We start from the raw sequence: 230,686 nt of genomic DNA on the forward strand, positions 1-230,686 counted from the left end.
ACGAGTCCGCGAGTGACCGCGAGAGTTGCAGCCCCACCATCGCCCCGCACAGGTGAGTGACCAGATAGCCGGTAGCTATGTGTTCCTCAGCAGATCGCGACCGATTACCGAACATTGAGATCCTCCTGGGTGACGCTCGACCGGTCTGTGCTGACACGGGTGGTGATTCGCCATCCGCCTACCCGCGACAGACCGGAAACAAACGACGGGCGACTCAGACCCGATCCGGCACCACGACGACGGGCTCGAGGATCTCGGCCCGCGACTCCGGCGCTGCGGCGCGCAATGCGTCCGCCGACTCGTCGTCCGGCTGGGTCTGAGACTCGATTTCCGCTTCGACACGCGCTCGGTACGTGTCGACTTCGCGTTCGACGGTGGCGGCATCCCAACCGAGAATCGGGGCAACCAATCCGGCGACCTGCTGTGCGCAGTTGACACCACGATGCGGATATTCGATTGCGATACGCGTACGGCGGGCGAGGATGTCGTCGAGGTGCAGTGCCCCCTCGGCCGAGGCGGCGTACACAGCTTCGACCTGAAGGTAATCGGGCGCGTCCGTGATGGGCTGCAACAACTCCGGTGTCTGCCGGCCGAGTTCGAGGACCTCGGTGATGAGCGAACCGTAGCGGTCGAGCAGGTGCTTGACGCGATACGGATGCAAGCCGTACTGCTCGCCCAGTTGCACGGTCTGGTTGATCAACGCGAAGTATCCGTCGGCGCCGACGAGCGGCACCTTCTCCGTGATCGACGACGCAACCCGCGCCGGAATGTCTTCTGCTGCGACGTCGACGGCGTCTTCCGCCATGACCCGGTACGTCGTGTACTTTCCGCCGGCGATGGCGACCAGACCTGGAGCCACACGGGCAACGGCGTGCTCGCGCGAGAGCTTCGACGTCTCGTCGCTTTCACCGGCAAGCAGCGGACGCAGACCGGCGTACACACCGTCGATGTCGGCGTGCGTCAGCGGCGTGACCAGGACGGAGTTCACGTGGCCGAGGATGTAGTCGATATCTGCTTTGGTTGCCGCCGGATGTGCGAGATCCAGGTTCCAGTCGGTATCAGTGGTGCCGATGATCCAGTGACTGCCCCACGGAATGACGAACAGCACCGACTTCTCGGTACGCAGGATGATGGCGGCTTCACTGACGATGCGATCGCGCGGGACGACGATGTGTACGCCCTTCGACGCTCGCACCCGGAACCGTCCGCGCTGACGTGAGAGCGCTTGGATCTCGTCCGTCCAGACACCGGTCGCATTGATGACGACGTGACCCTTGACCTCGGCGGTACGGCCGTCTTCGCAGTCCCGAACACGAACTCCCGAGACCCGATCCGCTTCCCGCAGAAAGCCGACGACCTGCGTCGACGTTCGGACGACCGCGCCGTAGTGTGCAGCGGTCCGTGCGACGGTCATGGTGTGCCGAGCGTCGTCGACGACGGTGTCGTAGTACTGGATGCCACCGGTCAGCGAACTGCGCTTGAGGCTCGGCGACATGCGTAGTGCGCCCGCCCGCGTCAAGTGCTTCTGGGAGGGGACCGACTTTGCGCCGCCCATTCGGTCGTAGAGGAAGATTCCCGCCGCCATGTACGGGCGCTCCCACACTCGGTGAGCCAGAGGGAACAGGAACTTCAGCGGCTTGACCAGGTGCGGAGCGAGCGTGGTCAGCGAGAGTTCGCGCTCACGCAATGCTTCACGAACGAGGCCGAATTCGAGTTGCTCTAGATAGCGGAGACCGCCGTGGAACATCTTCGACGAGCGACTGGACGTGCCGGATGCGTAGTCACGGGCCTCGACCAACGCAACCTTGAGTCCGCGGGTGGCCGCATCGAGCGCAGCTCCGACACCGACAACACCGCCGCCGACAACGACGACGTCGAATTGCTCGGTCTGAAGCTGTTCCCAAGCAGCTTCACGCTGCTGCGGGCCGAGAAACTGCGCACCTTGCTGCTTACTCAACCCGGTCTCCTGTAAGTCGACGACGAATCCGTTTACAGGCTAGTAGCTTGATCCACATACTGCGACAGCGCACGGATAACTGCGAACGCGCCCGAACATAGGAGCACAGTGAATCAATACATCGCCGCCATCGACCAAGGCACGACGTCGAGCCGCTGCATGATCTTCGATCACGACGGCGCCGTGGTGAGCGTTGCGCAGAAAGAACACGAGCAGATTTTCCCGCGTGCCGGTTGGGTCGAGCACGACCCGGTTGCGCTGTGGATCAACACCCGGGAGGTGGTGGCCGGCGCTCTCGCGAAGGTCGACCTCACGCGGGCCGACATCGCGGCCGTCGGAATCACGAATCAGCGTGAGACGACCGTCGTTTGGGAGCGTTCGACGGGCAAGCCGATCTACAACGCGATCGTGTGGCAGGACACGCGCACGGATCAACTGTGTGTCGAACTGGGCGGCGACGAGGGTCCGGACAAGTACCGAGACAAGACCGGGCTGCCGCTCTCGACCTACTTCGCCGGGCCGAAGATCCGGTGGATTCTCGACAACGTGGACGGCGCGAGAGCCAAAGCGGAGGCCGGAGAATTGTGCTTCGGCACCGTCGACACGTGGATCGTATGGAACCTGACCGACGGTGTTCACGTGACAGATGTCACCAATGCGTCACGCACGATGCTGATGGATCTCGAGACCCTTCAGTGGGACGAATCGATCTGCGCGGACTTCGGAATCCCGATGTCGATGCTCCCTGAAATCCGTAGTTCGTCCGAGGTCTACGGCACCGGCCGTCCTCGCGGCAATCTCGCCGGTGTGCCGGTCGCCGGAATCCTCGGTGACCAGCAGGCAGCCACATTCGGCCAGGCCTGCCTCTCCGAGGGTGAAGCCAAGAACACGTACGGCACCGGCAATTTCATGCTTCTCAATACGGGAACGAAGCCGGTGCACAGCAAGCACGGACTGCTGACAACCGTCTGCTACAAACTCGGCGAAGCCCCCGCCGTCTACGCACTCGAAGGTTCCGTCGCGGTGACCGGCTCCTTGGTCCAGTGGCTTCGGGACAATCTCGGAATCATTCAGAACGCCAAGGACATCGAGCCACTCGCCGCAAGTGTCGACGACAACGGCGGCGCCTACTTCGTACCCGCGTTCTCCGGACTGTTCGCACCCCGGTGGCGACCGGATGCACGGGGTGTCATCGTCGGCCTGACGCGGTTCGTCAACAAGGGACACCTGGCTCGCGCGGCGCTCGAGGCGACGGCATACCAAACCCGTGAGGTCATCGACGCCATGCGTGCGGATTCGGGAGTCGAACTGTCCGCGCTGAAGGTCGACGGCGGCATGGTGGTCAACGAAACCCTGATGCAGTTCCAGTCGGACATCCTCGGAGTTCCCGTCATCCGCCCGGTGGTCAACGAAACGACAGCACTCGGCGCTGCGTATGCAGCGGGCCTCGCCATCGGTTACTGGGCCGACACCGAAGACATCCGCAACAACTGGGCCGTCGGCCAAACCTGGGAACCGGCGATGGACGAGTCCGAAAGGTCACGGCTGTACGCGGAGTGGAACAAGGCCGTCGAGCGGACGTACAACTGGTCCGAGTAATCACCCCGATCCTTCCATACCGGAAGAGCTGATCATGGTCGCCTATTGATACTCCTGAGGTATCAATAGGCGACCAAGTTGGTATTGGACGTGACCTACACCACTCTGCGAATCTCATTCAGGCGCGCCACGTTTCGGCGCCGCGAATGTTGCAGAGAAAGGTCGCCACGCATGAGTTCACCCACTCGCAGTTCCGAGGAGATCAACGCCAAGGCACGAAGAGCCGGTATCGCTTCATTCATCGGAACCACCATCGAGTGGTACGACTTCTATATCTACGGCACCGCGGCTGCCCTGGTATTCGGCGAGATCTTCTTCTCCGACACACTGCCGAACGGAGTCGGCACGCTCCTCGCCTTCATCACCCTGTGGGCAGGCTTCCTCGCCAGGCCGATCGGCGGGATCATCTTCGGCCATCTCGGCGACCGGATCGGGCGCAAGAACACCCTGGTCATCACCTTGATGATGATGGGCGTCGCCACTGTCGGGATCGGACTCCTCCCCACCTACGCGCAGGTCGGCATGTGGGCCCCGATCGGTCTGGTCACCCTTCGCGTGATCCAAGGAATTGCGGTCGGTGGTGAGTGGGGTGGCGCGGTACTCATCGCCAGCGAGAACGCACCGAAGGGCAAGAGCATCCTCTACTCCGCGTTCGCTCAGCAGGGCTCGCCCGCGGGAAATCTGTTGGCTACCATCGCATTCTTCCTGCTGTCCTCGATGCCGACGCCGTCATTCCTTCTCTACGGCTGGCGAATCCCTTTTCTCGTTTCGGCAGGCCTGGTCATCCTCGGCATGATCATTCGCCTGAAACTCGAAGAGTCCGACGAGATGAAGGCCGTTCTCGCCCGCAAGAAGGTCGTCAAACTTCCGCTCGCCGAAGTATTGCGCAAGCACTGGGTGCTGGTTCTCCTCGGCGCCGGCGCACTCCCCCTCGCCCAGGTCACCTATTTCAAGAACACCTTCGCATTGTCCTGGGCTACAAAAGAACTCGGATACGACCGCGGCACATTCCTCGCCGCTATCGCGATCGCACTTGTCGTGCAGTTCATCGTCCAACCGTTCGGGGCCGTTCTGGTTTCCAAGATAGACATGCGGAAGGCCATGTGCCTGATGGTGATACCGGAGTTCGTTCTCATGCCCGCGATGTTCTTTGCCATCAGAACCGGGAACTTCACCATCGCAGTCGTTGCGATGTGTCTCGCCACGATCCCGCACTCGATGTTCTACGGCGCCATCGCCGGCGTTCTCGCTCGCGCCTTCCCTGCGAACATCCGTTACACGGGTCTGTCGACGGCGTATCAACTGTGTTCCCTTGTCGTCGGCGGCGGAACTCCGGTACTGGCGCAGTGGATGCTCAACACGTCAGGCAACATCGTCGGGGTCGCGATCGTGTCCGGACTGTACGCACTTGTCTCGCTGATCTGCACCCTTCTCCTGCTCCGACGTACCGGCTACAACGCAAGCGAACTCTCGACGGCCGAGCAAGCGGATTACGACGAGCTCGAACTCGAGAACGCTCTTGCCGATACTGCAAACTCGCCGAAGTCCGAAGCGGGTGAAATTCCTACCGGGAGGGCAACCGTCTAAGCCAGGGACGGCAGCGCCTGCTCGGACAATTTCAACACTTCGAGAAGAGCAGGTCTGTCGTCTCCATCTCGCCAGGCGATACGCAGTTGAAGGGGAGGAGGTGGATCCATGACGGGAACAAAGACAACATCAGGGTTCACGATGCTTTGGGCCACCGACGAAATAGTCAACGAGCATCCGATTTCCGCGGACACCAGCGCGATCAACGACATCGAATCCGGTGCCGTCTGCACGATTCGAGCCAGGAACCCTGAGTTCTTGGACGCAGTGAGCAGAGACTCCCGCAGAATCGAACCCGGCTCCGCCGGAAGCGTCACCCAATTCTCGGACTCCAATTCGATCAACCGAACCGATTCCCTCGACGCCAACGGGTGGTCTTTCGACATGGCAACCAGAAAGTTCTCCTCGGCGATCAATCTCGACGTGATCCCGAGCGGCGGGACGGTCCACCGGACCATCCCGATGTCGAGGCGTCGATCGAGCAACATCAACAACGCCTCGTTCGCGAAAGCGGAACTGTCGAGCACGAATTCGATACCGGGATTCGTCTTTCTCACCAATTTCGCCCACCGCCCGACGAGTAGGTGCGACGAGGTTCCCGCGAAGCCCAGGCGAACGCGACCTGTCGTTCCCTGGCCTGCCGCGGATACCGCGATCTCGGCCATCCGGCACGCGTCCAGAATCTCGCGCGCCGGAAGCAGCAGTGCTTCACCGGCAGCAGTCAACCGCACAGTTCGAGTACTTCGATCGAACAACGGCGAACCGAGCTGTTTCTCGAATTGCCTGATGGTTCGACTCAGCGGCGGTTGCGCAATCCGAAGCCGCTGAGCCGCACGGCCGAAATGTAGCTCCTCAGCCACCGCGAGAAATGCGTTGATCTGATGAATTTCCACCCGACATTGTTGCGCCACACCGGCCGACCATGTCAAGTTTCCGAAACCGACCAAGTGCGCGAGAACGTAAGAAGAGGTACACACGTGGACAAGACGCTCTCGATGAAAGAGGCCATCGGTCGATACGTCGGCGACGGAATGACTGTTGCGTTGGAGGGCTTTTCGCATCTCATTCCATTTGCCGCGGCACACGAGATCATCCGGCAGGGCAGGAAGGACCTCACGCTGTGCCGGATGACGCCGGACATCGTTTCCGATCAACTCGTCGCCGCCGGCTGCGTCCGAAAGCTGGTCGCCTCGTTCTTCGCCAGCGGCTCCGCAGGTTCTCTGTACGAGTTACGCAGACGCATCGAGAACCAGGACCCGCTCCCCCTCGAAGTCGAGGAATACAGCCATTACGGCATGGTGTGCCGGTATCAGGCGGGAGCCGCCAGGCTTCCCTTCTTCCCGCTACGGTCGTACGCCGGTAGTGATCTACCCGCACTCAACCCACAACTGAGACTCGTCGAGGACCCGTACGGCGGCGGGAGCGTCTACGTTGTGCCGCCATTGAATCCGGATGTCACGATCATCGGCGCACAGCGAGCGGACACGTCCGGGAACGCGCAGATCTGGGGCATCGCCGGGGTGCAGCAAGAGGCCGTGTACGCCGCGAAGAAGGCAATCGTCGTTGTCGAAGAACTGGTCGACGACGAGGTCATCAGATCAGACCCGAGCCGAACTCTGATTCCCTCACATGCAGTCGACGCGGTTGTCGTCTGCCCGCGCGGCGCACACCCGTCGTACGCGCAGGGATACTACGACCGCGATTGCGGCTTCTACCGACGCTGGACCGAAATCTCCAAAGACCCTTCACAGCTGAGAAATTGGCTCGACGAATGGGTGTACGCACTCGACAGTCACGGCGAGTATCTCGCCAAACTCGGAGCCGACTACTGGTCGGATCTCGAGGTCGGACCAAAACTCTCCACACCAGTCGACTACGGGAGCAGACTATGACCACCACGATCGACACCGGTAACACCACCTCCACCGAAACGATCGTCGCCGTCGCGGCACGCGAATTGGCGGGTAAGCGCCGGGTCTTCGCCGGAGTTGGGCTACCCACGCTCGCAGTCGATCTCGCGCGGCACACGTCGAATCCGGACGTCGAGCTGATCTACGAATCCGGAGTGTGCGGTGCACATCCGTCGGCAATGGCCGAGGGTATCGCGGACTCCGTGGTTGTCTCCGGTGCCGAATCCGTGCTCAGCATGGCCGCGCTCTTCGGTTACGTCCTGCAAGGTGGCAACGTCGACGTCGGATTTCTCGGGGCCGCTCAAATCGATCGAACGGGCAGTCTGAACACAAGTTTCATCGGTGACTGGAAGAACCCGACGGTCAGACTGCCCGGAGCAGGCGGGGCCGTCGAGATCATCGCGAACGCCGCAGAGATCTTCGTCGTGATGCGTCGCCACGACCTCAGTTCCTTTCCGGCCGAGCTCGACTTCTGCACCTCACCCAGCCCCGCCCGCGCCCACGCCAGCGGTAAGGGCGTCATGCCGGCAGGCGCAGGAGTGACCAAGGTATTCACCAACCTCGGCGTCCTGACACACCAGGGCCCCGGCGGCGAATTGGAGTTGACCAGCGTCCACGAGGGAATCTCGGTCGATCAGGTCAGGGAATCGACAGGATGGGACCTCGCCGTCGCCGATCACGTCACCGTCACCACCCCACCATCGAGCACGGAGATCGATCTGCTCCGCAACACTATCGACAAGGTCAGGCTGTACCTGCGGTAACACTCTTCCGGAGCCTGCCGACGGCATCGACCAGCACGGCTTCGGGATACGTCGCGAAACACAATCGAGCGCTTCGACCGAGGTCAGCTTCGACCGCGAAGGCCGAACCTGGGACAAATGCCACGCCATGCTCGAGCGCGGCACCCAGGAGTTCGGTGGTGTCGACGTCGTCGACGAAATCCATCCAACAGAACATCCCGCCACGGACCTCGGAAAAGCGTGCACGCCCACTCAATTCCGTCTCGGCGGCCGTGACCAGCGCCTTCGCTCTGGCGCCGTAGCCTTCCCGGAGCTTGTCGAGGTGCGTTTCGAACCATTCGACGTCGGAGAAGAGGTCTGCGGCGATCTGCTGGGTGAGCGAAGACCCGCACAGGTCAGCGCCTTGCTTGATCAGTTCGACCGCCTCGCAGACCTTTCGGTCGCCGTGCAGCCAGCCGACGCGCAGCGCCGGTGCCAACACTTTGGAAGCACTGGACAGCCGAATCACCCTGTCCGACAACGCCGCCAGCGGTGCGGGCGGTTTCTCGCCGAAGTACAGTTCGCCGTACGGGTCGTCCTCGAGAACCCAGAACCCGTATCGGTCCGCCAGTGCCGCCAAGTGCGCTCGCCGCTGCGCCGAAAGCACCGCGCCCCGCGGGTTGTGGAAATTGCTCACGGTGTGCACAACTTTGGGCCGAAGACCGGCGGCGAGTTTCGCCTCGAGCGCGTCGGTGTCCATTCCGTCCTCGTCCAACTGGACGGGAACGAGACGAGCCTGCGCCGTTCGAAAGACCTGCAGCGCACCGGTATATGCCGGTTCCTCCACGACCACAACGTCACCGGCGTCGAGGAGGACCTGCGCGAGCAGGCTCAAACCTTGCTGAGAACCGTGTGTGATCACAACTTCGGACACGTCGAGTGCCCGCCCGATCTTGGAGGATTCGCGCTCGGCGATCACCTCACGGAGGCGCCGCAGGCCTGACGTCTCGCCGTATTGAACGGACGAGGGGTCGCCGAGTGCGTCGTGGGCTGCCTTCGAGATTCGTTCCCGCGGAATGAAATCAGGATCGGGTAGTCCGCCGGCCAAACTGATGACGTCGGGTCGGGCAGTCAAGTTGAGCAGATCGCGAATTGCAGAACTACGGAGTCCGTCCATACGAGCGGACAGCGCGGCGTGTGTCATGTGAAGCTCCCAGGCACGCAGAATGAAGGTCAGAGGAAAACACCCTGAGCCGTCCTGGGTCAACGGGGCGGGAGAGCGCCGAGATACCGACCCTTGATTCGGTCGGTATCTCGACTATCGCACCAATACTTCAGTATGTGAAACAGACTTCTCACATTGTAAGAAGACTCTGGTCCGTTCTCAGTCCAGGTCGTCGTGACGCATGAGCTGACGAGCTGCCTCGGTGATCGATCCGGTCAGCGACGGGTACACCGAGAACGTCTGAGCCAGGTCGTTGACCGTCAGGTTGTTCTGCACGGCGATCGCGATCGGCAGGATGAGTTCCGAAGCGGTGGGCGCGACCACAACACCGCCGATGACCACGCCGGTAGCCGGGCGGCAGAAGATTTTCACGAAGCCGCGGCGCAAACCGGACATCTTGGCGCGCGGGTTGGTGTTGAGCGGCAACATGACGGTGCGAGCAGGCACCTCTCCGTTGTCGATCGCGGCCTGCGAAACACCCACCGTTGCAATTTCGGGGCGCGTGAAGACGGCCGATGCGACGGTCTTCAACTTGATCGGGCTGACGCCTTCACCGAGTGCGTGGTACATCGCGATACGTCCCTGCATCGCAGCCACCGACGCGAGCGGGAGCAGTCCGGTGCAGTCACCGGCGGCGTAGATACCGGAAACCGTGGTGCGCGAGACCCGGTCGACACGCAGGTATCCACCCTTGTCCAACTCGATGCCGACCCGCTCCAGGCCGAGACCGTTGGTGTTGGGGACGGAACCGACGGTCATCAGTGCGTGGCTTCCTTCGACCGTGCGGCCGTCGGAGAGCTTGACGATGATGCCCTTCTCGGTGCGCTCGACGGCGTCTGCGCGGGCGTGCTTGACGAGGGTGACACCGCGCTCGGCGAGGGCGTCCTCGAGCACGAGCGCCGCATCGGCATCCTCGCCGGGCAGAACACGGTCACGACTGGACACGAGTGTGACCTTGACGCCCATCTCGGTGTATGCGGAGACGAACTCGGCACCGGTGACACCGGAACCGACCACGACCAGGTGCTCGGGCAGCTCGTCCAAGTCGTAGAGCTGACGCCACGTCATGATTCGCTCACCGTCGGGCTCGGCTCCCGGGATGATGCGGGGGCTGGCGCCGGTGGCGATCAACACGACGTCTGCGTCGATGGTCTTCTGCTCGCCGCTTCCGAGCGTCGCGCGAACCTGGTGTGCTGCCATACCGAGGAGCGGATCGGTCAGTTCGGCGGTGCCGGAGAGAACCTCGACGCCGACCGTCTGCAACCGTGCGCGAATGTCCGAGGACTGGGACAACGCGAGACTCTTGACTCGGGAGTGGATCTTCGGCAGTGACACCGAAGCCTGCTCCGGATCCAGAGTGATGCCGAGGTCGGATGCACGACGCATGTCGGTGCGGATTCCGGTGGACGCGATGAACGTCTTCGACGGGACACAGTCGAACAGCACACACGCGCCGCCGACGCCGTCCGAATCGACCAGGGTGACCGTGGCCCCGTGCTGCGCGGCTACCAGTGCCGCCTCGTAGCCGGCGGGTCCGCCACCGATGATCACGATCCGGGTCATGTGTCCTCCAAGTCCTCGCGTGGCCGGCAGGGGTCTCCCGTCGACCAGTGTCACGCTATTCGAGCACCACGTGTCGCGCAGTGCTTGTACCAGATTACTTGCGTCCGGTGGTCCGCTTCGCCACACCCTCGGACCACGGTTTAGGCTTGCGCCCGTGTCGATTTATGCCGCCTACGGTTCCAACATGCATCCCGAGCAGATGTTGTTGCGCTGCCCACACTCGCCCATGTCCGGGACAGGGTGGCTGCGAGGCTGGCGCCTGACCTTCAGCGGCGAGGACCTCGGCTGGGAGGGGGCTCTTGCCACCGTGGTCGAAGACCCCGATTCCAGTGTTTTCGTGGTCCTCTACGACGTCCCGGAAGAGGACGAAGTGAGTCTGGACCGCTGGGAAGGTGCCGAACTCGGTCTGCACCGCAAGATCCGCGTGCGGGTCGACACCGCAGGCGATGCGGTGCTCGCTTGGCTCTACGTCATGGATGCGTACGAAGGCGGGCTGCCGTCGGCCCGCTACATCGGCGTGATGGCCGACGCCGCCGAGATTGCCGGAGCGCCGGCCGAGTACGTGCGAGAGTTGCGGACGAGAAACAGCCGCAACGTGGGTCCCGGTAACGGTGTTACCGATTAGATAGCTGTCCTGCTCAAAGCAGCAGGAAATACGCGAGCACTGCAAGTGCTGCGAGTACCACCACAATCGTCAGGCCGATGAGCACACGCTTGGAACCGCGTGACTCCGATTCGCCTGCGACAACTGCAGTTTCCGGCTCGACTGTTGCCACCCCGGTTGCAGTTTCAGCCGCCACCTTCTCACGTCCGAGAGTGTCGAACACCTCCGTCACGTCGTGTGAAGGCGGCAAACCGATCGGAACGATCGTGTGCGACGTCGAGGTGAAACCGGCAGCCAGAATTGCGGCTCCCAGCGCGGCCGACTGCTCCGGTCCGGGCCCGAGTTCACATCTGACACCGAGCTTTTCGGCGATTCCGGCCGCTATGGACATCATGGCTGCTTTGTCTGTCGCCGGTTCTCCGTCACCGGTGACGACTACGGCGTCCAGGTTCTCCGGCATCCAACCGAACGCACCCAGTGCCGTCGCGAGGCGTGAACTCGGTGAACTCCCGTCGCCGGCGAAGCCGAATGCGCGGCCGGCGGCGACGCCCGAACGCACCAGCGTGACCGCTGCCCCGGTGTCGTCGACGTGATAGATGCCGATGAGCGTGCCGGCGAGTGCCGCGATTTCCGACTCGAACCACGCCGAGACCGCCTCGGCGTCCGAGACGAGAGTGACCCGCTCGAGGCCTGCATAGACCAGTGAATCCTGCATGAGGGCCGCTGTGGACGAGTCCCAGCGCGACGGGTAGGTCGCGACGATGTCGGGCGCTCCCCCACTTCGACCACCACGATCGGGCAGCGGCTCGCATTCCTGCAATAGGCAGCGAATCGACGTCGCCACCAAATCCTCGGCGCGGTAACGGGTATCGGCCGTTCCGGAGACGCCACTCGGGTCCCCCACACGGCCGACAAAACCTGACCATGATTCCGAGAATTCACGGCCGGCACCCAATTGCTCGGTACCGCCGAGCACGGTCGTTCCGTCCTTGCGTTGATTGAGAATCGTGTCCCTGACCAACACCACCGGATCGGCCGAACCCGGATCGTTGGACGCAACTACAGCCGTCGACACCAATGTGCCGATTCGCACTCCCACACCTATGGACATGCCCGTACCTTCACTCGAACGACACGAAAAACGGTACCCCCGACGGGAACCGGAACTATCCCAGAACCAGGCTCGTCAGAACCTTCACACCGACGCCGAGTGCACGCTCGTCGAGATCGAAAGTGGGTTGGTGGATGTCGAGCTGATCGCCTTCACCCGACCACACGCCTAGCCGCGCCATGGCACCCGGCACGGTTTCGAGGTACCACGAAAAGTCTTCGCCACCACCGGATTGCGGGGTGTCCGCCAAAGCATCTTGTCCGACGGTCGCGATGGCGTCCTCGAACATCCGAGTGGACACCTCGTCGTTGACGACCGGTGGCACTCCGCGACGATAGTTGAGTTGGTAGCGAACTCCGGTGGGCGCGAGCAGTCCGTGGACGATTTCTTCCACGAGCGGTTCGAGCAACTCCCACGTGTCGTGATCGCCGGTACGTACCGTGCCCGTCATCATGCCGGTCTGCGGAATCGCGTTGGGCGCCTGACCTGCACTGACCGCACCCCACACCATCACGGTGCCGGTACGCGGATCGATACGACGGCTGAGCATTCCCGGCAGCCCGGTCACGACTGTGCCGAGTGCGTAGATGAGGTCCGTGGTCAGGTGCGGCCTCGACGTGTGCCCACCCGGAGAGTCGAGAACGACCTCGATCGTGTCTGCAGCAGAGGTGATCGCGCCAAGACGCATTCCGACCTGGCCCGCCTCGAGTCGCGGATCGCAGTGCAGAGCAAAGATTCTGGACACGCCGTCGAGCGCGCCGGCAGCGATGACGTCGAGTGCACCACCAGGCATGACTTCCTCGGCGGGCTGGAAGATCAGCCGAACCCCGACGGGAAGTTCGGGCAGCGTGGCCAGAGCCAATCCGGCGCCGAGCAGGATGGTGGTGTGGGCGTCGTGCCCGCATGCATGAGACACACCGGGGACCGTGGACGAGTACGTCGCCCCGGTCGCCTCCTGCATCGGCAAAGCGTCCATGTCGGCGCGAAGTGCGATTCGCGGCCCCTCAGGTCCGATGTCGCACGTGAGCCCGGTGCCACCGGGAAGGATCTTCGGTGACAGCCCAGCGGCGGTGAGGCGGGTCGCGACGAATTCGGTGGTCGCGTATTCGCGGCGAGCCAACTCCGGGTTGGCATGGATGTGTCGACGCCACGCGACGAGGTCGTCGGTGTGCGCGTGAATCCACGTGTCGATTGCCGCGTTCACCGGCGATCTACCCCTTCCAACAGACGGGTGCGTTGTTCTGGATCGGACGCTACCCGGAGAGCAGTGCGGGCCAACGCAATTGCACCGTCGACTACCGCTCGATCTGCGGAGGTGGTGATACACGCGGCCGCGAACTCCGGCTGATGTGTCACTGCCCCCGATGAATCCAAGCCTATGACCGGGTGAATTCCCGGAATCACATTGGTCACATTACCCATATCCGTACTACCCAGTGGACGGGAGCGCTCCCATTCCACTGCCAGTGGCACCCGCCCGAGGTCGACGATCTGTTCACGGTACGCCGCCGCCAGCCACGGATCGGGGGTCAACTCGGTGTAAGTGGGCGATACCGTGCGGATTTCGTGGGTGCATCCGGTGCCGAGTGCGCCCGAGGCGAAGCAGGCGTCGGCACGCTCGGACAGATTGGCCAACGACGCGGCCGTCTCGGCACGCAGGTAGTACAGCAGTTCGGACCGAGCCGGAACGATGTTGGGAGCAGTGCCGCCATCACTGACGATTCCGTGAATCTGTTGCCCTGGCTGGAGGTGCTGGCGCAACAGTCCGACCGCCACCTGCGCGAGCGTCGCGGCATCGGCGGCATTACGACCGAATTCCGGCGCAGCAGAGGCGTGCGCTTCGCGACCGTGATAGCTGACGGCGATGTCCGCCAGGGCCAGCGAGGTGGCACCGATGATGTCGATCGGTCCTGGATGAACCATCATGGCCGCGCCGACGCCGTCGAATGCACCACGCTCGAGCATCAGAACTTTGCCGCCACCGGTTTCCTCCGCGGGAGTACCGATCACTCGGACGGTGATCCCCAGTTCGTCGGCCACGGTAGCCAACGCGATGCCGGCCCCGACCGCGGCGGCGGCAATGATGTTGTGCCCACAGGCATGACCGATCTCGGGCAGCGCGTCGTACTCAGCGCAGATCGCGATGACCAACTCTCCACTGCCGTAGGTGGCATCGAAGGCCGTCGGCAGATCGACGATCCCGTGAGTGACCGCGAAACCGTGCTGCGCCAGCAGGTCCGACACTTTGGCAGCGCTGCGGAACTCCTCGAAGGCAAGTTCCGGATCGCTGTGAATCGAATGCGACAGCGCAATCAGATCGGCCTCTACGGACCTGACTGCGCTGTCGACATTCTGGTTCACGCGATCATTGTCTCACCCGAAGGAGAAGTTGCTCTTGTCAGTCACCTGAGCGAGGTCCGCAAGCGCATCGCGGTGGATGCCTGCCTTGATTCCCGCCAAGTTCTTGCCGTGAGTCGACGTCAGTGCCGATGCCTTGGCCACTGCTGCGGCGAGTACTCCGTCGCCGTCGACCGTTTCCTGCACGATGCCGGCAGCAAGCGCGTCGGCGCCGCCGAATCGACGCCCCGTCGTCATCGCGTCGACTGCCGTCTGCTTGGGCAGACGACTGTTCAACAGTGCTGACATGCCGACAGTGAACGGCATGTTCAGTCCGACCTCGGGGAGGCAGTAGAAGCCGCGGTCCGCGCGCATGATCTGGAAATCGTGTGAGGACGCGAGCATGGCGCCGGCGCCGAACGCGTGCCCCTGCACGGCCGCGACCGTGGCCATCGGGAAGGTCAACAAACGGCTGTAGATGGTGTGGACCTTGTCCAGGTAGCCGGGCAGACCGTCGAGATTGCCGAAGATCCACGTCGTGTCCAGGCCGTTCGTGTAGAACTTGCCCGTCGCGGTGGTCACCAGGGCTGCGGGCCCCTCGTGCGCTTCGACCTCGTCCAACTTGCTGTGAACAGCGTCGATCCACTCAGGGCCGAAGCGGTTCTCGTTGTCCGTTTCGCCCTCGTTGCCGAGGTACAGGATGAATACGTCGCCGTCGCGTTCGAGATAAGGCATGGATGGGAGAGTAACGCCCGCCAACTCACCCGGCGAACCGACCCGACTCCTCAGTAGGGTTGCTCACATGGGAACGATCGCCGAGGCCGCCGCCGCTGCTCTGTCCGCCATGACTGGCTCTTCGTCACCGTCAGTCGCCATCGTGCTCGGGTCGGGGTGGACCGATGCCGCAGACGTGTTCGGCGACGCCGGTGCGGACGTGACAGCCGAAGTCTCGATGGCGGATCTTCCTGGCTTCGCCCCACCGTCCGCTCTCGGCCATGCGGGCACCATTCGTTCGGTGCGCGTCGGAAACACCGAAGTACTGCTGCTGCTCGGGCGCGCGCACGCATACGAGGGCCACGATCTCGGTACCGTCGTCCACCCGGTCCGGACAGCCATTGCTGCCGGCGCCGACACGGTCATCCTCACCAATGCGGCCGGCGGAATCCGCGAGGACTACGCAGTGGGGCAACCGGTGCTGATCAGTGACCACCTGAACCTGACGGCCCGCTCTCCCCTCGTCGGCGCAGAGTTCGTCGACCTGGTCGACGCCTATTCGCCGGAACTGCGTGCGCTGGCTCGCTCGATCGACCCGGACCTTGCCGAGGGTGTTTACGCCGGGCTTCCCGGTCCTCACTATGAGACTCCGGCCGAGATTCGAATGCTTCGTACACTCGGCGCCGATCTGGTCGGCATGTCGACGGTTCACGAGACCATCGCGGCTCGCGCGCTCGGCGCCCGCGTTCTCGGCATCTCCATGGTCACCAATCTGGCCGCCGGAATCACGGGCGCCCCGCTCGACCATCAGGAAGTGCTGGCGGCAGGCAAAGCCTCGGCGGCCCGGATGGGAGTGCTGCTGCGTCAACTGGTCGAGCAGCTGTGACACCACTGAACGTCACCGAGTGGATCGACGCCGATCCGGACCCAGTTACCCGCGCAGAATTAGCAGCCCTTTCCGAACATGAACTGGCCGAACGCTTTTCCGCACCACTGACGTTCGGCACTGCTGGGCTTCGCGGGCCGGTGCGCGGCGGACCCAACGGCATGAACCTCGCGGTCGTCATCCGGACCACGGCCGGTCTGGCGGCCTGGCTGACAGCTCGCTGCCAGGGCGGGTCCCGCGTTGTGGTCGGCCGCGACGCCCGGCTCGGTTCAGAGGCATTTGCTCTCGCCGCCGCCGAGGTCATGGCAGCGGCCGGGTTCGAGGTGACCCTGCTCCCCCGCCCACTGCCGACACCGCTGGTGGCGTTCGCGGTGCGCAGGCTCGGGGCAGCGGCAGGTATCCAGATCACCGCCTCCCACAATCCTGCCGCCGACAACGGTTACAAGGTGTATCTCTCGGGCGGAGCGCAACTCGTCTCCCCCGCCGATCGTGAAATCGAGAGCGAGATCGCCCGCATCGGTGGTGCCGCCGACGTCGCCCGGGCATCGGTGATTCCGGCCGACGATTCTCTGGTCGAGGAGTACATCGCCCGCATCGCGACCCTCCCGCACGGCGACGCCCGCTCGATCCGGATTGCGCTCACGGCAATGCACGGCGTCGGCGGCGAGACTGCGACAGCGGCTCTGCGAGCAGCAGGGTTCGACGATCTGCACGTCGTGGCGGAGCAGTTCGATCCCGACCCCACGTTTCCGACCGTCGAGTTCCCCAATCCCGAAGAGCCTGGCGCCGCAGACCGCCTGCTCGCCCTTGCCCGAAGTGTCGACGCGGATCTGGCGATCGCACTCGACCCGGATGCCGACCGCTGCGCCGTCGGAGTTCGCGACGGTGATCAGTGGCGCATGTTGCGCGGCGACGAAACCGGGATGCTCCTGGCCGACCACGTACTGCACACGGCGCCCGGAGATTCGTTGGTGGCGACGACGATCGTCTCCTCGACTCTGCTCTCGAAGTTGGCGAAAGCTCGCGGAGCCAGGTTTGCGCAGACACTCACCGGATTCAAGTGGCTCACGCGCGCCGGCGACGGACTCGTCTACGCCTACGAGGAAGCGATCGGGCACTGCGTCGATCCGGATGTGGTGCGGGACAAGGACGGAATCTCAGCTGCCGTTCTGGTGGCCGACTTGGCTGCCACCCTCGCGGGCAGCAACAGAACCCTGTTGGACGTTCTAGGCGACTATGCCGTCGAATTCGGACTGCATCGCGGGGACCAAGTATCCCGCCGCGTCGAGGATTTGAGCGACATCGCCGAAATGATGAAACGACTACGCGCCGATCCTCCTGGCCAACTCGCGGGTGAGCCGGTCACGACCGAGGACTTGTCCCTGGTTCGCGGTGGTATGCGCACCGACGCAGTGATATTCGACGGGCCGTCGATCCGCGTGGTTGTTCGACCGTCCGGAACCGAGCCCAAGCTCAAGTGTTATCTCGAAGTTGTCGTCCCAGTGGCGAACCGCGACGACCTCGCGAACGCACTAGAGCAGGCGAAGGCCCGGCTGGCGGAACTCCGAACCTTCGCCCTTTCGCTCTAGCGGGGTCCGAACTGCCGATCGCCGGCGTCACCGAGACCGGGGACGATGAAAGCGTTCTCGTCGAGTCCGTCATCGATGCTCGCGATGACCAGACGAACCGGGTGGCCGGACGCTGCCAGCGCGTCGACGCCGGCCGGAGCGGCCACGACGCACACTGCCGTGACATCCGTCGCGCCACGCGCAACCAGCAAGTCGATGGTGTGCACCATCGAGCCACCGGTGGCGAGCATCGGATCGAGCACGAACACCGGGATACCGGACAGATCCGCAGGCAGGGATTCGAGGTACGGAACCGGCTGATGAGTCTCTTCGTCACGTGCCATTCCGACAAAGCCGACGCCGGCCGACGGAATCAGCGCACTCGCCTGTTCGACCATGCCCAGACCGGCCCGCAGCACTGGTACCAACAACGGCGGCTTCGCGAGCCGGATGCCCGTCGTCGCTGCTACCGGGGTGTCGACCGGAAACTCCTCGACCTCCGCGTCACGCATGGCCTCGTAGACCAGCATGTGCGTGAGCCTGCGAAGTGCGGAACGAAAAGTTGCGTTCTCACTGCGTGCATCACGCATTGTCGTCAAGAGGGCCGCCGCGAGCGGATGGTCGACTACGTGCGTTTGCATGACCATCAGAATAGTTCCTCGGGAACCGGAGCACCCCGCGCGGCGTCCAAGAAGGAGTAAGCGCAACGGGGGGAAGACAAGTTGACAAATCTGGATCTGGACACTGAAAGCATCGCGGAGTTCGCCACGCGGTTGGGCACTGTTGCCGACAACGTCGCGCAAGCTCGACAGGACGCGGCGGGTGGCGATCACTTGGCTCTGTCCGCTGTGCTGGGGCTGATCGGCGGCGACTTCGTCGATGTCGCGAGCCGAGCACAGCAAGCGCACATCGACGACATCGATCGACTGTCCGCTGTGATCTCCAGCGTCCAGTCAGCCACCCGCGACGCTCACGCCGTCTATCTCGACTCCGAGGAATCGGTACGAACGACTCTCGCTGAAGCCGCACGCTCATGATCGACGTCGACGCACTCGCACGACCGATCATCGATCTGGTCGACATTGTCGGGACTGGCGTCCCCAGCGCAAGTGGACCCGACGTCGGCATCCGAATCGCTACGGACGCCCTCGAGATCGCATACCAATTGGGAAGCGCTGCGCTGAGCGAATTGGCGTCCTCTCAGAGCTCGTCCACGGCACTCACCGCTGCGGTGACCAAAACCGAGCAGACGCAGACGTCGACGCGAAACCTCGCCGATCGTGGGACCGACATCGCCGACGTCGTGGACGAAGCAACAACGTCCGTGTACGCGGGAATGACCGAACTCGGTGAGATTCTCCAGTCGTTTCTGACACTCGCGATCAAGGCCGGGCCGACGCTCATGACACCGACGGGCCAATTGATGTTGTTGTCGGCCGCGTTGGAGCACCTCGGACGCGCGGTATCGGTTATCGAGCGGGTACGCGGTGAGCTGGCGGGGTCGACCGACAAGATGTCCGCACTCGTCCCGTCCGTCCCGATACCCGATCCCGCACCTGGAGTCTCCGGTTCGGTGGGTGGTTCCGGTTCCGTCGGTGGTTCCGGTTCCGTCGGTGGTTCTGGTTCCGTCGGTGGAGTAGAGGTCGAACTTCCCGACGGCTCGATTGCCACCGCACCGAACGCCGAGGCCGCTGCTGCCGTACGCAACGCGCTTACTCAACAGGGTGTCCCGTACGCCTGGGGAGGCACGACACCCGGAGTCGGTCTGGACTGCAGTGGTCTGACGCAATGGGCGTACGGCCAGGCCGGAGTCGATATTCCGAGGTTGGCTCAGGAACAGGGAATCGGGAACCAGGTCGATCAGAACAATCTGATGCCGGGCGACCTCGCGGTCTGGGACGGCCACGTCGCGATGGTGATCGGCGGCGGCCAGATGATCGAAGCCGGCGACCCAGTCGAAATCAGCGCCATCCGAACCACGAACAGCGGCATGGGCTTTCACGGTTTCTACCGTCCGACAGAATGACAGGAAACATGAACGAGAACATGCGGGAATCACCGCCGATCATCACAGCCGTCTCCGTCAACCGCGCTGGAACCATCGCGGTCCGCGCCACGGAGCACGCCGTGCCCGTGGACCTGCGGATCAGCCAGGAGGAACTGCGGTACGGCGGGGAACGGTTGGCGCAACAGATACTCACGCTGTGCTCGAAAGCAGCGATCGAGGCCGGCGCCCGCCATCGTGTGGAGCTCGAAGAGACCGGAGTCCCGGCAGCGATCCTCGATCGGCTCGGTCTCGCGACCCGAGACGAACTGGCCGATGTCGACGCCGCCGAGGGCCAGATCCTTCCGTCGAGCTGGATGCGTTCGATATGAGCGAGATTGATCGAATCATGGAGCTGGCGAAACACCGGACCGGACTCTTGCAGGACGCCGTCGACGGGGTCGGCGCTCTGCGGGCAGTCGTCTCGAGCGAGGGTGGGATAGTCACGGCGACTGTCGACGGGCTGGGCGCTCTGGTCGATCTACGGATTACCGACGCAATCACCGCGATGAATTCGCGCACAGTGGCCGCATTGACGGTCGCAACAATTCACCAGGCAGTTCGACAGTCCAACGACGAACGAGAGCGACTGGTCAGTGAGCTCCGAGTGGCACTGAAACAAACGTGACGAACCCCCGCTATGCCTTTCGCTCTGCGGTGGATAGGCTTCCGCCCATGGCTGGAGACATCGTCCCTATCGAAATCGGACTCACCGACGGAGACCTCGTCACTTTGTGGGCACCCCGCTGGCGCGAGGGCGACGACGAGTGGGAAGCGTTCCTCGGCCATGAGGAAGACCTGTACGGGTTCTCCTCCGTCGCAGAACTCGCGGCCTTCATCCGAACGGACTCCGACAACGACCTGGTCGAGCATCCGGCGTGGGCCGTCGTCTCCGGGCTGTCGGCAGCCGAGCTCGAACCGGAAGAGAACTTCACGTTCGACTTCGTCGGCGTGCCGGAACTGGCCGCAGGTGACCCTGAGGCACTGGCGGTCTCGGAACTCGAAGACACCTTGAACATGGCTCGCAACATCGGCGAGGTGTGCGAACTGGACGCGGTCATCCGCTTCTTCAGCGGCCATCCGGTTCTCGGCGCGCTTGCGACCGGCGCCGGCACCTTCGAAGGTCGCGAAGGCCTGGAGCTGTGGGACCAGGTCGGCGCTGCGATCGTCAAGGACTGGGACGCCGTTCTCGACGCCATCGACAAGGTGGTCACCTCCCCGAAGGTCGACGCAGCTGCCGTCGCGGTCGCCGAAGCTGAACTGCTCGCTGCCGCCGAGAACACCGTCGACGCCGACGATGTCGCCGAGGAGGGCGAGGACGAGGAATTCGACGAAGACGACCTCGACGAGGAGGAAGACGAAGTCGAGACCTTCTGGGGCGAGGTCGGTGTCGACCCGATCCGCATCATCACCTCAGCCGAGACGTTCTACACTCTGCGCTGCTACATGGGCGATCAGGCGATCTTCCTCGGCAAGGACGGACTGATCACCGTCTTCCGTAGCGAGCGCGCACTCGCTCGCTACCTCGCCGACAACCACGAACACGATCTCTCGCAGGTCAGCACGTACGGCGAAATTCAGAATGCTGCCGTCGACGGTTCACTCGAAATCGAGGTCACGGACGAGAACGTCTACGTTCTGCCCGGCATCGCCGACGACCTCGCCCAGGGCCCGGACGTCGTCGACGCCGAGCAACTGGAACTTGCCGTCGAATTGTTCACCGATGCAGCGGATTTCGCCGACGACGACTCCACCGAGGAGGCTCTGTCCGCGTCGAACGAGCTGGGTTGGTACGTCTCGTACCTCCTCAACCCCGATCCGTCGCGGATGGCTCCGAGTGCGCCGTTCACCAAGGAATCCGAGGCCTGGCGCGAACTCGAGCGTGAGTTCGAGGCCCGGCTGCGATCTGAGTAGTCGGGTGCACGTCAGCTAGCCGATGAGCACGGCGTAACCCGGCTTGATGACGTCGTCGATCAACGCGAGGCGCTCGTCGAACGGGATGAAGGCCGACTTCATCGCGTTGATGGTGAAGCGTTCCAGATCGGTCCAGCCGTAACCGAAGGTCTCGACCAACGCGGCCATTTCCCGGCTCATGCTGGTGTCGCTCATCAGCCGGTTGTCAGTGTTGACGGTCACGCGGAAGCGCAAGTCCGCCAACAGTCCGAACGGATGGTCCGCCAGGGCGGCTACCGCTCCGGTCTGCACGTTCGAACTCGGGCACAGTTCCAGGGGAATGCGCATGTCACGGACGTAGTTCGCGAGTCGACCCAGCTCTGCCCCACCTTGGCCGGCTACGTCGATGTCGTCCACGATCCGCACGCCGTGACCCAACCGATCCGCTCCGCAGAAGGCGATGGCTTCGTGGATCGACGGCAACCCGAACGCCTCACCCGCGTGAATCGTGAAGTGGGCGTTCGCATCACGCATGTATTCGAAGGCGTCGAGGTGCCGGCTCGGCGGGTTACCGGCCTCGGCACCGGCGATGTCGAAACCGACGACGCCGCGGTCCCGGAATCGCACAGCGAGTTCGGCGATCTCCCGTGACCGGGCGGCATGCCTCATCGCCGTGAGAAGACACCCAATTCGGATCTTCCGTCCCGCGACCCTGGCAGCGGATTCGCCGGCCCGGAAACCTTCGAGAACGTGCTCGACGACCTCGTCCAAAGTCAGGCCTTGTTCCAGGTGCTGCTCGGGCGCAAAACGGATTTCGGCGTATACGACGTTGTCGTCGGCCAGATCCTCGGCGCACTCGCGCGCGACCCGCGCGAGCCCTTCGGGAGTCTGCATCACGGCGACGGTGTGGGCGAAGGTCTCGAGATAGAGCTCGAGCGAACCACTGTCAGCGGCAGTTCGGAACCATTGCGCCAGTTCGGATGCCGTATTCGCCGGCAGCTCGTCGTAGCCACACTGCTCGGCCAGTTCGAGGACAGTCTCGGGTCGGAGTCCTCCGTCGAGATGATCGTGGAGAAGAACTTTGGGTGCGCTGCGGATCGTGGTCAACTCCGGTGCGTTCATTCGCCAACGCTAACGCGAATCACCCACAATTCGCTCGATGAGCAACGGTCGCGAAACGGTGTCGGAATCGGCCCCGATCGACCAGCCTCCGTCGAGGCTCCGCCGCGCAGCATCAAATCTCTCGGGAGTGTCGGTGTGCAGTGTCATCAGCTTCTGTCCGGCGCGGACCACGTCGCCGGGCTTCGCGTGCATCTCGATGCCGGCACCGGCCTGAACGGCTTCGCCCTGTCGTTCGCGTCCGGCTCCGAGCTTCCAGGCCGCGACGCCCACCGCCATGGCGTCGAGTCGGGTCAGTACGCCGTCTCGGTCCGCGGTGACGACGTCGCTGTGCCGGGCCACCGGCAGCGTCGCGTGTGGGTCCCCACCTTGTGCGGCGATCATCGCGCGCCACCGGTCCATGGCTGTGCCGTCGGCCAGTCTGTCTGCGGGGTCGATACCGTCGATCCCAGCCGCGGACAGCATCTCCCGAGCCAGGACCAGGGTCAGCTCGACGACGTCGGACGGCCCGCCGCCTGCCAGCACCTCGACGGATTCACGCACCTCGAGAGCGTTGCCAGCCGTCAATCCCAGCGGGGTGTCCATCCCGGTTATGAGAGCACTTGTACGCACGCCGGCGTCGTTGCCCAACTCGACCATCGTGCGTGCCAACTCTCGCGCGTCGCCGAGGTCCTTCATGAACGCTCCGGAACCGACTTTGACGTCGAGCACCAGGGCGCCGGTTCCCTCGGCAATCTTCTTGCTCATGATCGAACTTGCGATCAGCGGAATGGATTCCACCGTTCCGGTCACGTCGCGCAGCGCGTAGAGCTTCTTGTCGGCGGGGGCCAGGTTCGCTCCGGCAGCGCAGATCACCGCGCCGATTTTCGGGTCCGCGAGAATGTCGACCATCTCCGTCGCCGTGAGCTCGGCTCGCCAACCTGGAATGGCCTCGAGCTTGTCGAGAGTTCCGCCGGTGTGGCCGAGTCCGCGTCCCGACAACTGCGGGACTGCAAGACCACATGCCGCGACGAGGGGCGCGAGCGGAAGGGTGATCTTGTCCCCAACACCACCGGTCGAATGCTTGTCGACGGTGGGCAGCGGCAAGTCCGAAAAGTCCATCCTCCCGCCGGATTCGATCATTGCCTCGGTCCATCGGCCGGTCTCTGCTCGTGACATTCCTCGGAAATAGATCGCCATCGCGAGCGCCGACATCTGCTCGTCGCCGACGACCCCCTCAGTGAACGCCTGAACTATCCAGTCGATCTCGGTTCCCGACAACTCGCGGCCGTCACGCTTGGCGCCGATGATGGAAACTGCGTCAAACATGGCGGAGCCCCTCTGCTTGTTCCGGCCCGAAAGCATCAGGCAACAGCTCGCTCAGCGGCTTGAACCCACTGCTCGTGTCGACAAGCATCTCACCCCCGCCGTGCTCGAGAAGAAGCTGTCTGCACCTGCCGCATGGCATCAGAATCGAGCCCTTCCCGTCGCAGCACGTGAAGGCAACCAGCCGCCCGCCCCCGGTGGCGGCTAAGTTACCGACGAGTCCACATTCGGCACACAGGCTCAAACCGTATGAGACATTTTCCACATTGCATCCTGAGACGATCCGACCATCGTCTACCAGGGCAGCTGCACCCACTGCATAGCCCGAGTACGGTGCATAAGCCTGCCGCATGACCACTTGCGCGTTGTGCCGCAACAACTTCCAGTCGATGTCACCCATGGTTCGTTATCCAATCACGCCGACTGAATGGATGCAGAAACCACGCCGAAACCGGCTAGGTGAGATTGGAAAGGCAAACCTTACAAAGAGTTTGGTACGCGTACGAATCCCGCATCTGATTAGTTCCCGGTTTCACATAGGTTTAGAGTCTGAGTCAAGTCGGTTCAGGATCCCGTCGAGCCCGGGCTGAGGTACATCGAAGCTCTCTGCAGGCTCGACGCGTCCACCAATGACGTTGGAGGCACAGCACTCGATGAGTACTACGACTGAAGCCGCTCCTCAGAAGGAGCGCACGAGGTCGCTTTACCGGGGCGACCCCGGAATGTGGTCCTGGGTTCTACACCGGATCACAGGCGTCGCTACTTTCTTCTTCCTATTCGTACACGTTCTCGATACGGCACTCGTTCGGGTCAATCCCGATACGTACGACGCCGTAATCGACACGTACAAGAACCCCCTCGTCGGCCTCATGGAGATCGGCCTCGTCGGCGTAGTCCTCTACCACGCCCTCAACGGCGTGCGCGTGATGTTGGTGGACTTCTGGTCGAAGGGCCCGAAGTACCAGCGCGTCATGCTCTGGACCATTCTGACGATCTGGTTCCTGGTGATGATCCCAGGCGCCGGACGCATCCTCATCAACATGTTTGCGGAGCACTGACATGGCGACTACTCACGGACCCGAAGCCAAGAGCCTGGGCACCTCATACGACCGTCCCGCAAGCCTGGACAACCCGCGGTCCCCGCGCGCGAAGGCTCGGAACAACTTCGAGTTGTACGCATGGCTGTTCATGCGCTTCTCCGGCGTCGCCCTGATCGTTCTGGTCCTGGGCCACATGTTCATCATGCTGATGCTCGACGGTGGCGTTCACCGTCTGAACTTCGCATTCGTCGCAGGTCGCTGGTCCAGCCCGTTCTGGCAGTTCTGGGATCTGACGATGTTGTGGCTGGCACAGCTGCACGGCGGTAACGGCCTGCGCACGGTCATCGCGGACTACTCCCGCAAGGACTCCACGCGCTTCTGGCTGACCACGATCCTCGTTCTCTCGATGATCCTGATCATGGGCCTGGGCACGTACGTCATCTTCACCTTCGACCCCAATATCTCGGCGAGCTAGGGGAGCACAGACTTCATGCAGGAACATCGTTATGACGTGGTCATCGTCGGCGCCGGCGGCGCAGGCATGCGTGCGGCAATCGAAGCTGGCCCCCGTGCCCGCACGGCCGTACTGACCAAGCTCTACCCCACCCGCAGCCACACCGGCGCGGCCCAGGGCGGCATGTGTGCCGCACTGGCGAACGTGGAGGAAGACAACTGGGAGTGGCACACCTTCGACACCGTCAAGGGCGGCGACTACCTCGCCGACCAGGACGCCGTCGAGATCATGGCCAAAGAGGCCATCGACGCGGTGCTCGACCTCGAGAAGATGGGTCTGCCGTTCAACCGCACGCCCGAAGGCAAGATCGACCAGCGTCGATTCGGTGGCCACACACGTGACCACGGCAAGGCACCCGTCCGCCGTGCGTGTTACGCAGCCGACCGCACCGGTCACATGATCCTGCAGACGCTGTACCAGAACTGCGTCAAGCACGACGTCGAGTTCTTCAACGAGTTCTACGCGCTCGACATCGCCATCACCGAGACCGAGGACGGCCCGGTTGCCACCGGTGTCATCTGCTACGAGCTCTCGACCGGCGAGCTGCACATCTTCCACGCCAAGTCGATCATCTTCGCGACCGGCGGCTCGGGACGTATGTACAAGACGACGTCCAACGCGCACACCCTCACCGGTGACGGCATGGGCATCATCTTCCGCAAGGGCCTGCCCCTCGAGGACATGGAGTTCCACCAGTTCCACCCGACAGGACTCGCCGGTCTCGGCATCCTGATCTCGGAAGCCGTCCGTGGTGAAGGTGGCATTCTCCGTAATGCCGACGGCGAGCGCTTCATGGAGCGCTACGCCCCCACCATCAAGGACCTCGCTCCGCGTGACATCGTGGCCCGTTCGATGGTCCTCGAGGTTCTGGAAGGCCGCGGCGCCGGCCCGAACAAGGACTACGTCTACATCGACGTGACGCACATCCCCGAGGAAGTTCTCGACGAGAAGCTCCCCGACATCATGGAGTTCTCGCGCACCTACCTCGGCGTGGACCCCGTCAAGGAGCCCGTGCCCGTCTACCCGACGTGCCACTACGTCATGGGCGGTATCCCCACCAAGATCAACGGTGAGGTTCTGCGCAACAACGACGAGGTCGTCAAGGGCCTGTACGCCGCCGGCGAATGTGCCTGCGTTTCCGTGCACGGCGCAAACCGCCTCGGCACCAACTCGCTCCTCGACATCAACGTGTTCGGCCGCCGCGCCGGCATCGCTGCCGCCGAGTACGCGAACTCCACCGAGTTCGTCGACCTGCCGGAAACCCCGGCTGCGATGGTCGAAGACTGGGTCGGCGTCATCCTGTCCGATCACGGCCACGAGCGCGTTGCGGACATCCGCACCGAGCTGCAGCAGTCGATGGACAACAACGCCTCCGTCTTCCGCACCGAAGAGCGCCTCACCCAGGCACTCAAGGATGTGCGTGCTCTCAAGGAGCGCTACAACCACATCACGGTCCAGGACAAGGGCAAGCGCTACAACAGCGACCTGCTCGAGGCCATCGAGCTGGGCTTCCTCCTCGAAATGGCAGAGGTCACCGTCGTCGGCGCCCTCAACCGCAAGGAATCGCGCGGCGGCCACGCTCGTGAGGACTTCCCGGATCGCAACGACGCCGAGTACATGAAGCACACGATGGCGTACAAGGAGGGTGACGGCCTGCTCTCCGACATCCGTCTGGACTACAAGCCGGTGATCCAGACCCGCTACGAGCCGATGGAGCGTAAGTACTGATGTCTGCGCCTGCTGTAGATGCACCCAAACTCCCCGCTGTTCCCGAGGGGGCCGTCATGGTCACTCTCAAGATCGCGCGGATGAACCCCGAATCGGGCGAAGGCCAGCACTGGGACAGTTTCCAGGTCCCGGCACTGCCCACCGACCGTCTGCTCAACCTGCTGCTGTACGTGAAGGGTTACCTCGACGGCACCCTCACGTTCCGTCGCAGCTGCGCACACGGTGTCTGTGGATCGGACGCCATGCGGATCAACGGTGTGAACCGTCTGGCCTGCAAGCTGCTGATGAAGGACATGCTGCCCAAGGACGGCAAGCCGGTCACCATCACGGTCGAGCCCATCAAGGGCCTGCCCGTCGAGAAGGACCTGGTTGTCGACATGGAACCCTTCTTCGACGCATTCCGCGCCGTGAAGCCGTTCCTCATCACCAGTGGCAACGAGCCCACGCGTGAGCGCATCCAGAGCCAGCACGACCGTGCTCGTTTCGACGACACCACCAAGTGCATTCTCTGCGCATGCTGCACCACGTCGTGCCCCGTGTACTGGAGCGACGGCAGCTACTTCGGTCCCGCTGCCATCGTCAACGCACACCGGTTCATCTTCGACAGCCGTGACGAGGCCGCTTCCGAGCGTCTCGACATCCTGAACGACAAGGACGGCGTGTGGCGTTGCCGCACCACGTTCAACTGCACCGACGCATGCCCCCGCGGCATCCAGGTGACAAAGGCTATTCAGGAAGTCAAGCGAGCGCTGCTCTTCGCTCGTTAGGCCTTCGGCCTGTGCGCGGTTAGGGAGTCTCCGGACTCCTTAACCGCGCACAGCTATGTCGGGGGCATGTTGAGCGGTGTCACGACTTGGACCGGTGACGTCGTGAAGCCGAAGTGAGCGCCCATGGCGCCGTGTTCCTTCATGACCACCTGACAGGCAGTGCGAACATCCGCACGCAGATCGTGGTGGAGCACCGCTGATATTCGCCTCTCCCCCAGCAACTTTCGATTGTCACCGTCGAGATCGTGGGCGATGAAGACATTGCACTCCCGGTTCAGTTCTTCGAACGCGTCGACCGTGGCCAGGTTGCCACCACCGATCGAGTACACGGCACGGATCTGCGGATCGGATTCGAGTGCCGCTCGCACCAGTTTCCTACTCGTCTGATCCAGACCGTCACTGTTCGGAATGTCGATCAACCGTCGATGCGGAGCCGAGACCCGCATGGCGGATCGAAATCCCATCTCCCGTTCTTCCTCCCCACGGAAGAAGCCGCTACTCATGCTGACCAGCACGTTGCCGTCCCGATTCCCCAGCCACTGATCTATCAAGTACGCGGCGGTGGCTCCGGCGGCTCGGTTGTCGATGCCGATGTAGGCGGCTCGCCTGCTACCGGGAACATCGGTCACCAACGTGACGACCGGAATCTTGGCCGCCACCAACCGGTCGATCGCCGCCACGACTTCCGGAGTGTCGGGAGCCTTGACGATGACTCCGTGGGATCCGCGTCGGCGAATCTTGTCGAGCGTCGACGTCATCGCTTCGACCGAACCGGTTTCACGAAAGTGGAACCGGGAACGAACGACAGCAGGCGCAAGGGTCGGCAGTTCAGCCTCGAGCGCGTCACGGACGGCGTCGGAAAACCTTGCGGGGGTTTGCAACACGACGTCGACGATGAACGTGCGACCGACCAGTTTCAGTTGCGAGCGTTGACGTTCCAGGTCCGTGATCGCTTGGCGAACCTCCGATCGTGTGCCCTCCCGAACTCCAGGACGGTCGTTGAGCACCCGGTCGACGGTGGCCTCACTCAGGCCCGACTGCTGAGCGATCTCCCGTACTTTGAATCGATGCGCCACAACTACCTCACGATGATGGATATTTGATGGTTTTTCGCTGTTGCTCGAGGTCTTCGTGACAGCCAGACTAAACCCATGACTTCTCCGCCGGGCGTAACCAGGCCCGCACTCCTCGCCGACACCGTCGTACTGGTCAGTGGCGGCTCGCAAGGCGTCGGCGCCGGCGTCGTTCGCGCCGCAGTCCGTGAGGGCGCTCAGGTGGCTTTCACTGGCCGGCGCCCGGACGTCGGAAAAGCTCTCGAGGCACAACTTTCGGGAACCCACTTCATCGAAGCCGATGTGGCGCAGACCGATTCCGCGCTCGCCAGCGTGGCCGAGACGATCTCACACTTCGGCCGCGTGGATGCCCTCGTCAATTCTGCCGGACTCACCTCGCGCGGCACGCTGCTCGACACCACCGAGGAACTCTTCGACCAGCACATCGCGGTGAACCTCCGCGGTCCGTTCTTCACGATGCAGGCAGCGGTCAAGGACATGCGCGAGCGTGCGGTCCCCGGGTCCATCGTCAACATCATCTCCACGTCCGAACTCGGCGGGCAACCGTATCTCGCGCCGTACGTGGCAGCGAAGGCCGGGCTGGCGGGGCTGACCCGCAACGCCGCCCATGCGCATCGCTGGGATCGTATCCGGATCAACGGTCTCGACATCGGGTGGACACAGACCGAGGGAGAAGACCTCACGCAGAGAGCTTTTCACGACGCTGGTGACGATTGGCAGGAACGTGCGGGCAGCACCCTCCCCATGGGCAAGCTCGGACAGGTCGACGAAATCGCCGACTTCGTCGTCTTCCTGCTCTCCGATCGCAGCGGAGTCGTGACAGGTTCGATCATCGACTGGGACCAGAACGTCTTCGGAGGGCTGGACTGATGGGCGCTCGTATCGGAGTCATCGGCCTCGGACGAATCGGCAGCCACCACGCCCGAAACCTGCTGACGACGGACGGCGTCGACGCACTGGTTGTCACCGACGTCGACGCACGTCGAACCTCGGACGTGGCAAGCGAACTCGACGTGGAGTCCGCTGCCGATCCCGACGCGCTTTTAGCGTCAGGCATCGACGGCGTTCTGATCGCCGCGTCGTCGAGTTCGCACGCCGACCTGATCGAAGCCGCTGTCCGCCGAGACATCCCGACGTTCTGCGAAAAGCCGGTAGCCGACTCGATCGAATCCTCGGTTCGTGTCCTCGCGACTGCCGAGCAGACGTCGGTACCAGTCCAGATCGGATTTCAGCGCCGATTCGACCCGTCATTTGTGGCGGCGTACGACGCAGTTCGATCCGGAGAACTCGGTTGGATCCACACTCTCCGATCGACCACCCTCGACCCCGCTCCCCCGCCGATCTCGTACATCGAACACTCCGGCGGCATCTTCCGCGACTGCTCGATCCACGATTTCGACATCGTCAGGTGGGTCAGCGGCCGCGAAGTCACCACGGTTTTTGCCACCGGCTCGAATCAGGGTGATCGCGGGATCGCCGATGCCGGTGACGTCGACACCGCCGCAACGGTTCTCACTTTCGAAGGCGGAACCATCGCGGTCGTGTCAAATACCCGCTACAACGGCCGCGGCTACGACTGCCGACTCGAGGTACTCGGCTCGGCGGACTCCGTCGTTGCCGGGCTGGACGACCGCTTGCCACTCCGCTCGCTCGACCCCGGAACATCGTTCCCCTCGCAGGAGCCGTACACGTTCTTCATGGACCGCTTCACGTCCGCCTACCGTGCGGAACTCGAAGCATTCCTCGGCGTTGTCGCCGGGCGTCGGGAATCACCGTGTACGCCCACAGATGCGGTCGAGTCGGCGTGGATCTCCGAAGCTGCAACGCACTCTCTGCGCGAGGGTCGGCCCGTCACGATCACCGAAGTCAAAGATCTGTTCCTTCACGACAAGAATGAGGCACACACATGAGCACTCCTCGCATCGCCGGCGCACCGATCTCCTGGGGCGTGTGCGAAGTCCCGGGCTGGGGCTACCAACTCGACCCTGCGCAAGTCCTCCGGGAAATGCGCGAAGTCGGTCTGGCGGCAACGGAAATCGGACCGGAGGGCTTTCTGCCGACAGCACCTGCCGAGATGGCCAAGGTGCTCGCGGATCACGACCTGAGCGCAGTCGGCGGGTTTGCACCAGTACTGCTGCACGATGACGATCATGATCCGGTGCCCGGCATCTCCCCCATCCTCGACGGTTTTGTCGCCTCAGGTGCCGAGGTTTTGGTTCTGGCCGCCGCGACGGGTTCCGACGGCTACGATTCACGCCCAGAACTGGACGAGCAGAGTTGGAAAACCCTGCTACACAATCTCGATCGCCTCACCGACGCCGCGGCCGAGCGTGGAATCAGGGCAGTTGTCCACCCTCACGTCGGAACGATGATCGAGCAGCGCGACGAGGTCCTGCGAGTGCTCGACGGCTCGGCCATCCCACTGTGCCTGGACACCGGCCACCTGTTGATCGGCGGCACCGATCCGGTCGACCTGGCGCGTCAAGCTCCCGAGCGCATCACCCACGTGCATCTCAAGGACGTCGACGATGCCCTCGCATCACGCGTTCGCAGTGGTGAGCTCACCTACACCGACGGCGTGAAGGCGGGAATGTACCGTCCGCTCGGTGGCGGCGACGTCGACATCGCCGGTGTCACAGCCATATTGCAGCGCCACGGTTTCGACGGATGGTACGTGCTCGAGCAGGACACCATTCTGACCGAGGCTCCGTCCGACGAGGGACCGGTGCGTGATGTGCGAGCGAGCGTCGAGTATCTGCGGTCGGTTCTGTGACACCTACCCCGCTGCGGATAGGCATTCTGGGAGCCTCACGCATCGCCGAGAACGCGATGATCAAACCTGCAACGGCCACCGGGCACCGCCTGGTGGCCGTTGCCGCACGCAGCCCCGAGCGGGCCAGAGCCTATGCGGCCCAGCATGGGATCGAACGGGTGGTCGGTTCGTACGCCGAGCTGATCTCGGATCCGGAGGTGGACGTCGTCTACAACGCGCTGCCCAACAGCCTGCACGGACCGTGGAATCTCGCCGCCGTTCAGGCCGGCAAGCACGTGCTGACGGAGAAACCGTTTTCGAGCAACGCTGTGGAAGCGCGTGCTGTAGCCGAGGCAGCGCGCGTGAGCGGAGTGACGCTGCTCGAGGGGTTCCACTACCTCTTTCATCCGGTGAACCGGCGCCTGCTGGATGTGGTTCGGAGCGGCACAGTCGGCGCGGTCACTCGGGTGGAAACCGTACTGCGGATGCCCAAACCATCCGAGAACGACCCGCGGTGGGAGCTCGCCTTGGCAGGCGGGTCACTGATGGACCTGGGCTGCTACGGGTTACATGCTTCCCGGATGCTGAGTGACGTCTGTGGTGGTGCGCCAGTGGTGACCGAGACCCGCCACGAGGAATACGCTCCGGGGGTCGATTCGTGGTTCGACATCGAACTCGAGTATCCCGGCGGAGCGCGGGCATCCGTTGTGACAACGATGTTGGACGAGCAGTACCACTTCACCTTCCGGGTCTTCGGAACCAACGGAGACGTCCTGGTGCACAACTTCCTCCAGCCGGACGTCGACGACCGTGTCTCCGTCACTGTCGATGGGCACACGAGTATCGAGCATCTGGGCACAAAGTCGTCGTACACCTGGCAACTCGAAGCGTTCGCCGATCATCTGTCCGGGGTCTCGGCGCTGCCGATCGGACCGGGCGACGCGGTAGCCAACATGACGATGATCGACGAGGCGTACATGCATTCCGGCCTCGGGGTTCGGCCGACGACCATCCTCTGACGAAACGACTACAGCCTCGGTTCGATTCGAACCGAGGCTGTAGTCGCGAGGTTTTGATCTAACGGCGAAGCTCGTGGGTCAGTGTCTCGAGCTCGTCACCGCCCGCCATCTCCTTGGTCAGTTCTTCGAGTGAGATGTCGTCGTACTTGGCGTCGAGCTTCTGCCTGCCTCGGTTGAGGAGCACGAAGTGATCGCCGACCATGTACGCGTGGTGCGGATTGTGCGTGATGAAGATGACGCCGAATCCCTGTTCCTTGGCAGCGGTGATGTAGCGCAACACCATTCCCGACTGCTTGACGCCGAGCGCTGCTGTCGGCTCGTCGAGAATCAGCACGCGGGCACCGAAGAAGATGGCGCGGGCGATGGCAACACACTGACGCTGACCGCCGGAGAGACTACCGATCGGTGCGTCGACGTCAGGCAGTTCGATGCCCATCTTCGACAGTTCCGAAAGCGTCGTCGCGCGCATGGCGTTGGCGTCGAGCGACTTGATCAGACCACCCTTGCGCAGTTCCTGCCCGAGGAAGAAGTTGCGCCACACCGGCATCAACGCAACAACGGCGAGGTCCTGATAGACCGTCGCGATGCCTTTGCCAAGCGCCTCTTTAGGCGAGTGGAACGTTGTCGGTTCGCCGTCGACGAGTAGTTCACCTTCGCTCTGCTGGTGCAGACCGGCGATGATCTTGATCAGCGTGGACTTGCCTGCGCCGTTGTCACCGAGCACACCGGTCACTTCACCCGCACCGACGCGCAGGTTGATTCCCTTGAGCGCGATGATGTTTCCGTATTGCTTACCGACGTCCTTGAGCTCGATCAGTGGCACGTTGCCGCCCGAGTTCGAGAGAGCCGGAACTTCAGCTGTGGTACTCATGTGTCACCTTTTCGCAGCGTAGTTGCGGAATGCGTTGTTGGCGATGACCGCGAACAGCAGCATGGCGCCGAGGAAGAACTTGAACCAGTCCGGGTTCCAGCCTGCGTAGACGATGCCCTGGTTGGTCATACCGAAGATGAATGCGCCGATCGCAGCGCCGATCGCGGTTCCGTAACCACCGGTGAGCAAACAACCGCCGATGACTGCGGCGATGATGTACAGGAACTCGTTACCGACACCCTGACCGGACTGAACGGTATTGAACGAGAACAGCAGATGCATGCCCACGAACCAGGCAGCAAAGCCGACGGTCATGAACAGGCCGATCTTGACTGCGGTCACCGGCACACCGATCGCGCGGGCGCTGTCCTGATTGCCGCCGACCGCGAAGATCCAGTTGCCGATCTTGGTCTTGAACAAAACAAATGTTGCAATCGCGGTGAACAGCAGCCACCACACGACCGTGATCTTGACGGACACCCCGAAGACCGAGAACGACGACGCGAATACCTTTTTCGCAGAATCGAATCCGGCCATGTCGGAGACGCTGGGTGTGGCAACCTGACCACTCACGAGCTTGGTGACGGCCAGGTTGATTCCGGTCAGCATCAGGAACGAGCTCAGGGTGATGAGGAAGCTGGGAATCTTCGTCTTCATGACGAGGTAGCCGTTGAAGAATCCGACTGCGAGCGAAACGACCAGCGCCAGAATCGCACCCACCCACAGATTGAGGTGCAGGTTGTAGGCGATCATCGACGCGGCGAGCGAGGACGTGGTGACTGCGACGCCGGCGGAGAGGTCGAACTCGCCGCCGATCATGAGCAGGGCGACCGCGCAAGCCATGATGCCGATCGTGGAGCTGGAGTAGAGCACTGTCGCAAGCGCTTCCGGCGTACGGAACGGTGCCGCGACGATACAGAAGAAGATGAAGATGGCGATGGCGCCGACAAGTGAACCCATCTCCGGGCGGAGCAGTAGGCGCTGAATGCGCTTTTGCTCCTTCACCCGTTCATCGGTCACGACTTTGTGGGCGGCAAGGTCGAGATCTGCCTGAGTGGACATGATTTCCCTTCCGTGCTGGACAGGCGCACGGAGGGCGGACTCTCAGCCCTCCGTGCGCCCGGATCAGCGAGTTCCGTTCTTGGCGTACTCGGCGACCGAGTCGATGTTGGTGTTGTCGATGAACGCGGGTCCGGTCAGGGTCGGCAAGCCGCCACCGATCACGTTGCCGTTGTTGAGGTAAAGCCACAGCGAATCGATGGCGAGGTAGCCCTGCAGGAAGGGTTGCTGGTCCACTGCCCACTGCACGTCACCGGATTTGATGGCGTCGACGAGCGCCGCGTTGGTGTCGAAGGTGACGACCTTCGCCTTGCTGCCCGCATTGCCGACCGACGTCACGGACGTCAAAGCAAATGGAGCACCGAGTGCGAGAACTCGATCGATTGCCGGGTCCTGTTGAAGTTTCGCGGTGATGGTCGATTCCACCGACGGCATGTCCTTGCCGTTGACGTTGAGAATCTCCGTCGTTCCCTTGAACGACTTCTTCACTCCGGCACAACGTGATTCGAGGCTCACGTTGCCCTGCTCCTGAATGACGCACAACACCTTGGTGGCACCTTCGGTGTTGAGTCGCTCGCCGGCAGCTTCACCGGCAATCGACTCGTCCTGACCGAAGTACTCCTTGACGCCCATGTCCTTCCAGGTCTCGAGGCCCGAGTTGAGGGCGACCACCGGAATGCCCGCGGCGGTGGCACTTTGGACCGCGGCAACCATGGCGTCGGGCTTCGCGAGGGTGACAGCAATCCCGTCGACCTTGCTGTCGATCGCACTCTGAACCAAGTTGGCCTGATTCGGCGCCTCGGGATCGGCGGAGTACCGAAGCTCGATGTTGTCCTTGGCCGCTGCGGTTTCGGCTCCCTTGCGCACCAGATCCCAGAACGTGTCACCGGGAACTTCGTGAGTGATCATCGCAATGGTGGCGCGGGGCGTGTCCGCCGTACCCGCGCCCATTCCGGATCCGGAAGAATCCGGCTTTCCGCCGGTGCTTGAACAGGCGGCCAGACCCAAGACCACGACTGAGGCTCCGGCCAGTACGGCAACGCTCTTGCGTCCCGTGAGAAACGACATGTGAACTCCCTCTCGACATCAACCAACGGCCCGCGAACGGATGGTGCTCGGTTGTATGTGAAAGATGTAATACCCGTCACAGTCGAATGTCAATAGTTTGTTCTGACATTAGGACTGCTTATCAAAGACCGAACAAACTGATTGAAGTCGAAACTGCAGGTCAATGCCCTGAGGGTCCAGTTGAACCTCGAACCACCAGTTGTGGCTGCGCGACAATGTCCTTGCCCAATGGCCCACTTCCGCCGTCGAGGCGTTCGGAGATCCGCTCCACCGCGGCGCCGCCCAGAAACGCCGTGTCCTGCCCGACACTGGTCAGATCGATGTGCGCCAAACCTGCCAATGCACTGTTGTCGAATCCGATCACGGAAACGTCGCCAGGCACCGAGATCCCGGCACGCAGGAAGACGTCGAGAACTCCGAGCGCGCAGCGATCGTTGAAAGCGAAGACCGCCCCGGGTAACCCACCCTCGACCATCGACCTGGCGGCAGCTGCGCCGAACTCCTCCGTGAGACCGCCGGGAAGAATTCTCGGCTCCAGACCTGCCGCTCGCATGGCCTTGCGGTAGCCCTGACGCCGTTCCTGGGCGCCCGGGCCTCGCCCGCCGTCGACGTGGGTGATCGAGCGGTGCCCGAGTTCGACAAGGTGATTCACGGCCATCACCGCGCCCGCCTCGTCATCTGTTCGGACAACATCCACGTGCACTGACGACATCTTCCGCGCGATTACGACAACGGGAACCTTGTCGGCCAGGTCGACGATCTCTGCCTCCGGCGCCTGTGAACCCAACAGCAAGATCGCCTCACACCGGTCGTCGAGCAGGGTCCGCGTTGCACGAGAATCCGGCCGTCGCTCCGAGACCGCACTGAGGACGACGTCGTAGCGCGACCGTTCGGCGGCCACATAGATTTCGTCGAGCAGCTCCGCGTGAAACGTTTGCGCCGCAACGTAACTGACACCGATCAGGCGGCTGCGATGTTGGCGCAGCAGTCGCGCCGCGTTGTCGGGTCGATAGCCGAGTTCGTCCGCGGCCGCCTTGACCCGTACCCGCGTCGCATCGCTGGCACCTGGGACATCACGAATGACGATGGACACCAAAGCGCGTGACACACCGGCCAGGTCTGCTACGTCTTGCAAGGTGGGGCGTCGACTGTTCACCTCCACAGACTAGATCGTTCCAGCGAATAAGCACCGAAGCATTGACGCGCGCCGCATCCGGCGCTTTACTGGCATGGACTAGAACGATCTAGTTCCTCATTCTCACTCCGAACGGAGTCCCCATGTCTGCCTCTGTTGCAGTCGGTCTCATCGGCGCCGGATGGATCGGCCGCTTCCACGGCGAGTCCGTCGCGCTGCGTATCTCCGGCACCCGTCTCGTCGCCGTCGCCGATCCTGCGCCCGGCGCTGCGGCGTCGTTGATCGAACGTGTCAGTCCCGACGCCCGCGCGTACACCGACGCCCTTGAGCTGATTGCCGATCCGACCGTCGAAGCGGTGCTCATCAGCACGCCCGCATCAACTCACACCGATCTCGTGGTGGCCGCCGCGGAGGCCGGCAAACATGTCTTCTGCGAAAAGCCGATGGCCTTGACACTCGAGGACGCCGATCGCGCGATCGGCGCATGTGCCGCGAACAACGTTGCGCTGCAAGTCGGTTTCAACCGGCGCTTCGCCGCCGACTTCACCGCGGCCCACGACGTGATCACCGCCGGCGGGATCGGAACCCCACAGCTACTTCGTTCTCTGACCCGCGACCCAGGAATCACCGCCGACGTCGCCTCCCGAGTCAAGCCGTGGACCATCTTCAACGAGACGCTGATTCACGACTTCGACGCTCTGCTCTGGCTCAACCCCGGGGTACGCGTCGTCGAGGTGTTCGCGCAGGCCGATGCTCTCATCCATCCGCAGTACAAGGAGCAGGGGTACCTCGACACGTCGATGGTTCAGTTGCGCTTCGACAACGGCGCCCTCGCGTCGGCCGAGGCCAACTTCCAAGCCACCTACGGTTACGACGTGCGCGGCGAAGTTTTCGGTTCCGGTGGAATGGTGAGTGCAGGCGAGGTCACGCGGACCGCGATGCGTCATTACAGCTCACCGGGCGTTCTGGCCGACACACCTCGGGTGAACATCGAACTGTTTCACGACGCCTATGTCGCCCAGTTGGCGCACTTCGCAGACTGCATCCGCTCCGGCCGCGCGCCGTCGGTCCACGGTCTCGATGCCCGCAATGCGCTGGAAATCGCATTGGCCGCAAAGGAATCCGTGGAAACCGGACTGCCCGTATCATTGTTGTCGGTGCCGCAGTGAGCCCCTTCGATTTGGCGGTCTCTGCCGAGATGACGTTCACCGAACTCCCTGTCGTCGAGCGTGTTCGGCGGATCTCGGAGGCGGGATTCGCAGCCGAGATCTGGAGTTGGCAAGACAAGGACCTCGATGCTCTGGTCGCCACCGGGGCTCGCTTCTCCTCGATGACCGGCTACCTCCACGGCGATTTGTTCGATGACGCCGGCAGCACCGAACTCGTACGTACAGCGGCGCTATGCCTCGCTCCGGCAGCGAAACTCGGCGTTCCCCGGCTGAACTTCCATACCGGCGAGCTGATCGACGGACAGGCTGCGCGCCCGCAGTATCGAACTACGGGAGCGATGTGGCTGACCGCCCAACGCGCTCTCGAGAAGATCGCGAGACTGGGCGAAGAAGCCGGAGTCGTCTTCTGCCTCGAGAATCTCAATACGATCGTCGATCACCCCGGCGTACCGATGGCCCGCGCCAAAGACACTCTGGCACTGGTGGAATCCGTCTCACACCCCAACTTCAAGATGATGCTCGACCTCTACCACGCACAGATCGGCGAAGGAAACCTCATCGAACTCGTGCGGCGTTGTGGTGACAACATCGGCGAGATTCAGGTGGCCGACGTACCCGGCCGATGCGAACCCGGAACCGGCGAGATCAACTACCCCGCCATCGCACGCGCGCTCGCCGACCAGGGTTACACCGGCACGATCGGTTTGGAGGGCTGGGCATCCGGAGACAGTGACACCGCACTCACTGCTTTCCGGAAGGCCTTTACGCTCTAGCCCTCACCCGGGAACGTGATCCCCACCTGACGGCGGATCTCGTCGAGGATGTCGAGCGTCGCAATGGCCGCGTCGAGCGGATGGACCGGCGACTCGATATCCCCGGCGGTGATCCGCCGCGCCGCCTCGGCCGCCTCGAACGCGAGACCTCCGACGTATCCGTCGACCGGATCGTCGTAGCGCGCAGATCTTCCGTCACCTAGCCGGACAGTGAAGGCCCCGGGCCGGTAGAACGTCGAGTCCAGAACGATCATCCCCTTGTCGCCGCAGATCGAGGCCGTGTTGGGCGTGTCAGCAAGGATCGTGGTGTTCAGACTGGCCTGAGCAATGCCTGCCCAGGACAGAACCGCTGAGATCTGGCCGTTCACCATGTCATTCGCCGGCTCGCCCAGGGCAGCAACCGCAGTAGGAACACCCAATACCCGATACGCGAGACTGACCGGATAGGTCCCGAGGTCGAGAAGTGGCCCACCCGCAAGCGCTGGATCGTAGATACGATGATCGGTCTCGAACCGTTCGCCGTGATCGGCCAGAACCGTACGTATGGTTCCCAGCAGCCCCGCATCGAGGATCTGGTCGATCACGTCGAACTTGGGCAGAAACGACGTCCACATCGCCTCCATGCAAAACAGTCCGAGCGCAGCCGCCCGCTCCTGAATCGCCCGTCCCTGCGCTGCGTTCAAAGCCAGCGGCTTTTCGACCACGACATGCTTGCCGTGATCCAATGCCGCTATCGCGCAATCGAAATGGGCAGTGTGCGGTGTTGCGACATAGACGACGTCCACATCCTCGGAGGCAAGCAAAGCGTCGTAGCTACCGTGAGCGCGTCGGATCCCCCAATTGTCCGCGAAGGCCTGAGCGCGGGTGAGTCCGCGCGAAGCGACGGCCGTGACTTCCTGCGCTGTGTTTCTCTGGAGTGACTCCACGAAGCGCTGTGCGATCCAGCCAGGCCCGAGGATCCCCCAGCGCAAAGTCGGAGCGTCGACCGGATCGGGGACCCTGGTGCGAGGGAGTTCCAGAACTGTAGAAGATGTCATGCCTCGAACTGTAGAGTCGAATCTCGAAATATGTAAGGACATTAGGTTGTCCGTTTCAATCCTCTGAAAGTAGGAACCTCATGTCGATTCGTGTCGGTGTGATCGGAACCGGCGTCATGGGCGCCGACCACGTCCGCAATCTCCACTCCACGGTCTCCGGGGCAACGGTCTCTGTGGTTGCAGACCTCGATCAAGAGCGAGCAAAGTCCGTAGCGTCCGCAGTCGGCGCACGGTGGGTGACCGATCCGTTGAAACTGATCAACGACGCCGGTGTGGACGCCGTAGTCATCGCTTCCCATGATTCAACGCATGCCGACCTCACGCTTGCTGCTGTCGAAGCCGGAAAACCGGTTCTGTGTGAAAAGCCCCTCGCAGTGACAGCAGAGGACTGCCGACTCGTCGCTGCGGCCGAGAACCCCGAAAGCCCCCTTGTGAGCGTCGGATTCATGCGCCGCTTCGATCCGGGATACGTGGCGCTGAAGGCCGAAACACATTCCGGTCGTATCGGTGACCCACTGATCGTGCACTGCTCGAGTCGCACTGTCAGCGCCTACCCGGGTGGCAGCTCGGAATCCACGGTGACCAACTCCGCGATTCACGAACTCGACATCGTGCCGTGGATCTTGAACTCTCCCGTCGTCGCAGCCAGCTGGCACTGCGGGCGCTCGAGTTCGCTGGTGAACGATCGCCAGGATCCGCAGATAATCATGCTGCGCACCGCCGACGGCGTTCTCACCACGGTCGAGGTCTTTCTCAACGCGCGGTACGGCTACGACACTCGGTGCGAGGTCGTGGGCGAAATCGGCGCCGCTCGTCTCGCCGAACCGGTGGTCATCCACACCGACGCGGATCGATCCCACTCGTACGGCTATGCGGCGGATTGGATTCCGCGTTTTGCCGAGTCGTATCGCCGCCAACTTCAAGAGTGGATCGACGCATTGAGCACCGGAAGACCGTCGACGTTGGCCACAGCCGCGGACGGCCTGCGGGCAAATCTCGTGGCAGCTGCCGTGATCAAGTCGATGCACTCCGCGGGGACAACTGTCTCGGTCGAGCCCGTGGGGGAAAGTTTCTGAGGTCTTTTTGATGGATTTCAGGGGTAGTTTCGATGGGTTCTCCTTGGCAGTCTTTGAGGTACAGCGCATCTTGAACACCGCAGGAAAGGCCCCGAATGACTCCATCACTGACCAACCACACCGTGCCGTCCGCAGGTAGGTTGCACCGAGAAGACTGCAACATCGACAACTTCGCCGCTTTGGTCGCGCACGACACCGCCCTTGCCGATTACCCGTACGCCCATTCAGTGGCCGACGGGGTACTTCTGTACCGCTCGGAAGCATTGGTAGAGCAATCGTCCAATCCTGAAACCCGGGCCGAGATCCAAGACGAGATCGCCCGGGCGTTACTCACCGGCCCCGGCATCACAGTCTTTCAAGGCGCGTTCGACGCGGAGATACTGGATCGCGCCAGCGCGGTCTTCCGTGAACTCATTGCGCGCCAACACGAATCCGGTGCAGCGTCCGGAGATCACTTCGCCAAACCTGGTGCCAATGACCGAATCTGGGGCGCACAACTGAAGTTGGCGCTCGAAGATCCCAAGGCTTACGTCGACTACTACGCAAACAGCATTGTCGCGTTGGCTTCGGAAGCGTGGCTCGGCCCCATGTATCAGGTGACGTCGGACGTCAACGTCGTCAATCCCGGTGGCGCCGCACAGAATCCACATCGCGACTACCACCTCGGTTTCATGTCGAGCGACGTAGCCGCGAAGTTTCGGGCGCATGTTCACCGCTTGACCCCTGCCCTCACCTTGCAAGGTGCAGTCGCCCACGTGGATATGCCGGCCGAGACGGGCCCGACCAAGTATCTGCCGTACTCCCAGCAATTCGAAGCCGGATACCTCGCGTTCGAGCGTCCCGAGTTCAAGGAGTTCTTCGAAGCCAACTACGTCCAATTACCTTTGAAGAAGGGAGATGCCGTCTTCTTCAACCCAGCGCTGTTCCACGCGGCAGGCCACAACAAGTCCGCGGACGTCCTGCGTATGGCAAATCTTCTCCAGGTGTCGTCGGCCTTCGGTCGAGCCCTCGGAACCATCGACCGGGAGGCACTCGTCAACGCGATCTATCCGGCACTGCTCGCTCTCAGCGAGGCGGGGTCCGACGAGGCAGTTCGGTGCGCCGTCGCCGCCTCGGCCGAGGGCTACGCCTTCCCGACCAATCTGGACCGAGACCAACCGATCGACGGCCTCGCGCCTCAGACGCAGGCCGAACTCGTGACGGAAGCGGTTCGCGAGCGGATCTCACCTGATCGACTGGCCGATCTACTGAAGGCACAGTCAGCGAGACGAATGAGCTGAGGGACGGCAGCGCTGAAGAGACTTGGGCCGCTTAATGCCGATCGGTCGGTACGCTCGAAGCATGGGGTGGGACTTGTTAGTGCTGTTCGCCATGATCGGCCCGTTGGCGACGTTCGGGTGGGCGGCTGTTCGGGCGAAGCGCCGCGGACTCGGTGGCTCGTTCGTGGGGCCGTTTCAGGAAATGTTCGATCCTGGTGCGGCGCGAGCACAGACGGTCATCGAACAGATCGCGGAACTGCCGGATCCTGCGGACTCCGGCGACCCGGACAACGATGACGATGTGCCGTACACAGTCACCTATGAGGGTGTTCGGCTCCACATCAATCCCGGTAGGGCTCGGCAGCGGGGAGGCGAAGGGACCGCCAAGCACGCTGACTGAAAGTCGCGCCGGATACAACATGCTGTATGGGTTTTTTCGACGTGCAGTACAGGGATCGCTACTGTTCGAGAATTCGGGTGAGGGAGAACTGGTTCGGTCAGGGCCGGCGCAGTTGATAGGTGACACCGTTTTCCAACTCGTCCGAGCTGAACGACTTCGGGGAAAAGCGGCCCAAGCTCACCTCGTAGTTTTTCTGGTTTGCGGGGACGGCATCAAAATGTGCGGTGTAGGAGCACGTGCTCATTCCGTCAGGAAGTTGATCGATTGCCTCGACCTCGAGTGTCGACCTGACGGACGCAGCGCCACTGCCCCCGAAAATTTGAATCTGGTCGTTCGGAGCGACACGGATCGAGTCGATCACGCACTCTCCAGAGCCGGCCTCGACTTGCTCTGCCTGACCGGTCACCGTCAATGTGGCAGCAAATGTCTTCGGCACATCGACATTGGTCGTGCAGCCCGTGAGTATCAGCACTCCGACGGCGATCAAGGCCGCGGGCGCGATCTGCCCCAATCCTTGTCCCATAAACGGCAACGGTAGTGCACCCGAGGTGTCACGGTGCTCGGTTACCGAAATCGAAGCGTCACGCGCGGTCCCTCGCCGACCGGCCGAACCATGTGGACAGCTGAGTATCCAACTCCGCCTGTGTATCCCCGACCCATGCCACATGACCATCCGGCCGAAGCAGGACAGCCGGAGCTTCCAATTCAGTGCTTGTGTCAACGATATGGTCGGCGCGATCGCTCCAACCATCGACGGACAGTTGGCCACCCTGGTCGAGAAGAAGTCCGCGGCCGGATCGCATCAGGTCGTACAGGTTGCCGCGCGTCAACGCGATGTTCCGCAGCCTCCGACCGAGTAGGTCGTCGCCTTCGCCGAAGTCGTAGCGAATCGAGATCGCAGTGATCTTCTCGGTCAAATAGCGCTTGACGTCTTCGAATTCCATCAGCTCGGAGATCAAGCGCCGCACCGCTTGTGGTCCGGCAGCGGTGGAGATCAACTCGGCCTGGGCGCGCGTGTTGTCCAGCACGTCGGCAGCCACCGGACGCCGTTCCGATTCGTACGTGTCGAGCAGGCCCTCCGGTGCCCAGCCGTTGATCTCGGCGGCGAGCTTCCAGCCGAGGTTGAAGGCGTCCTGCACACCGAGATTGAGACCTTGACCGCCCATCGGTGGGTGGATGTGTGCGGCGTCGCCGGCGAGAAACACCCGGTCGCGCCGGTAGTGCTCCGCCAGACGGGTGGCGTCGCCGAAGCGCGAGAGCCACCGCGGCGAGTGCACACCGAAGTCGGTACCGGCAATGGCCAGTAGCTGTTGTTTGATGTCGTCGAGGGTGGTCGGTGTTGCGCGACCGTCGGCAACTTCGGCTGCAGGGACCACGACACGAAAAGCACCATTGCCGGCGGGACCGACTCCGAATCGTTTGTGCGTTTCCCGGATTTCGGCGACAACGGCGGCCAGTTCATCAGCCGGCATGGTCACGTCCATTTCGCCGATCAACGTGTCGGCACTCGACGGCTCGCCGGGAAACCCGACATCGATCAGCTTTCGCACAGTGCTGCGGCCGCCGTCGCAGCCCACGAGGTAACGCGCGTGAAGTGTTGTGCCGTCGGACAATTCCGCTGTGACCTTGTCGGCGTCTTGACGGATTGCGACGACACGCTTCCCTCGCTGAATTTCCGCGCCGACTTCGGTGGCATGTTCGGCAAGAATCCTGTCGATCTCGGGCTGAGGTATGCCCAGTACGTACCCGTGCGCAGTATCAAGGTGCGCGGGTGCCGGCTTGCTGATCCCCGCGAAGAATCCACCGAGCGGATACTTGCGGCCGTGCGCGAGGAACTTGTCCAGCAACCCGCGCTGCTCCATGATTTCGATGCTGCGCACATGGATGCCGAGGGCACGGACGAACTGAGTCGGCTCCTCGTCCTTGTCCACGACGACGACATCGACGCCCTGTAGCCGGAGCTCACCTGCCAGCATCAATCCAGTTGGTCCAGCACCGACAATGATGACGTCACTCATGCGATCCCCTCCTTCGGGCAAGGCTTTTGCTTGCTCGCAGCAGACGAGTGTGCACCATCACCGGGGCCTTGCCGCAAGCCCCGGGTCCCGCGTTATGATGAAGGTGGCGGAAGACGCTTCATCATCGGCGCACCACCACCACAGCACCTGTATCGCGTGGGAGCCGCCAACTCTCGATCACCGTCGGCACCAGCATGGCCCCGAGAACACCCAGCGTCAGAGAAAACGGCACTCCGCCGCTCAGATCCTCCGACTCCGCCAACGGTGTGCAGAGCGTGATCACCAACGCGGACAGTGCAATACCCAGACCGGATGCCAACTCTTGCAGCGTTGCATGCAGAGTATTTGCATCGGTCAGCTCACCCGAGTCGACGTCGGCGAACGCCAAGCTGTTGTACGCGGTGAACCCGATGGATCGCAACGCGCCACTGACAAACAGTGCGACAGCGATAACGACGTCCGGTGTCGTCGACGAGATCAGTACCAGCGCACCGAAGCACACCACGGACAGAACTCCGTTTCCCACCAGAACTCGTCTGATCCCGAATCTGCGCATGAGCGGAGTGGTGAGCGGTTTGATCGCGATATTCCCCGCGAACAGAGCCATCACCAGCAGACCGGCCTTGAACGCCGACATTCCGAATCCCACTTGGAACAACAACGGCAGCACAAACGGCACGCCCATGATCACGAGCCGGTACAGCGAGCCGCTCGACGCGACGAGCCGAAACGATCGAAGTCGGAGGACGCCGAGCGCGATGAGCGGATGATCCGACCGGACGAGGTGAATGACGGCCAAGCTCAACAAGATCAGAGCCGCAATGATCCCGAGGCCCACTCGTAGCCAGTCGGTTCCGGCACTGTGCACGCTGTCGAGCGCCACCACAAGCACTGCGACGCCTGCTCCGATCACCACCAATCCCAGCCAGTCAAGGCTCGGTTTCTGCGTTTGCCGAATGTCGGGCACCATGCGCAATGCCAGCAGAAACCCGACGATCCCGATCGGAACGTTGATCAGAAAGATCCAGCGCCACGAAGCGATCGACACGATGGCTCCACCCACAGCGGGCGCAAGAACCGGCGCTGTGAGCGCCGGCCACGTCAAGTAAGCGATAGCCCGTACGAGTTCCGCCTTCGACGTCACCCGCAATACTGCGAGCCGCCCTACCGGCACCATCATGGCGCCGCCTACCCCTTGTAGTGCGCGCATTCCCACCAGCATCGGGAGGGACGTGCTCAGTGCACATCCCACCGACGCCACCGTGAAAACGGCTATGGCAGAGATGAAGACACGTCGCGTTCCGAACCTGTCGGCCATCCATCCGCTCGCCGGGATCAGGACGGCCAACACCAGGAGATACGAAGAAACGGCGACATTGACGTCGACGGCGTCAACTCCGAAGGATTGGGCGATCGACGGCAGTGCGGTTGCGAGAATCGTCGCATCGAGCATCTCCATGAACAGTGCTGCTGCCACCAGCAACGCCAGTCCGCGGGGAAATGTCACTGCGCCAGAGCCTTTCGGAGCAATTCTCGATCAGCCGAGAGAAATCCAGCCACCGGAGGAGACCGAGGCAACCATCGCGTCCAGAGCCTGCGCCGACGCGACAGCATCAGCGATGGTCGCGCCCTGCGGCGCTCCGTCCACGATCGAGGAGACGAAATTGCGAGCCTCGATGACCTTCAGGTCGTCATAACCCATGGCGTTGGCCGCGCCGGGCTGGAAGCGGCCGAACTCTCCCGACTCGGGGCCGACCAAAACCGTCGTGACGGATTGGTCCTGATACTTCGAGCCGAGGCTGGTGCCCAGTTCACCCATCCGGCGGTAGTCCCAGAACACGGCACCCTTCGTACCGTGAATCTCGAATCCGTAGTTGTTCTGCTCTCCCACGGCGACGCGGCACGCTTCGAGGGTGCAGCGGCCGCCCGAGCCGAGCCGCAGCAGTGCGCTGACGAAGTCTTCGTTCTCGACAGCTCCCATCTCCCCGCCGCTGGCTCGGGCATGTCCACTGGTAGCGGCGGACGGACGCGCACGCTCCGGGATGAAGATCGCAGTATCAGCAACGAGAGCGTCGACGTCACCGAGAAGATGACGAATCAGATCGATGCCGTGCGAAGCCAAGTCGCCCAGGACGCCGGCGCCGCCGCGCTCACGCTCGTATCGCCAACTCAAAGCGCCTTCAGGGTGGGCCGCATAGTCGCTGAGGAAACGAAACCGCGAGTGCGTGATCGTGCCCAACTCCCCTGAGTCGATCAGGCTTTTTGCCAGGGCTACAGCCGGCGCGTTTCGGTAGTTGAAGCCGACGGTCGACTGCACACCGGCCTTCGAGACTGCTGCGGCAACAGCTTTGGCGTCTTCCGTGGACAAGCCGACGGGCTTCTCGATCCAGATGTGTTTGCCGGCTTCTGCCATTGCGACGCCGATTTCACGGTGCAAGAAGTTCGGGGCCGTGATGCTCACCGCGTCGATGGCCGGATCGGCTGCGATATCGCGCCAGTCCTGGGTGAAAGCTTCGAAACCGAATTGGTCCGCCGCTTCCTCCCCTCGGCCAGGCACCTCGTCGGCGACGACGGCCAGGCGGATCACGGGAAGCTGGGGATAGTGTTGCCGCAGACGCAGATACGCCTGCGTGTGGACGCGGCCCATCCATCCGAATCCGGCAACTGCTACTGAAATGCCTGTCATGAGGCTCCGTTCGGCTCAAATGATCGAAGGATCGCAGAAATGCTGGGATCACAAATCACCCCCACTGACTCGGTCAGGCGGGTACTCGTGTCACCGGGATCGAGATCTAGCGGTCGACCACGGTGGTGTCGAAGTAGTAACGCGACGCTCGGTAGCAGTGGCTGCCGTACTCGACGGCACTACCTGAATCGTCAAATGCAGTGCGGCTCATGGTCAAGAGGGCAGCACCCACTTTCTCGTCGAGCAATCCTGCTTCTTCGCGAGTCGCCGCCCGAGCGCCGATTCGCTGCCGCGCCACACGGATGTGAACGCCGCGAGTTCGCAAGGTTTGGTACAGCCCTTGCGTCTCCAACTCCTCGGGATCGGGGGCGATGTCCACCGGAATGTAGTTGGTCATCACTGCAAGCGGTTCGCCGTTGGTGCTTCGCAGACGCCTGATGGTGGCCACTTCGGCGTCAGGTTCGAGGTTGAGTTCCGCGGCAACGTCCTCGGCGGGAACTCCCACCGTGAACTCGAGCAGCTTGGTCGTCGGCGCTTGGCCTGCCCTCGCAAGGTCGTCGAACAGGCTGGTGAGCTCGACCGGGCGGTGCACCGGACTTTGCACCACCTGAGTTCCGACTCCCCGCTTACGAACAAGTAGGCCCTTGTCCACCAGTTCCTGGATCGCACGTCGAGTGGTCGGACGTGAGAGATTGAGCCGTTTGGCCAACGCCAGTTCGTTCTCGAAGCGATCACCTGGGGCAAGTTCGCCACCGAGAATAGCGCCCTCGATTGCCTGGGCCAGCTGAAAATACAGCGGCACCGGGCTCGAGCGGTCCAACTCGACGGCGAGTGCTGCGACCACGGTCAACTCCGATCTGTCTTGGGAAGGCGCCGTATCGACGCTACTTCTCTCGGCAGTGTATGCGAACACTAACATTCACTTGACCGCAAGTCATAATGTCCAGACAAACTATTGACAATCGCTGTGTCGCGGCGCACAGTTTCAGTCATACAACGGTGCCCTGCGCGGGCAGCCCACCACGAACTCTCGGGAGTCAGTCTTGACAAGCATCAACACTCACCAGAGCGGGTCACACATCCCTGACGCACCATTCGACGTGCTTGCCATCGGCCGATCGGGGGTGGACATCTACCCACTTCAAACCGGTGTCGGACTCGAAGACGTCGAGACCTTCGGCAAGTTTCTCGGCGGCAGCGCGGCAAACGTCTCGGTGGCTGCTGCACGCCTCGGCCGGCGAGCAGCACTGATCTCCGGCGTAGGCAGCGATCCCTTCGGAAAGTTCGTCACACGCGAGTTGGCACGTCTGGGCGTCGACAACAGGTTTGTCGTCACCAATTCCGAGTACCCGACACCGGTGACGTTCTGCGAGATCTTCCCCCCTGACGACTTCCCGCTGTACTTCTACCGCAAGCCGCATGCGCCCGATCTTCGGATCACCCCGGAAGATATCGACCTCGACGCCGTTCGAGGAGCGTCCCTCTACTGGTCGACTGTGACGGGGCTGTCCGAAGAACCGAGTCGCAGTGCACACTTCGCTGCCTGGGAAGCCCGCGAACGACGCCCGCTGACGGTCCTCGATCTGGACTACCGCCCGATGTTCTGGTCGACACCCCAAGAAGCGACCACTCAGGTGCAGCGCGCTCTCGCGCACGTGACGGTAGCCGTCGGAAACCGCGAAGAGTGCGAGATCGCGGTCGGTGAGACCAATCCGAACAAGGCCGCCGACGCGCTTCTCGACCTCGGAGTCGAACTGGCCATCGTGAAGCAGGGCCCGAAGGGTGTCCTCGGCAAAACACGAAAGCAATCGATCACCGTGCCGCCCAACGCCGTCGACGTGGTCAACGGGCTGGGTGCCGGCGACAGCTTCGGCGGGTCACTGTGCCACGGACTGTTGGCCGGGTGGCCACTGGAGAAGGTACTGCGCTATGCCAACGCGGCCGGTGCCATAGTCGCATCTCGGCTCGAATGCTCCACTGCGATGCCAACCGCTGAAGAAGTCCACGATCTCGCCGAAGCCACAGCCACGGAGGCAGTCAATGTCTGACAAGCTCGCCGCCCGCCCCCTCGCCACCACCTACGCCGACGTGACGGAACTGCGTGCGAGCGATCCGCAGATCATCGAAAAGGCCTGGGCAGCACGCACTCCTCGCGCCACCGTTCGAGGCAACGGACGACTGATGATCGTCGCTGCCGATCACCCAGCGCGTGGGGCATTGTCTGTCGGCGGCAAGCCGACAGCGATGAACAGTCGTACCGATCTGCTCGACAGATTACGCACGGCGCTCGACAATCCCGGAGTCGACGGCGTTCTCGGTACCGCGGACATTCTCGACGATCTGCTCCTCCTCGGGGCCCTCGAGGACAAGGTCGTCTTCTCGTCGATGAACCGCGGCGGCCTGGCGGGCGCGAGCTTCGAACTCGACGACCGCATGACCGGATATACCGCGGCGGGCACCGCGAAGTTCGGAATGAACGGCGGAAAGATGCTGCTGCGCATCGCCCTCGACGACGCGGGCACCCTGCCCACCATGACGGCATGTGCCGAGGCCGTTGACGAACTGGCCGCGGCCGGACTGATCGCGATGCTCGAGCCGTTCCTCTCCAGTCGCGTCAACGGCAAGGTGGTCAACGATCTCAGCCCCGACGCCGTCATCAAGTCCATCCACATCTCCCAAGGTCTCGGCTCCACCTCGGCGTATACGTGGATGAAACTGCCGGTCGTCGACGAGATGGAACGCGTCATGGATGCGACCACCCTCCCGACGCTCCTCCTGGGCGGCGATCCGCAGATCGCGCCGGAAGAAACGTACGCGAAGTGGGGCGCTGCCCTTCAGCTGCCGTCCGTGCGCGGACTGATCGTCGGGCGCGCGCTGCTCTACCCACCGGACGGCGACGTGACCGCGGCCGTCGACACCGCAGTCAAGCTCGTCCACTAGAACCGACCTGGCAGGAGCAAGATGTTCAGCAAGTACTACGTCCCCGCCGGATCGTCCGCCGACGGTGATTTCACGACAGTGGTCACGCCGGAGTCCGCCGGGTGGGCCGAATCCAGCTTGTGGACACTCGAACTCGCCCCCGGCGCGAGCGTCCACCTGCAGTCCGGCGAGAACGAGATAGTCGTCGTTCCACTGTCGGGTTCGGCCGTGATAGTTGCCGAGGGGACGGAGATCGCCCTGACCGGCCGCACGTCGGTCTTCGACGGACCGAGCGACTTCGCCTACATAGGACGCGATTCCGACTACACAGTGGCCAGCGCAGGTGGAGGCCGCTTCGCCCTGTGCGGAGCGCGCGCCGGAGCCAAGCTGCCCCATCGCTACGGCCCGGTGTCGGGAGTTGCCGTCGAACTCCGAGGTGCCGGTAATTGCAGCCGGCAGGTTCACAACTTCGCCACCGCAGACACTTTCGAGGCAGACTCCATCATCGCGTGTGAGGTCATCACCCCCGGCGGGAACTGGTCGTCGTATCCCAGCCACAAGCACGACGAGAACAGCGACGTCGAATCGGCTCTGGAAGAGATCTACTACTTCGAGATCGACCGAAGCCCCACCGGGACCGAAGGTTTCGGCTACCACCGCGTGTACGGAACCGCCGAGAGACCTATCGAGGTGCTCGAGGAAGTCCGCTCAGGCGACGTCGTCCTCGTGCCGCACGGCTATCACGGCCCGTCCATCGCAGCGCCGGGCCACCACATGTACTACCTCAATGTCATGGCAGGTTCGGGCGAGATCCGGGCGTGGAACATCTGTGACGATCCGCAACACACCTGGCTGCGTGGAAGCTGGGATCACCAGGACATCGACCCTCGACTGCCGTTGCAGTCCCACAACTGACGGAAGTGAAAGCTGTGGCACCCACCAACAACGCAACCGGCAATCGTCTACCTCGCGACGAGCCGACCGTACACCTCACCGTTTCTCAAGCTGTCGTCCGCTTCCTCGCCAACCAGTACACCGAACGCGATGGCCAGCGCACCAAGCTGTTCGCCGGCTGCTTCGGAATCTTCGGGCACGGCAACGTCGCCGGACTGGGGCAGGCACTCTTGCAGGCCGAGATCCAGGATCTCGACGCCGGCCGTGAGCCGACACTCCCCTACGTGCTCGGCCGCAATGAACAGGCGATGGTGCACTCGGCTGTCGCGCACGCCCGCATGAAGGACCGCCTGCAGACGTGGGCAGTCTCGTCCAGCGTCGGCCCCGGTGCCACCAATATGATCACCGGCGCGGCGCTGGCCACCATCAACCGTCTACCTGTATTACTCCTTCCCGCAGACACTTTCGCGACCCGCGCCAGTGCCCCCGTCTTGCAGGAACTCGAACTCCCGTCGAGCGGCGACGTCACAGTCAACGACGCTTTCAAGCCGGTCTCACGATACTTCGATCGGGTATGGCGCCCGGAGCAGTTGCCGAGCGCTCTGCTCGCCGGGATGCGCGTTCTCACTGATCCCGTCGAGACCGGCGCAGTCACCATCGCCATCCCGCAGGACGTGCAGGCCGAGGCATTCGACTGGCCCGAGTCTTTCTTCGCCGAACGGGTGTGGCACGTGGCCCGCCCGCTCCCCGAGCGATCGGTGATCGAACGCGCCGCCGCGATCATCCGCTCGGCTCGCAAGCCACTGATCGTCGCCGGCGGCGGCGTGATCTACAGCCAGGCCACCGACTCTCTGGCAGCGTTCTGCGCGCAGACCGGAATCCCCGTGGGGCAGAGCCAGGCCGGCAAGGGTTCATTGGTCTACGACCATCCACAATCCGTCGGGGCGGTGGGGTCCACCGGCACTACGGCTGCAAACGCACTGGCCACCGAGGCGGACGTCGTCATCGGAATCGGCACGCGGTACAGCGATTTCACGAGCGCGTCCCGCACCGCATTCACCAATCCCGACGTTCGCTTCGTCAACATCAACGTCGCTTCACTGGACTCCGTGAAGCAGGGCGGAGTCAGTGTTGTCGCCGACGCACGTGAGGCACTCGACGCGCTGGCACTTGCACTGAACGACTACCGGGTGGACGACGAATACGCGTCCAGGATCGGTGAACTCGCCCGCAATTGGGATGCGATCGTCGAATCCGTCTACAACCCAGCCGAACCCGCGGCTGACGGCTCACTGAATCAGAATCAGGTCATCGGCCTGGTCAACACGTTGTCCGATCCACGTGACGTCGTCGTGTGCGCTGCCGGGTCCATGCCAGGTGACCTCCACAAGCTGTGGCGAACCCGTGATCCCAAGGGGTATCACGTCGAATACGGGTACTCGTGCATGGGATACGAAGTTGCCGGCGGTCTAGGCGTCCGCATGGCGTGCCCCGATCGCGACGTGTTCGTGATGGTCGGCGACGGTTCCTATCTGATGATGGCCACCGAATTGGTCACCGCCGTACAGGAACGCCTCAAGGTCATCGTCGTCCTGGTGCAGAATCACGGATTTGCCTCCATCGGTTCGCTGTCCGAGTCGCTGGGTTCCCAGCGCTTCGGCACGCAGTACCGCTACCGCTCGAATGACGGACGTCTCGACGGAGGTGTTCTCCCGGTCGATCTGGCCGCGAACGCCGCCAGCCTCGGTGTCGACGTCATCCGCGCCAACACCGCCGCCGAGTTCGCCGACGCGATCAAAGTCGCCAAAGCAAGCGACACCAGCACGGTCATCCACGTCGAAACCGATCCGCTGATCGGCGCCCCGGACAGCGAATCATGGTGGGACGTACCGGTATCAGCTACTTCCGAACTGGAATCGACCAAGAACGCCCGGACAACCTACGAGTCCTGGAAGAAGATCCAGCGACCGTATCTACGTCCATCCGAATGAAAATTCCGCACAGCCACACCCCAAAAAGCCTGCCCGCGAAAGGAATCTAGACATGAGCGCGATTCGCGTCGGATCAGCCCCCGACTCCTGGGGTGTGTGGTTTCCGGACGACCCTCAGCAGACCCCGTACACGCGATTCCTCGACGAGGTGTCCGCGTCGGGATATGAATGGATCGAACTCGGTCCGTTCGGATACCTTCCGACCGATCCAGCCGAGCTGACTGACGAACTCGGAGCACGCGGCCTCAAGCTTTCGGCCGGTACCGTTTTCGAACACCTGCACCAGGACGATTCCTGGGATGCCGTCTGGAATCAGGTCAAGGACGTCGCCAAGTTGACCGCAGCCGTCGGCGGCAAGCACGTAGTGGTCATCCCCGAGATGTGGCGCGATCCTTCCACCGGAGTGGTACTCGAAGATCGAAATCTGACTCCCGAGCAGTGGCGCAAGAAAACCGACGGCATGAACGCTCTCGGCAAGGCGATGCTCGAGGAGTACGGCGTCATGGCGCAGTACCACCCTCATGCCGACAGCCATGTCGATATCGAGGACAACGTCTACAAGTTCCTCGAAGGTACAGACGAGCGTTTCGTGAACCTGTGCCTCGATACCGGCCACATCAGCTACTGCGGCGGCGACAACCTGGCCATCATCAACAAGCATCCGGAGCGCATCGGGTACCTGCACCTCAAGCAGGTGGATCCGGCGATCGTCGCCAAGGTGGAGGCGGAGGACCTGCCGTTCGGCGAAGCCGTCAAACTCGGCGCGATGATCGAACCACCGCGCGGAATACCGGACATGCCGCCGCTTCTGGAGGCCATCGAGAAGCTCGGCATCGACGTGTTCGCGATCGTCGAGCAGGACATGTATCCCTGCCATCCCGACACACCGCTGCCCATCGCACAGCGCACTCAGAAATACCTGTCCACCTGTGGCGTTCCCGCCGTCCGTTTCAGCTGAGCAACACAATCGAGGAGTACCACCGCATGTCTGACAACCAGGATCTCCGGATCGCAGTGCTCGGCGTCGGCATCATGGGGGCCGATCACGTCGACCGCATCACCAACAAAGTCGGCGGTGCCCGAGTCACTGTCGTCAACGACTACTCTCTTGCCCGCGCCGAGGAAATCTCAGCATTGACGCCGGGGTCACGCGTCGTCGTCGATCCGTTCGATGCCATCGCAGCCGAGGACGTCGACGCCGTTGTGCTCGCAACCCCGGGCCCGACCCATGAGAAGCAGGTACTTGCCTGCCTCGAAGCAGGCAAGCCGGTTCTCTGCGAGAAGCCGCTGACCACCGACGCGGACAGTTCGCTGGCGATCGTCAAAGCCGAAGCAGCGCTGGGAAAGAAACTGATCCAGGTCGGTTTCATGCGCCGGTTCGACCACGAATACACCCAGCTCAAGGATTTGATCGACAGCGGCGATCTCGGTCGCCCTCTCGTTGTGCACTGCGCGCACCGCAATCCTGCGGTCCCGAATGGCTTCGACAGCGCGATGATCGTCAAGGACTCACTCGTCCACGAGGTCGACGTGACGCGATTCCTGCTCGACGAAGAGATCACTTCGGTGCAGATAATTCGGCCGTCTGCGAATTCGCTTGCTCCCGAGGGCATTCAAGACCCACAGATCGCTATATTCGAGACCGAGTCCGGTAGACACGTCGACGCCGAGGTGTTTGTCACCACCGGAGTTGCCTACGAGGTGCGCACCGAAGTTGTCGGCGAACTCGGAAGCGCGATGATCGGACTCGACGTGGGACTGATCCGAAAGACCAAGCCCGGCAACTGGGGTGGGCAGATCACCCCAGGATTCCGCGAACGCTTCGGGCAGGCATACGACACCGAGTTCGCCCGGTGGATCAAGGCAGTGAAGACGGGCGCCGGCACCGGCAACTACATCGACGGACCAGGCGCCTGGGACGGGTACGCCGCGGCCGCTGTCTGCGCCGCTGGCGTGAAGTCTCTGGAGACGGGTCAGCGCGTCGTCGTGGACATGGTTGCGCGCGACTCTGTGGCCGGGGCGTAGCGATGAAGGTCGCACTCGATCCCACCCCGTTCCATCACGATTACTCGCTGCTGGAGCTTCCCCGAGTTGTTGCCGATCTCGGGTACGAGTACCTGCAGCTCACACCGCACGTCGACATGATCCCGTTCTTCAATCACCCGAAAGCCGACGACGCGCTCGTCACCGAGTTCCGGAAGGCCTGCGCGAGTGCGGGAGTCGGCATCGCGTCGCTGCTCCCGGTCCTTCGGTGGTCCGGCCCGGACGAGGACGCTCGCGAAGCAGCAGTGCGTTACTGGAAGCGGGCCATCCAGATCACGGTCGATCTCGGTGTCAACGTCATGAACACCGAATTCTCCGGCCGCCCTGAGAAGGCCGAAGAGTCCGAGCGTGCGTTCTATCGTTCGATGGAGGAACTGCTTCCGATCATCGAACGCGAGGGGATCGACGTCCTGATCGACCCGCACCCGGACGATTTTGTCGAAGACGGACTTGCCGCGATCCGCACGATCCGTGGCGTGAACTCCAAGAACCTCGGCATGGTGATCGTGGCGTGCCACCAATTCCACATGGGTGGGGACCTTCCCGCCATCATGGAGGCCGCCGGCGACATGGTCCGTCTCGTACATGTGGCAGACACCATGGATCATCACCGTTCCCACGGACTTCGCTACATCACCAATCCGCCAGGCAATGCCGTTCGAGTGCATCAACACCTCAAAATCGGGGACGGAGACGTCAACTGGGACGAATTCTTCGGCGGCCTCGGCAAACTCGGCTTCTACGATCGTGACAACACCGTGATGGTGTCGAGCGTCTTCGCCGAGAACGAAAACGCACACGAGGTTTCCCGGTACCAGCGCGAGACGATGAACGACTATGTCGCCAAGTACACCTCCCCGAACTCCTGAGCCACCAGACCACTAGGAAATACCATGACCAGCACTGATACTCGTGTCATCGCGCACTGGTTGGACGGCAAGTCGTTCGCCGGAACATCCGAGAACACCGCCCCCGTCACCAACCCCGCCACCGGACAGATCACCGGCCGACTCGCCCTGGCGAACCTCGAGGACGCTCGCACCGTCATCGACGCTGCTGCGGCGGCCTTCCCCACCTGGCGTGACACCTCCCTGGCCCGTCGCACACAGATACTGTTCAGCTTCCGCGAACTCCTCAACGCTCGCAAAGGTGAACTCGCCGAGATCATCACAGCCGAGCACGGCAAGGTTCTCTCCGACGCCCTCGGCGAAATCAGCCGCGGACAAGAAGTAGTCGAATTCGCCTGCGGAATACCGCATCTCCTCAAGGGCGGATACACCGAGAATGCATCGACCAAGGTCGACGTCTACTCCATCCGCCAACCCCTCGGCCCCGTAGGCATCATCTCCCCCTTCAACTTTCCCGCGATGGTCCCGATGTGGTTCTTCCCGGTTGCCATCGCCGCCGGGAACACCGTGATTCTCAAACCCTCGGAGAAGGACCCCACCGCGGCGATCTGGCTCGCCGAACTCTGGGCCGAAGCCGGTCTGCCCCCCGGCGTCTTCAACGTCCTCCAAGGTGACAAGCTCGCCGTCGACGAACTTCTGGAAAACAAAGCAGTCAAAGCGATTTCGTTTGTCGGATCCACCCCCATCGCCCAGTACGTCTATGCCACCGGCACCGCCAACGGCAAACGCGTGCAAGCACTCGGCGGCGCCAAGAACCACGCCATCGTTCTGCCGGACGCCGACCTCGACCTCGCCGCCGACGCAATGGTCAACGCGGGATTCGGCTCCGCGGGCGAACGATGCATGGCGATCTCCGCCCTGGTCGCAGTCGGCGACATCGCCGACGAACTGGTCGCCAAGATCGTCGAGCGCACCACTCCCCTCGTCACCGGTGACGGCACCAAGAACTCCGACATGGGTCCGCTCGTCACCAAGGCCCACCGCGACAAGGTCGCCTCATACGTCGATGCAGGCGAGAAGGACGGCGCCACCATCGTGGTCGACGGACGTACAGTCCAGGCCGATGGTGGACCGGACGGCTTCTGGCTTGGACCCACCCTCATCGACCACGTCACCACCGACATGTCGATCTACACCGACGAAATCTTCGGGCCAGTTCTCTCCGTCGTGCGCGTCGATACCTACGACCAAGCCCTCGAACTGATCAACAACAACCCGTACGGAAACGGCACCGCCATCTTCACCAACGACGGCGGCGCTGCCCGACGCTTCCAGAACGAGGTGGAGGTCGGCATGATCGGCATCAACGTCCCCATCCCGGTTCCCATGGCCTACTACAGCTTCGGCGGCTGGAAGAACAGCCTCTTCGGTGACACCCACGCTCACGGGACAGAAGGTGTTCATTTCTTCACGCGAGGTAAAGCCGTCACCAGTCGCTGGCTCGACCCCAGCCACGGCGGTATCAACCTCGGCTTCCCCGAGAACAGTTAGCCGGCAAGACATCTGTGGCCGAGACTCTCGAAGAGGCTCGGCCACAGATGTTTTCGAGAGGTCTACGCGACCGTGGGGTGGTACGTCAGCACCTGAACTCCGGATTCGTACCGACGATCGTCCTTCAACTCGAGGTCGATCTTGTCGGCCGATTCGGGGAACACTCTCCCGCCGGACCCGAGAATGACCGGGAAGACCATCAGACGAAGCTCATCGACCAGACCGGCCAGCAACAACGCGTGGACGAGCGTCCGACTTCCCGCGACCAGGATTTCGCCGTCGATCTGTTCCTTAAGCTTCGGAACGGATTCCTCGATGGGGTCGGTGAGCGCCGTCGAGTTGTTCCATTCGAGCGGCTCCGTCGAACTCGTGACGACGTACTTGGGCATCTCGTTCATCTTGTCCGCAAAGCCTTGGTCGTCTTCGCGCTCAGGCCAGGCACCGGCGAAGCTCTCGTAGGTCCGTCGACCGAGTAGAAGCACGTCCGCGGCGAGGGTTTCGTCGAGTTTGAACTTCATCTGATCGCCCTCCTGGTACGGAAAGACCCATCCAGTGTGCGCATAACCCGGTTCGCCACCGGGCGCTTCCATGACCATGTCCAAAGACACGAATTCTGTCACCACGATCTTGCCCATACCGATCCCCTGTCGTCAGTGCGTGTGCGCCATTCGAGTAGTCGACTACCCCACTGTTACAGACTCTGCGTGGTGGTGGAACTCATCAGCGGCGATCGTCCACTATGACCGATGTACAAACCGAATCGCCTGTTTTCGATCCCTCTGCTTGCGTGGCGATTCGGACGTTCCCTCACGTTCGCATACCCTCGTATATCGATGATGTGGCGTCGAAAGTGTGCAGTGGCAGTGGCCGGAACAGTGCTCTCAGGGAGCATTGCGTTTACCGGTGTCGTAGGGACCTCGGGAGTGGCCGGCGCCCAACCGGCCCCGCCGCCGCCCACCACCACCACCGAGGCACCGTTCACAACACCCAACACCGACAGCTGCCCGTTCACGAGTAGCCCGGCGCCGGCGATCGATCTCTCCGAAGCACCTGCGCCCGGATCCACGGCCCCGACTGCTGTCCCGATTCCGGAAAGCCCCGTCGGTGGAGACAAGCTCGGCGAGTGTGGCGTCGTACTTCCTGACGGCGCTCCCCCGCTCCCGGCCGACATCGCGGCATCCGGATGGGTACTCGCGGACGCCGAAACCGGTGAGGTCCTCGCCGCGAAAGATCCGCACGGTCGCTACCGACCGGCCAGCACCATCAAGATGCTGTTGGCTCTCGTCGCTCTCGACGAACTCGATCTCGACACCGAAATCACCGCAACTGCCGAAGATGCGGACGCTGAAGGTAGCGCTGTCGGCATCGGCAAGGGCGGCAAGTACACCAACCGGCAACTGATGCAGGGTCTGGTCATGGCGTCGGGAAACGATGCCGCGCACGCTCTTGCCCGCCAACTCGGCGGTGACGCTGCAGCCGTGTCGAAGATGAACGCGCTCGCGGCCGAACTCGGCGCCCTCGACACTCGCACGGCAACTCCATCCGGACTCGACGGCCCGGGGATGAGCAGCTCACCGTACGACCTGGCCGTAATCTTCCATACAGCCCTCCAGAATCCGACGTTTGCCGGACTGATCCATACCGAAACCGTCGAGTTTCCCGGCTTCCCGAAAGATCCGACGATTCCTGACGATCAGGACCGCCCCGGATTCACTCTCGCGAACGACAATCAGTTGCTCTACAACTACGACGGCGCATTGGGCGGCAAGACCGGCTTCACCGACGACGCCCGCCACACGTACGTCGGTGCTGCGGAGCGCAACGGCCGGAAACTACTGGTGACATTGATGGGCGGCGAAGCCAAGCCGATCCGTCCGTGGGAGCAGGCTGCCCGTCTACTCGACTACGGATATGCACTCCCCGCGAGCACAACCGTCGGCTCGTTGACGGACCGATCGACCGACGATGCCACGCCCGATGTCACTCGCACACCGTCTGCCGCTGCACCAGGCTCGATCTCGGCAGCACCCACTGCTACCGACACCGAGTCGGACACCACTGACCGCATCCTCATCGGTGCTGTCGGTGGAGTTGTGGTGATCGCGCTGGTGGCGGGAGCCGTTGCCCTGAACCGTCGAAGGCGCTAGCGCGGCCGACGGCGCATGAAGCCCGAAAGACCCAGGCCGGCAACCGCACCCGTGGCGATCAACGCAGCCACGCGAGACGGTGAAGCTCCGTCACTGACAACGATTCGCGGCGAGATCACGGCCGGATCCGGCGGCGGAACGAAGGCCAGAGCCATACTTTCCTTTGTCGTCGCCGCCCACGCCGTGCAGAACAGCAGCATCCTCGACGCAGTGAACACGAACACGAGCAAACCGATGATCGGGCCGAATGCCACGCCCGCCGGGCCACTGGTGACGGCCGCGAGGTAGATCGCACCGACCTGCTTGAAGATCTCGAATACGACCGCGGCGATAAGCGCTGCCTGCGCGGCGCTCCGCAGCGTGACAGGCTCGCGCGGTAGCCGGGCAATCACCCACAGGAACACCGCCCACGTCGCCAGGAGTGAGAGCAACAGTGAAACGACTCTGAGCCCCACACCGACACCGGTGATGTTCTCGAGGTTGAGCCATTTCACGATCTGAGTCGCAACCGGCCCGCTGCTCAGCGCCGACATTCCCAGTGAGACGACCATGGCGAGAGCCAGACCGATGAGGGCCCCTGCGTCACCGAGTTTGGTACGAACGAAACCCTTCGGCTCGCGCTTGCTCTCCCACATCGCCGTCAGCGCGTCGCGAACATTTGCCATCCAACCGAGACCCGCGTAGGCGGCACCCAGGAGACCGAAGATTCCGACGCTCGCGCGCGAGTCGATAGCCGAATCGATCAGCGTGTTGATGGTGTCACCCAAGCTGCCCGGAATGCTCTTGGTGATCTGCTCCTGAATCGACTCCAGGTACTCGGGATGCCCGGCCAATACGAAACCGGCCACTGCAAACGCGACCATCATGATCGGAATCAATGCGAGAACACTGAAGTACGTGATTCCCGCAGCGTAGTAATCGCCCTTTTGCTCTTGGAAACGTCCTGCGGCGCGAACCAGATGATCGAGCCAGGGTCGCGCTGCTCGTTGCTTCTCGAGAAAGCTCGGTGCGTCGTCGTCCGTGTCAGCCATTGCCGTCCCCCTCATGTTCGGTCAGGCGTCGTGAGTCCGAATTCGCGTAAGTCAGCCCTTCGGTGCCAGGAATCCGACCTTGTCATAGACAGCGGCGAGAGTGCGTGAAGACACCTCACGGGCGCGGTGCGCTCCAGCCGCGATGATGCGATCCAGCTCTGCCTCGTCGGCAAGGTAACCGTCGACCTTCGCCTTGAGTGGGGTGACGAACTCGGTCAACACATCAGCGGTATCGGTCTTGAGGTCGCCGTACCCCTTGCCCTCGTAACCGGCCACCAGAGTCTCGATCGGTACTCCCGAGAGAGCCGACTGAATGGTGAGCAGGTTGCTGACGCCCGGCTTGGCCTGCGGGTCGAAACGAATCTCGCGCTCGTTGTCGGTGACGGCCGACTTGATCTTCTTTGCCGACACCTTCGGATCGTCGAGCAGATTGATCAGTCCGGCCGCACTGGCGGCGGACTTGCTCATCTTGGCGGTTGGATCCTGCAGGTCGTAGATCTTTGCCGTGCCCTTGATGATCTGCGGCTCGGGAACAACGAACGCCTTGCCGTAGCGGGTGTTGAACCGGCCGGCCAGATCGCGTGCGAGTTCGAGGTGCTGACGCTGATCCTCACCCACCGGAACTCGCTGCGGGCGGTACAGAAGGATGTCCGCGGCCATCAGAACCGGATACGTGAACAAACCGACACTGGCGTTGTCGCTGCCTTGCTTGGCGGACTTGTCCTTGAACTGCGTCATACGGCTGGCTTCACCGAAACCGGTGATGCAGTTCAGGACCCACGCCAACTGTGCGTGCTCGGGAACCTGACTCTGTACGAACAGCGTCGCCCGATCCGGATCGATCCCCACCGCAAGAAGCTGAGCCACCGCAACCTTGGTGCGACGACGCAATTCCTTCGGGTCCTGCGTCACCGTGATGGCATGAAGATCCGGAATGAAGTAGAAAGCGTCGAAATCGTCCTGCAACGGAACCCACTGCTGCAGCGCACCCAGGTAGTTGCCGAGGTGGAAAGAATCCGACGTCGGCTGGATTCCGGAAAGCACGCGAGGCTTTGCGGTGGGCTTCTGTTCTGCAGGGGTCGACATGGTTCCGATCTTTTCACGAGTGGAAATCAGTGCAGTGGCGTGGTGCCCGGGTAGTCGAGTTCGACGAGGTCTTCACCGTGGGCGGTGAGGTCCTCCGCACCGAACTGGTAGACGGTCCGGAAAACGACGGGTTCCCATTCTTCGGTGTAGAAGTCCATCGTTTCGCGGAACCACTCCAACTGATCCTGTTGCTCGGACAGTAGAGAACCCGCACCTCGGATCACAACTACATATCCGGCGCCAAGTCCGAGTACGCCGTCGAGATCGCGCATGACATCGTCGAAAGCGTCTTTGTTGCGCCCGAAGTGGGACGGAAACTGGAAGGCTGCCGCGAACTCGTCGAAGACCTGCGCCGTTGTTCGCATGTTCTCGCCGCGAACCACCCGAACGACAAAATTCTCGCCACGGAGTTCACGTGCAAGATCATCTGCGACGGCCGGGTCGCTCCGCAGGGCCACTGAAGCCACATCCGAAGACGGATCCAGCCACTGCGCCACGCTGACCGTAGACGAGTCGGACATCAGCGAATCCTCACAAACGTGTCGTAGTGATCGAGGGTGTACCACGCCGAACCGTCGTTACCGGTGACGATTCGCTCGGCATCACGACCTTGGCCGTTTTTCTTCGCGTTGACGTCCCATTCCTGATAGACGACACGTCCGCCACCGGCACCGACAGCGGGCAGACGCCCTTCGCTGTTGCGGAAGGTGATGCCGCCCTTGGTGCCCGGCGCATTGGCGGAATCGGGCCACCGCCCGGCGTCGATCTCCACCAGCGTGGCGAGAACCCGCGCCGGCGCATCGCTGTTCGTCTGCTGCGTTGTCTTGACAGCGGAGCTCGAGGGCACGGAACTCGACGGCGCGGCCTTGGTGGTAGCACCCGGCTTGGCTTGAACAGTCGAGGACTGGGCACTCGAGGACTTCGCAACCGACGACGCCGAACTGTCGGAGTCACGTGAAGAAAGGGTTACCGCCAGTACGAGCGCCACCACCGCCACCACGACGGTGATGATGGCGTTGCGCGTCTTTGCGCTCGGCATTTTCAGACCTTCAGACATGCGCGTCCCTACCGGTACGAGACAGTGACAGGTGCGTGATCCGACCAACGGAGGTCGTAGGACTCAGCGCGTTCCACGAGCGCAACCTTGGCCCGCTCGGCGTATCCGCGGGTGGCAACCTGGTAGTCGATACGCCAACCCGAATCGTTGTCGAATGCCTTGCCGCGGTACGACCACCACGAGTACGGACCGTCGACACCCGGATGGAGGGTGCGGAAGACATCGACCCACGCGGAATCTTCGGCGAACAGCAGATCCATCCAGGCGCGCTCCTCGGGGAGGAATCCCGAAGACTTCTTGTTGGTCTTCCAGTTCTTGAGGTCGAGTTCGGTGTGCGCGATGTTCCAATCGCCGCTGACCACCACGTGACGATCGGCAGCCACGGCCGCCGCAGCGGTGGAGGCGAGGTGAACTGCGAAGGACGCCATGAACCGCTCCTTCTCCTCCTGCTTCGGCGTGAGCGCCTCACCGGAGGGCAGGTACAGGCTCGCGACGGTCAGATCCGCGAAGTCGGCTTCGATGTATCGACCGGCGTCGAGAAACTCGTCGTCGCCGTGACCGATCCGCACCGCGTCAGGTTCCGTGCGTGAAAGCACAGCGACTCCGTTGCGTCCCTTCGCGGACGGCTCGGCGGAGACGAGGAACCATCCGTTGCCGAGCGCTGGTTCGAGAGTCTCGCGAAGCTGATCGTCCGACGCACGCGTTTCCTGAAGGCAGATGAAATCCGCCGACGTCTTCTCCAGCCAATCGAGCATGCCCTTGCGGGCAGCTGCTCGAACGCCGTTGACGTTCACGGACGTGATGGTGTGGGGCGCAAGAATGTGGGAGTCAGCAGTTTGTGGCACGGCAAGCACCGTAGCCGATTCCACCGACGCGGATGGGCGCCCAGGTCAGCGCACGGCCCTACGCTGCAGAATCACCGCAGCCGCCAGCACGACGAGACCCGCGACGGCCAGCAACGACCCAACCGCTGCCGGTGCGGTATACCCGTAACCGGCAGCGATGACGACGCCGCCGATCCACGCTCCGAAGGCATTGGCGATGTTCAGCGCGGCGTGATTGAGAGACGCAGCCAAGGTCTGAGCGTCCTCGGCGACATCCATCAACCGTGTTTGAAGGCCAGGAACCATCGAGGACCCGGCAAGCCCGATGAGGAAGACGAAGACAAGCGCCGTGTACGGATTGCGCACGGCGATCACGAAGACCGCGAGGATCACCACGAGGGATCCCATCGACAGGAACAAACCCTTCATCAGCGCGCGATCCGCGAGGTATCCACCGACGAAGTTGCCGGCGACCATGCCCAGTCCGTACAGCATGAGCGCCAGAGGAACGAACGAAGCACCGAGACCGGACACGTCGGTGAGCGTCGTACTGACGTAGGTGTAGACGGCAAACATCCCGCCGAATCCGACCATTCCCACGATCAGGGTCATCCACACCTGAACGCGGCCCAGTGCCCCGAGTTCGGTGATCGGATTCGTCACCGGCATACCGTCCAACCGCGGAATCCAGACGAACAGCGAAGCAACCGTTGCCACCCCGATCACGGCCACCAAGGCGAAGGCGCTGCGCCAGCCGAGTGCCTGGCCGATCCAGGCCGCGACCGGCACCCCGATCACATTGGCCACGGACAGACCCATCATCACCATCGCCACGGCCTTCGCGCGTTTACCTGGTTCGGCCAAATGAGCGGCGACCAGTGCGGCGACTCCGAAGTACGCGCCGTGCGGCAATCCGGCGACGAATCGAGCCATCATCAGCGTCGTGTACGAGGGCGCAAAGACCGAAGCGGCATTGCCGACGGTGAATGCGACCATGAGTGCGATCAACAGGGTGCGGCGCGGTACCCGTGCGGTGAGAGCAGCGATCAGCGGAGCACCGACGACAACCCCGAGCGCGTACGCCGAGATCACGTGACCCGCGATGGGTTCCGAGACGCCGAGCCCGGATGCCATTTCCGGGAGCAATCCCATGGCGACGAACTCGGTTGTGCCGATACCGAAACCGCCGAGGGCAAGAGCGAGCATCGCTGGACCTCTGGCGGAACGAACCCCGGGTGTCGAGGTGTCAGAACGGGAGAGGGTAGACGAAGTCACTGATCAATTGTGGTCTCACACCTGGTTGAACTTCCAAGTGAGAGCGGGTGAGTTCACTCACGTGAGACCGCGAACACAAATGGGACGCCCGGTTTCCCGGACGTCCCATCAGAAGGTGAAACAGTGAATCTACTTCGCGGCCATGGCCTTCTGCAGGTTCACGTCGAGTGCACCGAGGAACTCCTCGGTGGTCAGGTAGCCCTGATCGCCGCCGACCAGCATCGAGAGGTCCTTGGTCATCTGGCCGCTTTCGACGGTCTTGATGACAACGTCTTCGAGCGCCTGCGCGAAGCCGATGACCTCAGGGGTGCTGTCGAGCTTGCCACGATGCTCGAGCCCGCGGGTCCACGCGAAGATGGACGCGATCGGGTTGGTCGAGGTGGGCTTGCCCTGCTGGTGCTGACGGTAGTGACGCGTCACGGTGCCGTGAGCAGCCTCTGCCTCACAGGTCCTTCCGTCCGGTGTCAGCAGAACCGACGTCATGAGGCCGAGCGAGCCGAAGCCCTGGGCCACGGTGTCGGACTGGACGTCGCCGTCGTAGTTCTTGCATGCCCAGACGTATCCACCCTCCCACTTGAGTGCGGAAGCGACCATGTCGTCGATGAGGCGGTGCTCGTAGGTCAGACCTGCGGCATCGAACTCAGCCTTGAACTCGGTCTCGTAGACGTGCTGGAAGATGTCCTTGAAGGCACCGTCGTACGCCTTGAGAATGGTGTTCTTGGTGGACAGGTACACCGGGTAGTTCTGCTGCAGTCCGTAGGTGAGCGACGCGCGAGCGAAGTCACGGATGGACGTGGTGAAGTTGTACTGCCCCTGGACGACGCCGCCCTCTTCGGGGAAGTTGACCAGTTCGTGCTCGATCGGTGCGCTGCCGTCCTCAGGCGTGTAGGTGATCATCACCTTGCCGGGGCCGGGGACCTTGAAGTCTGTGGCGCGGTACTGGTCGCCGAATGCGTGACGGCCGATGATGATCGGCTTGGTCCAGCCCGGAACGAGTCGCGGAACGTTGGAGATGATGATCGGTGCGCGGAAGATCGTGCCGCCGAGAATGTTGCGGATCGTTCCGTTCGGGGAACGCCACATCTTCTTGAGACCGAATTCCTCGACACGTGCCTCGTCCGGCGTGATCGTGGCGCATTTGACGCCGACGCCGTGCTTCTGGATCGCGTGCGCTGCGTCGATGGTGACCTGGTCGTCGGTCTCGTCGCGGTACTCGATACCGAGGTCGTAGTACTCGAGGTTCACATCGAGATACGGATGGATCAACTTGTCTTTGATGAACTGCCAGATAATGCGCGTCATCTCATCGCCGTCGAGTTCGACGACGGTGCCCTCAACCTTGATTTTGGACATGGGTGCTTCGCGTCCTCCTAGGAAGTTTCCCTGGTTACACGGTTGCGGTCACACTTTGTGAGTGGGTCCGCGAACGGTTCGATTATCAAACCTAGACGGTGTGGACTGATCTCGGGAGATGAGTCCCAAACAAGACAAGCGTACTGCTAACCCGTGAGGCCGCAACCGGCAGGTCCACCCATCGGTCTCTACTCGCGAGTAACTTTTTCCTGCTAGTGGGCTGCGTCGCTCTGTCTCGCGTGCGGTTGCGGCTCACAATTCGCCCCGCGTCAGGACTGCGCTCACTTCCCGGTAGAATCCGACTTGGTCATGAGTGTCAGCGTCAAGCCCCGGCTCGCTGGACGGCAACCCTCCAACCGCGGTGGGGTGCCCCGGGTGATGACCAGGTTTCCCGACGTGGATCTGCTCACGCAGTTCCACCGCAATTCGGGTGACAAGCGCGGGTCCGACAGGGACGGACCCCAGACCGGGCCGAGCCCCACGGAGGTAACTCAGTATGTGTCGCACTTGTAGATAGACCCCAGCACGGGGCGGCGATCCTTCGCCCCCGTCCGACATCTATCCGTCAGACCACTGGAGTGAACAAATCATGACCGACAACACAGCCGACGGCGCAGCAACTTCTGATCCGACCGCGAACTGGTCGTTCGAGACCAAGCAGGTGCACGCCGGGCAGACAGCGGACACCGCCACCAATGCGCGCGCTCTGCCGATCTACCAGACCACCAGCTACGTCTTCGACAGCACCGATCACGCTGCGGCACTGTTCGGCCTCGCCGAGCCTGGCAACATCTACACGCGGATCATGAATCCCACACAGGACGCCGTCGAGCAGCGCATCGCCGCCCTCGAAGGCGGAGTCGCCGCACTCCTCCTCTCCTCGGGTCAGGCTGCCGAAACCATCGCGATCCTCAACATCGCCGAAGCCGGCGACCACATCGTCTCGAGCCCGTACCTGTACGGCGGCACGTACAACCTCTTGCATTACACCCTTCGCAAGCTGGGCATCGAAGTCACCTTCGTCGAGGATCCCGACGATCTCGAGCAGTGGCGCGAAGCCATTCGCCCGAACACGAAGGCGTTCTACGGCGAGACGATCGCCAATCCCAAGAACCACATTCTCGACCTCCCCGGTATCTCGTCGTTGGCCCACGAGAACGGTCTTCCGTTGATCGTGGACAACACTGTCGCGACGCCGTACCTGCTCCGCCCACTCGAACACGGCGCCGACATCGTCGTTCACTCCGCCACCAAATACCTTGGCGGACACGGCACCGCGATCGCCGGCGTCATCGTCGACGGTGGCACCTTCGACTGGACGCAGGGTCGCCACTCGAACTTCACGACGCCTGACCCCAGCTATCACGGCGTCACCTTCGCAGACCTCGGCGCGCCGGCATTCGCACTCAAGGCGCGCGTCCAACTGCTGCGCGATCTCGGCTCCGCCGTGGCGCCGTTCAACGCGTTCCTCATCGCGCAGGGCATCGAAACCCTGAGCCTGCGCATCGAGCGCCACGTGTCCAATGCCCAGAAGGTCGCCGAATTCCTCGACGGCCACGGCGAGGTGGCCTCCGTTTCCTACGCGGGACTCCCCACCTCGCCATGGTTCGAACGCGGAAAGCAGCTGACGCCCAAGGGAACCGGCGCCATCGTCACCTTCGAGCTGCCCGGAGGTATCGATGCGGGCAAGACGTTCGTCAACGCCCTGACGCTGCACAGCCACGTCGCCAACATCGGTGACGTTCGCTCACTCGTCATCCACCCCGCCTCGACGACACACTCGCAGCTCACCCCCGAAGAGCAGCTCGCCTCCGGTGTCACGCCCGGACTCGTCCGCCTCGCGGTCGGTATCGAAGGAATCGACGACATCCTCGCCGATATCACCGTCGGCCTGGCTGCGGTGGCAAACTCGTGACCGTGAACGAATTGGAGCCCAGGATCGACCTCCTTCCCCCGCCCGACGGCCAGGTGGGGTTCGTCGACATCGGCGCCCTGGAACTCGAGAGCGGCGCGGTACTCCCCTCGGTTTCGCTCGCCGTTCAGCGGTGGGGTGAGCTGTCCCCGAACCGCGACAACGTCGTACTCGTCGAGCACGCACTGACCGGAGACTCACACGTCACCGGACCGATCTCCGCAAATCAGCCCTCCCCCGGCTGGTGGAACGGGATGGTTGGGCCGGGCGAACCGATCGACACCGGCGAATGGTGCGTCATCGCAACCAATGTCCTCGGTGGTTGTCGCGGCACGACCGGTCCTAGTTCGCTGGCCGACGACGGCAAGCCGTGGGGCAGCAGGTTCCCGGAGATCTCCATCCGGGATCAGATCGCGGCGGAGAAGAAGCTCGTCGATCTCCTCGGGATCGACCAGTTGGCCTCGGTAGTCGGCGGATCCATGGGCGGGATGCGCACCCTTGAATGGGCAGTTTCCTACCCGGACAGCATTCGCTCCGCGTTGGTTCTCGCAACCGGTTCACGGGCCACTGCAGATCAGATCGGCACCCAGACGACGCAGATCGCTGCCATCGTCTCCGATCCGGATTGGCAGGGCGGTGACTACCACGGAACGGGGCGGGCACCTCGCGCCGGACTCGGCATCGCCCGTCGCATCGCGCACCTGACGTACCGCACCGAGTCCGAACTGGATGCGCGCTTCGAGAACTCCGCTCAGAACGACGAAAATCCTTGGAACGGTGGACGATACGCCGTCCAGAGTTACCTGGAACATCAGGCAGACAAGCTGGTCGACCGCTTCGACCCGAGCACGTACGTCCTCCTGACCGAAGCCATGAACCGGCACGACATCGGTCGTGGACGCGGCGGCGTTGCAGCGGCGTTGGCATCGATCACGGCGCCGGTCGTCGTGGGCGGCGTGGACTCGGATCGGCTGTATCCCCTTCGTTTGCAAGAGGAGATCGCGGACGGCATTTCGACGTGCACGGGCCTCGAGATTCTCAAGTCCAGAGACGGCCATGACGGCTTCCTGACGGAGGCGGACGCTGTCGCCGGACTGCTTCGCCGAACGATGGAGTTCGCACGCACGGCCCGCTGATCCGGCACAGAGGCACAATTTCAGGATCCGTCAATGTCGGGAAAACCACAGCTGATCTGCAGGTTTTCCCGACATTTTCATTGGCGTACCTGAGCCGGCGCGGCTAGCATCGGCGAACGTGAATCAGCCGTGCTCGACGCGCCTGCAGGCTACGTACATTCCCGAGCACATGTCCTTCGCGTTCTGGGGTGACCCAGATCCGGCAGCGCGCCTGTCGGCGATGGGGATGCCGACCGGGTCGCCGGGCATCTGCCGGCTGGCGATCCCGGTCCACGAGTCGATCACAGCGACCGACGTCGAAGCGCAACTGCTCGACCTCGCCACCGCGATCGACGCCTTGCACACCCTCGATGCACGTCGCGACGACCTCGGACCGTCGTTGCTCGCATGGAAGCGCGTCATCGACACCGGCGCACATGACATTCCGACTGCAGCGCATGCCGCGATCGAGCGCGACGACACGAAAATCAGAAGCGCCCGGTCCACGGTGCGGTTGTTCACGGAAGCGCGCGCAGCCGTGGAGAGTCTTCGCCGAGCAAAGATTCAGGCGACATTGCGCCCGTATCAAGTGCACGGAGTTGCCTGGCTGACTGCACTGTCGGGTTCGGGCGGTGGAATCCTCGCCGACGAGATGGGTTTGGGCAAGACACTGCAAGCGATTTCGATGATCGCGATCCGCGCCGACGACGGTCCACACCTGGTTGTGTGTCCCACCTCGGTCATCGGAAACTGGCGCCGCGAGATCGAGCGATTCGCTCCGCATCTGCCACTGCACGTTCATCACGGGACCGCTCGCGCACTTCCCACTCGTGTTCCTGCCGGCGCCACGGTGCTGACCAGCTACAGCGTCTTGCGTTCCGACGCAGACCAATTGGCCCCGATCCATTGGAGTTCAGTGGTCTTCGACGAGGCACAGCAGATCAAGAACCCCTCTTCGCTGGCAGCCAAAGCAGCAATGCAGTTGTCGGCCGACGTCAAGGTAGCGATGACCGGCACGCCGGTGGAGAACCGTCTCGAAGAATTGTGGTCGCTCTTTCGCGTCGCCAATCCCGAAGTCCTCGGAACTCGCGCACGGTTTCGTCAACGCTTTGCCGTACCGATCGAATCCGGTCGATCGGCCACCGCGGCGACCAGGCTTGCCGCGGTCATCGATCCGTTCATTCTGCGCAGAACCAAAGACACAGTGGCCAAGGATCTTCCGCCCAAGCAATTTTCCACCGTCTCGTGCACTCTGACGTCGGAACAGGCGCGCATCTATCGGTCTGCAGTTGCAGATGCTTTCGACACCGGTTTGGGTACGGGAATTGCCCGGCGCGGCAATATCCTTGCACTGCTGACCACCCTCAAGCAGGTATGCAATCATCCGGCGCAGGTCACCGGCGATACGGATGACCTCTACGGAAGATCCGGAAAGCTCGACCGCGCAACGGAAATGATCGCCGAGATCGTCGACGACGGCGATCGCGCGCTGATATTCACGCAGTACCGGACGATGGGCGAGATGCTCTCGCGGCACCTGGGCTCCGAGTTGGGAATCGGCGCAATCCCGTTCCTTCACGGCGGCCTGAACACCGACAAGCGCGACGCGATGGTCGACGCATTCCAGAACGACACGGATTCACCACCGGTTCTGATTCTGAGCTTGCGCGCCGCCGGCTTCGGCCTCAACCTCACGCGCGCAAGTCACGTCGTGCACTACGACCGGTGGTGGAACCCAGCCGTCGAGGATCAAGCAACCGACCGGGCACACCGCATCGGCCAGAAGCGCACCGTCAACGTCCACACCTTGGTGACGGGCGGTACCGTCGAGGATCACATCGCAGCGATGCACGAGTCCAAACGAGCTGTGGCCGATGCTGTTTCCGGGAACGTCGAGGCCGCCCTGGCCGATCTCCCTGACACCGAACTGCGTGAACTCCTCGAACTCGACGGCGCGGTGATCATCTGATGGCCAACGAATTCGGTGTCACCGCTTGGGGTCGAGCATGGCTGCGCACGGTGGAGCGGACTGCGGCATCCGGTCCGAACCCGTCCCTGCCGACGGCTCGTACCCTCGCACGCAACGGTTCCGTGGAGTTCACCGTGGTCTCATCGGGGACCGTCGTCGCGGAGGTGAGCACCAAAGCAAAAACCTCGTCGGTGACAATTTCTGTCCCGCTCTGGACCAAATCCGAAATCGCCGCAGTGAAGAGCCTTCTCCGTTCGGCGGGAAAGGCCAACAGATCCGTCTCCACCGGCGAACTGCCGGACAGCATCGTCACCGAACTGCAGGCTCGAAATATCGCAGTAGCCGTTGATCTTTCGGAGTGCACTGCCAGCTGCGACTGCTCAGGTCGACGCTCGCCGTGCGTTCACCATCTCGCCGCGATCTACGCCCTGGCCGGGCGAATCGACGAGGAACCTGCACTTGCGGTGACGCTGCGAAGTGCACCGGTCAAGGCTGGAAAGAAGTCGACATCCACAGATTCACCGGAGTGGATCCCCTTGAGTGATATCGACATTCGCTCGTTCTACGGGGACTGATCTTCTCAGTCGGTGCCGAGCGGATCGATGGTCAGGGCGAGCGTCGCGATCAACACACCCATCACACCCATCGCCGCAGTGTCGAAGACCCTTCCGCGCACCGCGAGCAACCCCACACGATTCTCGGGAACGAACCACCGAGCGGCAGCTCCGATGATGACGGCAACACCGAAGACGAGGGCGCCGCGACGCCACCGGTCGGCCAGCACGAGAACCACGGCCGCCGCGATCACGGCGAGGACCGCGAGCATGGGCAGATTCTTCTTCGCGAGGCCGACCAGTGAGGACATCGGACTCAGACTCCGGCCAGAACCCGCTCGGCGCGCTCGACCACGTTGGTGATCAGGAACGCGCGGGTCAGCGGTCCGACACCACCGGGATTGGGTGAGACGAAGCCGGCGACCTCGTTCACGTCGGCTGCCACGTCGCCGCGCAGGCCGTCGTCGGTGCGACTGACGCCGACGTCGAGGACCGCTGCTCCGGGCTTGACCATGTCTGCGGTGATGAGGCCGGGAACGCCGGCGGCAGCGACGATGATGTCGGCGCGGCGAACCTCGGCCGCGAGATCGCGGGTACCGGTGTGGCAGAGCGTGACCGTCGCGTTCTCGCTACGACGCGTCAGCAGCAATCCGATCGGACGACCGACCGTGACGCCGCGTCCGACAACCACCACGTGTGCACCGGCAATCGGGACCTCGTAGCGACGCAGAAGGTGGAGGATTCCACGTGGGGTGCACGGCAGCGGGGCTTCCTTGCCCAACACCAGTCGACCGAGGTTGACCGGATGCAAGCCGTCGGCATCCTTGTCGGGGTCGATACGCTCGAGGGCCGCGTTCTCGTCGAGGTGCTTGGGGAGCGGCAACTGCACGATGTAGCCGGTGCACTCGGGATTGGCATTGAGCTCGTCGATCGTCGCGTTGAGCTGTTCCTGCGTGATGTCGGCAGGCAGGTCGCGTCGCAAAGAATTGATACCGACCTTGGCGCAGTCGTTGTGCTTGCCGCGCACGTAAGCCGCGGATCCCGGGTCGTCGCCCACCAGGATGGTGCCCAAGCCGGGTGTGATGCCCTCTGCCTTCAGAGCGCTCACCCGCACCTTCAGGTCTTCGAAGATTTCGTCGCGGGTAGCTTTGCCGTCGAGGATCGTTGCAGTCACGGCGACCATTGTTCCAGGTTAGGGTCGATGAGTGACAACGGCTCCGGAACTACGCGGCCCGAGGGTGCTCCTCTCCCCCGTCGCGCCCGATCATCACGCCCGTCTGCGGGCAATTCACCTGCACCCGGACGTCGTGCAGTGGTGGCAAAATCCCGACGACGACTGGCCTGCAGCGCCGGAGGCCGGCACCACGCGCTACAGCATCTTCTACGGCGACCACCTGATCGGCTTCATCCAGTGGTACGAGGCGGAGGACAATCCCGACTTCCGCCACGCCGGGCTCGACTTGTTCCTCGATCCCGACTTTCACAGCCAAGGGTTCGGTCGCGAATCGATTCGGGTGCTGTGTGCCCACCTGATCGACGACCTCGCATTCCACCGTCTGGTCATCGACCCGGAAATCGACAACTCCGTCGCCATCGCTTGCTACCGATCGGTGGGGTTCAAAGACGTCGGGGTGATGCGCGAGTACTCGCGAGATCGCCATGGTGTGTGGAAGGACGGACTGCTGATGGATCTGCTCGCACGGGAATTCATCCGCTGATCACAAGGTACGACCCGAAGGGACAGTCATCATGTTGCTGGACAAGGAATTCACGGCCACCTTGCAGAAGAGTGACGCCAAGGGTGGGTGGACCTACGTGATCTGGCCGGAGTCCGCCGAGTTCTTCGGCACCCGCGGCCTGGTCAAGGTACGCGGGACGATCGACGGACATCCGTTCCAGAGTTCGTTCATGGCGCTGGGAGACGGCAACCACAAGCTGCCGGTCAAAGCCGATCTTCGCAAAGCCATCGGCAAGGAGACCGGCGAGATGGTGACAGTGCGCCTCGAGGAGCGCGTGGAGAGCTAGGCGCCTCTACTTCATGTCTACGACAAGACCGTGCGCCGACGCATAAGCCACCGCCTGCATCAACTCGATCTGCGCGTTTCCGACGGATGCGGACGTCCACAGGCTCGGATCGATCCGCGCGCCGCGCAGATCTGCACCTTCGAGTTTGAGTCCACCCGTACGAGCACCGGACAGATCCGCCGACGCCAGCACCGCGCCCCGCATGTCGGCCCGAACCAGGTTCGCTTCACGGAATCGGCATGAGGTGAAGTCGATCTTCCTCAGGTCCGCCCCACCGAGTGAGGTCAACGAGAAGTCGACTTCGTCGAGCGTCAACGGCCGGATGCGGCAACCGTCGAACGTCGACCCGAGCAGACTGCAGTTTCGGAACGTGCTGTGCCACAGGCTGGTCCGAGCAAAATTGCAGGAGCGAAATGCAGTTCCCGTGTGCACGGACTCCCCCAGATCGGTGCCGGTGAAGTCACAATCCGTGAACACCACCGACTCCGTCGTGAGTCCGGTGAGGTCGGCATCTCGGAAATTGCAATTGGTGAAAGTGCGCTGACGCCACTTCTGCCCGGCCAGCCGCGCGTCTGAATAGTCTTCGCCGACGACGTCGTCGGATTCTTCGGGGAGCATGCCGTCCATACTGCCCCGCCGCACCGACACCGGTTCAGCGCCCCTGATGGCGGCGGACAATCAGCCGGCCGACACCCAGCGATCTCGTCCGTCGCTACCAATCCCACACACCATGGGAGTGCCCTTCTTTGTCACGCCTGTCGCTCCAGGTGACGAGCAGAATGATCCCGGATTCACCGTTCCTCCCGACGGTTTCGGGGGAACGTAGACGGGTTCCGTTGTCTTCGGCGGCGTGTACGCCGGGGCGGGCGGAACGTACGGCGTAGTCGTGGTTACCGGAACCTGCGGAACCAGCGGCACGATTGCCACGGTTGTCGTCGTTGGTGGCGGCACGATCGTTGTCGTCGTCGGCAAGAGGGACGACGTCGTGGTCTTCGTCGTCGACGGGACCGTGCTTTTGGTTGTCGCCGCCGCCGCTGTCGTGGAAGAGGTCACAGCAGGCGTCGTTGATTCTTCCGACTTGCCCGCGCCCGTCGCCGCGGCGATGGCAACCAGCCCCACGACTGCTGCGCCGGCGATCCACGGCCACTTACGCCGCGTCTTGCCTTCCTCGGCGTTTGCGTCCGGCACCGGCGATCCGGGAGCACCGAAGACCTGGGTGGGAGTGCCGAAGGCTTGAGTGGGTGCGTCGACGCCCTTGGGCCGTGTCTGTGCAGTCCACTGCTGACCGTCCCAGTAACGGTCGATCGTGGGGTCGAAGGGGTCGGGGTTCCAACCGGCGGGAGGGTTCATCAAAATGTCCGTTCTGCGAAGAGTGCCGGAAATAGATTCGCACGGACTGGCCGGTTTGTTACCAATTCGCCCACACTTCCCGACCGGTCTTCTCACGGACGCGGGCACCGATACGACGCCCGGTACAGTTCCTCGAGTGTTCCGAGTGATGTTCCACGAGCCCCGCATCCCACCCAACACCGGAAACGCGATCCGCATGGTCGCGGGCACCGGTTGCGAACTCCACCTGGTCGGGCCTCTCGGGTTCGACTTGTCGGAGCCGAAACTCAAGCGCGCAGGCTTGGATTACCACGATCTGGCGACTGTCACGGTCCACGAGAACCTTGCTGCGGCGTGGGAAGCCGTCACGCCCGCTCGCGTGTTCGCCTTCACCGCGCACGCGACCACGTCCTATGCCGATATCGCCTACCAACCCGGCGACGTCCTGCTGTTCGGGCCAGAGCCCACCGGACTGTCCGAAGAGGTATTGGCGGACGAACACATCACCGAGCGCCTGCGTATCCCGATGCTTCCCGGACGCCGGTCCCTCAACCTGTCCAACGCTGCCGCCCTCGTGACGTACGAGGCGTGGCGTCAGCACGGGTTCAAGGGCGCCGTCTGATCGACGTCAGTAGACGTCTCGGACGTACCGCTTCTCGGCCGAGAGAGCCTTCACGTACGCCTCCGCACTACGAGGTGCCAGTTTTCCGTGTTGAGCGACCACCCCGTTGAGGGCACTGTCGACGTCCTTGGCCATCCGGTTGGCATCGCCGCAGACGTAGAAGTGGGCGCCCTTCTGCAACCACTCCCACAGCAGCGCACCGCGCTCACGCATCCGGTCCTGCACGTAGACCTTGTCGGCTTGATCCCGGGAAAATGCGAGGTCAAGTTCGGTGAGGAATCCGTCTTTCCGCAATTCTTCGATTTCTTCGCGGTAGTAGAAGTCGGTCGCGGCGTGCTGTTCCCCGAAGAACAGCCAGTTCGGGCCCGTGTGCCCCAATGCCCGACGCTCATGCAGGAAAGCACGGAACGGCGCGATGCCGGTTCCCGGACCGACCATGATCATCGGGGTTTCGGGATCGGACGGTGGCCGGAAATGGGTCGACTTCTGCACGAAGATGCCGATGTCATCATCGTGGGCGTGGTCTGCGAGGTAGGTCGAGCACACCCCACGCCGTGGGACACCCGCGACGTTGTAGCGCACCGCGGACACCGTCAGCTGCACTTCGCGTGGGTTCTCCTTCGGACTGGAAGATATCGAATACAGCCGCGGCTGAAGCGGTTTGAGGAGGGAGAGCCATTCGTCCGTCGAGGCACGAACGGGTGACTGCGCAAGTACGTCGACGGACTGTCGTCCCCACGACCAGTCTTTGAGCGTGGAGATGTTCTCCGGCTTCATCAACTCGGCGAGGTCCGCGTCGCGAGTTCGTTGATGCACGAACCGAATCATCTCGCTCGAGATTCGAGTGATCTCCAGGCGTTCGGTGAGCGCGGCACGCAGGGTCATATCGCCGTACTGCCCCAGTTCGACGACCTCCTCACCGTCGAGGCCGGTGAGGGAAAGCCACTCGTCGACAAACGGAGAGCTGTTTCGGGGCCAGACTCCGAGAGCGTCGCCGGCTTCGTAACTGACCGTGTCGTCCGGAAGGTGAAAGCCCAACTGCCGCACGTCTTTGGAAGAGCCTGGCCGGTTGAGCACGACATTGCGCGTCAAGGCTGTGGTCAGCGGGGCCTTCTTGTTGTACTGCAGCGGCGCCGACATCGTCGGTGAAATCGGCGTGGCCGCAACGGTTGTCCCAAAATTCTTCTTTGCAACGACGACGTCGGCCGTCTCACCAGCCGCCGAGCGCTGAAGTTCAGCCGTGACAGAGTCCAGCCATCCAGCAGCGGTGTCCTCGAAATCGGGCTCACAGTCGGCGCGATCGACGATACGACTGGCCCCCAGTTCAGCAAGACGGGCGTCAAGCTTTCGTCCATGCCCACAGAAGTCGTCATAGTTCGAGTCACCGAAAGCAATTACTGCATACCGTGTCTCGGCCATGCGGGGCGCCGTGTCAGCAGCCAACGCATCCCAGAAACCGCTGCCGTTGTCCGGGGATTCGCCGTCACCGGAGGTACTGGTGATCAACAGGACCTCTCGGGTGGCCGCCAGGTCGGCGGCCGGGAACTCGTCCATTGCATGCATCACCACGGGCACGCCAACTTCCCCGAGACGAGCAGCGCAGGCGGCGGCAAATTCTTCCGCGTTTCCGGTCTGCGATGCCCAGAGCACCACGATCGGCGCGCGTTCTGTCGCAATGCCCGGAGCCGAGGACAACGCGGGCCCGTCGGTGTCAGGGAGCGAGGTTCGCGAGTACAGGCCGGCCAATACCCCGTCGACCCACATCCGCTTTTCGGCATCGAACGGCGCCGTCGACGGCAACGTCGGGACCCCGGCAGTGCGATCGGCGTCCGCACGCAACGCGGCGAGAAGACCGGCCAGGTAGCTCTGCTGGAGCGCATCGAATACCACTGCAGGTGTTCCTGTTTGACCGATGACCTCCGCGAGGACATCGGTTCGCGACGAAGCCCGATCAGCTGGCGCGGAAGCCACCAGCGGCGCCTCGGCGAGCACTGTTTCAGGTGTGTTCACGGCGACCTTCGTCATAGTGACAGCACAGGCTTTGAACTCCGGTTGCTGCGAGGCTGGATCGATGGCGTCGTTGGTGACAGCGTTGATGGACAGATATTCGCCGAAGGCGTCGTTCCAGTGAAATGGGGCAAAGCAGTTCCCCGGACGCACTCGGTCGGTGATGACGGCGGGAAGCACAGCGCGACCGCGGCGTGAGGCAACCTCGATCGCATCCTGGTCGACGACGCCGAGCCTGGCGGCGTCGTCGGGATGGATCTCGACGAAGGGACCTGGGTTGAGTTTGTTCAGCTTGGCGACCTTGCCCGTCTTGGTCATGGTGTGCCACTGGTGCGCGAGACGACCGGTGTTGAGCAGGAATGGATAGTCGTCGTCGGGCATTTCGGCGGGAAGCATGTGCGGCCGTGCGAAGAACATCGCACGGCCAGTGGCGGTGGGAAATGCGAGCCGCGGAGTGCTGCCGTCCTCGCGGATCAGGAGCCTTTGACTGACACCGTTATTGACGTATCGGATGGGATGACGGTCCTGATCACTGTCTGGCGGGCACGGCCACTGGATTGATGTCTTGCGGAGGCGCTCGTAGGTGACGCCGCGTAAGTCGTAGCCGGTCTTCGGATTCCAGAACTGCTTGATCTCTTCGAACACCTCTTCGGCACAGGTGTAGGTGAACGCCTCGACATACCCCATCTCGCAGGCGATCCGGGCGATGATCTGCCAATCAGGCAGCGCCTGCCCGACCGGATCCAGTGCCTGCTGAAAGAGCGTCAGGTTGCGTTCGGAATTGATCATCACTCCGTCGGACTCTGTCCACAGTGACGCGGGCAGCAGAACATCGGCGTATTCGTTGGTCTCGGTGCCCAGGAACGCATCCTGGGTGATGACGAGGTCAGCCTTCTCCAAGCCGTCGATGACGGTCTTGCGGTTGGCCACCGTTGCAACGGGATTGGTGCAGATGATCCAGCATGCCTTGATGTCACCCGCCGCCATGCGGGAGAACATGTCGATGGTGCCACCGCCGATGTCGGTGCGCAGCGAGCCCTGCGGGATCCCCCACCTCTCCTCGACGAATTCGCGATCGGCGTCGACCATCACGGCGCGCTGGCCGGGCAAACCTGGACCCATGTAGCCCATTTCACGCCCACCCATGGCGTTCGGCTGCCCGGTCAGCGAGAACGGACCGCTGCCGGGCTTGCAGATCGCACCGGTCGCAAGGTGAAGGTTGCAGATGGCGTTGGTGTTCCACGTGCCGTGGGTGCTCTGGTTCAAACCCATTGTCCAACAGCTCATCCAGTTTGCAGCCTCACCGATCCACTGCGCTGCAGTGCGGATGTCGGCTTCGGGGATACCGGTGATCTCACTGACCTTCTCCGGGGTGTACTCCGCGAGGAAACTGGGCATCACCTCCCAGCCTTCGGTGAAGTCGGCGATGAAGTCAGGGTCGGTGTGGCCGTTCACCACGAGCAGGTGGAGTAGTCCGTTGAGTAGCGCGAGATCGGTGCCGGGAGCGATCTGCAGGAACAAGTTCGCCTTGTCGGCGGTGGCACTGCGTCGAGGATCGACGACGATCAACTTCGCGCCTGCCTTGATCCGCTCCTGCATCCGCAGAAAGAGGATCGGATGGCAGTCCGCCATGTTCGCGCCGGTCACGAAGAACGCGTCGGCGTGTTCGAAGTCCTGATAGGAACCGGGCGGTCCGTCGGCCCCGAGAGACTGCTTGTACCCGGTGCCGGCACTCGCCATGCACAACCGGGAGTTCGATTCGATCTGATTGGTCCCGATGAATCCCTTGGCCAGCTTGTTCGACAAGTACTGGGCTTCGAGAGACATCTGCCCGGACACGTACAACGCAAATGCGTCGGGGCCGTGCTCGTCGATGATTGCCCGTAGACGCTGGGCGGTGTCCGTGATGACGGCGTCCATGTCCGCGGCTTCGATCGCATCCCCTCGGCGCGGACGGCGATATGCAGAGTCCATTCGCCCCGGACCTGCGAGCATGTCTGCGGTCGTGGTCCCTTTGGTGCACAGACGCCCGAAGTTGGTGGGATGTGTCTTCAGACCGGAAGACTTCGCAGCCTTCCGGCGTCCCGTCTCCGGATCGGTGATGATGTCGAGGACAAGACCACAGCCGACCCCGCAGTACGCGCAGAGTGTGTCGACACTGGTGGTGGTGAGTTGAGCGCCCATCGATTCATGCATCCCTTCGACCGAGGATCAAGGTCGACTTCTATCTTCGGATGCAGTTGTTTCGGGAGTTCATGCTCGATGTTGCGTATCAATCACTCTTTCCTCACCGCGCCCTTCGGACCGATGTGCGGTCCCGGAACCGGCGGTCGTCGACGGGCAGCGATACGCGAATGCCCAGTTCTACGCCCTGCCGCCGAATCGAGCAATGTAGTGCCAGACCTTTTTGACGTCCTGCGGATCGAAGGACGCGCTCCGTGCGAGCCCCAGTACGGCAGGCGTCAGTCGCCTGCCGCGGGCAATTTCTCGGGCAAGGTCGACGACGGTCGCTCCCCGGTATTCGGGATGTTCGGCTATCTCTTCGTCATCGACCGCGTAACCGTCGTGCCACAGCACCGGGCACGTGAGTGAGTGGGCGATCTCTTCGATCCGTGTGCCGCGGTAACTCGGGTCCAGGACGAGTGCCTCGACGTCCGTTCCGATGTCGACGACGCCGTGGACGTGCGCCTCGATGTAGTGGTCGAGCGGATCGTCGAACTCGGCGGCTCTGGCGGCGCCGACCAAGCTCATCGCTTCGGCCGTTCCGAAGAGATCAGGCTCGAAGACGCTGTCCGGAAAGCAGAAGGTGGTGCGGTCGAGTGTGTGCTCGGCAAGCCGGAAGTAGGACGAGCCGAACCGAGGGGATGCCCCGTACGGATCGGCGGAGAAGTTCAACGATCCGTACTTCGGCCGTTCCGACGGCTCTCGCTCGTCGTAAGCCCCGCCGAATATCCGACTCTCCCAACGCCAACGGTCGCCGCCGTGATGCGCTGTCAGTCCGCCGTTGCTGGTACGAGTCTCGAACTGGGTCACGTAGGTGCCTTGACGTGCGATCGAGGCCAGTGTCAGACCACGTTCAGACGGGAGGTCTGGATGAAAGTGCAACGTCACCCGGTGATTTCGATCCACCTGGTCACCCTTCGAGAGACCGCGCACGTGCGCAATCGCGGCAGATGAGGGAGTGGAATCAACAGGCATTCGTCCATTATCCGGATACGGAAGCAGCGCCGGTGAAGAAGTCGACCAGTGAATACGGTGCGCCTTCACCGAGGCAGAGATCAAGGATCACGTGCGAGTCAGCGGCCTCGGATGCACTGCGCACGAACATCGCTTCCTCGTAGCCGCTCAGTGCCGCTTCGATGTCGTCCGGGTGCGCGGCGATCGCCCTTCCCAGTTCGGCGCCGTCGAACATGGCCAAGTTCGCACCCTCACCGGACGGAGCCATCAGATGTGCCGCGTCACCGAGGAGCGTGACCCCAGGCACGCGATCCCATCGGTGCTCGTCGGGAAGTGCATGGATCGCGCGCGGAATCGGAGCGGTTTCGCCGTCTGTGATCAGCGCAGTGAGTTCCGTTGCCCAACCGTCGAACTCGGCCGCGACCCGCGCTGTCGCAGCAGCGGCGTCGGTGAAATCGATACCGGCAAACCACTCCGCCGTACGGTTCAACTGGACGTAGGTGTGCACGATATCTCCCGCCTCTCGATGCGCGGCGATCGCTTTTCCGGGTGCGGGCGCGTACATCGCCCCGTCACCGACTGCCTCGGCTGCAGCCGAATGCTTCTCGTCGACGTCGTACAGATACGTCTCGACGAACGTCGTGCCGACGTATTCGGGCTTCGCATCGGAGAGCAACGGGCGGATCTTCGACCAGGCACCGTCGGCGCCGACGAGGAGGTCGGTAGTCACCGTCGAACCGTCGGCAAAGGTCAGTTCGTGTCGGCCGTCAGCGCGCTCGTCGGCTGTGTTCCGTGAGCCGAGCGAGCGGACACTGTCGACCTTGCGTCCCCATTCGATCGTGCCGTCCGGAAGGGATTCGAGCAGGATCCGTCGGAGGTCTCCGCGCAGCACTTCAGGACGGACTCCCGTGCCGTCATCGGGTTCGTCGAGGAGTACAGCGGCGTGTTGATCGAGTACGCGCGACGCGGCACCGCCCTCGTGGATGACCGCGCGGAACTCGTCGATGAGGCCGGCAGCGTCGAGCGCCGCCTGACCGTTGTGTTCATGGATGTCGAGTTGGCCGCCCTGCGTGCGAGCTTCTGCCGACGGTTCCGCCTCGTAGATCTTCGACGGAATTCCGTGAACGTGGAGGACGCGCGCGAGGGTCAGACCGCCGAGGCCCGCCCCGATGATCGTTATCGAGTTGCTCATGTTTGTTTCCTTTCAGCCTTCTATTGGAACGTCGTTCCAGTGACCATCTTGGAACGGCGTTCCAGATATGTCAAGATGGTGCGCATGGCGACCAGGAATCAGCGGACCGAACGACGTACGGACGCGCTCTCGAAGGAGCGAATCGTCGAGGCTGCGATCGAGATCCTCGACGACGAGGGCGAAGCTGCGCTGACATTTCGCGCACTCTCCGCACGCCTGGCAACAGGTAGCGGGGCGATTTACTGGCACGTTGCCAACAAGAGCGAACTGCTCGCCGCGGCGACCGACGACGTCATCGCCCGCGTGACCACCGAAGGAACCGAAAGCGCAACCCCACGGGAGGCGATCCGGATCATCACTCTCGGTGTGTTCGACGCGATCGACGCGCACCCGTGGGTCGGCACCCAACTCTCTCGCGAGCCGTGGCAATCAGCGGTGATGCAGATCTTCGAGAGTCTGGGAGGGCAACTCCAAGCACTCGGCGTTCCCCAACCGGCACAGTTCGATTGCGCGTCCGCACTCCTGAACTACGTGCTCGGCCTCGCCGGACAGTATGCCGCGGGCGCCCGCCTCCTCCCCCGCGAGACAGATCGGTCCGCCTTCCTCGCCACCGTCGCGCAGCGGTGGGAAGAACTCGATTCCGCGAAGTACCCGTTCCTCAATCAGGTGACGGCGCAATTGCGCGACCACGACGACCGAGAACAGTTTCTGGCAGGCATCGATCTCATCCTCGCGGGGATCGACACCGTCCGATAGCAGCCGTTCCCGTCAGCCGCAGCCGTCAACGCGAGTGAACAGCGGTGTTGGAGCCGAGCGCTATGTCGAGGAAATCTCTTGCCGCACCGCGCAATCCGCGATCGGGATCCCAGACGGCTTGGAGTCGCCTCGGCATCCGCAAGCCGTCGACGTTGACCGCGACCAGTCGGCCGTCCGTCAGGTCGGCAGCAACGGCCAACGACGACAGAACGGCGGGCGCGTTGCCTGCCACCACCGCAGCCTTGACTGCGGTGCACGAGGTGAGCTCGAGCAAGGGCGGCACACAATCGGGAACAGCATTCTCGAGCGTCAGACGCGTCCCTGACCCTGACTCGCGCTGAATCAGCGGCGTGCGTGCGAGGTCCGCAACCGGAACAGGCACACCATTGGCCCAGTCGTGTCCCGGCGGCACAACCACGACGAGGTGATCACGCGCTACCTCGCACGACGCGAGCGCCGACGGCACATCCGGACCTTCGACGAATCCGATATCGGCCTGGCCTGCCTGCACTTGAGCAGAGACATCCGAGGAATTGTGCAAGCTCACCGACGCCACGACGTTGGGGAACTTGTGCCGCATCGCGACCGTCCATCCGGGAACCAGATACTCGGCGATGGTCATGCTGGCGGCAACTGTGACGGCAGCGTCGCGTTCACCGCGAAGTGCGGCAACTCCCGATGCCATTTCCTCGGCACTGACGAGGATGTGACTTGCCCACTCGAGAATCAGACCGCCCTCGGCGGTGGGACGAACACCGGTCGCCGCTCGATCGAAAACCTTGATTCCGAGCTGCCGTTCGACCGAACGCACCCGGGCGCTGACCGCTTGCTGACTGAGTCCGTGCTCCCGGCCGGCAGCGCCCATGCTGCCTAGACGCCCTACGGAAAGCAGGACGTCGAGGGCACTGAGTTCCGGCACCCGAGGAGACAACGACATAGACCAAGATTAGACCCACAAGGCGAGATTGTGGGCATTCAAGGACAACCGGCCTACCGGTACGAACCGGATGAGACGACAGTGAAATACATGACCACCACAACGAGTCCCACCTTCGCCCACATCACCCCGAACTGGTTCGCGGCAGCGATGGGAACGGGAATCGTCTCGGTGGCCGCAGCTTCGCTCGAACCGGAGATCGAAGGCTTGAAGCTGGTCTCGGAAATCTTCTGGGTTCTGGCGGTTCTCGTACTGTGCGCCTTGATCGGCGCATTTGCCACCCATTGGTCACAACATCGATGTCAGGCCCTCGCCTACCTGCACAGTCCCGCGATGTTCCCGTTCTACGGAGCCGTCGCCATGGCCCTACTGACCGTGGGATCGGCAACCGGCATCACCGGGCCGGACTTCCTCGGCCACGACGTGGCGATCACCGTCTCGCTGACTCTGTGGATACTCGGCACGGCACTCGGCCTGGTCACCTACGTCGTGATGATGATTCGTCTCGTTCGAGATGCTGGGATGGCGACGGCAATGCCGTTCTGGCTGATGCCCGTCGTACCACCGATGGTCTCGGCCACCACCGGCGCAGCGGTCAGCACCCACATGCCCGAAGGCGCGCCGCGCATCGCGGTACTGATCTTCTGCTACATCCTGTTCGCTCTGGCACTGACCGCCGCTATCGGCATTCTGATAGCCGTCGCGAGGCAGTTCGCACGCAACCGCTCGGCCGGCGTCGACGTGATCCCGTTCAATGCCATTCCCTCGCTGTGGATTCCGTTGGGCGTGATCGGACAGTCGATCGCAGCATCCAACCTGTTGGCCGCCGCCTCACGGCATGCACTCAGTACCGAGCACGCCGACACCCTGCACGAATTCGGAATCGCATACGGAACCGTCGTCGGAATCATCGGCGTCATGGCATTTGTCACCGTCACCACCGTGACCATCCACGCACTGCGCCGCGGCTTGGACTTCTCGCTCGGTTGGTGGAGCTTCACCTTCCCCATCGGAGCATGTGCAGTCGGAGCGAATGCCTTCGGAGTCGCCACCGGTTCGACACTGATTCTGGGAATCGCACTTGCCCTGCTGACCGTGCTGATCCCCATCTGGGCAACCGTCGCGGTGCGGACCGTCCGATCGATCCGCAGTGGAGCTCTCCCCGCGGCTGCATGAATTGGCACCGATGAGTTTTGCCTCGCCGTACGGTCTGTACTCACGTAGACCATTGTCGAGAGCGGGAGTACATGGTGAGTCAGTTATTACGAGTACAGAATTTCAGCGTTTCCAGTGACGGAATAGCCTGCGGTCCGGACCAAAGCTTCGAGAGCCCGTTCGGCCTGGACCACGGTGAAATGTTTGCGTGGGCGGGAGCTACAGCGAGCTGGCCCAATCGCACCGATCCCGGCGGCAGCCGAGGCATCGACGACTATTTCACGCGGGACTTCTCCAACAACATCGGTGCCGAAATCATGGGCCGCAACAAATTCGCACCATACCGCGGCCCTTGGGAGAATCTCGAGTGGCAGGGGTGGTGGGGCGACGAGCCACCGTTCCACACCCCGGTTTTTGTCTTGACCCACCACGTGCGGCCGTCGTTCACGCTATCGGACACGACATTCCACTTCGTCAACGCTGACCCGGCGACGGCCCTCGAGCAGGCACGTGAGGCAGCGCAGGGCAAGGACGTTCGACTCGGCGGCGGGGTCAGCACTATCCGTGAATTCCTCGACGCCGATCTGGTCGACACGATGCACATCGCTGTCTGCCCGATCGAATTCGGATCCGGTCTACGCCTGTGGGAGACACCTGATGAGTTGCGCGACCGCTTCAACCTCGAAATCGTGCCGAGCCCGAGCGGCGTGACGCATCACCTGTTCTGGCGAAAGTGACCGGTGGGGGCGGCTCCCGAAACGGGAACTGCCCCCATCAGTTGTGTCTTAGGCTCCGGTCTCGACCTGGCGCCCCGACTGGTACCACGCCATTGTTCCACCGGCCACCGAAACGGCATTGATGCCACGGGCCTGCAGATACTCCGCGGCCTGCAGGCTACGGCCACCGACGGCGCAGATGATGTACACCGTTTCCGCGTCCGGAATTTCACCGACGCGAGAGACGAATTCGCTGAGCGGAATGAGCGCCGCACCGGGAACTCGGACCTGAGCGAACTCGTCGGGCTCACGGACGTCGATCAGCGGCTCACCTGCCGCCAATGCCGTGTCCAGTGCATTCAAGTCGACTTCCAACATGTCTTCTGCGTCCTGCCTTCGTGTTCGCTGCTGTCCGAATAGACGGTACCGCGTGATTTCGTGTGGTTGCCTTTACGATCTGACAATGACCAATACTGTTCCCGAAAAGTCGGGTTTTTGGAGTCGACCCACTTTGTGGAAGTTGCTCCTTCTCATCGTTGCCTATTTGGTCTTCTACCTTGCCGCCGGGCAGGTGATCTCGCGTGTTTTCGCCGACCAGATCGACACGGACAACGTGGTCTCGAGTGCCTCGAGCATCATCTTCGGCGTCATGTTGCCCATCGCGATCGGTGCAGTTGCGTTGCTGATCTTCACGGTCAAGGTCGGCTGGCTCAGCAGTATCTTCGGTCCTCAACCGGTACGCGGACGCGGCTGGATGTGGATCGGGCCGATTATCGTCGTTGCCGCCATCGCTGCCCACCTGGCCGGAACCGACTGGAGCGCGTGGTCGGCCGGCGAAATCGTCTCGTTGATCGCCCTCGGTGTATGTGTCGGTCTCGCAGAGGAATTGGTCACCCGAGGTATTGCAGTGAAGATGCTTCGTGATGCCGGCCACCGAGAACGCTTCGTCGCTGTTGTGTCGTCCCTACTGTTCGCACTCATGCACACGGTGAACTTCATCGCGGGAACGGAACTGGCAACAGTCCTTGCCACCGTCGTCTACACCTTCGGATTCGGAATGTGCATGTACTTGACCATGCGCGTGACGGGCACGATCTGGGCCGCAATCGTGTTGCACGGCCTCACCGACCCCACCACCATTCTCTCGACCGGCGGGCTCGACACCTCGGTGACGACGGGTGCCAGCGGAGCCACCACGATCGCCACACTGCTCACTGTCGTGCTGGTCGCCTTCGGCGTAGTTGCCATCTTCTTCATCCGCGGCCGGGTCGGCGAAGAGCAGCCCACGCGCGTCTCGGCCTGACTGATCGCATGGGTACAAGACATACTTGTACCCATGCCTTCTCGGACCACACATTCGATCGCCGTCGTGACCGCATCTTTTGTTCTGGCACTATCGGGCGCCGTCACACACGCCAGTGCGGGGGTTCCGGCCGCTCCCGAAGCCGCGACTACCGAATCCATCGCATCGGAGTCGATCAGCGATCTGTACGCAGCCCAGGGTGCGCACGAGGTGGCGGCCGACTCGGTTCCCGGATACCAATTGTTCTACCCAGCCGACTTGTCCGCTGATGGCAAGCGGCATCCCGTCATCACGTTCGGCAACGGCAGCTACGCGACGTTCGAAGAGTACGAGGCCCTCCTCCGACACTTTGCGTCGTGGGGTTTTGTTGTTGTGGTGGCCGACAGCAGTGTGACCGGCGACGGTACTGAAATCTTGGGTGCCGCTCAGTACCTCGTCGATCAGAACACCAACGCTGAGAGCATTTTTCACCAGAGGATCGATACCGACAACATCGCCTCAGTCGGACACTCCCAGGGGGCAGGTGGCGCGATCAACGCTGCAACGCAGTCGGCGAATCTGATCACCGCCACTGCGGTGCTCGACCTGCCGGACCCGTGGTGGGCTTCGCGACCTGTCGATGTCGTCGACGTGGCGAAGTTGACCGGGCCGACGTTCTTCATGACCGGCGCCGACGATCCGGTCTCCACCGCCGATCCACAAGCTGAGTACTTCGACAAAACCGCAGCACCGGCGGTCCGGGGCAGACTACTTGGCGTCGGCCACAATTGGGCCGCCGACGGCGAAGGATTCCGGGGTTACCTGACCGCGTGGCTGAGGTTCGCCCTCAGCGGCGACCAGACTGCCGGACGTGCGTTTGTCGGCGACTCGGCGGAAATCCTCACCGATCCCCACTGGGACCGGCAAGCGATCAAGGGTTTGTGATGACGATCTTGCCGTAGGCCTGCCCGGATTTCTGCTGCTCGAACGCCTCGGCAAGATTGTCCAGACGGTACGACGAATCGATGACGGGACGAAGCGCGAGGCTCTCCAGCCCTGCAACCATCTCCTCCTGATGTGCACGACTGCCCACCAGAACACCTTCGATGGTGACCTGTTTGGTCAGTAGCGAAGTCAGGTCGATCGACGACGACGGGCCGTTCATGATGCCCAGCGCGCAGATCCGGCCACCTGGTCGGACTGCCGCCAGAGATTGACCGAGGGTGGACGGCCCGCCCACGTCGAGCACAAGGTCGATGCCGCCGCTGAGCCGCATCGCTTCCGATCCCCAGTCCGGGCGCTCACGGTAGTTGACCACGTGATCGGCACCTAGCTCGGTCAATCGAGCCATCTTGTCGGGAGCCGACGAGGTTGCGATCACCTGAGCTCCAGCAGCTTTGGCAAGCTGGACGGCAAACAGCGCTACCGTGCTGGTCCCGGGAATCAACACCGACGAACCTGGGATGATCGGGACGCCGGCAAACAATGCACGCCACGCGGACAAGCCCGCAGTGGGCAAGGTAGCGGCTTCTTCGTACGTGTAGTTTCGCGGCATCGACGTCACTGCCGATACCGGCACGGTGACGGTGTCACGGGCGAACCCGTCGACGCCGTCACCGGGTGAATTTCCGAATCCGTCGAAATCCGGTGCACCGCTGCGCCAATGCGGCAGATATGTGCTCATCACACGGTCCCCGACCCCGAACTGTGTGACGCCGTCGCCGACGGCAACTACCTCGCCCGCTGCGTCGGACAAGAGAATGCGAGGGCCGTCGGTCGGTATCTCGCCGGTCGCCACGAGGTAGTCGTGGTGGTTGAGCGAATTCGCGCGGATCGCGATCGTCACCTCACCCGCACCTGGCCCTGGCGTCTCGATCGTCCTCGATTCGAGGTTGTTCAACCCTCCAGGCGGAAGTACGTATACAGCGCGGTTGGTCATGGTGTGGATCCTCGCACGATTGACGATTTCGGGTGACGTTCGGAAAGGGTTCCGCTGCTCAGAGGAGAGAAGCGGTGAACCCTCCGTCGAGAACCAGGCTGCTGCCGTTGCACCACGACGACTGGTCGCTCGCAAAGAACACTGCGGCGGCGGCGACTTCCTCGGTCCGGCCGTAGCGGGTTTGCTTCGTGACCATCAGGTCGTCGAAGCCGCCGGACTCGAGGCCGAGTGCGTCCTCGAAATCCTGTTGGTGACTCTTGACCAGGTCTGTGTCGATGAATCCGGGTAGCAGGGCATTGGCTCGGATTCCGTGGAAGCGAAGTTCGGCTGACAGGGTTTCGGTGAGATTGCGAACTGCTGCTTTGGCGGCGGCATAGCTACCGATCAAGGGCGACCCGGTGGTCGACGAGATCGACGAGATGTTCACGATCGAACCGCCTCCGGATGCGACGAGCGCGGGTAGCGAATGACGGACGGTCAAGAACACTCCATCGAGGTTGACCGACATGACTTTCCGCCAGTCCTCGAACGAGGTCTCGATCAGCGGAGTCGTGGTGGCGATGCCGGCGTTGGGTACTACGACGTTCAGTCCGCCGAACTCTTCGACCGCCCTGGCGACGAGATCCTTGACCTGCTGTTCGTCGGTGACATCAGTGGTGACAGCGATAGCTCCGTCGATCGAGTCCGCCACTGCCTGTGCTGCGTCACCGTTGATGTCGGAGACTACGACGCTCGCGCCCTCCGCCCCGAATGCCCGGGCAATGGCGGCGCCGATTCCGGCACCTGCGCCGGTGACAATTGCAACTTTGTTCGCGAGAAGATCGGACATGTCAGCGTTCCCCTTCAGTTCTCGGTCGGGACGTAGAAAAGCAATTCGGGTCCGGTGTCGCCGGTAGTCGCGATGGCCTCGGACATGTCGAGAGTCCCGTCGCCCAAAGCACTTCCCAACGCCTGCGCCGTGCCCGCGAGATCTTCCGTGTCGAGTTGATAGATGCTCAGGTAGCGGCGCGCGGGCAATGCATCCTCGGGCAGCAACTGCACATCCGCCAGGAAGAATCGGGAGGCGGAGACAACTCCAGGCACTCGTTCGACGACCTGCGGAATATGCACGTCGTCGTACCAGCGGTTGAACGCGTCCTCCGAAGACGGATCGGCAGGGTGTACGTGTGCGACGAGAATCGCTGTGCTCATGGAGTTCCTCTTCAACTCGAAGTGCTTTGGATTCAGCATGTTTGGAAGGCGACAATATTCACCAGCGAGGCCACTGGCCGTGGCCGTGCCAGGTGATTCGATGGCCGCTCAAGCGACAACCCTAGGCAGGGATTGTGACCCGCGCCATATGCCCGGAGGTCAGAGTTGAGCTCCACATTTGTCCTCTCGGCACAAAACTCCGAGCAGAATCGGGCACTAGCGAAAGTCTCGCGACTTGGCCGTGACTCGCAAATCCATCAGCTGTATCCGGTCTGCGACGACGGTGACAGCGCCTTCCGCATTTTGCACCTTTCCTCGAATAAGCAACGCCGGCGCCGTATTTGCCAGTTTTCGGTACTTTGCCCACAATCCCACCGAACACACGACATTGACCATGCCGGTTTCGTCTTCGAGGTTGATGAACGTGACGCCCGCAGCTGTGGCCGGACGCTGCCGGTGTGTGACCGCTCCCCCTACCAGCACACGGTCACCGTCCGGGATGTCGAGCAGCCTCGAAGCCGCCACCACGCCGAGCGCGTCGAGCTGTGGGCGAAGAAACTGTGTCGGATACGTGTCGGGAGATACTCCTGTCGCCCAGACATCCGCTGCCGCCAATTCGACGTCGCTCATGCCGGGCAGGGTGGGAGCTGTGACCGACGCACCGATACCGGGCAAGCGGTCCGGACGCTCCCCTGCCGCAGCGCCCGCGGCCCACAGCGCTTCTCTACGCGAGATGCCGAAGCTGGCAAGCGCGCCGGCAGTCGCCAACGATTCAGCTTGCGCGGTAGTCAGTTCCACCCGACCGGTCAGATCGAGAAACGACGTGAACGGTCCACCGAGGTCGCGCTGTTCGACAATTTTCTCGGCGAGCGCATCGCCGATGTTGCGCACTTCCCCCAGTCCCAGCCGAACCTCGAATCCACCTGCCTCGACGGTGGCATGCGCGAGGCTGACATTGATGTCTGCACCGTGTACCTGCACTCCGTGCCGGCGCGCATCGGCGACCAGGGACTGTGGTGAGTAGAAACCCATCGGCTGCGCTCGCAGAAGTCCGGCACAGAACGCGGCGGGGTGATGAAGCTTGAACCACGAGGAGTAGAAGACCAGTGCGGCAAAACTCTGTGAATGACTTTCCGGAAAACCGAAATTAGCGAATGCGTACAGCTTTTCGTAGATTCGGTCGGCAACCTCGTCGCCGATGCCATGTAGGTCTCGCATGCCCTGGTACAGCCTCGCTCGCAGTTGCTCCATCTTCTCGGTGGAACGTTTCGATCCCATTGCCCGACGCAATTGATCGGCCTCGGACGGCGTGAAACCCGCAACGTCGACGGCCATCTGCATCAACTGTTCCTGAAACAACGGAACCCCCAATGTGCGTTCGAGTGCCTTCTCGAGCGACGGATGGTCATAGGACACAGGTTCGAGTTTGTTGCGCCGGCGGATGTACGGATGGACTGATCCGCCTTGAATCGGCCCGGGACGGATGAGCGCGACTTCGACCACCAGGTCGTAGAAATTTCGAGGCTTCAGACGCGGCAGTGTCGCCATCTGCGCACGTGATTCCACTTGGAACACCCCTACCGAATCTGCCCGCTGCAACATCTCGTACACCGCTGTTTCCGACAGATCGAGTTGCGCCAAATCGACTGTGATGCCTTTGTGTTCGGCCACCAGATCCATCATGTAATGCAAAGCCGAGAGCATGCCGAGCCCGAGTAGATCGAACTTGACCAACCCAGCGGCAGCACAATCGTCCTTGTCCCACTGCAGGACACTGCGATTGGCCATCCGCGCCCACTCCACCGGGCAAACGTCGGCGATGGGACGATCACAGATGACCATTCCGCCGGAGTGGATACCGAGGTGCCGTGGATAGCCTTCGATCTGCGCCGCCAGTTCGAGTACCGGACGCGGAATATCGGTATCCGCATTCTTGTCGATACCACCCCACCGGCCGACCTGCTTACTCCACGCATCTTGCTGGCCCTGCGAAAAGCCAAGCGCGCGGGCCATGTCCCGCACCGACGACTTTCCTCGATAGGTGATGACATTGGCTACCTGCGCGGCATACGTACGCCCGTATTTCGCGTACACGTGCTGGATCGCCTCTTCCCGGCGATCCGACTCGATGTCCACGTCGATATCCGGTGGGCCGTCGCGCTCGGGCGCAAGAAACCGCTCGAACAGCAATTTGTTGCGAACCGGATCGACGTTGGTGATGCCGATCGCGTAACACACCGCAGAGTTCGCAGCGGAACCCCTTCCCTGACAGAGGATGTCGTTGTTCTTGCAGAACGACACGATGTCATGCACGACCAGGAAGTATCCGGGAAAGTTCAATCCCTCGATGATGGCAAGTTCATGTTCGAGCTGTTTGTATGCCTTCGGTGCACCTTCCGGGGGTCCGTAGCGTTCCAGCGCCCCGACCATGGTCAGCTCACGCAACCAGGTCGCCTCGGTATTCCCGGCAGGAACGTCGAACGGTGGCAATTTGGGCGCGATGAGCTTGAGATCGAAAGCGCACTCACGACCAAGATCGGCGGCACCACTGACAGCCTCGGGATAGAGCGAGAACAGCGTCGCCATCTCCGCGCCGGACCGCAGGTGTGCTCCGCCGGTCGGAGCCAACCATCCAGCTGCCTCATCCAAGCTTTGACGCGCCCGCACAGCTGCCATTGCCATGGCGAGGCGTCGACGCGGAGGAGCGGCGAAGTGTGCGGCGGTGGTCGCCACCGTACGTAGTCCACGTTCTCTCGCCAGTTCTGCAAGAACGGCATTGCGCTCGTCGTCCTCCGCCAACCCATGATGAGTGAGCTCCACCGACACTCGCTCCGCCCCGAAACGCTCGACCAGATCCTGCAAGGCCTCCGCCGCGGCTTCGCGACCACCCGACGTCAAGGCTTGCCGCACATGACCTTTGCGGCACCCGGTCAGGATCTGCCAGTGCCCACCGGCGGCTTCGGTCAGCGCGTCGTAGTTGTACTGCAGTTTGCCCTTCTCACCGCCCGCCAGATGTGCGGCGGCTATCTCCCGCGAAAGACGGCGATATCCTTCCTGCCCACGGGCAAGTACCAGAAGATGCGTTCCACCGGGATCTGCCGTCCCGGTTCTGGGTACCGAATCGAGCGACAACTCGGCCCCGAACACGGTCCGCATTCCCCATTCACGCGCAGCCTCCGCAAACCTCACCACGCCGTAGAACCCGTCGTGATCGGTGACGGCAATCGCCTCGAGCCCGAGACGCACAGCTTCCTCGACCAGTTCTTCCGGCGGTGATGCGCCGTCGAGGAAGCTGAAGGCCGAGTGAGCGTGCAGTTCTGCGTAAGGAACCACGCCGGTGCCACGAGTGAGTTCGCCTGCGTGATACTCGCCGCGCTTTCGTGACCAGGCGGGACTGTCACTTCCGTCGCCCGGGAACAAATCCTCGTGTTCCACGCGGCCTGGCCGTCCGGACAGCACCCGTTCCATCTCGGACCACGTCGGCGGCCCATTTCCCCAACCCACACTGACCTCGCACCTGATCGAGCCGGCCGTCACGGGACGACCGACTGCTCGAGGATGCCGAAAGGGAAGACGCACCACATGCATCGAACTGATGTTCGATGCAGATTCAGTCTGACAGGTCACTCACCCGCAGTCAACAGAGCGAATCTCAACCCTCACCGTCTCGTCACATTCAGATGTACGCATGTCTGCACTCCGTTCACTTTGGCCCCAGATCATTAGCGGCGTTCATAATCTCCATCCATACTGTTTCCAGGAGTACTACTCGTATGTCGTTCTCGCGCAACACACGTAGGTTGACGGCCGTCGCCGGCGCCGTCGCCGTTCTGGCCGCTGCCGGCTGCAGCAGCAGTGCCGACGAGGCAACAGGCTCGAACGGCACGACCGTCGATCGCGCCGCGACCGGCGAACTGTCCTCGAACGGTGGTGCTCGCCGCATCGACGGTGATCAGTCGGCTGCAGTGCGTGACGCCGTCAACGCTTCCGGCGCGAAGAACGTCATCCTCCTGATCGGGGACGGCATGGGCGACTCGGAGATCACCGCCGCGCGCAACTACGCCGAGGGTGCTGCTGGCAGCTTCGCCGGCCTCGACGCCCTGCCGATCACCGGCCAGTACACGCACTACGCGTTGACCAAGGACGGCAAGCCCGACTACGTCACCGACTCCGCTGCCAGTGGATCGGCATGGTCCACCGGCACCAAGACCTACAACGGCGCGATTTCCGTCGACATCAAGGGGCAGGCCCAGTCGACCGTCCTCGAGATCGCCAAGGCGAACGGCAAGGCCACCGGCAACGTCTCCACCGCCGAGGTACAGGACGCCACCCCCGCAGTGCAGGTCGCGCACGTCAGCGGCCGCAAGTGCTACGGACCCGAGGCGACGTCCAAGTCCTGCCCGGAGAACGCCATCGAGAACGGCGGCAAGGGGTCGATCAGCGAACAGCTCCTCGACACCCGCGCCGACGTCACCTTTGCCGGCGGCGCCAAGTCCTTCGCTGAAACCGCGAAAGCCGGTGACTGGCAGGGCAAGACCCTCAACGAGCAAGCTGCCGCTCGTGGCTACCAGCTGGTGAAGAATGCCGCCGAGATGAACGAGGTCGGCAAGGCCGATCAGGACGCACCCGTGCTCGGGCTGTTCGCCGACGGCAACATGCCCGTCCGCTGGGAAGGCTCTGTCGCCACCCGCGACGGTTACCTGCAGCCCGCCGAGACCTGCATCGACAACCCCAAGCGAACCTCCGACGTACCGAAGCTCGCGGACATGACGCAGAAGGCAATCGACCTACTGAAGGTCAACGACAACGGATTCTTCCTCCAAGTCGAAGGTGCCTCGATCGACAAGCAAGATCACGCAGCCAACGCGTGCGGTCAGATCGGTGAAACCGTCGACCTCGACGAAGCTGTGCAGAAGGCACTCGAATTTGCGAAGACCGACGGAGAAACCCTGGTCATCGTCACAGCCGACCACGCTCACACCAGCCAGATCGTCACCAACGTCAGCGCAGACGACATCGCCACCATCGCCAAGGACCAGAACATCCCGGTCGAGCGCGCCCAGGAAATCGTCTACCCCGGTCTGACCCGCAAGCTGACCACGAAGGACGGCTCGGAGATGACGATCAGCTACGGAACGTCCGAAGATCCGGCCGTCGAATCCGAAGGGCATACCGGAACTCAGTTGCGCGTAGCAGCTTTCGGCCCGCACGCGGCCAATGTCAGCGGCCTCACGGACCAGACCGATCTGTTCTTCACGATGACCGACGCGCTGGGACTCGACCGTTCCAAGGTCGCAGCTCACTGACCTGACCAAACCCGACCCGGTAAAAGCCTGGGTCCAGTCACACCAGAGCAGCCAAGGCGCGCACCCGATCTTCGGGTGCGCGCTTCGGGCAACTGGTGCACTTACCTTCACCGGGCACCTCGTAAATCAGGCAGCACGACGCGCGCTGCGTGAATCTGCGTCGCCCGGATGCCACCGGTGTCAACGGATTAGAAACGCGCACAACACTTTCATTGCGGTCGACATCGACGAAACGCGGAACCGGAATGCCCGGGTTCTCACCGCGGAGAACATCGATCAGGCCGGCAGCAAATGCACTTCCGCGCTCCCTCGCGCTACCGGCGGCGTCGAGGCTGCGATTGGCGATGGAGTCCGTCGCGATCGCCCACAGCGCCTGCTGCCGAACGCCGGACACCTCGGCGAGTACCTCGATCACGGGACTGAGTGAGCGGAACATCGCGTGGCCCAACTCCGCCACACTCCGCGAGATCGGAATGACCGATCCGGCAGCAAACCCGCCCAGATAGCCGTTGTCACGCAAGAAGATCCGCCCACCGTTCAACGATGGATCGGCCGCGAACCCGGTGACCATTCCGGTTCCGATCGGAATGCCAGTCAGCGTGGAACTGGCCGAGTACCACCACAACGTGCCGTTCACTCGGCTGTCCGCACTCCCCCATCGCTCGGCCGTATCGGCGACACGTGCTGCCAACCACTGGGGGTCGGTCATCAACACCGCGGGCATCGTATCCGGATACCCGCTCAGGTTGTCGAAGAACGGCACCGCTAATGCCATACGGGCGTAGATCCCGGCTACCGATTCCGTCATGCCAGCCCCAATATCTCCATCCGCGGACGTACTCCGCGTTCGACTCGCGCCTTGATGCCGAAAACCTCGGCCAACAACGGCTCGTCCAACACCTCGACCGTAGACCCACACGCGCGGAGTTCACCTTCGGTGAGCACGGCAAGGTTGTCGCAGTACTCGACTGCCAACCGTAGATCGTGCATCGTGACCACAACCGCGAGCCCCGCCGACGCAAGTTCGGCGAGCAATTCCATCACGATCAACTGGTGACGAAGATCGAGATGATTGGTCGGCTCGTCCAACAACAGAACCTTGGGCTCCTGAGCCAATGCGCGCGCTATCGAGACACGTTGCCGCTCACCACCCGACAGGGTGGACACGTCGCGTCCGGCAAGCTCGACCAGACCAACCTGCTCGATGCACCGGTCCACGATGGCGGTATCTCGCTCAGTGCTTCGGTCCAACCAGCTACGGTGCGGAGTTCGTCCGAGCGCGATCGATTCACGAACCGAAAGTCCTGCCGAGACAGTAGGTTCCTGGACGCTCGCCGAGATGGTTTTGGCGATGTCCTTACGCGAGAGCGTCGTCGAGTCGGCTTGATCGATCAGAACTGCGCCACCTGTCGGAGTCAAAGCGTTGTAGCAGCAGCGCAGCGCCGTCGTCTTGCCACTGCCGTTGGGTCCGACCAAGCCCAGTATTTCACCGGACGTCACCGCGAAAGTGATGCCGCGCAAGACTTCGCGGTTGCCAAGCCGCGCCCGGGTCTCGACGAGTTCGAGCAGAGGCGCAGCTTCGCCGTCCTTCGGGCATGTCACTGTTCTGGTCTGCGTCACTGTTCTGGTCTGCGTCACTGTTCGAGCCTCCGATACTGCCGGTAGAGCATCCAGACGAAGATCGGTGCACCCACGAGGGCGGTGATCACTCCGACCGGAACTTCGGTGGATTGTGCCACCGAGCGCGCAGCGGTATCCGCGGCAACCATCGCGACGGCGCCCAGAAGGGCTGCAGCAGGGAGCAGTCGAATTGCTCTGGTGCCGACGATGAAACCGGCCAGATGTGGGATCAGGAGGCCGATGAATCCGATTCCACCGGCAACGCTGACTGCCGCGCCCGCCAGTACGGAGACCGCAAGCAAGGACAACACTCGGAACCGTCGGACGTTCATACCGAGTGCTGCAGCCCCGTCGTCACCGGTCTGCAAGACGTCCATCCACCGCGAACTGAACAGAAGGGCCGTGCCGACGACGACCAGTGCGATCGTCGGGAAGATCAGCGTCGACCATCGCGCATCACCGAATCCGCCGGCAATCCAGTGCATCACCGACGTCACGTGCCGATCATCGGCCAACACCAGGATGCAAAAGGTGATGAGCGCCGAGAATATTTGGGCGAGCGCTACACCCACCAAAATGATCGCGGTCGGCTGCGGATACCGGCCGCCGATCAGCAGTGCGAGAAACAACGGGATCATCGCCCCGACGAATGCTGCGACCGGAATCGTGAAAACCCCGAGGAGGCCGGCGCCGAAACCCAGCACCGACACGAGCACCACCATGAATCCCGCACCCGACGAAACTCCGAGCAGATACGGGTCGGCAAGAGGATTCCGTGTGACAGCCTGAGCAACAGCACCCGACATCGCCAAGGAAGCACCCACGACCGCAGCCGTGAGTGCACGTGGCAGGCGGGAGTCGATCACGATCGACTCCCGCGCCGCGGTCCACCACGTTTCGAAAGTCCCTGGCGCCAAACGGGCTCCGACTATCGCCCAGACGTCACCGACGGGAATGCGAACCGATCCCAAGGAGACGGCCAACCCCAGGACGATCGCCAAGGCGACCGCCAAGCCGACAAGTAGGGCGCCGTACCCGTAACGCGTGCGGGTCACTTCGCCGCGTCAGCGCCCGGATGGAAGGCCGTCGCGATGGTCTGTGCCGAACGCACCAACCGTGAACTCTCGAACAGGTCCGCGAGAGGAACCACGACGAACCGGTTCTGCTGCACAGCAGGGGTGGTCGCCATCAACGGCTGGGCACGGAGGAAGTCGATCTTCTGCTCGGCCGTCTTGTCGCCGTAGTCGATGACCACGATCGCCTGGGGTGCACGCTCGGCAACAGCTTCCCACGATGCGTCGATGTAGGGCTTTGTCCCTTCGGCGAAGATGTTCGAGACACCGGAGTATTCCGCGACCAATTGACCGACGCCGACTCCGCCGATGGTCGTCGGAACCTGGTCACCACTGTCGTAGAAGAAGGTCGGTACCGGCGCCGCGTCCCCGACCGAAGCGCGGACGGAATCGAGACCATCGCTGATCTCCTCTGCGACCTCGCGGGCGGAATCTTCAACGCCCAGGACTCGACCGAGTTGCGTGTAGTCGTTCTCGAGCAATCCGATGTCGGGGAAACCGGTGCCACAGTATTCCGAGAAGAGGAAGGTGTTGATTCCGCGCTCGCCGAAAGCGTCTCGGGAACGGCCCTGCTTCTCGTTGAAGGCACTGGTCATTCCTCCGACCACGAAGTCCGGATCGACGTCGAGAACCTGCTCCATGCTGGGGAACGTATCGGAGAGGCTGGGAATCTTGTTGAATACATCGGCGGTCTCCGCAGTTGGCGGATTGTCGCTGTACGCCCGACCGACGATCCGGTCACCCGCACCGATTTCGATGAGCGCCTCGGTGACATGCCCGTTCAAAGACACGATGCGCTGCGGCGGCGAGTCGAAGGTCATCTCTCGATCGCAGTTGGTCACGGACACAGGCTGTGCGAAGGATTCCGCAGCAGACGCGGACTCTGATTCCTGGCCTTTGGAACAACCTGCCGAAACCAAGGCGACCGCGATGAGAACAGCGGCGGCGCGGGACGGGGAGAACTGAAGTGACACGGGGACCTCGTAAGGGCTCTGAGCCACGAATGAGAATCCGACAGACAACTCCGCCCGCACACTGATACTCGGCCAGAGCTCCTGCTGGACTTCCTTTTCGTAGACCACGACGAATGGATGTCGCACACCGCGCGGTGGGTAATCGGGCTTGCCGACGCTCGGTGACTACCGAGAATCGACCTACCGTTGCGGGTCAGCGCCGGATTCGGACCGGCTTCCCCCACACGCGTGGCTTGCAAGTGCTTCGAGCAGTATGCATGACGTTTCCGATTCAAGACCAAACGCCCACTACAGTCGATCTGGCCAGACGCCCCCACACACCGGAGTTGATACATGACACGCTGGGCCCAAACCGTCGTCGCCCGGAAATGGTGGGTACTGAGCCTCGCGGTTCTGATAGTTCTCATCAGTGGGGTGTGGGGACTCGGAGTGTTCGGCAAGCTCAGCCAGGGCGGCTTCATCGATCCGGGCAGCGACTCCGCGAAGGTTGCGGACATCATCGAAGACAATCTCGGGCCGCAGACCCCGGACATCATCGCGATCTACTCACCCACCGACGGCAAGACCCTCGACGACATCGGGCCGGCAGTAACGGCCGCCGTCGACCAGTTCAAAACGGAAGTGCCGACCGCGTCGGTGAAGTCGTATTGGGGAACGGACGCCGCGGCCAAGGCCAGTCTGCTCTCGAACGACGGATCCATGGCGGCCGTTGCGATCACGTTGGCACCGGACTCGGGCGTCACACCTGCTACTTTCGCCGATCTCTTGCCGAAGCTCGAAGTTGAAGGTGCCGAGGCACAATTCGCGGGTAATACCGTTGTCGGCGTCGCGTTCAACACCAAGCTGGAGAAAGACCTGGTGGTCGCCGAAGCCATCGCCATTCCGATCACTCTGGTGCTGCTGGTCTTCATCTTCGGCGGCATCGTCGCTGCGGCGGTTCCGGTATTCGTGGGTGTACTCAGTGTCTTGAGCGCCTTGGCGGTTCTGCGAATCCTCACGTTGATCACCGATGTGTCCTCGTTCTCGATCAACGTCGCTTCTCTTCTCGGGTTGGGACTTGCAATCGACTACGGACTGTTCGTGGTCGGTCGGTTCCGTGAAGAACTGAATTCGGGCTCGGACCCGGGAGCGGCTGCGCAGCGGACAGTTCTGACCGCGGGTCGCACCGTCATGTTCTCGGGTCTGCTGCTGATCTGCGCGTTCAGCGGCATGCTCGTTTTCCCGCAGGCCGTCATCCGGTCTTTGGGTTTCGGTGCGATCGCAGCAGTACTGAGCGCGGCGGTTCTGTCGCTGACCGCTGTGCCTGCGCTGCTTGCCATTCTGGGGCATCGCATCAACGCCCTGACGTGGCGCAAGGATGCGGCGCAACGCGGCGAGGAACGCTCGCGCAAGTTCTGGGGCCGCGTCGTCACGTGGGTGATGAAGCGTCCGGTCGCGGTCTCGGTGACGATCGTGGCCGTGCTGCTCGTGATGGCCTCGCCGCTGCTCGGTGCCCGTTTGGGAGAACTCTCGTACACCGCACTCCCGGACAACAACCCCGCTCGCGTCGCAATGGACACGTTGGTCAACGACTTCCCGCAGACCGGCAACGGCGCGACGATGATCCTTCAGGCCGAGGACGGGAACACTCTCACCCCGGCCGAAGGTGCAGCGATCGCCGAGTCCGCCGGTCAGGTCGAGGGCATCGGTCAGGCGACCGTCGTCGCGAGCACCAATCAACTCATCGCGGTTCAGGCTCTCTACAGCGAGGGCTCTACACCCCAATCACAGAGCACCGCAGTGACAGATCTGCGTGCGATCTCCGCTCCCGACGGAACAGTGCTGCTTGTCGGTGGCGGTCAAGCCATGGTCGACGACGGCAACAACGCCGTCCTGCACTGGTTGCCGGTGATGATCCTCATCATGGTCGGATCGACCTTGATCCTGTTGTTCCTCGCGTTCGGTTCGGTGGTCCTGCCCATCAAGGCGGTACTGATGGCCGCGCTGAGCCTCGCGACCACCTTCGGAGTCCTCACCTTCGTCTTCCAGGACGGTCACGGCGTCGAACTCCTCGGGGTCAGTCAAACTCCGCTGGAGGCGACGTTCGTCGTGCTCATCCTGGCGGTGGTGTTCGGATTGTCCACGGACTACGAGGTTTTCCTGATGTCCCGGATGGTCGAGGCCAAGAACGCGGGAGCGACGACGGAGGAAGCAGTCAAGTTCGGAACCGAACGCACCGGCCGCATCGTGACGGCCGCCGCCCTACTCCTGATCGTGGTGACGGGGGCATTCGCGATGTCCGGGTTGTCGGTGATGAAGTTCCTGGGCGTCGGCATGATCGTCGCGCTGATCGTCGACGCGACCATCATCCGCATGTTGCTCGTGCCCTCGCTCGTGAAGTTGATGGGCGAAGCGAACTGGTGGGCTCCGGCCTGGATGAAAAAGGTTCACGCGAAGGTCGGCATCGGCCACTGATTTCGGGCCACTGATCACGCACTAGTGGATTTCCCTGATCGGGCAGTCGTCCTCGAGGATGACTGCCCGATCAGGGAAATCGCTCCGCAGGGCGATGTTCTCCGAAGCTGATTTCGTCAGACTTGGAGCATGACAATTTTCGAATGGATCCTTGCAATCCCCGCTCTTGCACTTGCCGTCGCGTTCCTGTTTTCCGGAATCATCGCTGCGGGCATCGACTTCGACACCGAGGATGGCGTCATGACGCACTGATGTCCGGTTCCCTCTAGCCGTCGATCTTACTTTGGAGTAAGTTACCGACCATGGCCACATACATCGTCACTGGCGGTACCGGGTTCCTCGGACGAGCTGTACTACCGCTCCTGCTCGAGCATGATGAAACTGCTCAGATCCACGTGCTGGTCAGAGCGGGTTCTGTCGCAAAACTCGAAGGACAGGTGTCGGCAATTCCGGGCGGTGATCGAGTGCATCCGCTCGTTGGCGATCTCACCGAGCCCGAGCTGGGCATCGACTCTCCCCCGCCGGCCGACCATGTCCTTCACCTCGGCGCGATCTACGACATCACGGCCGGAGACGAGCAGGCTTCGACGAATGTCGAGGGCACACGCTCCGTGGTCGAACTTGCTGCGAAACTGGGAGCCACCCTTCATCACGTGTCATCGGTCGCAGTCGCAGGCGACTATCCGGGCACGTTCAGCGAGACCGATTTCGATTGCGGCCAAGGCTTTCCGACGCCGTACCACCGAACCAAGTTCGAGGCCGAGAAGCTCGTTCGAGAACGAGAAGGCCTCACCTGGCGTGTTTATCGGCCGTCTGCCGTGGTCGGCAACTCCGTCACCGGAGAGATGGACAAGATCGACGGACCGTATTACTTGTTCCCAGGTCTGGCGCTACTCGCGAAACTACCTGCAGCACTACCTGTCCCGATCCCCAACCTCGGGGCAACCAACGTGGTGCCGGTCGATTATGTGGCCGCTGCCCTCGTCGAGTTGATGCATGTGCCCGGCCGTGACGGCGAAGCATTCCATCTCGTCAATCCGAAACCTCAACCGGTACGCGAAATCTATGCCGGCCTCGCCAAGGCCGCCGGAGCACCGCGGCCCGCGCTCAGCCTGCCGGGCGTGATCGCCAAACCCTTTGTCTCGCCATTGCCGATGGACTCGGCAGAATCGGCACGGAAAGTCTTCCTCGATCGCATCGGCATGCCTGCAGCGTTGCTCGACAACATGACGATGGCGCCGACCTTCACCTCCGAGAGAACCGTTGCCGCCCTCGCCGGATCAGGCCTGACGGTCCCCGAGTTCGGCTCCTACTCGACGGTCTTGTGGAAGTACTGGCGCGCAAACCTCGATCCCAATCGCGCACGTCGCAACCATCCCGAAGGACCACTTGTCGGGCGGATAGTCCTGATCACCGGTGGCTCGTCCGGAATCGGCAAGGCCTCTGCCATCGCCGCCGCCCAGAAAGGCGCCACAGTTCTCCTGATCGCACGCCGCACCGACGAACTCGATGCCGCGGTACAGGAGATTCGATCAAGCGGAGGCAAAGCGTTCGGTTATCCCTGCGACATCACCGACGACGAGTCGGTCCAGCACACGATCAAAAGCATTCTGACAGAACATGATCACGTGGACATGTTGGTCAACAACGCCGGCCGATCCATTCGGCGCGGCATTTACCATTCCACGGATCGTTTCCACGACTACGAACGAACGATGGCCGTGAACTACTTCGGCGCTGTGCGATTGGTGCTCGCATTGTTGCCCACCATGCGTTCTCGCCGCTTCGGTCACATCGTGAACATCAGCAGCGCGGGAGTCCAGGCGGCAACGCCTAGATTCTCGGCCTACGTGGCGAGCAAGGCCGCCCTCGACGGCTTCTCCGACGTAGCTGCCTCCGAAACCCTGGCAGACGGAATCACTTTCACGACCATCCACATGCCGCTGGTCGAAACGCCGATGATCGCTCCGACCGGCGAATACAACAACGGCCCGATCACCAGCCCGGAAAAGGCTGCGGCAATGGTGATCCGCGCGCTGATCGAACGCCCCAAGCGCATCGACGTGCCACTGGGCACTCTGGGTGATCTGGGAACCTTGTTCGCACCGCACACCAAGGACCGAATTCTCAACCAGATGTACCAGGCCTTCCCTGACTCCCCGGCGGCAAAGGGGCAGGTAGACAAAGAAACTCCGTCAGACGTTTCGGCAACACCGTCGCGTCAGCGCCATTCACGCTCGCGCATCCGCAAACTCGGCCGACGCGCCGCCCGACTCGTGCCCGGAACGCACTGGTGACCGGTGGTGTGACTTCGCCTCGTAGCGTGTTGGCCACCGCAAGGGATCTGCAGTGTTAGTCATCAGAATCTATCCTGACCATGGTCATCCCAGTTCGCTATGGCCGTCGAAGGAATTGATTGTCGTCCCGCCGCAACGGTTCCCGCAGGCATACGTTCTCCCGAGCCAAATGGGGATCGACGACGAACTCGGAGAGAAGATACTGGCGTGGACTGATCGCTTCCAAAAGTTCTTTGTGACCGAGATCGACGGCTTCGCGATGCGACCGAGGTGGCGTCCAGGGATCAACGTTTTCGACTGGTACGACGAGGGCTATCGGATCGTGGGCGAACTTCGCGCACGGTTTCCGGACGTGCACGTCAAACCTGAATTTGCCCAGTACGTCTTTTCGGTCAACGAGCGTCGGGAAAGCATGGGGCTTGTGCCGGTCAGCCTTCCGAACGAACCCAAGGCCGGGCATATAAGCATCACTGAACTCCTGCACCCCAAGTGAGTTTCAGAGCCATGGCGATGAGTGCGATCGATACTGCGGCAGTGATCGAGTTTTCCCATCCGAGGGCGAAGTAAACCGCGGAAGAATCGAAATCCACTGCCTTGCAATAGGCTATGGGAAACGGGATCCAGGCCCATCCTGTTTCTTCGAGTAATCCGATTCCATACGAACTTGATCTACAAAGCTCCGATGCGGACGCTGGGAACCCCCAACGTGAGGTCACTCCGAAGCTCACGATCAATCCAAGAACACCGACGACCAGCATGAGTGCGCAAATATTGAGAGTACGTGACTTTTCTCGGGGTGAAGTCATTGGCACACAGTACTTCGGCTTTCCGTCAGTTCGCTGACACTGCACATTGTTCCGAATGCGAGATCAATTAGCTGACGACCCTGCGGATCTCGCTCTCGGAGGCATTGGCGCCCGTGCAGACAACAGCAACGCGCTTGTCCGCGAAGGTGTTCGGATGTGCGTAGACCGCAGCAAGTGCGGCCGCACCGGCGCCCTCACTCAAAGTGTGTGCGTCGAAAAGGAGAGCCCGCTGCGCGAGGGTGATGTCATCGTCCGTGACGAGCAAGAAACCACCTAGCCGTTCTCGCATGACGCGTTGAGTCAATGCGAATCCGGCCCCGGTCGCGAGCCCTTCGACACGAGTGGCGTTCGGGCTCTCGACACAGGTGCCGGAAGTCCACGAGTCGTGCGCCGCTCGTGCGGCCTCCGACTGCACCGCGAACACCTCCAGGTGCGGTGCAAGCGCACTGGCGACGAGGCAAGCGGCCGCCGCACCACTGCCACCACCGACGGGGACGACCACTGCGTCCAGATCTGGCTGCTGCTCGACGAGTTCGACGTACGCCGTGGCAACACCGGCGAGGATTGCCGCCTCATTGGCGGCGCTGACGAGACGCAGTCCGTCACGTTCGCTGATGAACTCTGCGTGAGCGCGTGCCTCGTCGAAGTTTGCGCCGTGCTCGATGAGCTCGGCCCCAAGCATGCGGACAGCGTGAGCCTTGACCGGATTCGCCCCAGCCGGCATCACAATTACGCACCGCACGCCCGCATCCGCTGCGGCATACGCCAGGGACTGAGCATGATTTCCCGTCGAGTAGCCGATGATGCCTCGGGCCCGCGTCGGCTCATCGAGTCCAGCCACCAGGTTCAGTCCACCGCGGACCTTGAACGCACCTGTGGGTTGCACGTTCTCATGTTTGACGAACAACTGGCTGCACGAGCCCGCTCCCAAGGTCGGGTGCGATATCAGGGGCGTGACCGGTAGGTGGCGTCGGACAACCTGACTTGCACGCTGAATGTCCGCCCATGTGGGTGGTTGTAGCCCGGTTGTTGCCGCGAGATCAGGTGCCTGTGCCATGTGGATCACCCTGTCAAACACTGATTCATAGGTCTAATACATGTTTTCGTCGAAAGCATCGAAATCCTCTATGATTTCGGCATGCTCGATCTAATTCGGCTGAGGGTCTTGGTCGCTGTCGCGCAGGAAGGATCGGTGACAGCCGCCGCCGATTCGCTCGGTTACGCGCAGCCCTCCATCAGTCACCACCTTCGACAGCTCGAATCGGAAGTCGGAGTTCCGCTGTTCCAGCGAGCCGGTCGTGGGCTACGTCTGACGGATGCCGGTGCGGTACTGGTTCGGCGCGCCACGGAAATTCTCGGTCACGTCGACGCTGCCGTAGCCGAAGTCGAAACGTACGCGGGACTGAGGGCGGGGCGGGTACGACTTGCCGCATTCCCGTCAGCCCTGGCGGGTTTGATTCCGCAGGCGATGGCAGCGTTCACGTCCCAGTACCCCGACGTGTCCATCAGCCTCGTTGATGCAGAACCACCCAAAGCACTTGCAATGCTTCGTAACAACGACGTCGACGTAGCTGTCGTTTTCGCACACGCGGATACCCCGGATGTGGGGCTGAAGCACGTCACCCTAACGACGTTGCTGGACGATCCGTTGTACCTGATCACCTCTGCGCGGAATGCAGATGCCGCCAACGAGATCACGGACTACGCCGGTGAGACCTGGATTGCAGGCTGTCCGAGCTGCCGCGCCCACCTTCTCACCGCCTGCAATCGAGCTGGGTTCGTTCCACGGATCGAGTTCGAGACCGACGACTACGTCGCGGTCCAAGCGCTGGTCGCCTCCGGAAGCGGAGTCAGCACCCTTCCCGCCCTCGCTCTCCATGCACATCAGAACCCGGGTATCCGCGCACACCGCATTCGCGGCGAGCGACGCACTGTCTCCGTCGCAACCTTCGGGAAACCTCCGCTCGCTCCTGCCATTGACGCGTTCGTCAGCACCCTCGCAGCGATATCCGACTCCGTGCGTGAGCGGTTCGAACTGGATGGGCACCTGTAGGCGATGAGATCACGGCTGCACCGCACTACCCAGTCAGCGATGGCCTGCCGACAACCGCGACGATCAGCGCGGCAAGTTCACCTTTGGCGTCCTCGGGCGAGAGCACTCCGACTACCGCCGCGTGCGAGAGGGCCTCTGCAGCACCGAATATCGCAGTCATCGATGATTGTCCAAGCCCGTCGGCGCTGAAAGGAGCCAGCACCTCGCGACAACGCTCTGAATAGGCGCGTTCCGACTCGCGCTTGACCTGCTCCAGCTCGGGCGAGCCCTCCAGCGCTGCAAGCACTCCCGTCAGTTCACGCCCCTGTGCCAGTGAACACCCGACATAGGAGTCGGCGATGGCATTCGCCCGCCCGTTCACAGACTCCTCCGCAGCTTCGAGGTATTCCCCGAGCATCACCGTCTGACGATCGTCGAATTCCTTGAAGAGGGCCGCCAACAGCGCAGCGCGGGAGGCGAAATGGCTGTAGACGACCGGCTTTGCAACGCCGGCACGTTCAGCCAACCGGCCGAGGGTCAGCGCATCCGCGCCCTCCTCTCGCACCAGTGCCCACGACACCTCCACGAGTTGTTCGTACCTGTCGGCTCGCGACAGTCTCGTTCGTGCCATCGGACACCTCCTTGCGCTATATACCAATAGTAACCTACTCTTAGTACATAAGCGCACCATCTACCGAAGGAACGCTCATGACCACACTCGTCGTAGTCTCCCACTCCGATCCACAGTCACTTACCCAGCATGTCGCCCGTTCTACCGCCGACGCGATCCGCGACCTGGGCGGCGACGTCGACATCGCGGACCTACATGCCGAGAATTTCGATCCCCGATTCTCCAAAGACGATGTGAACCTGTTCCGCGGCAAGGGGACTCCCCCGGCCGACGTTGTAGCCGAGCAGGACCGAATCGATCGAGCAGACGATCTGATTCTTGTGTTTCCGATGTACTGGTGGTCGATGCCTGCACTACTCAAAGGTTGGATCGATCGAGTCTTCGTCAGCGGATGGGCGTACGAGATCACCCCGGGAAGCGAATTCGTGAAGAAACTGGACCGACTCACGGTCCACCTGATCCCGGTCGCGGGTGACGACGCGGAGAGTTTCGAACGCCACGGTGTGTACGAGGCCTTCCAGACACAGATCGAGCGCGGCATCATCGAATACTGCGGTGCCACACTGGGATCGACAACATTCGTTCACGAGTCGGACACGAAGCGCCGCGATACCCTCGCCGCAGAAATCCAAGACCTCAGCGAAAGCATCGCTGCCCGTGTCGCCTACCCTGCGACCGTGGCTTCCCGTTGACGGTCGGACATCGGTCAACTGACGCTTGACCGGCCCGTGACTGCCCAGTAGCGAAGCGTATCCCCCGTGTGACCGAGGTTGCGCGACAACTGATCAGCTGGGCGCACGCTGTCGAGTAGACCACCACACCCTTCGATTGCCTTACGTGAACCCGCGTTCGTTTCGTCGCAGGTAATCAGGACGCGACTGAGCCCCACCGGGTCGCCTGCATACGTGAGCACCTCCCGCAGAGCAGCCGACGCTAAACCTATCCGGCGTTCCGACGGCCTGACCCCATAGCCGATGTGACCACCGACATCGGCCAAGAACTCATTCAAGCTGTGCCGCAACTGGATAGCGCCGAGGTACCTGCCGTCTCGAACGATCCACCAGTTGGTTGCCGGGACAATGCCGGGCCCCGGCACTGCCTCTGGCTGCGCCAACAACTCCTGCACCCACTGCCCGAATCCATCCCGGGAGGCAAGATCGAGATCTAGACGTTGCGCAACTCCCAGTGCCGAGCCGGGCTGATCCGCCTGCGGTCCGCCCCACTCGTCACGCGACTCCAACCAGGACACCCACAAGGCCTCGTCAGGCGCAACCAAATCGACTGTCATAGCAGCGATGCTACGTCGCACCCGCAATGGTCGAGACTTCGCCTCAATCCATCGCAAAAGCACATAGTGTCGATGTATGAGTGGACGATTCACAGCTGGGGTCTTTATCGTCGTCGTCAGTGTCGTCGCCGTTGCGTTGGTTTGGACCGGCGTTCGCGACTATGAATCTTTCACTCCACCGGTCGCGACGGCGGTCGATCGGGCAGACTGCCTCGCCCCTGATATCACCGCCGCGCTCGTAGCCCCCGAGGCACGCGACAGCAGCATCGCTCTTCGCCCTGAGGGAAGTGGTTACCCACCTCCTGATTTCAGCCCCGTTGCCGTTGTTCGATGCGAACGCGGAGAAGCATCAGACGGTGGGTTAACGATCGCCGCCGTGCGCCTCGAGGGTGACATAGACGCGGTGGACGATGCATTTCGCGAACAGTCTCGTCGATTTCCTCCCAACGTCCAGGCGGACTGTGCATACCGTTTCGCCTCGCCAGCCGGGTTGTGGCTGGTGGACGAAGCCGGCGCGGCGATACGCCCTACCTGGCCGACCGCGCCCTGCGGCCTGCAAGAGCAACCATTTGCCGCACTGAACCGATTACATGAGATCCGCCGCGAGCAACACTTGGTCGACGGCGTGTCCGCCGAGGATGCGGGAGTCTGCCCCGACTCGATCGGACAGCCGTTCGCGACGACCACTGAGGCTGACATGAATCGCATGACAGAACACGAAGACACTCACGCACGCCCGCTGACGGAAACGGCTTTGACTACGCCGATTTCCGATGTCGGCAGACTACGGGTGTGCCGCTATTCCACCGAACTGTCACTGCCCGAGTCCCGAATCCGCTTGTCACGCCAGCAGAGTACGGATCTGATGGAGGCTGTATCCACCGCGCCACCTGCAGGCCCATGCGATCTCATCGCTCAACGCATCGCTTCGATCGACGTACTTCGTCCCGACGCTTCGGGGGGCACGCGGATCGCAGTCGAACTCGACGGATGCCAACGAGTAAACCTCCTCGGACAACGTCAATTACCGCCCGCAGTCATTGCACTCCTGTTGCGGTAGCGCTCACCGCGGCAACGGATGTCGTCGGCCGGAGCGGTCTGTCTGTCTGTCTGTCAGAGCTCAGAATGATCATCCGCACTAGTCATGCCCAATCATCGACGGGCTTGTCACGCCGATGTCGAAGTGGTTGAGAAGAGAGAATTCGGAGTGGTAAATCTTAACCATCGCCCTTAAGGTCCCGGGCATGGAAGACTCCCGAGCACCAGGAAAGACCATCTCACTTGAAACCGATCGACTGATCCTCAGGGCGCGCAGAGTGTCCGACGCCGCTGTCTTGCGGGAACTTTGGACCGAGCGCGATCCTCGTGTCCCACCGCACCGTCGGATCGATTCCGACGGCCGGCCCACCGTCGAAGATATCGAGGACCAGATTCGCAGTAGCTCCCGCGAACTCAATCTGTTGACAGTGGAACGGAAAGTGTTCGGCGATGTCATCGGTTACTGCGGACTGATTGACACCGTGCGTGGATCCGACGGAGAGCCTGAACTGGCATTCGAGTTCCTTCGTAGGACATGGAGGCAGGGATACGCGACCGAGGCTTCCTGGGCCGTCCTCCATTGGGCACAGTCATCGGGATATCGACGTCTGTGGGCTACAGTCCGAGACTGGAACGGAGCGTCTCGTCGAGTGATGGCAAAACTCGAGTTCGTCGAGACCGCCCGTGTGGAGCGGACGAAATCCACGGCGACCTGCTGTTCACGACAAAAGAACTGTGACTACGGTCCGAGAATCACAGGTTTCGAATCGACGTGACGACAACTGGCCTGACCGGTTTGGGCGCCGCGCCGCAGCTCGGTGGACGCGGCGCGAGTTCGGAGACCGCAGTCTCGACCATCCACCGCCGTCCGTCCACATGTGCGACGACGCATGTCCCGTCACTGGCCTGCTTGATGATTGCCAAATCGTCGATTCCGCAGCTGATTTGTTGTCGTACAGCAACTTCCGAAGCCTGCCCCGCAGGAAACCAGCAACTCCGTCCACGCAGGCCTGGCAAATGGACCTGATCTCGGGAAGCCACCTCCACGGCCGTGACACTCTCACCAGCGGACAGACGGCCGTACGTATTGCCGCTCGGCAGCAGGATCATCGACGGCGCAAATCGGTGCCCGCCAGTATGCGAACACTCCCACACCTGGGGTCCGAAGGACGACATCAGCGCTGCGGCAATCGGCCTGCCGAACACAGCGCAGCATTGGTCACGCTTACCGTGCGCACAAACCAAGACGACTGGCTCGTCCACCGAGTCGCCCAATCCTGGTGGAGGGCCGTCGAGTAGCGCGAAATCGATGTCGAGCAGATCAGCCGGTGAATCGATGCGCAACCGTTCGCACCACGAGTCGCTCGGATCGGAGCGCGCGAGCAAGACCGTGTGCCCATCAGTCAGCGGATCGGTGCGGCCTGGTCGCCGAATGAACATGATTCGTACGTCGGCAGCATCAGCTCGCCGACTCAGCTCGGCGGCAAGCTCCTCCCCCAAGGCCGTACCGTCCAGCACGTCACGACCCCAAGCGGCATTGAATTCGAGGCATACCCAACCCCGCACGACGGCAGCGCTGCCTGCCAACGGTTCGTCAACAGCAGACAGCGCGGAACAGGTCTCGGCTTCGATCACGAGCCCTATTGTGTCAGCCACGTTGAAAGTCGATCAGCCGTCCCAGTCAGCTCAGTAGAACTTCTTGCCCTCCGCGAGTTGGTTCACGAACTTCTCGATCCGCCTGGCGCGTGTCTCCGGACGCTTTGCCTCCTGCAGTCGGTACGCGATGGTGAATCGATTCGTGGAATTGAGCGTCGCGTAGAACTCGCGAGCCTGCGGGTTTTCCGCAAGCGCATCGAGAAAGTCCGTCGGGACCTCGGCCTTGGCTGCTCCCTCGTACGCGCGATCCCAGCGACCGTCGGCCTTGGCCTTCTCTATCTCAGCGATGCCGGATGGCTCGAGAAGTCCCGCAGCGTCAAGGCGGGCGACTATCTCGACGTTGCGTTTGGACCACGGACTCCGCGCAGTGCGACGCGAAAACTTCTGCACGAAAAAATCGTCGTCGATTCGCCGGGAGAGGCTGTCGATCCAGCCGAAGCACAGGGCAACGTCCAACGCTTGGTCGTAGTCGATCGAACTGTGTGACGAGGTCTTCTTGGCCATTCTCAGCCAAAGCCCGGGGACCGCCTCGTGGTTCTCGCACAGCCATCGACGGAACTCGTCTCCGTCAGCGAAGTATTCGGTACCGAGTTCGACTGCCATCAGTGCTCCTCATTTTCGCGATACCCATACTCTGACAAAACCCTGCGACAAATATCCGAAAGTTCCGAGTGCGAGTACCCATTTGGCAATACTGACCGTCGAGGCGGCGCGAACCCTCGAGTCGGTGATGCTGTCGCGATGATCGAGGAAATGGAGGCCGACCACGTTCTCGACATAATCGCCCGCCGCCGACAGCACCGGCGCTACGGCAAGCGCACGCCGAGTTGCGGCCGAAAGGGGAACCCGCTCTCCGAGCCGCTTGCCTGCGGACCGCAAAGCCATCGCGTAGATCGCGGGATGTACGAAGTCCGGGTAGTAGTGACTACGAAATCGCGCCGTGGCCTCCGCATCCATGGAGTCCAAGATCTCGAGGTACCGACGAGCGGAAAACGCCGTCTGCACTGCCAATACCTTAGGAGCCACCGGCCCGAGTAAACGCGCAATGTTTGCTTGTGAGACAACAAAAGCGGTGGTCCACAGTGCCATCGCCTTCGCGGAGCCGGTTGGTGCCATGCCACGATCGTGCCATCTTCGAACAACAGAACGGGATGACCCGACGGAAAAGCTCCACAAAATATGCGTGAGGTTGTAAAAAGCGGGCATCCCGTATCGATCATCGGTCCGATAGCGGGGAGCGCGCATGTCGCCCAAGTCCAACCCGACTGTTCTGTTCATCCACGGACTCTGGATGCACCCGACCACGTGGGATCCCTGGGCGCAGGTTTTCAACGCGCAGGGGTACTCCACGATGGCACCCGGATGGCCAGGGGATGCGTCCACGGTGGGTGAGACGCGCGAACACCCGGAGGACATCGCGGGACACGGCATCGACGACGTGACGGACCACTACGCCAAGGTGATCGCTGATCTCGACGAACCACCGATCGTGGTCGGGCATTCGTTCGGAGGTTTGATCGCGCAGAAACTGCTGGGCCAGAAGTTGGCGACCGCGGCAATTGCCATCGACCCCGCTCAGCCCAAAGGTGTGTTGAAACTTCCTCTCGTTCAGCTTGGAAGCGTGTTCCCTGTCCTGTCCAACCCTGGCAACTACCGGAAGGCCTACTCACACAACAGAAAATCGTTCCACAAGTCCTTCGCCAGCGCCGTGTCCCAGGACGAGTCCGACGCCCTGTTCGAGCAGTATGCAATTCCCGCCCCCGGACGGCCGTTGTTCGAGGCAGCACTCGCCAACTTCGCGCCCCACAGCCCCGCTGCAGTGGATTTCAACGCCCGCCGCGGCCCCCTCCTGATGATCGGCGGCGGTAAGGATCGCACAGTACCGAAGGCCAGTTCGGACAGCTCGTTCAAGAAGTACGCCAAGGCCCCGACGATCAACGAATACAAGGTATTCGGCGACCGAGGTCACTCGCTGACCATCGACCACGGTTGGCGTGAGATCGCCGATTACAGCCTTGCCTGGCTCGACAAGCAGGGCATGAGCCCGCCACAAGGCAAGCACGAAAGTCAGTCCTAGCCGAACGCTTGAAACCGACGACGGTACACCTGGGGCGAGATTCCGAGATGAGTCGAAAATGCTCGTCGTAGGGATTCCGAACTGCCGAATCCCGCCAACTGCGCGGCTTCGGTCACCGAGTGGCCGGCATCGAGGAGCGCCTTCGCAGCGTCGAAACGGATCAACTCGACGTATTTGGCCGGCGTCGTCCCTAATTCTTCGCGAAAGAGCCTCGTCAGATGACGCGGGCTCAGGTGCGCCAGGGCAGCCAGTTGCTCGACCGAATACTCCCCCGCCGGATCGGCCGCGACGGCGTCGACCACTTCTCGGAGCGCAGGGACCCGAGGCCGCGGCCCACTGAGCGAGGGCGAAAACTGTGACTGTCCGCCTGGACGCTGGAGAAATACCACCAGAAGTTGTGCGACGCGTCGAGCCATTTCTGCACCATGATCACGCTCGAGCAATGCGAGCGCGAGGTCGATGCCGGCGGTCACACCCGCAGACGAGAACACCGCGCCATCCTGAATGAAGATGGCGTCAGGAACCACCGTGATCTGTGGATAGGCGCGCGCCAGCGTTGCCGTGTGTTGCCAATGGGTCGTTGCGCGGCGTCCGTCGAGCAATCCACTCGCCGCAAGAATGAATGTCCCGGTACAGATCGAGGCAACCCGGCCCGAACGCCCCGCCAGATCGCTCGCTGCCTCGCGCAGTTCCGGACTCACCGGCGTCGACGGGAACACGTCTCCACCCATGACCAGCAACGTGTCGAAAGAACCGGAATCTACAACGTCACGGTCGACCGGAATGCGCATCCCGGTCGAGGAGTCGACATCGTGTCCACCTACCGAGCAGATCACCAACTCGTAGTTCGCCCCGCCGCGATTGGCTTCCGCGAACACCTCACTCGGACCTGCGACGTCGAGCAGTTTGACGCCGTCGAACACCAGGACGGCAACTCGATGCACTGCGGTCACGATGCGCTCTCCTTCGTCCTGATCTGTGGACAGTATGGCCGAGATCAGGGTGCGCCCGCGGGCGTGCTCGACCGACACTGGGATAGACCGAGAAATTCGCAGCAACGACGAGCAGAGCAGGTACCGATGACCACGATCATTGCCGGTGTGAAAATCCCCGATTCGAAGATGGCTGCCGACGCCACCGAGCTGGTACGAGATACGGCGTCCGAGTTACTGTTTCACCACTCGCGACGTGTCTTCCTCTTCGGATCGCTTCAAGGAGCGCGTCTGGGTCTGCAGGCCGACCCCGAATTGCTCTACGTCGGCGCCATGTTCCACGACCTGGGGCTCACCGCGAAATTCCGGGACAGTACGTCACGTTTCGAATTGGACAGCGCCGACGAAGCGCGGCGATTCCTCACCGGCTACGGAATCGACGAAACCGACATCCGCACAGTGTGGGAAGGCATCGCTCTGCACACGACGCCCGAGATCCCCTCCCGATTGGAACCCGAAATCGCCTTGGTGACAGCGGGTGTGGAGACCGACGTACTCGGAATCGGATACAGCGAACTCGACCAGGCCGACATTGACGCCGTCACCGCGGCTCACCCGCGCCCGGATTTCAAGAATCAGATCTTGAAGGCTTTCACCGAAGGCTTCAAGCACCGTCCCGAAAGTACATTCGGGACGGTCAACGCTGACGTACTCGAACATTTTGTGCCGGGATTTCGGCACATCGATTTTGTCGAGGTCATCCAGAACTCGGCTTGGCCCCAATAGAATTCGCTGTCATTTGGCCGCCTCACTCATCGCAGCGGCATCTTCCGCCCCAAACTTTTCCTCGAGGGTCTCCGGCGAATAGTCGAGGTCGATCTCGGCGACGTCGCGCCCGCGCGCGGACTCGATCGCCGAAAGTCGGCGCTGCGCACGGTCTGCGGCGTACTCGAGGAACTCCTGATTGTCCAAACCGAACGGCTGCACCTCGAATTGATCGTTGACCCAGTTGATCATTCCGAGTGCCATGGGCATGAGTTCACCCATCCGCTGCTGAACGACGTCCCAGTTGTGATCGTCGGCGGCTACGTGCCTTCGGCAGGTGAACGTCCCCCAAGCCATGTGCCGTCGCTCGTCGTCACCGATCTTGCGCACCAATTGCTGCATGCCAGGCAGGATTCCGCGCGTCGCACAGACTTTCTGCCAGGCGTAGTAGCCCGTCAACGCCAAACTGCCCTCGATGACGTGGTTGTACGTGACGCTGGCACGCACCTGGTTGACCGGACTCGGATCCGTCTCGAGAATGCGTAGCGACGAAGGCAACTCCTCGTAGAACAGTTGCCGGTAGTACGGATTGTCAGCGACGTAGGAATGCAGATCGCTGGTCAATCCCACTTCGTCCATCCACAGCCGAAAGACCTGGGTGTGCTTGGCTTCCTCGAAACAGAACTGCGTCAAGTACATCTCGTCGCCGAATCGCCCCTCGGTCGACATCGCTTTCATGAACGGTTGAATGTCTTCGGTGACGGCTTCTTCACCGGCAATGAACTGCGCGCACAGGAAGGTGGCGCTGCGCTGCTGCTCGCTGGTCAGCTCCTGCCAGTCACGAGCGTCCTGGGAAAAATCGAGGTCGGTTGGGTTCCAGAATTTGGCATTTCCCTTGGTGAACAATCGGAGTGGGAACGAATCCCAGTTCAACCCTCCCGACCGAAGAGTACTGAAACCTTCTCGCCCCGGCGAGGTGACAGTCATGACATTCCTTCTTCCCGAACCGAAGACAGATGCCCCATCAGCATGCCCGCAGAACTGAAACGTGAATCAGTTTTGGCGAAATTCGATCTATTCCTTCAGAGAAACGCCCTTGGTCTCCATCACTGCGAAGAGCTTGGCGTTCATCTGAGCCGCCAGATCCGGCCGATACGAGCCGATATTGAGCGGATTGGCTAGATTGTTCAGTTCCAAGGGGTCGGCTTGTAAGTCGTAGAGTTCGTATTGCGGCGCAGCAACTCCCGCAGGATCGAAGTACATCGTGTACTTCCACCGGCTCTCCCGGATGCAGCGGATGTGATTGGGCTGCGTGACGATGTTCTGACCGTCGGGCGTCGCACAATTCTGATCGTCGTAGGTGAACAGAATCGTGTCCTGAACCTGCGCGCTGGGACCTTGGGGGTAGGCGGCAGCGTCGACGATCACCGGTGTCAGATCGGTACCCGAGAAGTTCCACGATTCACGCGCTGGCGCTTGGGCGAGAGTGGCGAGAGTGGGCATCACGTCGATCAACGACGCCAAGGCGTCTGTGCGAACGGGTTCGGGAAACAGCAAGGGGTTGCTGATGACCAGTGGAACGCGCAGCGTTTCCTCGTAGGCGTTGAACACCTTCTGCCGCAAACCTCCGTGGCTCATCCCCATCTCTCCGTGATCGGACATCCGTACGATCACGGTGTCGTCGAGCATCTGCGGGGTGGCTTCGATCGCGTCGAGCACGCTGCCGATGTGTTCGTCGACCACCTTGTGCATGTAGGCGTAGAAGTTGATGTAGTTGCGTGCCTGATCAGGCCCGAGCAGCGGCCCGAGCCCGGCTGCGAGTAGCAATTCCGACTGAACCTGCGCTGTCGGTTTGTGATTGAGTGCCAGGGTCTCGTCGAAAGTGGGCGGCAAGTCGATCCCCTGCTCGAAGGCGCCTGGCGCGTCCGATCCATAGTTGTCGCACGTTCCGTTCATCGCATTCCAGGTCTGGGGGTACGCGAGGACGTCGTGTGGGTTCACGAACGAGACGATGAGCGCCCAAGGCTGCCCGGATGCGACCGCAGATCCGGAGAGGAAATCGACTGCCTCCTCGGCAACACGGCGATCATGGTCGGCGCACCCGCCACCGAAGTGGTCCGGATTGGTGTCCTGACCCGCGTCGGGGGGAATCCACCCTTCGAAGCCGAATCCCGCTACATCGTCACTTGTCGGATCACCACCCTCGACGCCTTTGCTCAGATGCCACTTCCCCCGGTACTGAACGTTGTAGCCGGCCGACGCCAGCAGCTTTGCCATGTTCTGCTCGGAGACTTGTAACTGTGGCTCGGTGGGTGAGACAGTGCCGCCTTCGGTGAGGGTTCTGGTGACCCCGTGCTGCGCGGGAAAGAGACCGGTGAAGAACGTACTACGACTGGGCGAGCACATCGCGGTATTGCACACTGCCTGGTCGAACGTCAGCCCGTGATCGGCAATCCTCTTGCGGTTGGGCAGATTCTGATCAGCCCAGCCCTGCGGCCAATACATCGGCCTGCGCTCCTGATCGGTGATGATGACAACGATGTTGGGTTTCTGCGGAAACCGATCGGCGGGCGATGCTTTCGCCGGCGCCGCGCTCGCCGCGCCGGTTGCCACGTCTGCCACTCCGGCGAGGACAAGAGCACCGACGCCACCGAGGAACGTCCGGCGCGGCAATGAATGACAGTGCGAGGCAGGAACGTTCTCTGGGTTCACGGGCGTCGTCCTCTCGGAGGCGTTGTGGCCCCAGAGTTGACCGAATCAGTGTTCGCTACACATGCGCGAGCAAACTGCCTCGGCGCTGATCAGTTCGATGACTCGATCCGCGCAGCGCAGCGGATCCGGTGTCCGGCCGATACCGAGAGGGTCGACAATCGAAATCGTCCTTCGCACGTCAGCCTCCTCGACACCCCACGACCAACCGAAGTCGTGATTCCAGAGCAGAACCGCGTTCTTCCCCGGATGGTTTCGGGCATGAACTGGTAGAACGATCACCGCATCCATACTCGGTCCCTGCGGCCATCGGACGGTCTCACCGTGAACGGATCGTGCTACCGCGTCGACGTATTCGTGTGCGGACCAGTCGTTGCCGTTGGTATGCATGGAAGTACATTCGGTGCCGCACGCGTAGCGGATTGGTTCCTGCCGGAACTGATCGAGTATTGCGCTTTCAGGAAATGAACGGCAACACAACGGATTCGAATTGGCGATGGCCGTCGCGATGGACACTGTGGCCGGTACGGAACGAGACCAATTCGCAGCGCGCGACGGTGGCGGCAACAGCGTCGAGGCGATCGGGATCCACCATCCCGCCCAGACCTCCACGCAGGAACAACATGTCAGCCTCGATGAGCGGCAACCGATCCCACCACTGCGGATCCGGTCGGCGGAACTGCTCGAGCGCGGACCGCGTCATCGAGCGATCGAACGTCAGCGCTGCTCGCGGATGCCGCACCAAACTTGTTGTTGCATGCCACAGTTCTGGCACACTCGGCAATTTCCTCGCGAATACCTGTTCTGCGTCACCTGCGCGTAGCGGCAACGGCGCTTCCTCGATGACCAACTTCCGCACCACGGTGGGTCGTTTCTGCGCGATCAACGACGCCGCGTGCCCGCCGAGCGAATGGCCGACGAGATCCACCTGATCGAGTTCGAGATGATCACACACGTCCATGACGTCGTCGGCGAACTCGTCGAACAGATACGACGACGCCCGAGCGCTCCGGCCGTGGCCGCGAAGATCGACCGAGACAACTCGCCGGTTGCGTGATCGCAAGGTCCGCGCGAACTTGTCCCAGGTACCGCTGTCGCCACCCATCCCGTGCACGAGGACTACCGGAGGCAGATCGGCAACACTGGGATGCGAGCCGGAATCGCGGTAGCTGATCTGGACCCCGCCGGCACTTCGTACGTTAGCGACACTCACGAGTTCCCAGGATAGACCTGTCCTCGTGGATTGCTGAAGCTGTCAGCCGAGGCGGCAACTGCCCTGGCCGCGTGACCTCGTCGTAGCGACCGAGCCCGATCCTCGCGATGTTGCGCAGCGACTCGCTTGCATCGGCGAAGTATCCACAATGCCCTCGAATGGCACCGGTGTCGAAAACAACAGCTCCGTGCTGCGCCCGAACTGGAGACGGGCCGTGCCCGAGGCGACCGATCTTCACGCGTGGGAAATACCGAATCCAGTCCGACGGCCCCAGCGCGGCCCAGAGATTTCCGGCAAAGCACAGGTCTTCGCGAGAACTGGTCCCCATCCCCGGGCTACCGAGCACCACACAATCGTCTACTCGCGCCGACGGGAGGGCGAGTCCGCACACCACGGCCCCGTAGCTGTGTCCGACGAGCGTCACATGCGCCGAATGCGGCAGGATGCGTGTCAATCGCGCCAGATCGATCGCACCGCGTTCTGCGAGTGTCCGCGAGAACGACTCGAGAAATCCCCACGGCGTCCGATAACCGACCCACACGATCACCGCGACGTGGTCGTTCCGTCCGAGCGTTCGGAGCATTCTTCCCAGTGCCCATCCGCTCGCTCGTGGTCCTGTCGGACGGTTCTCGTCGAAGTAGTTTCCCAATCCGTTGTCGTTGCCCGGCACGAAGATGACGATGTGCTCGGCTGTGGCGACATCGCCGAACACCTCCACGATCCGGCCTTCGCCAGACTCGTCGTACGCCAGAAGTTGCGCGTCGTGCAGCTCCTTCTGCTCGTAGTGAAGTCGATCGGTTCCGCAAACTTCAGGTCGACCCGCCGTTGCCATGACACTCCTCGTAAAGAGTTGCAACGGTGAGAATCATTGCAACGGTTACTTTTTGAATGTCATCAACGCTAGGAGCCGAGCGACGGCATGACGATGGTGCCAACGCCCCTACTGTTCGTACAGTCGACTCGACCAGGCGGGTACAGCTGGCTATACCTGCGAGCTCATTCGTACACACCCTCCACCGACCATCCACCGCCTTCACAGATCATCAGCAGCGCACGCGATTCCTCCAACAGAACCTGAGCCCGCGCCGCCGTGCGTGCCGAGGCAGCGTCCCACCATCGCTCGTCAACCGGCCAGGGCCCAGCCCACCCCTGCACTGCCCATTCCTTGCTCCCCCACTTCAGCCTTCCCGGCTGCGAACTGAAGACACCGCGCTCAGTGACGTACACGGCGTTGCCGGCCACATCCCCCAGCCACACCTTGGGATTGTCGACGAAGATCGACCCCGGAGACGGCTGTGGCAGACGGCCCGGCCACGGGGCTGTCGGATCATGGGTAGCTACCCGCTCGTCACCCAAGGGCAACAAGGTAATTCGCTCCAAGGGCCCCCGACCTCCGCTCAGGACACCGACCTGAACCGATTCGCCACCCAGAAGACCCTGCACGCGCACCAATGCTCGCCTGGCTCGCTCCTCCTCGTCGCCGACACCACCCCACAGCCCCAACTGCAAAGCGCCGGCACTGACCACCTCCACCGGTTCCAGACGCAACACGGCTATGCCTGCGGTTGGCCGGGTCTCACTGCGCCCGGTGAGCCAGCCATCCAGTTGCCATCGCACTCGATCGGCCGTTCCCTCCGGCGTCAGAGGTTCGGCGCAACGCCAAGTCCGAGAAAGATTTTCACCGTTACCCGTACTGGCCGAAATCGACAGACGGGTGCACGCCACCGCGGCAGCAGACAACTTGTCGTGCAGAAGACTCGCCAAGGCGCGCCCGGCAAACGCTGCGGCATCCACCCGCTCGATCGACGGATCGTAATGCTGCTCCACCTCCAGGTCCGGCGGAAGTGTCCGCGCCGACGGTGGCCGTTCGGGTTCACCGCGCGCCGCACGATGCGCGAGCACCGCATCGGCACCGAAACGCGAAGCGACGTCCACTGCCGGTAGATCCGCAAAAGCACCGATGGTTCTGATCCCGAGCCTGCGCAGCAGATCCACCAACTCCCCGCGATGCGGTGCAGACAGGCTGGGTTCGGCCGCCAACTCCGGCATGGGTAGCGGCGCCAGAAACCGTGCCCCCTCCCCCGGCGGCACCAACGCTGCCCGGCGCGCGGCAATGACCGCCGTGGACAGCTGATCTGCCACCCCCACCTGACTCTCGACACCCGCAGCAGATGCCTGATCCACCAATCGTTCCGCCGCAGCTTCCTCAGAACCGAAGTACCGACTGACACCACGCGCGCTGAGCACCAACAAACCAGGACGGAGTACCTCGACGCCCGGTGCCACCGCGTCGATGGCCGCGGCCACCGGCTCGAACAATCTTGCATCGCGTTCCGGATCTGCCATCGCCACATACAGTTCCGGGCAGCGAGCCTGCGACTCGCGTCGGCGCAGGCCTCGTCGCACTCCCTCCGCACGAGCCGTCGCCGAACATGCGATCACCCGATTACCCGAAGTGACCGCGACGGGATGTGTGGCCGGAAGATCGGCAAGCGCTGCCGCTGCCACCGCCGGCCAGTCCGGGCACCACAACGCCAGAACTCTGCTCACAGTGACACCACCTGCTCCGACACCACCTGCTCCGACACCACCTGCGACGACACATCCTCGACCGGCCGAGAAGGTACCCACTCGACCCGCCCGGCTGCACTGCAGATGTCCAGACGCGTGGTCCGGGGCTGGAACGAGCGCCCCCGAGCACGAACCGCGAGGCTCAGGGAACTGAGCCGTCCACGCCCCAACTCCCGGCCCTGACCGAACCCACCATAGCCATGAACCCGAGCGTCCAACCGAACCTCGGCTCCGTCCCAGTGACCTTCGGTGACAACAAGAGTCGAGCCCTTGCTCCGAGCACGTGCGACCACCGCCCGAGCACGCGACGGGGATACCGACGCACCCGCCAATCCCAGAATCACCAGATCCATACCGTCGAGCAGCACGGCGGCGATCTCGACCGGATCCGGCCCAGGCGCCGGAATGAGTGCCAGACGTTCCAGTTGCGCACCCATCTCGTACGCCGCCAGCAATCCCAGTCGAGGCTGCCCGATGACTGCAACATGTCCTCCGGACGCCGTCACCGACGCGACCAATCCCAAAAGCAAGGACGCTGCACCCTCGACGGACACCACGGTTCCCCGCACCAAACCGCCCTGCGGTAACAATGCGGCGATACCCTCCGGCACCGGGAGGACACCGGCTTTGTGCGCACGGTCCACGACCGGCCTGTCCCGGTCGGCAACACTCTCGGAGGCCGCTGCACTTGTCCCGGAAACACCAGCCACAGGAACACCGGCCACAGAAACACCGGGCCCGGAAACACTCGGTCCCGAAAACGACGTATCGCCTCGCGAGGGAATGGACGCGATCTGTCGGCGGAGCTGTGCCAGCCGATCCTGACGGGACAACCCCGCCGCATCTGCCGACAGCTCTACCAACTCGGTCACCTCGGTCATCCCCATCCTCCGGAACACCGGAAAAACTCACTCGGCAGCAATCCATAACCAGCCGGCAAACCGCGGGGAAGTCGGGTCTGACATGCATCCAACGAACAGCAATTTCGAACATATTTTCGAACTGTTTTCAGTAAACCGTGTCACCCCCGACACGTCAAGCAGAGCCAAAAACCCAGTTCACAGGAGCCTCGAGCGTCACAGTGGCATCAATCCATTAACCTTGAGATGTGACAGCTCAAGAGCAGACCGGGAGGGGCATCGGGCCCGAATACCTGCTGGCGGGGCGGTACCGACTCCGCTCCAAGATCGGCGACGGAGGGATGGGCGCCGTCTGGCTGGCCCGCGACACCCTCCTCAGCCGCGACGTCGCGGTGAAACAGGTCACAAGTACGGAAGGCCTCGACACCGAAACGGCCGAAGAGGTCCGCGAACGTACATTGCGCGAGGGCAGGAACGCCGCAAAGCTCACCCATCCCCACTCCATCGCCATGTACGACGTCGCGATCGAGTCCGGCGAACCCTGGCTGGTCATGGAATACTTCCCGGCCCGCAGCCTCGCCCAGGCCATGAACCTGGCCGACACGTTGCCACCACTCGAAGTCGCGCAGATCGGCGCACAGATCGCTGCGGCACTCACCGAAGCGCACGCCGCCGGCATCGTCCACCGCGACATCAAACCCGGCAACATCCTGATCGCCGACCGAGGCAAGTCCCTCGGCACCGTCAAGATCAGCGACTTCGGCATCGCCCGCGCAAAGAGCGACGTGTCCGACACCCAGGACGAGGTCATCACCGGCACTCCCGCGTACTTCGCACCCGAAGTTGCCCGCGGCGACGACCCCACCGAGGCCAGCGACGTCTTCTCACTCGGGTCGACGCTCTACACGGTGATCGAGGGCCAACCGCCCTTCGGCATCGACTCGGACGCCATCGCCCTACTGCATCGTGTCGCCAAGGCCGAGATCTACCGACCCACCAAGTCTGGACCGCTCACCGATGTTCTCCTTCAGCTCCTCGAGCCGGACCCGACCCGTCGGCCGACGATGGCTCAGGCACGCGACGCGCTCGCCGCAGCCGCGACCGGCGGCGGCGGCACGATCGATCAGTTGATCGACGCTCCCGTCTACTCGTCCGAGGGCGCCGTGCCGGCCTGGGCTCACCGCACCACACAACTCGCCGACCCACACCGCCGCAATCGCCTGACCGGCTCCACGGTCACCGGACTTCCTGCAGTGCAACAGAACACGCCACTGCGAAATGTTCCCAGTCCGATGGACATGTTCTCCTGGCCGCCGCGGATGCCGACCGGACCCGCCGATGCCAGCACCCGCGACAAGGTAGTCGCGTGGGCTCCCCTCGCCATGACCGGCATGGTCGCCGTCATCGTCTTGGCCGCACTGATCGTCGTCATCCTGGTGTTCACCGCCTGACTGGTGTTCACGGTCTGAGCACAAGCTTCACGCAGGCAGAATGTTTGCATTGAGGTGAAACACGTTGTCCGGGTCGTACTTCGCCTTGACTGCGGACAACCGCGCGTACTTCCCCGCGCCGTAGGAAGCTCGCACTCGGTCCTCGTCGACGTCGGTCATGAAGTTGACGTACCCGCCTTGGTTGGATGAGAACGGACGCAAGGCTTCCCAGGTCTCACGCACCCACGATCGATCCAATTCCAGCGTCCCGGCATCGGTGGCCGTCGCCGTCATATTGCACACGTAATGCGGTGTGCGAGAACCACCGAACGCTGTGTCGTCCTCGCCGACGGAAGTGAAAGCTCCCTGCAGCGGAAAGATCGGCATGAAGGACATCGGCGACGATTTCTTGCCCGCTTGTTCGGTCAGAACATCGATCACGTCGTCGGAGAAATCCACCAGGTCCAAAGCCTTCTCATAGGCGTACGCACCCCACGGTTCCGATTCGTCGAGCATCGACTGCAAGCCGACGTACGGGATCGGAGTGACGAACTCGAAAAGCGTCGGCAAGCCCTCTCGAATCGGCGCAATCGCGTTCGAGTGTTCTACTTCCGATCCGAAACCGGCTACCAGCAACGCGTATCCGGGCAGTAGGTGAAATTGATCCGGGACAAACGGCGCCGGCGGCGCGGACAAACTGACGGCAACCATCGCACCCGCATTTCTCGGCAGGGCAGGCACTACCTCGCGGCACAGACGAAGCGCTGCGGGTCCGTCCTCCATCCCCCAGAAGAACAGTCCCAGATGCACTTCCGGCCCGATCTCGCTCAGACGGTACTCGAACTCGGTGACCACTCCGAAGTTTCCGCCGCCGCCGCGCAGTGCCCAGAACAAGTCGCTGTGATCGTTCTCGGAGGCTCGCACGATCGAACCGTCGGCGAGCACCACCTCTGCCGACACCAGATTGTCGATCGCCAGGCCAAGTGTGCGGGTCAACCACCCCATGCCACCACCGAGTGTCAGGCCACCGACGCCGGTATCACTGATCACTCCGCCGGTCACCGCCAACCCGTGTTCCTGCGTCGCCTTGTCGAGGTCGGCGATCGTCGCACCACCACCGACCCTGGCTCGCTTCGCTGACGGGGCGACGCTGACTACGTTGATCGCACTGAGATCGATCATCACTCCGCCTTCACACACCGATGTGCCTCGGTAGGAATGCCCGCCACCTCTGACCGAAACCTCCAACGAATGGGCTCTGGCAAATGCAAGTGCCACAGCCACATCCGACGCCGACCGGCACCTGGCGATCACCGCCGGACGATGATCGATCTGCCCGTTCCAGATCGATCTGGCGTCGTCGTACTCCGGATCTCGGGGGCCGAACACAGCACCTGTGATCGTCGATTTCAGTGGCGCGAACTCGACCGTCGTCATCACGCACCTCCCCCATCGGGCGTCGCGGTGACCAGCAGGTACTCCCACTCCATCGTGAACGGTTCGCTTCCGCTGCCGTACCTTTCCGCCAACTCGAGCAGATCGCGGTCCAGCGCCTGCGTTCGGTCGGGATCGCCGGCGATGTTCCGGTACACCGCGATGGTCGGCCCGTAATTCTCCTTGAAGAAATCACGGAACTCTTCCGGCCCGCTAAATGTGTCCACACGAAGTACGTCTTTCCTCGAGGCCACATCGCCGAGCAGATCACGAACATGGTTCTCATCGCCCCACAAAGGCGCCGGCTGCGAACCAGGAGGCGGCGGCGGTGCGTACGGCTTCATCGTTTTGAACATCTCGCCGATGAATCCCGTCGGAGTCCAACTCAGCACTCCGATCTTTCCGCCGGGTCGGCATACTCGCACAAGTTCGTCCGCGGCGCGCTGATGACGCGGTGCGAACATCACACCGACGCACGAAAGCACCACGTCGAACTCGTTGTCACCGAAAGGAAGAGCCTCGGCATCGGCCTCCTGCCAGTCCAATTCGACTCCGGCGAGGGAAGCGGCCTCCTTACCCGCTACGAACAATTCGGGAGCCAGGTCAGTGGCAATCACCTGCGCACCCAGCGCGGCCGCCGGAATGGCGGCATTGCCGGACCCCGCCGCGACGTCCAGCACGCGGTCACCCTTCTGCACACCGCACTCGCCGACCAGTACCGGCCCGAGTTCCGCAATGACCTGCGTGGCCACCGCCGGATAGTTACCGAGACCCCACATGGCCCGATGCTTGGCCTTCAGCTCACGATCCAGCCCGAGCGTTTCCGTCGATTCACTCATTACCGTTCTCCTTCAATATTTTTGGTACTCGGAGCCCAACAACCTCGGAGCCCGACAACATTCATGCCGTTACTTCGACGCTACGACGACGGTTCACTCCGCTCCAGTACGAAATCTGTACCGGAGCACTCCAGAGGCCTACGATCGAATGATGGGGTCCTCGTACCACCAGTTCTGCCCCGTCGCCAAGGCGATGGAGCTACTCGACGAGCGGTGGACGCTGCTTCTCCTCCGCGAACTGATGATGGGAAGCGACCATTTCAACGATCTCCGACGCGGACTTCCGCGAATGTCACCGACTCTGCTCTCCACGCGGCTGCACCAACTCGCGATCGCAGGCATCGTGGAGCGAGAAGAAACCGACTGCGTCGTCAGTTACCGATTGACCGACGCGGGCCGAGAACTGCGCCCTGTGGTCGAAGCTCTCGGAATCTGGGGTACCAGGTGGATCGGCGAGCTGGGCGATGAAGACCTGGATCCGAAACTGCTGCTGTGGGACATGCATCGACGCGTGGATCACTCCGTGGTTCCCGACGGAAAGACCGTGGTGCACTTCGTTTTCTCCGGAGTGCGTGAACATTCGCGAAACTGGTGGCTCGTCATCAATTCCGGGGAGGTGGACATGTGCGATATCGATCCGGGTTTCGACGTTGCGGTGTCGGTCTCTGCGGGCTTGCGACCGATGACCGAGATCTGGCGCGGTAACCTGACCTGGTCGGACGCCATACGGTCAGGTGACGTCACCATTTCGGGGCCTACGGCGTTGCGTCGTAGCTTGCCTTCGTGGTTCGAACTGTCGACTTTCGCATCGATCCCGCGCCCCGTGTAAAGCGCGCTCACCAGCCCCGTTCCGTCCTGTTACAGAGCTGTTTCAGACCGTGACACCGTCGACGAACGGCGACCACCTGACGGTGACACTGACCGAGCAGTCTCTGTTGTATGCCCAGCCACCGCGGAATAAGCCGCCTCGCCGCACTCGGTGCAGTCGTACTCGGTGCGCTCACGCTCAGCGCATGCTCGTACACAGAAGAAGCAAAGCCCAAGAGTGGTAATTACCTTGCCACTCAGCCTGATTCAGGACCCGCAGGCGGCGAGATCGAGGACGGCATCAGCGTGCAGGATACCCATGTACCTGCACTGGCCCGTCTCGATTCCGCCCTTCTCGCGGCGCTGCAGTCGGCAGCGGCCGACGCACAGGCCTCCGGAGTGAACATGCACGTCACCTCGGGTTGGCGGTCCGCCGCATACCAACAGCGACTGTTCGACGAAGCCGTCGTCAAGTACGGCAGCATGAACGAAGCGTCCAAATGGGTGCACTCCCCGAGTCTGTCGAAGCATGTCAGCGGACAAGCCGTCGACATCGGACCGACCGATGCCGACGACTGGCTCATCCAGCACGGCAATGATTACGGCCTCTGTCAGACCTATGCCAACGAGATGTGGCATTTCGAATTGGCAACCACTCCCGGCGGGGAATGCCCGCCCCAACTGAGCAACCCTTCGGACGAGAGAGCGGAAGGCTGATCATGACTCGAGTCAAACCTGCGAGACTGATTGCCGCACTGGCACTCCTGATCCTCGGAGTCGTCGAATTCGAACTGGCAGTCAACACGACTGGTGGTCAGATCGTCGACCAACAACTCATGGTGGGCGCGGCCACCTCCGAAGGACTCAGTGTGTTCTCCACCGAGTTCATCGGCCTCGTCACTCCGATACTGATAGTGGGAGGAGTGCTCGTGGCACTCATGATCACATTGCGCAACAACCCGATTGCGCTGGCCCTACGCGTCGTCGTCGTGACCCTCGGTCCCATCACGACGGCCTGGGTTCTCAAACAATCGTTGGATCGACCGGACCTGAACGGCCTGGTGATGCACAATTCCTTCCCCAGCGGCACGCTGACGGCCATCGCTGCTCTGGTCTGCGCGATCGTGCTCGTCACACCCTCGAGGTGGCGGGCAGTCGTTGCAGTCAACGGCGCGCTGATCACCATCGGGACCGCGATCTCGGTAGTCGTGTTGCAATGGCACCGGCCGAGTGACGTGATCGGTGCGCTACTGCTCGTCGGCTGCTACACCCTCGCCGTGTCGGCATTTCCGTTGAACACCAGCGTCGCACGGCACGCGGTACTGGCGGACTCAGGCAACGAACGGCTCTCGAAAGTGTGACCCCTGTACCCTTGGCTGACCGAGATTCCTCCGACCGCAGAAGGCCCCTGATCATGGCGAGTCCAAGGTGAGCTCATGGTGAGCATTCTTTTCATAGAAGACGATCCAGCGGTGGCCGAGGCAATCACGTTGGGACTGAACCGACTCGGGCACAACGTCAGCCATCGCCCCGACGGTAACGGCGATTTCGACGACGTCCTCGGCTCCACCGACCTCGTCCTACTCGACCTCGGACTGCCAGGAGCCGACGGTTACGAGATCTGTAGACGCATCCGTACGCGCAGTTCGATCCCGATCATCATCTTGACCGCCAGATCCGACGACATCGACACTGTTGCCGGCCTCGAGGCCGGTGCCGACGACTACGTCGTCAAACCGGCCAGTCCGCGTGTCCTCGATGCTCGGATCAAAGCCGTCGTGCGGCGCTCGGCCCCCGCAACATCGCGTTCAGATGTGGCGCCGGGCGCAGAGAAGTTCGGCGACCTGGAATTGGATCGGTCGTCATTGCAGGTACGCAAGGCCGGGACGCTGCTGACCCTGACTCCGACCGAACTCCGACTGATACTGGCGCTGACCGAAAACCCCGGACAGGTTCTCAGCCGCAGGCAATTGTTGTCCGCAGCCTGGGACCAGGAATACCTGGGCGACTCACGAATCGTCGATGCAGCAGTGCAGCGGCTGCGCGGAAAGATCGAGGACGACCCAGCCACACCGACCGTGATCGAAACGGTGCGCGGGTTCGGGTATCGCTTCAACACCAGCCCGGCCCGATGAGACCGACCTGGCTTCGGGTCGACGGTCTTCGGACCAGGCTCGTGCTCGTGTTCATCGCAATCGTCGTGATCATCGCCGGGGCAACCGCAGGCGTCGTCTCGTTCATGGCGCGGTCGTGGATCTATTCCAACGCTCAGGACGTGGCAACGGCACAATTTCGCGACGAACTGCAGTACAGCAACGGACCGCCGGTAGACGGGTTGACACCTGACACCCTCGACCAGATCTTCCAGTCCGACATGACTCTGATCGTCGACGGCGAAGTCATTCGTCAAGGATCAGTGGATGCGGCAACGATCCCACCCAGCTTCGAAGAGGGTTTGGACAGTCCCAAACTGATCCGCTTCGAGAGACTCGACTCCCAGCGCATCATGTTGGGAATGTCGGTCAATGTCGTGGACATGACTGCAGACGACGGCTACGACAACGAGACACTGGTCAAAGCCGTCACCATCCGGCCGCTGGTAGGGGTGCAGGACAAGTTCGACGACCTGCTTCGAGCAGTCGGTCTCACCCTCGCGGCGGGTGTGCTGGTGAGCGGTCTGCTCGGACTCTGGATCGCGTCGACGCTGGTCCGTCCGCTCAAACGCCTGGACGAGGCCGCCGCCCGCGCCGCCGACGGCGACCTGAGCGTCCGGCTCCCCGAAGACGGAGTAGCCGAACTTGCCCAGGTCACAACAACTTTCAACAACATGGTCGCTCGCAACGAAGCGGTCATCCGAGGTCTGGAAGAATCGGAAGAGCAGTCGAGAAGATTTGTCGCCGACGTCTCCCACGAGCTTCGAACGCCGCTGGCGGCATTGGTTCCGGTCAGCGAAATCCTCCGCGAAGAGATCCCCAATCTTCCGCCGGACGCCGCCGCTGCAGCGCGCATCGTGAGCAGTGAGATCGGCAAGCTCACTCGACTTGTCGAAGATCTGATCGAAATGTCGCGCCACGACTCACAACAGGCGCGTCTCGTCCTCGACGACGTCGACCTCGTCGAATTGACCGAGCGCACACTCGAGAGCCGAGGTTGGACAGAAACCGTCGAACTCCGTGCACCCGAAAACGTCAGCACCAGAGTGGATTCGCGTCGAATCGACATAGTCGTCGCCAACCTCGTCGGCAACGCACTGCGCCACGGAGCGCCTCCGGTTCGCGTCGAGTTGAGCGCAGAACCCGGTTTCTCCGTCATCACCGTCGTCGACCACGGCCCCGGCATCTCACCCGAAGACCGGCAGGCGATTTTTCGGCGGTTCTACAAGGTCGACACCGCGCGCGGACGCAGCGAAGGCAGCGGACTCGGGCTCTCCCTCGCCGTCGAAAACGTGCACTTGCACGGCGGCACCATCGGCGTCGACCAGGTGGACGGGCGCACGATCTTCACGGTTCGCCTGCCCCATCGCTGACCCGCTTCCCGAGCGAACGTACCTTTCGGCGCACCCAAGGCGATCGTCGTACCGTTCGCTCGAAAAGGGGTGGACACTTCGCACCCTGGGCCCCCACGTTTGACCAAATAGTGGGATTCTGGTTTCAACATGTGAAACCACACGAGTAGCGTCGGCATCGTCGAACAGCGTAGAAATCGGAGGGCACCATGACGCAGGCGTCGCGGTTGGAAAAGACGGCCGTCTCCCCGAAGGCGTGGACGATGCTCGGAATCGGCGTCGCAGCCCAGGCCGCAGGCACCGTCTTCGTCAGCACCCCCGCCTTTTTGATCCCCCTGCTGCATTCCGAGCACGGTCTCTCGTTGACGCAAGCCGGAACCCTGGCCGCTGCACCCACTTTCGGCATGGTTCTCACCTTGGTGGCGTGGGGAGCGATGGCCGACAGATTCGGTGAGAAATGGGTCATCTCCATCGGGCTCGCGCTGACGGCGATCGCCGCGCTCGCCGCGACCACCACCGACAACTACGCCCTCCTCGGGATCGCATTTCTACTGGGCGGAATGGCTGCGGCGAGCACCAACGCCGCCAGTGGGCGTGTTGTGGTCGGCTGGTTTCCCAAGGATCGGCGCGGCCTTGCGATGGGCATCAGGCAGATGTCACAGCCACTGGGCGTGACCATTGCGTCGTTGACCATCCCGACTCTCGCCGCGAATGTAGGAATCGGCTCGGCCGTCGGACTGTCGGTGGCGCTCAACGGCGTCCTCGCCCTGATCTGTGCCGTCGCATTGGTCAATCCCCCGCGCCCGGCGGCACGGTCCACAGATATCCCGGTCGAGACGATCAACCCTTATCGCTCGAACTGGTTCCTCTGGCGCATTCACGTCGTCTCGGCACTGCTGGTATTTCCGCAGTTCACCCTCTCGACGTTCGGTCTGGTCTGGCTGATCAGCGAGCAAGGCTGGGATGCGGCGCCCGCTGGACTCCTGATCGGGATCTCCCAGTTCGTGGGTGCGCTCGGCCGCATCGTCGTCGGCATCTGGAGTGATCGTGCCGGAAGCAGAGTAGGCCCGCTGAGGTTGGTTGCCGTCTCCGCGTCCGCGGTCATGTTGGCCATGGCAGCAGCCGGCGCAGCGCCTTGGGGCGTTCCGGCCCTGATCCTGCTGCTGGCAACAACCGTCAGCGTCGCCGACAACGGTTTGGCGTTCACATCCGTCGCCGAAGCTGCCGGGCCGAAATGGCAAGGAAAGGCGTTGGGCGCACAGAACACCGGCCAGTTCATTGCCGCGTCAGCAGTGGGCCCGGTGGTCGGTGCGCTGATCGGCGCGGTCGGCTACCCGCTCGCTTTCGCGATAGTCGCGGCATTTCCAGCCGCGGCAATCCCCTTGGTGCCCAGCCGAGATCGCGACATCAGCGTCTAGTCCCTCATCGGATTCGGTTGCACTGCAGGTCCCGTCAGATCACAATGCGGCTTGCAGGCAACCGAATCCGCTTCCTGAACAGGCTCGACTGCCGGAGTACGAATCAGCGTCGCGGCGATGGCCGCACCGATCAACAGCAGCGCCACACAGATGTACATCGCGTACCGGAAACCGTCGGAGAAACTCGACGGATCGACCAGGCTCTCGGCATCGATACCCACGAGAGCGGGCAAGGCCGCAACCGCAAGAAGCTGGCTCGTGCGAGCAACGGCATTGTTCACACCCGACGCGATTCCGGACTGCTCCACCGGCACCGAGCCGAGCACCGCGGCGGTCAACGGCGCCACCATCACCGCCAGGCCGAGCCCGAAGACCAGAACTCCCGGCAGCACGACGGTCAGGTACGACGCATCCGGGCCGATCCGCGTCATCAACACCAACCCCACCGCGGCCACGGCGGGCCCGACCGTCATCGGCAATCGCGGTCCGTGCGTCTGCGCGTAACTGCCCGCGCGCGAAGACAACAGCAACAATGCCAAGGTGATCGGTACCGTTGCGACGCCGGCAGCCACCGGCGAGTACCCCGCGACCAACTGCAATTGCAGCACGAGCAGGAAGAACACACCGCCAAGCGCCGCATAGACCGCGAGAGTCACCAGATTGGCCGCGACGAACATCCGCGAACGAAACAGGGACGGCGGCACCAACGCACTCGGCGATCGACGTTCCACCACAACGAACAGGCACAGCGCGAGCACCCCGACCAGCCCGACTATCGGGTTGACTTCGATCAGCCCGTACGTCAGCGCCCCGAGACCGACTACTGCGCAGGCAGATCCGACCACGTCCAGGTGCTCGGGCGGATGCGGATCGCGGCTCTCGGGCACGTGGCGCACCGCTGCCCACACCACGACGATCGCCAACGGAATGTTGAGCAGGAACACCGATCGCCATCCCGCCACTTCCACCAGCCAACCACCGAACAGCGGACCGATAGCGCCGGCGACACCACCCAAGCCCGACCACAAGCCGATCGCCGCACCGCGGTCCTCCTCGCGAAGTGACGCGGAAATGATGGCAAGGCTGCCAGGCGTCAAGAGCGCAGCTCCCACTCCCTGCAGGATCCGCGCAATCACCAGAAATGTGATGTCAGGTGCAATTCCGCACAGCAACGACGCGACCGCGAACCAGACCGTCCCCCACACGAATACCCGCCGCCGACCCCAACGATCGCCGAGGGCTCCCCCGAGCAGTATCAGCGACGCCAATGCCAAGGTGTATCCGCTGAGAGTCCACTGCAGCCCGGCGACACCGGAATTCAAGTCCTCGCCGATGTGCGGCAGAGCAATGTTGACGACGGTGCCGTCGAGGAGAGCCATGCTCGAGCCGAGAACGGTGGCGGCGACAACCCAACGCCCACGTCTCGACGCGAGCGCCAGTGGTTCCGTCATCGGTCCATGGTGCGCCTTCACTCGCAATCGCGAAAGGGTGCGCGGAAATTCAGTCGATCTGTCGGCGATGTGCCCAACGTGTCAGCGCATTGCGATTGGACTGCTGAGTCTTTCGCAGAACGTTCGATGCGTGAGTCTCGACCGTCTTCACGGAAATCACCAGGTCCTCGGCAATTTCACGGTAGGTGTACCCACGTGCCAGCAATCTGAGCACTTCGAGTTCTCGCGGAGTGAGCGAGTCGAGTTCCGGATCGAGTTGTGGCTCGGGTGCATTGGAGCGTCCGGTGAAGGAGTCCAACACGAAACCTGCCAGGCGCGGCCCGAACACCGCGTCACCACCGGCAACGCGTCGTACGCCCTCGGCAAGTTCGGATCCCGAGATCGTCTTGGTCACATACCCGCGCGCACCGCCGCGGATCACCGCGATCACGTCTTCGGCGGCATCGGAAACGCTGAGCGCCAGGCACACCGGGCCGGAATCGATTCCGCGCAGAACTGCCACTCCACCACCGTCGGGCATGTGGACATCGAGCAGAACGACATGCGGCTTCGTCGAGTTGATACCGGCGATTGCCTCCGCGACGCCGCCGGCCTCACCGACGACATCCATATCCGTCTCGCGCGAGAGCTCGGCCCTCACCCCGGAGCGGAACACTGCATGATCGTCGACAAGAAATACGCGGTACGGGGGCGGCGCAAGCGAAGTCACTGGGGCTGTTCCTCGGGGTTGTCGACACGGTCAGCAGTCTGGTCCCACTTTAGAGCAGAGTCACCGAGCGGCATGTGCACGCGGATTTCGGTGCCCTTTCCGAGGTCGGATCGAACCACGACGCGGCCACCGCGCCGCTCGATTCGACCACGAATCGACTTGGCCAGCCCCTGGCGATCCTCCGGCACCGCGTCGACGTCGAATCCGACGCCGCGATCACGAACGAACACACTGACCTGATCACCCTCGACCTCGGCGAACAGATTGATTTCCTTCTCCCCCGAGTGCTTTGCCGAGTTCACGAGAGCTTCACGCGTCGCACCGAGGAGCGCGGTGAACGCTTCCTTGGGCAGGCCGTTCTCGACGCCTTCGCCTTCGAGTTGTACGTCGCCGACAGTGACGGGACGGACCGTGACACCGTGCTGGTCTTCCACTTCACCGGCGATGATCTTCAGGCCTTCCGTCAGGCTCGTGTGGTCGATGTCGCCGCCGCTGAACAACCACTTGCGCAGCTCGCGTTCCTGACCGCGGGCCAGGCGCGCCACCTCTTGTGGGTTGTCGGACTGCTTCTGAATCAGAGCCAACGTCTGAAGGACGGAGTCGTGTAGATGCGACGCGATCTCTTCACGTTCGTCGTTGCGAATTCGGGCCGCACGCTCGGCGCCGAGAGCACGCCACATCCGCAGCCACAGCGGCACCGTCAACAAACCGACACCGATCAGCGTCACGACCACAGCCAAGAGAGACGAGCGCAGTGCTTCGAGGTCGACCTGAGCAAGGACGACAACGCCAAGACCCAAGATGATCAAGGTGGCTCCCCCGACCACCCGCGCCCACGTCAGAACGGTAGGCCGCTGCGGCAAGCCGATGACAGTACGGGGACCGTCGGAGTCGAACTCGCGCCACACCAAGGCGGCACCGATCGCGACGACGAAGAACGGCGCGAGCACCGAACCCGCCGTGCCGCTGAACAACCAGGACAACGCGGCTGCGCCGCCCAATCCGAGTGCGATCAAGCCGTACGCCCGCTGCCGCTCGGCCGCGGACGGCTTCTGCGTGTCCGTGCCGGCGGAGGTGAAGATCCACAAGGCGCCGTAAATGACGATGCCGGATCCGGCCATCGCCGCAAGAATCGTGAAGGCGACGCGCACTTTCAGGACGTCGATACCGAGATGATCGGCGATCCCGCCCGCAACTCCGGCGACGATGCGACCGCCGGAGCGCCGCTCCAGCTTTCGCAGTGGCACGGCACCCGGAATGGGCACGCCCTTCTTCATGGGTACGGGATGCACCGGTACCCCGTTGACGGGCGGGCCTCCCGCAAACCCGGGAGCGGGACCGCTCACGAACGGCGGATCTGACAGATATTGCACATAGTCGATACTGGCACGAACCACGCGGACACACATCAGGGTCCAACCCTGAATCAGGCCGCCACCCTCACCCGCGATCACCACAAAGATCAGGGTTGGCCCTGATGCGCGGAGGCTGCCTCGGAAGCCAGGATTGATTCATGAACAATCCGACTTTCCAAGAACAGATCCAGGATCTGTGGCGGACCCGCCCCGTGCGTCTGCCGGCACAAGGTCACGTGGCTGGGGTATGCGCCGGAATCGGATACCGGTACGGCATCGACCCCGTTCTCGTACGCGTGGCGTTTGTCGCGTCCACCATTTTCGGTGGCTCAGGCGTCCTTCTCTACCTCGCCGGCTGGTTGGTACTTGCCCGTGCCGGTGACGGATCGTCCCCCGCGCAGTCGTTGATGGGCCGCGGACACAGTTCCGATTCCAGTACCAAGACCATCGTCTTGCTGGTGGCCCTCGCCATCGCGGCTACGACTGTCGGCCCCGTCGGCGTCGGTCTGGGTGGTTCCGGACTGATCGGGCTGATCCTGATGGTCGGTGGCCTGTGGCTGCTCTACCAACGAGCGCCCATCCCGCCCGCACTGCCGCAGAACACGTCGCCTTATGTCGGCGCAGGTACCGCGTATCCAGGCACCGGATTCACGCCTGGGCCGTTCACCCCCGGATACTTCGCGCCCAATCAGCCTCCCGTGTACACGCCGTACACCAAACTCCCCGACAGCTATGTGCCCGAGGAACGACCGGCCGACCAGCCGCAGCAGTCACCACAATCTCAGGCCGCTCATCCGACGATCAACCTGTCGAAGGACCCGAGCGCTTCGGTCAGCACCAATCCGACCGAGGTGATCGGTGAGGCCGCCATCACGCCGCCGTCCTGGGATCCGCTCGGTGTCGCTCCGTTCGCCTGGGATCTTCCGGATCCGGCAGCCAAGGCCACACCGCTGCTCCCGTTGCCGCCACGTAAGCGTCGCTCGCGTTGGACGCTGACGGTCCTCGGACTCGCAATCATCGTCGCCGCAGTCACCGGGGCAGCGGGCGCCGCAACCGGCAACGAGTGGTTCACTCCCGGCCGAGTCGGTGCTGTCGGACTCGCCGTCATCGCACTCGGCCTGATCCTCGGGGCATTCTTCCGCAAGGGGTACGGCCTGCTGGTCGTCACCGGACCACTCGCGGGTTTCGTGCTTCTCGCCTCGTTGGTCTACCCGATCGAGTTCGACGCCTCGGGTGAGCAAAGATGGACTCCGGCAACAGCTTCCGAGTTGGAGCCGTCGTATTCAGGAGCCTTCGGAAGCTTCACTCTCGACCTCAACGGGGTCAAGTTCACCGAGGACGAGACCATCGACGTCGCGGCGTCGTTCGGCGAGTTCACCGTCATGGTGCCACCAACCGTCAACGTCAAGAACAGCTGCACCGTCGTCATGGGTGACGGATCCGGTTGCCTCGACGGCGGAATACACCCGGGCCGCGATGCGACACCGGATTCGCCCACCCTGACCATCAACGCCAAAGCTACGTTCGGCAGCCTGAAGGTGACGCAATCATGAGCGAGTACGACGAGACGACAGACCAGGACGAGACCCGAGAATCCAAGCGCCCCTCGGCACTTCTGCTGATCGCCGGACTGGCCGCACTACTGGTCAGCGTGTGGGCGTTGGTCGGGCCGTTCTCCCTGGCGCCGGCAGCGAACATTCAATTCCGTTGGCTGTTCGTCGGTGCCGCCGTCGTGGCAGGACTACTGCTGGTGATTCTGCCGAATCGGCGCAACCGCAAGTAAAACTACTGTGCGCCTTTATTAACCGCGGGGGGTTAATAAAGGCGCACAGTTGTTTTTTACTCCCACTCAATAGTTCCCGGCGGCTTGCTCGTCACGTCGAGGACTACGCGGTTCACGTCCGCCACCTCGTTGGTGATTCGAGTCGAGATGCGCTCGAGGGTCTCGTACGGCAGACGCGTCCAGTCCGCGGTCATCGCGTCTTCACTCGAGACCGGACGCAGCACGATCGGATGACCGTACGTCCGGCCGTCACCCTGTACGCCCACGCTGCGGACGTCGGCAAGGAGAACCACCGGGCACTGCCAAATCGTTCCGTCCAAACCTGCAGACGTAAGCTCTTCGCGCGCAATGGAATCTGCCTGACGCAGGATCTCGAGGCGATCACGGGTGACCTCACCGATGATGCGGATACCGAGTCCGGGACCGGGGAACGGCTGGCGACCGACGATCTCTTCCGGCAGGCCGAGTTCGCGGCCCACTGCACGGACCTCGTCCTTGAACAGCAGACGCAGCGGTTCGACCAACTTGAACTGCAGGTCTTCCGGCAGCCCGCCGACATTGTGATGGCTCTTGATGTTTGCAGTTCCCGTGCCGCCGCCGGACTCCACGACATCCGGGTACAGGGTGCCCTGCACGAGGAAGTCGACGGTCGCACCGTGAGATGCGTTCTCGCCCAGAACATCACTGACTGCGCCTTCGAAGCTGCGGATGAACTCGCGGCCGATGATCTTGCGCTTGGTCTCGGGATCGGTGACCCCAGCCAGCTCACCGATGAAGGTGTCCGCAGCATCCACGGTGATCAGACGCGCACCGGTTGCCGCGACGAAGTCCTGCTCGACCTGCGTGCGCTCACCGGCTCGCATCAAACCGTGATCGACGAAGACACACGTCAACCGGTCGCCGATTGCCCGCTGAACCAAAGCCGCAGCGACAGCCGAGTCGACACCACCGGACAGACCGCAGATGGCGTGTCCGTCGCCGACCTGCTCGCGAACCTGCTCGATCAGCGCATCGGCGATGTTGGACGCCGTCCACGCTGCCGGAATACCGGCGATCTCGTGCAGGAAGCGGCTCAGGACCTGCTGACCGTGCGGGGAATGCAGAACCTCGGGGTGGTACTGCACGCCGGCGAGCTTGCGAGCGCGGTCCTCGAACGCTGCGACGGGAGCGCCATCGCTGGTCGCAGTCACCTCGAAGCCGGACGGCGCTTCGGTGACGGCGTCACCGTGGCTCATCCACACCGGCTGCGTCGCGGGAAGTCCGTCGTGCAGCAACCCACCGGATACCGCGATGTCGGTACGGCCGTATTCGCGGGTACCGGTCTCGGCAACGGTGCCGCCGAGGGCGCCTGCCATTGCCTGGAATCCGTAGCAGATTCCGAAAACCGGGATGTCGTGATCAAAAAGTGCGGGATCGAGCTTGGGAGCACCGTCTGCGTAGACACTCGAGGGCCCACCCGAGAGCACAACAGCCAAGGGGTTCTTGGCCACGATCTCCTCGACGGTCGTGGTGTGCGGAATCACCTCCGAGTAGACCTTGGCTTCGCGAACTCGCCGTGCGATCAACTGCGCGTACTGCGCTCCGAAGTCGACGACAAGAACTGGTCTCTGCTGCTCGATATCTGCCACAGGTGCAGTCTAATCGCCGCAGCCAGCGCTTCTGCGCATGCATGGACTCAGCCCGCTCCTCGGCCGAGTGAGCGCGAGGTACGTCACTACAAAGGCCGACCCTCCGGACTGCGCGGCGACCTCGGGTCGAACTAGACCACCGTCCAGGTCAACGATGCCCCAATCACCCGCACCTTAGCTTCGGCAATCAAAACGGCGACATCATCGCAGGCCAGAGCCCGAAATGGACGGAGGGTGAATTTTCTGGACGTTTGACCGATTCGCCTGAACCAAACGTCCAGTAAAGGTAATCTCGCCCGTCAAGTGATCAGGATCACGATCGCAAACGGCCGGCGCCGCCGAACGGCGCTCACCTCGAGGAGGACCTGTGCGTCGATTCATACGACGACTCGCCATACCTGTCGCGGCTGTGACGGCTGCCGCCGGACTTCTAGTCCTCGGCACGCCGGCCACCGCTGACGAAGCCCCGCCGATCACCTTCACCGGCACGACCGACAATCTGATCTTCACGAAGAGTGTCATCGGGAACGCGGCAGTTCACCCAGGCGAGACCGTCACGTACAAGACCGAGATCAAGCACAACGAAAGCGGCATCGAACGGTCGATCGCAAAGATCCGTGACATCCCGCCCGCAGGATTCGTCCTCGTGCCGGGCAGCGCCAAGGCCACCTACCTGGGTGTGACCAACCGGGCGACGATCAGCAACGAATCAGATGGCGGAGTCTCAGCGAAGTGCTCGAGCGGCTGCACCTTCCTCGTCGGTGGATTCGTCGTCAAGAAGAACCAACCCGTCACGCTCGAAGCGACCTACACGGTCCCTGTCGGCACAGCGTTCGGGACGTACGACAGCGGCATGCTCTTCGACGTCAACGCCTTCAGCACGCAGCAGGGCCTCAACCCGATCAACGTCAACGTCCAGGTCGTCGACCCGTCTGTCGCCACCGGTACCACTCTGGTTGCACCGGCAACGGCGAAGGTCGGCACGCCGGTCGACCTGACCGCGACGGTTGCGCCGTCCGACGCGAGCGGCACCGTCCAGTTCAAGGACGGCGGCAACGACATCGGCTCACCCGTCCCGGTCTCGGGCGGTAGCGCCACCCTCTCCCACACCTTCGACAGCGTCGGCGCCCACGACATCACCGCCGCGTACAACGCCGGTCCGGGATTCCACAGTTCGACCTCCGGAGTCCAGACCGTCGACGTCTCCGCGGACACCACCACCACGATCTCGGCTCCGAACGCCGCATTGGTCGGTGACAGCATCACCGTGAGCGCCGTCGTCACTCCGGCCAACGCCGTGGGCACGGTGCAGTTCAAGGACGGCGACACCAACCTCGGCGCACCGGTGGCCGTGGTCGACGGAACGGCTTCCCTGACCCGTAGCTACGACGCCTCCGGCACGCACAGCTTCACCGCAGTGTTCACCGGCGAGGCCGGCTACGGCGATTCAGTGTCCACCGCAACCCAACTCGACGTCAGCGATCCCGACTGGGGAACCACCACCACCGTTGTCGAACCGCTCACAGCAGTCGTCGGTGAACCGACCAACCTCTCGGCCACCGTCTCCCCCATCCCGAGCAGCGGAACCGTGACGTTCAAGGTCGACGGCGCCGAGGTCGGTACCGCACCCGTCGGCACGGGTGACGGCGTCGCGATCCTCCCGCACACCTTCGCATCAGCCGGTGCCGCAGCCGTAGTTGCCGAGTTCTCCGGCGGAACCGGATTCATCGGCTCCACGTCCACATCGTTCACGGTGAACGTGACCGATCCCGAGCCCGCCCGCGCGGACACCACGACAGTTCTGACTGTCAGCGGCTCCGCTCAGGTCGGAAAGGCATTGCAACTCAAGGCCACCGTTGCACCCGGAACAGCAAACGGAATGGTCCAGTTCAAGTCCGGCACGACGCCCATCGGCGCACCCGTTGCCGTCGTCAACGGCGTCGCGACGCTCACGCACACCTTCGACGACGAGGGAACGTTCGGCCTCACTGCCAACTTCGTCGGCGACGCCGGCTGGAAGAACTCCGTCTCCGGCCCGACGGTCGTGCAGGTCGGCACCGCACCGACAGACGGCGGCGGCACCGGAAGCGTGGACACCGGTTCACTCAGTGGCCTCATCCCGCTCTTCGGAAGCTAGTCCCCCACATCAGCTTTGGACACCACTCCCGTACCCAGCTCAGGAGAATCCATGTTCGTGCATTCCAGACGTCGCATCGCGGCGCCGATCGCCGTCACGGCACTCGCCAGTGGCGTCATCCTCGCGGGAATCCCCGCATCAGCGGCCCCGGTGACAACAACTTTCGGAACGAGTTGCCTCGCAACCCCGTCCGCCGTCGCCGGTCCGACCACGCAGTCCCAGTCCGGTTCGGTCATCGTCGACGCACCGGAGAGCGTCGGAGCGGGTGAGACCTTCGAGGTCACCATCCAACCCGGTCCCATCGCCTTCCCCGGATCGGCTTCGGGGGCGACCGTCCAGAACGTCTCCCGCATCAAGGTCGACGTCGACGTTCCCGCGAACGCCACCCTGGTGGAAGCCACCATCGTTCCCGGCACTTCGGCAGGGCTCAGCGGTGTCGCGCCGAACATCCTGCGTGTCAACGAGAACGGCAACGTCGATCCCAACGGAACGATTCTGCGTCTCTCCGGAAACAACCAGGTCATCGGCAACAGCCCCAGCTCGAGCATCAACTCCGAGGGCGGGATAGTCGTCAAGGCGACCGGCAAGAACGTCGACGGCTCCAACAATGCCGACGGCTACACCCAGTTCCAACTCCCCCAGGTCAAGGCAGTTCTCAAGGCCGGCGATTCAGGGGACGTCGCGATGAAGGTACGCACCGGCGGCAGCGCAGGAGCATGGAACAACGATCGCAACTTCCTCACGTTCCTCCCCAAGGCCACCCTGGTCATCACCGCCTGGGCGCCTACTCGGTGCACCCCTCGTGACGCTGAGAACGGTCCTCTCAACAGCGGCGCAGGCCCCCTCGCCACGACACGGATCATCGAGGCGGACAAGGCAACCACCACCACTGTCGTCGGACCGGCCAACGCCAAGAACGGAACTCCTGTCACTCTGTCGGCCAACGTGAGCGGCGGCGCAAACGGTGGAACCGTCCAGTTCTTCGACGGCGACAACCCCCTCGGGGACGCGGTGCCGGTCACCGGAGGGTCGGCAAGCATCTCCCCGACCTTCACCGAGGACGGACCGCACTCCATCACCGCGAGCTACAGCGGTGCACCCGGATTCCTGGCGTCGACATCGGCGTCGGCCAAGATCGTGACCGTCACGACCGATGCACCGCCTGACGCCGTGACCACTACCGCAACGGTTTCTCCGTCTACCGCGAAGGTCGGTCAGGACGTCAACCTCACCGCCAAGGTCGATCCGCAGGGCACCGGCGGCACCGTCGACTTCATCGTCGACGGCACCGAAACGCTGACTGCCACCGTCGGAACAGACGGAGTTGCCATCGCTCCCTACACCTTCACCTCGACAGGAACGCACAAGGTTGTCGCGAAGTTCACGGGTTCACCAGGATTCGCGCCGTCCGCTGCCCCGGCATTCCCGGTCAGTGTCACGACTCCGGCTCCCGCTGACGTCGAGACGTCCGCGGTTCTCGACGCCGTCGGAACTGTTCAGAAGAACACCCCGGTGACACTCAAGGCAACGGTCGATCCGGCCGGTGCCACGGGCAAGGTCCAGTTCAAGGTCGGTGACACCCTCATCGGTGGACCGGTCGACGTGGTCAACGGTGTCGCAACGGTACCGGCCACCTTCTACAACTCCGGGACCTACAGTGTCACCGCCGAATTCGTGGGTGGTTCGGGCTACACGTCCTCGGCCTCCGCGCCGCAGACCCTGACCGTCCCCGGTGATACCGACGGCGGACCCGGTGGCGGAACCGGCAGCCTCGACCTCGGCACCCTCTTCGGGTCGCTGGGCGGCTGACAAGGTGGGCTGACGATCTGAAACTGCAAAAGGGGGCGTGCCGTCGAATCCTCGACGACACGCCCCTTTTCGGTTCGCGGTGAACTATCCGGCAGCAGGCTCCGCCGGAACAGCCGTAGCCGTCTTGCCGCCGGTGATCTTCACGATCGGCAGAACCAGCGCTGCCGGAGCCGACGCCGGCACCACGGGCGACTTGGGTGCAATCGGAGCCAAACGCTCGTAGCCGCTGCCCTGGGCGGGACGCAGGTCCGTCTCCCCCTTGTTCGGCCACAGCGAGGCCGAGCGCTCGGCCTGAGCGGCGATGGTCAGCGACGGATTCACGCCGAGATTGGCCGAGACCGCTGCACCGTCGACGACGCTGAGCGTCGGGTAGCCGTACACGCGGTGGTACGGATCGATGACGCCGTGATCGGAATCCGACGCGATAGCGCAACCACCCAGGAAGTGCGCGGTCAAAGGAACGTTGAAGATCTCGCCCCACGTGCCACCTGCGACGCCGTCGATCTTCGCGGCAACTCGACGCGTCGCCTCGTTGCCCTCGGGAATCCACGTCGGGTTCGGCTGACCGTGGCCCTGCTTGCTGGTGACCTTGCGTCGACCGAAGAGGCCCTTCTTCGTGTACGTGGTGATCGAGTTGTCGAGGTTCTGCATGACCAACGCAATGATCGTGCGCTCGCTCCAGTCCTTGACAGTCAGCATCCGCAGCATCTGGTACGGGTTCTTCGCGACCACACCGAGGAACTTGATCCACCGCGGTGTCGAGCCACCGCCATCCGTCATCAAGGTCTGCAGCAGTCCCATCGCGTTGGAACCCTTGCCGTAGCGGACCGGCTCGATGTGGGTGTCACTACTCGGGTGGAACGACGACGTGATCGCCACTCCGCGGGTCAGGTCGAGTGCAGGATCGACCTTGTACTTGCCTGCGCCGACGATGGATTCGGAGTTCGTTCGAGTCAGCTCGCCGAGCTTGTCGGAGAGCTTGGGCAGAGCGCCGGTGTCCTTCATGTCGAAGAGCAGATGCTGAGTGCCCCACGTTCCGGCCGCGAGAATCACGTTCGCAGCCGTGTAGGTGCGGCGGTTCTTGCGTCCGAATGCACCGGTTCGCTCGGTGAACACGTCCCACGAACCGTCGCGAGCCTCACGAAGTCCGGACACGGTGGTCATCGGAATGATCTCGGCGCCGGCTGTCTCGGCAAGGCCCAGGTAGTTCTTGAGGAGAGTGTTCTTCGCGCCGTGACGGCAGCCCGTCATGCACTCGCCGCACTCGATGCAACCGGTGCGCTCGGGTCCGACGCCGCCGAAGTACGGGTCCTTCGCCTTCTTGCCCGGCTCACCGAAGTAGACGCCGACGGGCGTCTGGATGAACGTGTCGCCGACGCCCATGTCGTCGGCGACCGACTTCATGATCTCGTCAGCGGGCGTCATGTGCGGATTCTGCACGACGCCGAGCATCTTCTGAGCCTGCTCGTAGTACGGGGTGAGCTCACTTCGCCAGTCGGTGATGTGCGCCCACTGCTTGTCCTGGAAGAACGGCTCCGGTGGCTGGTACAGCGTATTGGCGTAGTTCAACGACCCGCCGCCGACGCCTGCGCCCGCGAGGATGAGGCAGTCGCGCAGCAGATGCACGCGCTGAATGCCGAAGCAACCCAGCTTCGGAGCCCAGAGGAACTTCTTGAGATCCCAGCTGGTCTTCGCGAAATCTTCGTCGGCATACCGTCGGCCGGCTTCAATGACGCCGACCTTGTAGCCCTTCTCCACGAGACGAAGCGCGCTCACGCTTCCGCCGAACCCGGATCCGACGATCAGTACGTCGTAGTCCGTTGCCCGTTGCTTGCCCATCAGGACACCTCCACCGTGAACCGTAGTTACCCGCCAGTATGCACCTATCCCTTGTGACTACCACCACAAGGGGCCCCATAAGCGTAACCGCAAGTATCAGGAACGGAAGAAAGTCCTGCACAACGAACTGTGGCCCCGGTTCACGAAGAACCGGGGCCACAGAAAGGTACAAACTACGCGCGGACCGTCAGTCCGACCTTCTGGAACTCCTTGAGGTCGGAGTACCCGGCCTTGGCCATCGACCGACGAAGACCGCCGACGAAGTTCAGAGAACCGTACGGATCATCCGAAGGACCGCTCAGGACCTGATCCAGGCTCGGACGCTCGCCGTAGGAAACCGGAAGAAGCGCTCCACGCGGAACCGAAGGATGAGCCGCAGCGGACGGCCAGTACCAGCCGCCACCCGGCGCCTCGGCGGACACGGCCAGCGGCGTGCCCAGAACGGCAGCGTCGGCACCGCAGGCGATGGCCTTCGCCAGATCACCCGAAGTTGCGATGTCACCGTCGGCGATGACGTGGACGTAGCGTCCACCCGTCTCGTCGAGGTAGTCGCGCCTGGCTGCTGCAGCGTCGGCAATGGCCGTGGCCATCGGAACGCCGATACCCAGGACCTCACCGGTGGTGGTTGCACCCTCGGTGGAGCCGTACCCGACGATGACACCGGCAGCGCCGGTACGCATCAGGTGCAGCGCGGTGCGGTGGTCACTGACCCCACCCGCGACAACCGGAACGTCGAGTTCCGAGATGAACGTCTTGAGGTTGAGCGGTTCCTGCTCGGTGTGCACGACGTGCTCCGCCGAGATGATGGTGCCGTGGACGACCAGCAGGTCGATTCCCGCCTTGATCAACTCGGGCGTCAGTGCGCGCGCATTCTGCGGACTGACCCGAACGGCAGTGGTGACCCCCGAATCACGAACCTGCGCCACCGCAGCAGCCAGAAGACCCGCCTGCAGCGGTGCCGCGTGCAGCTCCTGCAAGTAGCGGATGGCTGCGTCGACGCCACCGTCCTTCTCGGCGATCTCGACGAGACGCCGGAGCTTCTCCTCGACATCGGGGTGACGGCCCCACAGGCCTTCACCGTTGATGACACCGAGGCCGCCGCGCTTACCCAGCTCGATCGCGAAGGTCGGCGAGACCAACGCGTCGGTGGGATGTGCGAGGACTGGGATGTCGAACCTGTAAGCGTCGAGCTGCCAAGCAGTCGACACCTCCTTCGACGAACGGGTTCGCCGGGAGGGAACGATGTTCACATCGTCCAACTCGTAGGTACGTCGGGCCGTTCGACCCATGCCGATCTCAACGAGGTCGCGCACGCGCGCCCCTTTCTCGTGTACTGGTTGCTAACGAGCGGTGTAGTTGGGTGCTTCGACAGTCATCGTGATGTCGTGCGGATGGCTTTCCTTCAAACCGGCCGCCGTGATCTGGACGAACTGAGCGTTCTGCAGGTGCTCGATCGTCGCCGACCCCGTGTAACCCATGGCAGCGCGCAGACCACCGGTGAGCTGGTGCGTCACCTGGGAAAGCGGGCCACGGAACGGAACACGTCCTTCGATGCCTTCCGGAACCAACTTGTCCTCGGAAAGTACGTCGTCCTGGAAGTACCGGTCCTTGGAGTACGACTTGGCCTCGCCACGCGATTGCATCGCGCCGAGCGAACCCATTCCGCGGTAGCTCTTGAACTGCTTGCCGCCGACCAGGATCAGTTCTCCGGGCGATTCAGCGGTACCGGCCAGGAGCGAACCCAGCATGGCCGTCGACGCACCCGCGGCAAGAGCCTTCGCGATGTCACCGGAGAACTGGAGTCCACCGTCAGCGATGACGGGCACACCCAGAGGCTTGCACGCGGCAACCGCTTCCAGGATGGCCGTGACCTGAGGGGCACCGACGCCGGCGATGACGCGGGTGGTGCAGATGGAACCAGGACCGACTCCGACCTTGACGGCATCGACACCGGCTTCGACCAGTGCCAGAGCACCCGCGCGCGTAGCGACGTTGCCACCGATGATCTGAACCCGCTCACCCAGTTCACGCTTGAGCTTGGCGATCATGTCGAGAACGTTGGACGAATGCCCGTGCGCACTGTCGACCACGAGTACGTCCACACCGGCATCGGTGAGGGCCATCGCACGCTGGAAGGCGTCGTCGCCTGCACCGACTGCAGCGCCGACGAGCAGTCGACCGTCACGGTCCTTGGTGGCGTCCGGATGCTGCTCGGTCTTGACGAAGTCCTTGACCGTGATCAGACCGGTGAGCTTGCCGTTGCCGTCGACGATCGGCAGCTTCTCGATCTTGTGCCGACGAAGAAGGCCCAGTGCCACGTCTGCGGTGACGCCTTCCTGAGCGGTGATCAGCGGCATCTTGGTCATGATCTCGACGACCGGACGATTCTGGTCGACCTCGAAACGCATGTCACGGTTCGTGACGATGCCGACCAGCTGTCCGGCGTCGTCGGTGACCGGCAGACCCGAGATGCGGAAGCGAGCGCACTTCGCGTCGACCTCACCCATCGTGTCGGTCGGCTTACACGTGACGGGATCGGTCACCATGCCGGCCTCGGAGCGCTTGACGGTCTCGACCTGTCCTGCCTGAACCTCGACGGACGAGTTGCGGTGCAGAACACCCATGCCGCCGGCGCGTGCCATCGCAATTGCCATGCGCGACTCGGTGACGGTGTCCATCGCAGAACTGACCAACGGAATCCGCAGACGGATGTCGCGGGTCAGTTGACTGGACGTGTCGACCTGGCTCGGGATGACGTCGGACGCAGCAGGCAACAGCAGCACGTCGTCGTAAGTCAGTCCCAGCATCGCGACCTTGTTGGGGTCGTCTCCTCCGGTGTGTACATGTCCTGCAGAACTACTCATGCGGTCAGGACCCTCCATGGACCTAGATTCGCCCAGGGCGACCGCTGTAGCAGCCGCCTCGAAACGGATTACGAAAGCTGGATATCGGATAGAAGGCGCCTGCACGGAAAGAAATTCCTGGCACCTTTTCCCGGCGTTGCACACCATGGTATCGGCTCACTCAAAGGTCCGAACCATCCCACCCACGCTGCGGGTACGCGTAACAAGTGGCGCTGACCCCCCTGACCTGCGTACCGTGGTGCTGTGCGTGATCAACTGCCCCCCGGTCTGCCGCCAGATCCCTTCGCCGGCGACCCAGCTGACCCCTCCGCGGCTCTCGATGCCATCGAGCCGGGTCAACCACTCGACCCCCACGAACGCCAAGCGGTCGAGGAGGATCTCGCTGACCTCGCCGTCTACGAGGCGCTCCTCGCTCACCGCGGCATCCGCGGTCTCGTAGTGTGCTGCGAAGACTGCCAACAAGATCACTACCACGACTGGGACATGCTGCGCGCAAACCTGCTGCAGCTCCTCGTGGACGGAACCGTCCGCCCCCACGAGCCTGCCTACGACCCGATGCCTGAGGCATATGTCACGTGGGACTACTGCCGTGGATACGCCGACGCGTCGATGAACGAGGCGATGCACGGCGACGGTTTCGACAGCTGAGCGAAACCCCACCAGGTTCATACGAAAGTGGCCGACAAGCAATTGCTTGTCGGCCACTTTCGTATGAACTTGAACCGCAACGATGCGATCAGAGCGGGAACCTCAGGGTGGGGGTGAAGAAGAATCACCCGACGGCGACGAGGCCGGGGCCAGTGACGTCGTTGTCGTGGTGGTCGTCGTGGTCGTGGTAGTCGTCGTGGGCGACGATGACGGTGTAGACGACGCCGCGCTTGGACCAGGCGCTTGCATGATTCCAGGGTCGGGCGTTGTCGTTGTGGTCACGCCGCCAGACAACTGAGGGTTGGCCGGATTGACTGAAGTCCCCGGAATCGCCGTGGGAGAGGTGGCAAGCGAGGATTGCTGATCGGACGTCAACGGCGGTACTGCGGGTGACGTGGTCTCCTGGACCTGCGTCATCAACTTGCCCCAACGCTCGACGAGATCCGTCTTGTCCTGCGAGTCCTTGACCGCATCGGCACGGTGAGCTGCGTTGTCCAGCACCATCTTTGCCGCGGGAATGTCCCCGGCGGCCAACAGACGCTCGGCCTTTTCCAGCTCGGATGTCGTGTCGATCTTCGCGACCGTCGAGTTGGCCTCGTCGGCGAAGACGACCTGCTTGACGCCCCAGAGGGCATCGCCGGGCTGGGCGTCGTACGCCATCGCTGTGGCACCACCGAAGACCACTGCTGCAACAGCTGCTGCGGCGGCGATCGGGCGGACCACACGCAATCGGGAACGGGAACGTGAACGCTGACGATCGGAGAAGCCGGACGGCGTCGCTGTGATTGCAGCGATGACATCGTCCAACAACGGACCCTCGGGCATCGGAGTCGCAACGACATCGTCACGCCATTGCGAGAGAATCAACGCAAGTTCGTACTGTTCGGTGCTATCGGTTGCTACCGGCCCGCCACTCGAAATGGACTCGATCAGCGCATCGTCACGCCGAACCGCAGCCAAGTCCACTGGCGTACCGTCGTCGGCGAGATCACCGAGATTCGAAGCGTCACGCCCCTCGTCTCTAGCCAAAGCTCTCACCTGCTTTCGTTACTTCTTTTTTCAGTTTCGCGATCGCCCTGTGCTGAGCGACTCGTACAGCTCCGGCGGTACTACCGACGGCGACGGCCGTTTCCTCGGCCGACATCCCGACCACCAGGCGAAGTATCAAGATTTCTCGATGCTTCTCCGGAAGTGTGCCGAGAAGTTCATGCATCTGTCTGCTGGACTCCGAATCGAGTGCTCGCTGTTCGGGACCATCATCCAGTGCTATTACATCCGGTACTTCGGAAACGGGCTCCGACTTGTTACGGGCGGAACTTCTATGTGCGTCCGCAACCTTGTGCGCGGCAATTCCGTACACAAAGGCCATGAACGGGCGTCCCTGGTCTTGATAACGCGGCAGCGCGGTCATCACGGCCAGACACACTTCCTGCGCGACGTCGTCAGCGGACAGGTGTCCCCGCTCGGCCGCACCCACTCGACCGCGGCAGTAGCGCACCACCATCGGTCGGATGTTCTCCAGAACCAAAGCTAGAGCTGTACGGTCGCCCTGCGCAGCAGCGGCGACCGCGGTGTCCAACTCATCGCTCGTATTTGTCATCGTCAGCGAAAATCCTGGCGTTACAGTGGCACCTCCCGAGCGGGTGTGCTCCCGCTCTCAGCGGAACCCTCTAAGAGTAACCATCCGGACCGGCTGGTCTCCGCATGCCCGCCCAGCAGTCGCGATATCAAAACGGCCCTGTGGGAATCGTTCGCGAGAGACTTCGGGTGGATCGATTACGACAAAGGTAGGAGTGATCCACCGCGCATCGCAATCAGATCGCCGATCTCACGGGCACTCGGCGAGGTCCTCCCGCCGCTCACGCCCTCGATCAGCAGCGACGACGCCCAGGCCAGGGGCAGCAGGCCGTATTGCTGACACCGCGCCAGCACTTCCGCTGCCGACTCCACCGCCGAGCTCGGGTCTGTTCCGGTCAGCGCGGCGCTGCGCAGTAGATCCGACTTCACGCGGTGCCGGACGGACTCCGATTTCCCCGACAATTCGACGGCGCGTTCTGCGTGTCTGCGGGCGCGCGCGAAGTCACCTCCCGCCAGCGCCAGTTCCGCCGAGACCCATTCGATCCGAATTTCCTGCCGCCACAGCCCGCCCTCGCCGCCCAGACGGGTCCGACACTCCCCCAGCAGGCGCCAGCCGAGCGGGAGCCGGCCACAACCGAGGGCGTCCGCGGCCAGACCGGTCAGAGCGTCACAGGCAGCCTCAGGATCGACTGGCAGACCGCCGACGATCGCCAGTGCGCGCCCGTCCCACGTCGACGCGAGTGCATGACGTCCACTCTGGCGAAGTAACGACGCCCTCGTGCTGGCAGAGAGAGAGGCAAGAATTCGATCCGAGTGCGTCGAGGACCCCGTCGTGAGCCGATCGAGGACATCCAATGCTGCCCGTGCCCTGGCGTAGTGCCCCTGACCACCCAGAATTACTGCCGTTGTCCACCAATCCCGGGTTGAGCAAGGCGCCGGAAGACGGTCAAGGTCCGGATCCGCACCGAATGCGGCGGATTCGAGAGTCCCGGGAAGGCCAGGTGACTCAATGAACGAAGGCGATTCAGGGGGCTCAGGTGTCGACACAGGTAGATCATCGCAGCAGCGCCAACAGACAAGCGCCTGACCGATGCCGTTTGCCGCACGGGAAGACGAAAAGGCAAGTTTGTCGGAGTTAATCAGATATTCAACTGAGATTTGCCGAATGTACTCGTAATGATATTTAACGGGCATATATCCGTGACGTTAACTGCGCATTACTTATTGGACAGATGTCCTAGTTGAAACTTGGGCACTAAGTCCCGAAATGGAGTACGACCCTGCCCGCGCAATATCGGACAAATGACGCAAACCGAGCCGGCGGGCTGAGTGTTTTCGCCGGGCGATCAGCAGCAAACATATCCCTGATCTGTGGGTTTCGCATCTCGAGCAGCCAGGCTTGCCTGCCACCACCTCGATCGACCCGATTTCAACATCGGCGTAGCACAACGCATGAGAGACCCGAAATGTAAATATATACTTCGTTAACTCTCGCATTTCGATATATGCCGATCGCCACTGAACGAGCCTATTGACGCGATTTACTCAGCACCCTTACGGTTAGCAAGCGTGAACGATTCAGAAGGCCCGGATAACCTCCGGGCAACTTGGTCCGCTCGTTGATCAACGCGAGCTTGCAGTAAGGAGTCAACATGCCTGCACCGAATCACCTTCCAGGCCCCAACGCAGACATCTGGGACTGGCAGATGCACGGTCTGTGCCGCGGAGTCGACTCCTCCATGTTCTTCCATCCCGATGGCGAACGCGGTAGAGCACGTGCCCAGCGCGAAACCCGCGCAAAAGAGATGTGCCGTCAGTGCCCGGTACTGATGCAGTGCCGCAGCCACGCGCTGACCGTCGCCGAGCCGTACGGCATCTGGGGAGGAATGTCGGAAACCGAACGTGAACTACATGCGCGCCACCGTCGCACCACCCGCATAGCTTCCTGATACACGTAGGTCGAGTGCACAAGGCCCCCGAGAGTTTTCGGGGGCTTTTGCTTGTGTACACCAGCTCCTGAAAAGAATTTCCGACTCCGACCCATCCTGTCGACAACCGACTCCGAATGCCTTCTGACAGTGCACCTCAGCACATCCCTTCAGGAAGGCAGACCCATGAACACCTCTACTCGAGTTCTGGCAGTCACCGCAGCAGCCTCTTTCGCCGTCTTCGGCGTCGTCGGTTGCTCCTCCGACGACAACGATTCGTCGACCGACACGTCCAGCGCCGCCATGACGTCTTCTGCCATGGGATCGAGCATGTCTCCCAGCAGCGCGATGGCGGAGCCTGCTTCTGATCTGGTCGGTGCCGGTTGTGCCGACTATGCAGCCGCAGTGCCGAGCGGCGCCGGATCGGTCAGCGGAATGGCCCAGGATCCGGTTGCCACAGCGGCATCCAACAATCCGTTGCTCACCACCTTGACCGCGGCAGTCTCCGGACAGCTCAACCCGGACGTCAACCTGGTCGACACTCTCAACGGCGGCGAGTTCACCGTCTTCGCGCCGATCGACTCGGCATTCGCCAAGATCGACCCCGCGACGATCGACAGCCTCAAGACGGACAGCGCCACGCTGACCAAGATCCTCACCTACCACGTGGTTCCCGGCCAGATCGCTCCTGACGCGATCGACGGAACGCACCCCACCGCCGAGGGCGGAACGGTCACCGTCACCGGATCCGGTGACAACATCAAGGTCAACGACGCAACTGTCGTCTGCGGTGGAGTCAAGACCGCAAACGCCACCGTCTACCTCATCGATTCGGTGCTGATGCCGCAGTAGTCCCCACCTGCTGTGCGCCTTTATTAACCCCCCGCGGTTAATAAAGGCGCACAGCGGCCAACGGCGGGCCGAGAGAAAAGAACCGGACATGCACGCTACGGTTGTACGCGATGAAGCGAGACAACTCTTCGTGAGCGAGCCAGACCATGCGTCGGATGCGGCCGACGCATGCCCGACGGACAATTCTGCGGCCCGCACCGCGCGAATCGTGGAATCACGCGAGCTGGCAGTGATCCTCGCGAACGTGGCCGGTGGCGACCAGAGCGCCTTTGCCGAGTTCTACGACCGAACCAGCTCTCGTGTCTACGGCATGGTTCTCCGTGTACTCCGCGATCCAGGCTTCTCCGAGGAAGCGGTCCAAGAGGTCTACCTCCAAGCCTGGAAATCAGCCGACAGCTTCGATCCTGCCAAGGGGTCCGCACTCTCCTGGCTTCTGACACTTGCCCACCGCCGCGCGGTGGATCGCGTGCGCTCCGAACAGTCGAGTTCGGATCGACAGGCTCTCTACGACACCACCAATGCCACTCCCGAGTTCGACGTCGTCAGCGACGAAGTGACACGAAGAGACGAGCATCGTGCTGTCACCGACTGTCTCGAAACGCTGACGGACACTCAGCGCCAATCGGTGACTCTCGCCTATTACGGCGGCCGAACGTACCGCGAGGTGGCCGAAGATCTCGGCGTGGCGATTCCCACGATCAAGTCGCGAATTCGCGACGGACTACTGCGCCTACGTGGATGTTTGGGGGTGATGTGAGATGGACGAAGAGCTGATCGACTACGCGTACGCCTACGCGATCGATGCGTTGGACCTCGACGAGCGCCGTGAGGTCGACAGACGACTTGCCGCTTCGGACTCCGCGACCCGCGCCGAATTCGACGCCCAGGTCCGACTCACCTCCGAAACCATGGCCGCGATGACCGTCGTCGACGCCGTCGAGCCCCCGCCGTCACTGCGCAGCAGCGTCCTCGCCTCGATCGCAGAACAGACCGCGGCTCCCAACGCCCCGGTTTCGCTGGCCGAGCGTCGTAACCGTCGACGCCCGTGGACCATGGCACTTGCGGCGGCCGCCGCAGTCGCAATCCTGGTCGGCGGCATCGGAATCGGACGCACGCTGTCCGACAACACGCCGCCGCAGAACCCCGCATCCGAAATCATGGCAGCACCCGACGTTCATGCCACGACGCGTGACATTCCGGGCGGCGGTAGTGCCACGACGCTGTTCTCGCCCTCCGAAGACGCCGCAGTCCTCGTGATGAACGATGTGACTCCCCCGAGTCCGGATACCGTCTACCAGATGTGGCTGGTGCCGGGCGACACCGACGACACCACGATGATCCCGATGGGGACGATGGCTCCGAGCGACGTCAAACCCACTACCCAGGTGGTGCTCGACGGCATCGGCCCGAACACGAAGTTGGCGTTCACGGTCGAACCGCCCGGCGGATCGCAGCAGCCCACCAGCGAGCCGTTCGCAACGATCCCGCTCATCTGATCGCCAGACGAAAGAAGAGATCCCCCACCGGAATCCGGTGGGGGATCTCTTCTTTGTCGAAACTACGAGCAGCGAGCTAGTGGCTGTGACCGTGTCCGGTGTCGGCAACTGCCTCGGTCGGCTTCTCGACGACAGCGCTCTCGGTCGTGAGGATCATGCGCGCGACGGAAGCGGCGTTGACCACTGCCGAGCGAGTGACCTTGACCGGGTCGACGACGCCGTCGGCAAGCAGGTTGCCGTAGGTGAGGGTGGCAGCGTTGAAGCCTTCGCCCTTGGTCATCTCGGCGACCTTGCTGACAACGACGGATCCGTCGATGCCTGCGTTGCTGGAGATCCAGAACAACGGAGCGTTGAGGGCTTCACGGACCACGGCAACGCCGGTGGCCTCGTCACCCGACAGGCCGAGGTTCCCGATCAGAGCCGTACCGGCCTGAACGAGAGCCGATCCGCCACCGGGGACGATGCCCTCGGCAACTGCTGCCTTGGCTGCGTTGACCGCATCCTCGACGCGGAACTTGCGTTCCTTGAGATCGGTTTCGGTGGCTGCGCCGACCTTGATGACGGCCACGCCGCCGGACAGCTTCGCCAGACGCTCTTCGAGCTTCTCGCGGTCCCAATCCGAATCGGTGTTCTCGATCTCGCGACGCAACTGCGCGACGCGGGTCGCGATGTCGTCAGCGGTGCCGGCACCGTCGACGATGACCGTCTCGTCCTTGGTGACGACAACGCGGCGAGCGCTGCCGAGCAGGTCGAGGCCGGCTTCCTTCAGGGAGAGGCCGACGTCGGTGTTGATGACGGTGCCTGCCGTGACGACTGCGAGGTCGTCGAGGAATGCCTTGCGACGATCACCGAAGAACGGCGCCTTGACGGCGACGGCCTTGATGGTCTTGCGGATGGAGTTGACCACCAGGGTGGAGAGAACTTCACCCTCGACGTCCTCGGCGATGATCAAGAGTGGCTTGCCGGATTCGGCAACCTTCTCGAGCAGCGGCAGGAAGTCGGGAAGTGAGCTGATCTTCTCGCGGAAGAGCAGGATCAACGCGTCTTCGTAGACGGCCTTCTGCGCATCGATGTCGGTGACGAAGTAGGGCGAGAGGTAGCCCTTGTCGAACTGAACGCCTTCGGTGACAACGAGTTCGGTTGCAACGGTGGAGGATTCCTCGACCGTCACGACGCCGTCGGTTCCGACACGGGTGAGTGCCTCGCCGACGAGCTTGCCGATCTCTTCGTCACGCGAGGAGACGGTGGCGACCTGGGCGATCGACTTCTCGCCCTCGACCGGGGTGGCCGCGGCGAGCAGTTCCTCGACGACCTTGTCGGCTGCGGCGTTGATGCCGACGCCGAGCGCCATCGGGTTCGCGCCCGCTGCGATGTTCTTGAGTCCGCCGCGGACGATGGCCTGGGCCAGAACGGTCGCGGTCGTGGTGCCGTCGCCGGCAACATCGTTGGTCTTGGTGGCGACGCTCTTGACGAGCTGCGCGCCGAGGTTCTCGAAGGGATCTTCGAGCTCGATCTCACGGGCGATGCTCACACCGTCGTTGGTGACGGTGGGGCCGCCGAATGCCTTGGCGAGCACGACGTGGCGTCCACGCGGGCCCAAGGTCACCTTGACGGCGTCGGCAAGCTTGTCGACTCCGGCTTCGAGAGCGCGGCGTGCGGTCTCGTTGAACGCAATTTGCTTGGACATCTGTTCTGTCAGCTCCTGAATCTTCGGGGCGTGAACGCATTCCGCCCCGGGATCCTGTGTGGACTCCGGGGCGGATCACGTGTGTCTTACTTGGAGACGACAGCCAGCACGTCGCGTGCCGACAGGATCAGGTATTCCTGGCCGGCGTACTTGATCTCGGTTCCGCCGTACTTGGAGTAGATGACCGTGTCACCCTCCTTGACGTCGACCGGGATGCGGTTGCCCTGCTCGTTGACGCGGCCTTCGCCGACTGCAACGACGGTGCCCTCCTGGGGCTTTTCCTTGGCTGTGTCAGGAATGACCAGGCCGGAAGCCGTCGTCGTTTCAGCCTCGTTGGCCTGGACGAGGATCTTGTCCTCGAGCGGCTTGATGTTGACGCTCGCCACGATGAGCCCTCCACTTTGGGGTATGTGCGTCCGAGGCGATCCTCGGACAGCTGTTTGGGTATGCCGTTTACGGCGCGTCACTGCAGTCCCGTCGTCGCGGGTGCCGGAACTCGATCAGCGCCAATTGGCACTCTATACGTGAGAGTGCCAACCCTCAAGGACTGGGCGCATTTTTCTCTTCGTCCAGAGCGAAACAGGACAGCCGTCCACCACGTTCACCTATTGTTCACTTCGTGACGAACATCAATCGCCGTAGTTTTCTGACCTTCGCCGGACTCGGCGCCGTCGGCGCGGTCAGCCTTGGCAAGCCGTGGGGCCTGCAATACGCAGGCGCGTCGACCATTCCGACGTCAGGTCCCGGCACCACTCTCGAGTCCGTGTCCACGCCCGTCAGCAGCAGCGGCTACACCAGGCTCACTGCCGGTCCCGGTTGGGCGAACATCGTGCGCAGCGAGTTGGCCGAGCCGAAGTCAGGACGCGAGGACCGACGCACCGCGCTCGCCTCACTCGTGCAGTTGACCGACGTCCACATCGTCGACGCCCAGTCCCCCATGCGCTTCGAATACGTCCATCAGATCACCGGCTCGGCGTTCCGCCCCCAGGAGACCTTGACGGCGCACGGGTTGATTTCGCTTGTCCGACGCGTCAATTCGATCGGGAGCGGCCCGCACACCTCGCGCCCCTTCGATGCCGTGGTCACCACCGGCGACAACACGGACAACAAGGAATTCGCCGAACTCGACTGGTTCCTCACCTCACTCAACGGCGGAACCGTCGTCGCCAACACCGGCGCCAAGGACCGCTACGAGGGTGTGCAGAACTCGGGTGCCGATCTGTACTGGAACCCTGAATCGCCGATGCTCGACATGTACAAGAAGGCCGGCTTCCCGGAGATTCCGGACTTCTTCGGGGCCGCGTTCACTCCCGTGTCGAGCCCCGGCCTGAACACCCCTTGGTACTGCGTGTTCGGCAACCACGACGATTCGGTGTCCGGCACGGTGCCCAGCGGCATCCCACCGCTCGAAGCGATGTACACGGGATCTCTCAAATTCGAGGTGCCCGGTTCACCGGAGCAGGCCAAGCAGATCGACATCGCCACCAAGTTCGATCCCAGTGCGATTCCCGGAATCCTGTCCGCCTTCACGACGCCGCCGCGCCAGGTCACCCCCGACCCGTCGCGCGCACCGTTCACACCCCGGCAGTTCATCGCCGCACACCTTGATCCCGCGCACACCGGCCCCGGCCCTGTCGGGCACGGTTTCGCCCCCGACGCCGGCGAAACCGGTATCGGCTACTACGCGTTCCAGATCGCACCGGGCGTCGTCGGCATCAGCATGGACTCCACCAACCGCGCAGGCCTTGTCGACGGTTCGCTGGGCGCCGCTCAGTTCCAGTGGATCGAGAACACCCTGCGCGCCGGCAGCAGCACCTACTACGACGCCGCGGGCTCTCGCGTCACCGAGTCGCGCAGTGACACCTATTTCGTGCTGTTCAGTCACCACACGAGCGACACGATGGACAATCTCATTCCCGACCCCGAGAACGTCCTCGAGCCGCGCCTGCGCGGTTCACAGCTTCTGGACTTGCTGCATCGTTTCCCGAACGTACTTGCCTGGGTGAACGGACACACCCACGAGAACAAGATCACCCCGTGGCCCGGCGCGACCCCCGAGCAGGGCTTCTGGGAGATCAACACCGCCTCTCACATCGACTACCCACAGCTCGGGCGCATCATCGAGATCGCGGACAATCACGACGGAACGGTGTCGTTGCTTGCGACGCTCTTCGAAGCGGAAAGTCCCAATTCAGTCGAGTACAGCGACAAGTCGGCAGCCGGGCTCGCCTCGCTGTACCGCGAACTGTCGTTCAACGACATCCACCGCGACCCGAAGTTGACGGGTACCGGCGTCGACCAGAACGTCGAATTGTTGGTCCACACCGGACGATGACTCCGATTGCCGCAGTGTCCTAGGTGATTTCAGGTCCGCTCGAAGGCGAGCGGTGCGCTTTCGCCCACGACACTGCGGCAACCACAAATCGAACGCCGAATCCGATCAACACCAGATTGCAGACGATCTGAAGGCTCACGAGTCCCCTGGCAAGGTCCGTCTGTGCAGCGATGTCGCCGAAGCCGACGGTCGAGAACACCGACAGCGAAAAGTACAGGGCCGCCATACGCGACAGCGGTTCGGTGAAACTGCCGGCACTCGCATGCTCGACCGAAAAATAGGTGATGGACACCAACAGCAAGTAGGTCGGCATCACGACCGCCACTGCTTCGACCGCCTGTAGAGAAGGCACATCGGAACGCAGAATTCGACGCACCTGCCAGGTCGTCACGGCAAGCACCGCTGCCCCTCCACCGATCAAGAGGAAAATCGCACCCACTGTGTGGACATCGATCCACGGCAGGAAGAAGTACGCACATCCGAAGGCGATCATCGTCAGCGTGGGTCGAAGCACCGCACCCCGGATCAGCGCGCGTCGTCGATCCCGGTCGATGTGGGGAGAATCGCCTTTTTTCCGCATGAATCAATGATCGACAATTTCGCAGGTAAAACCACCCTTTCGGTCCGAAAAGGGTGTCATGGAGACAAAAAGCACTGAGCAATCCTCACGAACCTTCTGTAACGTTCATATAACGGCGGTCGATTGAACATTGACCGGTATTGACTGTGAGGAGGTGCGCGATGAGTTGTTCACTGGGAATTTCCACTGGATCTTCCGGTGTCTATTCAGCACTCGTCGACACCGATACCAGCACAAACGCGCCAGGAGCGGTACCTGCCGAGACTCGCTTCGTCTCGGCGGATCAGGCCAATTCAAACGTCGGTGACCTCGTCCGGGCGTCCATCAAGCTGATGACGACGCAGGTAACGGACGGATCTGAAGCGCCGCGCTCGATCGGTGTCAGCTATCGCACGGACGACCAGCTCGCGAGCATCAGGTCATCTCTCTCGCGCTCGCCGAAGCAGGTCCGTGCCATCCCCGAACCTGCCGCAGTACACGCGTATCTCGCCGAGACCGGGAAAACCGAGCGGTACGACACGACAGCTCAGGTGGACGTCGGCGATCAGGGTCTGACGGTGTCCGTCGTCGACCACACCGGTGAGGTTCTGCATTCCGACCGTATCGACGCCCTCGCAGGGGCCGGAATCGACCGGGCATTGGTCGACTTCGTGACGGAGAAGGCGCCAGGGCACCTGCGCCGGTACACCGACGCGGAGCTTCTTGCTGCCCGGTGCCACGTCGCGAAAGAGCAACTGTCCACCGCCGCCAAGGTGACCATCGACCTTCCCGTCGACGCAATGGCGATCACGCGCGACGAGTTCGAAGCCATCATCGCCCCGGATATCGAGCGCGCCGTCACCTTCATCCGTGAAGTCGTGAACGGCTCACCGCGGCCGGTCGGTGCCGTTGTGCTCATCGGCGGTGGCGCACACATTCCGGCCGTGCGGTCCGCCGTCGCCGCTGCCGTCGACCTCCCCTTGGTCGAGATCGTCGAGCCCGAGACTGCGGCAACCAAAGGTGCTGCACTCCTGGCAGATTCGATCACCGCAATTCGTTTCCCCTTGCTGGGCTCCGGAAGTGACCAGCGCTCGGGATCCACCGCCAAGGTCTCGGGAGCTTTGATCGGTGCGCTCGTGGTCGGCGGACTGGTACTCGGCTACGGCGCAAAGGAATTGGTGCCGACCGACGACACCGCGGTCTCTCCTGTCGGAACCGGTTCGACCACGACGACGGTGAGCCCCGAAGCGACGCCGAGCACCGGATCGACGATCATCCCCTCGCATGATCCTCTGCCTTCGGTAGTGGGCAGCACTTTCCCGCAGTACGGCTATCCCACAACGCCGTTCGACTCACAGCCGTTCGACACGCACTCGTACACAACGCATCAGTACACGCTTCCGCCGGCGCCGATACCGGACACGTCGACAACAACTACACCGCCGACGACGACAACGACCACTCCGAACTGGCCGACCATCCCCGGAATCACGCTGCCCGATCCACCGGCGTGGTGGCCGACGCTTCCGGACACCGAGGCGACTCCCCCGGTCGATCCGACCGAGGCAAACCCCGGCGGCGGTCTCGGCCCGGGTGAGAGCGGCGGCGAAAACCCGACGACGCCGGAAAATCCTGGATCCGGTTCCACCGAAACCGAACTCACCACGCCCGGTGGTGATCCGACAACAAAACCCGGCGAACCGAATACCTCGACGCCCGAAACCGGCCCCGCGACCACACCGGATCGGGAACCGGTCCCAGTCGGTTGATTCTCAGTCGGTTGATTCTCAGCGCATCAACTGGCTGACCGAGACCGACAGCCCCGGGTCCGTGGCAACACTCAATTCCGAAGGGCCTGCACCATTTCCGATCAGGTGGGCAGCCAACGAAGCGATCATCACGCCGTTGTCCGTGCACAGTCGAGGTTTCGGAATGCGCAACGTGATGCCGGCTTCGGCGCAGCGCTGCTCGGCGAGTGAACGGATACGTGAATTGGCCGTGGCGCCGCCGCCGAGAACCAACGTGTCGACCCCGACGTCCTTGGCTGCACGCACTGCCTTCATCGTCAGGACGTCGGCAACCGCTTCCTGGAACGAGGCAGCGATGTCCGGGATCGAAAAGGCCTCGCCTGCGCGCTCTTTCGATTCGACATAGCGGGCGACGGACGTCTTGAGTCCCGAGAACGAGAAGTCGTGCCGCGAATCGCGCGGGCCGGTCATCCCGCGAGGGAAGGCGATTGCGTTCCGATCTCCCTCTTGCGCAGCAGCATCGAGTGCCGGTCCGCCCGGAAAGCCGAGCCCGAGCAGTCTGGCCACCTTGTCGAAGGCCTCACCGGCGGCGTCGTCGACAGTCGTGCCCAGTTCGACAATGGGCTTGCCCAGATCTTCGACGTGAAGCAGGTGCGTGTGACCACCGGAGACCAGCAATGCGACGCACGAGGGCAACGGACCGTGCTCGAGAGTGTCAACCGAGACGTGACCACCGAGATGATTGACCGCATAGAACGGGATGTTCCAGGCTGCGGCATAGGCTTTCGCGGCGGCGACACCGACCAGTAGCGCACCGGCCAGGCCGGGTCCGATGGTGACGGCAAGTGCGTCGGGCTTCTCGATACCGGCGGCAGCAAGGGCACGGCGCATCGTCGGCACTATCGCCTCGAGGTGAGCCCGCGAGGCTACTTCGGGAACCACTCCTCCGTACCTGGCGTGCTGATCCACGCTCGATGCCACCTCGTCGGCCAACAGGTCGCAGGTTCCGTCACCGTTCCAGCGAACGATACCGACACCTGTTTCGTCGCAAGAGCTTTCGACACCCATGACGATCATGCTTGCTGCTCCTCAATTTCGCGGACACCGAGCACGGCGGGCCGTCTCATCGTGTACGCATCTGCCCCACTGGGCTGGTAGTACTTCTTTCGTGTTCCGACGATCTCGAATCCTTCGCGCCGGTACAGCGCGATGGCGGGGTCGTTGTCGGTGCGCACTTCCAGGAACACCGGACACTGCCGTGAATCCGCCAGGGTCAGAAGCGCATCGAGCAACGCGCCGCCGATTCCCAGTCGCTGAGCCGAGGGATCGGTACCGATGGTGTGAACCTCGGCCTCCATGTTCGGCGACGCGCCCAACAACGCGACTCCGGCGTAGCCGAGGACGTGACCGTCGGGTTCCCTGGCAACGAAGTAATGATTATGTGCGCCCGCAAGTTCCGAGACGAACGCTTGCGCGCTCCAGGGTCCGTCGCCCGCGAACAACGCGCGCTCCAACTCGCCGCACCGTTCGGCGTCATCGACGTTCATCGGCTCGATGCTGTACTTCATCTGCTCGGTCTCACTTGCCACGTTCTGCGAGGGTCTTCGCGTCGGGGCGTCGGAGGTACAGCGGCTCGAGCGGGGCCGGAACCGATCCGGCCAGAATCTCGCGAGCAGCGACTGTGACCAACCCGGCCGGTGAGGGTGTCTCCGCCGGGTCGACGGGCAGATCGAAGAAGTCCACGTGCGAAGCAGATCCGGCAATCAGCGTCGAAGGCGAAGGATCAACGTCGCCGGCGGAATTCACAGCCGGTCCTTCGACGCGCACTCCGCCGGCATAGCGCGCCCAGTAGATCTCGCGACGCCTCGCGTCAGTCACGACGAGCAGGCTCTGTGTGGTCGGTACCGCAGCCGCGATGGCGTCGAGGCTGCACACGCCGTACACGGGAACACCGAGTGCATCACCGAAGGCAGCGCCTGTCGCCATGCCGACACGCAGTCCGGTGTACGGCCCCGGCCCGACACCCACGACGACGGCGTTCAACTCTGCCGGCGTGAGCCCGGCCTCGGCGAGGCATTCGAGAACGTGAGGGGTCAAGACCTCGGCGTGCGCACGAGGATTGACCGTGACACGCACGGCAAGCGTCCCCACTGTGCCCGGTGACTCGGTGCCCGGTGACTCGGTGTCCGGTGACTCTGCGTCCGGTGACGGAGCAGACAGGGAGACGACTCCGGCAGTGACTGCCGGAGTGGAGGTGTCAATTGCGAGAACAAGCACGATTTCTCAGGGTACCCGCACGTGAAGAACTACTTCCGGCCCGGGAGGGTCACGACGTCCGTAACACCAAACGCCGTTTCACGACGTCTGCAACACGAAACGCCGTTTCACGACGTCTGCGACACCAAACGCCGTTTCACGACGTCCAGGACCAACTCGCAGTCCGCACATCCGATTCAGGTTTCCGATGAAGCTGCACTCGCAAGTGTCGTTCGACGAGCCTTTCCACGACGTCACCACCCCATTCGACCACCACCACAGCATCGGTGAGGTCGGTGTCGAGGTCGAGGGCATCGAGTTCGTCGAGCGCATGCGGTCCGCTGTCTCCCAGCCGGTATGCGTCGACGTGGATCATGCCGACGGGAACTCCGCCGCCGGGGCGGGTGCCCGGACGATGCTCACGAGCGATGACAAACGTCGGGGACGTCACCCGGCCCTGCACTCCGAGCCCGGCGCCGATTCCGCGCGTCAACGCGGTCTTGCCCGCCCCGAGTGGCCCGTCCAGCACCACCAGGTCGCCGGCAACAAGTCCCGCCGCCAACCGTCGGCCGAAAGCCTCGGTATCCTCGGCCGTTTCCAACGTGATCTGTCCGGATTCGGGAAGTCCCGTGGCGTTCTCAGCCGACATCGGACCGCTCTTCTACCTGTGCACGCTGCACCAGCTTGTCGATTGCGTCCGTCACGATCGCCGGGAACTCGAGCTGCACCAGATGGCCGGCCCCGTGAACTCTCACGAGTTCAGACTCGGGGAGATCGGCAGCGAGACGCTTGGAGCTGATGAACGGAATCATCATGTCTTGATCGCCGCAGATCACGACTGCCGGTGTGTGCGCGAGCACCTCGAGGGACGCGGACTCGTCGTGCAGTTCCAACGTCCGCAAGAAATTGACGATGGTCACGACCGAGGTCCGGTCGAGCATGCCGTCCGACAGCTCATGCAGTCGTGGGCTGACATCGGTGCCGTACGACGCTGCACGCAGGATCGGCGTGATCAGTACTCGCGCAGCGCCCCGGGCGTGCTGAACCACTCCTGGCGAGGTGCGCACTGCCAACCGGAACCCGTCGATGATCGGATTCTGCAGATTGCGGGTCAGACCGGTCTCGGCCAGCCCTGCCGCCGTCGTCGCGACCAGCCCGACGCCGATGACTCGGCCCTCGAACCATTCGGGTCGCTGACCGGCGAGCGCGAGCACCGTCATGCCGCCCATCGAGTGGCCGACGAGAACTATCGGTCCCTTGGGCACTTTGGCCTCGACGACAGTCGCGAGGTCGCGGCCCAGCTGCGAGACCGTGCAACTCTTCGAACGCGGCATACCTGAATCTCCGTGTCCGCGCTGGTCGTAGAACACCATGCGAACCTTGTTGCCCCATCGCTCTTCGAGCTGGCGGCGCTGGAAATGCCAGGACAGCGCACTCAGGCAGTACCCGTGCACGAAAACGACTGTCAGCGGAGCGTCATCCGGTCCCACTTCGCGAACTGCCAGCTCGACGCCGTCCTCGGTGCGCACCGTGCTCTTGCGGTCGCGCGTCATGAGGTCGAAGTCCTCGTCCGCGTAGATTTCCCGGCCCGGACGCGTCGCGGTCTTGAATGCATTCACGCCGGCCATCGAGCCGAGCGCCACAGCGCTGAGCAGGCCACCGAGAATGCTCATCTTTCCTGCAGTCTTCATGACGTCTCTCCCCCGATGTACGTACGCACAGTGCGTCCACGTATTCCGGTCACGACCTCGTAGTGAATGGTGTCGAGTACGTCGGCCCAGGCCTGCGCGTTGGGTTCGCCGTGATCGCCGTTGCCGAAGAAGATCGCGGTGTCGCCTTCGCGAACTCCGTCGCCGTCCGGCCCCAGGTCCACCAACACCTGGTCCATGCAGATCCGCCCGACGGCCTGGCGACGCTTGCCGCCCAACTGCACTTCGAACTTGCCGCTCAGTGAACGAGTCAGACCGTCGGCGTAGCCGACGGGAAGCAGCGCAAGAGTGGTGTCGTGCGGTGCGACCCACTGATGCCCGTAGGAGACGCCCTCTCCGGCGGCCACCTTCTTCACCAGAATCACCTTCGCTCGCAGCGTCATCGCCGGTCGTAAACCGAAATCTCCGAGTTCGGGCACCGGAGACAATCCATATATCGCGATTCCGGGTCGAACCATGTCAAATTGCAGGTCAGGACGGGTGACTGTAGCGGCGGAGTTGGAAAGATGAACAACTTCGGGTTCGAATCCGCGAGCGCGGACGTCGGCAACCGCTTCGATCAAACGCTGCTTCTGCATGTCGATGACGTCGTGATGCGGTTCGTCCGAGTGCGCAAGATGGGAAAACACTCCGCGCAGCCTGATCGTGCCCTCGTCCCGGGCAGTAGCGAGGTCGTCGAGCATCTGCGGCCACTCGGTTCTCGAGACGCCGTTGCGATTGAGACCGGTGTCCACCTTGAGCGTCACGGTCGCCTGTTGTCCCAGAACCCGTGCCGCGTCGACGACAGCAGCCAGGTGCCGCGGCGAGGACACGCCGATCTCGACGTCGGATCGGATCGCCGAGGAGAAATCGGCGTCGAGGCCGTGCAGCCAGGCCAGGACGGGAGCGGTGATGCCTGCCTCGCGAAGGACCAGTGCCTCCGCGATGGTGGTGACGCCGAGTTCCCGGGCTCCGGCCGACAGTGCCGTCCGCGCAACCGCAACTGCGCCGTGGTTGTATCCGTCCGCCTTGATGACCGCCATCAACGCTGCATCACCGGCAAATTCACGCAGGACACGCACGTTGTGCGCGATCGCGTCCAGATCGACGACTGCCTCCGTCTGCGGCCCTACTGCGTCGTCGAGTCGGCTCGCCTTCCCCTCCGCAGGCTCCTTCGGTGCTCTTCCCTGGGCAAGCGTCATGGCGACAATCCTGCCACCCGCGCAGAATCGGACACGTGTTCGGGTTTGAACACCCTCAATCAAGGGCAAAAGAGCGAAGCACACGCACCGACTCGCGCAGACCTCCCAGCAGCGGCGAAGCCGAAATCGGTGCTCCGGCGACATCGCTCTGACCGCCGGCAGCGGCGATGTTCGCAGCCAACGCGTGAGCCCGCGCCCCGACGGCCCCGGCTTCGAGAGGGCTCAGACCCGCCGCCAGCAACGCGCCGATCACACCGGAGAGGATGTCACCCGAGCCTGCGGTCGACGCCCAGGAGCCGCCGGCGTCGTTGACCAGGACCTCACCGCCGGGATCCGAGATCACCGTCGTATGGCCTTTCAGCAGAATCGTGACTCCGAGGCGTTCGGCGAGAGCACGCGTGGCCGCGATTCTGTCGTCGCCGAGTGGTGTGAATCGTGCGAACTCGCCGGCGTGGGGCGTCAGAAGAGTCGGCGCGGTCCGGGCTGCGACAAGTTCGGGACGTTGAGCGAGGAGGGTAAGTCCGTCCGCATCGACGACAACGGGTACATCGGTAGCCAGTACCGACGCCAGAAGTCGCGCGGCGTCGTCGTCGGTACCCATACCGGGTCCGACCACCCAGGCCTGAACCCGCCCGGCGGCTTGGAACGTCTCACTCGCAATCACCTCCGGGAACCGGGCGAGCACCTCGGCGGCGCCGTGCCCGGCGTAGCGGACCAGGCCGGAGGTCGCGGTCACCGCGGCGCCGGTGCAGAGCACGCCCGCGCCGGGATACTGCTCACTTCCCGCAACGATGCCCACCACACCCTGCGAGTACTTGTCGTCCTCCGCGCCTGGTACCGGCCACAGCGCACCGACCTCGGCCGGATCGAGCGAACCGAACGCCGGTTCGCCGACGCTCAATCCGATATCCACGAGTTCGACACGACCACACAGCGGAGCCGCGAGTACGTGCACCTGCTTGAGCGCACCGAATGTGACCGTCACATCAGCGGTCACCGACGGGCCGTCCACTGCGCCGGTGTTCGCGTCGACGCCGCTCGGAAGATCGACCGCCACGATCGGTGCCTCCACCTGGCCGACGAGCTCGGCTGCGTCAGGTCTCAGACCGCCGTGCCCGGAAATCCCGACGATGCCGTCGATCACCAGATCCGGCGACCCGACTTCGGCAGCGACTCGGCCACCGGCCTTCAGGAGAGCGTCGAGGCCCGACCGATGAGCGCGCGCCGGATCGAGCAACACGGCCCGAACACTCACACCTCGTTTGCGGAGCAACGCACCCGCCCACAGGGCATCACCGCCGTTGTCGCCGGTACCGACCAGAAGCGTCACCGACCGATGCGCGACCGATCCTGTACGGGAACGTAATTCGTCCGCGACGACTCGCGCGAGACCGTACGCCGCTCGACGCATCAGCACTCCGTCGGGCAGCTTGTCGAGCAGCGGCGCCTCCGCTGCTCGCACCTGATCGGCTGTGTAGTACCCACGCATGTCGGAACCCTTCAGTTGCCGTCGCTACCCTCGAAACCATGAAATCACGTCTTCGCCCGGCAATCGCGGGACTCGTCCTCGCTCTCGGCCTGGTCGGGTGCAGTTCCGGCACCGACTCCACACCATCTGCGGCCGAAACGACGGCGAGCGGACCTGTGGTGACCATCTCCGGGATGGCGTACTCCCCCGCTTCCATCACCGTGAACGTCGGCGACACCGTCACGTGGGTATTCGACGACAACGGAATGGCCCACGACGTCAACGGCCTCGGAGACGCCAAGGGCAAACTCCGCAGCCCACTCAAGAAATCGGGAACTTACACCTACACGTTCACCGAACCCGGAACCTACGACTACACCTGTACACCGCATCCCGAGATGCGCGGAACCGTCGTCGTCGAGACGCCGTAACGCACTCGGGCCCCACAGTCTTTCGACTGCGGGGCCCGAAATTCCCTACGAAAACTATTCGACCGTAACCGATTTCGCCAGGTTACGCGGCTTGTCGACGTCGTATCCGCGCGCCGCGGCAACCTCGGCCGCAAAAATCTGCAACGGAACCGTGGACAGCAACGGCTGCAGCAGAGTCGGTGACGCGGGAATCTCGATCAGGTGATCCGCGTGCGCCGCGGCGACGGTATCGCCTTCCTCCGCGATGACGATAGTCGTTGCCCCGCGCGCCTTGATCTCCTGAATGTTGGACACCAACTTCGAGTGCAGGACAGCGCGACCCTGCGGCGACGGCATGACGATGATGACCGGAAGGTCCTCCTCGATCAGCGCGATCGGGCCGTGCTTGAGCTCACCGGCGGCAAAGCCCTCGGCGTGCATGTACGCAAGCTCCTTGAGCTTGAGCGCACCCTCGAGCGCCACCGGGTAGCCGACGTGGCGCCCCAGGAACAGCACGGTCGACGCGTGCGCGAACTGGCGTGCCAACGCGCGCACCGGTTCTGCCGTCTCGAGCACCTTGCTGACCAATGCGGGCATAGCTTCGAGGTCGGCGTACTCGCGCGCAACCTCGTCCGGATACTTGGTGCCGCGAGCCTGCGCCAAAGCCAAACCGACGAGGTAGTTCGCGGTCACCTGCGCCAGGAAGGCCTTGGTCGACGCAACCGCGATTTCCGGTCCTGCCCGCGTGTAGAGAACGGCGTCGGCTTCGCGCGGGATCTGTGCACCGTTGGTGTTGCAGATCGCCAGGACGCGTGCCTTCTGATCCTTGGCGTGCTTGACAGCTTCGAGTGTGTCCGCCGTCTCCCCCGACTGCGAGATCGCGACAACAAGCGTCGAGCGATCCAGAACCGGGTCGCGGTAACGGAATTCGCTGGCGAGTTCGACCTCGACAGGTAGACGCGTCCAATGCTCGATCGCGTACTTCGCCAACAGTCCGGAGTGGTAGGCACTACCGCAGGCGACGACAAACACCTTGTCGACGTCGCGCAGTTCCTGATCGGACAACCGCTGCTCGTCGAGGACGATCTTCCCGTTCTCGAAGTGGCCGAGGAGCGTGTCGGCGACAGCGGTCGGCTGCTCTTCGATCTCCTTGAGCATGAAGTAGTCGTGACCACCCTTTTCGGCGGCCGCGAGATCCCAGTCGATGCGGAACGGGCGCCCCTCTGCCTCGTTGCCCGCGAAGTCGGAGATCCGATAGCTGTCGGCAGTGATCACCACTGCCTGATCCTGTCCGAGTTCAACCGCATCGCGTGTGTGCTCGATGAACGCAGCGACGTCGGAGCCGAGGAACATCTCGCCCTCACCGACACCGACGACGAGCGGCGTCGAGCGGCGGGCGGCGACAATCGTGTCCGCGTGGTCGGCGTGCGTGAAGACGAGCGTGAACGCACCTTCCAACCGACGAACCACCGACAGCGCACTCTCGATGAAATCACCTGCCGTCGGCCCGTCGGAGTACGCCCGGGCTACCAGGTGAACTGCCACCTCGGAATCCGTGTCGCTCTGAAGCTCGACGCCTGCAGCCTCGAGCTCCGCACGCAGCGGGGCGAAATTCTCGATGATTCCGTTGTGAACGACAGCCAGCTTGCCCGACGCATCACGATGCGGATGCGCATTACGGTCGGTCGGTCGCCCATGCGTCGCCCACCGGGTATGACCCATACCCGACGTACCGACAAAGTGATCCGCGCCGTACTCGCCGAGCTCCGCCTCGAGGTTGGCCAACTTACCGGCCTTACGCTCGATCTCGACCCCACCGGTTCCGTCGAGAATCGCGATTCCCGACGAGTCGTACCCGCGATACTCCATTCGCCGTAAAGCCTCCACCACAACGCCCAGAGCTGGGCGGTGGCCGACGTATCCCACGATTCCGCACATGGTGACTCAGGGTACTTGGACATCGGCGGTGGGCGCATTTTGCGGTTCCACAGACATCCCCCAGCCGGTTGCAGCGTCGGCTCCGCATACACGAGGCGCTCATCGGATAACGTCTTCAACCGTGGCACCGAAACTGAAGACACTGACCCGTGAGCTGTCCAAGCGCGGCCCGCACCGAGTTCTCCGCGGCAACCTCGCCCTGGCCGGACAGCCGGGTGTCGTGTACACGCCGGAAACCGGTTTCAATCTCCCCGCCGTTGCCTTCGCGCACGGGTGGATGGTCGGGTCCCACAAGTACGAGCAGACACTCCAGCACCTCGCTTCCTGGGGAATTGTCGCAGCGGCGCCCGACAGCGAACGCGGTCCGGTCCCGTCCCATCTCGGCTTGGCTGCAGATCTTCGAGCGACGCTCGACATCTGCGTCGGCGTACGACTCGGCCCTGGCCAGATCAGCGTCCACCCCGATCGAGTCGCCTTTGCCGGTCACGGCATGGGCGCGGGCGCGGCGGTACTGGCCGCAGCGCAGCGCGGGGATGTCGGTGCGGTAGCCGCGCTGTTCCCGGCCCCGACAGCACCCAAGGCGGAGAACTACGCGTCGAAGATCACAGCGCCCGGATTGATCCTTGCCGGCCAAGACGACGTCGATTCCTTGACCAGCAATGCGCGCCCGCTGAGCGTGGAGTGGGGCGGCCCCGTCGTCGCACGCACCGTGAACGACGGCCAAGACGCCGGACTGATCGAAGGCCGCCGACTCCTCGGAGCCCTGGGCCTCGGTGGATCCGAGCGCAAGACACAGTCCGCCACACGGTGCCTGCTCACGGGCTTCCTGTTGTTCCATCTGACCGGCGACAAGAAGTACCAGGACTTTGCTGATCCTGATGTCGAGATTCCACACACGGCGCCGTTGCTCCCGGTTGAACCTCACTCCGACGCGCGGGCCAGCCAGCTGTTGCGTAAGTAGGAGTCCGTGCCCGCCCCCGACTCCGGCGGCGAGCACGGCTTCGTCGGCGTCGTCGTCGGCTCTGACGCGGATCGCAGATACGGGCCGGATCTGACCGACCCTTCCGTGTCGTTATCGGCAGACGTCGTTTCGGACGGCGGCTCCTGGCGCGATTCCTCGCTCGCCACTGCCGCTCTGCGCTCACGGAAGTCCTCGAGCGCTCTGCGCTCACGGAAGTCCTCGAGTTGAGAATCGAGAGTTCGACGGATCTCTTCGAAGGGCGCGTGAACGGACTTCACAGCGGACCAGCTCCGGCCAGCTCAGCGCCCGTCTCTCCGTCGGGGCCGGCGATCGACTCGTCCGGGACTGTGACAGGCGGCTCCGGGTCCGGCGCGGGCGAGACTTCGGCGGTGGTTTCAACCGGTATCTCGGGCTGGGGATTATCGGGCTGGGGAATTTCGGGTTGGGGAATTTCGGGTTGAAGTGTCGCGGGCTGGGACGCTTCTTGCGGGTATGTCTCCTGCATGACCGCCTCCTGACCGGCATCAAAAACTATTCTCGGCCAACCGTTTTCGTCCAACTCCACGGTGACAGACACAGAGTTCCCGTCAGCACCGGCGACATCGAGACTCACCCCACGACCGTCGGGCGCAATCGAGAAGCCCCACGTGTTGCCGCCGATCGAGAAAGAGATCGGCGCAGCCGCGGCAGCGGATTCGATTGTCTCGGCGACTGGCAAGGTCGACGGGAAGGCGTCTGTCACCCATTGAGTCGCGGCATCAAAAGCATCGCCTACCGCGCTCGCACACTGCGCGCACGCCCTGTCGAATTCGTCGCGGGCATCCAGATACGCCGACCGAAAAACAGTGTCCAACCATGGCGCCGCGCCACGACCGCTGGAAGCGACGTGAGCCAGCTGATCGATCTCCCCCGCACCCAGACCGCCGATGGTCGCCCGGTCGAGGCTGGCCACCTTGAAAGCTTTGTCTGCCAAAGCCGTTCGAACAGTCCGCGCAAGTTCGTCGGCTAGCGTGATCAACAGTGGCGCCGAATCCGCATCGGACCGAGCTTCGCGCCGCGCGGCGAAGACCTGATCGACGACCGCATCCACGCCGGAAACATTCCACACTGCGGGAAGATTCTCGGCCAGGACCGTCAGCATCGCGATCTCCGCGACCGAACCGTCCACCGCCGCAGCCATGTCCGACATGTCTCGCGTCAGTGCCGCGATATCGATGCCCGCCTCTGCGCGATATGCATCCTCATAGGAGGTAAGCATCCGTTCTTCGAAACCCAACCGAGTGGCCAGGTCGTGAAATCGGCCGAAGAACTGCAGTCCGCTAGCGCCCGCTTCCAGAATTTCGTCGGGATGAGCATGTGAATCACGCAGTGCAAGAATATCTTCGAAAGAACACGGGCCGTTCGGTACTGCCTGGGCTGTAAGGCTGTTCGGTATCACGAGGCCGACCCGCCGGAGTCCCGCACCCGCCGCGCACCCTCGCGATCCGCCTCAGTGATTGCCTCAGCCGAAGAGGAAAGCCGGCGCGCCAACGTATCGAGAAGATCCGCACGGCCAGTCAAGCGAGAATTCAGGACCGCCAATGCCGACGCCAACGCGGCTCCGTGCTCGGCGTAGTCACGGCCCGAAGCGGCACCGCCCCATCGCAAACGCTTGATCGGCTCGGCAGAATCGCGCAGACCCTGGGCCACCGACACCGCATGACGTGCCAATTCATCTGTTCCAGCGCGGTCGACATCCACGAGCGCCCCCAAGTTTCAACGGAACCACTCGCACGTCGAGCGGCCTTTGACTCCTTGGACGCAGCGGGGCGCAATTGCGTTCCCTCTAAACGCGAACGCGTAATGAGGGGGCTACACCGAACCGACGATCTCGGCCAACTCGTCAGCCAGCTTCTGCGCGAGCGGAAGTTCAGTGGCCTCGACCATGACGCGGACCAGTTGCTCTGTCCCGGACGGGCGCAGGAGCACTCGACCACCGTCACCGAGAACGCGCTCGGCGTCCGCGACTGCTGCAAGTACCGACGGCGACGCTGCGACTGCCGCCTTGTCCCCGACCTTCACGTTGATCAGCACTTGCGGGAGGGTGGTCATCGTTGCAGCCAGTACGGATGCCGACTTACGCGTACGAGCCATGCGTCCGAGCAGCCTGAGACCGGTGAGAATTCCGTCGCCCGTGGTGCCGAATGCCGGCAACACAACATGGCCTGACTGCTCGCCACCGAGGCTGTACCCGCCCGCGCGCAATTCCTCCAAGACGTAGCGGTCGCCTACCGCAGCAGTCACGATGTTGATGCCTGCCTCGCGCATCGCGATGTGCAAACCGAGATTGCTCATGACAGTCGCGACGAGAGTGTTCTCGACCAACTCCCCGGCCTCGTTCATCGCGATCGCCAGAACAGCCATGATCGCGTCACCGTCGACCACCGCGCCGGTCTCGTCGACGGCCAAGCAGCGGTCGGCGTCGCCGTCGTGCGCGAGGCCTAGATCCGCCCCGTGATCGACTACGGCTTTCTGAAGATTCTCCAGGTGCGTCGATCCGCAGCCGTCGTTGATGTTGAGGCCGTCGGGATCTGCGCTGATCGCGATGACGCGAGCGCCCGCTGCTGCGTAGGCAACCGGTGCGAGCGCGGAAGCAGCGCCGTTGGCGCAGTCGACGACAACGGTAAGTCCAGCGAGTGGCTCGCTCGCCGCGCTCGCCAGATGCGCAAGGTACAGCTGAGCGGCGTCGTCGACCGCACGGACTCGGCCGATGCCGGCACCTGTCGGAAGGACCGGCGGCGCAGTGCCGTCGAGTGCAGCCTCGATCGCCACCTCGACAGCGTCATCCAACTTGTGCCCACCGGCCGCGAAAATCTTGATTCCGTTGTCCGGCATGGGATTATGCGATGCAGAAATCATGACACCGAGACTGGCGTCGAGCTTTGCCGTCAAGTATGCAACTGCCGGAGTCGGAAGGATACCCACGTCGAGCACGTCGACGCCTGCGGAACTCAACCCGGCCGTCACCGCGGCTTGAAGCATCTCACCGCTGGCGCGAGGATCGCGGCCGATCACGGCGGTCGGACGGGCATCCGAAGTGCCGGCTGTCAGTACGCTCGCCGCGGCAGCCGCCAATCTCAATGCAAGATCTGCAGTCAGATCCGAATTGGCAAGTCCACGAACACCGTCAGTACCGAACAACCGACCCATAGAACGACTCCTGAATCCTGTGAACCTCGAGAATGAAACTCGAGAATGGAATTTCTCCGAGAAACACAAGAGCGAGCGTCCGGTAACGATGGACGCCCGCTCTTGTGGTGAACAGGTGCCGAAGCAGACCCGTCGGGTCAACCTCGGCAAAGCATCAGCGCTTGGAGTACTGCGATGCCTTACGGGCCTTCTTCAGGCCGTACTTCTTACGCTCGACCGCGCGGGCGTCACGCGTCAGGAAGCCTGCACGCTTGAGGGCCGGACGATCATCAGGGGTTACCTCGATGAGTGCGCGCGCGATAGCCAGACGCAGTGCGCCTGCCTGACCGGACGGGCCGCCACCGTGCAGCAGTGCAATGATGTCGAAAGACTCGGGACGCTCGACGAGCACCAGCGGAGCCTTGATCAGCTGCTGGTGAACCTTGTTGGGGAAGTAATCCTCCAACGTACGGCCGTTGAGCTTGAACTGACCGGTACCGGGAGTCATCCGGACGCGAACGACAGCCTCCTTGCGGCGACCGACGGTCTGGACCGGGCGATCGAGGACGATCGGTGCGAGCGTAGCTGCAGCAACCTCTTCGACGACCTCGACTGCGTCAGCGGCGACAAGCTCTTCCACTGCTTCGATGTTCTCTTCGGACACGTTCTGCTCTTCCGGCGATGTCACTGTGCGACCTGCTTGATCTCGAACGGCACCGGCTGCTGCGCGGTGTGGGGGTGATTCGGGCCCGCGTAGACCTTGAGCTTGCTGCTCATTGCGCGGCCGAGCTTCGTCTTGGGGAGCATGCCGACAATGGCCTTCTCGACGAGACGATCGGGAGTCCTGTCGAGGACCTCACCGACAGTGCGGGACTTCAGGCCACCCGGGAATCCGGAGTGGTGGTAAACGTTCTTGCCCTGCAGCTTGTTGCCGCTGATGGCAACCTTCTCAGCGTTGATGATGACAACGAAGTCACCACCGTCGATGTGCGGCGCGTAGGTGGGCTTGTGCTTGCCACGCAGCAAGTTCGCTGCCTGAACGGCAAGACGGCCGAGCACCACGTCAGTGGCGTCGATGACGTGCCACGAGTGGGTCACATCTCCGGCCTTCGGGGTGTACGTAGACACAGATCTTCCTCGTCTTAATTCATTCCACTGCTGACCATGTGCGTATCGCGTAAACGATCCTCGGCGGCCAGTTGAGACCCGAGAACCGCCGGTCTCCACGCATTTCTGCCGGAGCCCTACGGCACGCCACCGATAGACGATACCGGTCTACCCGCTGCCAGGTCAAAGCGCAGCCATCTCCGCCGACAATGCCCTCGTCCGGAACCAGCAGGTAAGCGATCGACATGCGACTGCCCCGGCAACCTGACGGTACCGGGGCAGTCGGGGTGTCGTCACGACATGAATGTTGTCAGCGACCGAACCCGTTTGCCGCGATCCGGTCAGCTTCCTGCATCTTCTCCGAGCCGCTCGCCGTCGCTCCGGCGATCTGCGCGAGAACCATGTTCAGTTCTTCGGACGCCTGGGCCCAGCGGCGCTGTGCGTCGTTCCAGGCTTCGGAACCTGCCCCTTCCCAGCCTGCTTGCAGCTTGTCTACGACAACCTTGATGTCGCCCTGCTTGTCGTTGATCGCTTTGGCCTGCTGTTTCATCTGATCGGACAGCATTGCGAGGCCGCCGAAGTCGTACTTGATCCTGTCGGACATAACTGCTCCCGGTTCGGTGTGACTGGAGAGAACTTTGTGAGAACTACTGGCTGAGGACTGCTTGATCGAACGGCGAAGAACTGACGGTCAGGACATGTTCACCGTCGCGCCGCGAAGCGAGCTGACGTTGTCGTCTTCGGTCGAGTCGAAGGTTCCCGCAGCCTGTTTGATCTGCTCGCAGATGTCGGTCAGAGCAGTGTCCAACTTCAGGGCCGCGCTGTTGTATCGCTCCATGATTCCTGCGTATTCGACCTGCGCCGCACCGTTCCACGAATTGTGCGAAGCGTCGGCCTCCGACCGAACAGCGTTGACCAGTCCCCTGATGTCACCGAGATGTCCGTCGATGGTCCCCGCCGAATCGATCAATTCAGCGGTAGTTGCGGTAAAGCCCATGTCGTCCCCCTGGATTCGGTGAGTACCGTTCGGTATCGGCGACCACCCACGACGGCTTGTCCGTCGGATGTGCACCGGGGTCGAGCGGAACTCCCTGATGTGCGCTACACATACTTTGACGCGACCTCCGTGCCAACGGTTCCGGCCCGATCGAAGAATGTTTTCAGAACCGACCGATCCGGTCAGGGCGTGAATTCGAGTGAGTGCCACATCCGCAGGCAGTCCGCTTCGAGACTGTCCCACTCACCGACCAGATACTGGCAGCCGATACTCACTTGCCGACCGTTGTCGACGTACACGTGCCAACGCACCTCGGAGAAATCGTCCGGAAACTCGACGTACACCACTGCCTGTTTTCCTGCGGCATCGTCGATCACAGAAAACTCTCCGAACCGCAATGGGTCCTCGAACGCCGAAAACTGCTGACGCAAAGCGGCTTCGACGGAATCGAATCCAGCACCTTCCGCAAGACGTTTCTCGATGACCACGATCTTGCGATCAGCGCCGGAACTGGGTATCAAATCGGTGCGCCCGCTCGAGGTCCCTCGTGACAGAAGCTTCCAATCGGAAGGCAGCTCTGCTGCAACGCTCCCCACCTCCACACGCGTGAGTTCCGGCGTGACACCGGACTCGATCGACGGAATCGAAGTCTTCGGCGCAGGCTTTTCCTGCTCTTTCGACGCCTCCACGATCTCGACTTTGTCTTCCGCCGCAGCTGCGACCGAGTCCGCCAACCGAGAATCGCCTCGATCGCGAGTCGACACCACGACCGTTGCCGCGACCGCAGCGACGACGGCGAGCACCGCAAGCGCCGCCGCGAACCATCGACGGCCTCCGTGCCACCCGCCGACTCGACGGGGCGAGGAGGCAGTCGAGTCCACGGAAGGAATCGACATCGCGCCATCCGGATCGCCTACCCACCCGGCGCCAAAAGCTGAATTGTCGACGATTCGACCGGAACTGTCCCGCGCAGTTGTCTGGCGAACGAGCGTCCGAGGATCCACCAGAGACGACGCCACCCGACTCTCGTCCAGAATTCGAATGCTCGCATGGCCGTGGGCATTCGTCGACCCACGTTCGAGCGAAGCCGCAACGGCATGGGAGCGCGGCCCGACCAACACCACAGCGTCCCGAACCGACAAGTCCCCGATTCCGGAAAACAACCCCGCAACGTCTGCGATCGCCGAGCTTTGTGCCCCGTCGATTCGGAGTTCACCGTCGACCTCAACGACAACAGAAGCGACCACCATTCCGCCACGCAGTTCGAGGACGACGCACCGTGATCGCCAGGCTGTACGAGCCGACCTCGCCGCCGCGACCGACGTCGTAACGAGGACGACGTCGTGCGCCACTCGCCGTGCGGCATCGAGCAATCGCCGCCTGCGTGGGGCACCCCAGTCCGAGGGATGACTGAGATAGAGGATGTCTGCATCGACGATTCCGCACCCGTCCATCGCACTGGAGATCAGCCTGGCCAGCTCCAGGACGGTGGGGACAATCCGACCATCTACGTCGACATAATCGTCGTCGACGTAATCGATCGCATTTTCACCGGTCGTACCGGGACCCGACGTCGGTTCGCGTCTGATGTCTGCACTGCAACAGAATTCGCGTTGACCCGAGACGACCCAGATATTGGATGCACCCCAATGTAGCGAGACCGACACCAAGGACGGAACGGTCACAGCGGTGGCATCCACGGAACTTGGACAAGTTGGGTTTGCGATCGAGAAACGTAGACCCCACGACCTTCCGGCAATGCCGACGCGCGGACGGTGCCGACGAGATTTCCCTCGTCGCGACTTCCGCTCATGATCAATCCGGCCGGTGCCATGTCGCGAATTCTCGCAATGACCGGCTCGTAGAGTGCTCTGGCCGCGCCACCGGAACGGCGGGCAATCACCAGGTGCAAACCGATGTCCTTGGAATGCGGAATGTACTCGAGCAACGGCGCCACCGGATTACCACTCGGTGTGGCCACAAGGTCGTAGTCGTCGATCAGTACATAAATCTCCGGTCCACTCCACCACGACCTTTCCCGCAATTGCTGCTGTGTTGTTTCGGCGTTCGGCATTCTGGCGGCGACGATCCGAGCCAAGTCGACCATCAACTCACCGAAGGTCGTCGACGACGCCGAGTAACCGCCGAGGTGATTCCCTTCGACCACTCCCAGCAGGGAATGCCGATAGTCACCGATAATCAACTTGGCCTGCGCCGGTGTGTTCGACGCGATGATCCCTTCCGCTATTCCGCGCAAAAGAGATGTCTTGCCACACGCGGTGTCGCCGAATATCAAGAGGTGCGGGTGTTCCCGGAAGTCCATGTACACCGGGGAGAGGTCGGTCTCACCGAGCCCGATCGGCACGGTGAGGCACCGACCGTCGGCCGCACTCGGTGAGGGCCACCGGGTCCCGACAGCTTCGAGAAGTTCTGCCCGCGAGTACGAATCCGGAAGCATCCGCACGGTGGGCGCCGGGCGCGAATTCGACATGGCTGCAATATGTTCGACCGTCGACGCCACAGACCCACCGGAATTCTCACTACCTGGCGAACCGCCGATTCGAGGTAGACCGGTGAGAAGGTGAAGCCCGTCGCGCGTGATGCCACGACCCGGTCGACCTTCCGGCACCAGGCTGGCTTTCTGGCGACCCGCATCCGAATCTCCCGGATCACCCAATCGAAGTTCGATGCGAGTACCCAGTTGATCCTTGAGTGCCGGCCGGATCTCGGCCCACCTCGACGTCGTGACGATCACGTGCACACCGAAGGACAAACCTTGACCGGCGAGCATGCTGATCTGAGGCTCGAGTGATTCGAAATCCGAACGAACGCTGGGCCAACCATCGACGACGAGGAAGACGTCACCGTACGGGTCATCTCGGAGTCCCGCCGCCACGCCTTCCCCGGCGGGATCAGCTGTTCGCAATCTTCGGAAATCGGCCATGGAGTCGATGCCGAGGTCACGAAACAGCCGCTCCCGTTTCGCGACCACACCGAGCACCTCGGCAACCGTGCGGCGGACGCGGTCGGAATCCAAGCGGTTTGCCACCGATCCGACGTGCGGCAGATCTTTCAATCCGAGGAGCGTTCCACCGCCGAAGTCGAGGCAGTAGAACTGAATCTGTTCCGGCGTGTGCGTCATGCTCAGAGACAAGATCAACGTGCGCAAGGCCGTCGACTTTCCCGACTGCGGGCCGCCGACGATCGCGAGGTTGCCCGTTGATCCGTTCAGATCGGCGACGAGAAGATCGCGGCGCTGATCGAACGGCCTGTCGACTACGCCGAAGGGTGCGCTCAGATTTCCGCGAGGTTGATCACCGGCCGCCCACCGCGGCAACAACTGGTCAAGCGTCGGGGATGCCTCGAGCGGCGGTAACCACACCTCGTGCGCTCGTGGACCGTGAGAGCGCATGCGGTCGACGAGGACTCCCATGAGAGTACGTGCATCGTCACCGATTTCACCCATGTCGATGACATCGGGCTCGACGGGAACGACAACAGCCTCTGGCCCGACCACGGGCGTCGCGGTAAACGGCAGCGGCGCGAGTTCGACGGGGGAATCTACCGAGAATCGAGTGGGCACTATCCGCTCGCCCTCGTACGGGCCTGACACGTATGCACCTTGGAAGCGAACGATCTCCGCAGAATCGGACTTCAGGTATCCCGCACCGGGTGTGCCCGGCAGGTGATAAGCATCGGGAACGCCGAGAACGGAACGGGACTCGTTCGCCGAGAACGTTTTCAAACCGACGCGATACGAAAGATGGCTGTCGAGACCCCGAAGCTTTCCTTCGTCGAGCCGCTGACTGGCCAGCAGCAGGTGAATGTGAAGTGACCTGCCCAATCGCCCGATGGCCACGAACAATTCGGCAAATTCCGGCTGTTGACTGAGCAGTTCGGAAAACTCGTCGACAACGACGAAGAGTGCAGGCAACGGATCGAGTGCAGCGCCGGCCAGCCTCGCCTTCTCGTAATCGGACACGTTTGCGAAGTTTCCTGCCGCACGCAGCAGTTCTTGTCGACGATTCATTTCGCCGGCGAGCGCGTCCTTCATACGATCGACCATCGCCAATTCCTCGGCAAGGTTGGTGATGATCGCAGCAACGTGCGGCGCCTCCTCCAGGCCGAGAAAGGTTGCACCACCTTTGAAGTCGATCAGGACGAGGTTCAGTGCGTTGGGTGAGTGCGTCGCGATCAGGCCGAGTACCAAGGTTCGCAGGAACTCCGACTTACCAGAACCGGTGGCTCCGATACACAGCCCGTGCGGACCCATACCGTTCTCGGCCGACTCCTTCAGATCCAGTTCGACAGGGTTTCCATCTTGTCCGACACCGATCGGCACGCGGAGTCGGTCGCGCCCCTGACGTGGCAGCCAGCCATGCTCAGGATTGAACCTCGCAACATTTCCTATCCCCAACATCTGGCTCCAGGTCCGAAGGGATCGGTCGTCGTCAGTTGCGTCCACGCCGTTCTGCGATGCCGCACGGAACGGTGCGATGCGACGTCCGAACGACTGCGCCAGGCTCGTCGTCGCGGCGTCAGGCGTCGCAAAGTTCTCGACTCCTGCGCTGCTCACCGCGCCGATCTGATCGCTACCGACGACCAGTCGCAAACCGCGTGACGCCGCCAGCCGCGGGCAGAACCCGCACAGGTCGAGGACGGTCACCGAGTCGAGCCCGGATTCGGACAACAGGCCGGTGTCACCTTCGAGCAAGCCACCGTCCACGACCAACACGAGATGCGGAACGCCCGCACTCGCTGGAGTGTTGCGAGCAAATCGAGCACGCATCGAAAGCGTTTCCCCGAGGGAACTTTCGAACTCGAGATACGAACCGAACACCATGCGTGAAGTGCCGGCGCCGTCCTGAGACTCCGGGTGTTGTACGTGTGGGAGCCACTTGACCCACTCCCACTCGGCTTCGGTATCGGGACCGCACACCACTGCAACTTGGACGGTGTCCGGACCGTGAAAAGTGCACAGCTGCATCAACATCGAGCGGACAAGCGCTCGAGCGGAATCCCTCTGCCCCTCAATGGACATCGCAGCAAATCCGCGAAGCGAGACGGCGGTCGGCAGGTCTTTTACAACCGAATGCGCACGGACGAATCGCCGAAGTGAGACAGCAGCGACGGGTTCGAGATCCTCGACCGGCCCCGTCTCCGGAGATACAAGCCTGGTGGCCAATCGCTGTGTACCCAGACCGACCCGAACGTGGCAGTAGTCCGAGTCGGTGATCTGACGTTCCCACATCCGCACAGTCCCGGCCAGTGTCCAAAGCTGCGACGGCTCGGGATTGCTCCACTCGAGAGCAGCACGCTGCGCACCAGACGTCGCAGCAACATCGCTGCGCATCTGATCCAGGTACCGCAGGTAGTCCTTGCGGTCCTCGTTCGCTTCGGACGCTCGTGCCCCACCGCTACGACCGCCCCCGGCGAGCATCCCGAGCATCGACACCATCATCATGACCGGAAACAGCAGAGACATCGGATTGCGCGCCATGCCGGAAGAGAACATCAGCGCCACCATGCCGATCATGGCAACCACCATGATCACCGGAAGTAGTTTGGTCAGTAGGTTTCCCGGCGTGACGCGAGGAATCTCCGGTGGGGCCTGAAGCGTCACCTCGCCGCCCGGTGTACGCGGCGATTCACGGCGCGCTCGACGCGCAAATCTGACAGTGCTCAATTCACCCACCCCCATCGGTGCTGCAGCTGTTGCCGCCACGCGCCTCGTCCGACTACCGCCGGCCCGCCCCCCAAGGCGTAGTCACGCAATTGCAAGAGAGTAGATCACAACACCGACACTCGGGTCGGTGCCACCTGTTGTCTGCGCTGTCGCCGACACAGGCGCACAGTTCATGTCGTATTGTTCGGGTGAACTGGGGTGACGTGACAGGGGAATCGCGTCATGGGAGGGGACAGATCTTGACCAGCACCACTGAAACCAGCGCTGCGCACACCGCAAACGGACGACGCGCGACCCATTCTGCCGAACTGTGCAGGTTGACGGTACTTTCAGCCCATTCGCAGGTGGATCTTGCGGTGCCGCTTCGTGTTCCACTCGCGGTGGTCATTCCGGGCATTGTGGACACAATTGTCAACCACAGCAATTTCAACGAGTTCGACCACAGCGCCGAACAATTCGAGCCCGTCGACTGGACTCTGTCGAAAGTCGGCAGGGCACCGCTGGCACCGACGCTGTCGCTGCACGAGCATGGAATCCGCGATGGGGAATTGCTCGTACTCGCGGCCGCGGACACTGCTGCCCCGCCCCCACTCTTCGACGACATCATGTACACCGTTGCGGCGACGGATGCAGACATCTACCGACGCTGGACTCCGATCACCGCGCGCATTGTCGGCTCGTCCGCCGCCCTCGTCGCTGCGCTCGTCGCGGCCCTCGCCCTGGTCCTCGGCGATACAGGTCTGATCGGCGCTGTCTGCGGTGGAGTGACGTCTTTGGTGCTCACCGTCGCCGCCGTCGTGGCAGCGCGGGTGTACGGAGACACTGCAAGCTCCATCACGCTCGGATGCACAGCGGTGCCACTGGCGTTCGTCTCCGGCGCCCTCTGCGTACCCGGCACTGTTCTTTCTGCTCATATCCTTCTCGGTTCGGCATTCGCAACCGCGGTGACTCTGATCTGCCTCCGCTTGTGCGGTGCCGGATTAGCCGTCTTCACCGCACTTCTCGTCGTCCTCCTTGCTGCGGTGGGCACCTTCGCCGTCGCGACGACGCTTCCCGAGGCGCGCACCGCAACCGTCAGCAGCGCGGTGATTGCCGCAGCATTGATCGTTCTCACGTTCACCGCTCGACTGTCGATGCTGTTCGCGCGATTACCGCTTCCCCCGGTTCCGACGCCGAGTAATCCCCTCGACGACGATCGCGACGGACTGCCCGAGCCCGAACTGCCCGGGCTGACCGAGTTGACTGAAAGGGCAGGGCGGGCTCGTAGCTACCTGACCGGACTGATCGTGGCCACGTCAGTGGTCGCGCTCACTGCCGCAGTCGCGCTCGCGTGGTCCTGGCCCGGTCAGGGAATCGTCTGGCCGAACCTTGCTCTCGCATTCGCGACGGCCGTCGTGCTGATGTTTCGCGGGCGCACCTACGCGGGCGCACACCAGGCGGTCCCACTCATCTCGGCAGGCATCTCGGTCGTTCTCGCTCTCCTGGGCGGCATGGCATGGACCCATCGCGACCATGCATTGGTCGTCTTCGCCATCACGATGACTGTTCTCCTCCTGTCACTGATTCTAGGAATCCTCGCCCCCCAGAACACATTCAGCCCCGTGATGCGACGCGCGGCCGAACTGTTGGACCTCGCTGCGATTGCAGCAATCGTTCCGCTGATCTGCTGGGTCAGTGGGCTCTTCGCGCTCATGCGCGGTCTCTGAGCGATCGGATCTCGATGGTGATTCGACGCGCGACGAACATCTGTGCCGCACTCGTGATCGTTGTCTTAACAGTCCTCGCCGGGGCGGGTGGCGCATCGAGTGCGGTTCCTTCCCCCATCGATCCTGCAATGCTGCCGGAGGACGGTCCACCCGCGCCTCCCCAACCCACCGAACAACGAACCCTGTGCGTCCCCGCCGTAGCGGGTGGTGACGGCGCGGATATTCCACGTTCTCAACAGGATCTCGGATTCGATTCGGTGTGGTCGATCACCCGAGGGGCGGGGCAGCGAATTGCTGTCATCGACACCGGCGTCAGCAGACATCCCCGGCTACCGGCCCTCGAAGGCGGCGGTGACTATGTCGGGACCTCCGACGGCACCGACGATTGTGACTCACACGGAACAGTCGTCGCCGGTCTCATCGCCGCCGAGCAGGTCGACGGTTCCGGATTTTCCGGAGCTGCGCCGGACGCACAGATCATCTCAATCAGGCAGTCCAGTGCCGCTTTCTCGGTGGCCGGCCAACGCGAAGACCCTGCCGTAGCCGAGAATTCGTCTGGCTACGGAAACGTCGACACCATGGCACTGGCCGTACGTCACGCTGCTGACTTGGGTGCAAGCGTTATCAACATCTCCGAGGTCGCTTGCAAGCCTGCCGGCGACGGGATCAACGACCAACGACTGGGCGCTGCAATCGAATACGCCACGATCGCGAAGAACGCCGTAGTCGTCGCTGCTGCAGGGAACGTCGGATCCGGAGGTTGCAAGAACCAGAATCCACCGCCGGATCCCCTCGATCCCCAAGCCGATCCATGGAACTCGGTTACGACTATTGCCAGTCCTGCCTGGTACGACGACTATGTCCTCACCGTCGGGTCGGTCGACCTCAATGGCACCGCCAGCTCCTTCAGCCTCGGCGGTCCATGGGTAGACGTTGCGGCGCCCGGCACCGGAATCATCTCACTTCACCCGACGTCGCCTGGTCTGACCAACGGAGTCTACGGTTCCGACGGCGCCGTACAGTCGTTCAACGGGACCAGTTTCGCTGCGCCCTATGTCGCGGCAACCGCCGCGCTGGTCCGGTCGGTTCACCCGGAACTGACTGCACTTCAGGTCATGCAACGTATCGAAGCCACCGCCCACGCCCCGGCGCAGGGTTGGAATCCCTACGTCGGTCACGGCGTCATCGATCCACTCGCCGCAGTAACGGGCGAATTGGCACCGGGGGAACGCGTCAAGGTCAATCATCAGTCGGTAACGATCGATCCCCTACCCACGCCGCCGGCCCCCGACAACCGATCTCGCGACGCGGCACTCGTCGGAGCCGGAACGGTCGGCACCCTAGCCCTACTGACGCTGTTGGCGTCGATGCCCATTCGTCGAGTAATTCGTCGGAGACTTCCCGAACGACGGGACGTCGATCTCTGAACCGTCAACGGTGTTCAGTTCACCGGAGCGGCCGGCGTTGAATCGGGGGCGACTCCGTCGTGAGCTATCAGTGCATTGCTCTTCTCGAGCGCCGGACCTGATGCAAGTAGATCGAGTATCTGCCAAGGCACGCGATCAGGCGTTCGCGTCAATCCGAGCGCGCGAGCGGAGGTTTCGTCCGGTATTCCGTATTTCACACCGGTATCCGCTACGTAGAACACTCCGTCGTGCCTGGTGCTGTTCGTCTCGATTCCGGTCGCTTGAACAAACCCACCGAAGCCCTGTTCGACGTGGACGCTGTCGAGATTGTCGCCCGATCCGTCCGCCTGCGCCAACGACACCAACTTGCCACCCTCCGGGATCGGAACCTGCAATCCAGCGACGAGTTTCAATGTTGCAGAACTACTTTCGCCGCCCTCGACTGCAGGTGAGGGAGCCCATTCCAGACAGCCGACAGGTGCGCCATGATCATCGACGATCTCCGGAACCACCTGCGGCAACGAGTCGACGGCCAGTTCCCTCACCGAAGGAATACGACTGATGGCATCAGGGGTGACGCTCGCGATCCCGGTGGCGCCCTGCGAATCCGAGAAGTAGATCAGTTGGGCGAGCGCCGCACCGACCTTCTGGATACCGTTCTCGAGCACCACGTAGTACTGCAGGTCCGCGCCCACCGAAACCTGAACGACGGAGCCGACAGTCTTGTTCTGTAGCGGGAACCGGGGCGCTGATCCCAGTTCGCGGATTCGCGGAGCCTCGATGCGCGGAACTTCGGGGATCGAATTGAGAAATCCGGCACTGATCGGTCGCGCCTGTGCTCCCTCCAGCCCCAAAGCCCGCATGATCGCCGGATTGTCCACATCGATTTCCGCTCGCTTCCCGTCGTAGACGAGAAAGTGATCGGAACCCGACTTCACCAGGAATGCACGGTCCCTCGTCAGATATGTCGTGTTTTCACCGACATTGGACGAGCCGACCAGGACCGAAGTCGTCAACGTTTTTCTCCCGTCGGATCCGACGGAATCGCATACCGTCCACAAGGCGTTGCTCGGGTCGGCTGATTCCGGCAGCGCGGACGGTGCGCCGGGAATGCCGACGAGCGCGCCCCTCGGTTTCGCCTCGACCTCAGACGCCTTGACAATTGCCGGTTTTCCTGGCGAACCCAGAATCAGTCGGGCGGAGGCCAAGTTCAGCACCGGGCGAAAAGTACCCTCCATGGCGACGAACATTGCGCCAGATTCCTTTGCAACAACGATTTCTGCATCGCCGATCTTGTCCTGTGGCCGAAACAGAGCAAGTACCGCGCAACCCGCCAATCCCAGTGCAGCGAGGACTATTCCGACGGTGAAGGCGCGGGACTGTGACCGCATCGGATCGTGAAGCATCCGCACGTCTCGTCTGACCAGCGCATGTTCCATCCGCCTGACCAAGAATCGGTACCCATTGACCTGCCAGCGCGTGGTAGGTGTTGCAGCCATCATTCCCCCCGTGCCTTACATCCCCTTGCGAAGACACAGTACAGTTTGGCTGGGGCGGAATTTTTCGGGTAGTTCGCAGGTCAGGTATCGGGGAGGAACCGTGGACCGATCGCGGTTGAAGCATTGGCCGTCGTCACACAGGATTTCGACGCACGAATTCGTGTCGGCACAGATTCTCGGAATCAGTGCAGGCGGAATCGCGATGGCCAGTGGGCTGGATTGGCTCTGGGCGCTGGCAATCGGTTGTGTGGTTGCCGGATCAATGCTCCTCCATGTGGGCGGTTGGTCGGTAATGTCCTGGATTGTCAAGTACTTTCGCTATTTGCGCCGCAAAGACGTCGACGGCAGCACGATCGTCAGTTTTCACACTCCCTCCGAACAGTCGATCGGGCTCCGAGTGGACGGATCTTCACTCGTCGCCGTCGTCGAGATCGCTCCCCCACGCGACTACCTGACCAGGATCGGGCGTCATTCATTCGACGCTTCCCACCTTCTGCCCACGGCTGCCCTGGTCAATTGTCAGTATCAGCACGACATCTCACTCACCGGCATCGACATTGTCAGTCATGGATACCGCGCCGCATCAGGAACGCCTGCCACCGAAGTCTACGAACGTCTCATCGGGCCACTACCAGCCACCGCCACCAGAAGTGTTTGGCTTGCACTACGTTTCGACGCTTTGGAGGGTCGTGCAGCAGTCGAACGCCGAGGCGGGGGCGAACAGGGCGCGGGCCGCGCGATCGCAGTTGCCGCCAATCGTGTCATCCGGGTGCTCGATTCGGCGGGATGCAAGGCGCGGATTCTGACCGCACCGGAGATCGCGTCGTCCACTGCCCAGGTCGCAAGAGGAGTCGCCAGCCACGAGGTCACCGAAACGTGGCGAAGTACCCCCTTGCCTGGTGTGTCCAACGTCGGATACGGAATCGAACCCCGTTTCATCACCACCTCGACCCTGACCCGAGTATGGGCAGTGGCAACGGTCGGGACGTCCGTGACAATTCGGTTGCGCCCCACGGGCGAACGCGGAGAGGCGAAGGTCAGTGCGACATGTCGCTTCACCACGCGCAATCCACCTGAGAACGCACCGCTGGCCGGTTTGGTCTCGCTACGTGGGCGCCAGCGCGACGGATTGCTGACCAACCTGCCAACCGCATTGGCCGCGCTGGACCGCATCACGCCGCACATTCGCATGGACGGGGGCACACTCGACTCACTCGCTCTACCTCTTGCCGGGTGCGGCCAGCTCATCGGCTCGGACCGAAACGGGCACGGTGTCGCGGCCAGAATTTCGGGGCCGGGCGTCAACACCGTTTTTGTCGCCGGCGAACTCTATCTGGCTCAGCAATTGATCTTTCGAGCCATCGCGACCGGCGCACTGGTACTCATCCACACCGATCGACCGGAAGCATGGACCGCGCTCACCGACTCCATGGGAGTGCCTGACCGACTCCGCGTGTCCGGGCAGGTTGGTGGGCTCGAGGGCGCTTTCAACACTGTCGTGTTCGACGGAGTCGAGGGGTTACCGCCGCGTGCCGGCGTGACCGCGATCTACGTGTACGGACATCCACGCCAATGGCCTCGGATCGACCCTGAAATCTCGATAGTCCAGCCATTCGCACTCGGTGACAAGATCACAGTCGAAACCGGCCGCACGCGCGTCGAACTGACTCTGGTAACCATTGCTTCCGAGACCTCGTTCATCGGCCGTCCTCGAGCCGGCGACGCTCACCAGATGGCGTGATCGCGTATGTCCAAGATCAGCCAGGATAGGGATCACTCGCACGCTGCATCCGCAATCCGCTCCCCCACCAATGCAATTCACGAATCATCTTCTCGCTCGCATCGATCGCGATCGAATCGACGCCGTACGGCTCGTGTCCGAATTGCTTGCGTACCCGGTGAATGGTCACGCTTTGACGCACCGAGACCATGTGCAGCTCCGCCACTACTTGCCTCAGTTGTTCGACGGCCCGAACACCACCTGAAATCCCGCCGTAGGACACGAATCCGATCGGCTTGGCACGCCACTCGTGTTTCACGGAATCGAATGCGGTCTTGAGGGCAGCCGGGTACCCGTGGTTGTATTCGGAGGTCACAGCAACAACAGCGTCGGCTCGTCCGATTCGCTGGCGGAAAACCTCCGTGGCAGGTGAATCCGAGAAATCCTGGGGCAACGACAGCTCTCTGAGGTCGATCACCGATACGTTCCACGACGGGTTCGCGGTTGCGCGCTCGACAAACCAATCCGCCACTGCTCGTCCTATTCGCCCCTCGCGGACCGAACCTACGATGACTTCGACCTTCAAAGGTGCCATGAACGTCGATGCTAGCGACTCCTCACGCAGTGATCCCGTCCGTGATGAGTGCGGCCAGTTCCCGATACGCGCTGGCATCGTCCAACCCAGTAGCCCGATAGACCGCGCGTTGCTGGATCCGAACCATTGTCGCTGCGGCCGCATCAGCGACAAATGACGCGTGTACCCGCCGGAATGCGCCCGAATCCACTCCCTCGACGATGAGCGCTCGCACACGATCCGCGGCGATCGACGTGTTCTTCTCGTAAACCTGACTCGCCGACACCGATTCAGCCAGGTCTTCCATGAATTGACGGGACGCCGCGGTCAGTTGATCACCGACTGCTTCGAGATACACCGCGACTCGACGAGTCGGTGCCGCTTCGGCAGCGACGGCACTCTCCACCGCATCGGTCGCCGCACGGAAGAAGTGCACCGTCACAGCCCGCACCAGATCCTCTTTGCCGGCCGCCACGGTGTACAAGGTGCTCTTGGAGCAGTGCAGACGAGCTGAGATCTCGTCGAGCGTGAGGTGGGCGAAACCCTCGCTCAAGAACAGTTCGACCAATTGATCGAACAACTCTGCCCTGCGCGCAGTCGTCTTGTGAACCAGCCTTGCCATACGCAAGACAGTACTGCAGTATCGTTCCCAGTACTACTACCTAGCTAGGAGCCGACCGTGCCCGTCGAACGCCTGATGCCCAGCCAAGAAGCTCGCGATCTCATCGAACTGACGCGTGATGTCGCGGACAAGGTACTCGCGCCCAAGGTCAACGAATACGAGAAGGCCGAGAAGTATCCCGAAGGCGTGTTCCCCGCACTCGGACAGGCAGGCCTGCTGAGCCTTCCGTATCCCGAGGAATTCGGTGGCGGCGATCAGCCGTACGAGGTGTACCTCCAAGTCCTCGAAGAGATCGCCTCGCGCTGGGCAGCGGTTGCAGTGGCGGTGAGCGTGCACAGCCTCTCGTGCTTCCCACTGTTCACCTTCGGCACCGACGAACAGAAGGCCCGCTGGCTGCCGGACATGCTGGGCGGCAACACCATCGGCGCATACAGCCTTTCCGAAGCGCAGGCCGGATCCGACGCCGCCGCATTGTCGTGCAAGGCGACGGCCACCGACGGTGGCTACCGCATCAACGGCTCGAAGGCCTGGATCACCAACGGCGGCAAGGCAGACTTCTACAACCTCTTCGCCCGCACCAGTGACGACGGCTCTCGCGGCATCTCCTGCCTCCTGGTGGACAAGGACACCGAAGGCCTCAGCTTCGGCAAGCCCGAGGAGAAGATGGGACTGCGCGCGGTCCCCACTGCATCCGCGAATTACGACGACGCCTTCGTCCCTGACGAGCGGTTGATCGGTCAGCGCGGCCAGGGATTGCCGATCGCCTTCAGCGCGCTCGACTCCGGCCGACTCGGAATCGCTGCTGTTGCCGTCGGAATCGCTCAGGGCGCACTCGACGACGCGGTCGCCTACGCGAAGGAGCGCAAGGCATTCGGCAAGCGGATCATCGATCACCAGGGACTCGGATTCGTGCTCGCGGACATGGCGGCCGCAGTTGACTCCGCTCGTGCCACTTACCTCGATGCAGCCCGCCGCCGCGACGCCGGAGTTCCGTACTCGCGCAACGCCAGCGTCGCCAAGCTCGTTGCCACCGACGCAGCAATGAAGGTCACCACCGACGCCGTTCAAGTGTTCGGCGGGTACGGCTACACCCAGGACTTCCCCGTCGAGCGCTACATGCGCGAGGCCAAGATCACGCAGATCTTCGAGGGCACCAATCAGATTCAGCGTCTGGTCATCGCGCGTCAACTGGCGGGATAGTCGTCTACATGAAATGCCCTCCCACGCAGAGTGGGAGGGCATTTTGTATCGAGGCGGTCAGTCGCCGCAGCACCCGCCCGAAGACGGAATCTCGCGGGTTTCACGGGTAATCGCGTTGCGGGCAGCCAGTTCCGAGTAGTCGGGGTAGTCCACGCGAACCAACGAAAGTCCGTGCGCCGGCGCAACGAGGATCGAACTCGACCGCGACGTTTCGTCGAGCAAACCTGCCACCCAGTCGGCGGTGCGGCGTCCCTCACCGACCGAGAGGACTGCCCCGACAAGACTCCGGACCATCGACCAGCAGAACGCATCGGCATTCACGTACGCCGTGAACACCGTGCCCTCCTGCACCCAGTCGAAGCGTTGCAGCTCCCGCACCGTCGTAGCGCCTTCTCGACGCTTGCAGAATGCCGCGAAGTTGTGCAGGCCCAGAAGCCGATTCGACGCTTCTTGCATCGCTGTGAGATCGAGTGGTTTGGGGTACGACACCGTATCGCGAGCGCGTAGGGGTTCCACTCCGAATGCCGCGTTGGTCACCCGGTACTCGTAGTAGCGTCGCATCGCCGAGAAGCGCGCATCGAAGTCACCCGGAACCACCGAGATCTGTTTGACCCGAACGTCCTTGGGCAGGAAGCGTGCAAGTCTGCGCACGAGTCGCGACGGATCGTCGGGGAGCAACTCGCCCTGGACGTCGACGTGCGCTACCTGCCCCGTGGCGTGAACGCCGGCGTCCGTGCGACCGGCAACAGTCAGCTGAACCGGTTGCCGTAGTACCGTTCCCAACTTGTCTTCGATCTCACCGCACACGGTGCGCAGATCGGTTTGACGGGCCCAGCCCGAGAAGTCGGTGCCGTCGTAGGAGATGTCCAGCCGCAATCGAACGAGCCCGCCGTCCCCGATGGGGGCGGCGGGCTCGTTCGATTCAGCATGTGCCGAAACCAAGGGAGACTAGTCCTTCTTGGCCTCTTCGGCCTCGGGAGCGTCGGCCGCAGTTGCGGTCTCGTCCTCGATGGCCTCGACGACTGCGTCAGCGTTCTCGACCTCAGCCTCGGTCGCGTCGGCCTCTACGGCCTCGACGACGTTCTCTGCGGCGGGAGCTTCCTGCGAGGACTTGACGCGACGAGCGCGGTCAGCCTCGGAGGTGACGGTCTTTTCCTTGACGAGCTCGATGATTGCCATCGGAGCGTTGTCGCCCTTGCGGGGGATCGTCTTGATGATGCGGGTGTATCCACCGTTACGGTCCGCGTAGAACGGGCCGATCTCGGCGAACAGGGTGTGAACGACATCCTTGTTGCGGATGACCTTCAGCACCTCACGACGGTGAGCCAGCGTGCCGGCCTTCGCGTGCGTGACGAGCTTCTCGGCGTAGGGGCGCAGTGCCTTGGCCTTGGACTCGGTGGTGGTGATGCGACCGTGCTCGAAGAGCGCGGTAGCCAGATTGGCGAAAATCGCCTTCTGGTGGGAAGCCGACCCGCCGAAGCGGGCACCCTTCTTGGGCTTGGGCATGATGATCTCCTAGTAAAGGACCTGAGCTGCTACAGCTGTTCGGTCTCGGCGTAGTCCTCGGTACCTTCGGCATCGCCGAAGGAACCGGCATCAGTGTCACTCCACGTTCCGGTGGCGGCGTCGTAGCCGGCAACGGTGGTGGGATCGAAGGATGCGGGGCTGTCCTTGAGGGACAGGCCGAGCGAATGCAGCTTGACCTTGACCTCGTCGATGGACTTCTGTCCGAAGTTGCGGATGTCGAGCAGATCGGACTCGGTACGGCCGACAAGCTCACCGACGGTGTGAACACCTTCGCGCTTGAGGCAGTTGTAGGAGCGGACCGTGAGGTCCAGATCCTCGATGGGGAGTCCGAAGGAAGCGATGTGATCGGCCTCGGCGGGCGAGGGTCCGATCTCGATTCCTTCTGCTTCGACGTTCAGCTCACGGGCCAGGCCGAAGAGCTCAACCAGGGTCTTGCCCGCCGAAGCGAGCGCGTCCCGTGCGGTGATGGAATTCTTCGTTTCCACGTCGAGAACGAGCCGATCGAAGTCGGTGCGCTGTTCGACGCGAGTGGCCTCCACCTTGTAGGTGACCTTGAGCACCGGCGAGTAGATCGAGTCGACCGGGATACGGCCGATCTCTGCGCCGGACGCCTTGTTCTGGACGGCGGGGACGTAGCCACGACCGCGCTCGACAACGAGCTCGATCTCCAGCTTTCCCTTGTCGTTCAGGGTGGCGATGTGCAGATCAGGGTTGTTCACGGTGACGCCTGCCGGGGGCACGATGTCGCCTGCAGTAACAGCGCCGGGGCCCTGCTTGCGGACGTACATGGTGACCGGCTCGTCCTCTTCGGAGTTCACGACGAGGCCCTTGAGGTTCAGGATGATGTCGGTGACATCTTCCTTCACTCCCGGGACGGTGGTGAACTCGTGGAGAACGCCGTCGATACGGATGCTGGTGACAGCAGCGCCGGGGATCGACGAGAGCAGCGTGCGGCGCAGCGAATTGCCGAGCGTGTACCCGAAACCTGGCTCCAGGGGCTCGATGACGAACTTCGAGCGGTTATCAGCGATGACCTCTTCGGTCAGCGTGGGTCGCTGAGAAATGAGCATTGGTATTTCCTCCTGTACGGACGTCCACTATTTGACGCCCACGATGGGAAAGGGCCCGCGGCCCTGTGAGTGGTTGAGGAGTCCGGAGACTCCTCAACCACTCACGGGGTGCGAAGCGCCTTACTTCGAGTAGTACTCGACGATGAGCTGTTCCTGCAGAGCGATGTCGATCTGCGCGCGCTCGGGAAGCTGGTGAACCAGGATCCGCAGACGCGAGCCGACAACCTGCAGCCACCCGGGAACCGGGCGATCGCCGACGGTCTCACGCGCAACCTGGAACGGAAGCGTGGAGAGCGACTTCTCCTTGACATCGATGATGTCGTACTGCGAGACGCGGTAGCTCGGGATGTCGACCTTCTTGTTGTTCACGAGAAGGTGACCGTGCGTGACCAGCTGACGTGCCTGACGGCGCGTGCGAGCGAGGCCTGCGCGGTACACGACGTTGTCGAGACGCGACTCGAGGATGCGAAGCAGGTTCTCGCCGGTCTTGCCGGGGCGGTTGTTCGCCTCCTTGTAGTACAGGCGGAACTGCTTCTCCATGACGCCGTAGGTGAAGCGAGCCTTCTGCTTCTCCTGCAGCTGGAGCAGGTACTCGCTCTCCTTGATACGCGCGCGGCCGTGCTGTCCGGGCGGGTACGGGCGACGCTCGAATGCCTGGTCGCCTCCAACGAGGTCGACGCGCAGACGACGCGACTTGCGGGTGATGGGTCCGGTATAACGTGCCATTTTCTTCTACCTATCCTTCCCGCTATACCCGACGCCGCTTGGGCGGACGGCAGCCGTTGTGCGGCTGGGGGGTTACATCGGAAATGGTGCCGACCTCGAGGCCAGCAGCCTGGAGGGAACGGATTGCGGTCTCGCGACCGGATCCCGGTCCCTTGACGAAGACGTCAACCTTCTTGACACCGTGCTCCTGCGCCTTACGGGCAGCGCTCTCAGCAGCAAGCTGAGCGGCGAAGGGAGTCGACTTACGCGAACCCTTGAAGCCGACGTGTCCCGAAGACGCCCAGGAAATAACATTTCCGGCGGGGTCCGTGATGGACACGATGGTGTTGTTGAAGGTGCTCTTGATGTGAGCGGCGCCGTGCGGGATGTTCTTCTTATCCCTGCGACGCGTCTTCTGGGTCTTCTTCGGACCGGTGCTACGTGACTTCGGGGGCATTACTTCGCCTTCTTCTTGCCGGCAATGGTGCGCTTCGGACCCTTACGGGTACGGGCGTTGGTCTTGGTGCGCTGACCACGCACGGGCAGACCACGACGGTGGCGCAGGCCCTGGTAGCAGCCGATCTCGATCTTGCGACGGATGTCGGCCTGAACCTCGCGGCGAAGGTCACCCTCGACCTTGAGCGACTCCTCGATGTACTCGCGGAGCTTTGCCAGGTCCTCGTCCGAGAGGTCCTTGCTCCGGAGATCCGGGCTGACGCCGGTGGCGTCAAGGATTTCCTTGGAGCGGGTACGGCCGATGCCGTAGATGTATGTCAGTGCGATCTCCATACGCTTTTCGCGAGGAAGATCAACACCAGAGAGACGTGCCATGGTGGCATTTCCTTATCGGTGTGCGGAGGTCTGCTCCCAGCCCTTCCCCTGTGCCTCTTGCCGAGTACCGACGCCCGAAGGCGCAGATGATCTCATCAACTAACTCAGTGGGGCCCCGGCCTCCGTGCCGGGGGTGAACCATTGTCCGACCTTGGCGATCGGTGAACGATCGCGTGGGGTCTCGTCAACAATGGCTGGTACTGGGAGGTCTTCTTTGCTTGTTGCCAAGCAGATCTTCGAAAAGCTAGATCTAGCCCTGACGCTGCTTGTGACGCAGGTTCTCGCAGATCACCATGACTCGACCGTTACGGCGAATCACTTTGCACTTCTCGCAGATCTTCTTGACGCTCGGCTGAACCTTCACGTCTTCTGATCTCCTGTTTTGTCGCAGCCCGCCGCGATGAACCGCGGCAGACATACTTCTCCCTGACCCAGGTCAGGTCCGGGAAGTTCGTTACTTGTAGCGGTAAACGATGCGTCCGCGCGACAAATCGTAGGGCGAGAGCTCCACGACAACGCGATCTTCCGGGAGGATGCGAATGTAGTGCTGACGCATCTTTCCGCTGATGTGGGCGAGGACCTTGTGGCCATTCTCGAGCTCAATGCGGAACATCGCATTGGGCAGCGGCTCGACTACTCGTCCTTCGACCTCGATGGCCCCGTCTTTCTTAGCCATATCCTCCGCGATCCGTTTGGTTTGGCATGCTTCGTGCATCGGCTTCCGTTACATTGGCACGCAATGGAAAGATCGTCGGCACTTCGGGGGCCCGATCCCGGAGCGATCCGGGCTTAGGCACACGAACTATCGACGCGCATAGCGCACCGCCTAGCCATGTTACGCGATGTAAACGACCAGGCCAAATGCGCCTCCGGTCAGGGTGACGACGCACACCGCTCCCCCATCGAAAAAGTCCCAGCCTCGACATGAGGCTGGGACTTCTCGAACGTGAATCATGCTCGCTGCCAACACTTGTCAGCGACGGCGTCAACTACTCCGGCCGGAGTGTCAGAATCCGCGGACCGTCCTCGGTCACAGCGACAGTGTGTTCCCAGTGCGCCGCCCGGGACCCGTCGGTCGTCACAACGGTCCAGTCATCGTCGAGAATCACCGTGTCGGTGGTGCCGAGCGTGAGCATCGGCTCGATCGCGAGGCACGATCCGACAACCAGTTCAGGACCCTTACCCGGGGCACCTTCATTGGCGAGGAACGGATCCATGTGCATTTCCCGACCGATTCCGTGTCCACCGTATCCGTCGACGATGCCGTAGGAACGACCGTGCAACTTCTCGGCGGCATGAGTACCGACCTCGATCGCGTGCGAAACATCCGTCAGACGGTTACCGGCGATCATCGCCGCGATCCCGGCTTCCATCGAAAGCCGAGTAGCTTCGCTGAGTTCCTGATCGGCGACGCTGATCTCACCGACTCCGAACGTCCAGGCAGAGTCACCGTGCCAACCGTCGAGGATCGCGCCACAGTCGATGGAAACGAGGTCGCCTTCAGCCAGGATGTCCTGAGCTGAGGGGATCCCGTGAACGACGCGATCGTTGACCGAAGAGCAGATCGAACCGGTGAAGCCGTGGTACCCGAGGAACGAGGGCACGGCGCCGGCGTCACGAATGACCGATTCTGCGACCGCGTTCAATTCCAAAGTGCTGACACCGGGCTTTGCCGCAGCGCGCACCGCCACCAGGGCCGAACCCACGATCGCACCGGCAGCAGCCATCGCGTCGAGTTCGCCCGCGGAGCGGAACGGAACAACCTTGCGTTTACGCCCGAAGACCATTACTTACCCAACGCTGCCAGGGCGCGTGCGTTGACCTCTTCGACCTCGCCGATCGCGTCGACGGAGACGATGCTGTCCTTGTAGTAATCGAACAGCGGTGACGTCTCGTCGCGGTAGACCCGGAGTCGGTTGCGAATGACGTCCTCGGTGTCGTCTGCACGACCGCGGGCGAGCATGCGCTCGACCACGATGTCCTCGTCGACGACAAAAGAGAGGACACCGTCGAGCTTGGTGTCGAGATCCTTCAAGATTCCCTCGAGTGCCTGAGCCTGTTCGACCGAGCGCGGAAATCCGTCGAGAAGGAAACCGTTTGCTGCGTCCGGTTCTGCTACGCGAGCCTTCACCATGTCGTTGGTGATCGAACTCGGTACGAGTTCGCCGGCGTCGATGTACTTCTTTGCTTCCACACCGAGAGCGGTGGCCTGACCGATGTTCGTGCGGAAGAGATCACCCGTGGAGATATGGGGAACGCCGAACTTCTCGGACAAGATAGCGGCCTGGGTGCCCTTGCCGGCACCGGGAGGACCAAGGAGGACAAGTCTCACTTGAGGAACCCTTCATAGTTACGCTGCATTAGCTGACTCTCGATCTGCTTCACGGTGTCCAGGCCGACGCTGACCATGATCAGCACCGCGGTGCCACCGAACGGCAGGTTCTGCGCGCCGCCGCCATTCCCGATGTCGAGGAACAGGTTGGGCAGAACAGCAATGGTGCCGAGGTAAATCGCACCCGGAAGGGTGATGCGACTCAGCACGTAGTTGAGGTAGTCCGCGGTCGGCTGACCTGGTCGGATACCGGGGATGAAGCCGCCGAACTTCTTCATCTCGTCGGCGCGCTCTTCGGGATTGAAGGTGATGGCGACGTAGAAGTACGTGAAGAAGACGATCAGGCCGAAGTAGATCGCGATGTACACCGGGTTGGCCGGGTTCACCAGGTAGGTGTTGATGAGGCGCTGCCACCAACTGGGGTCGACCGCTGTACTGGCCGAAGTCAGCTGTGCGATCAAGTTCGGGAGGTACAGCAGTGAAGACGCGAAGATCACCGGGATGACGCCGGCCTGGTTCACCTTCAGAGGCAGGTACGTCGAGGATCCGCCGTACATCTTGCGTCCGACCATCCGCTTTGCGTACTGAACCGGGATCCGGCGCTGACCCTGCTCGACGAAGACGACACCGGCGATGATCAACAGCGCTGCGAGGCAGACGAAGGCGAAGACCAGTGGACCGCGGCTGTCGAGAATCGACTTGCCCTCGCTCGGGATACGCGATGCGATACCGGCGAAGATGAGGAGCGACATACCGTTACCCACGCCACGTTCGGTGATGACCTCGCCGAACCACATGACCATGGCAGCACCGGCAGTCATGACCAGCACGATGATGGCAAGACCGAAGATCGACTTGTCGGCGATGATGTCGTCACAGCCCTGGAGCAACTGTCCGCGTGCCGCAAGAGCGACGATGCCGGTCGACTGCAGGATTGCCAGAGCGATGGACAGGTAACGCGTGTACTGCGTCATCTTGGCCTGACCGGACTGGCCTTCTTTTCGAAGTTCCTCGAACTTCGGGATCACCACGGTCAGCAGCTGCACGATGATGCTTGCCGTGATGTACGGCATGATGCCGATCGCAAAGATCGACATCTGCAGCAGAGCGCCACCGGAGAACAGGTTGATCAGCGAGTAGATACCTGCTGAGTCACCGGAGTTGGCGATATCGATGCACTGACGCACGCGGCCGTAGTCGACACCTGGGGACGGAATGAGAGCGCCGACCCGATACAGAGCCACCAAGCCGAGGGTGAAGAGGATCTTCCGCCTCAGGTCTGGGGTCCTGAGGGCCGAGACGAAGGCGGAAAGCAAAGATCCTCCTGGCACGACGGTAGGGAGACAGATCGTTTGACCTGTCGAACTTTTGAACTCTAACAGTGAGCATTTGGGAACTAAGCGGGCAGACCACGAAAACCGGGTAAGCCGAAGATACATTTGCCACTCGGTGACCAGAATACTGGCCCATCCGAGGCATGCACGACCAATCTGTGACAAGACCTGGTAGACGCCGATGGCCGCAGCGCAGCAAACGCTGCGCTGCGGCCATCGGACTAGCTACGCGTGATTACTCACAGCTCGGTGGCGGAACCACCGGCAGCAGCAATCTTTTCCTTGGCGGAACCGGTGAACTTGTCGACGGTCACCTGAACGGCAACTGTCAGTTCGCCGTCGCCCAGAACCTTGACGAGCTGGTTCTTGCGGACTGCGCCCTTGGCAACGAGATCCTCGACCGTGATTGCTCCACCTTCGGGGAACAGACGGGCGATGTCGCCGACATTGACGACCTGGTACTCGGTGCGGAACGGGTTCGTGAAGCCCTTGAGCTTGGGCAGACGCATGTGAAGCGGCATCTGTCCGCCCTCGAAGCCCACGCGCACGGTGTTACGTGCCTTGGTGCCCTTGGTACCGCGACCTGCGGTCTTACCACGCTTGCCGCCCTCACCGCGTCCAACACGAATCTTGTTGGACTTGGATCCCGGAGCGGGGCGCAGGTGGTGCAGTTTGATGGTCATGGTTAGACCTCCTCAACTGTTACGAGGTGGCGCACCACGTTGATCAGACCGCGGTTCTGTGCGTTGTCCTCACGAACAACGGTCTGACGGATGCCCTTGAGACCGAGCGTGCGCAGAGAATCCTTCTGGTTCTGCTTGGTCCCGATGATGCTCTTGATCTGAGTGACCTTGAGATCTGCCATTACTTCACACTCCCAGCAGCCTGTGCGCGAGCGCGAAGCATGCCGGCGGGTGCAACCTCTTCGAGGGTGAGGCCGCGGCGAGCCGCAACTTCCTCGGGACGCTGCAGACCCTTGAGCGCAGCAACGGTCGCATGCACGACGTTGATGGCGTTGTCGCTACCGAGCGACTTCGACAGGATGTCCGCGATACCAGCGCACTCCAGCACGGCGCGCACAGCGCCACCGGCGATAACACCGGTACCGGGGCTTGCCGGGCGAAGCATGACGATGCCGGCAGCAGCCTCACCCTGAACGGGGTGAGTGATGGTGTTGGCGATCATCGGGACGCGGAAGAAGCTCTTGCGAGCCTCCTCGACACCCTTCTGGATGGCCGCGGGAACTTCCTTGGCCTTTCCGTAGCCGACGCCGACCAGTCCGTTGCCGTCTCCGACGATCACCAGAGCGGTGAAGCTGAAGCGACGACCACCCTTGACGACCTTGGAAACGCGGTTGATCGTGACAACGCGCTCGATGAACTGTGACTTCTCCGCAGCGTTTCCGCCACGGCCACCGTCGCGACGGTCACGGCCGCCACCACGGTTGTCCCCACGAGCGTTGCTGTTGTCACCGCTGTTGGGGCCATTCTGTCCGGCGGGTCCGCTTCCGCCGTCACGCCTTTGACGTCCCGGCATCAGGCTGTCCTTCCGTTGAAAATGTTGGTCATCAGAACTTCAACCCGCCTTCGCGAGCCGCGTCTGCCAGGGCCGCGATGCGACCGTGGTAGCCGTGTCCGCCGTGGTCGAAGACAACTGCTTCCACGCCGGCAGCCTTGGCGCGCTCGGCGATCAGCTGACCGACCTTCGCGCTCGCAGCCTTCTTGTCGCCTTCTGCCACGCGCACGTCTGCTTCGATGGTCGACGCGGAGGCCAGGGTGTGGCCGGCCAGGTCGTCCACGAGCTGGACGTGGATGTGGCGCGAGGACCGGTTGACGACCAAGCGGGGACGCTCGGGCGTGCCGGAGACCTTCTTGCGGAGACGGAAGTGACGACGCGTCTTCGAGAGACGACGCTTGGTGGACGCATCCTTGCCCAGCGGAATCCGCTTGGCTTTCTGGTTTGCAGTCTGGCTCATATCACTTACCCGTCTTTCCGACCTTGCGGCGGATCTGCTCACCCTCGTAACGCACGCCCTTACCCTTGTACGGGTCCGGACGACGGAGACGACGGATGTTGGCCGAGATCTGCCCGACCTTCTGCTTGTCGATGCCGGACACCGAGAACCGGGTGGGCGACTCGACGACGAAGGTGATGCCTTCAGGAGCCTCGATCGGCACCGGGTGGCTGAAGCCGAGCGCGAACTCGAGGTCCTTGCCCTTCAGTGCCACACGGTAACCAACACCGTGGATCTCCATCTTCTTCGTGTAACCCTGGGTGACACCGGTGATGATGTTCGCAACCAGGGTCCGCGACAGACCGTGCAGCGCGCGGCTACGACGCTCGTCGTCGGGGCGCGTGACGCTCAGCGAGCCGTCCTCTGCCTTTTCGATTGCGATGGGCTCGGAGATGGTCAGCGCGAGGGTGCCCTTGGGACCCTTGACGGTGACATCCTGGCCGCTGATCGTGACGTCAACGCCCGCGGGGACGGTGACCGGAATCTTTCCAATACGCGACATTGTGGTGGCCTCCCTTACCAGACGTAGGCGAGGACTTCCCCGCCTACTCCTTGATTGGCCGCCTGGCGATCGGTGAGCAGACCGGACGACGTGGAGATGATGGCCACGCCGAGGCCTCCGAGGACCTTGGGCAGGTTGGTGGACTTCGCGTAAACCCGGAGACCGGGCTTGGAAACGCGACGCACGCCGGCGAGGCTACGCTCGCGGCTGGGACCGTACTTCAGATCGACGATGAGGGTCTTGCCGACCTCTGCGTCTTCGGTACGGAAATCGGAGATGTAGCCCTCGCGCTTGAGGATCTCGGCGATGTTCGCCTTGATCTTCGAGTGGGGAAGCTTCACCTCATCGTGGTACGCCGTGTTGGCGTTGCGCAGACGCGTCAAGAAGTCTGCGATGGGGTCAGTCATGGTCATAGGTCGACCTCGACACCTTTCTCGCTGTGGTTCCCATGCAACACCGGACGAATCCGATCGTGGGCCTCCAGCAATTCGGCTGGGCCGTCCGACTTGTGTCAGACGGCGTAAGTTACCGCACCGAGCTGAACGCATGCGTCAGCCACGGCAACCGCTCTAGTGTAGGGAACTTTGGCGCAAGTGTCCACCGGGATGCCACGTCGGCTCCCCCACCGCCACCCGAAGGTCGCTGATCGGGAAGGTATCGACGCACCCCGAAATCTGAACTGCTCGTTCGGCACCGAAGAACGACATCGACGAACGATGATCGCTTTCAACCAGAGTCGCAGCGGGACAGTTCTTTTCAGGATCGGCGCGATACACAACTCGATGGAAACCACGAATGGACGTGGGTTCCAAAGGAACCCACGTCCATTCACATGCGTGGTGTGACGAAGCCCGAGGGCCTCAGATCACCAAGAGCTCTTGCGAACTCCGGGAAGCTCGCCGGCGTGAGCCATCTCGCGAACGCAGATACGGCACAAGCCGAACTTGCGGAACACCGAGTGCGGGCGACCGCACCGCTGGCAGCGGGTGTAGGCGCGAACCGCGAACTTGGGCTTCTTGTTGGCCTTGTTGACCAATGCCTTCTTAGCCATGCGCTCAGTTCTCCTTGAACGGGAAGCCGAGGTGCTTGAGCAGTGCACGGCCTTCTTCGTTGTTGGTTGCGGTGGTCACGACGGTGATGTCCATACCGCGGGGGCGATCGATCTTGTCCACGTCGATCTCGTGGAACATCGACTGCTCGTTGAGGCCGAACGTGTAGTTGCCGTTGCCGTCGAACTGGTTGCCCGAGAGACCGCGGAAGTCGCGGATACGGGGCAGAGCGACAGACACGAGGCGGTCCAGGAACTCCCACATGCGGTCACCACGGAGGGTGACGCGTGCGCCGATGGGCATACCTTCGCGGAGCTTGAACTGCGCGATGGACTTACGTGCCTTGCGGATCTCGGGCTTCTGGCCTGTGATCAGCGACAGGTCATGGACAGCGCCGTTGATCAGCTTGGCGTCACGGGCAGCGTCGCCGACGCCCATGTTGACGACAACCTTGACGACGCCGGGGATCTGCATGACGTTCGAGTAGTCGAACTCGCTGTTGAGCGCGTCCTTGATCTCAGCGCGGTAGCGTGCCTTGAGGCGCGGCTGGACCTTGTTTTCGGTGGAGGTCATGTCAGATGTCCTTCCCGTTCTTCCGGGAAATCCGAACGCGCTTGCCGGACTCTTCGTCGGTGCGGTAGCCCACGCGGGTGGGGTTTCCGTCCGAGTCGACGACTGCAACGTTGGAAACGTGGATCGGGGCTTCCTGCGTGACGATGCCGCCGGAGGATGCTCCGCGCTCGTTCGCGGAAACCGCGGTGTGCTTCTTGATTCGGTTCACGCCTTCGACGAGGACCTTGTCGGTCGCGGGGTAGGCCTGAATGACCTTGCCCTTCGCGCCCTTGTCCTTGCCGGCGATGACCAGAACGGTGTCACCCTTGTGCACCTTCATCACAGCACCTCCGGGGCAAGCGAAACGATCTTCATGAACTTCTTCTCGCGCAGCTCACGGCCGACGGGTCCGAAGATGCGGGTTCCACGGGGATCACTGTCAGCCTTGATGAGCACTGCAGCGTTCTCGTCGAACTTGATGTAGGAACCGTCCGGACGACGGCGCTCCTTGGTCGTGCGAACGATGACGGCCTTGACGACCTCACCCTTCTTGATGTTTCCACCGGGGATTGCGTCCTTGACGGTGGCGACGATGACGTCACCGATCCCGGCGTAGCGACGTGACGAACCGCCGAGAACGCGGATGCAAAGGATTTCCTTGGCACCCGTGTTATCAGCGACGCGAACTCGCGACTCCTGCTGAATCACTTGATCTCCCTAGACCTGGAATTTCGTGCGCAACGGATTACCGACCCGGTGCGCGCGGTCATTGTTGCCACCTGCGTCGTGTCTGAGCTGCAGTCCCACCGACTGACGTCGGGAGACGATCACTGCAAGCACCGTTCGAGCTGCGCACGTGAAGACACACCTCTGCCACAGGCAACCGTTCTATTGTAGGGAAGGGTTCACCGAATACCAAATCAGCCGTACTCGACGCAACTCGAACCCTTCGCCCGGAAAGCCCCGAAAGCCCCCGGAAAGCCGAATGGCCCACTCCCCCAAGGGGAAGCGGGCCATTCGGTGATACTCGATCAGCTCGAGGATTCGATCAGGCTTACTTGGCCTTTTCGAGGACCTCGACCAGACGCCAGTGCTTCGTCGCGGACAGCGGACGGGTTTCCATCAGCTGAACGCGGTCGCCGACGCCGGCAACGCCGTTCTCGTCGTGCGCCTTCACCTTGGTCGTACGGCGGATGATCTTGCCGTAGAGCTTGTGCTTGACGCGGTCTTCGAGCTCGACCACGATCGTCTTTTCCATCTTGTCGGACACGACGTATCCGACACGGACCTTACGGCTCGCGCGCTCTTCTGTGCTCACTGCTTTTTCCTCACTCATGCCGCGTCACCTGCATCCGGACCCACAGCGAGTCCGAGCTCACGCTCACGCAGGACGGTGTAGATGCGCGCGATCTCGTGACGAACGGTGCGCAGTCGTCGGTTGTTGTCCATCTGGCCGGTAGCCATCTGGAAACGAAGGTTGAAAAGCTCTTCCTTCGACTCACGGAGCCGGGTGACCAGCTCGTCTTCACTGAGCTCGCGGAGCTCTGCTGCTGGGGTTCCAGTAGCCATCAGAACTGCTCCTCTCTGGTCACGATCCGGCACTTGCACGGGAGCTTGTGCATCGCGCGGCGCAGGGCCTCACGAGCAATCTCCTCGTTGGGGTATGTCATCTCGAACAGAACGCGTCCGGGCTTGACGTTGGCAATCCACCACTCGGGCGAACCCTTACCGGAACCCATTCGGGTTTCGGCCGGCTTCTTCGTGAGGGGGCGATCCGGGAAGATGTTGATCCAGATCTTGCCGCCACGCTTGATGTGCCGAGTCATGGCGATACGAGCGGACTCGATCTGCCGGTTGGTGATGTAGGCAGGCTCGAGAGCCTGGATGCCGTAGTCACCGAAGGTCACCTGGGTACCGCCCTTGGCGGCACCCGAACGGCTCGGGTGGTGCTGCTTGCGGTGCTTGACCCGCCGTGGGATCAACATGCGTCAGCCCTCCTGATTCTGTTCAGTTGCGGGAGCATCGGCGGTTGCGGTCGCTGCGCGGCCGGCCTCGGTGCTGGTCGCAGTGGTACCGGTGGCACCGGAACGACGCGGACGGCTCGGACGCTCACGACGCGGGCGATCCCCGGCCGGTGCGGCCGTGTTGGCGGCGAGCTCACGCTTGCCACCGACGATGTCGCCCTTGTAGATCCAGACCTTGACGCCGATGCGACCGAAGGTGGTCTTGGCCTCGTAGAGGCCGTAGTCGATGTCCGCACGAAGCGTGTGCAGCGGCACACGGCCTTCGCGGTAGAACTCCGACCGGGACATCTCGGCGCCGCCGAGACGACCGGAGCACTGAACGCGGATTCCCTTGACGTTGGGCTGACGCATGGCCGACTGGATGGCCTTGCGCATTGCACGACGGAAGGCAACGCGGTTCGAGAGCTGCTCGGCCACACCCTGTGCGACGAGCTGTGCTTCAGCTTCTGCGTTCTTGACCTCGAGGATGTTCAGCTGAACCTGCTTGCCGGTCAGCTTCTCGAGCTCGGAGCGGATGCGATCGGCTTCGGCGCCGCGGCGGCCGATGACGATGCCCGGACGTGCAGTGTGGATGTCCACGCGAACACGGTCACGGGTGCGCTCGATTTCGACCTTCGCGATTCCTGCGCGCTCCATGCCAGTGGCGAGGAGCTTACGGATCGCGACGTCTTCCTTGACGTACTCCGCGTACTGCTTGTCTGCGTACCAGCGAGACTTCCAGTCGGTGGTGATGCCGAGACGGAAGCCGTGCGGGTTGATTTTCTGGCCCACTACTGAGCACTTCCCTTCCGGCGATTACGGGTCGATGTTCCGGTCTTCGGCAGGCTCTCCACGATCACGGTGATGTGACTGGTGCGCTTGCGAATACGGAACGCACGTCCCTGTGCACGCGGCTGGAACCGCTTGAGGGTCGCGCCCTCGTCCACGAACGCCGTAGCAACGACAAGCGTGCTGGGGTCGAGGTCGAGGTTGTTCTCGGCGTTGGCTGCTGCGGAGGCGATCACCTTGGCGACCGGCTCGCTCGCTGCCTGCGGCGCGAACTTCAGGATGTTCAGGGCGTCTTCAACCGAGCGCCCGCGGACCAGGTCCACAACTCGACGTGCCTTCATCGGCGTAACGCGAACGTGCTTCGCTACAGCCTTGGCAGTCGGGTTGGCGGTTTCGGTGTTGCTCATCGCCTCTTCGCCTTCCGATCATCCTTGATGTGACCCTTGAACGTGCGGGTCGGTGCAAACTCTCCGAGCTTGTGTCCGACCATGGAGTCGGAAACGAACACGGGGACGTGCTTGCGGCCGTCGTGAACTGCAAACGTGTGGCCGATGAAGTCCGGGATGATTGTCGAACGACGGGACCAGGTCTTGATGACCTGCTTGGTTCCCTTTTCGTTCTGTACATCCACCTTCGCGAGGAGGTGGTCATCGACGAACGGGCCCTTCTTAAGGCTGCGTGGCATCCTTCACTCCCTCCTAGCGCTTGTTCTTGCCGGTGCGGCGGCGACGGACGATCATCTTGTCGCTTGCCTTGTTCTTGCGGGTACGGCCTTCAGGCTTACCCCACGGGCTGACCGGGTGGCGTCCACCTGAGGTCTTGCCCTCGCCGCCACCGTGCGGGTGGTCGACCGGGTTCATCACGACACCACGAACGGTCGGGCGCTTGCCCTTCCAACGCATACGGCCGGCCTTGCCCCAGTTGATGTTCGACTGCTCGGCGTTGCCGACCTCGCCGACGGACGCGCGGCAGCGCACGTCGACGCGACGGATTTCACCGGAAGGCATACGCAGCGTGGCGTAGCTGCCTTCCTTACCGAGGAGCTGGATGCTGGCGCCTGCGGAACGAGCCATCTTGGCTCCGCCGCCGGGACGCAGTTCCACACCGTGGATGGTGGTACCAGTCGGGATGTTGCGCAGCGGCAGGTTGTTGCCCGGCTTGATGTCGGCGCCTGCACCGGACTCGACCGGTGAACCCTGCACCAGGCCCTTGGGGGCGATGATGTAGCGCTTCTCACCGTCTGCGTAATGCAGGAGTGCGATGTTTGCTGTGCGGTTGGGGTCGTACTCGATGTGAGCGACCTTTGCCGGGATGCCGTCCTTGTCGTTGCGACGGAAATCGATCAGTCGGTATGCACGCTTGTGTCCGCCACCCTTGTGACGGGTGGTGATACGACCGTGTGCGTTACGTCCACCGCGACCGTGCAGCGGGCGAACCAGCGACTTCTCGGGGGTTGACCGAGTGATCTCGGCGAAGTCCGAGACGCTCGAGCCACGACGGCCCGGTGTTGTCGGCTTGTACTTACGGATTGCCATGAGTCTTCTCGTCCTCTATGTCTCGTCAAGTCCCGGCGCTTACGCGACCGGTCCTCCGAAGATCTCGATGGGCTTGCTGTCAGCGGACAGGGTCACGAGCGCGCGCTTGGTGTCCTTGCGCTTGCCGTAACCGAATCGGGTCCGCTTACGCTTGCCCTGACGGTTGGCGGTGTTGACGCTGGTCACCTTGACGCCGAAGACCTTCTCGACGGCAATCTTGATCTGCGTCTTGTTCGAGTCCGGGTGCACCAGGAAGGTGTAGGTGCCTTCCTCGATCAGTCCGTAGGACTTCTCGGAGATGACCGGAGCGAGCAGGATGTCGCGGGGGTCAGCGATGGTGCTCACTTGGCGTCCTCCTTGTTCTGAGCGCTCTCTGCGGGCCCGTGGATGAACGCGTTGAGTGCCTCGACGCTGAACACGACATCGTCTGCATTGAGCACGTCGTAGGTGTTGAGCTGGTCGGGAGCAATGGGATGCACACCTTCCAGGTTCTGCACGCTCTTCCAAGCGGCTACATCCTGGCGACCCACGACGAGCAGCAGCTTCTTGCGATCCGAAATCTCGCCGAGGAACGCGATTGCGCCCTTGGTCGAAGGCGTCTGCCCTGCAACCAGTTCGGTGATGACGTGGATGCGCTCGTTGCGTGCGCGGTCAGAGAGGGCTCCGCGAAGAGCGGCTGCCTTCATCTTCTTGGGGGTGCGCTGGCTGTAGTCACGCGGCTGCGGGCCGTGAACGGTTCCGCCGCCGACGAACTGCGGTGCGCGAGTCGAGCCCTGGCGTGCGCGGCCGGTGCCCTTCTGGCGGTACGGCTTCTTGCCACCGCCGCGGACGTCGCCGCGGGTCTTGGTGGAGTGGGTTCCCTGACGAGCAGCTGCGAGCTGCGCGACGACAACCTGATGGAGAAGCGCGATGTTGGCCGGAGCGTCGAAGATCTCAGCGGGGAGATCGACGGTGCCGTTGGTCTTGCCGCCGGCGACCTTGACGTCCAGGGTCAACTTGGTCTCGGTGCTGGTCATGCCCGTGCACCACCCTTCACTGCACTCTTGACGATCACGAGGCCGCCCTTGCGGCCGGGGATCGCACCCTTGATCAGCAGCAGGCCGTTCTCGGCATCCACCTTGTGGACCGAGAGGTTCTGCGTCGTGATGCGGTCGCTACCCATGCGTCCGGACATGCGCATGCCCTTGAACACGCGGCCGGGAGTTGCACAGCCACCGATGGAGCCCGGGCGGCGGTGAACAGCCTGGGTACCGTGCGACGCGCCCTGTCCCTTGAAGCCGTGACGCTTCATGGTTCCGGCGAAGCCCTTGCCCTTGCTGGTTCCGGTGACGTCGACGTATGCGCCGTCCTCGAAGACCTCGGCGGTGAGCTCCTGGCCGACCTCGTAGTCGGAGGTGTCCGCAACGCGGAGCTCCACTACGTGGCGACGCGGGGTCACACCAGCCTTGGTGAACTGGCCGGAAGTCGGCTTGTTCACCTTGCGCGGGTCGATGGCGCCGAACGCGAGCTGAACGGCGCTGTAGCCGTCACGCTCTTCGGTACGGATCTGGGTTACGACGTTCGGCCCAGCCTTCACGACGGTGACCGGGACAACCCGGTTGTTCTCGTCGAAGACCTGGGTCATGCCGAGCTTGGTGCCCAGGATTCCCTTGATCTTGGTATCAGTCATTGTTTTTGTCTCCGCCGTCACTGAATGTTCACGTCGACACTGGCCGGAAGGTCGATGCGCATGAGCGCGTCAACCGTCTTCGGCGTCGGGTCGAGAATGTCGATCAGCCGCTTGTGAGTACGCATCTCGAAGTGCTCGCGCGAGTCCTTGTACTTGTGCGGCGAGCGGATGACGCAATATACGTTCTTCTCGGTCGGCAACGGCACAGGTCCAACGACGCGGGCACCCGTACGGGTTACCGTCTCGACGATCTTGCGCGCTGACGCGTCGATCGCCTCGTGGTCGTAGGCCTTGAGCCTGATGCGGATCTTTTGTCCCGCCACGCTTAGTGTCCTTTTCTTGCCGCGTTTCGTAGCCCGCCTGGTCAGGCTCGAGCTACCTCGTCTGCACAGTCCTTGCCTGGACGATGACACGACGAACACTGAAGCGATCGGGACCAAGTCCGAAAGTTCGGAAGACCGTGTTAGCGGTAAACCGAGCATCGGATCAGATCAGGATCTGCTGCCGCTGTTCGTTTGTCATTGTTCTCCGGTACACGCGGTCGGGCGTGTCGCCTTCTCACTCATCCTGCGCCGGACAATCTTTCGATCATCTGGCGCGTGATGCGTACCGGACGTGTTCGATGTCGAACACAAAGTAGGTACTGCTTCCGTCCTGCATTACTTCTCGTCTTGCATGTCTTGCATGGTCACAGTCGTTGACCCGATTACCCTGACGGGATCTGCGATCGATCGTCTGTGACGTCTTACCCTTACCCGATCACGGCCGCAAACGACCGCGTCCCGGACAAGGCAACCCGACCAGTATGCCGTACCTGGCCCGATTCCTCAACTCCCCCGAACCAGCCTTTCCGAGTGAGCTGCGCGACAACAACCTTACTCAGAAGTAAGATAGGCGGATGACTACTTCCAGCCCCACCTATCGCGGATGGCAGAAATTGCCGGACAACGCCCTCGGACATGCAGTTTTCTCGGCGGCGATGTCCATTCGCGTGCCCTACTTCGCCTCCGTTCTCCCCCGGGTGACCAAGTTGGAACCGGGACTGTGCGAGGTCCGCTCCCCCAAATGGTGGGGCGTCCACAACCATCTCGGCACTTTTCACGCGATCGCAGCATGCAATCTCGCGGAGGTCGCAATGGGCATGCTGAGCGAAGCGACGGTTCCGAACTCGCACCGCTGGATCCCCAAGTCCATGAAGGTCGACTACCTCGCCAAGGCCGAGACCGGCCTGCGGGCGGTCGCCCGACTCGAGACTTTGCCGGACTTCGCGGCGATCGAGAGTGGCACGGAACTTCTCGTTCCCATCTCGATCTTCGACCGGGGCGGCAAGGAAGTAGTCCACGCCGAAATCACCACCTGGGTCTCCCCCAAGTAGGCACTCACGAACCCGCCTGCATCGCAACCTGATTCGCCCGCCAAACAGGTTTCGCAGAATTAGGCACCACCGCAGGTTTCGGCGAATGACGATCGTGGAACACCTCCCCGAACGGCGATGGTCGGTCGGGGTGCCGGTGTCCGGAGGTGGGTTGCGTTCCGGGCACCACATTGTCGACCTCGCGTCACGCCGAGCACCGGGAGGCCTCGTGGAAGAGTTCTTGACCACAACGAGTTCCGAAGCAGGCACGCAGACCTCGTCGTATCCGGACGAGGCCGAGGGATTGGACAGCTTCCGGCGCGACCTCGACGCCATCGACGCTCTACTTCTCGAGACGGTGCGGCAGCGGCTGGAACTCTGCCTACGCATCGGCGAGTGGAAGCGCTCCCGCGAGGTTCCGATGATGCAACCCGGCCGCGTCCGCCTCGTGCAGGAGCGGGCGCGTGAATTCGCCCGTAGACACGACCTCTCCCCCGACTTCTTCAACGCCCTGTACGAGCTGATGATTGCCGAGACCTGTCGACTCGAAGACCTGGTGATCAACGCACCTGTTGAGGAGGAGGACACTGTTCGGGAATCCGTCGGACCGAGATCAGGATCATCGACATGAGTTCCCGCACCCTTCTGGTGGACAATTACGACTCGTTCACCTACAACCTGTTCACCCTGTTGACCGAGGTCAACGGGGTTGTGCCGACCGTGGTCCGCAACGACGCGGATTGGGATTCCATCGATCTCGCGTCATACGACAACGTGGTCATCTCCCCAGGTCCCGGCCGGCCGGATCGCGACCGTGATTTCGGAATCAGCCGCCGTTTCATCGAAGAAGCGCCTCTCCCACTTCTCGGTGTCTGTCTCGGCCACCAGGGCCTGTGCGAGTTGTTCGGCGCGGACGTGGTGGTTGCGCCCGTACCGATGCACGGCCGAATTTCGCTGATCGATCACGACGGCTCGGGCATCTTTGCCGGACTTCCGTCGCCGTTCCGAGCTGTTCGCTACCACTCGTTGACCGTCGAGAATCTGCCGAACGCCTTCGTTCGTACCGCGTGGACGTCCGACGGACTGCTCATGGGTGTCCGGCACCGGACCAAGCCGATGTGGGGCGTTCAGTTCCATCCGGAGTCCATCAGTACCGAGTTCGGCATAGATTTGCTCGCGAACTTCCGCGATCTGTCCGTCGGACGCACTCTGGATTCGGTGATCCGACCCGAACCGACTTCGCAAACACCCGACCTGCGGCCGGCGATCAACTACGACGTCGACGACGTGACTCTCGATTTTGCAGTGGACCCGTCTGCGGCCTATGCAGCACTGTTCGCCGACGGCCCGAACGCGTTCTGGCTGGACCGCGCGGCAACCGCAGAGCCGAGTGCGCGCTTTTCGATTCTCGGCGATTCGTCGGGGCCGCTGGCCGAGTTCATCACGTACGACGTGCAAGCCGAGGTACTGACTGTCAGCCGAAAAGGCTTGTCCGACGAGCACATTCGAGTTCCGTTCTTCGATTACTTGGACGCACAACTCGCGACGCGCTTCGTGCCCTCGCATCCGGAACTCGACTTCAACCTCGGCTACGTGGGCTACCTCGGCTACGAACTGAAAGCACAGACCGGAGGAAGGGCAGTCCATCCGGCACCCACTCCTGATGCCGCTCTGGTGTTTGCCGATCGCGCCGTCGTCATCGATCACACCGTCGGCCGCACTCACGTTTTGAGGTTGCGCGAGAAAGTCCGGGACGCCGGCTATGACGATTGGCTCGAATCGACCGTCGACACCTTGGCGCGGATCGGCGCGGACCTTCCGGAACGCACCCCGGTTCCGCTGATCAGCGACACCGTCTGGACGCAGGCTCGCCTTCGGCATGATCGCGATCAGTACCTGTCGTTGATCGGAACGGCCCTCTCGGAGATCCGGGCAGGTGAGTCCTACGAGGTATGTCTGACCAACATGGCGAGCGTCGACGAGACGATCGATGCACAGCAGGCGTTCGAGTATCTGCGCTCGATCAATCCGACGCCGTACAGCGCACTTCTCGACTTCACCGGCATCTCGGTGGTCTCGGCCTCGCCTGAGCGGTTCCTTCGTGTCGACTCGGACGGCAACGTCGAGTCCAAGCCGATCAAAGGGACCCGTCCGCGCGGCGTCACCCGAGCGCGTGATGCTGCGCTACGGCAGGACCTGCTCGACAGCGAGAAGGACCGCGCCGAGAACCTGATGATCGTGGACCTCACTCGCAACGACCTCACCAAGGTCTGCGTTCCGGGAAGTGTCCACGTTCCGAGGCTGTTCGCGATCGAGTCGTACTCGTCCGTTCACCAAATGGTGTCGACGGTGCGTGGACATCTGAGCCCGGGGTCGTCGGCGGTGGACTGTGTCCGCGCCGCGTTCCCCGGCGGATCGATGACCGGCGCCCCGAAGGTACGGACGATGGAGATCATCGACCGCCTCGAATCCGGCCCACGTGGGGTCTACTCGGGATCGATCGGGTACTTCGCCCTCGGTGGCGCCGCAGACCTCTCGATCGTGATCCGGTCGCTGGTCTGCACCGAGAGCGGCGTGACCTTCGGAATCGGTGGTGCCATTACAGCGTTGTCCGACCCGGAAGAAGAATTCGACGAGACCACGGTCAAGGCGTCCACTCTGCTCCGTGCACTCGATGCGGTGTCCTCGCGGGTCCTCGAGTACGGCGGGTAGATCCAGCCATGACGGCGGCATCAGGCACAGCGACGGTTGTCGGCGGGCTGGGTGCCGTCGGATCCATGTTCGTCGAATTGCTTCGCGGCGGGGGGTCGACGGTCACCGTCGTCGACCCAGCAGGCAGCGATCCTGACGGAGATGTAGTCGTCGGAGACATCACGAAACCCAGTGACCGGGTCCTCGCACACGTGGAGTCCTCGAGCGTCATCGTGCTCGCCGTTCCCGAGCAGGTCGCTCTAGCCGCACTACCGAGCCTTCGAACATCCGGTGCTCTCGTTGTGGACACACTGTCGGTCAAATCGCGGATGGACGCAGCAATCGCCGACGCCGGCCGAGAAGGGGAGTTCCTCGGACTCAACCCCATGTTCCGTCCGTCGCTCGGACCGCGCGGTCGGGCCGTCATCGCAGTGCCGTACGTCGACGGTCCGCAGTCCGCCAGATTCCTCGACGTCGTGCGCTCGTGGGGAGCGTCGGTCGCGGTGATGGACGCCGATCGTCACGACCGGTTGGCCGCGGCTACCCAGGTTCTGACACACGCGTCGGTGCTGGCTTTCGGCGTTGCCCTGGCCGAACTCGGAGTTTCTGCGGACGAACTCCTCGCGGTCGCCCCTCCCCCGCATCGGACCTTGCTCGCGCTCCTGGCGCGGATAGCCGGCGGCGAACCGGAGGTGTACTGGGACGTACAAGCGGGCAATCCGCATGCAGGTGCGACACGAAAAGCACTGTTTGATGCCACCTCACAGGTGGACACGGCGGCCGAGACGCTCGGCGACTTCACGACGCTGATGAAAACCGCCGAGGCAGCGCTCGACGATCACTCCGGCGAATTGAACGCGGAGTGCCAGAGCTTGTTCGATCGCATTGCCGAAGGGCACAGAGAGTAGGGAACGATGAGACCTGGAGTGAGTCCGCCCAGCCTCCCGGAGTACGACGCCTCGGATCCGGTCGAGAGTGCAATCGTCAGTCGGCTTGCGAGCAATTGGGCGCGCCGGGCAACCGTGAAGAAGGCGGAGCCGGAACTGGACGATCTCTTCGATTCGTCGTTGTCCGACTACCCCGAAGCACTTCTCCCGTTCGCGGAGCATCCGACCTACCTGGCATTGAGTCCCGAGCAGAAGCAACGCCTGCAAGCCTGGGCATGGATCGCGTTCAACAAGAACGTCATGGACATCGAGAAGTACGTCGTCAATCCCGGCTTCGACGTTCTCGCCGAAGACCGACTCGGCGTCGGACTCGGAGATTGGGCTGCAGTGGCCGTCAATCAGGCGATGGTCGACGAGCAATATCACACGCTCATGCACTTCAATGCCAGTTCAGCGACCCGTCGAGGCAGGGGCTGGGCGCTTCCGGCCAAGGCACTGCCAGACGTCCTGACGGTCCACACGCGGGCGCAAGCCCTCGACGCAGCCGAGGGGTCTCGCAAGATCGCCCTGACACAGTTGGCGTTCATGACCGTCGCCGAGGTGTCGATCACCGCATACCTCGACCTGATCTCGGATGACCCGGGCGTGCAGTCGATCAACCGCGCGACGATTCGGTTGCACGCTCGCGACGAGTACTGCCATGCCTCGATTGCCGGGGAACTAGCCGTGTTGGTCTGGGATTCCCTGGATCGTGGAGATCGCAGCTATTTATTGGAAGGTTTCGAGGACGCGATGCGTGCGTTCAGCGGGACCGACTTCGGCGCGTGGCGAGCAATCATGGAAATTGAAGCCATACCTGGAGGACGGAAGATGCTCGATGATGTCGCATTGGAACCGCGCAACGAACTGTTCGTGCAGGACTACAGTGGAATAACGTCCCTGCTCCAAAAGCTACAAGTTGCACCGGAAGTAACAATCGCAGCAGAAAAATATTCTGCCAGTTAATCCCGTGCAATAAAAGAAATAGTTCGCAACGAACCCGAACCAGTAATTGTCCGCAATTATCGGGCACTCCCGATTATTCAGCTAAACACGAGCATTCTCGAATAAATACCGGACGGATTTATCAAGAAAAGACGGGAAGATCCCGCGCCCGCTGCCTCCGACCCAAGACCCGAGAAGAGAGTTGTCCGGAATTCTTGTCATACATTCGATAAAGAGGCCACAAGATTGCATGCAGAATACTGTCCGCTGCGATCAAGAATGTTAACTTCCAATTCGATACACCATGATGCTCGAGGGTTTTCTTCGATGCTCGATTATATCGTGCATACACGCGCGGCGAACTAACTCCACGCCTACCCGAAACCTTTGCGGCCATGCTCGAGATCTGCCCCACTGCGCAACGAACATGCGCCATGCAGAGGGATAGATCGATATCCTCGTGAATGTCGGTTCGATCGCTGACCGCATCCCTAACGGCCAACCAAGCCGACCGACGCATCGCCATGTTACTGCCTGGAACTGCAACAACGGGCCGAACCGCCCCCTGGGCCCCGCGACCGAGTCGCCAATTCGTCCATCGGCGCTGAAGGCCGGCGATCGGAGATTCATAAAGGTAAGTCAGGCCAGTTACGCCCGAGAAATCGTCGCGACGCTCGAAGAATTCGTGAACCGCAACGGCCCAGTTTTCCCCCACGATCGTATCCGCGTCGATACGTCCGATAATTTCTCCACTAGCCGCGTCAAACCCTTTGTTTCTCGCATGCACCACCCCGGGTCGGGATTCTTTGAGAAGCCGAACCTTGGGACAACTACTTTGATACTTCTTGATCAACTCGGAAGTGTTGTCCGAGGAATTATTGTCAACGACGATGATTTCGTCGACATATTCACCTTGAGCAATGAGCGCTTCGATGCACGTTTCGATGTATTCAGATTCATTAAAAGCCGGAACAACCACCGACAACGTCGCGTTCGCCATTTCCCAACGGTATCGCGAATCTCCCCACAAGACATTGAGCAGCGGGCCCAGAGGACCAACCGGAAGGAATCGGGGGACTTTCGTCACCGGTCAAATCAAAGACCTCCGGTCCGCGCAACCGAATACCCACCTGCGCAGATGCGTTGAAAATCCATTTGGTCATTCGTTCAATTAGAGGAGATCTTTACGTTACAAAGAATATTTGTGATTCTTGCCACAAGGTGAAATCGAAGGTGAGAGTTGCTGGCAGGAGCCAAATACCCCCTCTCACGCGTCCGATTGCCCGAGTGTCGGTTTGACCCTCCGGTAACATCTGAGCGGAGATCACGGATAGAAGACAGAAGGCATCTGTGCGCCCGTCGGGAGCGCGTGCCCGTTCCGACAATGCAGACAGCGGAGTGTTGATGCCCTTTTCCACGGACGCAGCGGTACTAGTGGAGGACGTACACAAGTCCTTCAAGAACGTGCACGCGCTGCGAGGGATCAACTTCACCGCCCCACGTGGGACAGTGCTCGGCATCTTAGGTCCCAACGGCGCAGGCAAGACAACGACGGTGAAGGTCCTCTCCACGCTCATTCGTCCCACCAGTGGACGCGCGATGGTGGCCGGCTATGACGTCGTGCGCAACGCTCCAGAGGTTCGACGCTCCATCATGATGACCGGGCAGTTCGCCGCCCTGGACGATTCTCTCACCGGCCGCGAGAACATCGAACTGTTCGGCCGCTTGATGGGACTCGACAGGATGTCGGCCAAGGTACGCGCCGCCGATTTACTCTCGCAGTTCGACCTCGTCGAGGCAGGATCTCGCGTTGTCCGGAACTATTCGGGAGGTATGCGTCGACGGATCGACATCGCCTGTGGGCTCGTCGTTCGCCCCGAGGTGGTTTTCCTCGATGAACCGACGACCGGCCTCGATCCGCGAAGCCGTCAGAGTGTCTGGTCACTGGTTCAATCTTTGAAGGAGCAGGGCATCACGGTGCTCCTGACCACCCAGTATCTCGAGGAAGCGGATCTCCTGAGCGACAACATCATCGTCATCGACAAAGGCGCGGTTATCGCTGAGGGGACTGCTGATCAACTGAAGGCTCGGACTGGCGCGAGCTTTTGCGAGATCGTGCCTTCAGACCTCAAGCAGTTGGCCCACGCGGTCCACGCTCTAGGAAATCTGGTGCCCCGAGACTTCCGCTTCGACCTGGCACAAGAGAGCGGCCGAATCGCTATCCCCGCGCCCGTCGGCGCCGGAACGCTCTCTGAAGCACTGCGCCGTCTCGATCATGCTCGGATACCGCTTGCCGACATCGCACTTCGCCGCCCGTCACTCGATGATGTCTTCCTCGCACTCACTGGCGAGCAGCATGTAAGTGGGACAAAGTGACGACAACAACCAAATTCGGGGTCGATCAGGTGGCTGTCCGTGGAGACACGCGCAGCAAGATTGCAGTCCCTGACGCCTTGAGCGTTGGCAAGCACCGCCGACCACGTCCGTCAGCGATCAATCAGTGGTGGGTGTTGACGGCACGCACCGTCAAATCGATGGTGAAGCGCTATGAACTGCTCGTTGCAGTCATCGCACCGCTGATTTTCACGATCGGGTTCTACCTTCCTCTGAAGTTCGTCATGCAACTTCAAGGGATCAACTACGCGCAGTTCTTGATGCCGATCATCGTGCTGCAAGCCATGGCATTCACATCGATCTCGGCTGCTCAGATGTCGTCAACCGAATCAATCACCGGATTCAGCAACCGGATGAAAACCATGCCCGTCGTCGGCCCGATTCCGCTGCTGTCCCGTCAATCCAGTGGGTTCGTCAGATCAACAGTCTCGCTTGCTGCCGCATTGGCGTTCGGCCACTTGATCGGTTTTCGATTCTCAGCAGGAATCGGACAGGCCATCCTGTTTTGCGCGGTCGCCTTGGCGTTCAGCACCTGCTTGTCCTTCGCCGGTGATGCGATCGGCTCACTGTCGAAGAGCCCGCAGGCCACCAGTCAAGCGCTGACATTGCCACAGTTGATTCTGGGGATGTTGTCCTGCGGTTTTGCGCCCGAGACTGGCTTTCCCGAATGGATTCGGCCGTTTGTACGCAATCAACCGGTATCGCAGTTTTCATTCGCCATGCGTGATCTTGCGCAAGGCGGGGTCACCTGGAGCGTCCTCTTTCCCGTCGTTGCCTGGACTATCGGATTGATCGTCGTGTTCGCGCCACTCGCGTTCTGGGCAAGTATGAGGCGGTCATGAGCGAGCCGACAGATCGATTCATGGCTGTAGTCCGCCCGGTCGAGGGGTTCAACTTCCCTTACCCAGACAATGCGCTCCCCGAGAACTCGTTCAAGGCGCTGGTCGTTCACAGTGGAATTCAGGCCAAACGCCTGTTGCTCACCTGGCTGCGCGATCCATCGACCGCTATTCAGGCCCTCATTTACCCAGCATTCATGCTGCTGATGTTCCGGGTCGTATTGGGCAATTCGATTACGGCAGCAACCGGCCAGTCGAGTATTTTCGGGACCGTTCCACTGATCATCCTCGTCGGCGCAATGTTCGGGTCGATTGCAAGTGCGGTCGGTCTCAAAGGTGAACGCGCGTCCGGACTACTGAGTCGATTCTGGACGTTGCCTGCGCACCGCGCCTCTGGCCTCGTCGGACGCATGATCGCAGAAGCAGTCCGAGTTCTCCTCACGTCAATCGTGATTCTCGGCGTCGGCTACCTGTTGGGGTTCCGATTCAATCAGGGCCCGCTCGCGGCCTTTGCGATCTTGGCGTTGCCCGTCATTTTCGGCGTCGGTTTTGCCATGATGGTGACGGCCCTGGCCACGGTTTCCGACAACTTGCCGCTCGTCGAAATCGTATCCATCTCGTGCACACTGTTGATGTTCTTCAATTCCGGCTTCGTCCCTGTGATGGCCTACCCGAAGTGGCTTCAACCGGTGGTGGCAGAGCAACCGATGTCCGTCGCGATCGACACGATGAGAGGGCTGTCGCTAGGGGGTCCTGTGGCGGAACCCCTCGTCAAGACGCTGCTCTGGTCCTTCGGCATGATTCTCGTCTTCGTCTACCCAGCGATTCGGGGATACCGACGCGCCGCGGCGATGTCGTAACGAATACAGACCGCAAACCGACTTCACAATTCGAGAAACAAGTGGCACCAGGGATGAGCATCGATGTACCCGTGCCACGCAACGAGAGGTATCTAACTTGACGCGTACAAGGCAGTCCATGTGGAGGCGCGCTACCGGTGTCGCCGCGGTGACGATGGTGTGCGCTCTGGTTCCGGCCGGTATCGCAACTGCGTCACCTGTCGCTCACCAGGGCGGCGGAGATTCGGTGGAGTCCGTCACGAGTGGTTCTTACGTCGTCTCAGTCGAGCAAGTGAACGATCGCCAAAAGATCGTGAATGTATACGCGGCGTCGATGGACCGCGTTGTTCCAATTCAGGTCATCACTCCTGCCGATGACTCCGCACCCCGTCCCATCCTGTACCTGCTCAACGGCGCCGGTGGTGGACAAGATTCGGCTACTTGGGAGTACCAGACCGACGTCGTCGACTTCTTCCAGGACAAGAACGTCAACGTCGCGACGCCAGTTGGTGGCCGCCTGTCGTACTACACCGACTGGGAGAAGGAAGACCCGAAACTTGGTAAGAACATGTGGAGCACTTTTCTGGGTAAGGAGCTCCCTCCGTTGCTGAACAAGCAACTTGGCAGCAATGGCGAACAGTCCATTGCCGCAATCTCGATGTCGGGCACTTCTGTGCTCAACCTGGCGATCGAGTACCCAGGCTTTTACAACTCCGTTGCCGCATTCAGCGGATGTGCCCAGACCAGCGATCCGCTTGGCCAGCAGTTCGTCAAGACCACCACGGAGTGGATCGGCGGCGTTGACGACGTACAGAACATGTGGGGTCCGTTCGACGGCCCCGGTTGGCGGGAGCACGACCCGCTTGTGAACGCTGAGAAGCTGCGTGGCACACAGATTTACATGAGCACCGGCAGCGGGCTCCCCGGTTTCCCCAATGACACCCCTGCAAATCCGCGCATCCAGGACGGTCGCGCTGCGATGTTCGACCAGATCGTTGTCGGCAGCCCGATCGAGCTTGCAACCAATCTGTGTACCTCCAACATGGCGAAGCGGCTCTTCGAACTGAATATTCCGGCAGTAGTGGATTTCCGTCCAACAGGTACCCATTCATGGGGCTACTGGCAGGACGATCTACACAAGTCCTGGCCATTCATCGCACAGTCTCTGGGCGTCTGATTCAAGTGCCTCGTGCTGGCTTCAACTCCAGCGCGAGGCACCGTTTAGCATCATGGGAGGAATGTAGCGGTGCGGTTCATTCGGATCATGCTGGTCGTACTCGGAACTTGCTTCCTGCTGTCAGGCACCTCCGTCAGCGCCCTAGCGGATGATCATGAGCCCAGCCCCGGTTTCGCCACTATGGGTCCATCGCCGGCCGGTTCGAACAACTGGAATTGCATTCCGAGCGCCGAGCATCCTCGTCCGGTAGTTCTCATCCACGGAACAACCGCGAACATGGTTGATACATGGGCTGAACTTTCCCCGCAACTTGCTGATCTCGGCTATTGCGTATTTGCACTCAATTATGGAGGCGCACGGGAAATCTTCAATCCCAATGCTCTCCAATGGGGTATCAGGGACATTGCGACTTCAGCGAAAGAGCTTGCAACCTTCGTTGATTCAGTTCGCCGTTCTACGGGTGCAAGCCAGGTGGATCTCGTAGGCCACTCCCAAGGGGGAGTCGTCGCTCGCCAGTACCTGAAGTTCGACGGTGGTTCGACTCCGGAAGATCCGTCGAAAAACGCCGTCCATTCTCTGGTCACCCTCGGCGCTACCAACCACGGCACGACCTTCGGCGGCTTGCAAGCGAACGCTAAACAACTGTCAGATATGGGACTTCCCGGAGACCTCTTGGTTCAGGCGATCTGGGGACCAGCCGGTGTTCAACAACTTCAAGGGACACCACTGTTGGCTGAGCTCAATGCGGGCTCGGAAACCCAACCGGGAGTTACGTATACCGTGATCGCGACCGCTCACGACCAGATTTCAACCCCTCCGGAAGCTTCGTTCCTTACCGCAGGCCCCAATTCTGTTGTCAACAACATCTGGGTCCAGGATGGCTGCCCAGGCAACACTGCCTCGCATGCGGGTCTGGTCCGTGATGCGCATTCGTTGGACCTCGTAAAATCCGCGCTCGATCCGGAATTCACGCCGATCCCCTGCGCATAGCTGACTCAGACGTCGCGACGGTCGCCGCAGAAGTTGAAATCGCACACTCGACAACCTCCGATCGACAAGCGTGTGCTGTCACGGGCGAACATGACCTCCTACACGGCCAGTCGGGAAGAGCGAAACATACGAGCCTGGCCATCGCCCGACCAGGCTCGTATGCGCCGACTGATCAATCAGCGGCGCCACCGCGCAACACACGCTCAATAATCAGCCCGATAGCGCGAACGCCTTCAGGAGACATCATTTCCAGGTGGTGAACGTCGACCAATTCATCCGTCAGTCCTCCGTGCGCGTACGGACCCCAAACCTTGTCGGCTTGCTTTGCGCCCGAACGATCCAACGAACTCACGAAAGTGATCGGCCCCCCGAACGACTGCGGCCGATGGGCGTTGATCAGCTTCGCCGAAATTGCAATGCTTGTGAGCAACCGTTTGATCGCAGACGCATCGAGTCCGATTCTCTCTCCGTCGACAGCCGCCAAGATCTCTGCTGACCTCTCGACCGACAATTCATCGAGACTTTCGTTCTCGCCGAAGACAATCCCTATTGCAGCCAACTCAGCGCGCACCTGGACAGCATGCTCTGATTCGTCGCGTGTCTCCGGCGAACCGTCCAGCAAGATCAACGCCTCAACGATCTCGCCTCGCTCCTCCATCTTCGCCGCAACCGCTTGAGCGATGATCGCGCCGAGCGACCAACCGAGAATTCGGTACGGGCCTGACTGCTGAACCCGGGTGATCTCGTCCACGTAGCGATCTGCGTAATCGTCAAGGGATCGTCCCTGGAATGCCTCATCAGTCAGAACTGGGCTCTGCAACCCATAGAGCGGAATCGAACGGTCCACAACTGCCGCCAACGGTGCAAAAGGCCACGCCAGTCCAACGAGTGGATGAACACAGAACAACGGCACATCGCTCCCTGTCGTTCTCAGCGGCAGAAGCGTTCGTAGTGCATCATCGGTTTTCGCATCGAAGCCCACCCGAATTCCGAGCGCAATCCGTTCTGCAAGTTCGCTGACCGTCGAAGTCGCGAAGATGAGTCGCAGTGGGACCTCCACGGAAACTGCTGCGCTCAGCCGAGCTGCAACCCTCGCTGCGACCAATGAGTTGCCACCCAACTCGAAGAAGCTATCGTCCGCCCCGATTTCCTCGACACCGAGAATCTCCGAAAAGACGCTTGCGACAAGTAGTTCAGCTTCGGTAGAGGGAGCCCTGAACACCGCGGCCTCGAACACCGGCTCCGGCAACAACTTCCGATCCAACTTCCCCGAAGCATTCAACGGCAACGCATCCAACACCACAAACTGCGACGGCACCATATACGACGCCAACCGCTCCCCCACACCCACCTTCACCACATCAACATCAACCGAAGACCCCACCGCAGCAGTGACATACGCAACCAACTGATCACGCCACACCACCACCACAACAGAACCCACACCCACCTGATCCCGAACCGCAGACTCGATCTCCCCCAACTCGATCCGCTGACCACGCAACTTCACCTGAAAATCACTACGACCGACATACTCGAGCTCACCCGACACACCGATCCACCGCACCACATCCCCCGTGCGATACATCCGCGAACCCACCCCACCGAACGGATTCGCCACAAACCGCTCCGCCGACAAATCCACCCGCCCGAAATACCCACGAGCGACCTGCACACCCGACAAATACAACTCACCCGCAACACCCACCGGCACCGGACGCAACCGCGAATCCAACACCAACACCGACGAATTCCACACCGGAGCACCCATCGGCACCACCACACCCACACCATCGAGCGGACCCGCCGCCGTCGCATGCACCGTGAACTCCGTCGGACCATACAAATTATGAACCTCAACCGACGGCAACACCGACAACACCCGACCCACCACCGACGCCGGCAACGCCTCACCCGCCGCGAAAATCACCCGCAACGAACCCAACCCACCACCACCGAGACGCGAAATCGTCGCCTCCGACGTGTCGACAACCTGATCGACGAACACCTCCAACATCGACGGCACAAACGACACCATCGACACCGACTCCGCCGCCACCACCGACGCCAAATACCCCGGATCCCGATGACCGTCATGAGTAGCCACCACCAACCGAGCACCCACCGCCAACGGAACAAACAACTCCCACACCGACACATCGAACGTCACCGGAGTCTTGAACAACACCACATCAGAACCCGACACCGCATAACGCTCCGCCAACCACGACACCTGATTGACCACACTGCGATGACTGACCGCCACCCCCTTCGGCCGACCCGTCGACCCCGACGTGAAAATCACATACGCCGTATTCCCCGACCGCAACGGCGCAACCCGATCCACATCAGAGACAGGCGCACCCGAAAAACCAGACACATCAACAACATCAACCTCGACCACCGGCACAACACCAGCATCGAAACCAACATCAGACGTACTGACCACACACACCGGCGACGCCGACTCCAACACATACCCATTACGCTCCGCAGGCTGATCCGGATCCACCGGAACATACCCACCACCAGCCCTGAGCACACCGTAAACCGCAACCAACAAATCAACCGACCGACGAACCGCAACACCCACCAACGACTCCGGCCCCACACCCACCGAAACCAAATACCTGGCAAAACGATTCACCCGAGCATCGAACTCCGCATACGACAGAGACTGCCCCTCGAACGAGAGCGCTACCGCACCCGGAGACGCCGCCACCTGCGCATCGAACCCATCCAACACCGACACGCCCGCAACCTCACGAGCCGTGTCATTCCACCCCTCGAGCACCAACGAACGCTCAACAGAATCCAAAATATCAACGTCACCCAAAATGGTTGACCGATCAGCAACTACGGCAGCCAGGATGCGTTCGAATCGGGTTGCCATCGAGGCCACCGTCGACTCGTCGAACAGATCCGTCGCGTACGTGAACGTCGCCGCCATCCCGGCCGGGGCACCGGAGTCGTCGAACTGCTCGACCATGGTCAACTGCAGATCGAACTTCGCCGCCACCGCGCCGGTATCGATTCCCGCAACCGTCAGATCGCCCAACTGCAACGCGGTCTGGCGTGCGCTCTGGAACGACAGCATCACCTGGAACAACGGATTACGAGCCTGCGACCGCGCCGGATTGAGCACCTCCACCAACCGCTCGAACGGCACATCCGCATGCGCAAACGCACCCAGATCACCCTCACGAACCCGACCCAACAACCCCGAGAACGACTCCGAAGAATCCACCTCCGTCCGCAACACCAACGTATTGACGAACATCCCGATCAAATCATCGAGAACCTGCTCACCACGACCCGCCACCGGAGTACCGATCGCAATATCGGACGTCCCAGACAACCGCGCCAACAACACCGCCAACGCCGCATGCACCACCATGAACAACGACGAATTCGACTCACGCGCAGCGTCACTCAACGACACATGCACATCACGATCAATCACGAACGAATACGCAGCACCACGATTGGACGCCACCGCAGGCCGCGGACGATCCGCCGGCAAATCCAACTGATCCGGCAACCCCGCCAACGCCGACTCCCAGAACCCGATCTGACGCGAAATCAACGACGACGGATCATCTTCCGAACCCAAAGTCTCCCGCTGCCACAACGCGTAATCCGCATACTGCACCTCGAGCGGCGCCCACCCCGGAACCTCACCCCGAGAACGAGCCTCGTACGCCACCATCACATCACGCGTCAACGGCCCCATCGACACACCATCACCACTGATGTGATGAACCACCATCGCCAACACGAACTCCGACTCCGACACCGCGAACAACCGCGCCCGAACCGGAACCTCCACCGCCACATCGAAACCGGTCGACAAGAACTCCGTCACCGCACCAACGACATCGGACTCCGACACCGCCACCGGCGACAAATCCAACCGCACCCGATCCGCAGACAACACCTCCTGGAAGCCGACACCGTCGACCTCCGGATACACCGTCCGCAAAATCTCATGCCGCGCAACAACATCCGACACAGCAGCCTGCAGAGCCGCCACATCCAACAACCCCGACAACCGAATCGCCACCGGAATATTGTCAACATTGGATCCTGGGTCGAATCGGTTCAAGAACCACATCCGCTGCTGCGCCAACGACAACGGCACCCGCTCCGGACGCACCCGAGCAGTCAACGCCGCCCGCGCACCCGAACCAACCTCCGACTCCACCCGAGCAGCCAACAACTCCACCGACGACGCCTCGAACAACACCCGCACCGGAACCTGCGCATCCAACGCCTGCCCCAACCGCGCCGCCACCCGAGTAGCAATCAAAGAATTACCACCCAAAGCAAAGAAATCGTCATCCAACCCGACACGCTCGACCCCGAGAACATCCCCGAACACCGACGCGACGATCTCCTCCACCGCCGTCACCGGAGCCCGGAACACCGCAACCTCGAACACCGGCTCCGGCAACAACTTCCGATCCAACTTCCCCGACGCATTCAGCGGCAACGCATCCAACACCATGATCAACGACGGAACCATGTACGACGGCAACACCGCACGCAGCGAATCCGTAAGCGCCACAACATCAACCACCGCACCCGACGCCGGCACCACATACCCAACCAAGCTGTCACCCGACTTGGCCGAAACAACAGTCACTGCAGATGCGGATACCGATGCATCAGCCACCAAAGCCGACTCGATCTCCCCCAACTCGATCCGCTGACCACGCAACTTCACCTGGAAATCGCTACGACCGATGTACTCCAACTCCCCCGACGCATCCCACCGCACCAAATCGCCCGTGCGATACATCCGACCGCCCCCACTGCCATCGGCAAACGGGTTCGCAACAAACCGATCCGACGACATTGCGGCCCGCCCGATATACCCGCGCGCCAACTGAATGCCCGATAGATAAAGCTCGCCGACAACACCCCTTGAAACCGGGTGCAGCCTGGAATCCAGGACTAACAGCCCTGTATTCCACACAGCAGAACCAATCGGGATCGACACGGTCTCGTCCGATGTGACTTCATGGAAGGTCACATCAATTGCAGCCTCGGCAGGACCGTACAAATTCTCCAAGCGTGCTGATGGCATCACTCCGAAAACTTCCGCGGCAGTGCCAACTTTCAAGGCCTCGCCACCGGAAAACACCAGCCTCAAGGAAGGAATATTGCTGGCACATTCGGCTGAAATGAATAGGGCCATCATTGCAGGCACGAAGTGCGCGACCGTGACCGCATGCTCCCGGATCAACTTCGCTATGTACTGAGGGTCACGATGGCCATCCGGTTCGGCGATCACCATGCGCGCGCCTACTTGGCACGGCCAGAACAACTCCCAAAGTGAAACGTCAAATGTGGACGGAGTCTTGACCAGCACCACGTCCGACGGGTCCAAATTGTATCGATCCTGGCGCCAAAGCATCTGGTTTACTACGGCGATATGCGATACCAGGACGCCTTTCGGCGTCCCGGTAGAACCGGAAGTGAAAATCACGTACGCAGGGTGACCTCCCCGAAGAGCAGACAGTCGCTCTGAATCGGTGATCGGATCAGTCGAATACGTATGCAGGTCAAGACTGTCAACATCAACCCAGGAAGTCGGCAACTTCGCGTCGAGTCGACCATCAACCGTAAAGTCACGCGAGTACAAGACAACGGCCGGCGCCGCCGTTCGCAAAACATAAGAGACGCGTTCAGTCGGATGCGATGGGTCCAGGGGTACATATCCGCCACCTGCACGAATCACCGCATGGGCTGCGATCACCCAAGATATAGACCGCTCCATGAGCACGCCGACCAGAACCTCAGGTCCAACACCTTGCGAAATCAGATGTCGGGCCAATCGATTGACGCGCGAATCGAATTCGCCATAGGTCAAGCTTTCGTCACCGTAAATCAGCGCAACATCCATCGCGCGCTGAGCCGTACCGACGACATCCACCAATCGCGTCGCGGGCAGTTCCCGACGATTGGCGCGCGATCTGTTGTAGATCTCAATTCGTTCAACACCATCAAGAAGATCGACTTCTCCCACCAGCGCCGATGAATCGTCGAGAACTGTGCGCAGGATGCGTTCGAATCGGGTTGCCATCGAGGCCACCGTCGACTCGTCGAACAGATCCGTCGCGTACGTGAACGTCGCCGCCATCCCGGCCGGGGCACCGGAGTCGTCGAACTGCTCGACCATGGTCAACTGCAGATCGAACTTCGCCGCCACCGCGCCGGTATCGATTCCCGCAACCGTCAGATCGCCAAGTCGAAGCACCGACTGCTCCATGTTCTGGAACGACAGCATCACCTGGAACAACGGATTACGAGCCTGCGACCGCGCCGGATTGAGCACCTCCACCAACCGCTCGAACGGCACATCCGCATGCGCAAACGCACCCAGATCACCCTCACGAACCCGACCCAACAACCCCGAGAACGACTCCGAAGAATCCACCTCCGTCCGCAACACCAACGTATTGACGAACATCCCGATCAAATCATCGAGAACCTGCTCACCACGACCCGCCACCGGAGTACCGATCGCAATATCGGACGTCCCAGACAACCGCGCCAACAACACCGCCAACGCCGCATGCACCACCATGAACAACGACGAATTCGACTCACGCGCAGCGTCACTCAACGACACATGCACATCACGATCAATCACGAACGAATACGCAGCACCACGATTGGACGCCACCGCAGGCCGCGGACGATCCGCCGGCAAATCCAACTGATCCGGCAACCCCGCCAACGCCGACTCCCAGAACCCGATCTGACGCGAAATCAACGACGACGGATCATCTTCCGAACCCAAAGTCTCCCGCTGCCACAACGCATAATCCGCATACTGCACCTCGAGCGGCGCCCACCCCGGAACCTCACCCCGAGAACGAGCCTCGTACGCCACCATCACATCACGCGTCAACGGCCCCATCGACACACCATCACCACTGATGTGATGAACCACCATCGCCAACACGAACTCCGACTCCGACACCGCGAACAACCGCGCCCGAACCGGAACCTCCACCGCCACATCGAAACCGGTCGACAAGAACTCCGTCACCGCACCAACGACATCGGACTCCGACACCGCCACCGGCGACAAATCCAACCGCACCCGATCCGCAGACAACACCTCCTGGAAGCCGACACCGTCGACCTCCGGATACACCGTCCGCAAAATCTCATGCCGCGCAACAACATCCGACACAGCAGCATCCAACGCCGCCACATCCAACAACCCCGACAACCGAATCGCCACCGGAATATTGTTCGCCGACGACAACGTATCGAAACGGTTCAAGAACCACATCCGCTGCTGCGCCAACGACAACGGCACCCGCTCCGGACGCACCCGAGCAGTCAACGCCGCCCGCGCACCCGAACCAACCTCCGACTCCACCCGAGCAGCCAACAACTCCACCGACGACGCCTCGAACAACACCCGCACCGGAACCTGCGCATCCAACGCCTGCCCCAACCGCGCCGCCACCCGAGTAGCAATCAAAGAATTACCACCCAAAGCAAAGAAATCGTCATCCAACCCGACACGCTCGACCCCGAGAACATCCCCGAACACCGACGCGACGATCTCCTCCACCGCCGTCACCGGAGCCCGGAACACCGCAACCTCGAACACCGGCTCCGGCAACAACTTCCGATCCAACTTCCCCGACGCATTCAGCGGCAACGCATCCAACACCATGATCAACGACGGAACCATGTACGACGGCAACACCGCACGCAGCGAATCCGTAAGCGCCACAACATCAACCACCGCACCCGACGCCGGCACCACATACCCAACCAAGCTGTCACCCGACTTGGAGTCAGAGTGCATCACGACGACGGCGTCGTTGACGTTCTCATGTGTGAGCAGGGCTGATTCGATCTCACCCAGTTCGATCCGCTGACCACGCAACTTCACCTGAAAATCGCTACGGCCGATGTACTCCAGCTCCCCCGATTTGGTCCATCGAACCAAATCTCCGGTGCGGTACAACCTGGCGCCGGCTGATCCGAACGGATCGGCGACAAATCGCAGCGCCGTCATAGCAGGCTCACCGTGATATGCACGAGCCACCTGCGGTCCACCCAAATACAGTTCACCGGCCACACCCACCGGCACTGGCGCCAACCGGCCGTCAAGCACAACAGTGGACGTGTTAGCGACGGGCGAACCGATCGGGACGACCATCGCCTCAGAAGTCGCCTCCCAAGCTGTTACCACCTCGACCTCGGCAGGCCCGTACCAGTTGTGCAGGCTCGCCGACGCGTACCCGCTGAATCGGCGTACGGTGTCGGCGCTCAACGCCTCTCCTGCGACAAAGACGCGACGCACCGACTCCGGCAGCGGCGCGGGCACCGCGGACATGAATGCGTTCAACATCGACGGAACGAAATGCACAGTCGTGACCCGCTCTTGCGCAATGGTTTTCGCAAGATAATCTGCGTCCCGGTGTCCGTCGGGAACCGCGATGACCAGTTTCGCTCCAGTTTGGAGAGTCCAGAACAATTCCCAGACCGAAATGTCGAAGGTGATCGGCGTTTTGTGCAGTACCACATCCGAGCGATCAAGCCTGTAGGTCGCCTGAGCCCACACCAACTGGTTCACCGTTGCGCTGTGTGTAATCGCAACGCCCTTGGGGCGACCTGTCGAACCTGAAGTGAAGATCAGATACGCCGTGTTTTCCGATCGCAAAGGCGAATTGCGTTCAGAGTCGGCTATCCGGCGAGATGGGAACCCGTCCAAGTTCAGAGCCTCGACAGTCACCATCCGTCGACCCGTCGACGCGAACTGATCGCGAGCGGTAGTCAGAATCAGTACCGGATCCGCCGCCTCTACGACGTACTCGGTGCGTTCTGCTGGATGATCTGGATCGATAGGAACGTAGGCGCCCCCAGCCTTCAGAACGGCGTAGATCGCAACCACGAGGTCAATGCTCCGACGCATCGCCACACCGACCAACTGCTCAGGTCCGACTCCTTCGGAAATGAGGTGACGCGCGAGTTGATTGACCTTGGCATCGAACTCCGCATACGTAAGTTCAATTCCGTCCATGGCCAACGCGACAGAGTTAGGCGTCCGCGCAACCTGCTCGTCGAACAACGAGACCAGCGTCGCATTGTCCGAGCACAAAGAACCGGCCGAAACAGCTTGCGCCAGTAGCTGTTCACTCTCGCTCTGTGAGAGTACGGGAATATCACCCACCAGTACGTCCGGAGTTGCGGACACTGTGTTCAGAATTCGCAACAGACGATCGACGAATTCCAACACCGTTGATTCGTCGAACAGGTCGGTTGCGTAGTTGAACGACCCGTGCATCCCCGAGGGTTCTCCCGACTCGCTGATGACCTCGGACAGAGTGATCTGAAGGTCGTATTTCGCCGTTCCCGAGTCCGCTTCGATCCCGGAAATCGTGAGTTCTGGCAACACGAACTGCGTTTGCGCAAAGTTCTGGAACACCAACAAAACCTGGAACAGCGGTGAATGCGCAGTAGAACGCACGGGGTCGATCTCATCCACCAACCACTCGAACGGCACATCCGCATTGGCAAACGCCGATAGATCGATTTCACGCACCTGCTCCAGGAACGAACCGAATCCTTCCGACGCTTCGACGTTCGTGCGTAAGACCAGCGTGTTGACGAACATACCAATCAGATCGTCGAGTTCGGCCTCGCCGCGTCCTGCGACAGGAGTACCAAGGACCACGTCCGGAGAACTGCTCAGTCTGGACATCAAAACAGCCACCGCCGCGTGAATGACCATGAAGACAGTCACGTTGTGGCCCTCTGCGAGCCTCGACAAGCCTGAATGAAGGCGTGCATCGACCGTGAAATCGACTGTCGCTCCGCGCAATGACTGAATCGCCGGCCTGGCACGATCCAAGGGGAGATTCAGGACCGGCGGAACGTCAGCCAACTGCGCGTGCCAGTATGCAATCTGCTTCGACGCGATCGAATCCGGGTCGCCGTCCGAGCCCAACATCTCGCGTTGCCACAACGCATAGTCCGCATACTGCACTCCGAGAGGCGCCCACCCCGGAACTACGCCCCGAGATCGGGCCTCATACGCGACCATGACATCGCGCCCGAGTGGACCGACCGAGGAACCGTCTCCGGCAACGTGGTGGATCACGACAACCAACACGTAGTTGTCAGAGCCAAGGCTGAACAGTTTCGCTCGAACGGGGACCTCAGCACCGACGTCGAATCCCTGTCCGACAACCTCTGCTACGCGCAGCATTACAGACTCGGCGTCGACCTCGACTGGACTCAAGTCCAGCACGACATCTTCGGGTGGAACAATTACCTGCATTGGTCCATCTGTATCGCTTGGGTACAACGTTCTGAGCGACTCGTGCCGTGCCAGGACATCGGAAACA

The 230,686-nt window shown here is 62.4% G+C and carries 223 protein-coding genes, 1 pseudogene and 2 riboswitches (2 of these 226 cut by a window edge); of the genes and pseudogenes, 92 read left to right on the forward strand and 132 right to left on the reverse strand.

Translation table 11 applies throughout. From position 1 onward, the window contains the following. Together H351_RS21680 and H351_RS21685 are read right to left on the reverse strand one after the other, a co-directional pair. Positions 1-115 carry the beginning of a hypothetical protein gene (locus tag H351_RS21680; protein WP_021332531.1) on the reverse strand. 428 nt of this gene lie to the left of the window's left edge, so 115 of the gene's 543 nt are visible here — the first part of the coding sequence; it begins with the start codon at positions 113-115; its stop codon lies off the left edge, out of view. 99 nt (positions 116-214) lie between these two features. Continuing rightward, a complete protein-coding gene (locus H351_RS21685; RefSeq protein WP_029255014.1) occupies positions 215-1,957 on the reverse strand; it encodes a glycerol-3-phosphate dehydrogenase/oxidase in 1,743 nt (580 codons plus the stop codon). Between the two features lie 108 nt (positions 1,958-2,065). Between H351_RS21685 and glpK the strand changes: the two genes are divergently transcribed. Together glpK and H351_RS21695 are read left to right on the forward strand one after the other, a co-directional pair. Further along, the gene (gene glpK, locus H351_RS21690; protein WP_019747711.1) at positions 2,066-3,556 is read left to right on the forward strand and encodes a glycerol kinase GlpK; all 1,491 of its coding nucleotides are present in this window, start codon (positions 2,066-2,068) and stop codon (positions 3,554-3,556) included. 171 nt (positions 3,557-3,727) lie between these two features. Then, the gene (locus tag H351_RS21695; protein ID WP_019747710.1) at positions 3,728-5,143 is read left to right on the forward strand and encodes an MFS transporter; all 1,416 of its coding nucleotides are present in this window, start codon (positions 3,728-3,730) and stop codon (positions 5,141-5,143) included. Here H351_RS21695 and H351_RS21700 read toward each other — a convergent pair. Next, the gene (locus tag H351_RS21700; RefSeq protein WP_029255013.1) at positions 5,140-6,036 is read right to left on the reverse strand and encodes a LysR substrate-binding domain-containing protein; all 897 of its coding nucleotides are present in this window, start codon (positions 6,034-6,036) and stop codon (positions 5,140-5,142) included. The two genes, H351_RS21695 and H351_RS21700, sit on opposite strands and share 4 nt — an antisense overlap. Before the next feature lie 84 nt (positions 6,037-6,120). Between H351_RS21700 and H351_RS21705 the strand changes: the two genes are divergently transcribed. Together H351_RS21705 and H351_RS21710 are read left to right on the forward strand one after the other, a co-directional pair. Beyond that, entirely contained in the window at positions 6,121-7,035 is a 915-nt protein-coding gene (locus H351_RS21705) for a CoA transferase subunit A (protein WP_080945652.1), read from the forward strand. Then, positions 7,032-7,817, forward strand: coding sequence for a CoA-transferase subunit beta (locus tag H351_RS21710; protein WP_029255011.1), 786 nt, complete (start codon positions 7,032-7,034; stop codon positions 7,815-7,817). Before H351_RS21705 ends, H351_RS21710 begins: the two co-directional genes overlap by 4 nt. On the opposite strand, the gene H351_RS21715 is transcribed toward H351_RS21710, so the two are convergent. Together H351_RS21715 and H351_RS21720 are read right to left on the reverse strand one after the other, a co-directional pair. Then, positions 7,798-8,979, reverse strand: a complete 1,182-nt coding sequence (locus H351_RS21715) for an aminotransferase-like domain-containing protein (protein ID WP_029255010.1) — start codon at positions 8,977-8,979, stop codon at positions 7,798-7,800. The two genes, H351_RS21710 and H351_RS21715, sit on opposite strands and share 20 nt — an antisense overlap. 180 nt (positions 8,980-9,159) lie before the next feature. Then, a complete protein-coding gene (locus tag H351_RS21720; protein WP_020969166.1) occupies positions 9,160-10,563 on the reverse strand; it encodes an NAD(P)H-quinone dehydrogenase in 1,404 nt (467 codons plus the stop codon). A 154-nt stretch (positions 10,564-10,717) separates the two neighbouring features. Between H351_RS21720 and H351_RS21725 the strand changes: the two genes are divergently transcribed. Continuing rightward, entirely contained in the window at positions 10,718-11,188 is a 471-nt protein-coding gene (locus H351_RS21725; RefSeq protein WP_003940753.1) for a gamma-glutamylcyclotransferase family protein, read from the forward strand. Positions 11,189-11,201: 13 nt separating this feature from the next. Here the strand turns inward: H351_RS21725 and H351_RS21730 are convergent, their stop codons facing one another. The 4 genes from H351_RS21730 to H351_RS21745 are packed head-to-tail and all read right to left on the reverse strand — an operon-like array spanning position 11,202 to position 15,350. Next, positions 11,202-12,278, reverse strand: a complete 1,077-nt coding sequence (locus H351_RS21730; RefSeq protein WP_019747704.1) for a hypothetical protein — start codon at positions 12,276-12,278, stop codon at positions 11,202-11,204. A 55-nt stretch (positions 12,279-12,333) separates the two neighbouring features. Continuing rightward, positions 12,334-13,482: a M20 family metallopeptidase gene (locus tag H351_RS21735; protein ID WP_003940741.1), complete on the reverse strand. Its 1,149-nt coding sequence runs from the start codon at positions 13,480-13,482 to the stop codon at positions 12,334-12,336. After that, the gene (locus H351_RS21740; RefSeq protein WP_029255009.1) at positions 13,479-14,639 is read right to left on the reverse strand and encodes a M20 family metallopeptidase; all 1,161 of its coding nucleotides are present in this window, start codon (positions 14,637-14,639) and stop codon (positions 13,479-13,481) included. The genes H351_RS21735 and H351_RS21740 overlap by 4 nt, the downstream gene beginning before the upstream one ends. A 12-nt stretch (positions 14,640-14,651) precedes the next feature. After that, a complete protein-coding gene (locus H351_RS21745; RefSeq protein ID WP_003940710.1) occupies positions 14,652-15,350 on the reverse strand; it encodes an enoyl-CoA hydratase-related protein in 699 nt (232 codons plus the stop codon). 67 nt (positions 15,351-15,417) lie between these two features. Between H351_RS21745 and H351_RS21750 the strand changes: the two genes are divergently transcribed. Then, the gene (locus H351_RS21750; RefSeq protein WP_007727315.1) at positions 15,418-16,215 is read left to right on the forward strand and encodes a purine-nucleoside phosphorylase; all 798 of its coding nucleotides are present in this window, start codon (positions 15,418-15,420) and stop codon (positions 16,213-16,215) included. Continuing rightward, a complete protein-coding gene (locus tag H351_RS21755) occupies positions 16,212-17,804 on the forward strand; it encodes a phospho-sugar mutase (protein WP_029255008.1) in 1,593 nt (530 codons plus the stop codon). Before H351_RS21750 ends, H351_RS21755 begins: the two co-directional genes overlap by 4 nt. Here the strand turns inward: H351_RS21755 and upp are convergent. After that, positions 17,801-18,424 (reverse strand): uracil phosphoribosyltransferase, encoded by a 624-nt coding sequence (upp, locus tag H351_RS21760; protein WP_007727319.1) that lies wholly within the window; start codon positions 18,422-18,424, stop codon positions 17,801-17,803. The two genes, H351_RS21755 and upp, sit on opposite strands and share 4 nt — an antisense overlap. 81 nt (positions 18,425-18,505) lie before the next feature. Between upp and H351_RS21765 the strand changes: the two genes are divergently transcribed. Genes H351_RS21765 through H351_RS21785 form a run of 5 tightly spaced genes read left to right on the forward strand, consistent with a single transcriptional unit; the run spans position 18,506 to position 21,741 of the window. Beyond that, entirely contained in the window at positions 18,506-18,820 is a 315-nt protein-coding gene (locus H351_RS21765) for a type VII secretion target (protein ID WP_029255007.1), read from the forward strand. Beyond that, a complete protein-coding gene (locus tag H351_RS21770; protein WP_029255006.1) occupies positions 18,817-19,809 on the forward strand; it encodes a C40 family peptidase in 993 nt (330 codons plus the stop codon). The genes H351_RS21765 and H351_RS21770 overlap by 4 nt, the downstream gene beginning before the upstream one ends. Continuing rightward, positions 19,806-20,159 (forward strand): hypothetical protein, encoded by a 354-nt coding sequence (locus H351_RS21775; protein ID WP_372588537.1) that lies wholly within the window; start codon positions 19,806-19,808, stop codon positions 20,157-20,159. The genes H351_RS21770 and H351_RS21775 overlap by 4 nt, the downstream gene beginning before the upstream one ends. After that, positions 20,156-20,455: a YbaB/EbfC family nucleoid-associated protein gene (locus H351_RS21780; RefSeq protein ID WP_029255004.1), complete on the forward strand. Its 300-nt coding sequence runs from the start codon at positions 20,156-20,158 to the stop codon at positions 20,453-20,455. The genes H351_RS21775 and H351_RS21780 overlap by 4 nt, the downstream gene beginning before the upstream one ends. Before the next feature lie 47 nt (positions 20,456-20,502). Continuing rightward, positions 20,503-21,741: a hypothetical protein gene (locus tag H351_RS21785; RefSeq protein ID WP_020969158.1), complete on the forward strand. Its 1,239-nt coding sequence runs from the start codon at positions 20,503-20,505 to the stop codon at positions 21,739-21,741. Between the two features lie 15 nt (positions 21,742-21,756). On the opposite strand, the gene H351_RS21790 is transcribed toward H351_RS21785, so the two are convergent. Genes H351_RS21790 through H351_RS21800 form a run of 3 tightly spaced genes read right to left on the reverse strand, consistent with a single transcriptional unit; the run spans position 21,757 to position 24,544 of the window. Next, on the reverse strand, positions 21,757-22,842 hold the full coding sequence (locus H351_RS21790; RefSeq protein ID WP_029255003.1) for an adenosine deaminase: 1,086 nt from the start codon (positions 22,840-22,842) through the stop codon (positions 21,757-21,759). Between the two features lie 9 nt (positions 22,843-22,851). After that, positions 22,852-24,147, reverse strand: a complete 1,296-nt coding sequence (locus H351_RS21795; RefSeq protein ID WP_029255002.1) for a thymidine phosphorylase — start codon at positions 24,145-24,147, stop codon at positions 22,852-22,854. Then, on the reverse strand, positions 24,140-24,544 hold the full coding sequence (locus H351_RS21800; RefSeq protein ID WP_029255001.1) for a cytidine deaminase: 405 nt from the start codon (positions 24,542-24,544) through the stop codon (positions 24,140-24,142). The genes H351_RS21795 and H351_RS21800 overlap by 8 nt, the downstream gene beginning before the upstream one ends. 253 nt (positions 24,545-24,797) lie before the next feature. Here H351_RS21800 and sdhC point away from each other — a divergent pair, with 253 nt between their 5' ends. The 4 genes from sdhC to H351_RS21820 are packed head-to-tail and all read left to right on the forward strand — an operon-like array spanning position 24,798 to position 28,193. Continuing rightward, on the forward strand, positions 24,798-25,202 hold the full coding sequence (gene sdhC / locus H351_RS21805) for a succinate dehydrogenase, cytochrome b556 subunit (RefSeq protein ID WP_020969155.1): 405 nt from the start codon (positions 24,798-24,800) through the stop codon (positions 25,200-25,202). A 1-nt stretch (position 25,203) separates the two neighbouring features. After that, positions 25,204-25,659, forward strand: coding sequence for a succinate dehydrogenase hydrophobic membrane anchor subunit (locus H351_RS21810; RefSeq protein WP_003940699.1), 456 nt, complete (start codon positions 25,204-25,206; stop codon positions 25,657-25,659). 15 nt (positions 25,660-25,674) lie between these two features. After that, complete coding sequence (gene sdhA, locus H351_RS21815) at positions 25,675-27,426, forward strand: succinate dehydrogenase flavoprotein subunit (protein WP_019747692.1); 1,752 nt, start codon at positions 25,675-25,677, stop codon at positions 27,424-27,426. Continuing rightward, positions 27,426-28,193 carry a succinate dehydrogenase iron-sulfur subunit gene (locus H351_RS21820; protein WP_003940925.1) on the forward strand — a complete coding sequence of 256 codons (768 nt, stop codon included), beginning with the start codon at positions 27,426-27,428 and terminating at the stop codon, positions 28,191-28,193. The genes sdhA and H351_RS21820 overlap by 1 nt, the downstream gene beginning before the upstream one ends. A gap of 53 nt (positions 28,194-28,246) precedes the next feature. Here H351_RS21820 and H351_RS21825 read toward each other — a convergent pair whose 3' ends face one another. After that, on the reverse strand, positions 28,247-29,269 hold the full coding sequence (locus H351_RS21825) for a LacI family DNA-binding transcriptional regulator (RefSeq protein ID WP_029255000.1): 1,023 nt from the start codon (positions 29,267-29,269) through the stop codon (positions 28,247-28,249). A 75-nt stretch (positions 29,270-29,344) separates the two neighbouring features. Between H351_RS21825 and H351_RS21830 the strand changes: the two genes are divergently transcribed. Genes H351_RS21830 through H351_RS21845 form a run of 4 tightly spaced genes read left to right on the forward strand, consistent with a single transcriptional unit; the run spans position 29,345 to position 33,037 of the window. Then, on the forward strand, positions 29,345-30,136 hold the full coding sequence (locus H351_RS21830) for an SDR family oxidoreductase (RefSeq protein ID WP_021332520.1): 792 nt from the start codon (positions 29,345-29,347) through the stop codon (positions 30,134-30,136). Further along, the gene (locus H351_RS21835) at positions 30,136-31,176 is read left to right on the forward strand and encodes a Gfo/Idh/MocA family protein (RefSeq protein ID WP_029254999.1); all 1,041 of its coding nucleotides are present in this window, start codon (positions 30,136-30,138) and stop codon (positions 31,174-31,176) included. Before H351_RS21830 ends, H351_RS21835 begins: the two co-directional genes overlap by 1 nt. Further along, the gene (locus tag H351_RS21840; RefSeq protein ID WP_029254998.1) at positions 31,173-32,039 is read left to right on the forward strand and encodes a TIM barrel protein; all 867 of its coding nucleotides are present in this window, start codon (positions 31,173-31,175) and stop codon (positions 32,037-32,039) included. Before H351_RS21835 ends, H351_RS21840 begins: the two co-directional genes overlap by 4 nt. After that, on the forward strand, positions 32,036-33,037 hold the full coding sequence (locus H351_RS21845) for a Gfo/Idh/MocA family protein (RefSeq protein WP_029254997.1): 1,002 nt from the start codon (positions 32,036-32,038) through the stop codon (positions 33,035-33,037). The genes H351_RS21840 and H351_RS21845 overlap by 4 nt, the downstream gene beginning before the upstream one ends. Positions 33,038-33,095: 58 nt before the next feature. Here the strand turns inward: H351_RS21845 and H351_RS21850 are convergent, their stop codons facing one another. The 4 genes from H351_RS21850 to H351_RS21865 all read right to left on the reverse strand — a co-directional run bounded on the left by H351_RS21850 (position 33,096) and on the right by H351_RS21865 (position 37,197). Next, a complete protein-coding gene (locus H351_RS21850) occupies positions 33,096-33,908 on the reverse strand; it encodes an ATP-binding cassette domain-containing protein (RefSeq protein ID WP_007727336.1) in 813 nt (270 codons plus the stop codon). Between the two features lie 3 nt (positions 33,909-33,911). Beyond that, positions 33,912-34,970, reverse strand: coding sequence for an ABC transporter permease (locus tag H351_RS21855; protein ID WP_003940759.1), 1,059 nt, complete (start codon positions 34,968-34,970; stop codon positions 33,912-33,914). Positions 34,971-35,033: 63 nt separating this feature from the next. Further along, a complete protein-coding gene (locus tag H351_RS21860) occupies positions 35,034-36,035 on the reverse strand; it encodes a substrate-binding domain-containing protein (RefSeq protein ID WP_007727338.1) in 1,002 nt (333 codons plus the stop codon). A gap of 160 nt (positions 36,036-36,195) precedes the next feature. Beyond that, a complete protein-coding gene (locus tag H351_RS21865) occupies positions 36,196-37,197 on the reverse strand; it encodes a LacI family DNA-binding transcriptional regulator (RefSeq protein ID WP_029254996.1) in 1,002 nt (333 codons plus the stop codon). A gap of 116 nt (positions 37,198-37,313) precedes the next feature. Between H351_RS21865 and H351_RS21870 the strand changes: the two genes are divergently transcribed. Together H351_RS21870 and H351_RS21875 are read left to right on the forward strand one after the other, a co-directional pair. After that, positions 37,314-38,339 carry a Gfo/Idh/MocA family oxidoreductase gene (locus H351_RS21870; RefSeq protein WP_029254995.1) on the forward strand — a complete coding sequence of 342 codons (1,026 nt, stop codon included), beginning with the start codon at positions 37,314-37,316 and terminating at the stop codon, positions 38,337-38,339. Beyond that, positions 38,336-39,112 (forward strand): TIM barrel protein, encoded by a 777-nt coding sequence (locus tag H351_RS21875; protein ID WP_029254994.1) that lies wholly within the window; start codon positions 38,336-38,338, stop codon positions 39,110-39,112. Before H351_RS21870 ends, H351_RS21875 begins: the two co-directional genes overlap by 4 nt. Here the strand turns inward: H351_RS21875 and H351_RS21880 are convergent. Then, on the reverse strand, positions 39,109-40,149 hold the full coding sequence (locus H351_RS21880) for a Gfo/Idh/MocA family protein (RefSeq protein WP_029254993.1): 1,041 nt from the start codon (positions 40,147-40,149) through the stop codon (positions 39,109-39,111). The genes H351_RS21875 and H351_RS21880 overlap by 4 nt on opposite strands. An 80-nt stretch (positions 40,150-40,229) precedes the next feature. On the opposite strand from H351_RS21880, the gene H351_RS21885 reads away from it, so the two are divergent. The 3 genes from H351_RS21885 to H351_RS21895 all read left to right on the forward strand — a co-directional run bounded on the left by H351_RS21885 (position 40,230) and on the right by H351_RS21895 (position 42,884). Then, complete coding sequence (locus tag H351_RS21885; protein ID WP_029254992.1) at positions 40,230-41,225, forward strand: Gfo/Idh/MocA family oxidoreductase; 996 nt, start codon at positions 40,230-40,232, stop codon at positions 41,223-41,225. A gap of 95 nt (positions 41,226-41,320) precedes the next feature. Continuing rightward, complete coding sequence (locus tag H351_RS21890) at positions 41,321-42,505, forward strand: phytanoyl-CoA dioxygenase family protein (protein ID WP_029254991.1); 1,185 nt, start codon at positions 41,321-41,323, stop codon at positions 42,503-42,505. Positions 42,506-42,566: 61 nt separating this feature from the next. Continuing rightward, positions 42,567-42,884: a hypothetical protein gene (locus tag H351_RS21895; protein ID WP_037119347.1), complete on the forward strand. Its 318-nt coding sequence runs from the start codon at positions 42,567-42,569 to the stop codon at positions 42,882-42,884. A 97-nt stretch (positions 42,885-42,981) separates the two neighbouring features. On the opposite strand, the gene H351_RS21900 is transcribed toward H351_RS21895, so the two are convergent. The 5 genes from H351_RS21900 to H351_RS21920 form a co-directional block, all read right to left on the reverse strand. Next, on the reverse strand, positions 42,982-43,407 hold the full coding sequence (locus tag H351_RS21900; RefSeq protein WP_029254990.1) for a hypothetical protein: 426 nt from the start codon (positions 43,405-43,407) through the stop codon (positions 42,982-42,984). A 58-nt stretch (positions 43,408-43,465) separates the two neighbouring features. Continuing rightward, complete coding sequence (iri, locus tag H351_RS21905; RefSeq protein ID WP_029254989.1) at positions 43,466-44,902, reverse strand: rifampin monooxygenase Iri; 1,437 nt, start codon at positions 44,900-44,902, stop codon at positions 43,466-43,468. Positions 44,903-45,023: 121 nt separating this feature from the next. Further along, the gene (locus H351_RS21910; protein WP_081051178.1) at positions 45,024-46,409 is read right to left on the reverse strand and encodes an MFS transporter; all 1,386 of its coding nucleotides are present in this window, start codon (positions 46,407-46,409) and stop codon (positions 45,024-45,026) included. A gap of 30 nt (positions 46,410-46,439) precedes the next feature. Then, a complete protein-coding gene (locus H351_RS21915) occupies positions 46,440-47,588 on the reverse strand; it encodes a Gfo/Idh/MocA family protein (protein ID WP_020969141.1) in 1,149 nt (382 codons plus the stop codon). A gap of 106 nt (positions 47,589-47,694) precedes the next feature. Then, positions 47,695-48,432: a GntR family transcriptional regulator gene (locus H351_RS21920; RefSeq protein ID WP_003941006.1), complete on the reverse strand. Its 738-nt coding sequence runs from the start codon at positions 48,430-48,432 to the stop codon at positions 47,695-47,697. 199 nt (positions 48,433-48,631) lie between these two features. Here H351_RS21920 and iolC point away from each other — a divergent pair, with 199 nt between their 5' ends. From iolC to H351_RS21960, 8 genes are read left to right on the forward strand one after another with little or no spacing between them, the layout of a single operon-like run. Further along, positions 48,632-49,636, forward strand: coding sequence for a 5-dehydro-2-deoxygluconokinase (gene iolC / locus H351_RS21925; RefSeq protein WP_020969140.1), 1,005 nt, complete (start codon positions 48,632-48,634; stop codon positions 49,634-49,636). Further along, the gene (locus H351_RS21930) at positions 49,629-50,528 is read left to right on the forward strand and encodes a Cgl0159 family (beta/alpha)8-fold protein (protein WP_020907000.1); all 900 of its coding nucleotides are present in this window, start codon (positions 49,629-49,631) and stop codon (positions 50,526-50,528) included. The genes iolC and H351_RS21930 overlap by 8 nt, the downstream gene beginning before the upstream one ends. A gap of 21 nt (positions 50,529-50,549) precedes the next feature. Beyond that, the gene (iolB, locus tag H351_RS21935) at positions 50,550-51,422 is read left to right on the forward strand and encodes a 5-deoxy-glucuronate isomerase (RefSeq protein ID WP_029254987.1); all 873 of its coding nucleotides are present in this window, start codon (positions 50,550-50,552) and stop codon (positions 51,420-51,422) included. Between the two features lie 14 nt (positions 51,423-51,436). After that, positions 51,437-53,392, forward strand: coding sequence for a 3D-(3,5/4)-trihydroxycyclohexane-1,2-dione acylhydrolase (decyclizing) (gene iolD, locus H351_RS21940; RefSeq protein ID WP_029254986.1), 1,956 nt, complete (start codon positions 51,437-51,439; stop codon positions 53,390-53,392). 52 nt (positions 53,393-53,444) lie between these two features. Then, complete coding sequence (locus H351_RS21945; protein ID WP_029254985.1) at positions 53,445-54,350, forward strand: sugar phosphate isomerase/epimerase family protein; 906 nt, start codon at positions 53,445-53,447, stop codon at positions 54,348-54,350. A gap of 26 nt (positions 54,351-54,376) precedes the next feature. Beyond that, positions 54,377-55,417 (forward strand): Gfo/Idh/MocA family protein, encoded by a 1,041-nt coding sequence (locus H351_RS21950; RefSeq protein ID WP_029254984.1) that lies wholly within the window; start codon positions 54,377-54,379, stop codon positions 55,415-55,417. A gap of 2 nt (positions 55,418-55,419) precedes the next feature. Then, the gene (locus H351_RS21955; protein WP_029254983.1) at positions 55,420-56,304 is read left to right on the forward strand and encodes a sugar phosphate isomerase/epimerase family protein; all 885 of its coding nucleotides are present in this window, start codon (positions 55,420-55,422) and stop codon (positions 56,302-56,304) included. Between the two features lie 24 nt (positions 56,305-56,328). Beyond that, entirely contained in the window at positions 56,329-57,834 is a 1,506-nt protein-coding gene (locus H351_RS21960) for a CoA-acylating methylmalonate-semialdehyde dehydrogenase (protein ID WP_029254982.1), read from the forward strand. 62 nt (positions 57,835-57,896) lie between these two features. Here the strand turns inward: H351_RS21960 and H351_RS21965 are convergent, their stop codons facing one another. Further along, on the reverse strand, positions 57,897-58,469 hold the full coding sequence (locus H351_RS21965) for a dihydrofolate reductase family protein (protein ID WP_029254981.1): 573 nt from the start codon (positions 58,467-58,469) through the stop codon (positions 57,897-57,899). A gap of 198 nt (positions 58,470-58,667) precedes the next feature. Between H351_RS21965 and H351_RS21970 the strand changes: the two genes are divergently transcribed. Then, positions 58,668-59,981 (forward strand): D-alanyl-D-alanine carboxypeptidase family protein, encoded by a 1,314-nt coding sequence (locus tag H351_RS21970; protein WP_029254980.1) that lies wholly within the window; start codon positions 58,668-58,670, stop codon positions 59,979-59,981. Here H351_RS21970 and yhjD read toward each other — a convergent pair. The 7 genes from yhjD to H351_RS22005 form a co-directional block, all read right to left on the reverse strand. Continuing rightward, positions 59,978-61,012, reverse strand: coding sequence for an inner membrane protein YhjD (gene yhjD, locus H351_RS21975; protein ID WP_020969131.1), 1,035 nt, complete (start codon positions 61,010-61,012; stop codon positions 59,978-59,980). The genes H351_RS21970 and yhjD overlap by 4 nt on opposite strands. A gap of 51 nt (positions 61,013-61,063) precedes the next feature. After that, the gene (gene trpS, locus H351_RS21980; RefSeq protein WP_003941025.1) at positions 61,064-62,098 is read right to left on the reverse strand and encodes a tryptophan--tRNA ligase; all 1,035 of its coding nucleotides are present in this window, start codon (positions 62,096-62,098) and stop codon (positions 61,064-61,066) included. Positions 62,099-62,124: 26 nt separating this feature from the next. Then, positions 62,125-62,619 carry a barstar family protein gene (locus H351_RS21985; RefSeq protein ID WP_029254979.1) on the reverse strand — a complete coding sequence of 165 codons (495 nt, stop codon included), beginning with the start codon at positions 62,617-62,619 and terminating at the stop codon, positions 62,125-62,127. Further along, a complete protein-coding gene (locus H351_RS21990; protein WP_029254978.1) occupies positions 62,619-63,137 on the reverse strand; it encodes a guanyl-specific ribonuclease in 519 nt (172 codons plus the stop codon). Before H351_RS21990 ends, H351_RS21985 begins: the two co-directional genes overlap by 1 nt. 26 nt (positions 63,138-63,163) lie before the next feature. Further along, complete coding sequence (locus H351_RS21995; protein ID WP_080656710.1) at positions 63,164-64,009, reverse strand: exodeoxyribonuclease III; 846 nt, start codon at positions 64,007-64,009, stop codon at positions 63,164-63,166. Between the two features lie 36 nt (positions 64,010-64,045). Further along, positions 64,046-65,254, reverse strand: coding sequence for an MFS transporter (locus H351_RS22000; protein WP_420876474.1), 1,209 nt, complete (start codon positions 65,252-65,254; stop codon positions 64,046-64,048). 129 nt (positions 65,255-65,383) lie between these two features. Further along, positions 65,384-66,607: an NADP-dependent isocitrate dehydrogenase gene (locus H351_RS22005; RefSeq protein WP_019747659.1), complete on the reverse strand. Its 1,224-nt coding sequence runs from the start codon at positions 66,605-66,607 to the stop codon at positions 65,384-65,386. Between the two features lie 305 nt (positions 66,608-66,912). Further along, positions 66,913-67,053: riboswitch (SAM riboswitch) on the forward strand. Between the two features lie 143 nt (positions 67,054-67,196). On the opposite strand from H351_RS22005, the gene H351_RS22015 reads away from it, so the two are divergent. The 4 genes from H351_RS22015 (at position 67,197) to H351_RS22030 (ending at position 72,178) form a co-directional block, all read left to right on the forward strand. After that, positions 67,197-68,522 (forward strand): bifunctional o-acetylhomoserine/o-acetylserine sulfhydrylase, encoded by a 1,326-nt coding sequence (locus H351_RS22015; protein WP_051636466.1) that lies wholly within the window; start codon positions 67,197-67,199, stop codon positions 68,520-68,522. Then, positions 68,519-69,655 carry a homoserine O-acetyltransferase MetX gene (gene metX / locus H351_RS22020; protein WP_021343641.1) on the forward strand — a complete coding sequence of 379 codons (1,137 nt, stop codon included), beginning with the start codon at positions 68,519-68,521 and terminating at the stop codon, positions 69,653-69,655. Before H351_RS22015 ends, metX begins: the two co-directional genes overlap by 4 nt. Positions 69,656-69,824: 169 nt before the next feature. After that, positions 69,825-71,603, forward strand: coding sequence for a DEAD/DEAH box helicase (locus H351_RS22025; protein ID WP_029254974.1), 1,779 nt, complete (start codon positions 69,825-69,827; stop codon positions 71,601-71,603). After that, positions 71,603-72,178 carry an SWIM zinc finger family protein gene (locus H351_RS22030; protein ID WP_020969123.1) on the forward strand — a complete coding sequence of 192 codons (576 nt, stop codon included), beginning with the start codon at positions 71,603-71,605 and terminating at the stop codon, positions 72,176-72,178. The genes H351_RS22025 and H351_RS22030 overlap by 1 nt, the downstream gene beginning before the upstream one ends. Positions 72,179-72,183: 5 nt before the next feature. Here the strand turns inward: H351_RS22030 and H351_RS22035 are convergent, their stop codons facing one another. Then, positions 72,184-72,468, reverse strand: a complete 285-nt coding sequence (locus H351_RS22035) for a DUF3017 domain-containing protein (RefSeq protein ID WP_003940740.1) — start codon at positions 72,466-72,468, stop codon at positions 72,184-72,186. A 5-nt stretch (positions 72,469-72,473) separates the two neighbouring features. Beyond that, positions 72,474-73,331, reverse strand: a complete 858-nt coding sequence (locus H351_RS22040; RefSeq protein WP_007727401.1) for a bifunctional methylenetetrahydrofolate dehydrogenase/methenyltetrahydrofolate cyclohydrolase — start codon at positions 73,329-73,331, stop codon at positions 72,474-72,476. A gap of 64 nt (positions 73,332-73,395) precedes the next feature. On the opposite strand from H351_RS22040, the gene H351_RS22045 reads away from it, so the two are divergent. Both H351_RS22045 and H351_RS22050 read left to right on the forward strand, forming a co-directional pair. Further along, entirely contained in the window at positions 73,396-73,875 is a 480-nt protein-coding gene (locus H351_RS22045; protein WP_029254973.1) for a GNAT family N-acetyltransferase, read from the forward strand. Positions 73,876-73,906: 31 nt separating this feature from the next. Continuing rightward, positions 73,907-74,182, forward strand: coding sequence for a DUF1905 domain-containing protein (locus H351_RS22050; protein WP_020969121.1), 276 nt, complete (start codon positions 73,907-73,909; stop codon positions 74,180-74,182). Positions 74,183-74,188: 6 nt separating this feature from the next. Here H351_RS22050 and H351_RS22055 read toward each other — a convergent pair whose 3' ends face one another. Both H351_RS22055 and H351_RS31520 read right to left on the reverse strand, forming a co-directional pair. Then, entirely contained in the window at positions 74,189-74,809 is a 621-nt protein-coding gene (locus tag H351_RS22055) for a pentapeptide repeat-containing protein (protein ID WP_003940770.1), read from the reverse strand. Positions 74,810-74,860: 51 nt separating this feature from the next. Continuing rightward, on the reverse strand, positions 74,861-75,532 hold the full coding sequence (locus tag H351_RS31520) for a DUF2510 domain-containing protein (protein WP_244891383.1): 672 nt from the start codon (positions 75,530-75,532) through the stop codon (positions 74,861-74,863). A gap of 136 nt (positions 75,533-75,668) precedes the next feature. On the opposite strand from H351_RS31520, the gene H351_RS22070 reads away from it, so the two are divergent. Continuing rightward, positions 75,669-76,133 carry a tRNA (cytidine(34)-2'-O)-methyltransferase gene (locus H351_RS22070; RefSeq protein WP_019747649.1) on the forward strand — a complete coding sequence of 155 codons (465 nt, stop codon included), beginning with the start codon at positions 75,669-75,671 and terminating at the stop codon, positions 76,131-76,133. Positions 76,134-76,139: 6 nt separating this feature from the next. Here H351_RS22070 and H351_RS22075 read toward each other — a convergent pair whose 3' ends face one another. From H351_RS22075 to H351_RS22085, 3 genes are all read right to left on the reverse strand, one after another. Beyond that, positions 76,140-80,324, reverse strand: a complete 4,185-nt coding sequence (locus tag H351_RS22075; protein ID WP_029254970.1) for a bifunctional nitrate reductase/sulfite reductase flavoprotein subunit alpha — start codon at positions 80,322-80,324, stop codon at positions 76,140-76,142. 180 nt (positions 80,325-80,504) lie between these two features. Further along, complete coding sequence (locus H351_RS22080) at positions 80,505-81,338, reverse strand: DUF3626 domain-containing protein (protein WP_029254969.1); 834 nt, start codon at positions 81,336-81,338, stop codon at positions 80,505-80,507. Positions 81,339-81,345: 7 nt separating this feature from the next. Continuing rightward, positions 81,346-82,509, reverse strand: a complete 1,164-nt coding sequence (locus H351_RS22085; RefSeq protein ID WP_029254968.1) for an FAD-dependent oxidoreductase — start codon at positions 82,507-82,509, stop codon at positions 81,346-81,348. A 75-nt stretch (positions 82,510-82,584) separates the two neighbouring features. On the opposite strand from H351_RS22085, the gene H351_RS22090 reads away from it, so the two are divergent. Beyond that, positions 82,585-83,265, forward strand: coding sequence for a TetR/AcrR family transcriptional regulator (locus H351_RS22090; RefSeq protein WP_020906975.1), 681 nt, complete (start codon positions 82,585-82,587; stop codon positions 83,263-83,265). A gap of 25 nt (positions 83,266-83,290) precedes the next feature. Here H351_RS22090 and H351_RS22095 read toward each other — a convergent pair whose 3' ends face one another. Further along, positions 83,291-84,202, reverse strand: coding sequence for a LysR family transcriptional regulator (locus H351_RS22095; RefSeq protein WP_019747644.1), 912 nt, complete (start codon positions 84,200-84,202; stop codon positions 83,291-83,293). A 90-nt stretch (positions 84,203-84,292) separates the two neighbouring features. Here H351_RS22095 and H351_RS22100 point away from each other — a divergent pair, with 90 nt between their 5' ends. Then, on the forward strand, positions 84,293-85,378 hold the full coding sequence (locus tag H351_RS22100; RefSeq protein ID WP_244891384.1) for a TDT family transporter: 1,086 nt from the start codon (positions 84,293-84,295) through the stop codon (positions 85,376-85,378). 74 nt (positions 85,379-85,452) lie between these two features. Beyond that, complete coding sequence (locus H351_RS22105) at positions 85,453-86,094, forward strand: dihydrofolate reductase family protein (protein ID WP_029254966.1); 642 nt, start codon at positions 85,453-85,455, stop codon at positions 86,092-86,094. A gap of 48 nt (positions 86,095-86,142) precedes the next feature. Here H351_RS22105 and H351_RS22110 read toward each other — a convergent pair whose 3' ends face one another. Beyond that, positions 86,143-86,451 carry a rhodanese-like domain-containing protein gene (locus H351_RS22110; RefSeq protein WP_019747641.1) on the reverse strand — a complete coding sequence of 103 codons (309 nt, stop codon included), beginning with the start codon at positions 86,449-86,451 and terminating at the stop codon, positions 86,143-86,145. 85 nt (positions 86,452-86,536) lie between these two features. Between H351_RS22110 and H351_RS22115 the strand changes: the two genes are divergently transcribed. Then, complete coding sequence (locus H351_RS22115) at positions 86,537-87,376, forward strand: CPBP family intramembrane glutamic endopeptidase (RefSeq protein ID WP_029254965.1); 840 nt, start codon at positions 86,537-86,539, stop codon at positions 87,374-87,376. Positions 87,377-87,409: 33 nt separating this feature from the next. Then, positions 87,410-88,300, forward strand: coding sequence for a poly(ethylene terephthalate) hydrolase family protein (locus tag H351_RS22120; protein WP_019747639.1), 891 nt, complete (start codon positions 87,410-87,412; stop codon positions 88,298-88,300). Here H351_RS22120 and H351_RS22125 read toward each other — a convergent pair. From H351_RS22125 to H351_RS22140, 4 genes are all read right to left on the reverse strand, one after another. Next, entirely contained in the window at positions 88,287-89,294 is a 1,008-nt protein-coding gene (locus H351_RS22125; RefSeq protein WP_029254964.1) for a zinc-dependent alcohol dehydrogenase family protein, read from the reverse strand. The two genes, H351_RS22120 and H351_RS22125, sit on opposite strands and share 14 nt — an antisense overlap. 58 nt (positions 89,295-89,352) lie before the next feature. Next, positions 89,353-90,123 carry a glucose 1-dehydrogenase gene (locus H351_RS22130; protein WP_029254963.1) on the reverse strand — a complete coding sequence of 257 codons (771 nt, stop codon included), beginning with the start codon at positions 90,121-90,123 and terminating at the stop codon, positions 89,353-89,355. A 14-nt stretch (positions 90,124-90,137) separates the two neighbouring features. Beyond that, a complete protein-coding gene (locus tag H351_RS22135) occupies positions 90,138-90,485 on the reverse strand; it encodes a hypothetical protein (RefSeq protein WP_007727425.1) in 348 nt (115 codons plus the stop codon). A 216-nt stretch (positions 90,486-90,701) separates the two neighbouring features. After that, complete coding sequence (locus tag H351_RS22140; RefSeq protein WP_029254962.1) at positions 90,702-93,989, reverse strand: error-prone DNA polymerase; 3,288 nt, start codon at positions 93,987-93,989, stop codon at positions 90,702-90,704. Positions 93,990-94,258: 269 nt separating this feature from the next. On the opposite strand from H351_RS22140, the gene phoA reads away from it, so the two are divergent. Continuing rightward, positions 94,259-95,791: an alkaline phosphatase gene (phoA, locus tag H351_RS22145; protein ID WP_021343627.1), complete on the forward strand. Its 1,533-nt coding sequence runs from the start codon at positions 94,259-94,261 to the stop codon at positions 95,789-95,791. A 37-nt stretch (positions 95,792-95,828) separates the two neighbouring features. On the opposite strand, the gene H351_RS22150 is transcribed toward phoA, so the two are convergent. From H351_RS22150 to H351_RS22165, 4 genes are read right to left on the reverse strand one after another with little or no spacing between them, the layout of a single operon-like run. Continuing rightward, entirely contained in the window at positions 95,829-96,599 is a 771-nt protein-coding gene (locus tag H351_RS22150) for a (2Fe-2S)-binding protein (protein WP_029254961.1), read from the reverse strand. Next, positions 96,596-97,429: an ABC transporter ATP-binding protein gene (locus H351_RS22155; RefSeq protein WP_081051179.1), complete on the reverse strand. Its 834-nt coding sequence runs from the start codon at positions 97,427-97,429 to the stop codon at positions 96,596-96,598. The genes H351_RS22150 and H351_RS22155 overlap by 4 nt, the downstream gene beginning before the upstream one ends. Then, positions 97,426-98,466: a FecCD family ABC transporter permease gene (locus H351_RS22160; RefSeq protein WP_029254959.1), complete on the reverse strand. Its 1,041-nt coding sequence runs from the start codon at positions 98,464-98,466 to the stop codon at positions 97,426-97,428. Before H351_RS22160 ends, H351_RS22155 begins: the two co-directional genes overlap by 4 nt. Then, a complete protein-coding gene (locus H351_RS22165) occupies positions 98,463-99,458 on the reverse strand; it encodes an ABC transporter substrate-binding protein (RefSeq protein ID WP_029254958.1) in 996 nt (331 codons plus the stop codon). The genes H351_RS22160 and H351_RS22165 overlap by 4 nt, the downstream gene beginning before the upstream one ends. 116 nt (positions 99,459-99,574) lie before the next feature. Further along, positions 99,575-99,722: riboswitch (cobalamin riboswitch) on the reverse strand. A gap of 69 nt (positions 99,723-99,791) precedes the next feature. Here H351_RS22165 and H351_RS22170 point away from each other — a divergent pair. From H351_RS22170 to H351_RS22180, 4 genes are all read left to right on the forward strand, one after another. After that, complete coding sequence (locus H351_RS22170) at positions 99,792-101,912, forward strand: MMPL family transporter (protein WP_029254957.1); 2,121 nt, start codon at positions 99,792-99,794, stop codon at positions 101,910-101,912. Between the two features lie 129 nt (positions 101,913-102,041). Continuing rightward, positions 102,042-102,164 (forward strand): hypothetical protein, encoded by a 123-nt coding sequence (locus H351_RS32795; RefSeq protein WP_256063593.1) that lies wholly within the window; start codon positions 102,042-102,044, stop codon positions 102,162-102,164. 50 nt (positions 102,165-102,214) lie between these two features. Continuing rightward, positions 102,215-104,209, forward strand: coding sequence for an SDR family oxidoreductase (locus H351_RS22175; RefSeq protein ID WP_029254956.1), 1,995 nt, complete (start codon positions 102,215-102,217; stop codon positions 104,207-104,209). A gap of 52 nt (positions 104,210-104,261) precedes the next feature. Continuing rightward, positions 104,262-104,702: a hypothetical protein gene (locus tag H351_RS22180; RefSeq protein ID WP_020906963.1), complete on the forward strand. Its 441-nt coding sequence runs from the start codon at positions 104,262-104,264 to the stop codon at positions 104,700-104,702. 380 nt (positions 104,703-105,082) lie between these two features. Here H351_RS22180 and H351_RS22190 read toward each other — a convergent pair whose 3' ends face one another. Next, positions 105,083-106,072: a threonine ammonia-lyase gene (locus tag H351_RS22190; protein ID WP_029254955.1), complete on the reverse strand. Its 990-nt coding sequence runs from the start codon at positions 106,070-106,072 to the stop codon at positions 105,083-105,085. An 81-nt stretch (positions 106,073-106,153) separates the two neighbouring features. Here H351_RS22190 and H351_RS22195 point away from each other — a divergent pair, with 81 nt between their 5' ends. Continuing rightward, positions 106,154-107,068 (forward strand): LysR family transcriptional regulator, encoded by a 915-nt coding sequence (locus H351_RS22195; protein ID WP_029254954.1) that lies wholly within the window; start codon positions 106,154-106,156, stop codon positions 107,066-107,068. A 25-nt stretch (positions 107,069-107,093) separates the two neighbouring features. Here H351_RS22195 and H351_RS22200 read toward each other — a convergent pair whose 3' ends face one another. After that, positions 107,094-107,678 carry a TetR/AcrR family transcriptional regulator gene (locus H351_RS22200; RefSeq protein WP_020969094.1) on the reverse strand — a complete coding sequence of 195 codons (585 nt, stop codon included), beginning with the start codon at positions 107,676-107,678 and terminating at the stop codon, positions 107,094-107,096. Between the two features lie 77 nt (positions 107,679-107,755). Between H351_RS22200 and H351_RS22205 the strand changes: the two genes are divergently transcribed. Beyond that, complete coding sequence (locus H351_RS22205; protein WP_021332473.1) at positions 107,756-108,370, forward strand: NAD(P)H-dependent oxidoreductase; 615 nt, start codon at positions 107,756-107,758, stop codon at positions 108,368-108,370. Between the two features lie 14 nt (positions 108,371-108,384). Here H351_RS22205 and H351_RS22210 read toward each other — a convergent pair whose 3' ends face one another. Next, positions 108,385-108,966: a GNAT family N-acetyltransferase gene (locus H351_RS22210; protein WP_029254953.1), complete on the reverse strand. Its 582-nt coding sequence runs from the start codon at positions 108,964-108,966 to the stop codon at positions 108,385-108,387. A 76-nt stretch (positions 108,967-109,042) separates the two neighbouring features. On the opposite strand from H351_RS22210, the gene H351_RS22215 reads away from it, so the two are divergent. After that, positions 109,043-110,026 carry a hypothetical protein gene (locus tag H351_RS22215; protein ID WP_029254952.1) on the forward strand — a complete coding sequence of 328 codons (984 nt, stop codon included), beginning with the start codon at positions 109,043-109,045 and terminating at the stop codon, positions 110,024-110,026. Positions 110,027-110,210: 184 nt separating this feature from the next. Beyond that, positions 110,211-110,780 carry a GNAT family N-acetyltransferase gene (locus tag H351_RS32955; protein ID WP_201026951.1) on the forward strand — a complete coding sequence of 190 codons (570 nt, stop codon included), beginning with the start codon at positions 110,211-110,213 and terminating at the stop codon, positions 110,778-110,780. On the opposite strand, the gene H351_RS22225 is transcribed toward H351_RS32955, so the two are convergent. From H351_RS22225 to H351_RS22235, 3 genes are read right to left on the reverse strand one after another with little or no spacing between them, the layout of a single operon-like run. Beyond that, positions 110,758-111,660 carry a sucrase ferredoxin gene (locus H351_RS22225; protein WP_416315107.1) on the reverse strand — a complete coding sequence of 301 codons (903 nt, stop codon included), beginning with the start codon at positions 111,658-111,660 and terminating at the stop codon, positions 110,758-110,760. The genes H351_RS32955 and H351_RS22225 overlap by 23 nt on opposite strands. A 30-nt stretch (positions 111,661-111,690) precedes the next feature. Further along, positions 111,691-112,263, reverse strand: coding sequence for a YdeI/OmpD-associated family protein (locus H351_RS22230; RefSeq protein ID WP_019747619.1), 573 nt, complete (start codon positions 112,261-112,263; stop codon positions 111,691-111,693). A gap of 9 nt (positions 112,264-112,272) precedes the next feature. Then, positions 112,273-112,776: a hypothetical protein gene (locus tag H351_RS22235; RefSeq protein WP_029254949.1), complete on the reverse strand. Its 504-nt coding sequence runs from the start codon at positions 112,774-112,776 to the stop codon at positions 112,273-112,275. Between the two features lie 127 nt (positions 112,777-112,903). Here H351_RS22235 and H351_RS22240 point away from each other — a divergent pair, with 127 nt between their 5' ends. Further along, positions 112,904-113,737: an alpha/beta hydrolase gene (locus tag H351_RS22240; protein ID WP_019747617.1), complete on the forward strand. Its 834-nt coding sequence runs from the start codon at positions 112,904-112,906 to the stop codon at positions 113,735-113,737. On the opposite strand, the gene H351_RS22245 is transcribed toward H351_RS22240, so the two are convergent. Further along, a complete protein-coding gene (locus tag H351_RS22245) occupies positions 113,734-114,690 on the reverse strand; it encodes a GlxA family transcriptional regulator (protein ID WP_029254948.1) in 957 nt (318 codons plus the stop codon). The genes H351_RS22240 and H351_RS22245 overlap by 4 nt on opposite strands. 126 nt (positions 114,691-114,816) lie before the next feature. Between H351_RS22245 and H351_RS22250 the strand changes: the two genes are divergently transcribed. Then, positions 114,817-115,455 (forward strand): HD domain-containing protein, encoded by a 639-nt coding sequence (locus tag H351_RS22250; RefSeq protein WP_020906955.1) that lies wholly within the window; start codon positions 114,817-114,819, stop codon positions 115,453-115,455. 9 nt (positions 115,456-115,464) lie between these two features. Here the strand turns inward: H351_RS22250 and H351_RS22255 are convergent, their stop codons facing one another. The 7 genes from H351_RS22255 to H351_RS22285 all read right to left on the reverse strand — a co-directional run bounded on the left by H351_RS22255 (position 115,465) and on the right by H351_RS22285 (position 122,808). Further along, positions 115,465-116,421 (reverse strand): R2-like ligand-binding oxidase, encoded by a 957-nt coding sequence (locus H351_RS22255; RefSeq protein WP_019747614.1) that lies wholly within the window; start codon positions 116,419-116,421, stop codon positions 115,465-115,467. Positions 116,422-116,508: 87 nt separating this feature from the next. Beyond that, positions 116,509-118,146 (reverse strand): sulfatase family protein, encoded by a 1,638-nt coding sequence (locus tag H351_RS22260; protein ID WP_029254947.1) that lies wholly within the window; start codon positions 118,144-118,146, stop codon positions 116,509-116,511. Positions 118,147-118,191: 45 nt separating this feature from the next. Beyond that, entirely contained in the window at positions 118,192-118,533 is a 342-nt protein-coding gene (locus tag H351_RS22265) for a DUF6292 family protein (RefSeq protein ID WP_020906953.1), read from the reverse strand. 67 nt (positions 118,534-118,600) lie between these two features. Further along, positions 118,601-119,356 (reverse strand): alpha/beta fold hydrolase, encoded by a 756-nt coding sequence (locus H351_RS22270; RefSeq protein ID WP_019747611.1) that lies wholly within the window; start codon positions 119,354-119,356, stop codon positions 118,601-118,603. After that, positions 119,343-120,188 carry an alpha/beta hydrolase gene (locus H351_RS22275; RefSeq protein WP_029254946.1) on the reverse strand — a complete coding sequence of 282 codons (846 nt, stop codon included), beginning with the start codon at positions 120,186-120,188 and terminating at the stop codon, positions 119,343-119,345. Before H351_RS22275 ends, H351_RS22270 begins: the two co-directional genes overlap by 14 nt. A 164-nt stretch (positions 120,189-120,352) precedes the next feature. Then, on the reverse strand, positions 120,353-121,906 hold the full coding sequence (locus H351_RS22280; protein ID WP_029254945.1) for a DNA polymerase Y family protein: 1,554 nt from the start codon (positions 121,904-121,906) through the stop codon (positions 120,353-120,355). Beyond that, positions 121,903-122,808 carry a hypothetical protein gene (locus H351_RS22285; protein WP_029254944.1) on the reverse strand — a complete coding sequence of 302 codons (906 nt, stop codon included), beginning with the start codon at positions 122,806-122,808 and terminating at the stop codon, positions 121,903-121,905. Before H351_RS22285 ends, H351_RS22280 begins: the two co-directional genes overlap by 4 nt. Positions 122,809-123,035: 227 nt before the next feature. On the opposite strand from H351_RS22285, the gene H351_RS22290 reads away from it, so the two are divergent. After that, positions 123,036-124,238, forward strand: a complete 1,203-nt coding sequence (locus H351_RS22290) for a serine/threonine-protein kinase (RefSeq protein ID WP_029254943.1) — start codon at positions 123,036-123,038, stop codon at positions 124,236-124,238. A gap of 27 nt (positions 124,239-124,265) precedes the next feature. Here the strand turns inward: H351_RS22290 and H351_RS22295 are convergent, their stop codons facing one another. Then, a complete protein-coding gene (locus H351_RS22295; protein WP_029254942.1) occupies positions 124,266-125,654 on the reverse strand; it encodes an FAD-binding oxidoreductase in 1,389 nt (462 codons plus the stop codon). Then, positions 125,654-126,490: a class I SAM-dependent methyltransferase gene (locus H351_RS22300; RefSeq protein ID WP_029254941.1), complete on the reverse strand. Its 837-nt coding sequence runs from the start codon at positions 126,488-126,490 to the stop codon at positions 125,654-125,656. Before H351_RS22300 ends, H351_RS22295 begins: the two co-directional genes overlap by 1 nt. 151 nt (positions 126,491-126,641) lie before the next feature. Here H351_RS22300 and H351_RS22305 point away from each other — a divergent pair, with 151 nt between their 5' ends. From H351_RS22305 to H351_RS22330, 6 genes are all read left to right on the forward strand, one after another. After that, complete coding sequence (locus H351_RS22305) at positions 126,642-127,319, forward strand: winged helix-turn-helix transcriptional regulator (protein WP_029254940.1); 678 nt, start codon at positions 126,642-126,644, stop codon at positions 127,317-127,319. Between the two features lie 110 nt (positions 127,320-127,429). Then, the gene (locus H351_RS22310; protein WP_029254939.1) at positions 127,430-128,014 is read left to right on the forward strand and encodes a M15 family metallopeptidase; all 585 of its coding nucleotides are present in this window, start codon (positions 127,430-127,432) and stop codon (positions 128,012-128,014) included. A gap of 2 nt (positions 128,015-128,016) precedes the next feature. Beyond that, positions 128,017-128,658 (forward strand): phosphatase PAP2 family protein, encoded by a 642-nt coding sequence (locus H351_RS22315; protein WP_019747602.1) that lies wholly within the window; start codon positions 128,017-128,019, stop codon positions 128,656-128,658. Positions 128,659-128,733: 75 nt separating this feature from the next. After that, the gene (locus H351_RS22320; RefSeq protein WP_020969076.1) at positions 128,734-129,432 is read left to right on the forward strand and encodes a response regulator transcription factor; all 699 of its coding nucleotides are present in this window, start codon (positions 128,734-128,736) and stop codon (positions 129,430-129,432) included. A 47-nt stretch (positions 129,433-129,479) separates the two neighbouring features. Beyond that, a complete protein-coding gene (locus H351_RS22325) occupies positions 129,480-130,823 on the forward strand; it encodes a sensor histidine kinase (RefSeq protein WP_243617069.1) in 1,344 nt (447 codons plus the stop codon). Positions 130,824-131,011: 188 nt separating this feature from the next. Next, positions 131,012-132,220, forward strand: coding sequence for an MFS transporter (locus tag H351_RS22330; RefSeq protein ID WP_029254937.1), 1,209 nt, complete (start codon positions 131,012-131,014; stop codon positions 132,218-132,220). Here H351_RS22330 and H351_RS22335 read toward each other — a convergent pair. The 3 genes from H351_RS22335 to H351_RS22345 are packed head-to-tail and all read right to left on the reverse strand — an operon-like array spanning position 132,217 to position 135,657. Continuing rightward, positions 132,217-133,671, reverse strand: coding sequence for an MFS transporter (locus tag H351_RS22335; RefSeq protein ID WP_029254936.1), 1,455 nt, complete (start codon positions 133,669-133,671; stop codon positions 132,217-132,219). The genes H351_RS22330 and H351_RS22335 overlap by 4 nt on opposite strands. Positions 133,672-133,720: 49 nt before the next feature. After that, positions 133,721-134,380, reverse strand: coding sequence for a response regulator (locus H351_RS22340; RefSeq protein ID WP_020969075.1), 660 nt, complete (start codon positions 134,378-134,380; stop codon positions 133,721-133,723). Next, positions 134,377-135,657 carry an ATP-binding protein gene (locus tag H351_RS22345; RefSeq protein ID WP_037120242.1) on the reverse strand — a complete coding sequence of 427 codons (1,281 nt, stop codon included), beginning with the start codon at positions 135,655-135,657 and terminating at the stop codon, positions 134,377-134,379. Before H351_RS22345 ends, H351_RS22340 begins: the two co-directional genes overlap by 4 nt. A gap of 236 nt (positions 135,658-135,893) precedes the next feature. On the opposite strand from H351_RS22345, the gene H351_RS22350 reads away from it, so the two are divergent. Beyond that, entirely contained in the window at positions 135,894-137,288 is a 1,395-nt protein-coding gene (locus H351_RS22350) for a PspC domain-containing protein (protein ID WP_029254934.1), read from the forward strand. Further along, positions 137,285-137,518: a hypothetical protein gene (locus H351_RS22355; protein ID WP_020906937.1), complete on the forward strand. Its 234-nt coding sequence runs from the start codon at positions 137,285-137,287 to the stop codon at positions 137,516-137,518. Before H351_RS22350 ends, H351_RS22355 begins: the two co-directional genes overlap by 4 nt. A 56-nt stretch (positions 137,519-137,574) precedes the next feature. Here H351_RS22355 and guaA read toward each other — a convergent pair whose 3' ends face one another. Further along, the gene (guaA, locus tag H351_RS22360; RefSeq protein ID WP_020969072.1) at positions 137,575-139,146 is read right to left on the reverse strand and encodes a glutamine-hydrolyzing GMP synthase; all 1,572 of its coding nucleotides are present in this window, start codon (positions 139,144-139,146) and stop codon (positions 137,575-137,577) included. 367 nt (positions 139,147-139,513) lie between these two features. Between guaA and H351_RS22365 the strand changes: the two genes are divergently transcribed. Together H351_RS22365 and H351_RS22370 are read left to right on the forward strand one after the other, a co-directional pair. Next, positions 139,514-141,283 (forward strand): Ig-like domain-containing protein, encoded by a 1,770-nt coding sequence (locus H351_RS22365; protein ID WP_029254933.1) that lies wholly within the window; start codon positions 139,514-139,516, stop codon positions 141,281-141,283. A gap of 51 nt (positions 141,284-141,334) precedes the next feature. Next, positions 141,335-143,092, forward strand: coding sequence for an Ig-like domain-containing protein (locus tag H351_RS22370; RefSeq protein ID WP_029254932.1), 1,758 nt, complete (start codon positions 141,335-141,337; stop codon positions 143,090-143,092). Between the two features lie 84 nt (positions 143,093-143,176). Here the strand turns inward: H351_RS22370 and H351_RS22375 are convergent, their stop codons facing one another. From H351_RS22375 to guaB, 3 genes are all read right to left on the reverse strand, one after another. Then, complete coding sequence (locus tag H351_RS22375) at positions 143,177-144,931, reverse strand: GMC oxidoreductase (protein ID WP_020906934.1); 1,755 nt, start codon at positions 144,929-144,931, stop codon at positions 143,177-143,179. A 173-nt stretch (positions 144,932-145,104) separates the two neighbouring features. Beyond that, entirely contained in the window at positions 145,105-146,244 is a 1,140-nt protein-coding gene (locus H351_RS22380) for a GuaB3 family IMP dehydrogenase-related protein (RefSeq protein WP_003940976.1), read from the reverse strand. A gap of 27 nt (positions 146,245-146,271) precedes the next feature. After that, positions 146,272-147,795: an IMP dehydrogenase gene (gene guaB / locus H351_RS22385; RefSeq protein WP_020723641.1), complete on the reverse strand. Its 1,524-nt coding sequence runs from the start codon at positions 147,793-147,795 to the stop codon at positions 146,272-146,274. A gap of 243 nt (positions 147,796-148,038) precedes the next feature. On the opposite strand from guaB, the gene H351_RS22390 reads away from it, so the two are divergent. Then, on the forward strand, positions 148,039-148,443 hold the full coding sequence (locus H351_RS22390) for a DUF5319 domain-containing protein (RefSeq protein WP_003940777.1): 405 nt from the start codon (positions 148,039-148,041) through the stop codon (positions 148,441-148,443). A gap of 102 nt (positions 148,444-148,545) precedes the next feature. On the opposite strand, the gene H351_RS22395 is transcribed toward H351_RS22390, so the two are convergent. The 3 genes from H351_RS22395 to H351_RS22405 all read right to left on the reverse strand — a co-directional run bounded on the left by H351_RS22395 (position 148,546) and on the right by H351_RS22405 (position 150,918). After that, entirely contained in the window at positions 148,546-149,481 is a 936-nt protein-coding gene (locus H351_RS22395; protein ID WP_223257858.1) for an anti-sigma-D factor RsdA, read from the reverse strand. Further along, positions 149,465-150,043, reverse strand: a complete 579-nt coding sequence (locus H351_RS22400; protein ID WP_003940953.1) for a sigma-70 family RNA polymerase sigma factor — start codon at positions 150,041-150,043, stop codon at positions 149,465-149,467. The genes H351_RS22395 and H351_RS22400 overlap by 17 nt, the downstream gene beginning before the upstream one ends. 176 nt (positions 150,044-150,219) lie before the next feature. Beyond that, a complete protein-coding gene (locus H351_RS22405) occupies positions 150,220-150,918 on the reverse strand; it encodes a hypothetical protein (protein ID WP_081051200.1) in 699 nt (232 codons plus the stop codon). A 755-nt stretch (positions 150,919-151,673) separates the two neighbouring features. Between H351_RS22405 and H351_RS22410 the strand changes: the two genes are divergently transcribed. The 4 genes from H351_RS22410 to H351_RS22425 all read left to right on the forward strand — a co-directional run bounded on the left by H351_RS22410 (position 151,674) and on the right by H351_RS22425 (position 154,297). Then, positions 151,674-151,970 carry a WhiB family transcriptional regulator gene (locus H351_RS22410; protein ID WP_003940939.1) on the forward strand — a complete coding sequence of 99 codons (297 nt, stop codon included), beginning with the start codon at positions 151,674-151,676 and terminating at the stop codon, positions 151,968-151,970. A gap of 165 nt (positions 151,971-152,135) precedes the next feature. After that, complete coding sequence (locus tag H351_RS22415) at positions 152,136-152,801, forward strand: fasciclin domain-containing protein (RefSeq protein ID WP_007728616.1); 666 nt, start codon at positions 152,136-152,138, stop codon at positions 152,799-152,801. Positions 152,802-152,889: 88 nt separating this feature from the next. Continuing rightward, the gene (locus H351_RS22420; RefSeq protein WP_019747585.1) at positions 152,890-153,558 is read left to right on the forward strand and encodes a sigma-70 family RNA polymerase sigma factor; all 669 of its coding nucleotides are present in this window, start codon (positions 152,890-152,892) and stop codon (positions 153,556-153,558) included. A 1-nt stretch (position 153,559) separates the two neighbouring features. Further along, complete coding sequence (locus H351_RS22425) at positions 153,560-154,297, forward strand: anti-sigma factor (protein ID WP_019747584.1); 738 nt, start codon at positions 153,560-153,562, stop codon at positions 154,295-154,297. A 76-nt stretch (positions 154,298-154,373) separates the two neighbouring features. Here H351_RS22425 and groL read toward each other — a convergent pair whose 3' ends face one another. Both groL and groES read right to left on the reverse strand, forming a co-directional pair. After that, positions 154,374-155,984 carry a chaperonin GroEL gene (groL, locus tag H351_RS22430; RefSeq protein WP_019747583.1) on the reverse strand — a complete coding sequence of 537 codons (1,611 nt, stop codon included), beginning with the start codon at positions 155,982-155,984 and terminating at the stop codon, positions 154,374-154,376. A gap of 86 nt (positions 155,985-156,070) precedes the next feature. Then, positions 156,071-156,370 carry a co-chaperone GroES gene (groES, locus tag H351_RS22435; protein ID WP_003940763.1) on the reverse strand — a complete coding sequence of 100 codons (300 nt, stop codon included), beginning with the start codon at positions 156,368-156,370 and terminating at the stop codon, positions 156,071-156,073. Positions 156,371-156,603: 233 nt separating this feature from the next. Here groES and H351_RS22440 point away from each other — a divergent pair, with 233 nt between their 5' ends. After that, a complete protein-coding gene (locus H351_RS22440; protein WP_029254930.1) occupies positions 156,604-158,319 on the forward strand; it encodes a TIGR03767 family metallophosphoesterase in 1,716 nt (571 codons plus the stop codon). A 19-nt stretch (positions 158,320-158,338) separates the two neighbouring features. Here the strand turns inward: H351_RS22440 and H351_RS22445 are convergent, their stop codons facing one another. Next, complete coding sequence (locus H351_RS22445; protein ID WP_020906930.1) at positions 158,339-158,899, reverse strand: potassium channel family protein; 561 nt, start codon at positions 158,897-158,899, stop codon at positions 158,339-158,341. 161 nt (positions 158,900-159,060) lie between these two features. Between H351_RS22445 and H351_RS22450 the strand changes: the two genes are divergently transcribed. After that, entirely contained in the window at positions 159,061-160,647 is a 1,587-nt protein-coding gene (locus H351_RS22450) for an Hsp70 family protein (protein ID WP_020906929.1), read from the forward strand. Positions 160,648-160,665: 18 nt separating this feature from the next. On the opposite strand, the gene tsaD is transcribed toward H351_RS22450, so the two are convergent. The 7 genes from tsaD to H351_RS22485 form a co-directional block, all read right to left on the reverse strand. Continuing rightward, entirely contained in the window at positions 160,666-161,703 is a 1,038-nt protein-coding gene (tsaD, locus tag H351_RS22455) for a tRNA (adenosine(37)-N6)-threonylcarbamoyltransferase complex transferase subunit TsaD (protein ID WP_029254929.1), read from the reverse strand. Next, positions 161,700-162,194 (reverse strand): ribosomal protein S18-alanine N-acetyltransferase, encoded by a 495-nt coding sequence (rimI, locus tag H351_RS22460; RefSeq protein ID WP_020906927.1) that lies wholly within the window; start codon positions 162,192-162,194, stop codon positions 161,700-161,702. The genes tsaD and rimI overlap by 4 nt, the downstream gene beginning before the upstream one ends. A 10-nt stretch (positions 162,195-162,204) precedes the next feature. Further along, on the reverse strand, positions 162,205-162,903 hold the full coding sequence (gene tsaB, locus H351_RS22465) for a tRNA (adenosine(37)-N6)-threonylcarbamoyltransferase complex dimerization subunit type 1 TsaB (RefSeq protein WP_029254927.1): 699 nt from the start codon (positions 162,901-162,903) through the stop codon (positions 162,205-162,207). Between the two features lie 136 nt (positions 162,904-163,039). Beyond that, positions 163,040-163,531, reverse strand: coding sequence for a tRNA (adenosine(37)-N6)-threonylcarbamoyltransferase complex ATPase subunit type 1 TsaE (tsaE, locus tag H351_RS22470; protein WP_029254926.1), 492 nt, complete (start codon positions 163,529-163,531; stop codon positions 163,040-163,042). Next, positions 163,521-164,573, reverse strand: coding sequence for an alpha/beta fold hydrolase (locus H351_RS22475; protein ID WP_003940782.1), 1,053 nt, complete (start codon positions 164,571-164,573; stop codon positions 163,521-163,523). Before H351_RS22475 ends, tsaE begins: the two co-directional genes overlap by 11 nt. Next, entirely contained in the window at positions 164,570-165,772 is a 1,203-nt protein-coding gene (gene alr, locus H351_RS22480) for an alanine racemase (protein WP_019747575.1), read from the reverse strand. The genes H351_RS22475 and alr overlap by 4 nt, the downstream gene beginning before the upstream one ends. 55 nt (positions 165,773-165,827) lie before the next feature. Then, the gene (locus tag H351_RS22485; protein ID WP_029254925.1) at positions 165,828-167,261 is read right to left on the reverse strand and encodes an NAD(P)H-hydrate dehydratase; all 1,434 of its coding nucleotides are present in this window, start codon (positions 167,259-167,261) and stop codon (positions 165,828-165,830) included. 38 nt (positions 167,262-167,299) lie between these two features. Here H351_RS22485 and H351_RS22490 point away from each other — a divergent pair, with 38 nt between their 5' ends. Continuing rightward, on the forward strand, positions 167,300-167,671 hold the full coding sequence (locus H351_RS22490) for a cupredoxin domain-containing protein (protein ID WP_019747573.1): 372 nt from the start codon (positions 167,300-167,302) through the stop codon (positions 167,669-167,671). Between the two features lie 54 nt (positions 167,672-167,725). On the opposite strand, the gene glmS is transcribed toward H351_RS22490, so the two are convergent. After that, positions 167,726-169,588: a glutamine--fructose-6-phosphate transaminase (isomerizing) gene (glmS, locus tag H351_RS22495; RefSeq protein WP_029254924.1), complete on the reverse strand. Its 1,863-nt coding sequence runs from the start codon at positions 169,586-169,588 to the stop codon at positions 167,726-167,728. A 121-nt stretch (positions 169,589-169,709) separates the two neighbouring features. Between glmS and H351_RS22500 the strand changes: the two genes are divergently transcribed. Next, a complete protein-coding gene (locus H351_RS22500) occupies positions 169,710-170,549 on the forward strand; it encodes a poly(ethylene terephthalate) hydrolase family protein (RefSeq protein ID WP_020969056.1) in 840 nt (279 codons plus the stop codon). 6 nt (positions 170,550-170,555) lie between these two features. After that, on the forward strand, positions 170,556-170,777 hold the full coding sequence (locus H351_RS32125) for a hypothetical protein (RefSeq protein WP_021343574.1): 222 nt from the start codon (positions 170,556-170,558) through the stop codon (positions 170,775-170,777). A 46-nt stretch (positions 170,778-170,823) separates the two neighbouring features. On the opposite strand, the gene H351_RS22510 is transcribed toward H351_RS32125, so the two are convergent. From H351_RS22510 to eccCa, 9 genes are all read right to left on the reverse strand, one after another. Continuing rightward, complete coding sequence (locus H351_RS22510; RefSeq protein ID WP_244891386.1) at positions 170,824-171,807, reverse strand: hypothetical protein; 984 nt, start codon at positions 171,805-171,807, stop codon at positions 170,824-170,826. 176 nt (positions 171,808-171,983) lie between these two features. Beyond that, positions 171,984-172,289 (reverse strand): hypothetical protein, encoded by a 306-nt coding sequence (locus H351_RS22515; protein WP_019747569.1) that lies wholly within the window; start codon positions 172,287-172,289, stop codon positions 171,984-171,986. Positions 172,290-172,400: 111 nt separating this feature from the next. Next, complete coding sequence (glmM, locus tag H351_RS22520; RefSeq protein WP_029254922.1) at positions 172,401-173,738, reverse strand: phosphoglucosamine mutase; 1,338 nt, start codon at positions 173,736-173,738, stop codon at positions 172,401-172,403. 154 nt (positions 173,739-173,892) lie between these two features. Next, positions 173,893-174,405, reverse strand: coding sequence for a 30S ribosomal protein S9 (rpsI, locus tag H351_RS22525; protein ID WP_019747567.1), 513 nt, complete (start codon positions 174,403-174,405; stop codon positions 173,893-173,895). After that, entirely contained in the window at positions 174,402-174,845 is a 444-nt protein-coding gene (gene rplM / locus H351_RS22530) for a 50S ribosomal protein L13 (protein WP_019747566.1), read from the reverse strand. Before rplM ends, rpsI begins: the two co-directional genes overlap by 4 nt. 289 nt (positions 174,846-175,134) lie before the next feature. Continuing rightward, entirely contained in the window at positions 175,135-175,428 is a 294-nt protein-coding gene (locus H351_RS22535) for a WXG100 family type VII secretion target (RefSeq protein ID WP_003940975.1), read from the reverse strand. Positions 175,429-175,515: 87 nt separating this feature from the next. Beyond that, entirely contained in the window at positions 175,516-175,821 is a 306-nt protein-coding gene (locus H351_RS22540; RefSeq protein WP_003940986.1) for a WXG100 family type VII secretion target, read from the reverse strand. Between the two features lie 182 nt (positions 175,822-176,003). Then, on the reverse strand, positions 176,004-177,506 hold the full coding sequence (locus H351_RS22545; protein WP_051636579.1) for a type VII secretion-associated protein: 1,503 nt from the start codon (positions 177,504-177,506) through the stop codon (positions 176,004-176,006). Beyond that, complete coding sequence (gene eccCa, locus H351_RS22550; RefSeq protein WP_244891503.1) at positions 177,503-181,522, reverse strand: type VII secretion protein EccCa; 4,020 nt, start codon at positions 181,520-181,522, stop codon at positions 177,503-177,505. Before eccCa ends, H351_RS22545 begins: the two co-directional genes overlap by 4 nt. Positions 181,523-181,746: 224 nt before the next feature. Here eccCa and eccD point away from each other — a divergent pair, with 224 nt between their 5' ends. Further along, on the forward strand, positions 181,747-183,213 hold the full coding sequence (eccD, locus tag H351_RS22555; RefSeq protein ID WP_029254919.1) for a type VII secretion integral membrane protein EccD: 1,467 nt from the start codon (positions 181,747-181,749) through the stop codon (positions 183,211-183,213). 14 nt (positions 183,214-183,227) lie between these two features. After that, a complete protein-coding gene (mycP, locus tag H351_RS22560) occupies positions 183,228-184,640 on the forward strand; it encodes a type VII secretion-associated serine protease mycosin (protein ID WP_029254918.1) in 1,413 nt (470 codons plus the stop codon). Positions 184,641-184,654: 14 nt separating this feature from the next. On the opposite strand, the gene eccB is transcribed toward mycP, so the two are convergent. After that, complete coding sequence (gene eccB / locus H351_RS22565; protein ID WP_037119330.1) at positions 184,655-186,121, reverse strand: type VII secretion protein EccB; 1,467 nt, start codon at positions 186,119-186,121, stop codon at positions 184,655-184,657. 97 nt (positions 186,122-186,218) lie between these two features. Here eccB and eccE point away from each other — a divergent pair, with 97 nt between their 5' ends. Continuing rightward, the gene (eccE, locus tag H351_RS22570; protein WP_029254916.1) at positions 186,219-187,859 is read left to right on the forward strand and encodes a type VII secretion protein EccE; all 1,641 of its coding nucleotides are present in this window, start codon (positions 186,219-186,221) and stop codon (positions 187,857-187,859) included. A 16-nt stretch (positions 187,860-187,875) separates the two neighbouring features. Here eccE and H351_RS22575 read toward each other — a convergent pair whose 3' ends face one another. Both H351_RS22575 and H351_RS22580 read right to left on the reverse strand, forming a co-directional pair. After that, entirely contained in the window at positions 187,876-188,433 is a 558-nt protein-coding gene (locus H351_RS22575) for an NADPH-dependent FMN reductase (RefSeq protein WP_020906901.1), read from the reverse strand. A gap of 22 nt (positions 188,434-188,455) precedes the next feature. Next, positions 188,456-189,034, reverse strand: a complete 579-nt coding sequence (locus tag H351_RS22580; protein ID WP_021343562.1) for a TetR/AcrR family transcriptional regulator — start codon at positions 189,032-189,034, stop codon at positions 188,456-188,458. A gap of 57 nt (positions 189,035-189,091) precedes the next feature. Here H351_RS22580 and H351_RS22585 point away from each other — a divergent pair, with 57 nt between their 5' ends. Then, complete coding sequence (locus H351_RS22585) at positions 189,092-190,234, forward strand: acyl-CoA dehydrogenase family protein (RefSeq protein WP_020906899.1); 1,143 nt, start codon at positions 189,092-189,094, stop codon at positions 190,232-190,234. A gap of 57 nt (positions 190,235-190,291) precedes the next feature. Here the strand turns inward: H351_RS22585 and truA are convergent, their stop codons facing one another. The 32 genes from truA to rpsJ all read right to left on the reverse strand — a co-directional run bounded on the left by truA (position 190,292) and on the right by rpsJ (position 208,469). Continuing rightward, entirely contained in the window at positions 190,292-191,176 is an 885-nt protein-coding gene (gene truA / locus H351_RS22590) for a tRNA pseudouridine(38-40) synthase TruA (protein ID WP_029254915.1), read from the reverse strand. Between the two features lie 6 nt (positions 191,177-191,182). Beyond that, positions 191,183-191,740, reverse strand: coding sequence for a 50S ribosomal protein L17 (gene rplQ / locus H351_RS22595; RefSeq protein WP_020906897.1), 558 nt, complete (start codon positions 191,738-191,740; stop codon positions 191,183-191,185). 29 nt (positions 191,741-191,769) lie between these two features. Further along, on the reverse strand, positions 191,770-192,831 hold the full coding sequence (locus tag H351_RS22600) for a DNA-directed RNA polymerase subunit alpha (RefSeq protein WP_003941016.1): 1,062 nt from the start codon (positions 192,829-192,831) through the stop codon (positions 191,770-191,772). Between the two features lie 120 nt (positions 192,832-192,951). After that, positions 192,952-193,557, reverse strand: a complete 606-nt coding sequence (rpsD, locus tag H351_RS22605) for a 30S ribosomal protein S4 (RefSeq protein WP_003940769.1) — start codon at positions 193,555-193,557, stop codon at positions 192,952-192,954. A 22-nt stretch (positions 193,558-193,579) separates the two neighbouring features. Continuing rightward, positions 193,580-193,993, reverse strand: a complete 414-nt coding sequence (rpsK, locus tag H351_RS22610; protein WP_003940683.1) for a 30S ribosomal protein S11 — start codon at positions 193,991-193,993, stop codon at positions 193,580-193,582. Beyond that, a complete protein-coding gene (rpsM, locus tag H351_RS22615) occupies positions 193,993-194,367 on the reverse strand; it encodes a 30S ribosomal protein S13 (protein ID WP_003940834.1) in 375 nt (124 codons plus the stop codon). Before rpsM ends, rpsK begins: the two co-directional genes overlap by 1 nt. 250 nt (positions 194,368-194,617) lie before the next feature. Beyond that, the gene (gene rpmJ, locus H351_RS31535) at positions 194,618-194,731 is read right to left on the reverse strand and encodes a 50S ribosomal protein L36 (protein ID WP_003938068.1); all 114 of its coding nucleotides are present in this window, start codon (positions 194,729-194,731) and stop codon (positions 194,618-194,620) included. Positions 194,732-194,821: 90 nt separating this feature from the next. Continuing rightward, positions 194,822-195,043, reverse strand: coding sequence for a translation initiation factor IF-1 (infA, locus tag H351_RS22625; protein WP_003418601.1), 222 nt, complete (start codon positions 195,041-195,043; stop codon positions 194,822-194,824). A gap of 313 nt (positions 195,044-195,356) precedes the next feature. Continuing rightward, positions 195,357-196,154, reverse strand: coding sequence for a type I methionyl aminopeptidase (gene map, locus H351_RS22630; RefSeq protein ID WP_003940806.1), 798 nt, complete (start codon positions 196,152-196,154; stop codon positions 195,357-195,359). Further along, positions 196,154-196,699: an adenylate kinase gene (locus tag H351_RS22635; protein WP_029254914.1), complete on the reverse strand. Its 546-nt coding sequence runs from the start codon at positions 196,697-196,699 to the stop codon at positions 196,154-196,156. Before H351_RS22635 ends, map begins: the two co-directional genes overlap by 1 nt. Then, on the reverse strand, positions 196,696-198,015 hold the full coding sequence (gene secY / locus H351_RS22640; RefSeq protein ID WP_020906895.1) for a preprotein translocase subunit SecY: 1,320 nt from the start codon (positions 198,013-198,015) through the stop codon (positions 196,696-196,698). Before secY ends, H351_RS22635 begins: the two co-directional genes overlap by 4 nt. Before the next feature lie 257 nt (positions 198,016-198,272). Continuing rightward, positions 198,273-198,716 (reverse strand): 50S ribosomal protein L15, encoded by a 444-nt coding sequence (gene rplO / locus H351_RS22645; protein ID WP_019747555.1) that lies wholly within the window; start codon positions 198,714-198,716, stop codon positions 198,273-198,275. A 2-nt stretch (positions 198,717-198,718) separates the two neighbouring features. Further along, positions 198,719-198,898 carry a 50S ribosomal protein L30 gene (rpmD, locus tag H351_RS22650; RefSeq protein ID WP_003940751.1) on the reverse strand — a complete coding sequence of 60 codons (180 nt, stop codon included), beginning with the start codon at positions 198,896-198,898 and terminating at the stop codon, positions 198,719-198,721. After that, positions 198,898-199,569 carry a 30S ribosomal protein S5 gene (gene rpsE, locus H351_RS22655; RefSeq protein WP_003940718.1) on the reverse strand — a complete coding sequence of 224 codons (672 nt, stop codon included), beginning with the start codon at positions 199,567-199,569 and terminating at the stop codon, positions 198,898-198,900. Before rpsE ends, rpmD begins: the two co-directional genes overlap by 1 nt. A 31-nt stretch (positions 199,570-199,600) precedes the next feature. Next, positions 199,601-200,008 (reverse strand): 50S ribosomal protein L18, encoded by a 408-nt coding sequence (gene rplR / locus H351_RS22660; protein WP_003940996.1) that lies wholly within the window; start codon positions 200,006-200,008, stop codon positions 199,601-199,603. Position 200,009: 1 nt separating this feature from the next. After that, positions 200,010-200,549, reverse strand: coding sequence for a 50S ribosomal protein L6 (gene rplF, locus H351_RS22665; RefSeq protein ID WP_029254913.1), 540 nt, complete (start codon positions 200,547-200,549; stop codon positions 200,010-200,012). 14 nt (positions 200,550-200,563) lie between these two features. After that, positions 200,564-200,962 carry a 30S ribosomal protein S8 gene (gene rpsH / locus H351_RS22670; RefSeq protein WP_003940873.1) on the reverse strand — a complete coding sequence of 133 codons (399 nt, stop codon included), beginning with the start codon at positions 200,960-200,962 and terminating at the stop codon, positions 200,564-200,566. Between the two features lie 452 nt (positions 200,963-201,414). Next, on the reverse strand, positions 201,415-201,600 hold the full coding sequence (locus H351_RS22680) for a type Z 30S ribosomal protein S14 (protein ID WP_003940698.1): 186 nt from the start codon (positions 201,598-201,600) through the stop codon (positions 201,415-201,417). A 4-nt stretch (positions 201,601-201,604) separates the two neighbouring features. Further along, positions 201,605-202,171, reverse strand: a complete 567-nt coding sequence (rplE, locus tag H351_RS22685; RefSeq protein ID WP_003940924.1) for a 50S ribosomal protein L5 — start codon at positions 202,169-202,171, stop codon at positions 201,605-201,607. 1 nt (position 202,172) lies between these two features. Further along, positions 202,173-202,490 (reverse strand): 50S ribosomal protein L24, encoded by a 318-nt coding sequence (gene rplX, locus H351_RS22690; RefSeq protein WP_003941019.1) that lies wholly within the window; start codon positions 202,488-202,490, stop codon positions 202,173-202,175. Then, positions 202,490-202,858 carry a 50S ribosomal protein L14 gene (gene rplN / locus H351_RS22695; protein ID WP_003940951.1) on the reverse strand — a complete coding sequence of 123 codons (369 nt, stop codon included), beginning with the start codon at positions 202,856-202,858 and terminating at the stop codon, positions 202,490-202,492. Before rplN ends, rplX begins: the two co-directional genes overlap by 1 nt. A gap of 346 nt (positions 202,859-203,204) precedes the next feature. Then, positions 203,205-203,486, reverse strand: a complete 282-nt coding sequence (gene rpsQ / locus H351_RS22700) for a 30S ribosomal protein S17 (RefSeq protein ID WP_003941020.1) — start codon at positions 203,484-203,486, stop codon at positions 203,205-203,207. Beyond that, a complete protein-coding gene (rpmC, locus tag H351_RS22705) occupies positions 203,483-203,719 on the reverse strand; it encodes a 50S ribosomal protein L29 (protein ID WP_003940734.1) in 237 nt (78 codons plus the stop codon). The genes rpsQ and rpmC overlap by 4 nt, the downstream gene beginning before the upstream one ends. Beyond that, the gene (gene rplP, locus H351_RS22710; protein WP_003940899.1) at positions 203,719-204,135 is read right to left on the reverse strand and encodes a 50S ribosomal protein L16; all 417 of its coding nucleotides are present in this window, start codon (positions 204,133-204,135) and stop codon (positions 203,719-203,721) included. The genes rpmC and rplP overlap by 1 nt, the downstream gene beginning before the upstream one ends. 3 nt (positions 204,136-204,138) lie before the next feature. Beyond that, positions 204,139-204,945 carry a 30S ribosomal protein S3 gene (rpsC, locus tag H351_RS22715; RefSeq protein WP_003941003.1) on the reverse strand — a complete coding sequence of 269 codons (807 nt, stop codon included), beginning with the start codon at positions 204,943-204,945 and terminating at the stop codon, positions 204,139-204,141. Further along, entirely contained in the window at positions 204,945-205,349 is a 405-nt protein-coding gene (gene rplV / locus H351_RS22720; protein ID WP_003940717.1) for a 50S ribosomal protein L22, read from the reverse strand. Before rplV ends, rpsC begins: the two co-directional genes overlap by 1 nt. After that, entirely contained in the window at positions 205,346-205,627 is a 282-nt protein-coding gene (gene rpsS / locus H351_RS22725) for a 30S ribosomal protein S19 (protein ID WP_003940820.1), read from the reverse strand. The genes rplV and rpsS overlap by 4 nt, the downstream gene beginning before the upstream one ends. A 13-nt stretch (positions 205,628-205,640) precedes the next feature. Next, entirely contained in the window at positions 205,641-206,477 is an 837-nt protein-coding gene (gene rplB / locus H351_RS22730) for a 50S ribosomal protein L2 (RefSeq protein ID WP_003940895.1), read from the reverse strand. A gap of 39 nt (positions 206,478-206,516) precedes the next feature. Then, positions 206,517-206,822, reverse strand: coding sequence for a 50S ribosomal protein L23 (rplW, locus tag H351_RS22735; protein WP_003940990.1), 306 nt, complete (start codon positions 206,820-206,822; stop codon positions 206,517-206,519). Then, positions 206,819-207,493: a 50S ribosomal protein L4 gene (gene rplD, locus H351_RS22740; RefSeq protein WP_003940723.1), complete on the reverse strand. Its 675-nt coding sequence runs from the start codon at positions 207,491-207,493 to the stop codon at positions 206,819-206,821. Before rplD ends, rplW begins: the two co-directional genes overlap by 4 nt. Further along, a complete protein-coding gene (gene rplC / locus H351_RS22745) occupies positions 207,490-208,146 on the reverse strand; it encodes a 50S ribosomal protein L3 (protein WP_003940826.1) in 657 nt (218 codons plus the stop codon). Before rplC ends, rplD begins: the two co-directional genes overlap by 4 nt. 17 nt (positions 208,147-208,163) lie before the next feature. Further along, positions 208,164-208,469, reverse strand: coding sequence for a 30S ribosomal protein S10 (gene rpsJ / locus H351_RS22750; protein WP_003938093.1), 306 nt, complete (start codon positions 208,467-208,469; stop codon positions 208,164-208,166). A gap of 575 nt (positions 208,470-209,044) precedes the next feature. Between rpsJ and H351_RS22755 the strand changes: the two genes are divergently transcribed. The 5 genes from H351_RS22755 (at position 209,045) to H351_RS22775 (ending at position 214,083) form a co-directional block, all read left to right on the forward strand. Then, positions 209,045-209,521, forward strand: coding sequence for a hotdog fold domain-containing protein (locus H351_RS22755; protein WP_003940943.1), 477 nt, complete (start codon positions 209,045-209,047; stop codon positions 209,519-209,521). 85 nt (positions 209,522-209,606) lie between these two features. Next, entirely contained in the window at positions 209,607-210,131 is a 525-nt protein-coding gene (locus H351_RS22760) for a chorismate mutase family protein (RefSeq protein ID WP_019747551.1), read from the forward strand. After that, positions 210,128-212,212: an aminodeoxychorismate synthase component I gene (gene pabB, locus H351_RS22765; RefSeq protein WP_019747550.1), complete on the forward strand. Its 2,085-nt coding sequence runs from the start codon at positions 210,128-210,130 to the stop codon at positions 212,210-212,212. The genes H351_RS22760 and pabB overlap by 4 nt, the downstream gene beginning before the upstream one ends. An 8-nt stretch (positions 212,213-212,220) precedes the next feature. Then, the gene (locus H351_RS22770) at positions 212,221-213,099 is read left to right on the forward strand and encodes a prephenate dehydrogenase dimerization domain-containing protein (protein ID WP_029254912.1); all 879 of its coding nucleotides are present in this window, start codon (positions 212,221-212,223) and stop codon (positions 213,097-213,099) included. A gap of 6 nt (positions 213,100-213,105) precedes the next feature. Next, a complete protein-coding gene (locus H351_RS22775) occupies positions 213,106-214,083 on the forward strand; it encodes a diiron oxygenase (protein WP_029254911.1) in 978 nt (325 codons plus the stop codon). A 121-nt stretch (positions 214,084-214,204) separates the two neighbouring features. Here the strand turns inward: H351_RS22775 and H351_RS22780 are convergent, their stop codons facing one another. Beyond that, on the reverse strand, positions 214,205-215,062 hold the full coding sequence (locus H351_RS22780) for a glycosyltransferase family 2 protein (protein ID WP_020906890.1): 858 nt from the start codon (positions 215,060-215,062) through the stop codon (positions 214,205-214,207). 404 nt (positions 215,063-215,466) lie between these two features. On the opposite strand from H351_RS22780, the gene H351_RS22785 reads away from it, so the two are divergent. From H351_RS22785 to H351_RS22805, 5 genes are all read left to right on the forward strand, one after another. Continuing rightward, positions 215,467-216,438, forward strand: coding sequence for an ATP-binding cassette domain-containing protein (locus tag H351_RS22785; protein ID WP_029254910.1), 972 nt, complete (start codon positions 215,467-215,469; stop codon positions 216,436-216,438). Beyond that, positions 216,435-217,298, forward strand: a complete 864-nt coding sequence (locus tag H351_RS22790; RefSeq protein WP_029254909.1) for an ABC transporter permease — start codon at positions 216,435-216,437, stop codon at positions 217,296-217,298. The genes H351_RS22785 and H351_RS22790 overlap by 4 nt, the downstream gene beginning before the upstream one ends. Beyond that, positions 217,295-218,155: an ABC transporter permease gene (locus H351_RS22795; protein ID WP_029254908.1), complete on the forward strand. Its 861-nt coding sequence runs from the start codon at positions 217,295-217,297 to the stop codon at positions 218,153-218,155. The genes H351_RS22790 and H351_RS22795 overlap by 4 nt, the downstream gene beginning before the upstream one ends. Positions 218,156-218,273: 118 nt before the next feature. Next, positions 218,274-219,311 (forward strand): alpha/beta hydrolase, encoded by a 1,038-nt coding sequence (locus tag H351_RS22800; RefSeq protein ID WP_020906886.1) that lies wholly within the window; start codon positions 218,274-218,276, stop codon positions 219,309-219,311. 87 nt (positions 219,312-219,398) lie between these two features. After that, the gene (locus H351_RS22805; protein ID WP_029254907.1) at positions 219,399-220,301 is read left to right on the forward strand and encodes an esterase/lipase family protein; all 903 of its coding nucleotides are present in this window, start codon (positions 219,399-219,401) and stop codon (positions 220,299-220,301) included. Positions 220,302-220,473: 172 nt separating this feature from the next. On the opposite strand, the pseudogene H351_RS22810 reads toward H351_RS22805, so the two are convergent. Continuing rightward, positions 220,474-230,686: pseudogene (locus tag H351_RS22810) on the reverse strand (non-ribosomal peptide synthetase) (its annotated part continues 5,192 nt past the right edge of the window); the annotation flags it as partial.

It is taken from the genome of Rhodococcus erythropolis R138 (assembly GCF_000696675.2).
Taxonomy (GTDB): Bacteria; Actinomycetota; Actinomycetes; order Mycobacteriales; family Mycobacteriaceae; genus Rhodococcus_F; species Rhodococcus_F erythropolis.

Coding starts and splice junctions, on each gene's coding strand:
- H351_RS22510 (WP_244891386.1), bottom strand. CDS start 171,807: ATGCTTACCTCCTATGAGGATGCATATCGCGCAGAGGCGGGCATCGAT.
- H351_RS22055 (WP_003940770.1), bottom strand. CDS start 74,809: ATGGACGGCATGCTCCCCGAAGAATCCGACGACGTCGTCGGCGAAGAC.
- H351_RS21710 (WP_029255011.1), top strand. CDS start 7,032: ATGACCACCACGATCGACACCGGTAACACCACCTCCACCGAAACGATC.
- H351_RS21870 (WP_029254995.1), top strand. CDS start 37,314: ATGTCTGCCTCTGTTGCAGTCGGTCTCATCGGCGCCGGATGGATCGGC.
- H351_RS31520 (WP_244891383.1), bottom strand. CDS start 75,532: ATGAACCCTCCCGCCGGTTGGAACCCCGACCCCTTCGACCCCACGATC.
- H351_RS22795 (WP_029254908.1), top strand. CDS start 217,295: ATGAGCGAGCCGACAGATCGATTCATGGCTGTAGTCCGCCCGGTCGAG.
- H351_RS22760 (WP_019747551.1), top strand. CDS start 209,607: ATGACGATCGTGGAACACCTCCCCGAACGGCGATGGTCGGTCGGGGTG.
- rplF (WP_029254913.1), bottom strand. CDS start 200,549: ATGTCGCGTATTGGAAAGATTCCGGTCACCGTCCCCGCGGGCGTTGAC.
- H351_RS22755 (WP_003940943.1), top strand. CDS start 209,045: ATGACTACTTCCAGCCCCACCTATCGCGGATGGCAGAAATTGCCGGAC.
- rplO (WP_019747555.1), bottom strand. CDS start 198,716: ATGACCATCAAACTGCACCACCTGCGCCCCGCTCCGGGATCCAAGTCC.
- H351_RS22120 (WP_019747639.1), top strand. CDS start 87,410: ATGCCTTCTCGGACCACACATTCGATCGCCGTCGTGACCGCATCTTTT.
- H351_RS22170 (WP_029254957.1), top strand. CDS start 99,792: ATGACACGCTGGGCCCAAACCGTCGTCGCCCGGAAATGGTGGGTACTG.
- rpsS (WP_003940820.1), bottom strand. CDS start 205,627: ATGCCACGCAGCCTTAAGAAGGGCCCGTTCGTCGATGACCACCTCCTC.
- H351_RS21930 (WP_020907000.1), top strand. CDS start 49,629: ATGTCTGACAAGCTCGCCGCCCGCCCCCTCGCCACCACCTACGCCGAC.
- rplC (WP_003940826.1), bottom strand. CDS start 208,146: ATGACTGATACCAAGATCAAGGGAATCCTGGGCACCAAGCTCGGCATG.
- H351_RS21970 (WP_029254980.1), top strand. CDS start 58,668: ATGATGTGGCGTCGAAAGTGTGCAGTGGCAGTGGCCGGAACAGTGCTC.
- H351_RS22680 (WP_003940698.1), bottom strand. CDS start 201,600: ATGGCTAAGAAGGCATTGGTCAACAAGGCCAACAAGAAGCCCAAGTTC.
- H351_RS21955 (WP_029254983.1), top strand. CDS start 55,420: ATGAAGGTCGCACTCGATCCCACCCCGTTCCATCACGATTACTCGCTG.
- H351_RS22275 (WP_029254946.1), bottom strand. CDS start 120,188: ATGGCAACGGCGGGTCGACCTGAAGTTTGCGGAACCGATCGACTTCAC.
- H351_RS21985 (WP_029254979.1), bottom strand. CDS start 62,619: ATGTCCGACTCGTCTACGGTCAGCGTGGCGCAGTGGCTGGATCCGTCT.
- rplD (WP_003940723.1), bottom strand. CDS start 207,493: ATGACCAGCACCGAGACCAAGTTGACCCTGGACGTCAAGGTCGCCGGC.
- rplQ (WP_020906897.1), bottom strand. CDS start 191,740: ATGCCCAAGCCCAAGAAGGGTGCCCGCTTCGGCGGGTCGGCTTCCCAC.
- rplP (WP_003940899.1), bottom strand. CDS start 204,135: ATGTTGATCCCACGGCGGGTCAAGCACCGCAAGCAGCACCACCCGAGC.
- rpsD (WP_003940769.1), bottom strand. CDS start 193,557: ATGGCACGTTATACCGGACCCATCACCCGCAAGTCGCGTCGTCTGCGC.
- H351_RS21915 (WP_020969141.1), bottom strand. CDS start 47,588: ATGACAGGCATTTCAGTAGCAGTTGCCGGATTCGGATGGATGGGCCGC.
- H351_RS22580 (WP_021343562.1), bottom strand. CDS start 189,034: ATGGCAAGGCTGGTTCACAAGACGACTGCGCGCAGGGCAGAGTTGTTC.
- H351_RS22255 (WP_019747614.1), bottom strand. CDS start 116,421: ATGACTGTCACCTCGCCGGGGCGAGAAGGTTTCAGTACTCTTCGGTCG.
- rpmC (WP_003940734.1), bottom strand. CDS start 203,719: ATGGCTACTGGAACCCCAGCAGCAGAGCTCCGCGAGCTCAGTGAAGAC.
- H351_RS22490 (WP_019747573.1), top strand. CDS start 167,300: ATGAAATCACGTCTTCGCCCGGCAATCGCGGGACTCGTCCTCGCTCTC.
- H351_RS21770 (WP_029255006.1), top strand. CDS start 18,817: ATGATCGACGTCGACGCACTCGCACGACCGATCATCGATCTGGTCGAC.
- H351_RS22425 (WP_019747584.1), top strand. CDS start 153,560: ATGGACGAAGAGCTGATCGACTACGCGTACGCCTACGCGATCGATGCG.
- tsaD (WP_029254929.1), bottom strand. CDS start 161,703: ATGATCGTCATGGGTGTCGAAAGCTCTTGCGACGAAACAGGTGTCGGT.
- H351_RS21965 (WP_029254981.1), bottom strand. CDS start 58,469: ATGGGCAAGATCGTGGTGACAGAATTCGTGTCTTTGGACATGGTCATG.
- trpS (WP_003941025.1), bottom strand. CDS start 62,098: ATGTCGACCCCTGCAGAACAGAAGCCCACCGCAAAGCCTCGCGTGCTT.
- H351_RS21800 (WP_029255001.1), bottom strand. CDS start 24,544: ATGGGTGACATCGACTGGAAGTTGTTGCGGCACAACGCGCAAGTGGTC.
- H351_RS22080 (WP_029254969.1), bottom strand. CDS start 81,338: ATGCCTGTTGATTCCACTCCCTCATCTGCCGCGATTGCGCACGTGCGC.
- H351_RS22085 (WP_029254968.1), bottom strand. CDS start 82,509: ATGAGCAACTCGATAACGATCATCGGGGCGGGCCTCGGCGGTCTGACC.
- H351_RS21810 (WP_003940699.1), top strand. CDS start 25,204: ATGGCGACTACTCACGGACCCGAAGCCAAGAGCCTGGGCACCTCATAC.
- H351_RS22240 (WP_019747617.1), top strand. CDS start 112,904: ATGTCGCCCAAGTCCAACCCGACTGTTCTGTTCATCCACGGACTCTGG.
- H351_RS21885 (WP_029254992.1), top strand. CDS start 40,230: ATGTCGATTCGTGTCGGTGTGATCGGAACCGGCGTCATGGGCGCCGAC.
- H351_RS21720 (WP_020969166.1), bottom strand. CDS start 10,563: ATGACCCGGATCGTGATCATCGGTGGCGGACCCGCCGGCTACGAGGCG.
- H351_RS22030 (WP_020969123.1), top strand. CDS start 71,603: ATGGCCAACGAATTCGGTGTCACCGCTTGGGGTCGAGCATGGCTGCGC.
- sdhA (WP_019747692.1), top strand. CDS start 25,675: ATGCAGGAACATCGTTATGACGTGGTCATCGTCGGCGCCGGCGGCGCA.
- rplE (WP_003940924.1), bottom strand. CDS start 202,171: ATGACCTCCACCGAAAACAAGGTCCAGCCGCGCCTCAAGGCACGCTAC.
- H351_RS21855 (WP_003940759.1), bottom strand. CDS start 34,970: ATGTCCACTCAGGCAGATCTCGACCTTGCCGCCCACAAAGTCGTGACC.
- H351_RS21745 (WP_003940710.1), bottom strand. CDS start 15,350: ATGCCTTATCTCGAACGCGACGGCGACGTATTCATCCTGTACCTCGGC.
- H351_RS22095 (WP_019747644.1), bottom strand. CDS start 84,202: ATGTCGTTGTCTCCTCGGGTGCCGGAACTCAGTGCCCTCGACGTCCTG.
- H351_RS21850 (WP_007727336.1), bottom strand. CDS start 33,908: ATGAGTACCACAGCTGAAGTTCCGGCTCTCTCGAACTCGGGCGGCAAC.
- guaB (WP_020723641.1), bottom strand. CDS start 147,795: ATGAGTAGTTCTGCAGGACATGTACACACCGGAGGAGACGACCCCAAC.
- rimI (WP_020906927.1), bottom strand. CDS start 162,194: ATGAAGTACAGCATCGAGCCGATGAACGTCGATGACGCCGAACGGTGC.
- H351_RS22320 (WP_020969076.1), top strand. CDS start 128,734: ATGGTGAGCATTCTTTTCATAGAAGACGATCCAGCGGTGGCCGAGGCA.
- H351_RS22050 (WP_020969121.1), top strand. CDS start 73,907: ATGTTGCTGGACAAGGAATTCACGGCCACCTTGCAGAAGAGTGACGCC.
- sdhC (WP_020969155.1), top strand. CDS start 24,798: ATGAGTACTACGACTGAAGCCGCTCCTCAGAAGGAGCGCACGAGGTCG.
- tsaE (WP_029254926.1), bottom strand. CDS start 163,531: ATGTCGGCTGAGAACGCCACGGGACTTCCCGAATCCGGACAGATCACG.
- alr (WP_019747575.1), bottom strand. CDS start 165,772: ATGACGCTTGCCCAGGGAAGAGCACCGAAGGAGCCTGCGGAGGGGAAG.
- H351_RS21775 (WP_372588537.1), top strand. CDS start 19,806: ATGACAGGAAACATGAACGAGAACATGCGGGAATCACCGCCGATCATC.
- yhjD (WP_020969131.1), bottom strand. CDS start 61,012: ATGGCTGACACGGACGACGACGCACCGAGCTTTCTCGAGAAGCAACGA.
- H351_RS22110 (WP_019747641.1), bottom strand. CDS start 86,451: ATGTTGGAAGTCGACTTGAATGCACTGGACACGGCATTGGCGGCAGGT.
- H351_RS21695 (WP_019747710.1), top strand. CDS start 3,728: ATGAGTTCACCCACTCGCAGTTCCGAGGAGATCAACGCCAAGGCACGA.
- H351_RS22600 (WP_003941016.1), bottom strand. CDS start 192,831: ATGCTCATTTCTCAGCGACCCACGCTGACCGAAGAGGTCATCGCTGAT.
- H351_RS22375 (WP_020906934.1), bottom strand. CDS start 144,931: ATGGGCAAGCAACGGGCAACGGACTACGACGTACTGATCGTCGGATCC.
- pabB (WP_019747550.1), top strand. CDS start 210,128: ATGAGTTCCCGCACCCTTCTGGTGGACAATTACGACTCGTTCACCTAC.
- H351_RS22370 (WP_029254932.1), top strand. CDS start 141,335: ATGTTCGTGCATTCCAGACGTCGCATCGCGGCGCCGATCGCCGTCACG.
- H351_RS22775 (WP_029254911.1), top strand. CDS start 213,106: ATGAGACCTGGAGTGAGTCCGCCCAGCCTCCCGGAGTACGACGCCTCG.
- H351_RS22415 (WP_007728616.1), top strand. CDS start 152,136: ATGAACACCTCTACTCGAGTTCTGGCAGTCACCGCAGCAGCCTCTTTC.
- upp (WP_007727319.1), bottom strand. CDS start 18,424: ATGCAAACGCACGTAGTCGACCATCCGCTCGCGGCGGCCCTCTTGACG.
- H351_RS22195 (WP_029254954.1), top strand. CDS start 106,154: ATGCTCGATCTAATTCGGCTGAGGGTCTTGGTCGCTGTCGCGCAGGAA.
- H351_RS22205 (WP_021332473.1), top strand. CDS start 107,756: ATGACCACACTCGTCGTAGTCTCCCACTCCGATCCACAGTCACTTACC.
- H351_RS21750 (WP_007727315.1), top strand. CDS start 15,418: ATGGGAACGATCGCCGAGGCCGCCGCCGCTGCTCTGTCCGCCATGACT.
- H351_RS21730 (WP_019747704.1), bottom strand. CDS start 12,278: ATGTCCATAGGTGTGGGAGTGCGAATCGGCACATTGGTGTCGACGGCT.
- H351_RS22445 (WP_020906930.1), bottom strand. CDS start 158,899: ATGCGGAAAAAAGGCGATTCTCCCCACATCGACCGGGATCGACGACGC.
- phoA (WP_021343627.1), top strand. CDS start 94,259: ATGTCGTTCTCGCGCAACACACGTAGGTTGACGGCCGTCGCCGGCGCC.
- map (WP_003940806.1), bottom strand. CDS start 196,154: ATGGTCTTCGGGCGTAAACGCAAGGTTGTTCCGTTCCGCTCCGCGGGC.
- H351_RS22015 (WP_051636466.1), top strand. CDS start 67,197: ATGACCGACAACACAGCCGACGGCGCAGCAACTTCTGATCCGACCGCG.
- H351_RS22075 (WP_029254970.1), bottom strand. CDS start 80,324: ATGGGCGCTCAACTCACCACCACCAGTGTCGACACACTCTGCGCGTAC.
- H351_RS21830 (WP_021332520.1), top strand. CDS start 29,345: ATGACTTCTCCGCCGGGCGTAACCAGGCCCGCACTCCTCGCCGACACC.
- rplB (WP_003940895.1), bottom strand. CDS start 206,477: ATGGCAATCCGTAAGTACAAGCCGACAACACCGGGCCGTCGTGGCTCG.
- H351_RS22230 (WP_019747619.1), bottom strand. CDS start 112,263: ATGGCAGTCGAACTCGGTACCGAATACTTCGCTGACGGAGACGAGTTC.
- H351_RS22130 (WP_029254963.1), bottom strand. CDS start 90,123: ATGTCCGATCTTCTCGCGAACAAAGTTGCAATTGTCACCGGCGCAGGT.
- H351_RS22175 (WP_029254956.1), top strand. CDS start 102,215: ATGGCCACATACATCGTCACTGGCGGTACCGGGTTCCTCGGACGAGCT.
- H351_RS22090 (WP_020906975.1), top strand. CDS start 82,585: ATGGTGCGCATGGCGACCAGGAATCAGCGGACCGAACGACGTACGGAC.
- H351_RS22315 (WP_019747602.1), top strand. CDS start 128,017: ATGACTCGAGTCAAACCTGCGAGACTGATTGCCGCACTGGCACTCCTG.
- H351_RS22305 (WP_029254940.1), top strand. CDS start 126,642: ATGGGGTCCTCGTACCACCAGTTCTGCCCCGTCGCCAAGGCGATGGAG.
- rplR (WP_003940996.1), bottom strand. CDS start 200,008: ATGAGCCAGACTGCAAACCAGAAAGCCAAGCGGATTCCGCTGGGCAAG.
- H351_RS22345 (WP_037120242.1), bottom strand. CDS start 135,657: ATGAAGAAGGGCGTGCCCATTCCGGGTGCCGTGCCACTGCGAAAGCTG.
- H351_RS22535 (WP_003940975.1), bottom strand. CDS start 175,428: ATGTCCGACAGGATCAAGTACGACTTCGGCGGCCTCGCAATGCTGTCC.
- H351_RS22410 (WP_003940939.1), top strand. CDS start 151,674: ATGCCTGCACCGAATCACCTTCCAGGCCCCAACGCAGACATCTGGGAC.
- H351_RS21895 (WP_037119347.1), top strand. CDS start 42,567: ATGGGGTGGGACTTGTTAGTGCTGTTCGCCATGATCGGCCCGTTGGCG.
- rpsH (WP_003940873.1), bottom strand. CDS start 200,962: ATGACCATGACTGACCCCATCGCAGACTTCTTGACGCGTCTGCGCAAC.
- H351_RS21820 (WP_003940925.1), top strand. CDS start 27,426: ATGTCTGCGCCTGCTGTAGATGCACCCAAACTCCCCGCTGTTCCCGAG.
- H351_RS21950 (WP_029254984.1), top strand. CDS start 54,377: ATGTCTGACAACCAGGATCTCCGGATCGCAGTGCTCGGCGTCGGCATC.
- H351_RS22285 (WP_029254944.1), bottom strand. CDS start 122,808: ATGACCGAGGTGACCGAGTTGGTAGAGCTGTCGGCAGATGCGGCGGGG.
- H351_RS22780 (WP_020906890.1), bottom strand. CDS start 215,062: ATGGCGAACGCGACGTTGTCGGTGGTTGTTCCGGCTTTTAATGAATCT.
- H351_RS22295 (WP_029254942.1), bottom strand. CDS start 125,654: ATGACGACGGTCGAGTTCGCGCCACTGAAATCGACGATCACAGGTGCT.
- eccCa (WP_244891503.1), bottom strand. CDS start 181,522: ATGGGGGTGGGTGAATTGAGCACTGTCAGATTTGCGCGTCGAGCGCGC.
- H351_RS22035 (WP_003940740.1), bottom strand. CDS start 72,468: ATGTCCTCACTGGTCGGCCTCGCGAAGAAGAATCTGCCCATGCTCGCG.
- glmM (WP_029254922.1), bottom strand. CDS start 173,738: ATGGGTCGGTTGTTCGGTACTGACGGTGTTCGTGGACTTGCCAATTCG.
- rpsQ (WP_003941020.1), bottom strand. CDS start 203,486: ATGAGTGAGGAAAAAGCAGTGAGCACAGAAGAGCGCGCGAGCCGTAAG.
- H351_RS22210 (WP_029254953.1), bottom strand. CDS start 108,966: ATGACAGTCGATTTGGTTGCGCCTGACGAGGCCTTGTGGGTGTCCTGG.
- H351_RS22125 (WP_029254964.1), bottom strand. CDS start 89,294: ATGACCAACCGCGCTGTATACGTACTTCCGCCTGGAGGGTTGAACAAC.
- H351_RS22300 (WP_029254941.1), bottom strand. CDS start 126,490: ATGAGTGAATCGACGGAAACGCTCGGGCTGGATCGTGAGCTGAAGGCC.
- H351_RS21860 (WP_007727338.1), bottom strand. CDS start 36,035: ATGTCGTTTCTCACGGGACGCAAGAGCGTTGCCGTACTGGCCGGAGCC.
- H351_RS21795 (WP_029255002.1), bottom strand. CDS start 24,147: ATGTTTGACGCAGTTTCCATCATCGGCGCCAAGCGTGACGGCCGCGAG.
- groL (WP_019747583.1), bottom strand. CDS start 155,984: ATGTCCAAGCAAATTGCGTTCAACGAGACCGCACGCCGCGCTCTCGAA.
- infA (WP_003418601.1), bottom strand. CDS start 195,043: ATGGCTAAGAAAGACGGGGCCATCGAGGTCGAAGGACGAGTAGTCGAG.
- H351_RS21790 (WP_029255003.1), bottom strand. CDS start 22,842: ATGAACGCACCGGAGTTGACCACGATCCGCAGCGCACCCAAAGTTCTT.
- H351_RS22770 (WP_029254912.1), top strand. CDS start 212,221: ATGACGGCGGCATCAGGCACAGCGACGGTTGTCGGCGGGCTGGGTGCC.
- H351_RS22350 (WP_029254934.1), top strand. CDS start 135,894: ATGAACAATCCGACTTTCCAAGAACAGATCCAGGATCTGTGGCGGACC.
- H351_RS22215 (WP_029254952.1), top strand. CDS start 109,043: ATGAGTGGACGATTCACAGCTGGGGTCTTTATCGTCGTCGTCAGTGTC.
- H351_RS22785 (WP_029254910.1), top strand. CDS start 215,467: ATGCCCTTTTCCACGGACGCAGCGGTACTAGTGGAGGACGTACACAAG.
- H351_RS22805 (WP_029254907.1), top strand. CDS start 219,399: ATGCTGGTCGTACTCGGAACTTGCTTCCTGCTGTCAGGCACCTCCGTC.
- H351_RS32955 (WP_201026951.1), top strand. CDS start 110,211: ATGGAAGACTCCCGAGCACCAGGAAAGACCATCTCACTTGAAACCGAT.
- H351_RS22330 (WP_029254937.1), top strand. CDS start 131,012: ATGACGCAGGCGTCGCGGTTGGAAAAGACGGCCGTCTCCCCGAAGGCG.
- H351_RS21880 (WP_029254993.1), bottom strand. CDS start 40,149: ATGACATCTTCTACAGTTCTGGAACTCCCTCGCACCAGGGTCCCCGAT.
- H351_RS22575 (WP_020906901.1), bottom strand. CDS start 188,433: ATGGCACCTTTGAAGGTCGAAGTCATCGTAGGTTCGGTCCGCGAGGGG.
- H351_RS22450 (WP_020906929.1), top strand. CDS start 159,061: ATGAGTTGTTCACTGGGAATTTCCACTGGATCTTCCGGTGTCTATTCA.
- H351_RS22540 (WP_003940986.1), bottom strand. CDS start 175,821: ATGGGCTTTACCGCAACTACCGCTGAATTGATCGATTCGGCGGGGACC.
- H351_RS21835 (WP_029254999.1), top strand. CDS start 30,136: ATGGGCGCTCGTATCGGAGTCATCGGCCTCGGACGAATCGGCAGCCAC.
- H351_RS22265 (WP_020906953.1), bottom strand. CDS start 118,533: ATGCATACCAACGGCAACGACTGGTCCGCACACGAATACGTCGACGCG.
- H351_RS21780 (WP_029255004.1), top strand. CDS start 20,156: ATGAGCGAGATTGATCGAATCATGGAGCTGGCGAAACACCGGACCGGA.
- H351_RS22135 (WP_007727425.1), bottom strand. CDS start 90,485: ATGAGCACAGCGATTCTCGTCGCACACGTACACCCTGCCGATCCGTCT.
- H351_RS22005 (WP_019747659.1), bottom strand. CDS start 66,607: ATGTCCAAAATCAAGGTTGAGGGCACCGTCGTCGAACTCGACGGCGAT.
- H351_RS22420 (WP_019747585.1), top strand. CDS start 152,890: ATGCACGCTACGGTTGTACGCGATGAAGCGAGACAACTCTTCGTGAGC.
- glmS (WP_029254924.1), bottom strand. CDS start 169,588: ATGTGCGGAATCGTGGGATACGTCGGCCACCGCCCAGCTCTGGGCGTT.
- H351_RS21840 (WP_029254998.1), top strand. CDS start 31,173: ATGAGCACTCCTCGCATCGCCGGCGCACCGATCTCCTGGGGCGTGTGC.
- H351_RS22115 (WP_029254965.1), top strand. CDS start 86,537: ATGACCAATACTGTTCCCGAAAAGTCGGGTTTTTGGAGTCGACCCACT.
- rpsE (WP_003940718.1), bottom strand. CDS start 199,569: ATGCCGGGACGTCAAAGGCGTGACGGCGGAAGCGGACCCGCCGGACAG.
- iolB (WP_029254987.1), top strand. CDS start 50,550: ATGTTCAGCAAGTACTACGTCCCCGCCGGATCGTCCGCCGACGGTGAT.
- H351_RS22485 (WP_029254925.1), bottom strand. CDS start 167,261: ATGCGTGGGTACTACACAGCCGATCAGGTGCGAGCAGCGGAGGCGCCG.
- H351_RS22200 (WP_020969094.1), bottom strand. CDS start 107,678: ATGGCACGAACGAGACTGTCGCGAGCCGACAGGTACGAACAACTCGTG.
- H351_RS32795 (WP_256063593.1), top strand. CDS start 102,042: ATGACAATTTTCGAATGGATCCTTGCAATCCCCGCTCTTGCACTTGCC.
- H351_RS22235 (WP_029254949.1), bottom strand. CDS start 112,776: ATGGCACCAACCGGCTCCGCGAAGGCGATGGCACTGTGGACCACCGCT.
- H351_RS21715 (WP_029255010.1), bottom strand. CDS start 8,979: ATGACACACGCCGCGCTGTCCGCTCGTATGGACGGACTCCGTAGTTCT.
- H351_RS22150 (WP_029254961.1), bottom strand. CDS start 96,599: ATGACGGAATCGGTAGCCGGGATCTACGCCCGTATGGCATTAGCGGTG.
- H351_RS21945 (WP_029254985.1), top strand. CDS start 53,445: ATGAGCGCGATTCGCGTCGGATCAGCCCCCGACTCCTGGGGTGTGTGG.
- H351_RS22310 (WP_029254939.1), top strand. CDS start 127,430: ATGCCCAGCCACCGCGGAATAAGCCGCCTCGCCGCACTCGGTGCAGTC.
- rpsM (WP_003940834.1), bottom strand. CDS start 194,367: ATGGCACGTCTCTCTGGTGTTGATCTTCCTCGCGAAAAGCGTATGGAG.
- rpsK (WP_003940683.1), bottom strand. CDS start 193,993: ATGCCCCCGAAGTCACGTAGCACCGGTCCGAAGAAGACCCAGAAGACG.
- H351_RS22355 (WP_020906937.1), top strand. CDS start 137,285: ATGAGCGAGTACGACGAGACGACAGACCAGGACGAGACCCGAGAATCC.
- H351_RS21785 (WP_020969158.1), top strand. CDS start 20,503: ATGGCTGGAGACATCGTCCCTATCGAAATCGGACTCACCGACGGAGAC.
- rpmD (WP_003940751.1), bottom strand. CDS start 198,898: ATGGCAGATCTCAAGGTCACTCAGATCAAGAGCATCATCGGGACCAAG.
- H351_RS21890 (WP_029254991.1), top strand. CDS start 41,321: ATGACTCCATCACTGACCAACCACACCGTGCCGTCCGCAGGTAGGTTG.
- rplV (WP_003940717.1), bottom strand. CDS start 205,349: ATGAGCAACACCGAAACCGCCAACCCGACTGCCAAGGCTGTAGCGAAG.
- H351_RS22100 (WP_244891384.1), top strand. CDS start 84,293: ATGACCACCACAACGAGTCCCACCTTCGCCCACATCACCCCGAACTGG.
- H351_RS21900 (WP_029254990.1), bottom strand. CDS start 43,407: ATGGGACAAGGATTGGGGCAGATCGCGCCCGCGGCCTTGATCGCCGTC.
- H351_RS22335 (WP_029254936.1), bottom strand. CDS start 133,671: ATGACGGAACCACTGGCGCTCGCGTCGAGACGTGGGCGTTGGGTTGTC.
- H351_RS21990 (WP_029254978.1), bottom strand. CDS start 63,137: ATGCCGAGCGCAAAGACGCGCAACGCCATCATCACCGTCGTGGTGGCG.
- rplX (WP_003941019.1), bottom strand. CDS start 202,490: ATGAAGGTGCACAAGGGTGACACCGTTCTGGTCATCGCCGGCAAGGAC.
- H351_RS22800 (WP_020906886.1), top strand. CDS start 218,274: ATGTGGAGGCGCGCTACCGGTGTCGCCGCGGTGACGATGGTGTGCGCT.
- H351_RS22475 (WP_003940782.1), bottom strand. CDS start 164,573: ATGAAGACTGCAGGAAAGATGAGCATTCTCGGTGGCCTGCTCAGCGCT.
- H351_RS22250 (WP_020906955.1), top strand. CDS start 114,817: ATGACCACGATCATTGCCGGTGTGAAAATCCCCGATTCGAAGATGGCT.
- H351_RS22190 (WP_029254955.1), bottom strand. CDS start 106,072: ATGGCACAGGCACCTGATCTCGCGGCAACAACCGGGCTACAACCACCC.
- H351_RS22025 (WP_029254974.1), top strand. CDS start 69,825: ATGTCCTTCGCGTTCTGGGGTGACCCAGATCCGGCAGCGCGCCTGTCG.
- iri (WP_029254989.1), bottom strand. CDS start 44,902: ATGAGTGACGTCATCATTGTCGGTGCTGGACCAACTGGATTGATGCTG.
- eccB (WP_037119330.1), bottom strand. CDS start 186,121: ATGATGGCTGCAACACCTACCACGCGCTGGCAGGTCAATGGGTACCGA.
- mycP (WP_029254918.1), top strand. CDS start 183,228: ATGGTGATTCGACGCGCGACGAACATCTGTGCCGCACTCGTGATCGTT.
- H351_RS21960 (WP_029254982.1), top strand. CDS start 56,329: ATGACCAGCACTGATACTCGTGTCATCGCGCACTGGTTGGACGGCAAG.
- H351_RS22400 (WP_003940953.1), bottom strand. CDS start 150,043: ATGACAAATACGAGCGATGAGTTGGACACCGCGGTCGCCGCTGCTGCG.